The organism is Streptomyces sp. NPDC020780 (assembly GCF_044334475.1).
GTDB lineage: Bacteria > Actinomycetota > Actinomycetes > Streptomycetales > Streptomycetaceae > Streptomyces.
The window spans coordinates 1746-228696 of sequence record NZ_JBIRTB010000007.1; the positions used below are offsets into that span (position 1 = coordinate 1746).

Consider the following 226951-nt stretch of genomic DNA (forward strand, 5'->3'; position numbering starts at 1 on the left):
GGTGGGTTCCGTCGTGACGACAGCCGGGGCGGCAGCGCCGCTGGGGGCTTCGGCCGTGACGACCGCAGCCGTGACCGCGGTCCGCGCCGCGACAACGACCGGGGCAACGACCGTGGTGGTTACCGTGGCCGGGACGACCGAGGCGGCTACCAGGGGCGCGACGACCGCGACCGGGAGCCGGTCAAGAGGCTGCCCATTCCTGACGACGTCACCGGCGACGAGATCGACAAGGACGTCCGCCAGGAGCTCATGAGCCTGCCGAAGACGCTTGCCGAGGACGTCGCACGGAACCTGGTCATGGTGGCCCGCCTGATCGACGAGGACCCCGAGCAGGCGTACGCGTACGCGCGCATCGCGTTGCGTCTGGCTTCGCGCGTCGCCGCGGTGCGCGAGGCCGCCGGCTTCGCCGCGTACGCCACGCAGAAGTACGCGGAGGCACTGGCCGAGTTCCGGGCCTCCCGCCGGATGACCGGGTCCGTCGACCTGTGGCCCGTCATGGCGGACTGCGAGCGTGGGCTCGGGCGTCCCGAGCGGGCCATGGCCATGGCCGGTGAGCCCGAGGTGCAGAAGCTGGACAAGGCGGGCCAGGTAGAGATGCGTCTGGTGGCCGCCGGGGCCCGCAGGGACATGGGGCAGATCGACGCCGCCATCGTCACGCTGCAGAGCCCCGAGCTCGCCTCCAGCGCCGTCCACTCCTGGACCCCGCGTCTGCGGTACGCCTACGCGGACGCCCTCCTGGAGGCCGGGCGCGAGGACGAGGCCCGCGAGTGGTTCGCGAAGGCCATGGAGGCCGACAAGGACGGTGCGACCGACGCGTCCGACCGTCTCGCCGCGCTCGACGGGGTCGAGTTCGTCGACGCCCTCGGCGAGGACGACGAGCAGGACGACGTCACACCGGCGGCTGAGGGCGGCCCGGGCACGAAGGACCACGCGGATGAGACCGCCGACGCCGAGAATGGTGCAGAGGCTGTAGAGGCCGAAGAAGCTGAAGGCGACGGCGTCGACGACGGCTTCGAGGGCGCGGACGGACCCGCGAAGGCGTAAGCGCTGACGTACAACGCGCACAGGAGGGGGCGGTACCCGGTGGGTGCCGCCCCCTCCTGCGTTCCGGCCCGTCAGTCCGTGCCGAGGCTGCGCAGGACCAGGCCCGTTGCCGGCTTGGGGCCGAACGAGGTCGACTTGCGGGGCATGGTGATGCCCTGCCTGGCCAGGTCCCGGACGGTTTGCTCGCTCACCGGATGCATCAGGACCGCCGTGGCGCCGCGCCGCTGGGCCTGCTCGACCGCCGCCTCGGCGCTGTGGATGTAGGCGATGTGGTCCGGGTCGTCCGGTATCCGCCAGACATGGTCGAGGAGCACGGAGTGCAGCACCGTGGCGTCGAGCGCCCGCCACGCCGCCGGCCGGTCCGCAGGCACCGTTCGGGCCAGGAGGTTCTCGTCGGGCCGGTCGACGAGATGGAAGTGGCCGTCTCCCGCGAGCACGAAGGCGTTGCCCTCGACCGAGGCTTCCGCGAGCGCGTCGAGCGCCCTGGGGAGAGGCCCCTCGACGGTCCGTACCCTGCAGGCGCCTTCGAGAGCCCGGAGCGCCTCCGCGACCGGAAGGCGGTGCAGCAGGCGGTGGATGGCACGGACCTGCAGGGGATAGCGGGCCGTGTCGACCAGCAGGACCAGACCGAAGTCCCACGGCCCCGGTCCGGACCGTTCCTGCTGCAGCCTGAGATAGGTGGCCCAGCGGTGGTGACCGTCGGCGATCAGGGCCTGGTGACGTGAGAGATCGGACTGGATCTCCGCCCGTTCCGCAGGATCCGTGACCGCCCAGAGGCGGTGGGCGACACCGTCCTCGGTGGTCGTCGAGAGCAGCGGCAGGCGCTCCACCACCCGTTCGATGACGGCCGTGGCACCGGTAGGCCCGCCGTCGCCGGCGTAACTGAGGAGCAGCGGTTCGAGGTGGGCCGCCGCCGTACGCATCAGGGCGGCGCGGTCCTCGACGATGTCGGCCATGACGTCCTCGTGGGGCAGTACGACGCCGTCGGCCGGGGGCGAGAGCGCCAGCGCCCCGATCACCCCGCGCTGGAGGACCTCGCCGGCCCGCTGCTCGTAGACGTACAGCACCGGCTCCGGGTCGGGGGCGAGGACGCCCTCGGCGAGCCAGCGCCGCAGGGTCCGTGCCGCCTGCCGGTGCCGTGCCGCGGCGCTGTCCGCCTGGGGGAGGATCAGCCGCACGATGTTGTGCGGGTCCGCCGACTCCAGGTGGTGCAGCCCGTCGGGACGTACGACGACGTCGTACGGGGGAGAGGTCACGGCGGCCAGACTGCCGACCCTTTCGGGGACGTACCGCAGTCCGCGGAAGGGGATCAGCCGCAGTCCATGGCCGTCGGCAGGCCCGGGTGAGTTCATCCGTGCATCGTATGTGCGCCATGGGATGGGCGATGATCGGGGGAGAGGCATGGAAAGAGGAGCGCGGCATATGAGTCAGCAGTACAGGTCCCGGCCGCACGAAAGTGGTGTGGCGCTGAGCAAGGCGTATGACACGGCGCTGCTCGATCTGGACGGGGTGGTGTACGCGGGCGGGCATGCGATCGTGCACGCTGTCGAATCACTGGGCACCGCGAGCGCGGGCGGCATGCGGCTGGCGTACGTGACCAACAACGCCCTGCGGACCCCCGACGCCGTCGCCGGCCACCTGACGGAGCTCGGGATCCCGGCCGAGCCGGCCGACGTGATCACCTCGGCGCAGGCGGTCGCGCGGCTGATGGCCGATCAGCTGCCGCCCGGGGCGCGGGTCCTCGTGGTCGGCGGGGAGGGGTTGCGCGTCGCGCTGCGCGAGCGGGGGCTGGTGCCCGTGGAGTCGGCGCAGGACGACCCGGTCGCCGTTGCCCAGGGGTACGGGGGGCCCGACCTGCCGTGGGGGCGGTTCGCCGAGGCGGCGTACGCGATCGCGGGCGGGGCCGTGTGGTTCGCCTCCAACACGGACCTGACGATCCCGGGCGCCCGGGGCATCGCGCCGGGCAACGGCGCCGCGGTAGAGGTCGTACGGATCGCCACGGGCGCGGAGCCGCAGGTGGCCGGCAAGCCGTTGCCGCCGATGCACCGCGAGACGGTCCTGCGGACCGGGGCCGAGCGGCCCCTCGTCGTCGGGGACCGGCTGGACACCGACATCGAAGGCGCGTTCAACGGGGGCGTGGACTCCCTTCTGGTGCTGACCGGGGTGACCGACGCGGCCCAACTGCTCGCGGCCGAGCCGAAGTACCGGCCGACCTATGTGGACCGGGACCTGCGCGGCCTGCTCACCGGACAGCCGGAGGTGTCGGTGCGGGACGGAGCCTTCCACTGCGGTGGCTGGACGGCCGGGGCGCGGGGCGACGCGCTCTCGCTGGAGGGTGACGGTGACCCGCTGGACGGTCTGCGGGCCCTGTGCGGGGCTGCCTGGACGCATGCGGGGGCAGGTTCGTGCACTCTGGACACGGGGAAGGCGGTGGCCAGGCTCGGCCTGTGACCGATCGCGCCCCGGGCGCCGGGAGGGGCCGTCCAGCGGGTAGCAGGCCACCGGGAAGGCCACGCCTCGGTTGGCAGGACCACCGGGTAGCCGGACTACCGGAAAGGCCCCCCGCCGGGAAGGCCCGCCCGGGTAGCCGGACTACCGGGAACGGCCCGCGCATGGGAAAGGCCCACGCACGGGAAAGGTTCACGCACCGGGAACGGCCCACGCGCCGGTTAGCAGGACCACCGGGCAGCCGGAGTTCCGGCAGGACCGCCCACCGGGAGGGTCCCACCGGGAAGGTGCGTCCATCGGGAGCCGGGCCGCAGGGGAGGCCGCCCCGGGACAGCTTGGCCGCAGGGTGGGCCGCCCGTCGGAAGCCCGGCCGCCACGAGGAAGGCCGCGGGGAGCTAGCCCGCCGGGCGGTGGCACCGGAGCCGCGCACCGGGCAGTTCACACATTGGGAGGATAGGCTAACCTAACCCGGTGTTGGTCGAGAGTCCCCCCGAACCGAACGCCGGCCCCGGAGCCGCGCCGGAGACACCCGTGCGCGCCGGACGCCACGCGCTGCGCGCCGCAGGGCTGTTGGCGGCGCTGGGCGTGCTGGTGCTGGTATGCCTGGCGAGTGTCGCCGTCGGCGCGAAGGCCCTGCCGCTCTCCGAGGTCCGGCACAGCCTGTTCCACGCCTCGGGAACCAGCGTCGACGTCCTCGTACGGGACGTCCGGGTGCCGCGTACGGTGCTCGGGCTGCTCGTCGGGGCCGCGCTCGGCCTCGCCGGTGCGGTGATGCAGGCGCTGACCCGTAACCCGCTCGCCGAACCCGGGCTGCTGGGGGTCAACGCGGGCGCGTCGGCGGCCGTCGTCTCGGCCATCAGCTTCTTCGGCGTCACCTCACTGACCGGGTACGTCTGGTTCGCGTTCGGCGGTGCGGCGGTCGTCTCCGTCGCGGTGTACCTGCTCGGTGGCAGCCGGTCCGCGAATCCGGTCCGGCTGGCCCTCGCGGGCACGGCGGTCACCGCCGCGCTGTTCGGCTACGTCAACGCCGTACAGCTGCTCGACGCGGCGGCGCTGGACCGGCTGCGGTTCTGGACCGTCGGATCGCTGGCCTCCGCCGATATGGGAACCGTCGCCAAGGTATGGCCGTTCATCGCGCTCGGCGTGCTGTTGTCGCTGCTCATCGCCCGCCCGCTGAACGCGCTGGAGATGGGAGACGACACGGCAAGGGCGCTCGGCGCGCACCTCACCCGCACCCGGATCCTCGCCATGGTGGCCGTCACCCTGCTCTGCGGGGCCGCGACCGCCGCCTGCGGGCCGATCGTCTTCATCGGGCTGATGATCCCGCACCTGGTGCGCAGCATCACCGGCCCCGACCTGCGGTGGATCCTGCCGTACGCGGCCGTGCTCGCGCCCGTGCTCCTGCTCGGCGCCGACGTGGCCGGCCGGGTGATCGCCCGGCCCTCCGAACTGCAGGTCGGCATCGTCACCGCGCTGCTCGGCGGACCCGTCTTCCTCCACCTCGTACGACGCAAGAGGATGGCCCAGCTGTGAAGGCCGCACCGGACACCACGAGGACGGTCCGTGCCGTACGGACCACCGGCGGGTACTCCTTCCGCGTCGACGTACGGGCGTGCCTGGTCGTCGTGCTGCTCGCAGCCGCCGCGCTCGCCGCCGCGGTGGTGCTCATCGGCAGCGGTGACTACGCCATGTCGCCCGGTGAGGTACTCACCACGCTCACCGGCGGCGGAACGTTCCAGCAGGAGTTCGTCGTCACGGAACTGCGGCTTCCGCGGGTCCTGGTCGGCCTTCTCGTCGGTGCCGCCCTCGGCATGGGCGGTGCCGTCTTCCAGAGCGTCTCCCGCAACCCCCTGGGCAGCCCCGACGTGCTCGGCCTCGGGCAGGGCTCCGCGGTCGGCGCCCTCGTCGTGATCGTGCTCCTGGGCGGCGGGGCCACCGAGGTCGCCGCGGGCGCCGTGGCCGGCGGCATCCTCACCGGAGCCGCTGTTTACCTGCTCGCCTGGAAGCGGGGCGTGCACGGCTACCGGCTCGTCCTCGTCGGGATCGGCGCCGCCGCGATGCTCACCGCCGCCACCCATTACCTGATCACCAAGGCCGACCTGGTCGACGCCACCCGCGCCGTCGTCTGGATGACCGGTTCCCTCGACGGCCGGGACTGGGCGCAGGTGTGGCCCCTGCTCGCGGTCTGCGCCGTGCTCCTGCCCGTGGTGCTGGGGCACGGCCGGGCGCTGCGCATGATCGAGATGGGCGACGACGCCGCCCACGCGCTCGGCGTACGGGTGGAGCGCACCCGGCTCCTCCTGCTCGGCTGCGCCGTGCTGCTCGTCGCGGTCGCCACCGCCGCCGCGGGCCCCATCGTCTTCGTGTCGCTCAGCGCCCCGCAGGTGGCCCGGCGGCTCACCCGTGCGCCGGGGCCCAACCTGGCCGCGTCGGCCGCCACGGGCGCGGCCCTGCTCCTCGTCGCCGACTGGACCGCCCTGAACGCCTTCGGCGACCGGCAGCTTCCGGTGGGCGTGGTCACCGGCGTGATCGGCGGCTGCTACCTGCTGTGGCTGCTGGTGTCCGAGCGCAGGGCGGGCCGCATATGAGAACCGGCACGCCGGCGACCCCACCGGACACCGCCACCGCGCGGACGACCCCCTTCGAGACCGGGAGCACGACCATGCAGCGCCTCACCGCGGACTCGGTGACCCTGGGCTACGACCGGCGGATCATCGCCGAGAACCTCTCGGTCGAGATCCCCGACCACTCCTTCACGGTGATCGTCGGCCCCAACGCCTGCGGCAAGTCGACGCTGCTGCGCGCGCTCTCCCGGATGCTCAGGCCGAGCAGGGGAGAGGTGCTGCTGGACGGGCGGTCCATCCACCGGCTGCCCGCCAAGGAGGTCGCCAGGACCCTGGGCCTGCTGCCCCAGTCCTCCGTGGCCCCCGACGGCATCACGGTCGCCGACCTCGTCTCGCGCGGCAGGTACCCGCATCAGGGACTGCTGCGCCAGTGGTCGCCCGAGGACGAGCGGATCGTCGTCGGTTCCATGGCCGCGACCGGCGTGGGAGAGCTCGCCGACCGCTATGTCGACGAGCTCTCCGGCGGCCAGCGCCAGCGCGTCTGGATCGCCATGGCCCTCGCGCAGCAGACCCCGCTGCTGCTCCTCGACGAGCCGACGACGTACCTCGACATCCAGCACCAGATCGATGTGCTCGACCTCTGCGCGGACCTGCACGAGAGCCAGGGGCGCACGCTCGTCGCCGTACTGCACGACCTGAACCACGCCGCCCGTTACGCCACCCATCTCATCGCCATGCGCCAGGGCGAGATCATCGCCGAGGGGGCGCCCGGCGACATCGTGACCGCCGAACTCGTGGAGCGGGTCTTCGGCATGCCGTGTCAGGTCATCGACGACCCGGAGACGGGCACCCCGCTCGTCGTCCCCGCCGCCCGCAGGAGGCGGGCCGGCGCGTGAGCCGGCGGCCGGTCACAGCAGCGATCTGAGCTTGAGCAGATCGCGGAAGCCCGCCTCCAGCCGGACCCGCCCCGATCCCCAGGCCTTCGCGAAGTGCAGCTCGCCGTTCACCATGGCCACCAGGTCGTCCCCGGTCATCGCGAGGCGGATCTGCGCCTTCTCGCGGGGAGGGCCGTCGTACGTGTCGAGGACCTGGATCCGGCCGTTCGCCAGCCGCCCGGCGAAGGTGCCGTCGAGGTCCGTGATGTGGCAGCTCAACGAGCGGTCGAGCGCAGCGGCGCTGCGTACGTCGCCGTCGGCGCCCGCCAGGTTGCCGGAAAGTGTGTCGAGTGCGCTGCGGCACTCCGCCATGGTCGCCATCGTCACCGACCGTACACCGGCCCTTCGGGGTAGCGTTCCCGCATGAGCGACTGGATGCCGGAGCCGGGGACGGCGCGGGAGGACGACGCGGACGACACGGCCGCCGCGCCGAAGACGCCTTCCTTCGCCCCTGTCCCACCCGCCCCCATCGGTGTTCCGCGCACCCCCACCGGACACGCCGGGGTGGACGCGCGGCTGGAGCGGCTGGCCGATGCCGACCACCTGCCGGCGGACGGCCATACCGAGGTGTACGAGGATGTACACCGTGGGCTGCGTGACGAGCTGACCGCGCTGGACGCCCGGCCCGCACCCGCATCGACGCCCGCGCACGACGACAGGAGCTGAACCGAACGTGGCAGGAGTGGCACGACGCCGCCTCGACGCCGAGCTGGTACGCCGTAAGCTGGCCCGCTCGCGCGAGCACGCCAGCCAGCTGATCGCAGCGGGGCGGGTGACCGTGGGCGGCAGCACCGCGGCCAAGGCCGCCACCCAGGTCGAGACGAGTGCGGCCGTCGTCGTCCTCGCGGACGACAGCGACCCCGAGTACGTCTCGCGGGGCGGGCACAAACTCGCGGGCGCCCTGGCCGCCTTCGGGCCCCTCGGGCTGAAGGTGGAGGGGCGGCGGGCGCTGGACGCCGGGGCGTCGACCGGGGGCTTCACCGACGTGCTGCTGCGGGCCGGGGCCGGTCATGTCGTCGCCGTCGACGTGGGTTACGGGCAGCTCGCCTGGTCGCTGCGGTCCGACGAACGCGTCACCGTCAAGGACCGCACGAACGTTCGCGAGTTGACGCTCGAACAGATCGACGGTGAGCCGGTGGACCTCGTGGTCGGCGACCTGTCGTTCATCCCGCTCGGCCTGGTGCTGCCCGCCCTCGTGCGCTGCGCCGCCCCCGACGCGGATCTGGTCCTCATGGTCAAGCCGCAGTTCGAGGTGGGTAAGGAACGCCTGGGCAGCGGCGGTGTGGTGCGCAGCCCCGGGCTGCGGGCCGAAGCCGTACGGGAGGTGGCGCGCCGGGCGGGTCTGCTGGGCCTCGGCGTGCTGGGGGTCACGGCGAGCCCGCTGCCCGGGCCCTCCGGAAACGTCGAGTATTTTCTGTGGCTGCGGGCCGGAGCACCTGAGCTGGATCCTGCGGATGTCGACCGTGCAGTGGCGGAGGGGCCTCGTTGACGACGCATGCGGCACAACCCGGAGACGCGGAACGCACCGTCTTCCTGCTGGCGCACACCGGCCGTCCTGCGGCCATCCGCAGCGCCGAACTCGTCGTCCAGGGCCTGCTGGCACACGGCCTGGGCGTGCGGGTGCTGGCCGTGGAGGCGGCCGATCTCCCGCTGCCGCCGTCCGTGCAGACGGTCAGCGACGCCACCCCGGCGGTCCTGGACGGCTGCGAACTCCTGATCGTGCTGGGCGGGGACGGGACGCTGCTGCGGGGCGCCGAGATCTCCCGCGCCTCCGGCGTCCCCATGCTCGGCGTCAACCTGGGCCGGGTGGGCTTCCTCGCCGAGGCCGAGCGCGACGACCTGGACAAGGTCGTCAACCGGGTCGTCACCCGGGCCTACGAGGTCGAGGAGCGCATGACGCTCGACGTCGTCGTCCGCAGCAACGGCGACATCGTGCACGCCGACTGGGCCCTCAACGAGGCCGCCGTGCAGAAGGTGTCGCCCGAGCGGATGCTGGAGGTCGTCCTGGAGATCGACGGCCGGCCGGTGACCGGGTTCGGCTGCGACGGCATCGTCTGCGCCACCCCGACCGGTTCGACCGCGTACGCCTTCTCCGCGGGCGGTCCCGTCGTCTGGCCCGAGGTCGAGGCCCTGCTCATGGTCCCCATCAGCGCCCACGCGCTGTTCGCCAAGCCGCTCGTGACCTCGCCCACGTCCGTCCTGGCCGTGGAGGTGCAGCCGCACACCCCGCACGGGGTGCTGTGGTGCGACGGCCGCAGGTCCGTCGAGCTGCCCGCCGGAGCCAGGGTCGAGGTGCGGCGAGGGGCCGTGCCCGTACGGCTTGCCCGGCTCCACCACGCCTCGTTCACCGACCGTCTGGTCGCCAAGTTCGCCCTGCCCGTCCAGGGCTGGCGGGGCGCTCCGCACTGATCCGCGCCGTGGTGTGAGAGCTCCGTGTCGCCGGGCAGGCCGTTAGCGCGCCGGGGCCCGGACCTCGTAAGGTCATGTCCGTGTTGGAGGAGATGCGGATACGGTCGCTCGGAGTCATCGACGACGCGGTGGTGGAGCTGTCACCCGGTTTCACCGCGGTGACGGGTGAGACCGGCGCGGGCAAGACCATGGTCGTCACCAGTCTGGGTCTGCTGCTCGGGGGGCGTGCCGACCCCGCCCTCGTGCGGGTCGGTGCCAAGGCCGCGGTCGTCGAGGGACGGATCACGGTCTCCCCGGGGGACGCGGCGGCGGTGCGCGCCGAGGAGGCCGGCGGCGAGATCGAGGACGGCGCGCTGCTCGTCAGCCGTACCGTTTCGGCGGAAGGGCGCTCCCGGGCCCACCTGGGCGGCAGGTCCGTGCCCGTCGGGGTGCTCGCCGAACTCGCCGACGAGCTCGTCGCCGTACACGGCCAGACCGACCAGCAGGGGCTGCTCAAGCCCGCGCGGCAGCGGCAGGCACTCGACCGGTACGCGGGCGACGGCGTCGCCGTCCCGCACACCGCCTACGCGGCGGCCTACCGGCGGCTGCGCGCGGTCAGCGCCGAGCTCGAGGAACTGACCACCCGGGCCAGGGAACGGGCCCAGGAGGCGGACCTGCTGCGTTTCGGCCTGGACGAGATCGCCGCGGTGGAACCGCTGGCCGGGGAGGACACCGACCTCGCCGCCGAGGCCGAGCGGCTCGGTCACGCCGAGGCCCTGGCCTCCGCGGCAGCCCTCGCGCACACCGCGCTCGCGGGCGACCCGGAGGACCCCGAGGGCGTGGACGCCACCACGGTGGTCGCCGCCGCCGGGCGGTCCCTGGACGCGGTCCGGGCCCACGACCCGGCGCTGGCCGCGCTCGCCGACCGGATCGGTGAGATCTCCATCCTGCTCGCGGACGTGGCGGGAGAACTCGCCGGGTACGCCGACCAGCTGGACGCCGACCCGCTGCGGCTGGCCGCCGTCGAGGAGCGGCGTGCCGCGCTCACGGCGCTCACCCGCAAGTACGGCCAGGACGGCCTGGACGGTCACAGCACGGCGGCCGTACTCGCCTGGGCCCGGGAGGGTGCCGCCCGGCTGACCGAGCTGGAGGGCGACGACGACCGGATCGGCGAGCTGACGGCGGAACGCGACGCGCTGCGCGCCGAGCTGTCCGGGCTCGGGCAGGCGCTGACCGACGCGCGTACGGAGGCGGCGGCACGCTTCGCCGCGGCGGTGACGGAGGAACTGTCCTCCCTCGCGATGCCGCACGCCCGGGTCTCCTTCGCCGTCCGGCAGACCGAGGCGGCGGACGAGGCGTCCGGCATCGACGTCGGGGGCCGGAGCGTGGTCTACGGGCCGTCCGGGGCCGACGAGGTCGAGCTGCTGCTGGCTCCTCACCCCGGCGCCCAGCCCAGGCCCATCGCCAAGGGTGCGTCCGGGGGTGAGCTCTCCCGGGTGATGCTCGCCGTCGAGGTCGTCTTCGCGGGCTCCGACCCCGTGCCGACGTACCTCTTCGACGAGGTCGACGCGGGTGTCGGCGGCAAGGCCGCCGTCGAGGTCGGCCGGCGGCTGGCGAAGCTCGCCCGGTCCGCGCAGGTCGTGGTGGTCACCCACCTGCCCCAGGTGGCCGCCTTCGCCGACCGGCAGCTGCTGGTCGAGAAGACGGTGGACGGCTCGGTCACCAGGAGCGGTGTCACGGTCCTGGAGGGCGAGGACCGGGTACGGGAGCTGTCCCGGATGCTGGCGGGGCAGGAGGACTCGGAAACGGCCCGGGCGCACGCCGAGGAACTCCTGGCGACCGCGCGGGCCGGCAGCTAGAACGCGTTTCGAGGGAGCGCCGTCCGCCCGGAGGGCAGGACGGGCGGCGTCCGGTGCGTGCGAGCGCACGGCGGAGGGCCGACCCGGTACTCGCCGCACGGGGCGGTCCCGACGACGCGGCGCGTGCGCGTGCCGGACGTCGCCGGGCGGGTGGACGGCATCTTCCCCACCCGCCCGGCGGGCGCGGCACGTCGCCGCGCTGTCGGGATCGTCCGTCTCCGCCCGGCACAGGGACAGCCCCCCGCCGTGCGGTGTACGGCACCTGACGCCGCGGGCGGGGCCCTTCAGGCTGACGACCCGCTTTCCGGAACACGCCTGCCGGGCACGGGCCGGGCGCCCGCCGGGCACGGGCGGTGGTGGGTGGTGGTGGCCACACGTCAACTCCGTCTCTCCTGAGCCACTCGCACGAGTGGGGTGGACGGTCCGGCTGTCGCCGCGCCGAGGGGAGCAACGTTTCTCCGGTGCCTGAACGTGCGTACGGGCTGGCATCCTTGGCGCTGTACATTCCGCCGACTCGGGAGCCCCGGGAGCCATCCAACGTGTCAGAGCTGCGTACGGTCCAAGTCCTGGGCGGCGGTGCCGGGAGCAGCGCACACGTCACCTCCCTGGCGGCGGGACTGGTCGCCCGGGGGGTGCGGGTCACGGTCTGCGCCCCGCCCGGCGCGGAGGGGGCCCACGGCTTCCCGGCCACGGGGGCCCGCTTCGCCCCCGTACCCCGGAGCAGTGATCCGGCGGCCGTGGCCGCCTTGCGTGCCGCCTGCGCGGACGCGGACGTCGTCCACGCGCACGGCCTGCATGCCGCCGTCCGTGCCGGGATAGCACTGAGCGGCCGCCGTACGCCGCTGGTCGTCACCTGGCACGACCGGGCCACGGCGGAGGGCGCCCGCGGCTGGCTGCTGCACCTGCTGGAGCGAAGGGCCGTCCGTGCGGCGGCCGTTGTGCTCGCCACGTCGACGGAGCTGGTCGACCGGGCCCGCCGCCGGGGCGCCAGGGACGCCAGGCTCGCCCGCCCCGCCGTTCCGGCGAGCGGCTTCACCCGCGCCGGCGACGCGGCGGTGAAGGAGGGGGCGACGGATCGTGACGCGGGGACCGGGGAGGCGACGGCCCCCGAGCACCCGGGGCGCGACGACGGCAAGGTGCGCGCCGAACTCGGCGCGATCGGCAGGCCCTTGCTGGTGTCGGTGGCGGGCTCGTCGCCCCACCACGGCCACGACACGCTGCTGGACGCCGCCCGCGTCTGGCGGGCGCTCGACCCCGTACCCCTGCTGGTCGTCGTGGAGCGTGCGCACCCGACGGTGGCCCTGCGCCGCCGGATCGGCGGCGAGGGGCCGGCCGTCGTCCTGGCCGGCCGGGAAGGTCTCGGCGAGATCCTCGCCGCCGCCGACCTGGCGCTGCTGCCCGGCCGAGGGGAACACCGGCCGGTGCTGGCGCACGAGGCGTTGCGGCTCGGCATCCCCCTGGTGGCCGCGGAGTCCGAGGGCCTGTCCGAACTCGTCGGCGAGGCGGCGGCATGGGTGCCCTACGGTGACGCGGGGGCCCTGGCCGGCACGGTGACCGGGCTCCTCGGCGACGCGGGCCGGCGGGAGCGCCTCGCCGAAGCGGGCCGGCTGCGGGCCACCGGCTGGCCCACCGAGGACGACACGATCGCCCATGTGCTGTCCGTCTACGACGAACTGGCCCAGCCGTCGGCGGCGCCGCGTACGTGAGGCCCCGCGCGCCCTACGGGGGAGCCGTGCGCACTCAGGGCGCGTGGCGGCGGGCCCGCAGGGCCAGGCTCAGGGCCAGTACAGTCTCGGGATCGTCCAGGTCGGCGGCGAGCAGTTCCCCGATGCGGGCCAGCCGGTTGTAGAGCGTCTGCCGGTTCAGATGCAGGTCACGCGCGGCCTCCGCCTTGCGGCCGGCATGGGCGATGTACGCCTCCAACGTGGGCAGCAGCGGGGGACGCGAGGTCCGGTCGTGCTCGCGCAGCGGCCCGATCGCCCGGTCCACGAACGACGCCAGGTCGGGGTCGTCGCGCAGTCGCCACAGCAGCAGGTCGATGTCGAGGCGCCGGGCGTCGTACCAGGGCCGTTCGCCGAGCCCCTGCGCCGCCGTGGCAGCCTCGGCCGCATGCCGCAGACCCGCGCCCGCCGCCGCCCAGTCACCCGCGTCCCCGACCACGACGACCGGCGTGCGGTCCCCGGCCCGCTCCAGGCCTGCCCGCTCCACCCCGGCCCGCAGCGCCGCCGCCGCCCGGTCGGCGACCCCGGTGCGGCCGGTTCCCGGGCGCAGTGCCAGCAGCAGGGGAATCCGGCCCTCCACGGGCCGTACCCCGAGCAGCGCGGGCACTCCCATCGTCGACAGTTCCTCCGTCACGGCCCGTGCCAGCAGCGCCCAGCTGCCCGCCGGCGCGGAGCCGGGGGCCAGCCGCATCACCACCGGCAGCAGCGGATCCGCCCCGGGCCTGAACCCCAGCACCCTGGCCTGGGCGGGCGCGTCCTGCGCCGCGATGCGGCCCTCGGCGAGATCGGTCAGGAAGTCCCCACGCCCCCGCGCAGCGAGCTCCTCCTCCTGGCGTGCCTGCATCAGGACGACCGCCAGGATGCCCGCCGCCCGCTCGGCTGCCATCCGGTGCACCGCCACCAGCGGCCCCGCCACGGCGAGCAGGACCAGCCGGGCCCGCACGGAGCCCGCTCCCTGGCCGCCGCCCGGCACTTCCACCAGGACCGCTCCGGCAGGGGGTGCCGCACGATCCTCCCGGCCGCCGCGCAGCCCGTCCCAGACCTGCAGGGGATCGGCGCCGACCGGCGCGGTGCCGGTACCCGCCGCGTACAGCAGCCGGCCGTCCGGGGTTTCCAGGAAGACCGGGTTCGCCGTGAAATCGGCCAGAATGCCGAGTACCTGCGGTACTCCGCCGCCGTCGAGCACCGCCCGCGTGCAGCGCCGGTGCACCTCCTCCGCCCGCTGGAGCAGGGCGTAGTGCCCGTTGACGATCTCGGTGTGGATCTCCTCGGTCACCGCGACGAACGGGACCTCGCGGTGCAGTTGGACGAGCGGCAGCCCCGCCGTGCGTGCGGCGTCCACGATCGCGGCCGGCAACCGGCTGAAGCGCGGCCCCAGCTCGACGACCAGGGCGGCGATGCCCCGGTCGGCGAGCCTGCGGACGAAGGCACGCTGCTCGGCGGGGCGTGCCCCGAGCGTCAGCCCCGTCGTGAGGAGCAGCTCCCCGCCCTTGAGGAGGGCGGGGATGTTCGGCGCCTCGCCGGCGTGCACCCAGCGCACCGTGCGGTCCAGCCGGTCCGCGCAGGCCAGGACCTCCGGAAGCCCGCCACGCAGCCCCGGAAGTTCCAGGGCCCGCCGCACGGTGATCCCGCCCTCTGTCTCCACTGATAGCGGTCCCTTGCTCGTACTCGCCGGCCCACGCCCCGCGTGAGCCGGCCCACGCCCCGTGAGCCGGCCCACGCCCCGCGTGAGCCGGCCCACGCCCGGCTCACGCGGGGGAATCAGCCGACATACGCCCCGCTCGCCGTGAGCCGCAGGGCCGTGTCGATCAGCGGCACATGGCTGAAGGCCTGGGGGAAGTTCCCCACCTGGCGCTGGAGCCGGGAGTCCCACTCCTCGGCCAGCAGCCCCAGGTCGTTGCGCAGGGAGAGCAGCTTCTCGAAGAGCTGGCGGGCCTCGTCGACCCGGCCGATCATCGCCAGGTCGTCCGCCAGCCAGAACGAGCAGGCCAGGAACGCCCCCTCGTCGCCCTCGAGGCCGTCCACGCCCGCCTCGTCGCCCTCGGTCGGGTAGCGCAGGACGAACCCGTCCTCCGTGGACAGCTCGCGCTGGATGGCCTCGATCGTGCCGATGACGCGCTTGTCGTCGGGCGGCAGAAAGCCCATCTGCGGAATCAGGAGCAGGGAGGCGTCCAGTTCCCTCGACCCGTAGGACTGGGTGAAGGTGTTGCGTTCCTCGTCGTAACCCCGCTCGCAGACGTCACGGTGGATGTCCTCGCGCAGCTGGAGCCACCGCTCCAGCGGCCCCTCGGCGTCCCCGGACTCGATGAGTTTGATCGTGCGGTCGACCGCGACCCAGGCCATCACCTTGGAGTGCACGAAGTGGCGGCGCGGCCCGCGCACCTCCCAGATGCCCTCGTCCGGCTCCTGCCAGTGGTTCTCCAGGTACTCGATCAGCTTGAGCTGGAGGCCCATCGCGTAGTCGTTGCGGGTCAGCCCGGTCATGTGCGCCAGGTGGAGCGCCTCGGTGACCTCGCCGTAGACGTCGAGCTGCAGCTGGTTCGCCGCACCGTTGCCGACGCGCACGGGGCCGGAGCTCTCGTAACCGGGCAGCCAGTCCAGCTCCGCCTCGCCGAGCTCCCGCTCGCCCGCGATGCCGTACATGATCTGCAGGTTCTCCGGGTCGCCCGCCACAGCCCGCAGCAGCCACTCGCGCCACGCGCGGGCTTCCTCGCGGTACCCCGTGCGCAGCAGGGAGGAGAGCGTGATCGCCGCGTCCCGCAGCCAGGTGTAGCGGTAGTCCCAGTTCCGGGAACCGCCGATGTCCTCCGGCAGGGAGGTGGTCGGCGCCGCCACGATGCCACCGGTCGGCGCGTACGTGAGCGCCTTCAGGGTGATCAGCGAGCGGACCACCGCCTCCCGGTAGGGCCCGTGGTACGTGCACTGCTCCACCCACTCGCGCCAGAAGTGCTCCGTCGCCTCGAGGGACCCCTCGGGGTCCGGCATGGCGGGCGGCTCGTGGTGCGAGGGCTGCCAGCTGATGGTGAACGCGATCCGGTCGCCGGGTGCCACGGTGAAGTCGGAGTACGTCGTCAGGTTCTGGCCGTACGTGTCGACCTGGGTGTCCAGCCAGACGGAGTCCGGGCCCGCGACGGCGACCGTGCGGCCGTCCACCTTGTGCACCCAGGGGGTGACCCGCCCGTAGCTGAACCGCATCCGCAGTTCGGAGCGCATCGGCACCCGGCCGCTCACGCCTTCCACGATGCGGATCAGCTGCGGTGCGCCGTCTCGCGGCGGCATGAAATCGGTCACGCGGACGGTGCCGCGGGGGGTGTCCCACTCCGATTCCAGGACGAGTGAGTCCCCGCGGTAGCGGCGCCGGTCCGCGGCCGGGGGCTCCGCGCCCTCCGGACGGGCGGGTCCAAGCCGCCAGAAACCATGCTCCTCGGTGCCGAGGAGCCCGGCGAAAATGGCATGCGAGTCGAAGCGGGGCAGGCACAGCCAGTCAGCTGTGCCGTCCCGGCAGACCAGGGCGGCGGTCTGCATGTCTCCGATGAGTGCGTAATCCTCGATGCGCCCGGCCACGTGCGTCTCCAGTCGAACGGCCATGTCGCCCCGGAGGGCGCTTATTGCTGGTCAAGGGGTCGTTGTAGTAGAACCGACGAGCTCTTGCACGGGTGTAGCGGGCTGGGGTGGAGCCGCTGGGCCGGCCGACTCGGCAGCGAAGGTCCGAGCAGGATACGACGCACCAGGGGGTTCCGCGCGACTGTCCGCCAGTTGTCCTACTCCTGCAACCGGCGAATGGGCAGGACGCGAAAAAGGTACGGCGATCCTGTGCCTGCCGTGTGCGAGGCGTGGCCGGAAGCAGCCCCCCTTCGTCGCTGTTACCCTGGTAGCCCGTGGACCGGTGGTCGTCCCGAGCGGACGAGGCCCCCGAACCGCAGCGACGGCACCCCGGAAAATCCGAGCGGCACGCCGGCACGCACCTCACGATCGCGACCACGGGAGCCCCCTTTGGCTATGCAGCCCACATCCACGACGACCAAGCACATCTTCGTCACCGGGGGTGTCGCCTCCTCCCTCGGCAAGGGTCTGACTGCCTCCAGCCTGGGTGCCCTGCTCAAGGCACGTGGCCTGCGGGTCACCATGCAGAAGCTCGACCCTTATCTCAACGTCGACCCGGGCACGATGAATCCCTTCCAGCACGGTGAGGTCTTCGTCACCAACGACGGCGCCGAGACCGACCTGGACATCGGCCACTACGAGCGCTTCCTCGACGTCGACCTCGACGGCTCGGCCAACGTCACGACCGGCCAGGTCTACTCGCAGGTCATCGCCAAGGAGCGGCGTGGCGAGTATCTCGGCGACACCGTCCAGGTCATCCCGCACATCACCAACGAGATCAAGCACCGCATCCGCCGCATGGCGGCCGACGACGTGGACGTCGTGATCACCGAGGTCGGCGGCACGGTCGGTGACATCGAGTCGCTGCCGTTCCTGGAGACCGTCCGCCAGGTCCGCCACGAGGTCGGCCGGGACAACGTCTTCGTGGTCCACATCTCGCTGCTGCCCTACATCGGCCCCTCCGGCGAGCTGAAGACCAAGCCGACCCAGCACTCCGTCGCGGCCCTGCGCAACATCGGCATCCAGCCGGACGCCATCGTGCTGCGTGCCGACCGCGAGGTACCGACCGCCATCAAGCGCAAGATCTCGCTGATGTGCGACGTCGACGAGACCGCCGTGGTGGCCTGCCCGGACGCCCGGTCGATCTACGACATCCCCAAGGTGCTGCACACCGAGGGCCTGGACGCCTACGTCGTGCGCAAGCTCGACCTGCCCTTCCGCGACGTCGACTGGACCACCTGGGACGACCTGCTGGACCGCGTCCACAATCCGGACCACGAGGTCACCGTCGCCCTGGTCGGCAAGTACATCGACCTGCCCGACGCCTACCTCTCGGTCACCGAGGCCATCCGGGCCGGAGGCTTCGCGAACAAGGCGCGCGTCAAGGTGAAGTGGGTCGCCTCCGACGACTGCAAGACCCCGGCCGGTGCCCAGCGGGCCCTCGGCGACGTCGACGCCGTGTGCATCCCCGGCGGCTTCGGCGAGCGCGGTGTCGTGGGCAAGGTCGGCGCCATCCAGTACGCCCGCGAGAACAAGGTGCCCCTGCTGGGCCTCTGCCTCGGCCTGCAGTGCATCGTGATCGAGGCCGCGCGCAACCTCGCCGGGATCCCGGACGCGAACTCCACCGAGTTCGACGCCGCCACGGGCCACCCCGTCATCTCCACGATGGAGGAGCAGCTCGCGTACGTCGAGGGCGCGGGCGACCTGGGCGGCACCATGCGGCTCGGTCTGTACCCGGCCAAGCTCGCCGAGGGCTCCCTGGTCCGCGAGGCGTACGACGGCCAGCCCTACGTGGACGAGCGCCACCGCCACCGCTACGAGGTCAACAACGCCTACCGCGCGGAGCTCGAGAAAAAGGCAGGTCTGGTCTTCTCGGGAACCTCCCCGGACAACAAGCTCGTCGAGTACGTCGAGTATCCGCGTGAGACCCACCCCTACCTGGTCGCCACTCAGGCGCACCCGGAGCTCCGCTCCCGCCCGACCCGCCCCCACCCGCTCTTCGCCGGCCTGGTGAAGGCCGCCGTGGAGCGCCAGGCCGCGGCACGCGGAACGGGCGCCGACGCGTAAGCGATACGGTTGACCGGGGTACGGGTCCTTCACCGGACGCGTGCCCCGGTTTGTCGTTTTCGGTTCGTGGGAGGACGTACATGGGTTTCCAGGACACCCCCGAGGAGTGGCAGGTCACCGCGACGGCGACCCCCTTCACCGGCAACAAGACCAGCGTCCGCACCGATGACGTGGTGATGCCCGACGGCAGTGTCCACAGCCGCGACTACCAGGTCCACCCCGGGTCGGTCGCCGTGCTCGCGCTCGACGAGGACGGCAAGGTCCTCGTCCTGCGGCAGTACCGGCACCCGGTGCGCCACAAGCTGTGGGAGATTCCGGCCGGGCTCCTCGACGTCCCCGGCGAGAACCCGCTGCACGCCGCACAGCGCGAGCTGTACGAGGAGGCCCACGTCAAGGCCGAGGACTGGCGGGTGCTGACCGACGTCTACACCACGCCCGGCGGCTGCGACGAGGCGGTGCGCATCTTCCTCGCCCGTGACCTCTCCGAGGCGGAGGGGGCGCGCTTCGAGGTCGCCGAGGAGGAGGCCGACATGGAGCTGGCCCGCGTGCCGCTGCAGGAGCTCGTACGGGGTGTGCTCGCCGGCGACCTGCACAACAACTGCCTGGTGGTGGGCGTCCTCTCGCTGACCGCCGTACTCGCGGGCGACGGGGTGGACTCGCTGCGCCCGGCCCAGGCGCCGTGGCCCGCCCGGCCGTTCGAGGTCTGACCCGGTCCCGCTGCCCGCTGTCCGGCGCGCCCGACGCTCCGGGCCTGCCGTCCCCGAGGCTGCCTCTGCGAGGTCCGCCTCGCCGCGGTCCGGCGGACCCTCTGTGACGCCGTCCGGGCGTCCGATCGTAAGAAACGCTGATCCGATCGAGGGATCCGCCAGCCGCGCTCGGCCGTGATCGTCCGCACCACTGAACTACGCTCGAAAGGCCCCGACCGGACTTCCGGCGGGCAACCGCGTGCAGCGAAGTGGAGCGTGGCTCGTGACCGATCAGGCGGTGGACACCAGCGGCCCGGCCGGAACGGCGGGAACGACGGGGACCGAGGTACCGTCCGGCGCGAACCCACCCCAATTCTTCGGCCGCCAAAGAGAGTTGAAAGCCCTTCAGGCGGACGTCGCCCATGCCGGCCTCGACACCCTGGCCGGCCGCAAAGCCGCACGCGCCCGGGTCCTGCTGATCGCCGGACGACCCGGATCCGGACGTAGCGCGCTCGCCGCCGAGCTCGTCCGCCGGCTCGGGGAACCGGGCGACTACCCCGACGGCGTGTACCGGGTCGGGCTCACCGAGCCCGGCGGTGAGCGCGTCCCCGCCGAGCGCGCCGCACGGGGACTCCTCGACCTCCTCTCGATCGCCGCCCCACCCGGCGCGGACGAGGACGAGCTCTCCGAATCGGTCCGCCGGGCCTTCGCCGGGCGCCGTGCCCTGATCCTGCTGGACGACGCGGTCGACGCCGACCAGGTCGATCCGCTGCTGCCCGACAACCCGGACTGCCTGGTCGTCGCCACCTCGACCGGACCGCTCACCGGAATCCCGGGTGTCCGCCCGTGCACCCTGGGCGGCATGGACGCGGGCTCCGCCGTGCGGCTGCTCGCCCGCACCATCGGCCAGGTCCGCATCACCGTGGATCCACGGACCGCCGAGGCCCTGGCCGAGGAGTGCGGTGGCCAGCCCGCCGCCCTGGCACTGGTCGCCGGCTGGCTCGCCGCCCGTCCGGGCGCGTCGGTCGCCGACGCCACCAAGCGGCTGCGCGAGCTCCCCGGCGACCCGGAACAGCCCACCGGCGCCCGGCCGCTGGCCCGCGCCTTCCGTCTGGTCCACGACACGCTGCCCGCGGCCTCGGCCCGGATACTGCGTCTGCTCGCGCTCGCGCCCGCCGGACTGGCCGACGCCCACACCGCCTCGGCGCTGGCCGGGTGTTCGGTGTCGGCCGCCCGGACGACGATGGACGACTTCGTGGCGTACGGGCTGCTGCGGACCAACGGCGCCGTGCTGCCCCAGTACGAAGTCCCCGGCTGCCTCGCCCCGTTGCTGCGGGCGGTCCTGGAGGAACGCGAGCGGCCGGCCGAGATCCAGCTCGCCCGGGCCAGGATGCTGGAGCGGACCGTGCGTCAGCTCCAGGCCTGCCGGGCGATCACCGACCCGGAGGGCTCCCCGGCCCGCCGCAGGCTCGCCGGGCTGCCGCGTTCCCTGCGCTTCCCGCACCCGGAGTCGGCGGCCGAGTGGCTGCGCATCCGCCAGCCCGCCCTGCTGGCCTCCGCCCGGCTCGCGGTCCGCGACGGCGACCTGGACACCCTGGCCCGCCGGCTGGTGGCCGCGCTCGTCCGCGCCCTCGCCGCGCACCGGGGCACCGAGGACGCGGCGCCCGAGCTCTATGGGCTGCACGGGCTGGTCCTCGACGTGGCCGAGCGCCGCGAACTGCCCCGCGAGAAGGCCGCGGCTCTGCTGAACCTCGCCGACCTCGACGCCAGGACCGGCCGGACCCGGGAGGCGCTGGCCCGCTACCGGGCGGCTCTCGACGCCGGGCGCGCGGCCGGCGACCTGTACGCGACCGGGCGCGCCATGGAATCCGTAGGCGGCGCCTATGCGGAGCTGGGCGACTTCAACCGGGCCTCCGACTGGTACGGCCGCGCCCTCGCCCAGCGGCTCGCGCAGGGGGAGCGGGCGGACGAGGCGCGCCTGTACGGCCGCCTGGGCGCCGTACACGCCTACGCCGGGCGCTACGGCGACGCCCTGCGCAGCTGGCGGGCCGCGGCGGCGGGGTACCGCCGGCTCGGGGACCTGCCCGCCCAGGCGCGTGCGATGAGCGAGGCGGCGCGGGTCCAGGAGTACGCGGGCCGGCCGCAGGAGTCGCTGCACACCTGCCGCGAGGCGGTCGAGCTGGCGCGCAGGGCGGGCGACGTACGGCTGCAGGCGGCCCTGGAACTGAGGCTTGCGGACACCCTGGACCGGCTCGGCGACCCGGCGGCGGCCGGACTGCACAGGTCAGCGGCCGACAGATTGCTGGGAGACGAGGCTCCGGCCTACGAAATCCGTAGTCCTTCGAGTGAAACTTAATGCTTTGTAAGGCTAGACAGCGCGAAGTCCTTCATTAATGATGGCTCTGCCGCACCATCCTGCGGTGTCTCCCCTTATGCTTGGTTTGTGTCGGTTTACCCCGTCATGTCCGAGCTACCTCCGAGCCAAAGGCCGTGATCGACGTGAAGGTCGGCATCCCCCGCGAAGTCAAGAACAACGAGTTCCGGGTGGCGATCACCCCCGCCGGAGTGCATGAGCTCGTCCGCCACGGCCACCAGGTCCTCGTCGAGCGGCACGCCGGCGAGGGCTCCTCCATCCCGGACGAGGAGTACGTCGCCGCCGGCGCGCGGATCCTGCCCACCGCCGACGAGGTCTGGGCCGCCGCCGACCTGCTGCTGAAGGTCAAGGAGCCGGTCGCCGAGGAGTACCACCGGCTCCGCAAGGGTCAGACCCTCTTCACGTACCTGCACCTGGCCGCCTCCCGGGAGTGCACGGACGCGCTGCTGCAGTCGGGCACGACCGCCATCGCGTACGAGACCGTCGAGACCGCGAACCGCGCGCTGCCGCTGCTCGCCCCGATGTCCGAGGTCGCCGGCCGCCTCGCCCCCCAGGTCGGCGCCTACCACCTGATGCGCTCGGTCGGCGGCCGCGGTGTGCTTCCCGGCGGCGTCCCCGGTACGGGGTCGGCCAGGGCCGTCGTCATCGGCGGCGGTGTCTCCGGCTGGAACGCGACGCAGATCGCCGTCGGGCTCGGCTTCCACGTCACGCTGCTCGACAAGGACATCAACAAGCTGCGTGAGGCCGACAGGATCTTCGGCACCCGGGTTCGGACGGTCGTCTCCAACGCCCTCGAACTGGAGAAGGCCGTCGTCGAGGCCGACCTCGTGGTCGGTGCCGTGCTGATCCCCGGCGCCAAGGCGCCGAAGCTGGTCACCAACGAGCTGGTCGCCAGGATGAAGCCCGGAAGTGTGCTTGTCGACATCGCGATCGACCAGGGCGGCTGTTTCGAGGACTCCCACCCGACCACGCACGCCGAGCCCACCTTCACGGTCCACAACTCGGTCTTCTACTGCGTCGCCAACATGCCGGGCGCGGTGCCGAACACCTCCACCTACGCGCTGACGAACGCGACGCTGCCCTACATCCTGGAGCTGGCCAACCGCGGCTGGACCGAGGCCCTGCGCCGTGACGCCGCACTCGCCAAGGGTCTCAACACCCATGACGGCCAGGTGGTTTACCGCGAGGTGGCCGAGGCCCACGGGCTCGACCACGTCGAACTGAGCACGCTCCTGGGCTGAGCGGTCACCGCTTCCCGTCAACCTCGCGCGTCCGGCCGGACCTTGCTCAGCAGGGTCCGGCCGCGCGTGTGCCGGGCCCTCTGCGCGGCCCCCGCCCGACGTGCCGGAGACATGACTCCCCGCCCGGTTCGCACCCCCGCGAAAGGCGCGGTCGACTCGCCCCGCACCCTTGACAGACCGGTGCGCGATTGCCGACACATCGGGCCGGGTCCGGCGGATTGTGTTGCTGCGAACCGGTGACACGCCATAGAGTCGCCAATCGTCGGCATGGTGCCACGCTGACCTATCGATAAGTTTCCTGGTCACATCCAAGGAGGTAAGACGACTTGTGAATGAGTCGACAATTACTCCCGGGGGTGGTCAACCAGGGATGCCTGCACGGGGTCTGAGCCCGATCGGGCTCGAAGCTGTCGGCTCCGTCGCTGTCCGCACCTTCGCCACCCACCAGCACATGACGACAGCCCCCCAGATGATGGACGGCCTACACGTGAACGCCATGGCCGGCAACGAAAGTGGCCGAGATACCGCCCACTTCGCCGACTTCGCCGAGGTGCCCGAGGGGCACTTCTACGACCCCGACGCCGAGTACGAGCCCGATCCCGAGTACGCGGCCACCCTCGCGCCCGACGCCGCCCGCCAGCGCCGCGAGCGGATCGGCCCGACCGGCCGCCCGTTGCCGTACTTCCCGATCCCCGGGCCGCTGAACGAGCACGGCCCCGCGAAGATCATCGCGATGTGCAACCAGAAGGGTGGCGTCGGCAAGACCACGTCGACCATCAACCTGGGTGCCGCCCTCGCGGAGTACGGACGGCGGGTCCTGCTCGTCGACTTCGATCCGCAGGGAGCCCTGTCGGTCGGCCTCGGGGTCAACCCGATGGAGCTCGACCTCACGGTCTACAACCTGCTCATGGAGCGGGGCATGGCCGCCGACGAGGTCCTGCTGAAGACCGCCGTGCCCAACATGGACCTGCTCCCGAGCAACATCGACCTCTCGGCCGCCGAGGTGCAGCTGGTGAGCGAGGTGGCCCGCGAGTCGACGCTGCAGCGCGCCCTCAAGCCGCTGCTGGCCGACTACGACTACATCGTGATCGACTGTCAGCCCTCGCTCGGCCTGCTCACGGTGAACGCGCTCACGGCCGCGCACAAGGTGATAGTCCCGCTGGAGTGCGAGTTCTTCGCACTGCGCGGTGTGGCGCTGCTCACGGAGACCATCGAGAAGGTCCAGGAGCGGCTCAACCCGGAACTCGAGCTCGACGGCATCCTCGCCACCATGTACGACTCCCGTACCGTGCACAGCCGTGAGGTGCTCGCGCGCGTCGTCGAGGCCTTCGACGAGCACGTCTACCACACCGTCATCGGCCGCACGGTGCGCTTCCCGGAGACCACGGTCGCCGGCGAGCCCATCACCACGTACGCGTCCAACTCGGTCGGTGCCGCCGCCTACCGCCAGCTCGCCAGGGAGGTGCTCGCCCGGTGTCACGCCGAGTGAGTCTGCCGGGGGCCGACGAGCTGTTCCGCACCACCGGGGGCATGGGCCTCCAGGCCTCGTCCCCGGCCGACCGGCGACGCAAGGCGAACGGCGAGGCGCGGGTGCCCCCGCCGGCCGGGGCGGGCGAACCGGCGGCGGAGACGACGGGACGCGGCGGGACCCCCGGCGCGAGCGGTGGCACGTCCGCCGCCCCCGCACAGGAGGAACACTCCGCGGCGGACGCCGGTGACGGCGGTTCGCGCAGCCGGAGCGAGGGCAGCGAGCGGCCCGCGCCGCCGCAGCCCCGTACCGCGCCGCAGGAGGCGGCCCCCGCGGGCCAGCAGCAGCGCACGCGCGGCGGCGGACGGGGCGCCAACCGCCGGCCCAGCGGCCGCGAACGCCACGACGAGAAGATCACCGTCTACGTGTCGGCCGAGGAACTCATGGACCTCGAGCACGCACGGCTGGTACTGCGGGGCGAGCACGGCCTGGCCGTCGACCGCGGGCGCATCGTCCGCGAGGCGGTCGCCGTGGTCCTCGCCGACCTGGAGTCGCGGGGCGACGCGAGCATCCTCGTACGGAGGCTGCGGGGCCGCTGACCGGCGCGGCGCCGGTAGCCTGCCTGGACGGGCCGCCGCCCGACTCCCCGCCGCACCCCTGGACCTCAGCACATGCCGACTGCCGACGACCCGCCCCGCCCGGCCCGCCGCGCCCTCGGCCGGGGGCCCGGAAACCGGCCCGCGCCGCAGGCGGGGTCCGGCGCGGCTGCCGAAGGTCCTGAGGCGGCTGCGGTTCCTGAGGCACCGGCAGCGCAGGCGGTCCCCGGGGGACCCGGAGCGGCTCCCGGCGCGGCCCGTGAGGCTTCCGGGCCGCCTGAGGGCGCCGACGGCGCTCCCGGCCCCGGCGGGCGGCCTCCGGAGGCCCCTGCCGCCCCAAAAGCCCCTGAGGGCGCCGCCGCACGGGCGGACGGGGGTGTCGGCGACGGGCGGTTCACCGTACGGCTGGTCAACTTCGAGGGGCCCTTCGACCTGCTCCTCCAGCTGATCTCCAAGCACAAGCTCGATGTGACGGAAGTCGCGCTGTCCAGGGTCACCGACGATTTCATGGCCCATATCCGGGCCATGGGACCGGACTGGGACCTCGACCGGACCACCGAGTTCCTCGTCGTGGCCGCCACCCTGCTCGATCTGAAGGCCGCCCGGCTGCTGCCCACCGCCGAGGTGGAGGACGAGGCGGACCTGGCGCTCCTGGAGGCGCGCGACCTGCTCTTCGCGCGGCTGCTGCAGTACCGCGCGTACAAGCGGATCGCGGAGATCTTCAGCGACCGGCTCGACGCGGAGTCCCGCCGCTACCCCCGTACGGTGGGGCTGGAGCCGCACCACGCCGCGCTGCTGCCCGAGGTCGTCATCAGTATCGGCCCGGACGGCTTCGCCCGGCTCGCGGTCAAGGCGATGCAGCCGAAACCCAGGCCGCAGGTGTACGTCGACCACATCCACGCCCCCCTGGTCAGCGTCCGCGAGCAGGCCCGGATCGTGGTGGCGCGGCTGCGGGCGGAGGGCGAGACCAGCTTCCGGGCGCTCACCGAGGACGCGGCGGACACGCTGACCGTCGTCGCCCGATTCCTGGCGCTCCTGGAGCTCTACCGGGAGAAGGCCGTCACCCTCGACCAGGAGGAACCCCTCGGCGACCTCCTGGTGCGCTGGTCGGGCGGCGAGGGGACGGAACCGCTCGTGACGGATGAGTTCGACCAAGAGGCGCGCGAGACGCGGGAGGACGTGGACGCATGAGTGAGGACGACGGACAGCGGGGGAACGGGGTGGCCGGCCTCCCCCTGAAGCCCGCGCTGGAGGCGGTCCTCATGGTCGTCGACGAACCCGCCACCGAGGAGCACCTCGCCAAGGTCCTCCAGCGGCCCCGCAGGGCCGTCGCGGCCGCCCTGCGGGAGCTGGCCGACGAGTACACCGTCCAGCGCCGCGGATTCGAGCTCCGGCTGATCGCCGGGGGCTGGCGCTTCTCCACCCGCGCCGCGTACGCGGAGGCGGTCGAGGGCTTCGTCCTGGACGGCCGGCATGCCCGGCTCACCCAGGCCGCGCTGGAGACCCTCGCGGTGGTCGCCTACCGGCAGCCGGTGAGCCGGTCGAGGGTCTCGGCGGTGCGCGGAGTGAACTGCGACGGCGTGATGCGGACCCTGCTCCAGAGGGGTCTGGTCGAGGAGGCGGGCGCGGAACCCGAAACAGGTGCGATCCTGTACGGGACGACGAACTACTTTCTGGAGCGCATGGGCCTGCGAGGCCTGGACGAGCTCCCGGAGCTCGCGCCCTTCCTCCCGGAGGCGGACGCGATCGAGGCTGAGACGCTAGAGGGTGTGCCGTCGTTCGATCCGGACGCACCGGACACCCCGGAAACTCACGCAGACGACAAGACGGATTTTTGATGCGAAGCAGTGGCAGCAACAGCGGAAGCGGCAGCGGCAAGAGCGGCGGCAACCGGAACTCCCGGGGCGGCTCGGGCAGCTCGGGCGGCTCCTTCCGGCCGAAGGGATCGGGCGGCGCGAGCGGCGCCGGACGTTCCGCGGGACGCGACGACAAGCAGGAGCAGCGCCCCCGCCGGCCCCGCCCCGAGGAGCGCCGCTACGACGTGGGCTCCGACAAGCCCGGCGGCGACGGCGGCCCCCGCAAGGGCCGCGGCGCGGCCGCCCGCGGCGGCGCCAAGGGCGGTCCGAAGCCCGCACAGAACGTGAGCAAGGGCGGACGCCGGGTGGGCGCCCCGTCCCGGCCCCGGGAGCTCGACGCCAAGATCGAGCAGCGCAACCGCGACCGGTACGCCGAGAAGCCCGAGATCCGGACGCCGAAGACGCACCCCGGCGCCGAGCAGGAGGGCGAGCGTCTGCAGAAGATCCTCGCCCGTGCCGGCATGGGTTCGCGCCGGGCGTGCGAGGAGCTGATCGAGCAGGCCAGGGTCGAGGTCAACGGCGAGATCGTCCTGGAGCAGGGCAAGCGCGTCGACCCGCAGAAGGACGAGATCAAGGTCGACGGCCTGACCGTGGCGACCCAGTCGTACCTCTTCTTCGCGCTGAACAAGCCGGCCGGTGTCGTCTCCACCATGGGCGACCCGGACGGCCGCCAGAACCTCGGTGACTACGTCAACAACCGCGAGACCCGGCTCTTCCACGTCGGCCGGCTCGACACCGAGACCGAGGGCATCATCCTGCTCACCAACCACGGCGAGCTGGCCCACCGGCTGACGCACCCCAGGTACGGCGTCAAGAAGACGTACCTGGCGGCCATCCAGGGGCCGCTCCCGCGCGACCTGGGCAAGCGGCTCAAGGACGGCATCCAGCTGGAGGACGGGTACGCCCGTGCCGACCACTTCCGGGTGGTCGAGAACACCGGCAAGAACTACCTGGTCGAGGTGACCCTCCACGAGGGCCGCAAGCACATCGTGCGCCGCATGCTGGCCGAGGCGGGCTTCCCGGTCGACCGGCTGGTGCGCACGTCCTTCGGGCCGATCCCGCTCGGTGACCAGAAGTCCGGCTGGCTGCGCCGCCTGACCAACACCGAGGTCGGCATGCTGATGCGCGAGGTCGGTCTGTAGCCCGGCCCCCGACCCGAACGGCCCGCGGCCGGTTCCTGGTGCGTTTTCGACCAGGAACCGGCCGCGGGCCTTTCGCGGTCGCCGTTTCTTCTTTATAGTCAATGTGACCATAAAGGAGAAGGAGGCGGCGTGACGCTCGTGGACATCCTCGACCCCCTGCAGCAGCCCCTGGTGACGGTCCTGGGCACCCCGGTCAGCTGGACCGAGGTGCTCGGCTTCGGCAGCGGGGCGCTCTGTGTCGGGCTCGTGGCCCGCCAGCACCTCGCCAACTGGCCGGTCGGCATCGCGAACAACCTGTTCTTCGTGCTGCTGTTCGCCCAGTCCGGTCTGTACGCCGACGCCGGCCTCCAGATCGTCTTCATCACCCTCGCCGCGTACGGCTGGTGGACCTGGACCCACGGGGGTGGACCAGGTACGTCCGTCCTGCCGGTGCGCAGGACCACGCGCACCGAATGGACCTGGCTGCTCGCCGCGGGGGTGGTGGGGACCCTCGCCCTCACCGCGCTGCTGTCCCGGGCCACGGACTCGACCGTGCCCTTCTGGGACGCGCTGACGACCTCCCTGTCCCTGACGGCGACGTACGGGCAGTGCCGCAAGCGCGTCGAGTCCTGGTGGCTCTGGATCGCCGCCGACCTGGTGTACATCCCGCTGTACGCGTACAAGGAGCTCTACCTCACCTCCCTGCTCTACGCCGGTTTCCTGGCGCTCTGCCTCGCGGGGCTGCGCAACTGGAGCCGGGACCTCACGGCCGTCCGTACGGCGGACGCGCGGGTGGCCGCGTGACGCGCCACGGGCACGGTCTGGTCCTCGGCAAGTTCTATCCGCCGCACGCCGGCCACCACCACCTCGTCCGTACCGCGCAGGACCGCTGCGAGCGGCTCACCGTCCTGGTCTGCGCCGCCTCCGTCGAGTCCGTCCCCCTGGCCGACCGCGTCGCCTGGATGCGCGAGGTGCACCCCGGCGTCCGGGTGGTGGGCGCCGTCGACGACATCCCCATGGACCTCACCGACCCCGCCGTCTGGGACGCGCACATGGCCGTGTTCACGGGGGCCGTCCCCGAACGCGTCGACGCCGTCTTCACCTCGGAGACGTACGGGGACGAACTGGCCCGCCGCTTCGGCGCCCGGTCCGTCCTCGTCGATCCGGAGCGCACCGCCTTCCCCGTGTCCGGAACCGCCGTCCGGGCGGACCCGGCCGGCTGCTGGGACTTCCTCGAACCGCCCGTCCGGGCCGCGCTCACCCGCCGGGTCGTCGTCCTGGGCGCCGAGTCCACCGGCACCACGACCCTGGCGCGGGCACTCACCGAGCACTTCCGCCGGCGCGGCGGCGTCTGGGCGCACACCCGGTACGTCGCCGAGTACGGGCGGGAGTTCAGCGAGGCGAAACTCGCCGCCCTGCGCAAGGAGTGGCCCGGGGCCCAGTGGGAGGACGTCGCCTTCACCACCGACGACTTCCCCGTCATAGCCGAGACCCAGAACGCCCGGGAGGAGGCCGCCGCGCGGGCCGGTTCCCCGGTGCTCTTCTGCGACACGGACTCCTTCGCCACCACCGTGTGGCACGAGCGCTACATCGGCGGACGCAACCCGCTCGTCGAGAAGACCGCCGACCGGGTCACCCACCACCTCTGGCTGCTCACCGGCCACGAGGGGGTCGCCTTCGAGGACGACGGGCTACGCGACGGTGAGGAGCTGCGGCCCTGGATGACGGACCGCTTCCGCGTCGAACTCACCCGCACCGGGCGCAGGTTCGTCGAGCTCGCCGGCCCGCATCGGGACCGCCTGGCCGCCGCGGTCACCGCCGTCGACGAACTCCTCGCCACGTCCTGGGACTTCGCCGCACCCCTCCCGGAGCGGCGATGAGCCCCGCCCCCGACGGGTACGACCCGCACGCCTTCACCCCCTTCGCCGTCACCGTCGACCTCGCCGTCTTCACCGTCCGCGAGGAACGGCTCCACGTGCTGCTGGTGGAGCGCGGCCAGGAGCCCTACCGGGGCCACTGGGCGCTGCCCGGCGGGTTCGTGCTGCCCCGCGAATCCGCGGAGGAGGCGGCCCGCCGCGAACTCGCCGAGGAGACCGGCCTCACGCAGAAGTCCGTGTGCGCCTTCCACCTCGAACAGCTGCGCACCTACACCGATCCGGACCGGGACCCCCGGATGCGGGTCGTCTCCGTCGCGTACGCCGCTCTCGTACCCGACCTGCCCGAGCCGCGCGGCGGCGGGGACGCGGCCCGTGCGCAGTGGTGGGACACCGGCAGCACCGGGCCGCTCGCCTTCGACCACGACCGCATCCTGGCCGACGCCCACGACCGCATCGGCGCGAGGCTCGAGTACTCCTGCCTGGCGACCGCGTTCTGCCCCGCCGAGTTCACCCTCGGCGAGCTCCAGCAGGTCTACGAGACCGTCTGGGGCGTCACCCTCGACCGGCCCAACTTCCGGCGCAAGGTCCTCACCACGCCCGGTTTTGTCGAGGCCGTGCAGGGACCGCCGCGCCGCACCGGCGGACGCGGGAAACCCGCCGCCCTCTACCGGGCGGGTTCCGCTACCGCGCTGCACCCACCACTCCTGCGCCCGGAAGGACGCCCGGAAGGACGGACGACATGATCCCGACACGGATACTCACCGCACAGGCGGCCACCGGCGCGCTCACCGGGCTGGCGCTCGGCGACGCGCTGGGCTTCCCCACCGAGTTCAGCGACGTGCCGTCCATCCTCGCGAAGTGCGGGCCCTGGCGGCAGATGCGGTTGCCGAAGCCCGCGTTCGTCACCGACGACACGCAGATGACGCTCGCCCTGGGACGCGGCATCCGCACCGCCACGGACCGGGGCCTGCTCACCCCTGAGCGCCTGGTGGCACCGGTCCGCCAGGAGTTCGTCGACTGGTACCACTCCCCGGACAACAACCGTGCCCCGGGCAACACCTGCATGACGGCCTGCCGTCTGCTCGAGGGCGACCGCCCATGGCAGGAGGCCAGCCGGACCGGCTCCAAGGGCTGTGGCGCCAACATGCGGGTTGCGCCGGTCGGTCTCGTGCCGGGCCTCAGCGAGGAGCAGCGCTCCGGCGCGGCCCAGCTCCAGGCCGCCCTCACGCACGGCCACCCCACGGCCCTGGCCGCCTCCGACCTCACAGCCCGCGCGGTGTACCTGCTGGCGCAGGGAGCCGAACCCATGGGTCTGGTCGGCCAGTTGCGCAGTTACGCCTACGAGAACAGCGGCCGCTACCTGGAGCGCTGGCTCGGCGACCTCTGGCGGTACGCGGGCGATCCCTCGCCGGAGGCGTACATCCGGCGCGGCTGGGACGACTGCCTGGCCGCCCTCGCCGGGGTCCAGGACGCCCTGCGCAGCCCGTCCCCGGAGACCGACCCGTGTGAGACCACCGGAGACGGCTGGGTCGCCGAGGAGGCCCTCGCCACGGCCCTGCACTGCTTCCTGCTCTTCCCGGAGGAACCGGTCACCGCCCTGCGCAGGGCCGCCTGCACCCGGGGCGACTCCGACTCCCTGGCCTGCCTGACAGGAGCGCTGGCCGGGGCTCACCTGGGGGCGGGCGCCTGGCCCAAGGAGTGGTCCGAGCGCATCGAGTACCGCAGCGACCTGCTGTCACTGGGCGCGCTCTGGGACGCCTGACCCCCGCACAGCGGCACGATGCCCCTCGGGCGGGCCGGACCGCCGGACACCTGCCGGGGCAGGCCCGCGTCCTGACGACCCGGCGCCGCCCTCTCATCCGCCCTCGCGCAGGTGGGAGCGGCGGCTCTCGCGGTCGAAGATGCCGAGGACGTCGGCCGGGCCGCCGACGGCGCCCAGCGCGTGCGGGAGCATCGTGGTGAACTCGGCAGCCTGGCCCTCCACCATCCGCAGCCGCCGCTCCCCCAGCAGCAGCTCGACCGTGCCGGACAGCACCGTGAACCACTCCCGGCCGGGGTGCGCCTTCAGCGCCGACGGTCCCTCGGGCGGCGGTTCGGTCAGCCGCATCCGGGCCACGGTGACGCCGGGCTCGGCACGCAGTGTCCAATGGGTCAGGCCCCGCGCCGGATTGCGGACGGGGTTGGTGACCACGTCGTCGGGGGCCGCCTCGACGAGCTGGTCGAGCGAGGTGCCGAGGGACCGGGCGATGACGGTGAGCTGGTCGAGCGCGATTCTGCGGTGCCCCGTCTCGATGCGGCTCAATGTGGAAGCGCTGAGGTGGCAGCGGATGGCCAGGTCGTCGAGCGACCAGCCGTTCGCGGCCCGCAGGGCACGGATCCGTTTGCGTACGAGGCCGTCGAGGTCACTACCTTCTTGCGTCATGAGCAAGAGAGTATGCGTTGAGGGCAATGCTCCGTAGGCTCGGTCGCATGACACCTCCCGTTTCCCGCCCCCACCCGACGTCCCTCGACCCGGTGCCGCAGGGCGCCGCCCCGCACGCGCACGGCCACGCTCACGGGGACCCTGACCCGCAGGACGTTCTCGCTGCGGTGCTCGACCTCGACGCCGAGCTGTTCGCGCCGTACCTCACCTCGGTGACCGCCCGGCTCGCCGAGGCCGCCGAGGGAGACGTCACCCACGTCGTCGACCTGGGGGCGGGCACGGGAGCCGGTACCTTCGCCCTGCTGGAACGGTTCCCCGACGCCCGGGTGACCGCCGTCGACAACGCCGCGGACATGCTGGCCCGGCTCGGCGACGCCGCCCGCGCCCGAGGCCTGGGCGACCGGGTGTGCACGCTGGAGAGGGACGCGGGCGCCGGGCTCGCCGGCATCGCGGTCGCCGACCTCGTCTGGGCGTCCGCCTCCCTGCACCACGTGGACGACCCGGCCGCGGCGCTCGCCGGGGTCCGTACCGCGCTCCGCCCCGGCGGACTGCTGGCCGTCGCGGAGATGGACGGGATGCCGTACTTCCTGCCGGAGGACGCGGTGCCGGACCACCCCGGCCTGGAGACCCGCTGCCGCGAGGCGCTGAACGGCCTCCACGCCGAGCGGCTTCCGCACCTGGGCGCCGACTGGGGCGTCCTGCTGTCATCCGCCGGATTCACCGTCGAGCGGGAGCGCACGGAGCGGCTGGAACTGCACCCACCCCTGCCCGTCGGAGCGGGGCGTTACGCACACCTCGTGCTCGGCCGTATCCGCGCGGCCCTCGACGGCCGGGCGGACCCCGCGGACCTCGTCGCCCTCGGCACCCTGCTCGGCGGCGGCCCGCAGGACGTGCGTCACCGCGACGACCTGGTCGTCCGTTCGACCCGCCGGCTCTGGGTGGCCCGCCGCCCGGCGGACGGGGCCTGACTGTCCCGGCCGCTCCTCGGGGCGTGGGTGGGCGAGAGGTGGAGGACGGGAACCCGTCACCGGTACGAGGAGTTGATCAGGCATGGCTGTCATCCACAGAACCACCATGGAACCGACCAAGCTGCAGCTCCTCACCCCCTGGCTGCCCACCCGGCCCTGGTACACCGGCCCGGCGGGCGGGGCGGAGCTCTCCCCGGCCGGCGGCTTCCGGCTCGACGATCCCGAGGGTGAGGTGGGCATCGAGCTCATGGTGGTCACGGACACCTCCGGGGAGCGGCCCGTCCCCTACCTCGTCCCCCTCACCTACCGCGGGGCACCGTTGGAGGGAGCCGGCGAGGCGCTCGTCGGCACGACGGAGCACGGGGTCCTCGGACGGCGCTGGGTGTACGACGGCGCCCACGACCCCGTGCTGGCCGCCCAGTTGCTCGCCCTGTTCGTGGGACGTGCCCAGCCGCAGGCCCAGAGTCTGACCGACACCCCCGACCCGACCGTCGCCGTCCACTCCGCCGGGGCCGGCCACCCGGCCGCGATCACGTCGTCGACGGTCCGGGACGGGAAGCACGGCACCGACATCGTCCTCCGGACGGCATCAGAGGCCGGGCAGGAGGCGTCCGCGGTCATCGCGGTGACACGCGTCCTACGTGCGGACGAGCCGGCCGCCCGTACCGGCGGGTCGAAGGCCCGTGGCCACGTGACCGCCGGGTGGCGTCTCCCGGACGGCGGCGCGGCCCGCGGTCCGTTCTTCACCTTGTCCGACGAGCGGCCCTGACTCCGGTCGAGCTGCCTCGCCTCCGGTCGTACTCGAACCGAGGGATGTCCCGGCCGGGTGGCTCCGGGGGATCGAGCTGCCCTGACCCGGGTCGCGCGGCCCTGGTGGGGCTCCGGGGTGTGTCCCGCGCTTCCCGGCGGGCGCGCGACGACAGCTACGGCACCTCGCCGCGTTGTCGGGAACGTCCCCGTGCATCCCGTAGGCGGACGCTCCTCCGTCGTGCGACGCACCGCATCCGACGCCGCGCGGCCGATCCACCGGGAAGTGCGGGACAGCCCTCAGCCGCCCTGGTCCGGGCCGGGCGGCCCCGCCACCGGTCCGGGGCCGTGGCCGCCCGGACCGCCGACGCCGGCCCCGCCGGGGTCCGCGGACGCCGACGCCCTCCGGGTCCGGACCAGGAAGTCCTCCACGCGGTCCCGGTCCGGTTCCGGAGGGAGCGGGGAGCGGGCGGCCGCCTCCTCGTTCTCCTCGGCCAGGTGCGACATCCACCGCTCCACCTCGGGCCACGGAACCTCGCCCCGCTTCACCGCGAGCAGCCGCTCCCGCGCGTCGCCGACGTCGATCGTCAGCTCGCCCGTCCGCAGCAGGTCCCGGCTGCTCGTCAGCAGGCGCAGCAGATGCATGGCGTGCTTCCAGCGCGGAGCGCCGTGCACGCGGACGTCGGCCTCCAGCTTGCGCCGCTGGCCCAGTGCGTACCGCACGAACGTCCCGTGGGCGCGGCGGGACAGGAACGCGCCGCGCAGGCCGAGGAGTTCGCGGCCGGTGGCGTCGATCCGCTCCACGAGCGGGGAGTGCAGGCACTCCAGCACGTTGGGGTTGGCACGCAGCGCCAGCTCGCAGAAGCGTTCCAGCTCCCAGGAGAACTGCTCGTCCGCGGGGCCCTCGACGTGGGCCGGCGGCTTGGTCAGGCGCCAGAAGAGCGGGGTCGGCGCGAGGAAGACCCCGCGCCGGTCGGTGTCGCTGCCCTCGGTGGCCAGCCCGAAGGCCCGTGAGCCCATCACGCAGGAGTAGACGGTGTGGTCGCGGACCAGCTCCGCGGCTCCAGGGGTGATCATGGCCGCGACCTTACGCGGCCGGCCCGGGGCGGCCGCGTCGCCCCCGCACGGCGATCCGGGCGGCGGGCAGCGCCGGCGGCGCGGGAGCGCCGGAGGAGCCGCGGCCGCCCGCCGGTCCGGCGGCGTCCGCCCTCAGGACCGTCCGTCGCCGTGCTTCCACGGCTCTCCTCGCTCCGCGGCCGGCCGGGGCGCCGGTCACACCGCGGACCGCCTGCTCCCCGCGAACCGGCGGGGGTACCCGGCCGGGTGGCGCGTAACCGGCACGCCCGCCGACGCCTTGTCTCACCCACAGAGCACGGTGACCAACCGCCCCGCAGCCCCTCTAGGCTGAAGAGCACGCAAACGAGGGAACAGGGGTACGACGTGGCGGTACGAGCGGTCCGTGGAGCCGTCCAGTTGGAGCGGGACGAGGCAGGACACATGGGCGAGCGGGTGGGGGCTCTGCTCACCGCCATCCTGGAGCGCAACGAACTCGTCGCCGACGACCTCATCAGTATCTGGTTCACCGCCACCCCCGACCTGCACTGCGACTTCCCGGCCGCCGCCGCGCGGGGCCTCGGCATCGTCGACGTACCGCTGATCTGCGCCCAGGAGCTGGACATCGCCGGCGCGATGCCCCGGGTGGTGCGCATCCTCGCCCACGTCGAGACGTATCTCTCCAGGGCGGAGATCAGCCACGTCTACCTCGGCGCCACCGGCGCCCTCCGCAAGGACATCGCCCAGTGAGAACAGCCCTCGTCATCGGCACCGGCCTGGTCGGTACCTCCGCGGCCCTCGCGCTGGCCGCGCGCGGCATCCAGGTCCACCTCGTCGACCGTGACTCCTCCTCGGTACAGACGGCGGCGGCGCTCGGCGCCGGCACGGAACGGGCGCCCGAGGGACCCGTCGACCTCGCGATCGTCGCCGTACCGCCCGCCCACACGGCGTCCGTGCTCGCCGGGGCCATGCGGGAGGGGGCCGCCCGCGCCTACCTCGACGTCGCCAGTGTCAAGGGCGGCCCGCGACGCGAGCTGGAGGCGCTGGGCCTCGACCTCACGCCGTACATCGGCACGCACCCCATGGCGGGCAAGGAGCGCTCCGGCCCCCTCGCGGCCACCGAGGACCTCTTCGAGGGCCGCCCCTGGGTCCTCACCCCGACCCGGGAAACCGACACCGAGGTGCTCAACCTCGCCCTGGAACTGGTCGCGCTCTGCCGCGCCGTCCCCGTCGTCATGGACGCCGAAGCCCACGACCGGGCCGTCGCCCTGGTCTCCCACACCCCGCAGCTGATCTCCTCGATGGTCGCGGCCCGCCTGGAGGAGGCCGACGAGACCGCCGTACGCCTCTGCGGCCAGGGGATCAGGGACGTCACCCGGATCGCGGCCTCCGACCCCCGGATGTGGGTGGAGATCCTCTCCGCCAACCCCGGTCCCGTCGCCGACGTGCTGGCCGGGGTCGCCACCGACCTGGACGAGACGGTCAGGGCCCTGCGCGGCCTGCAGTCGGCCGACGAGGACGAGCGGGGGGAGGGCACCCGGGGCATCGAGGACATCCTGCGCCGCGGCAACGCGGGCCGGGTCCGGGTGCCCGGCAAGCACGGGGCGGCCCCGGCCTCGTACGAGATCGTCGCCGTCCTCATCAGCGACCGCCCCGGAGAGCTGGCCGGCATCTTCGCCGACGCCGGGCGGGCCGGGGTGAACATCGAGGACGTCCGCATCGAGCACGCCACCGGCCAGCAGGCGGGTCTGGTGCAGCTGATGGTCGAGCCGAGCGCGGCCTCCGCGCTGGGCACCGCGCTCAAGGAGCGGGGCTGGTCCATCCGGCCGTAGACCGCGTCCGCCCGGGTCCGGCGGCTCCTGCCCGGGGACAGGGGTACAAAGGCGCTTCGCGCACTCGGTAACCTTGGGGGAGGCCGTTCCCTGGCCCGCTCCGCCCACCCCGTGTACCAGGAAGGTGTCCACCACCGTGGAAACCGTAAGCGCCGCTGCCCGCCCGACTGCCCCGGCCGCGGTGATCGTCGCCATCGACGGTCCCTCCGGCACCGGAAAGTCGAGCACCTCCAAGGCCGTCGCCGCCAAGCTCGGCCTGAGCTACCTGGACACCGGCGCGCAGTACCGCGCGATCACGTGGTGGATGCTGAACAACGGCATCGACGTGAGCGATGCCGCGGAGATCGCCACCGCCGCCGCCAAGCCGGTCATCGTCTCGGGGACGGACCCGGCCGCCCCGACGATCACCGTCGACGGCGAGGACGCCTCGGGCCCGATCCGTACGCAGCGGGTCACCGCGGCCGTCAGCGCCGTCAGCGCCGTTCCCGAGGTGCGGACCCGGATCACCGAACTGCAGCGCACCATCGCGGCGGAGGCCGGGCGCGGCATCGTCGTGGAGGGCCGCGACATCGGTACGACCGTGCTGCCCGACGCCGACATCAAGATCTTCCTGACCGCCTCGCCCGAGGCGCGCGCCGCCCGCCGGAGCGGGGAGGTCAAGGGCGCCGACCTCGCCGCCACCAAGGAGGCGCTGATCAAGCGGGACGCCGCGGACTCCGGCCGCAAGACGTCCCCGCTGGCCAAGGCCGCCGACGCGGTCGAGGTGGACACCACGGAGCTGACCCTTCCCCAGGTCATCGAGTGCGTCGTCACCCTCGTCGGGGAGACGCGGGCCGCGAAGTGACCGATGCCACCGCCGCGCCGACGCCGCGCGGAGCGGCCGTCGGGCGCGGGATCGGCATCGGGCTCATGTACGGGCTGTTCAGGCCCCGCGTGCTCGGCGCCTGGCGGGTGCCCGTCACCGGACCCGTCATACTCGCGGTGAACCACGCGCACAACATCGACGGACCGATGCTGATGGGCACCGCACCCCGGCCCGTCCACTTCCTGATCAAGAAGGAGGCGTTCGTCGGTCCGCTCGACCCGTTCCTGCGCGGAATCGGGCAGCTCAAGGTGGACCGCACGACCGTCGACCGCGCCGCCGTGACCCGGGCGCTCGGGGTGCTGCAGGGCGGTGGGGCCCTCGGGATCTTCCCCGAGGGCACGAGGGGCGAGGGAGACTTCGCCTCGCTCCGTGCGGGGCTCGCGTACTTCGCGGTACGCGGCGGGGCGCCGATCGTCCCCGTGGCGGTCCTGGGAAGTACGGAGCGCCGCGGACGGTTGATACCGGCACTGCCTCCGTTGCGCAGCCGGGTCGACGTCGTCTTCGGCGACGCCTTCCAGGCCGGTGACGGCAGCGGCCGGCGGACCAGGAAGGCGCTGGACGAGGCGACCCTCCGGATCCAGGGCGCGCTGACCGCGCACCTGGAGAACGCCAGGCGCCTCACCGGGCGCTCGGCCACGACGTGAGTAGTGGGCCACCAGTTCGTGGCCCATCGATGATGATGCAAAGAGGAACGGACTTCATGAACGACCAGATTCACTCCGACGGCTCGGACCACGAGCACGGAGCACTTGGCGATGCCGAGTACGCGGAGTTCATGGAGCTCGCCGCGCAGGAGGGGTTCGACCCCGAGGAGGTCGAGGGCGCGATCGGTGAGGCCGGTCACGGACCGCTTCCCGTCCTCGCCGTCGTCGGCCGTCCGAACGTCGGCAAGTCGACCCTGGTGAACCGGATCATCGGCCGCCGCGAGGCCGTCGTGCAGGACAAGCCGGGCGTCACCCGTGACCGCGTCAGCTACGAGGCCGAGTGGGCCGGGCGCCGCTTCAAGGTCGTCGACACCGGCGGCTGGGAGCAGGACGTACTGGGCCTCGACGCCTCCGTCGCCGCCCAGGCCGAGTACGCGATCGAGACGGCCGACGCCGTCGTCTTCGTGGTCGACGCGACCGTGGGCGCGACCGACACCGACGAGGCGGTCGTCAAGCTGCTGCGCCGGGCCGGCAAGCCCGTCGTCCTGTGCGCCAACAAGGTCGACGGACAGAGCGGTGAGGCCGACGCCACCGCGCTCTGGTCGCTGGGCCTCGGAGAGCCGCACCCGGTCTCCTCGCTGCACGGCCGCGGTACCGGCGACATGCTCGACGCCGTCCTGGAGGCACTGCCCGAGGCGCCGGCCCAGACCTTCGGCACCGCGCTCGGCGGCCCGCGCCGCATCGCCCTCATCGGCCGTCCCAACGTCGGCAAGTCCTCCCTGCTGAACAAGGTCGCCGGCGAGGACCGTGTCGTCGTCAACGCCCTGGCGGGCACGACCCGTGACCCGGTCGACGAGCTGATCGAGCTGGGCGGCATCACCTGGAAGTTCATCGACACGGCCGGTATCCGCCGCCGCGTCCACCTCCAGGAGGGCGCGGACTACTACGCCTCGCTGCGTACCGCCGCCGCCGTCGAGAAGGCGGAGGTCGCCGTCATCCTGATCGACGCGAGCGAGTCCATCAGCGTGCAGGACCAGCGCATCATCACGATGGCGGTGGAGGCGGGACGGGCGATCGTCGTGGCCTTCAACAAGTGGGACACCCTCGACGAGGAGCGCCGCTACTACCTCGAGCGCGAGATCGAGACGGAGCTCGCGCAGATCGCCTGGGCCCCGCGCGTCAACGTCTCGGCCGTCACCGGCCGGCACATGGAGAAGCTCGTCCCGGCGATCGAGACCGCGATCGAGGGCTGGGAGACCCGCATCCCCACCGGCCGGCTGAACGCCTTCCTCGGCGAGATCGTCGCCTCCCACCCGCACCCCGTGCGCGGCGGGAAGCAGCCCCGCATCCTCTTCGGCACCCAGGCGGGCACCAAGCCGCCGCGGTTCGTCCTCTTCGCGTCCGGCTTCCTCGAGCACGGCTACCGCCGCTTCGTCGAGCGCCGGCTGCGGGAGGAGTTCGGCTTCGAGGGCACCCCGCTCCACATCTCCGTACGCGTGCGCGAGAAGCGGGGCCGCAAGAAGTAGCGGCCACGGCCGACGACGGAGCCCCGGACCGCTCGCCTGGTGCGAGCGGTCCGGGGCTCCGTCGTACGCGCGGTCAGGCGTCCGCTGCCCCCGGGGGCAGCGCGGCGGGCCGGGTGCGTCCCGCGTGCCGTCCCACCCGCTGCCAGGAACCGGGGTTGCCGCCGTGTGCGCTCTGGCTGCCCTGTCCGTTCGCCGGTGTACGGCTGCTCAGCGGGGTGCGGCTGCCGAACATCCCGATGCCGAACTTTCTGAAGCCGAGATTCTCCTCACCGGTCCGGTCCCCCGGGAGCGCCCGGAACGATCGCCGGTACTCCGAGTACAGGGCGTCGTAGATCGGGGTGGGGGACTTGCCGCCCGAGGGGTCCTGCGACGGACGCATCGACGGAATCGGGGCGGGCTGCTGGTGAGAAGGGTCGTATGAGTGCACGTAGGTGCCAACGACCCCGCCGCCCGTCGGATGCGGGCCGGGCGGAGAAAACGCTGTCCGCGGGGGAGCGGACGGCGGCGCGAACACGGTCAGGTCCCGGCCAGCGGCATCGCCGCGGCGACCAGGAGACCGTTGACCGCGGCCTTGTCCAGGGCGTCGCGGAGTAGGTCCTCGCGCGGCTGCTGGCCGATGGAACCCGCCGGGGCGGCGAAGACGAGCACGGTCTGCGACTTGTTCGCGGCGGCCCGCCAGCCCTCGGTCACCTGCAGCGGCTGGTGGGCCTGCCACCACGCGACCGGCCTGCCGCCCCCGGCGACGGGCTGCAGCACGGCGTGCAGCTGGCCCATGGCCAGGAGGACCGACCAGCCCTGGAGCACGCCCGGCAGCCGGTTCAGGTCGGGCGCGGGCAGGAAGCCCTGCTCCCGCAGCAGCTGCAGGAACTGGTCGCCGTCGCGCCCGTCCGTGCCGGGCCGGGCGATCGGGCCGGTGGGCTCGACGACGAGGGCGGGGCGCAGATCGTCCTCGATCAGGACGAGGCCGCTGGTGATGCCGAGAACGGCCTGTTCGGGCATGAGGCCCTCCGGGTTCTGTGGCTCGCTGCCGGTGATGGACCGCACGGCGCCCTGCAGCTGGTCCTCCGCGACGTGGACGACCTGCGAGGGGATGCAGGTCGCGTGGGCGAAGGCGAGCACGGCGGTCTCCTCGCCCACGAAGAGCACGGTGCTCGTGCGCTCCTGGTCCGAGTCGCCCGGGGTGCGGCAGGACGTGCAGTCGTAGCTGCCTGGGGCACTGTCGCCGACGAGCAGCCGGTCGGCTTCGGCATCGCCGATCTCGGCGCGTACGTCCTCGCTGACGTCGAGCATGCGCGGCACGGGTGGCTCCTCGAACTCGGTGCGTGGGCCGGGCGGTTCCCGGCTCATGTAGAGACAACGGGGGACCGGGGGCCGGGGTCACGCGTCAATCGGCGGCAGAAGGCGGCCGAGTCGGCAGGCGGCAGGTCCTGCAAGTGATACGGAGCGAGAGGTTCCGCGAACGGGCCCGCCCGCCTGTCCGCCCTCCCGCCCGCACGTTCGCCGTGGCACTCTGTGCGACGCATGTGTGGACACGATGCGTCACGGCGACGCCGCGTAAGGTCTGTGGGGACCAGTCGAACAGGGGAAACGACGTCGCCATGCATCTTTCTTTTCTGCTCCACAACGCGTACGGCATCGGGGGAACGATCCGTACCACCTTCACGCTCGCGGGGACCTTGGCCGAGCACCACGACGTGGAGATCGTCTCCGTCTTCCGGCACCGGGACGCGCCCGCACTGGGCGCGCCCGAAGGCGTACGGATGCGCCACCTCGTCGACCTGCGCAGGACGAGCCCGGAGTACGACGGCGACGCGCCCGACCACGCGCGTCCCGCCTCCGTCTTCCCGCGCGGGGACAGCAGGCACCGTCAGTACAGCCGGCTCACCGACACCCGTATCGCGGCCCATCTGCGCACCTTGGAGGCGGACGTCGTCGTCGGTACGCGCCCGGGCCTCAACGTCCACATCAGCCGCCAGGCGCGCACCGGCCCGGTGCGCGTCGGCCAGGAGCACCTCACACTCGACAGCCACGGCTACCGGCTCCGCCGGGAGATAGGCCACCGGTACGGACTGCTCGACGCGGTCACCACTGTCACCGAGGCCGACGCGAGCGACTACCGCCGCAGGCTGCGGCTGCCCGGCGTACGGATCGAGGCCATCCCGAACAGTGTGCCCGCGCCCTCCGGCGCGCCCGCCGACGGCGACGCCCCGTGGATCGTGGCGGCGGGCAGGCTGCACCGGGTCAAGCGGTACGACGTGCTGATCCGGGCCTTCGCCGAGGTCGCGGCGGCCCGCCCCGGATGGGGGCTGCGGATCTACGGCGCCGGTGACGCCAGCGGCAACGAGGAGAAGGCGCTGCGCGGGCTGGTCGACGGGCTGGGGCTCCGGGAGCGGGTGCTCCTCATGGGGTCGGTCCACCCGATGGAGAAGGAGTGGCCCAAGGGCTCCATCGCCGCGGTCACCTCCGAGCGCGAGTCCTTCGGCATGACCATCGTGGAGGCCATGCGCTGCGGGGTGCCGGTCGTCGCCACCGACTGCCCGCACGGTCCCGCCGAGATCATCGACGACGGCACGGACGGGCGGCTGGTGCCGGTGGGGGACACGGGTGCCTTCACCGCGGCCCTGCTCGCGCTGATCGACGACGACGGGCTGCGGCACCGGATGGGGCGCGCCGCGCTGGCCTCGTCGGCGCGGTTCGACCCGGCTCCGATCGCGGAGCGGCACGAGAAGCTCTTCACGGAGCTGGCCGCCGCGCGCGGAGCCCGGGGGCGTTCGCGGAGCGCCGTGCGCACGGCGCTGCACCGCTCCAGGGGCAGCGTGCTGGACGGGACGTACGCGCTCCGTTACAAGGCCGCGCGTGTGATCCGCAAGGGGAAAGCGCTGTGATGCTCACGGGGGCCGGGGTATCCCCGGTCCCGGACGGCGGCCGGACGGCCGGGGGCCACGGCAGGACGCGCGGGTGAATACACGGCACGTGCAAGAGCGCGTGAATTCCGGATGACGTGACCGTTCAAGCGCTCTGCGGGGGCTGCGGGGAAAACGCTTACGCGCCCGGTATCCACGGGCCGGGTAATGCACACCGGTAGCTGCCGGCCGCTTTGTGCGGACGGTCATGAATGGTTATTTCCCGGAAGTGGTGCGGGCGTTCGGGTGAACGGGTTCCCGGTACACGTGTGTGGGAGACCTGTGACACAGGCGTGACCGCGTAGGTACATGTGTATGTACGGCGGCCTCCCCGCCGCCGCCTTCCGCCACGGTCGGAGGCGCTCTACGGTGAGAGGTATGGCACCTGTACCGACACCACCCGCCCAGCCGGCCGACAGGCCCGAGTCGTACGTCGGCCTCGACGCCGCGGCCGCCGAGCGGCAGGCCAGAGCGCGGGGCTGGAGCACGGTCCGTGCTCTCCCGCCCGGCACGGTCATCACCATGGAGTTCGTCTCCGGACGGATCAACTTCGAGGTCGAGGCCGACGCCGTTACCCGCTGCTGGGTCGGCTGAGCCGGCCCCGGATCTGCTGAAGGCCCCGACATCCGTCGGGGCCTTCAGCAGGGGGCGGGCAGCCGTGCGTACCGGGCCGGGTCAGGGGGCGACCGGACCGCCCGTCACCGGCCGGGTCTGGGCCGTACCGGCCCGGGGGGTGCGGTCCGCGTGCGGCGGGCGGCGCGAGCCTCCCGGGGTGAGCGGCGTCCTCTCCGAACGCACCGCGTGCGGGGGGTGCGCCCTCGACCGGCCGACCGCCCCCGCGTGCCCGGCCGGTCCCTGCGGCTCCGCCGCCGTACGCCCGGTCCCGGGGCCCTTCGGGCCGGGGGAGGAGCCCGGGGGAAGCCCGCGGGAGGCCTCGGCCGCGGCCTCCGCCGCCAGGTCCCCCAAAGTCCGCGGCCCGAGCACCGGAGCGGGTGCGTCCGGCGCGGACGCCCGGTGCCTGCGGCGCTCACGCCACTGCTCGCGCACCGAGAGCACCCAGATCTCCGTACGGGTGATCAGCGGCTCGAACCAGGGCAGGGCCAGCAGGATCAGCAGACCGGCGGCCCAGCCCAGCAGGACGTCGCTGAGCCAGTGCGTGCCGATGTAGACGGTGGTGAGCCCCACGCCCAGGGAGACGAACGCGGACAGGGCCGAGAGATAGCGCCGGGCGCGCGGCGTGGTGGCCAGATAGGCGAGGATTCCCCAGGTCACGACGGCGTTGGCGGTGTGTCCGGAGGGAAATATATCGCCACCGGCGAAGAGTTCCGCGGAGCCGATCTGCGTGGCGTAGTGCGGGCCCAGCCGCCCCAGGCCGAGCTTCACGGCGCCCACCGTCACGTTGAGCAGCAGCAGCGAGGTGCCGAGCGTCAGAAGGGGGCGCAGCGTGTGCTGGCGCCAGGAGCGCCAGCCGAGCCAGGAGGCGACCATCACGGCCGTGGGGCCACGCTGGCCCAGCACGACGTAGTAGTCGAGGAAGGCGTGGAGTTCCGGCCACTGCTGGTAGGGCCGGAACAGCATGACCTTCCAGTCCAGGGCCACCAGCCAGGAGGAGACGAGCACGGCGACGACGATGGCGAGATAGAACGCCAGGGTCCCGCCGAAGAGAGCGATGCGGTGACGGCTCATCCGCGGGATCTCTATCTTCGGCGGTTCCGGCTCCCGGTCCAGACGGGCAAAGATGTCGGTACGCACACATTGGACGTTACAGCGAGTGAGTGAGCGATCCTGCCGTTCCCGCGTCTTTGTGATGACGATGTGATGTGGACTTTGTCTCGGAACGGCATCCATTCCGCGCGCTCGGGAGAAATCATCCCGGACCGGCTGCCTATTCGCCAGGGTCACCGATCGCAGAAATGTTTGATACCCGAAGAGGCGCTCCGGCCGACTTCTCTCCGTATTCGTCCAGCCATTCGGAGGGGTGGAAACGGACGGCCGACGGGACGGCTCCGGCACCCCCGCGCCGTGGCCGCCCCACCGCGCCCACGCCGTCCCGGAGTCCCCGCGCGGACCCCCTCACGCGGGATCCGGAGTGGCATACACCACACTTCGGTGCGGTCGGGCGTATGAGATGGACCACGTCTGACCACGAGGAACTCGCGTACGCTGACGGCTCACTCGCCCATCGATGCCGGGCCTGGGGGACGCGGAGCACGGGTCTCCGGTAGGTCTGCCGAGCGCGGGGGACTCATTGTGGGAGGTACGTACATGTCTGGGACGTCCACGGTCATGGCCCGGCTGCGCGCGGCAGCCGGCGGCGCCGACCCCAACCGCTGGGCCGTCCTCGTCGTCCTCTGCCTCAGCCTGCTGCTCGTCGCCCTCGACGCGACCGTGCTGCACGTCGCCGTCCCCGCCGTCACCGAGGACCTGCGGCCGAGCGCCGTCGGCCTGCTGTGGATCGTGGACGCCTACCCGCTGGTCTGCGCCGCGCTGCTGATCCTCTTCGGCACGCTCGGTGACCGGATCGGCAGACGCCGCGTCCTGCTGTGCGGCTACGCCCTGTTCGGTGTCGCCTCCGCACTCGCCGCCACGGCCGGCACCCCTGCCGTACTCATCGCGGCGCGGGCCCTGCTCGGGGTCGGCGGCGCCATGATCATGCCGGCGACCCTCTCGATACTCCGGCAGGTCTTCCCCGACCGGCGGGAGCGCGCCCTCGCCATCGGCGTCTGGACGGCGGTCGCCGCCGTGGGCGCCGCCACCGGACCGGTCATCGGCGGCTTCCTCGTCGAGCACTACTGGTGGGGATCCGTCTTCCTGATCAACGTCCCCCTCATGGCCGTCCTCCTGCCGCTCGGACGCCGGCTGCTGCCCGAGTCCCGCGGCGACGGCGACGGCCCGTGGGACGTGCTCGGCGCGCTGATGGCGGCGGCGGCCGTCCTCGGGGTGGTACTCGGCATCAAGCGCGTCGGCGGCGGGGAGGGCCTCGGGGACCCCGCCTCCCTCGGGCCGCTCGTCGCCGGCGCCCTGCTGCTCGCCCTCTTCGTGCGCAGGCAGAAGCGCCGTACGCATCCGCTGATCGACATCGCGATGTTCTCCCGGCCTGCCTTCACCACCGCCGTCGGGTGCATCGTCCTGGCGATGCTCGCCCTGGTCGGGCTGGAGCTCATCGCCGTCCAGTACCTCCAGCTCGTCCTGGACCTCAGCCCGCTCGAGACCGGGCTGCGGCTCCTTCCGCTGACCTTCGCCGCGATGGCCGCCGGCGCGACGGGTTCGTACACGCTCAGCCGGGTCGGCCCCCGGCGGATGGTGGGCTGGGGGTTCGTGCTCACGGCCGCGTCCGTGCTGCTGCTGACCCTGATGGGCCAGCACGACCGGCCCGCGCTGCTCACCGTCGGCTTCGTCCTGCTGGGGTTCGGCCTGCAGTCCACGCTCTTCGGGGCGTACGAGTCGATGCTGAGCGAGGTCCCCGCCGAACGGGCCGGCGGCGCGGCCGCGATAGGCGAGACGTCGTACCAGCTCGGCGCGGGCCTGGGCATCGCCCTGCTCGGCAGCGTGATGAACGCCGCCTACGCGCCCGGTCTCTCCCGCCTGCACGAGGAGGGGGTGCCCGCCGCCGCGGGATCGGCGGCGGCACACTCGCTCGGCGAGGCCTACCAGGTGGCGGGACGGCTGGGCGGTCCCGCTGGCGACCTGGTGCGGAACACGGCCCGGCACGCCTTCGTCGACGGTCTTCACGTCACGCTGCTGGTCAGCGCCGGTCTGCTGCTGCTCGGCGCGCTGGCGGCGCTGAGGCTGCCGCCTGTCATGGACTGTCCGCCTGCCGGAGCGGGCTGCCGGACGCGCGCGCCCGAGGCGGCGGGGCTCCCGGCGCGGGAGCAGGCGGACCACCGCCCGGCTCCGGCCGTCACCGGACCGCGGTCCGGATCCCGCCCGCTGCCGGCGCAGGGCGGACCGGAACGAACCCGGGGCCCCCAGCTGCCGGGGCGCCGCGAACCCGCCGAGGCCACGGGCTCTGGACGCCCGCACCGGTGAGCCGTAACGTCGGCACGAGGCTGTAACTACCGCTGCTAGTTTTCTACCGCGAGCCGCCGGAGGCACCCACATGTCCACCCCCGAGACCGCGAAGCCGTCGAAGCTGCCCGCCTTCGATCCCCGCGACCCCCTCGGTATCGACGACCTCCTCGCACCGGAGGACCTCGCCATCCGCGACACCGTGCGCGCCTGGGCGGCCGACCGGGTCCTGCCGCACATCGCGCAGTGGTACGAGAACGGCGAACTCCCCGGCATCCGCGAGCTGGCCCGCGAACTGGGCGCGCTCGGCGCGCTCGGCATGTCCCTCAGCGGATACGGCTGCGCGGGCGCGAGCGCCGTCCAGTACGGCCTGGCCTGCCTGGAACTGGAGGCGGCCGACTCCGGGATCCGCTCCCTGGTCTCCGTCCAGGGGTCCCTCGCCATGTACGCCATCCACCGCTTCGGGTCCGAGGAGCAGAAGCGGCGCTGGCTGCCCGGCATGGCGGCCGGCGAGACCATCGGCTGCTTCGGGCTCACCGAGCCGGACCACGGGTCCGACCCCGCGGGCATGCGGACGTACGCCGCGCGCGAGGGCGACGACTGGGTCCTCACCGGCCGCAAGATGTGGATCACCAACGGCTCGGTCGCGGGGGTCGCCGTCGTCTGGGCGCAGACCGACGAGGCCGGTGGCGGCTCAGGCATCCGCGGGTTCGTGGTGCCGACGGACAGTCCCGGATTCTCGGCTCCGGAGATCAGGCACAAGTGGTCGCTGCGCGCCTCGGTCACCAGCGAGCTGGTCATGGACGGCGTACGGCTGCCCGCCGACGCCGTCCTGCCCGGGGTCATCGGCCTGCGCGGCCCGCTCAGCTGCCTCGGCCACGCCCGGTACGGCATCGTCTGGGGGGCCATGGGCGCGGCGCGCGCCAGCTTCGAGGCGGCGGTCGACTACGCGAGGACCCGCGAGCAGTTCGGCAGGCCCATCGGCGGGTTCCAGCTGACCCAGGCCAAGCTGGCCGACATGGCCCTGGAACTGCACAAGGGAATCCTGCTCGCCCATCATCTGGGCCGCCGGATGGACGCCGGAAGGCTTCGCCCCGAGCAGGTCAGTTTCGGAAAGCTCAACAACGTACGGGAGGCGATCGAGATCTGCCGCACCTCGCGCACGATCCTCGGCGCCAACGGGATCTCGCTGGAGTACCCGGTGATGCGGCACGCGACGAACCTGGAGTCGGTGCTCACCTACGAGGGCACCGTGGAGATGCACCAGCTGGTGCTGGGTAAGGCGCTCACCGGCCTGGACGCCTTCCGCTGAGGGCCGTCCGGCCGACCCGGCGACCCGGCCCGCGGCCTCGGAGGCGGGCGTACCGGAGGCGGAGGCCGTCCGCACTCCGGGTGGGTGCGGGCGGTGCGGCCACGGCGAGCGGCCGCGGTTGTCGCCGAGCGCTCGCCCGCAGTGGCGGGACGGCTCCCGGAGACGTCCGGCGGGCCCCCGGTCAGCTCTGGTTGAAGAAGCCGTCGGCCGGACGGCCGCCGGGCTCGCCGTTCACCACCTGGGTGTGGGCGGGGGTCAGCAGGAACACCCGGGTCGCCACGCGTTCGATCGAACCGCGCAGGCCGAAGGTCAGTCCCGCGGCGAAGTCCACGACGCGCTTGGCGTCGGTGGGATCCATGGCCGTGAGGTTGACGATCACGGGTACGCCGTCCCGGAAGAGCTCGCCGATGCCGCGCGCGTCCCGGAAGCTGTCCGGGGTGACGGTGGCGATCCGGCGGCCCGTGTCCACGGCCTTCTCGGAGGCCACCTGCACACGAGGGTCGGTCACCCAGGGCTGGTTCGTACCGGTTTCTGCCTCCTCGGAGTACTCGTCGTCGTAGTACCGCTCGTCGTTGTCCTCCACGAGGCCCAGCCAGGCACTCGCCTTGCGCACCGATCCCATGGACGCCTCCTCTCACCGCGGTTCGTTGGTGTTCCGCATCTCTTTCCTATCCCTATGGTCGTCCATGATGCGGATGCTGCGCCAAGGGGATAGTCGTCGCGCGCGCGATTCGTGACGTGACTGGTGCAGAACATGTGGCGATTCGTCAGGGTTCAAGCGCTATGGGCGGGTTGCGGAAGGAAAATATGATGCGCCCGTCCGTACGGGTGACCTGGGGGACGTACGGGTGAACGGGTCACTCGATACGATGCACGCCACGCACGCGCACATGTGCGGCGTCAGGTGAGCGGCTCGGGGGATCGTCGTGTTCGGAATAGTGAGGCCCTGTACCCATCGGCTGTCCGAAGGGCTCAAGACGGAGTGGATGGCCCATCTCTGCGGGCTCTGCCTCGCCCTCCGGGCGGATCATGGGCAGTTCGCCCGGATCGTCACGAACTATGACGGTCTGATCGTCTCCGTCCTGACGGAAGCTCAGACGGAGCGCACCACCGGGCAGCGGCGCACCGCCGGACCGTGCCCGCTGCGCTCCATGCGAACGGCTCCGGTCGCCCGCGGGGAGGGCGCCAGACTCGCCGCAGCCGTGTCCCTCGTGCTGGCGTCGGCGAAGGTACGCGACCACGTGGCCGACCGGGACGGGCTGTTGAAGCGCCGCCCGGTCGCCGCGGCGGCCCGCCGGGTCGCCGCCGGCTGGGACCGGGCGGGCGCGCGCACCGGTGCCGAACTGGGCTTCGACACAGCGGTGCTGGTCGACGCCGTCGACCGGCAGACCGGCATCGAGTCCCTCGCCGGACCCGGCACCTCCCTGCTGGCGGTCACCGAACCCACCGAGACGGCGACCGCCGCCGCCTTCGCGCACACCGCCGTCCTCGCGGGCAGGCCGCAGAACGCCGCGCCGCTCGCCGAGGCCGGACGGCTCTTCGGGCGGCTCGCCCACCTGCTGGACGCCGTCGAGGACAGGGAAGCTGACGCCGCGTCGGGCGCCTGGAACCCCCTCACCGCGACCGGCACCCCGCTCGCCGAGGCCCGGCGTCTGTGCGACGACGCCCTCCACGGGGTGCGCCTCGCGATGCGGGACGCGGAGTTCACCGACGCCGCACTGGCCCACGTCCTGCTGGTCCACGAACTGCGGCGCTCCGTTGACCGGGCGTTCGGATCCACATCCTGCTCGCACCGGCCGGACGGGCAGCCGACGGCGGCGTACGGTCCCCAGCCGGGCAATCCGTACGCCCCGGCGCCGGGCGGACCCTCCGGCCCGCCGCTGCCGCCCGAGCCCCCGCGCAACCGGCGCGGCCTGATCACCGGATGCCTGGTGTGGACAGGGCTCGCCTGCACCTGCCAGATGTGCTGCCGCGGCACCTTCCACGACCCCTGGAGCGGCCAGGAGCGCGAAGGCCTCTGCCACAAGTGCGACTGCGGTGACTGCTGTGACGGCTGTGAATGCTGCGGCAACTGCTGCAGTTGCTGCGGTGAGGGTGACGGCTGCGACTGCGGGTGCGACTGCTGAGCCGGCTTCCGCCGCCCCGGGGGCGCCGGGTCCCGGGCGGCGAGGTCTGCGATGCCCTGGTCCCCGCCCGGCCGGTGCCCCACGTCGGCGGGACGCGGACGTGGGTACCGTCCGCCCCGGGACCGTTGACCGCGGCCCGGAACGCCGGCGCCGGCGGGGTGCCGCTTCCGGGATCCGTCCTCAGGTCGCACCTCGGACCGGCGGAACCCGTATGGAAAGGTTGACCGCATGAGCACGGACGCACAGGACGACAGCCGGGGCAGCCGGGCCGGCGAAGACCTCCGGGCGTGGCAGCGCTGGCACGAGGAGCGCATCGTGGCGGTCGCCGCACCGCACGGGCCGCTCTCGCTCACCGGCACCCACTGGCTCTCCGACCACCCGGACGGTCGCATTCCGGGCGTGCCCGGGCTGTGGATCGCGGGCGACGACGGGGTCGTCCTCACCGCCACCGCCGAGGACGGGCTGACCGTGGACGCGAGGCCCGTGGACGGTGACGTACGGCTCACCGCCGACCGCGGGCCGATCGGCGCGTCGCGGGTGGCACTGGGCGAGCGGAGGCTGGTGGTGCTGAGCCGCGAAGGCCTCTGGGCCGTGAGGGACTTCGACCCGCAGTCACCGGGCCGGCGCCGCTTCAGGACCATCGACGCCACTCCGTACGAGCCGCGCTGGTCCCTGGACGGCGTCTTCCGGCCGTACGACGCCGAGCGGACGGTACGGGTCGGCAACGCCGACGGGCGCGAGCGTGGGCTGGGCCTCAGCGGCGAGATCGCCTTCACGCTGGAGGGCGTCGAGCACACGCTCCAGGCCGCGGTGGAGCCCGACGGATCGCTCTGGGCCGTGTTCGCCGATGCCACCAGCGGGGACAGCAGTTACCGCTTCCGCTTCCTGCGGCCGGGGGCGCCCGACGCACAGGGCAGGGTGAACGTCGACTTCAACCGGACGCTGCTGCCGCCCTGCGCCTTCGCCGACCACTTCATCTGCCCGCTCCCGCCGCCGGGCAACACGCTCACGGCCGCGGTCCCCGCAGGGGAGCGGAACCGTATCGACGACTGACGGGACCACCCGCGGGCGCCGGGCCGCAGGCCGTCGCCCGTGGGCGGACGGCCTCATCCCCGGCGGCGGCGACCGCATCCCCGGGGCCCGGGCTTGCTCCGGCCAGGCCGCCGAAGCGCTCAGCGCGTACGGCGTCGGCGCGTACGGACGCCGGGCACCTTCGCACTCCCGTGAGCCCCCGCCGATTCCCGGCGAGGGCTCCCGTTCGGCCCGCGGCCTTTGAGAAGATGTCGAAACGGTCGGTCGCAGAGGTAGCACGGGGGCGGACGCGGTGCCCGCCGGAGGCCTGTCCTCCGGGCCCCCGCAGACACCCAGGGGGTTCCAGGTCCGTGAAACGCATCGGAGTGACCGGTCACCGATCCATTCCCCCGGAGGCCCACCCGCACGTGCTGGAGGGGATCCGGGCGGTGCTCCGCGCGGCGGGAGGATCCCTGGAGGCACTCTCCAGCCTGGCGGTGGGGGCCGACCAGATCTTCGCCGACCTCGCGCTGGCGCACGGCGCCGAACTCACCGCCGTTATCCCCAGCGGCGACTACGAGGCATGCTTCGCCGAGGCCGCCGACCTGGCGCGCTACCGCACGCTCAAGGCCAGGGCCGTACGCGAGGTCCGGCTCGACTTCGCGCACTCCACGGACGAGGCCTACTACGCTGCGGGCGCCTACATCGCCGACCACTGCGACCGGCTGCTCGCCGTCTGGGACGGCAGGCCCGCGCGCGGTCTCGGCGGCACCGGCGACATCGTCACGTACGCCCGCTCCCTCGGCCGGCCCGTCACCGTCATCTGGCGCGACGGCGTGGAGCGGAGCTGACCGGCCGAGCGCCGGCGCGCCCCGGACGGAGCGGGAGCCCTCGGCACGGTACGGGGAAGGGTACCGAGGGGTCCGTGCCCGGGCCGGGCCGGGCCCGGTCCGGGACCGGCGCCCGCCGTCCGGCCCGAGGTCCGGCAGCGGCGCCGGCCCGGGTCCGGGCGCCGGCCGGTACCGGCCGGGGACTCCGGCTCACATCCGGTGTCTGGCCAGCCAGTCCGTGTGCTCGGGCGAGACGATCCGCTCGGTCTCGAAGACGGCTGCGGCCCACTGCCGTTCGGTCAGCGTGGTCTCCATGGCGGCCTGCATGTTCTCCAGGTCCTCCTCCACCAGCGAGTGTGCGGACACCAGCGGATGATGGCGGCGCGTCTCGTTCCAGGCGAGACAGGCCGCCGCGGCAGCGGAGAACGACCCGGTCAGCGCGAACGAGTCCCCCGTCCCGAAGGTCTGCAGCGCGGCGAGGGCCAGGGCCGGCAGCGTCAGCACGGCGATGGTGCCCGCCCAGACGACCGCACCCCGCCGGGACACCTGCCTGCGCCTGCGGTACCAGCGCCGCTGCTCGATGAGCCGGTCCCGGATGTAGGTCTCCTTGCGTACGGTGAACGCCCTGTCCCGTAACTCCCGCATGGACGTGGTGATGAGGCCCTCGCCCGCGTCCGTCATCGCGTCCCGGGGGTCCACCCAGCCGACCTTCCGCAGCTCCTGGAGGCCTTCCTCGAGCCGGTTGGCGAACACCGCCTCCGGATGCAGGGTGCCGGTGTCGAAGGGCGATCCGTGGACCGCGTAGCGCCAGCAGTTGGACTTGATGAACTCGGCTGCGGACCGGTTGAGTTGCCAATGCGACTTTGCTTTGCGCCGCGAGGCGACGAACGTCGCGATCAGGACACCCAGGTAGGCCAACACCGCTATAGAATCAAGGAGTTGGACGCCGCCGGCCACCTCGACGTGCCAGGGCAGGGCGGCGGGCACGGTGCCGACGACGAGCAGGGCGAGCTGGCCCCGGGTGGTGTTCAGTGCCTCACGCTGGCGCGCGACGGCGACGGCGTCGGTGTGGTGGAAGAGTGCGGGCAGATCAGCGCTCCTGAAGACCATGCTCTGCAACGGTCCGGGAATCGCCGTCATGATCACTCCTGTATTCGATGTAGTGGTCACCCGGTACTCGGAATGAATGGGTTGCCGCGCATGTGGAGCAGTCTTCGAAATCACCCGGGTTACGGCCGAACGCGCTGAGTTGCGCACCGGGGCCATGAGAGTAAAGTCGTGCCGCCGGACACTGCAATGGTGCAGGTGCCGGTGCAGTTTCCGTGTCCGGAACGAGCCCCTCAAGGACGGCCGTGAAGACCTACGAATCCCCCCAGAACTTCGCTGTTGCGAAGCGTCGTGTCCCGCTCGCCCAGATCGACGTTTCCGGCAGCGCCGCCGCCGAGAAGCTCGGGCGGGTGCTCGCGACGACAAGCGGTCGCCCGACGCGGTCCTCGACGTTCAACTCCGCGCTGTAATCATTCCGCTGCGTTCGCTGGCCAAGGGCTGTCCCGCAATTCCCGGCGGGCGCGCGACGACAGCTACGGCACCTCGCCGCGTTGTCGGAACGTCCCCATACATCCAGTATGCGGACGCTCCTCCGCCTTGCTATGCACCGCATCTGACGCCGCTCGCTGATCCACCGGGAATCCCGGGACAACCCTTAGAATGGCGGAATGACAGGACCCGCGGTCCCATTCCGCGAAATCGTTCTGAAGGTCCATAGCAGGTGCGATCTCGCATGCGATCACTGCTATGTCTACGAACACGCAGATCAGAGCTGGAGAACCCGGCCCCGAGCTGTTTCCGATCACGTCATCGCCCGGACGGCACAGCGCCTCGCCGAGCACGCCGAGACGCACGCACTGCCCTCCGTGTCAGTGATCCTGCACGGAGGGGAGCCCCTGCTCGCCGGCCCCGCCCGTCTGCGCCGGGTCTGCGAAGAGTTCCGCAAGGCCCTGTCGGACATCGCCGATCTGGATCTGCGGATCCACACCAACGGCCTCCAGCTCAGTCCCCGCTACCTGGACCTCTTCGACGAGTTCGGCGTGAAGGTGGGCATCTCCCTCGACGGCGACCGTGCGGCCAACGACCGGCACCGGCGCTTCGCCGACGGACGCAGCAGTCATCCCCTCGTCCTGAAGGCCGTCGACCTGCTGCGGCAGGAGCGCTACCGCCATCTCAACCTCGGGCTCCTGTGCACCATCGACATCGAGAACGACCCTCGCGCGGTCGTGGACGCCCTCACCGAACTCGACCCCCCGGCCGTCGACTTCCTTCTGCCGCACGCCACCTGGGACGAGCCCCCGCCCCGCCCGGACGGGTCGCCCACGGCCTACGCCGACTGGCTCCTCGCGGTCTTCGACCGCTGGCAGGAGCAGGGCGCCACGGTGCCTGTGCGGCTGTTCTCCTCGGTCCTCTCCACGCTGCGCGGCGGACCCGGTCTGACGGAATCCCTCGGCCTCGCCCCCACGGATCTGGTGGTGGTCGAGACGGACGGTCAGCTGGAGCAGGTCGACTCCCTCAAGACCGCCTACGAGGGCGCGGCGGCCACCGGATTCGACGTGTTCTCGCACTCCTTCGACGAGGTCGCCGCCCACCCGGGGGTCCGGGCGCGCCAGCTCGGTCTGGCGGGCGTCAGCGAGACGTGCCGCCGGTGCCCCGTCGTACGCTCGTGCGGTGGCGGGCTCTACGCGCACCGGTACAGCTCGGCCCGTGAGTTCGACAACCCCTCCGTCTACTGCGCCGATCTGGAAGCGCTGGTGCGGGGAATCAGCGCCCGCACGGCGTCGTCCGTGGCGCCCGCGCTGACGGACCGGCGAGAACTGACCGCCGCGCAGCACGACCTGACCCGCACGCTCCTGGCCCGCCTCCACGAGGCACTGGGCGGCAGGGGCGGCGCCCGGTGGGACGAGGCCTGGGAGCTCGCCGGGGCGGTGGAGGCGACGGACGAGGGTGCCGAAGGCCTCGACCGGGTACTGGCCCATCCGTACACGCGCACCTGGCTGCTGGACGTGCTGGAGGGACTGGACGCCGACCGGGACGACGCGGTCGACGGTGCGCTACGGCTGCCCTCGTACGTCGCCGCCGCCGCGGTGCGGGCCGGACTGGACCTCACCGTGGAGGTGGGCTACCGCGAGGGCGGTCTCTTCCTGCCCACGCTCGGCGAGTTGTGGGTCGGAGGGCCGGGGGAGGCCGGTTCGGTGCGGGTTCGCGCCGCCGGTGACGGCTTCGTGGTCCGCGCGGGCGACGGAACCGAGACGAGGGTGTCGCCGGGAGCACACAGCCCGCGGTGGCTGCCGGTGCGGCACATCGATCCGGGCGGCAGCGAGGGCCCGCGCCTGGCGCTCGACGACCTGGACCCCTACCGCGACTGTTTCACCGCTCCCGCCGCGCCCCGGCTGGGGCGGGCGGAGGCCGGCCGGTGGAGCGCGGCCGTCACCGAAGCGTGGAAGCTGCTGCGTGACGCCGCGCCCGCAGACGCGGCCGACGCCGCCGGGGGCCTCACCACGATCACCCCCCTCGTGCCCGGACGGAACGCCAAGCGGCCGCACGGCTACGGGACGGTGGGACTCATGACGGCCGGAGACCCGCGGGAACTGGCGCTCGGGCTGCTGGGCGGGTTGCGGCGCAGCCGGCTGCGGGCGCTCCTGGACGTCACGGACCTGTACGCGCTGGACGGAGCCTGGACGTACCGGCCACCGTGGGACCGGAATGCCACGGTTCCGTTTTCCGGACTGCTGGCCGATACGTATGAGCGAGTGGGGCTCGCTTTCGTCGATCCCGCATTTCTGGACGGCGTTCCGCAGGCCCTCGACATGCTGGAATCGGCCGCCGAGCCGACTCTCGGCGGAATGCGGCTCCTGGAGTCGCTCCGGGAGGAGGCGGGTGGTGCACATGGGACAAGGGGGAGGAACGCCCCCATGAATGCCGTAGAAGAAGAACGCCCTCGCTGAAACGTGGGTATGGATGTCTGAAAAGCGGCGTTGTTTGACCGAACGCCATGGGGGTGGAGCAAGGTCCGCTCCGGAATGATGAATGCGCTCGCACCCCTCCACAGTCCCGGGATGCGGGTGCTCACACAGGACGGGGGTCGTGTGCACGCATTGACGCAGCAGCGAGCGGACCATCGGCCGTACTTCTTTCTCAGCTACGCGCATACACCGGGGTACGGCGGTGGGACGGACCCGGATATGTGGGTCGAACGGCTTTTCCAAGATCTTTGCGGCCACGTGATGGCCATGACCAACCTGCCCGCCGGTGCTGCCGCAGGCTTCATGGACCGGGAAATGCGCTCGGGGGAGGGCTGGTCCGAACGGCTGGGTGGCGTGCTGGCCAACTGCCGGGTCTTCGTGCCGCTGTTCTCCCCTCGCTATTTCGCCAGTGAGATGTGCGGCAAGGAGTGGTACGCCTTCGAACAGCGGGCCATCCACCACAGAGCCCGTTCGAACGAGCCGGCAGAGGCGATCGTCCCCGCACTCTGGGTCCCGGTACCACCCAGCCAACTACCGGGCCCCGCAGAGCGGTTACAGTTCAATCACCGTGACTTCGGTGACCGCTACGTCAGCGACGGCCTGTACGGGCTGATCAAACTCCGGATCTTCGCCCAGGAATACGAGCGGGCGGTCTACGAACTGGCGAAACGCATTGTCAGCGTGGCCGACACCGTACGCATCGACTCGGGAAGACCGCTCGACTTCCGCCTCGTCCCGAGTGCGTTCGGGCCCCGGGACAGCGGCGCGGGTGCTCCTCGGCCCATGCGCATCACCATCGCGGCGCCCACCCGCCATGATCTGCCCGAAGGGCGCAACCCGGTCTACTACGGCGACAACCCCCAGGAGTGGAATCCCTACCACCCGGCTGCGGCCAGACCCCTGGCCTACGTCGCCGAGGAACTGGTGCGTTCCCTCAACTACCAGGCCGTCGTCACCTCGTTCGACGAGGAATCAGGGCATCCGGAGGGGAAGCAGACCCCCAGTACCCCGGAGATACTCCTCGTCGACCGCTGGGCGCTGCAGGACGAGGACCGAAGGCGCCGGCTCGCCGCCTTCGACGCGGAGAACCGGCCTTGGGTGACCATGGTGGTGCCCTGGTGCAGGGAGGACCATCAGAGCAGGGCCGCGGAGGCCGAACTGACCGAGAAGCTCGAGCAGACGATGCCGGCCAAGATGCGGCAGGGGCGGGCCTTCTGCCGCGCCGCGGCCAAGGGGGTACCCACCATGGAGGCGTTCGGGCAGATCCTTCCCCAAGTGGTCGAGGTGGCCGCCCAGCAGTATCTGCGGCATGCCGCGGTCTATCCCCCCGCGGGCGGACGGCACAGTGAACGGACGCGGCTGATGGGGCCCATGGGCGGCAGCACGCAGTTCATACCCGACATGCACGACCCTGCGACGGATGCGGAGGACGTATGACAGCCGGTCGTGACGGGCGCGTCGTCACTTTCTACTCGTACAAGGGTGGCACGGGCCGCACCATGGCCCTCGCCAACACCGCCTGGATCCTCGCGGCCAACGGCAAGCGGGTCCTGGCCGTCGACTGGGACCTGGAAGCCCCCGGACTCCACCGCTTCTTCCACCCCTTCCTCGATCCCTCGACCCTCGGCGCCACCACGGGCGTGATCGACCTGATCACCGAGTACGCCTGGGCCGCCACCAACCCCGCCCAGCGCGCCGACGACTGGCACCGCGACTACGCCCGCATCCAGCCGCACGCGGTCTCCCTGAACCCGGAGGCGCTCGGCTGGGAGTTCCCGCGGGGCGGCACACTCGACTTCGTCTCCGCCGGACGGCAGAACCGCGAGTACTCCGCCACCGTCTCCACCTTCGACTGGGACAACTTCTACGACCGGCTCGGCGGCGGCCACTTCTTCGACGCCCTGCGCGACGACATGAAGGCCAACTACGACTACGTCCTCATCGACAGCCGTACCGGCCTCAGCGACATCGCCGACATCTGCACCGTCCACCTCCCGGACGTGCTCGTCGACTGCTTCACCCTCAGCGACCAGTCCATCGACGGCGCCGCCGCCGTAGCCCGGCAGATCGCCGAGCGCTACACCGGCCGTCCCATCTCCATCTTCCCCGTTCCCATGCGGATCGACGAGGGGGAGAAGGAGAAGGCCGACGCCGGCCGCGCCCTGGCCCGGCTGAAGTTCGACAGGCTGCCCCGCGACCTGTCCGGCGACGAACTCACTGCCTACTGGGGCGCGGTGGAGATCCCATACCGCCCCTACTACGCGTACGAGGAGACCCTCGCCACCTTCGGCGACGAGGCGGGGCTGAGCAACTCCCTGCTGTCCGCCTTCGAACGCCTCACCGCGGTCGTCACCCAGCAGGAGATCACCTCCATGCCCCCGGTGGGCGAGGAGGTACGGCTGCGCATCCGTGACGCCTTCACGCGGCGCAGGCCCGCGTTGCCCGCCGACCTCTTCCTCAGCTACGTGGCGGAGAACCGGATGTGGGCCGACTGGGTCGAATCGGTCCTCACGCGGGCCGGCTTCCGGGTCGTGCCGCGTGACGTGTCCGCCGACCCCGGTTCCCCCGACACCGGGCACCATCCGCCCGAGACCGCGGCCCGCACCGTGGTGCTGCTCTCCAGTGCCTATCTGAAGTCCCAGCGGGCGGTGGACCTGTGGGAACGGGCGGTCTCGGACGATCCGGGCGGCGGCCGGCGGCAGCTGCTGCCGCTCAGGGTCAGCGACGTACGGCTGTCCGCGCCCTACATCGACCGCAACCCGGTCGACCTGTTCCGGCTGGACGAGGTGCACGCCACCACCGCTCTGATGCGGGCCCTGGACAGACCCGTACAACTCGGCGACGGTGTGTCGCCCGGCCCCCGCTTCCCCGGCACCGTGCCGCGGATCTGGAACGCGCCGCCGCGCAACCCGGGCTTCACCGGCCGTTCCATGGTCCTGGAGCGGATGCGTGACCAGCTCGGTGGCGGTATGGCCGTGGTACTGCCGCAGCCGCAGACCCTCTACGGGCTCGGCGGTGTCGGCAAGACCCAGGTGGCCCTGGAATACGTGCACCGCTTCATGGCCGACTACGACCTCGTGTGGTGGATATCGTCCGAGCAGACCGACGACGTGGTCGCCAGCCTCGCCGAACTCGCCGTACGTCTCGGAGCCCAGGGCGGCGACGACATGTCCGCCGCCTCGAAGGAGGCCGTTGACCTGCTGCGACGTGGCGTGCCGTCCGACCGCTGGCTGCTGGTCTTCGACAACGCCGACGATCCCGAACGGCTCAGGCGCTACTTCCCGCAAGGCGGATCCGGCCACATCCTGGTCACTTCCAGGAACCAGGCCTGGTCCCAGCACGGTGACGCGCTGCCCGTCGACGTGTTCCTCCGCGAGGAGTCGATCGAGCACCTCCAGCGCCGCGCCCCGGGCCTGAGCGACGCGGACGCCGCGGCGGTCGCCACCGCCGTCGGGGACCTGCCGCTCGCCGTCGAGCAGGCGGCGGCCTGGATCGCGGAGACCGCCACCCCCATCGACGCGTACCTGGACCAGCTGGCCCGCCAGGCTCCCCAGGTCCTGGCCCTGAACCAGCCGGCCGGTTACCCGGAGCCCGTCGCGGCGACCTGGAACATCTCCATCGCCCGCCTCAAGGAGCGGTCGCCCGCCGCCGTGCGGCTGCTCCAGCTCTGCGCCTTCTTCGCCCCGGAGCCGATCTCCGCGAACCTCCTCTACAGCAAGGAGATGATCGAGGCGCTGAAGCCGTACGACGCCTCGCTCCAGGAGAAGCTGGTCCTCGGCCGGGTCATCCGGGAGATCGGCCGCTTCGCCCTCGCCAAGGTCGACCAGGTGTCCAACTCCATCCAGGTGCACCGCCTGGTGCAGGCCGTGATCCGGGCCCAGCTCAGCGACGAGGAGCAGCGCGAGGCCCGGCACGTCGTGCACCGCATCCTGGCGGGCGCCCGCCCCGACGACGACGAGCCGATCGACAACCCGGAGACGTGGCCCCGCTTCGCCACCATCTGGCCGCACCTCGGGCCCTCCGACGCGCGCAACTGCAGGGAGCCGGAGACCCGGCGGCTGCTGATCGACCGGGTGCGCTACCTGTGGAAGCGCGGAGACGTCCGCACCGCCGGAGCGCTGGGCGAGGAACTGCGCGAGGTCTGGCTGGAGATGCTGGGGGAGCGGGACCTGCAGTACCTGTACCTGTGCTTCCACCTCTCCAACATCCTGCGCACCCGTGGGCGGTACGTGGAGGCCAAGGAGCTCGACGAGTTCACCCTCCACCGCCAGCGGGAGGTACTGGGGCCCGAGCATCCGCACACGTACATGACCACCAGCAGCCTCGCCATCGACCTGGGACTCCTCGGTGACTACACCCGGGCGATCGAGCTGGCGACGGAGGCGCACGAGGGGTTCAGCCAGATCTTCCACGACAGGCACCCGAGGACCCTGGCCGCGGCCAACAACCTGGCGCTGAACCTGCGCAGTGTCGGGCAGTACGCACGGGCCCGGGAGATCGACCAGGACGTCTACGACCTGCGGTCCGAGGTGCTGGGACCGGAGCACCCGTACAGTCTGTCCTCCGCCATGAGTCTGGCCCGCGACCTGCGGGAGGTCGGACGATACGAGGACTCCGTGGGTCTGCTCGCCCGTACGTACGACAGCTTCAAGGCGACACTCGGGCGGACCTATCCCACCACGCTGAGCGCCGCCAAGAGCCTGGCGGTGTCGCTGCGCAGGGCGGGGCGGCTGGAGGACGCGCGCCGGCTGACCGTGGCCACCCGTGCGAGGTACCGGGCCAAGTACACGTCGGCCAACCCCGAGTCGCTGGCGTGCGACCTCAACATGGCGGCCGACCTGTTCGCCGCCGGGGAGGCGGCGGAGGCCCGGGACGCCGCCCAGGAGGTCGTCGACCAGTACATGAAGGTGCCGGGGGAGAAGCACCCGTACACGCTGGCCGCACAGAACAACCTCGGTGTCTACCTCTCGGGCGCGGGTGCCCCCGAGGACGCGGAGACGCTGCTGACCCGGGTGGTCGCTTCGATGCGTGAGGTGTTCGGACGCGAGCACCCGAACACCCTGTTCTCGGTGATGAACCTGGCGAACGCCACGGCCGACCGGGGTGAGCTGGAGATCGTGCTGGAGACGGAACGCCAGGTGTCGGGGCAGCTCAGGGAGGTCCTCGGGGCGCACCACCCGGAGACACTGGCCATGATGTCCAACATGGCGGTCACGCTCGACGCGATGGGGCGCACGGACGAGGCGCTGCGGCTACGGACCGAGACGGGGGACGAACTGGCACGGCAGCTCGGGGACGACCATCCCCTGACCCGGATAGCGCGGGACGAGCGCCGCTTCCGGCGCGAGCTGGAACCGATGTCGGTGTGAGGGTTCGGCGGGGGCTCCCGGACGGAGCCTCCGCCGCCTTCGTCTCTCGTTCCGCTGTCTCCCCGTTGCGCTGTCTCCCCGTTGCGCTGTCTCCCCGTTTCCTGTTTCCTCGGTTCCTTGTTTTCAGCAGACTGCGGCTTCCCGGTCGTCCAGCAGCCAGTTGAGCACCGAGGGCAGTACGGAGAGCGCGTCGAAGTGCGCCGCCGTGGGTTCCATCACGGCGGTGACGTCCGGGATCCGTCCGGCCAGCCAGCGGGAGTGGCCGACCGGTGAGAACACGTCCTTCTCGCCGTGCCACAGCATCACGGGGCCCGTGATCTCCGCGGGGTCGAACCCCCACGGCCGGCAGAACGCGATGGCGTCGTCGATCCATCCGTACGCCGAATGCCGCAGGCCCTCACGGTAGTTGGCGAGCAGCATCGCGCGGATCCCCGCGTCGTTGACCACGGTCCGGTCGGAGTCGGTGAGCTCCCGGCGCAGGTCGTCAAGGAGCCGGGCGGGGTCCTGCCGGATCTCCGCCGAGCGGCTGATGAAGGACTGGGCGAGCCCGTCGGGATCGGCCGCGGCCCTGGAGTACGCGAGCACGTTCGACGCGGCCATCCCGTCGAACCAGTCCAGGCCCTCGGCGTCCCAGGGGGCCAGGCCCACCAGTGCGGCGGTGCGGGTGACCCGGTCGGGCATCAGTGCGGCACAGGCCAGGGCGTGCGGCGCGCCACCGGACCGGCCGACCACGGCGAACCGCTCCAGCCCCAGGGAGTCGGCGATCGCCCGCACGTCGTCGACGACGTCCGCCACCCGGCGTCCCGGCCGCCGGTCGGAACCGCCGTAACCCGGGCGGTCGTAGGCGATCAGCTGCATCTTGCGCTGGTAGAGCACCATTCCGCGGGGAGCGGGTCCGAGTCGGCTGCCCGGCATTCCGTGCAGGAGGAAGACCGGTCGGCCGCGCGGATCCCCTTGCCGCTCGACCATCAGCTGCCGCCCGTCCGACACGCGCACCCGACTGCGCACCCCACCGCCTCCGCCCGCTCGCCCCGCCACCGGCCGGGCAGCAACTGCCCGGCGTGTGCTGCCCGTTCGATGATGTCCTATCCAGGGCGATTGCGGCACTCCGCGTGATGGGGAACCGGAGGTGTTCGGAGCGTTCAGGGGTGTTCGGGGGTGCCGGGGGTGTCCGGCTCCGGGAACCCGCTCCGTGGTATCCGGACGTCCTGGGCGCTTTCAGGACAAGCCCGGTCCTCACCGGCTGCCGGTCCCGGGGGCACCGTCTGCGCCTTACGCATGACGAGGGGCGCCCGCATCACGTCACGTGCTGCGGGGGCCGTCATTCCGTCGAGAATCTTGTTGAAGTCAGCTCCGAGCAAGCGACACGAACGCCGCCCACTCGCCACGGCCGACCCGCAGTACCGGACCGTGGCCCGTGACCTTCGAGTCCCGTACGTACACCGCACCGTGGCCGGCGGCCACCTCCAGGCAGTCTCCGCCGCCCGATCCGCTGTAGCTGCTCTTGAACCAGCGCAGCTCGTGCACGTTCCCGGTTCCCTGCTTCACGCTCATGTCTCTCCCACCAGCCGTTCGATGAGCCGTGCAGACTCCTGGGCGTTCAGCGCCTGCGATCGCAGCTTGCCATATCGCAATGCGAAGCCGCTGACGTCTGCAGGATCACTGACGATGCACCCGATCTCCTGCGCCTCGATGTATCCGAGCCGCCTGAGCTCACTCGTCTCGACCAGGACGAACGGACCGTCCAGGCCGGGATGGAAGCCACTCCCGGCCGGCATCACCTGGACTTCCACATTGCGCGAAATGCCCACCTCCAGCAGGTGTCGCCACTGCTCCCGCATCACCTCGACGCCGGCCACGGGGTTCCGCAACGCCTCCTCACCGATGATGAACGACAACTCCGCCATCGGGTCCCGCGTCAGCAGCCGCTGGCGGCCCAGCCGGGCCTCAGTGTGCTGGTCGACGATCTCCTCGCTGAACGGCGGGCAGTGGCCGGCGAACACCGCTCGCGCGTACGCCTCCGTCTGCAGCAGTCCCGGCACCAGGAGCGGGTCGTACGAGAAGCGACTCAGCACCTCCGCCTCGATGAGCGCGAAGTTGCGGAAGAACCGGGGAAGCTTCGCCCGGTCCACCTCGGTCTGGAGCACGTCCAGCACGCCCCCCGCCCCCAGCACCCGCTCCGCCGCGACCGTGAACGTCACCTTCGCCGCCCGCCTGCCCTGCTCGACCGAGGCGACCTGCTCCAGCGAGTACCCGATGGCCTCGCCCAGCGCCTGCTGGTTCAGTCCGGCACGCCTGCGCAGGTGCTGGAGGAGCGTTCCGTACGCCACCCACATCCCCGGCAGATCGTTGTCCTCCTTCGCCTTGACCTTCGTCGCTCGCCCATTACCCGTCTCCCGCACTGCCCTCACACCCTTCCGGCCACCCCACTGCGACGGGACATGGTTCAACAGCAGGGGCCACTCCCGCGTCACTGCCCCGGACTCGTACAGCACCCGTACAAGCCGGACGGGCCCCTTATCCGCCGGAGCGCGCTCCCTCGCCGCGGATCCCAGGGGCGTCGCGGTCCGGGAAGCGGCCGGCCGGGACGGCGGGCCGGCGTACGGACGATGTGTTGGTGCCTCCCGGCGCTCCGCGCGCGGATGCCGGGGCCAGGCCAGGCACGTACCAGGCGCGACACGGGCGCCGTGCTTTCCCCGTGCGTCCGGTGGGACGGACTCGTCGCGGGGCTCCTCCCGGCCGTAGTCGCGTGGGTGTCAGCGTTCCCCGGCCGCCGATTCGGGCCCCTTGCGGGCCTTCTTCTCGGCCTGTTCCTTCTTGTCCGCCTTCCCTGACCGTTGAGCGGGGGGCTGGGTCGCGCGGTCTTTTCCGGGTGGCGCTCCTGAGGTGTCTTCGTCCCGTGGCGCGGCCTGTGTCGCCCGGTCGTCTGACCCGCGGGCGCCCGCGCCGTCAGCGCGTGCGCCATGCGAACTCTGGGACGTGGAGGGGAGGCCTTGCCGGGATGCGCCGGCGGGACGCGTGTCGGCAGCGGTGCTGCGGCCGGAGGACGGAGCCGCTGGAGAGGTGGCCGACTCCGTCTGCGCGTTGTTGCCTGCTGCGTCCGTCGTGCGGCCGGGGGTACCGGTGACCGTGGTGGTGACACGGCTGCTGTCCGGCGGAGCGGAGGTGCCGGTGACGACGACCGCGGTCGCCACGGCAACGGTGAGTGCGGAGGCCGTACCGACTACGAGGAGACGCCTCCGAACGGGTGTGCGGGGGGCAGCGTCGTGCGTCACCGGATTCGCCTGAGTGCGGCCGACCGTCCGTGACGACTGCCGGGCAGCGGCGGGACTCGGGGTGGGCGTCGGTGGGACGAGGGACACGGGGGCGGAGTCCGCCACCGCGCTCAGTGCGTGGGCGCAGTCGCGGGCCGATGGCCGGGCCTGCTCGTCCAAGGCCGTCATGTCCCGCAACAGGCTGCTCAGTTCTTCGGGCAGCTCACGGGGCGGGACGGGGTGACGATGCAGGCGTGCGATGGCGGCCTCGAGGGGGCCACCGTCGTACTCGAGCCTTCCTGTGAGGCATTCGAGGAGTACCAGGCCGAGGGCGTAGATGTCGGTGGGCCGACCGACGGGTTGGCCGAGGACCTGCTCGGGAGAGAGGTAGGCGGGTGTGCCGACGAGCGTGCCGGTGGCGGTGCGGGTGGTCGTGTCCAGACGTCGGGAGATACCGAAGTCGGCCAGGTAGGGCCGGTCGGCATGGTCCAGGAGAACGTTGGAGGGCTTGACGTCGCGGTGGACGATTCCCGCGTCGTGCGCGTGACCCAGCGCCTGGGCGATGCCCGCACCGAGTGCGGCTGTGTCGCCGACGGGCAGCGGGCCCTCGGCGATGCGCCCCTTCAGCGTGGTCCCTTCGACCAGTTGCATGACCAGGAAGGTACGTCCGTCGTGCTGCCCGGCGTCGTAGACGGTAAGGAGTCCGGGGTGGTGGAACCGGGCCAGGATCAACGCTTCGCCGGCCAGGCTCTCCTCCCCGCCGGTGCAGGCGTCGGGCCGGAAGACCTTGACCGCGACCGGTCGTCCCAGCCGCAGATCGAACCCGCGGTACACGTCCGCAGCGCCGCCCGAGCCGACGACGCCGTCCAGACGGTACCGGCCGCTCAGCACCTCCGCCGAACACCGGGATGCTGTGGCCGGAGCGAAGTCGCGCAGCCTCATTCCCACTCCCTCTGCATCGGAGGGCTCACACCCTTGGCGGGTCCTGGACGACGCGCCTTCCTGACGCGGGTACCCGCGAGGAGCTGGTTTAGCCTCACGCCCTCGCGGACACAGCCTGCCGGTTTCCCGGTCGGACACGTTCGCCGCGGTGACCACGACCAGCCACGCCCACGGCGTCGTCCCGGCCGGACCCCGGGCCGAGGACTGGACGGCCGCCACCGTCCACGACGTCTTCGGCGTCCACGTCCGGGGGCGCCCGCAGCACGGGCCGGGCCGACCAGAACGTCACATACGCCCTGCGGACGTAACAGGCGTGGAGGGCTGGCCGTGCCGCGCTGGCTGCCCACCGCCGCTGGGCCCGCAGCAGGCGGCTCCGGCCGCTCGGGAGGCGTGGAAGCCGCCAGTGCGGGAAAACCGGCACAATCCCAGTGTGAACGGACAAGAAGTTGACCTGGCCGACCTCCTCGGTACCTGTGAGACCCCGACCCTTGAGTTCAAGCGGTCCGCGAAGCGGGAGGGGAAGCGGGAGGGGAAGCGCGGAGACGCCATCGGTAACGCTGTCTGCGCCATGGCCAACGACCTCGCGGGCAAGGGCGGCGGCGGGGGCATCCTCCTCGGCGTCGCTGACGACGGGGCTGCCGGATCCTGGAGGCGCTGTGCCGTCGGCCATGCGGCTTCGGGGGTGGTCCCGTGGTCACATCCGGGTGGTGTGCTCGTTCAGCAGTTCCCGCAGCCGGCCCAGGTCCCCGGCCTCGTGGGCGCCGCGTTTGGGCAGGACGTCGAGGCACATGATGTTGGGGTCCCGGCTGAGCAGGACGAAGTGCCCGGCGGTCTCGCGGTAGCCCCGGAAGACGGACCACTTCTGGGTGAGTGCGCTGTGGTCGTTGGCGCAGGTGATCCCGGCCGGGGAGACGGTGACCCGGTACTCGCCCTGCCAGCCGACGAGCCGCTGCACACTGGCGGCCTGGAGGCGCGGATACCCGCACAGCACCAGGACGACGAACAGGAACAGAACGGTGGAGACCGCGTCGACACGCCCGCGGCCCACGGTCGAGAGCACCCACTGCCCCACCCACAGGGTGAGGAAGACGGTGCGCAGCAGCAGCCCGGTCCGCTTGATCCGCCCGCGGACCCGCAGGCCGACCAGGGTGTCCGCGGGCTGGGGCCGGAACGACAGGTGGGCGCCGGTCCGTTCGTCCAGGGTGCCGTCGGCGTGGCGGGCAACCTCCACACCGCCGTCGAGGCGTTCGGTGTCTGCGGTACTGCTGCCCTCGGCCATGGGCCCTCCCCGGTGTCAAGATCCCGCGGATCGTACCGAACTTCGGTTGGGGTGCTGCGGTCGGACGCCGCGGTGGGGCAGGCGGTGGTCGAGTATCGCGCGCAGCCGGTCCGTCGCCTCCCTGCCCACGGCCCGCTTCGGCAGGTAGTGCACGACGAGGAGGTAGGGCGCGGGTGACAGCAGGACGAATCCGGTGGCGGTCTCCACGTATCCGCCGAGGCTCCGCCAGCCACGGCGGGTCTCCATGTCCGCGCAGGCCAAGCGCACCCCGTCGCCGGAGTCGGCGACGGCCACGCTCCACGGCCCCAGCGGGGCGCCCATCCTGGTGTGCCAGGCGGCCAGGGCGCCCGTCCTGAGGGCGAGCCCCGACACGCAGCCGAGGAAGGCGAATCCCGCCATGAGGGCGTCGCCGGACAGGAGCCACACAGCTCCTACGAGGAACACCGGCAAGGCCAGTCCCCGCATCCGGCCCTTCATCCCGAGCGCCCGCCCACGGGCGCGGAACGCGTCGGACCAGTCCGGCCGGCCCAGCTCGTACCGCAGCGCGACGACGGCCTCCTCCGTGGTGCTGCTCAGCCCCTCTGTCACGGCCCCGCCCCTCCCTGAACTGCGGTGTGGTGGGCCGTGATCGTAACTGGAGGGGGTCCATGGCCGGCCCGCCCGGTCGTCACCTCCGGCCGGGAGGCCGAGCCTTGGCTGCCGGTGCCCGGGCCCGGGCGGAGGGGCGAAGGTCAGGCGGCCCGGGAGAGTCCGGCGGTGTTCGCCTCGGCCGGTGCGATGCCGAAGATGTCCACTGCCTTGTAGTAGGTCCATGCCGTGGTGTTGCACGCCTCCAGCTGGCTGCCGGTGTAGCGGGCGCACACGCGCTTCAGGTCCGCGTAGAAGGCGGAGTCGATGCGGGACTTGTTCGCGGAGAACAGGCCCACGGCCTTGTAGTTGCGGTAGCCGAAGTCGTGGCGGGCGCAGGCCTTCTGGAAGGGGAAGCCGAACGGGTTGTCGGGGGAGGTGCTGCAGTAGTCCGTCGTCCAGTTGAAGCCGTACGCGGCCCAGGCGCTCTGGTTGTTGCGGGCGGTGTTCCAGGCGCTGTAGCTGGAGGCGCTCGTCTGGGTCCAGGAGCTGAGGACCTGCAGTTTGTCCGACGGGGCGGCCGAGGCGGACGCGGCGGGGATCAGGGCGAGCGGGAGCGACAGGGTGACTGCGGCGAGCGGGACGGTGAAGCGGCGACGCATGAGCAACCTCCGGAGGAAGAAATAAGGGGGTTGTGCCGGCCGTACTCCTCGCCGGTCTCGCGAGGCCGCTCCAGAATGAAGCCATGTACCTGCCATGCCCAGGGCTTCGTCAGGTAGCTGCCAAAGGTTCGGTCCGCTGTGGGGAGGCGGGCCCGTTCTCGCCACGGGCTCGGGTGACACGGCGGAGCGGCCGGCCGGCCGTCCCGTGCCCGGCAACCGGTCGCCGCAGCCCCACCCGGCCGCCGTTCACCACCGGTCGCTGCTCCCCGCAAGGCCGCCGTTACCGCCCCTGCGACTCCAGGTGATAGGTCGTGTCGACCCAGAAGCCGTTCGTGGCCCTCGCCCTGATCTCCAGTACGTACTGGCCGGGCAGCAGCGGTGCCATGCCGCCCCATATTCCCCACGCGTAGCGCTGGATCAGTCCCGTCCGGAACGGGGCGGTGAACTCCCGCAGTGGCAGCGGAATGCCGTTGAGCGAGGCCGCGGCTTCCGCGACCTTCATGGACAGGGGCACCTTCGAATACGACCTGGAGTGCTGCATGTTGAGCACCGGGAAGAACACCGGCCGGTCCGAGGGGATCGCGCAGCGCCGTTCCACCCGGCCACCGTAGGTGCCGGCCAGGAACCAGAGGTCGTGCGGCTGGTTCACGGCCGCGTGTTCGCCCGTCGTGTCCTCGACCGGGCTCCGGCCCTCGGGTGCGGACAAGGCCCACTTCCACCACCGGCCGGCGAGTCTCCCGCCCTCTTCGCCGTTCAGTTTCCACCCGCTGTCGACGGATTCCGTGCCGCTCATGAAGCCCCTCCCGCCCGCAGCCCCCTGGCCCGGGACTCGTTTCGAACGAGCAGACAGTAGCCGGGGTGAACCGGGTGCCGGCCGGTGGCCCCCGGGTCCCCGGCCGGTAGCGGCCCGCCGCGTGGACCGGGGGCGGTGCGGGAGACGCATGGAAATGAATGGTGCTATCGTCATTAGCACCATGTTGCTGAACTTGAATGCTGCGGACAGCAGCCCCCTGCACGAGCAGGTGGCGGGCGCGATCCGGCGTGCCGTCGCCGAGGGGGAGTGCTCCCAGGGAGACCGGCTGCCTTCGGCCCGGGAGCTCTCCCAGGCGCTGGGCGTCAACGTGAACACCGTGCTGCGCGGCCTGCGGGCACTGCGGGACGAGGGTGTCCTGGAGTTCCGGCGCGGCCGCGGTGTGACGGTGGCCGCCGGGGCGGACCGGCGGTCCCTGGTGCAGGAGCGCGTACGCGAGCTGGTGGGCGAGGCGGCCCGCCTGGGGTACAGCAGGAGCGACCTCGTAGAGATGATCAGGGGGATGGCGTGAGCGGTTCGACGGAGCGTGGGAGTGGGGCGGCGTGGGGAGCGGCCGGATGGTCGGCCGGGGTCGCGGCGTTGCTGGTGGGTCTGCCGCTGGTCGCGCGGGGGCGCCTGCCGGAGAGGCTGGCGACCCATTGGGGCGGAGGCGGGCGGCCCGACGGATCCATGCCCCTGTGGGCGGCGGTGGTCTTCCCGGCGCTCGTATGGATGGGGCTGGCGCTGTGTGTGGTGCTCGGGTGGCGGCGGGCGGGCGGCGCGACCAGGGGCTGGGTGGGAGCCACCCTCGGCTCGGCCGGGCTGCTCCTCGTCGGCGCCCAGGCGTCGATCGTACGGGCGAACCTGGACCGTCAGGACTGGCGTGAGGCCGGCTCGGTGACGGGCGGGGCCCTGGTGGCCATCGGTGTGGCGGCCGGGGCGGGGGTGGTCGCCTGGTTCGCGGGCCGCGACCGGTCCGCGGCCGGGGGGCGGGCGGCGGAGGGCCCGCGGATGGAGATCCCGCAGGGGCGGCGACTCGTCTGGTTCTCGCGTACCTCCAGCCCGTGGCTTCACGCGGTCTCGGCCCTGGCCGCGCTGGTGGCCGTGGCGGCGGTCCTGGCCTGGGCGGGAGGGCTGGCCGGGCCGAACTGGTCACTGATCGCACCGACCGCGTTCGTCTCGCTCGTGCTCCTGGAGTGTGCCTCCGTCCGGACGCGGGTCAGCGAGGCGGGATTCGAGGTGTCCTTCGGCCCGTTCGGTCTGCCGGTGCGGCGCTGGGCCGTGCGGGACATCGAGGCGGCCCGGGTCGAACACCGCACCCCCGCGCAGGCCGGCGGCTGGGGGTACCGGCTGAACGGCCTGGGCACCACGGTGATGCTCCGGGGCGGTGAGTGCCTTGTCGTGCGGGCCCGGGGCAGGGACTTCGCGGTGAGCGTGGACGACGCCGAGCGCGGCGCCGCGCTGCTGAACTCGCTCCGCGCCCAGGTGTGAGAGGCGCGCCCCACCCTCGCGGGAGGGTGGGGGACCGGGCGCCAGGGGCACCGGCGGCTCTGCGGGACAGGGCGGGCGGCGGGCCTCGCCGGGTGCCGGGCTGACCTTCGCGGCCCCGAGAGGCCGGGGCGCAGGGGCCGCGCGCCGGCGGACGGGGGCCGCCGGGCTCCCGGGCGCCGGGCCTCAGACGACGGTCGAGCCGCCCGGTGCCGTCGTCTCCCGGGCTGCTTCGGGGCTCCGGCGGCGCATCGCCAGGAGCAGGGTCAGGGCGGTGCCGACGACCGCCCAGGCGGAGAGCACCAGCAGGGGGCCGGTGACCGCGTTGCCGTGGAAGTAGGCGATCGAGCGGGCGACCCAGGTGCCCGCGCCGGGTGGGAGGGCCGGGCCGATCGCCCGCCAGAAGTCCGGCAGCATCGGCAGCGGGAAGGCGCCGCCCGCGCTCGGGTTGCCCGCGATCACGATCAGCAGGACGGCGAGGCCGATGCCGACGATGCCGGTGAGTGCCTGCAGGGCGAGCGTGATCATGCCGACCGCGAAGACGACCAGGGCGCCCAGCCCGGACAGTCCCCACACACTGCCCGGCAGTGCGCCGAGGATCGGCCCGATGATGACCGCGCCGCCGATCCCGCCCGCGATCGAGTACAGCGCCATGACCCCGGTGCGGATCAGCGCGCGTTCCCGGTTGGCCGGTTTGGCGCCCGCGCTGATCGCCAGGATCGAGGCGCAGAGGTAGCCGCCCACGCACCAGCCCACGACCAGGTAGAACGACGAGAGCCCGTCGAAGTCGTCCGGTGAGGCGGGGGCGACGTCCACCGCTCGCACCGTGCGCCGCTGGGATGCCTCCGCCTCCTTGATGATCTTGACCAGGGTGGTGGCCAGGACCGTGCCGCCGCCGGAGGCGACGAGCACGGTGTCCTCGGTGCCGGTGGGGCTGACGATCAGGGCGCCGTCGAGGTCCCGGTTCTCGATCTGCCTGCGGGCCTCGGCCGCGTCGGTGACCGTACGCGGGGCCAGAGGGTCGCCGGGCAGGCCGTCCAGCCGGGTGACGAGCTGCCCGGACACCTGCTGCGGGGCGACGACCCCGAAGGGGACGTCCGTCGGGTCGGGCCGGTGCAGTGCGCCGACGTAGGACGCGATGAACAGCAGTTGCAGCGCGAGCACGCCGATGACGAGCAGGGCGGCCCGTGCGGTGACGGCGTTCTTCACCTCATCAGCGAAAGTCATGCGTCCACAGTCCGGGCAGCCCGGCGTCCGCGCAGGCGGGCCGGGCCGAATGGCGGATCCGGGACCCCTGCTGGGAGCGGGTGAGGTGACCGCGCTCCGGTTATCGTACGAACGTTCGAAACTTGGTCTATGGTGGAGAGCGAGGGGGTGGTGAGAACAGATCGGTCCAGGAGGTGCGGGTGTCAGGCTTCACGCATCTGCACACCGTTTCGGGTTTCTCCCTGCGGTACGGGGCCTCGCACCCGGAGCGGCTGGCGGCGCGTGCCGCGGAGCGGGGGATGGACGCGCTCGCGCTGACCGACCGCGACAGCCTCGCGGGCACGGTCCGCTTCGCCAGGGCCTGTGAGAAGGCCGGCGTCCGGCCGCTCTTCGGGGTGGACCTCGCGGTGGCGCCTCCCGTCGGGGCGGATGGGCGTACCCACCGTGCGCGCACCCCCGTGCGCGGCGGCGCCTTCGTCGACGAATCCGCGCCCCGGGTCACCTTCCTCGCCAGGGACGGCGCCCGCGGCTGGGCCGAGCTGTGCCGCCTGGTCACCGCCGCCCACGCCCGGGCGGCGGATTGCGGGCAGCCCCTGCTCGACCGGTCGGCCCTGCCCGCCGAAGGGCTGACCGTGCTGCTCGGCCCCGCCTCCGAGGTCGGTGCCGCCCTGGCCGCCGGCCGTCCCGACCGGGCGGCCGCGCTGCTCGCCCCCTGGCGGGAGATCTACGGCGACCACCTGCGCCTCGAAGCCGTCCACCACGGCCGGGAGGGCACCGGCCCCGGATCGCTGCGGCTCGCCGCCCGTACCGTCGGCTTCGCCGCCGAGCAGGGGGTGCGGGCCGTCCTGACCAACGCCGTCCGGTACGCCGACCCGGGGCAGGGGCCCGTCGCCGATGTCCTCGACTCGGCCCGCAGGCTCGTCCCCGTCGACCCGCGCCGCTCCCCCCTCGACAGCGGGGAGCGCTGGCTCAAGGACGCCCGCGCGATGCGGGAGACCGCCGAGCGCGTCACCTCCGCCGCCGGACTCGGCCCGGGCGCGGGGGAGCGGTTGCTCGCGGAGACCCGGCACACCGCCGACGCCTGCCGCGTCGACCCCGCGGACGACCTGGGTCTGGGCAGCGTCCACTTCCCCGAACCCCGCCTCGTCGGCGCGGACCAGCGCACCGCCCAGCGGGTGCTGGCCTCCCGGGCCGCCGCGGGCATGGTGCTGCGCGGGCTCGACCACAGGCGCGAGTACTGGGAACGGATGCACCACGAACTGGACATCATCGCCCACCACGGCTTCGCCTCCTACTTCCTGACGGTCGCTCAGGTTGTCGACGACGTGAAGGGGATGGGCGTCCGGGTCGCCGCGCGCGGATCGGGCGCCGGTTCCCTGGTCAACCACCTCCTGGGGATCGCGCACGCCGACCCGGTCGAACACGGACTGCTGATGGAGCGCTTCCTGTCCACGCGGCGCTTCGTGCTGCCCGACATCGACATCGACGTCGAGTCGGCCCGCCGCCTGGACGTCTACCGCGCGATCATCGGACGCTTCGGCGCCGAGCGGGTCGCGACCGTCTCCATGCCCGAGACCTACCGGGTGCGCCATGCCATCCGGGATGTCGGGGCCGCGCTCTCCATGGACCCGGCGGAGATCGACCGGCTGGCCAAGGCCTTCCCGCACATCCGGGCCAGGGACGCCCGCGCCGCGATGGAGGAGCTGCCCGAACTGCGGGCCGTGGCCGCCCGGAAGGAGCGGTACGGCCGGCTCTGGGAGCTGGTCGAGGGGCTGGACGCGCTGCCCCGCGGCATCGCCATGCACCCGTGCGGAGTGCTGCTCTCGGACGACTCGCTGCTGCGGCGTACGCCGGTCGTGCCCACCAGCGGCGAGGGCTTCCCGATGGCGCAGTTCGACAAGGACGACGTGGAGCACCTCGGACTGCTCAAGCTCGACGTGCTCGGCGTACGGATGCAGTCGGCGATGGCGCACGCGGTCACCGAGGTGAAGCGGGCGTCGGGCGAGGAGGTCGACCTGGACGCGGTGCCGCCCGGTGACCCGGAGACGTACCGGCTGATCAGCAGTGCCGAGACGCTGGGCTGCTTCCAGATCGAGTCGCCCGGCCAGCGCGACCTGGTCGGCAGGCTCCAGCCCTCCACCTTCCACGACCTGGTGGTCGACATCTCCCTGTTCCGCCCCGGTCCCGTCGCCGCCGACATGGTGCGGCCGTTCATCGAGGCCAGGCACGGCCGCGCCCCCGTCCGCTACCCGCACCCCGACCTCGAGGAAGCACTGCGCGGCACCTACGGCGTCGTCGTCTTCCACGAACAGATCATCGAGATGGTGGACATCATGACCGGCTGCGGCCGGGGGGAGGCCGACCGGGTGCGGCGCGGGCTCTCCGACCCCGAGTCGCAGGGCCGGATCAGGACGTGGTTCGCGGCCCGGGCGGCGGAGCGGAAGTACGACGCCGAGGTGATCGCCCGGACCTGGGAGATCATCGAGGCGTTCGGCAGCTACGGCTTCTGCAAGGCGCACGCGGTCGCCTTCGCCGTACCGACCTACCAGTCGGCGTGGCTCAAGGCGCACCACCCGGCGGCCTTCTACGCCGGGCTGCTCACGCACGACCCCGGGATGTACCCGAAGCGGCTGCTGCTCGCGGACGCGCGACGGCGCGGGGTGCCGGTACTGCCGCTGGACGTGAACCGGTCCGCGGCGGTCCACCGAATCGAACTGGTGTCTGGTGACAGTGGGGAGAAATGGGGATTGCGGCTGGCTCTCTCGGACGTCCACGGCATCAGCGAGGCGGAGGTCGCCCGGATCGAGGCCGGACAGCCCTACGCCTCCCTGCTCGACTTCTGGCAGCGGGCCAGGCCCGGGAAGCCGGCCGCCGAACGCCTGGCGCAGGTAGGCGCACTGGACGCCTTCGGCGCCAACCGCCGGGACCTGCTGCTGCACCTGTCCGAACTCCACCGCGCCCGGCGGGGATCCGGGGCCGGGGGAGCCCAGCTCCCGCTCGGCGACGGACACCGGACCGGCGGTCTCGGCCTGCCCGACCTCAACGACGCCGAACGCCTCAGCGCCGAGCTCGGCATCCTCGGCATGGATGTGTCCCGCCACCTGATGGGCGATCACCAGGCCTTCCTGGAGGAGCTCGGAGCGCTCTCCGCCAAGCGGCTCCGCGAGGCCAGGCACGGCGAGACCGTGCTGGTCGCGGGCGCCAAGGTGGCCACCCAGACCCCGCCGATCCGCTCCGGCCGCCGGGTCGTCTTCACCACCCTGGACGACGGTACGGGCCTGGTGGACCTGGCCTTCTTCGAGGACAGCCACGCCGCCTGCGCGCACACCGTCTTCCACTCCTGGCTGCTGCTGGTGCGCGGTGTGGTCCAGCGGCGCGGCCCGCGCAGCATGAGCGTGGTGGGGGCGGCGGCCTGGAACCTGGCGGAGCTGGCCGAGCTGCGGCGCGACGGCGGACTCGACGCGGTCGCGGCGCGGCTGGCGGAGGTGCCCGCCACCGAGGAGGAGACGCAGGAGGAGCCCGGCCGCCGCATCCAGCTGCCCACCGGGTACGAGATGAACCCCTGGGCCGACCTCCGGCCGGCCGGTGAAGGCGCGCCCACCGGACGGAAGTTGTGGCACCGGAGCCAGGGGAGCGCGGGATGAGCGGACAGCCGACGGTCCTGAGCCTGCGGTTCCGCCGGATCGGCGGCGGGCCACCGGACAGCGCCGCTTACGAGGGGCTGCTCGCCCTGCTCGGGGCGTTCACCCCGGTCGTCGAGGCGGCGCCCCCCGACGGGGCGCTGGCCGACATCGGCGGCTCCCTGCGCTACTTCGGGCAGGACGCGGCGGGCCTGGCCTCGGTGATCCGGGTCCGCGCGCTCGCCCTGCACGGGGTGGACTGCGCGATCGGGGCGGCCCCGAACCCCATGCTGGCCAGGATGGCGGCGCGGCAGGCGGCGCCGGGGACGACCTTCGTGGTGCCCGCCGGAGGGGCGGCCGGCTTCCTCGGGAACAAGCCCGCGGCCGCGCTGGACGGCGTCGGGACGGCGACCGCGCGCACCCTGTGCGGTTACGGGCTCGACTCCGTCGGCCGGATCGCCGCCGCGCCGCTCGCCACCCTGCAGCGGATCACCGGGGTACGCACCGGGCGCGAACTGTGGGAGCGGGCGAACGGCATCGACCGTACGCAGGTCGTGCCGAACGCCGCCGCCCGGTCGATCGCAGCCGAACGCTCCTTCCCGCGCGACGAACTGGACCCGGAGCAGCACCGCCGCGCGCTCCTCTCGCTCACCGAGGAACTGGGGGCCAGGCTGCGCGGGGAGGGCCAGGTGTGCCGGTCGCTCGCGGTCTCCGTGCGGTACGCCGACCGGACCGGCTACTCGACGCTGACCCGTAGCCGTACGCTCGGTGAGCCCACCGCCCACTCGGCCGACCTCACCGCACTGGCGTACCGGATCCAGGACTCGTTCGGGCTGCAGCGGGCGCGGGTGCGGGGGATGGCACTGCGCGCGGAGGGGCTCCAGGACGCGGAACGGGCCTCGCACCAGCTCACCTTCGACCCGGTGGACGAGCGGGCGCGGCGCATCGAGGCGGTCTCCGACGAACTGCGCGCGAGGTTCGGCCCGCACGCCGTGAAGCCAGGGCGGCTCGCCGCCTGACCTGGCGGCTCCGCGCATTCTTTACCGACGCGTAACTTCCCCTGTCACCTTACTCATGCGTAACTTGGCATGCGCACGAGAAACGTGCTTCCGCTGTGGTCCGGACCGCAGGGCGCCCCACCCGGCAACTCCCTTGAGCCGCAAGGAGATCACCCGATGCTGCCCTGGCCCCGTACCCCGCGCACCCCACGCGCCCGCCGCACGCTCGCCGCACTGCTCCTCACCCTCACCGCGCTCGTCGCCGCCCCCACGGCGACCGCGGCCGCGACGGAGGCCACTGCCCCCTCCCGCGGCTGGAACGACTACTCCTGCAAGCCTTCCGCGGCCCACCCCCGCCCGGTCGTCCTGGTCCACGGCACCTTCGGGAACTCGATCGACAACTGGCTGGTCCTCGCGCCCTACCTCGTCAACCGGGGCTACTGCGTCTTCTCGCTCGACTACGGCCAGCTCCCCGGGGTGCCGCTGTTCAACGGCCTCGGCCCGATCGACAGGTCGGCCGGACAGCTCGACGCGTTCGTCGACCAGGTGCTCGGCGCCACCGGCGCCCCGAAGGCCGACCTCGTCGGCCACTCCCAGGGCGGCATGATGCCCCGCTACTACCTCAAGTTCCTCGGCGGCGCCGACAAGGTGAACGCCCTCGTCGGGATAGCGCCCGACAACCACGGCACCACGCTCCTCGGCCTCACCGGGCTGCTGCCGTACTTCCCCGGCGCCCAGGACCTCCTCACCACGAACACCCCCGGCCTCGCCGACCAGATCGCCGGCTCCGCGTTCCTCACGAAGCTCAACGCGGGCGGCGACACCGTGCCCGGGGTCCGCTACACCGTCATCGCCACCCGGTACGACGAGGTCGTCACCCCCTACCGCACGCAGTACCTCGACGGGCCGAACGTACGCAACGTCCTGCTCCAGAACCTGTGTTCGCTCGACCTCTCCGAGCACGTCGCCATCGGGACCATCGACCGCATCGCCTTCCACGAGGTGGAGAACGCGCTCGACCCGGCGCACGCCACCCCGACGACCTGCGCCTCGGTCGTCGGCTGAGACGGGACGGCCCCGGCGGGCCGTGACGGACGGCCGGGCCCCGGCGACCCGGGACCTGGGCGACCGTCACGGCACCCTCGCCGGACGGACGGACGGAAGCGGCCCGGAACCGCTCGTCAGCCGCACACCTGGGTCCGGCTGCCCGCCGGAGTCAGTTTCTTCTCCGCGTCGCTGAGCCCACGGCCCGCGACCCTGCACACGTGGTCGTTCCACGCCTCGGGCCGCAACGGCAGCAGGCGCGCGTCCGAACCGTCGATGTAGCCCATCCACCCGCCGTCGTCCGACAGGTCCGCCGTCGCGCCGTACCCCGGTGTGAAGTGGAAGCGTTCCTTCCCGCTCCTCGCGTCCCACATCACGAACGCGTTGGTCACGTCCTGCGTGGTCAGCGCGGAGAGCGAGGAGAACGCGCCGAGCCAGTGGGCGCCCTGGTAGGTGATTTTCCTGGCCCACTTCTCGCGGTCCGCGTCCCACAACTGCACGGCGCCGCCGTAGCTGAGTACGGCCAGGGTCCGGCCGGTCCGCTCGAACCCCAGCTGCTTGACGCCGCCCAGCTCCGACGTGGCGGTGGCGACCGTCTCACCCTTGTCGAAGTCCCAGAGGACGATCTTGTCGTCCGTGCGCACCACCGCCTGCGGATGTCCCGGGCGGGCCGTGCCGAAGACGGAGGCGACCGCGGAGGCCACATCGACCGGTGCCTGCACCGGCGGACGGTAGGCCCTTCCCGTCTGCCTCCCGGTGGACACCTCCCAGCGCACGACATAGGACGAGGCCGAGATCACCGCGTGGTCCGCGTCGTTGAACGATATATTCACCCAGGCCGAGGTGAGGCCCGTACGTTCGTCCCGGACCGCCGGGTCGACGCCCGGGGGCCCCGGGAGGTCCAGGCGCCGGACCTCGGAGAGCCCAGGGGCCCCTGACGGGCCGGTCAGGCTCCAGACCAGGACGGCACGCCGGTCCGCAGTGGCTGTCAGCAGGTGCCTGCCGTCCGGGGTGACCGCCGGATAGAGCCGGTCCAGCGGTACCGAAGGCCGTGCCACCCCGAGCTGCCGGCGCGTTCGCAGATCCCACAGCCGCAGCACTCCGCCGTCCGCGTCGATGCTGATGACGCGGCCGTGGTCGGCGTCCACGGTCCTGATCCGGCTCGTGATCATGAGGTGGTCGAACGCGGACGGCCGGGGGATCTTCGCCACGAGCACCGTGCCGCCGACACCGACAGCCGCGCGCATGTTCTCCGGCGGCCCGGTGAGTGTCAGCCCGATCGGTGCCCCCGGCCCGGTCAGCGCCTCGTCCCGCTGCGTGGGGGAGGGCAGGTCCACGGTGGCCGTGTAGCCCCGCTCGAGGTCCAGCACCAGGAACCGGAACCTGCCCAGCCGCGCTCCGAAGCGCTGCACGGGGTTGATCAGGTACCGTCCCGTCCGGTCCAGGCGCGGCACGTACAACGGGCACAACTGCCTGAGCAGGCCCGTGCCGTACCGGTACCTCGGCTTCGGTTCCCCGGCCAACTCCCACGCTTCGAGCACGCCGTCGGGGGTGCACCGCACGAGGGTGTGCCCGTCTCCGCTGACCGTCACGAAACCGGTCTCCTGCGCACCCCAGGGGCCGGTGTCCGGACGGGCGTCGCCGAGGTGCCAGCGGACGAGGCGCCCGGCCGCGGCCCTGCCTCCCTCGGTCCGTCCGACGATGCGGGCCACCACCGTGTCGGCTGGGCCGAACCATGCCTGGTCGACGTCCCAGCCGTCCGGTGCGCGCAGGGTGGGACCCGTGCGCCGCCCGCTCCCGGCCTCCCAGACGAGGACGCCTTCGCGCGGGATCGCGGCCAGTACCCTGCGACCGGCCGGATCGAAACGGAGGTCGGTGGCGGCGCGGGCGTTCTCGCTCGCCACCGTGACTTCGCGCAGGACGACCGAACGCCGCTCGGTGCCCTTCCCCGTGAGGACGCCCAGCGACACCTGCCCCCGGTTGGAGGCGCGAGCCGCGATGCGGCCGTCGGGTGAGGTCGCCACCCGGCGGGTGTTCGACGACTTCAGGAGCTGACGGGCGGCCGGCGACTTCTCACGCAGGTCCAGGCCCAGGATCCGGCCGTCGGCCAGGCCGACGGTGAGCCGCCGGCCGTCCTCGCTCGAGGACAGGCCGGTCACCTCGCCCCTGCCCTCCAGTGCGACCCGTTCGACGTTGCGCAGCCGGAGGTACTGCTCCAGGAGTGCGGTCCTGGCCTCGGGCGTCGGAGACGTCCGGTACGCCGCGGCCGAGAAGAGCGCCGAGGTGGAGAGCGACACGTCGTCGAGCTGCGCCGCACGGGAAGCGAGCTGGGGAGAGGCCGCCCGCCTCAGCTCGTCGTCGAGCTGCCCGTTCCTGTGGTCGAGGAGCAGGGCGACGAGCCCCACGACGGCGAGGAGGAGAGCCAGGAGCGTGATGCCCGCCCTCTTCACCCTGGTGTCGCGTCTCTCCTTCGCCCGGCGGTCGGCACGCCGGCGCAGACTCGCCTCGATGAACCGCCGCGCCTCGGCGGACACGTCCTCCGGCCGGGCCCGCAGCTGCGTCTCGGCCTCGTCCAGGGGCCCGCCCGACAGCAACTGCTCCTCGTCACCGCCGGCTTCACGCCAGCGCTCGATGTCGCGGTGCAGTGCCGTGCGCCAGACCAGGAAGCCCCTGTTCTCCGAGACCTGCCGGCTGAGGACCGGCCAGGCGCCAATCAACGCCTCGTGCGCGAGTTCGATGCTCTGCCCGTGTTCGGCGTCGCCGCCGAGGACCAGGATCCGCTGCTTCGCGAGCGCCCGGGCGATCCGCCACCCCGCTTCGCCCGCCTCGGCCCGGGACAGGGATCTCCTGAGCGGAGCCTCACCGCCCGGCAGCAGGGTGACCAGGGAGGTGAGGAGCCGGAGCGCCTCGCCCCTGTCCGCCTCCGGGACACAGACGGCCCACGCGTTCTCGGCATGACGCCGCAGGGCGCCCTTGACGCCGCCGATCTCCTCGTAGGTGGTGAACCGGAGGCGCCCTGCGGCCTGTTCGGCCCACAGCTGCTCCAGTACGAAGCCGAGGAGCGGCAGGGCACCCGGCTCGGCCGCGGCGTCGTCCAGGATCTGCTGGACGAGCCCGGGGTCGTACGACACCGCCGGAATGGCCTCGACGGGCTTGAGGACCACCGCGGCCAGCTGTTCGCGTGACATGGGGGCCAGCGGGCGGGCGGTGCTGCGGTTCAGCGCCGGACCGAGGACCGGATGGTCCAGCGCCGGCCGGAGGAAGTCGGCCCGCAGCGTGATCAGCACCCGTACGCCCGCGGGGGCCGGGTCGCCCAGGAGCAGTTCGGCCACCTCCGCGGCGGCGTCCTCCCCGGCGGCCAGGAGTTCCTCGGCCTGGTCGAGCACGACCAGGAGGCGGTCCGCCCGCTCCCCGAGGGCCAGGCGCGCTGTGTCCGTCATTCCGTGGTCCCGCAGGGACGTCCCGTAGCGGTCGACGTACGCGGCCCGGTCGGGGTCCGGCAGGTCCGGGTGTGCCGCCCGGACCAGTTCCGCGGCCAGGGCCGCCCGCGGTGACAGCAGGCTGTCCACCGGGCGGAGCACGAGCACCTCGTGACCGCGCTCCCTGAGTCTCGGCGCCACCCCCGCCAGGGCCAGTGAGGACTTTCCGCACCCTGAGGGCCCCACGAGGACGACGCGCGGCTGGTCCGCGGTGAGAAGGGCACAGACGTCGTCGACCTCGTCGTCACGCCCGAAGTACACGGCGGAGTCGGACTCCTGAAAGGCGGCCAGTCCGCGGAAGGGCGAGGGAGGGAGCAGGATGTCCGCCAGGGCGGGTATCTCCGCCACGAGCGTCCGGGTCGGGATCAGGAAGCTCTGCCGTGTGCCCGTCAGCTGCCCGGCCACGACGATGCCCACCACGGCCCGGGCGTCCTCGTCCCAGACCGGGCTCCCGCTGAAGCCCCTCTCGACCGGTACGCCGTGGGTGTCCGCGCCCGACAACTGCACCCAGCTCTCCGCGGTGCCGCCCCGCAGCCGGCCGGCGTGCCAGACCCCGCCGGGGAAACGACCGGTGAAGCCGGCGATGCGCACGCGGTGGCCCCAGACCTCCGCCGGATCGGCCATGCCCAGGGGCGCCGCTCCCGGGATCGCGGCCCGCAACCGCAGGACGGCGACGTCCCCGGTCCGGTCCTCCCGTTCCGGGACCCAGTGCTCCACCTCCGCCACCGACATTCCCGCTCCGGCCAGCGGGAGATCGGCCACGACCGTGGCGCCGGGCGGCGGTAACGCGTCCCGCGGAAGCCCCAGGGCGTCGGAGACGACGTGCGCGCAGGTCAGTATCCGGTTGTCGGAGACGAGGAAGCCGACCCCGCCGACGTCACCGTCCCGTCCGGCGACGCGGACGATCGACGCGGCCAGAGCCGCCTCCGGGCTTCCCGGTCCGCTCTCCCCGCCCTGCGCCACGACGTACCCCCGTCCCCCCCGCGGTCCGTGCCGGACCGTCTCCCTCACGCAGTATCGGCTGCGGGGGCCGGGGCGTCATTCCTGTTCCAGGTCAGACTCACGGAGAAATTGGCCTGTGTCGCGGTGCTGGCGATGACGATGTCCGCCTCGGCCGACAGGGACACACCGAACTCCAGCGTGATCTCGTCCGGAGGGTCGACGAGTCCGCTCAGCCGCCCCACGAAACCGTCCGCGACAGGCCGTATCGAGTCCAGCATCTCGCCCAGCGACCGGGAAGCCCGCGTCACCGTACGGCCGCCCCGGCCGACGCGTACGAGCGACTCGTCCACTTCGCGGATCTGGACCTTCACGACTCCCTCGCCTCCGTCACCCACGGGTACTTCGACGGTGTGGACGTCCGTGCTCATGGCGCGCTCCCTCGCTCCGGCGGCAGGCACCGGCCGCTCGGCCGGCCGTGTGCCGTCGGTGAGCGTAACGAAGCGATCCCGCCTCCGGGCGTGATCGCCTTGTACCGGCCCCGGAGGAAGGTACCGGGAGCCGACGTCACGTGACACGCGTGCGGCGCGCGCCGGGGCGGCGGCGCGTGGACGCGGCGGCCGTACGGCGCCGAGCGGCTCAGGACACCGCGCGGTAGCGGCGCTCCGGCCGGCCCGTCCCGCCGTAGCGCAGCGACACCTCGGCCCGGCCGGTCTCCGCGAAGTACTCCAGGTAGCGGCGCGCGCTGACCCGGGACAGGGCGCCCGCCTCCGCGCACTCGGAGGCCGACAGACCGCCCGGGTGCTCGCGCAGGACCCGCTCCACCAGGTCGGCGGTATGGGCCGCCAGGCCCTTGGGCAGCTCCCGCGAGCCCGGGGGGCGGGTGCCGAAGATGCGGTCCACGTCCTCCTGACGGGCCTCCTGCCTGGCCTCGTCGAGCGCGTCCAGGCGGTGGCGCAGCGAGGCCACGTGGTGCAGCTGCTCCTGGAGCGCGGTGCGGTTGAACGGCTTGATCAGGTAGTGCAGGGCGCCGGCCCGCAGGGCCGCCCTGACCACCCCGGCGTCCCGGGCGGCCGTGATGAAGAGGGCGTCCGCGCTGTGCGTGTCCCCGTCCCGCTCCTCCGCCGCGCGCAGCTCCCGCAGTACGTCGATGCCGTCCATGTCGGGCAGGTAGATGTCGAGCAGCACCAGGTCGGGGCGGAGCCGACGGGCCGCGCGCAGGGCTTCGGCGCCGCTGTGGGCCACCCCGACGACCGTAAACCCGTCCATCGCGGACACATAGCGGCTGTGCAGTTTCGCGACCATGAAATCGTCGTCCACCACCAGCACTTTCGTCACGCCGGTCACCGTAGGCCGCGACCACAAGGACCACAACGTCCATTGGTTCCGGAACGGCGACAGCTGGTTAACGCGCAGGCAACATGTGGGCCACTTCACACACGTTCAGCTCGGCTCGAAAGGCGGCACCGGTGCGACTGCGCACTCCTCTCGCCCTGTTCGGGGCGGCGCTGCTGGTGGTCCTGGGACCGCCGCTGCTCTCCACGGGCAGCGGCTCCGACACCGGCACGCAGATCCCCGGACTGCGCTTCATGGTCCCCAACACACCCGGCGGCGGCTACGACATCACCGCGCGTACCGCCGCGAAGAACGCCGAGGACGCCGGACTCACCCACGGCATCGAGGTGTTCAACCTGCCCGGCGCGGGCGGCACGGTCGGGCTCACCCGGCTGGTGGGCGAACACGGCAACGGCAAGCTCGCCATGTCCATGGGCCTCGGTGTGGTGGGCGCCGTCCACACCAACCAGTCACCCAGGTCCCTCGCCGACACCACCCCGATAGCCCGGCTCACCGAGGAGCAGGACATCGTCGTCGTCGCCAAGGACTCCCCGTACCGGACGATCGGCCAGCTGCTCACCGCCTGGAAGAAGAACCCCGGGAAGATCCCCGTCGGCGGGGGCTCCTCGCCCGGCGGGCCCGACCACCTGGCACCCATGCTGATGGCGAAGGCCGCCGGGATCGCCCCCAAGCAGGTCAACTACATCCCCTTCGACGGCGGCGGCGAACTCCTCGCCTCGATCCTCGGCGACAAGGTCGGCTTCGGCGTCTCCGGAGTCGGCGAGTACCTCGACCAGATCAGAGCGGGCGAGCTGCGCCTCCTCGCCGTCACCGGCCCCGAGCGCGTCCCGGGCCTCGACGCCCCCACCCTCCGCGAGGCCGGCCTCGACACCGACTTCACCAACTGGCGCGGCATCGTCGCCCCGCCCGGCCTCTCCGACGCCGAACGCGACAAGCTCGTCGGGCTCGTGACGCGACTGCACGACTCGAAGGAGTGGCAGGACTCCATGAAGAAGAACGGCTGGGACGACGCCTTCCTCACCGGCGACGCCTTCGGCGGCTTCCTGGACGCCCAGGACCGCCGCGTGGCCACCGTCCTCAAGGAGCTGGGACTGTGACGACCGAGACCGCCGGCCCCCCGCCCCGGCCCACCACCGCGCGCTCCTGGCTGCGCGACCACTCCGAACTCGGCGTCTGCGTCCTCCTGCTCGCCCTGGGGATCCTCGTCCTCACCGACGCCCTCACGATGGACGTCGACCTCACCCAGCGCGGGCCCGTCGGCCCCAGGACCGTCCCGGTCGTCGTGGGAGCCGGTCTCGTCCTCGTGGCCCTGCTGCTCGCCGTGGACGTCCTGCGCGGAGGCCGGGGCGAGGCGGAGGGCGGGGAGGACATCGACCTCGCCGAACCCGCCGACGGGCGGACCGTCGCCCTGCTCACCGGCGTCTTCCTCGCCTTCGCCGTCCTCATCGGGCCGCTCGGCTTCCCCCTCGCCGGCGCCCTGCTCTTCTGGGGCTCCGCCTACGCGCTCGGCAGCCGCCACTACGACCGTGACCCCCTCATCGCGGCCGGCCTCTCCCTGATGACCTACTTCGTCTTCGACCACCTGCTCGGAGTCCCCCTCCCGGGCGGCCCGCTGATGGGGGTGCTCTGACCGATGGATTCCCTCAACTCCCTCATCGACGGCTTCGGTACGGCGCTCACACCGGTCAACCTCCTCTGGGCGGCCCTCGGCGTCCTGCTCGGCACGGCGATCGGTGTGCTCCCCGGCATCGGACCCGCCATGGCCGTCGCCCTCCTGCTCCCCGTGACGTACGGGCTCGAACCGACCGGCGCCTTCATCATGTTCGCCGGGATCTACTACGGCGCCATGTTCGGCGGCTCCACCACCTCGATCCTCCTCAACACCCCCGGGGAGAGCGCCGCCGTCGTCGCCGCGATCGAGGGCAACCCCATGGCGAAGGCCGGCCGCGGTGCCCAGGCGCTCGCCGCCGCGGCCATCGGGCACTTCACCGGCGGCATGATCGGCACGATCCTGCTGGTCGTCCTCGCGCCCACCGTCGCCTCCCTGGCCGTCGACATCGGCGCGCCCGACTACTTCGCCATCATGGTGCTGGCCTTCATCGCCGTCACCTCCGTCCTCGGCTCCTCCCGGATCCGCGGCCTCGCCTCCCTGCTCATCGGCCTGACCATCGGCCTCGTCGGCCTGGACCAGATGACCGGCCAGCAGCGGCTGACCTTCGGCTCGCTCCAACTGGCCGACGGCATCGACGTGGTGATCGTCGCGGTCGGCCTCTTCGCCATCGGCGAGGCCCTCTGGGTCGCCGCGCACCTGCGCCGCTCCACCGGGAAGCCGATCCCCGTCGGCCGCCCCTGGCTCGGCAGGGCCGACGTCCGGCGCACCTGGAAGTCCTGGCTGCGCGGGCCCGTCATCGGCTTCCCGTTCGGCGCGATCCCGGCGGGCGGCGCGGAGATCCCCACCTTCCTCTCGTACGTCACCGAGAAGCGGCTCTCCAAGCACCGCGACCAGTTCGGCAAGGGCGCCATCGAGGGCGTCGCGGGACCGGAGTCGGCGGCCTCCGCCTCCGCCGCCGGGACCCTGGTCTCCATGCTCACCCTCGGTCTGCCCACCACGGCCGTCGCCGCCGTGATGCTGGCCGCCTTCCAGCAGTACGGAATCCAGCCGGGCCCCCTCCTGTTCGAACGCGAACCGGACCTGGTCTGGGGCCTGATCGCCTCCCTCTTCGTCGGCATGGTGCTGCTGCTCGCCCTCAACCTGCCGCTGGCCCCCCTGTGGGCGAAACTGCTGCGGATCCCGCGCCCCTACCTCTACGCGGGCATCCTCTTCTTCGCCGCCGTCGGCGCGTACGCGGTCGGCGGGGAGGCCCTGGACCTGGTGATCCTGCTGGTGATCGGGGTGATCGGCTTCGGGATGCGCAGGTACGGGCTGCCGGTGCTGCCCGCGGTGATCGGCGTCATCCTCGGCCCGGCCGCCGAACAGCAGCTGCGGCGCGCCCTGCAGATCAGCGACGGCAGTGTCACCGGCCTGGTCGACACGCCGTTCTCCGTAACGGTGTACGTGGTCGTCCTGCTGATCCTCCTCTGGCCGCTGGTGAGGAAGCTGATCACCCGGGTCCGGGCCTGACGGATCGCCGGTGGCGGCTGGGAGGATGGTGGCCATGACCACGATCGACTGGGACGCCGCCGCCGACTCCTTCGACGAGGAGCCCGACCACGGGCTCCTCGACCCGGCCGTCCGCAACGCCTGGGCGCGGCGCATGGAGACCTGGCTGCCCGCCGTCCGCTCCGAGGTCCTCGACCTCGGCTGCGGCACGGGCAGCCTCGCGCTGCTGGCCGCCGCCCAGGGGCACGGGGTCACCGCCGTCGACCGCTCGCCCCGCATGGCCGGGCGGGCGCGCGCCAAACTCACCGGAACGGGCGCCGAGGTGCTCGTGGGCGACGCCGGGCGGCCGCCCGTCGGCGGACAGCGGTTCGACGTCGTCCTCGCCCGGCACGTGGTGTGGCTGCTGCCCGACCCCGCGGCCGCGCTGCGCCACTGGTTCGGCCTGCTGCGACCGGGCGGACGGCTGGTCCTGATCGAGGGGGTGTGGGGCGGCGTGGGACTCTCCGCGGCCCGCCTCACCGCCCTGCTCGCCCCGTACACCGAGCGCGTCCACCACGAACCGCTCTCCGGCGACAGCCGGCTCTGGGGCAGGGAGGTCGACGACGAGCGGTACGCCCTGGTCGCCCGCGCCGAACCGGCACGGCGGCACAGGGAGGTCGTCGATGTCCACCTGATCCTGCGTCGCGGCCCCGACGTGCTCCTCGCCCGGCGGGCGGGCACGGGGTACGCGGACGGACTGCTCCACGCCCCCTCCGGCCACGCGGAGGACGGCGAGGACGTCCGGGAGGCGGTCATCCGGGAGACGGCCGAGGAGATCGGCGTCGTCCTGGACCCGGACGAGCTCCGGGTAGCCCTCGTCATGCAGCACCGGGGCCCCGGCGGCAGCCCCCGGACGGGCTGGTTCTTCGAGGCGGAGTACGACCCCGCCCGCCCGCCCCGCAACGCCGAACCGGAGAAGTGCTCCGAGCTCGGCTGGTTCCCGCTGGACGCGCTGCCCGACGACATGGTCGCCTACTGCCGCGCCGGACTCGACGGCTACCGCGCCGAGGAGCGCTTCCTGGTCCACTGGCACGAGGACGGCGACTCCGTCGCGTACGCACCGGACGGGCCGCGGCGGGCCGTCCCGCTGCCGGCGGCCCCGGTCACCACCGGCCGGGTGCACCACATCGAGCTGTGGGCGCCCGGCCTTGCGGAGGCCGAGGCGGAGTGGGGCTGGCTGCTCGGCGAGCTGGGCCATGTCCCGTACCAGCGCTGGGCGCACGGCCGCAGCTGGCGGCGCGGCGGCACCTACGTCGTCGTCGAACAGTCACCGGACCTGGTGCCGGGCACGCACGACCGGCTTCGCCCCGGGCTCAACCACGTGGCGTTCCATGTCCGGGACCGCGCCGCGCTCGACGCGCTGGTGGCCCGCGCCCCCGCCCACGGCTGGCGGCTGCTCTTCCCCGACCGCCATCCGTACGCCGGCGGCAGCGGACACTACGCGGCCTACCTGGAGAACACGGCCGGGTTCGAGGTGGAGCTGGTCGCTCCCTGAACCGCGCCGCTCGGAACCCCCGCACGGTGGGGGCGGCCGGACGCACCGGGGCCGCACGGCCCCGCCGCGGTCACCCGACGAGTGCGGCCAGACCCTCGTTGCGGGCCAGGTGTTCGAGTTGGTCCAGTGCCCGCACGGCGGCCCGGGCCGCCGCCGGGTCCCGGTCCGCGAGGCCGCTCTCCTCGAACTCGTCCTCGTCCAGCCGCAGGACGGCTGAGCCGTCCGCCGCCACCCAGAGGTCGAGGTCCAGGTCCTCGACCAGGAGTTCGTCTCCGCACAGGACGGCGGGCCGGGTGATGTCGCAGTACCAGCCCTTCAGCTCGCCGCCACCCGTGCGGACCTCCTTCACCGCGAACCAGCGGTCACGCCAGTAGTGCTCGGTGAAGACGTCGCCCGGCTCGAACCGCACGAAGCCGAAGTCCCGGACACCGGGGGCCGCCCACGGCGCCCGGACGGTGATGCGGCTGCCGTCGTCGCGGACCGGCTCGGCGGGGTAACGGATCTTCGTACGGCCGGCCTTGACCAGCGCGACCGTCAGCGTGCGTCCCGGCTCAGCGGGCGAAGTGGCGGACATGCCGTACCTCCGTCGCGCGGACGGTGTAGCCGAACCACGCGTTGACGGCCAGCATCGGGCCGTTCCCGGCGTCGTTCCCGGTGTAGGCGTCCGTGTATCCGGCGGCCCGCGCCCGGTGCAGTGAGTGGTTCTTGGCGAGCTTCGCCAGACCGCGGCCGCGGAAGGCCCGGCGGGTGCCGGTCATGGCCGAGGAGTAGCGGGCCGACCCGTCGGTCCGCGCCGCGCTGAACGCCGCGACCTCACCGTCCACCATCACGACCGAGGTGAGCTCCTGATCGAAACCGGGCCGGCGCCAGACCGTGGTCAGCCAGTCCTCGTAGTCGGAGAGCTCGGCCGGGGTGTCGCTCGGCTCGTCGGCCGTCACCTCGGCATCCGCGGCGAACAGGGGGCGAGGGTCGTCCGCGAAGTCGGCCCCGGTGCGCAACTCGGCCCCCGGTGGCGGCTCCTGGAGCGGGGGCAGCGTGCCGTGCGCCAGATCGAGGTGGAGGAAGTGCGCCGGCCGGCTCGCCACGTATCCGCGCTTCTCGGCGAAGGCCCGGTTGGCCGGCTCGTCGAGCACCCAGGTGTGGACGCTCCTCGCGCCGGCACCGGCCAGATACTCCTCGGCCGTACGCACCAGCAGCGAACCGGCCCCGCGCCCCGTCCGGTCCGGGTGGGTGTACGGGTTGCAGAAGCCGAGGCCCGGCTGCGGGCTCTCGTGGGCGAGACCGACCCGGGCCGTCGCGATCACCTCGCCCTCCTCCTCGGCGACCAGCGGCCGGTACCGCATGGCCGGACCGGCGCCGGTCAGGTCGCCGAGGACCTGTTCCACGGACGTCACCATGTACGGCAGCGCGGCGCGCCGCACCCGCACCCAGGCCTCCGCGTCGGCGGGGCGGAAGTCTCGAACGATCACCGTCATGAGGGGGACGGTACGCGGGCGCGCGGGGCGGCCGCCTCCGAATTTCGCGTGATGGGAGAGAATCGGGCCGTGACCCTGACGATCACCGTTGACCCGGACTCCGCCACCGCTCCGTACGAACAGCTGCGTGCCCAGCTCTCCGCGCAGGCGCGCTCCGGTGCGCTGCCCGTCGGCTACCGGCTCCCGACCGTACGCGGCCTCGCCGGCGAGCTGGGCCTGGCCGCCAACACCGTCGCCAAGGCCTATCGCGCCCTGGAGGCCGACGGAGTGATCGAGACCCGGGGCCGCAACGGCACGTTCGTCGCGGCAGCCGGTGACGCCGCGGCCCGCAACGCGGCGGCCGCCGCCCAGGAGTACGCCGACCACGCCCGGCGGCTGGGCGTCTCCCGCGCCGACGCGCTCGCCCTGGCCGAGGACGCGGTGCGCGCGGCGTACGCGCGGTAGTCCTCCGCCTCCCACTCGTGTCCTGGGCCGTCCGTGATCCGCTGTGCCCGGGCGCACCTCCCTTTCAGAGATACAGCCCCGCGTCCGCCCCCGCGTCCTGCTTCGGCACGGAGGCCGGCCCGCTGCCCCGGCGCAGTGCGTACAGCTCCGCGAGGGTCGCGCCCTCCCGGCCGATGCCCTCCTCGGTGCCCAGCCAGGACACCGACTCGGCGCGGGTCAGCGAGCCCACCTCGATCCGGGCGAGGCAGCGGCCGGGCCTGACGACCGCCGGGTGCAGCCGCTCCAGGTCCTCGTTCGTCGTCACACCCACCAGCACCTTGCGGCCCTGGCCCAGCAGTCCGTCCGTCAGATTCAGCAGCCGGGACAGTGCCTGACCGGCCGTGTGCTTGGCCTCACCGCGGATCAGTTCGTCGCAGTCCTCCAGGAGCAGCAGCCGCCACCGTCCCTTCGCGGAGCTGTCGTCCTCGCCGATGGCGATGTCCATCAGGTAGCCGACGTCGTTGAAGAGCTGCTCCGGGTCGAGTACGCAGTCGACCTGGCACCAGTCGCGCCAGGACCGGGCGAGCGTGCGCAGGGCGGAGGTCTTGCCGGTGCCCGGAGGGCCGTGCAGCAGGAGCAGCCGGCCCGCGATGTCGTCGGGGGTCACCTTCATCAGCCGGCCCAGGGCTTCGGCGACCGGAGCGGTGTAGTTGGCGCGGATCTCGTCCCACGTCCCGGCGGCGATCTGCCGGGTGGTGCGGTGGGGACCGCGGCGCGGGGAGACGTACCAGAAGCCCATCGTCACGTTCTCGGGCTGCGGTTCCGGTTCGTCCTGCGCGCCGTCGGTCGCCTGGGCCAGTACCTTCTCCGCCAGTTCGGCGCTGGTGGCGGTGACGGTGACGTCGGCCCCGCGGTTCCACCGTGAGACGAGCAGCGTCCATCCGTCGCCCTCGGCGAGGGTGGCACTGCGGTCGCCGTCACGGGCCGCCCGCAGCACCGTGGCCGCCGGTGGCAGCAGGGGCGCCCCCGACCGCACCCGGTCGAGGGAGGAACTGTGCGAGTAGGGCTGCTCGCCCGTCGTGAAGCGGCCGAGGAACAGTGCGTCCACGACGTCGGACGGCGAATCGCCGTCGTCGACGGTGAGCCGGATCGGGAGAGCGGACTCGGGGTTGGCAGACATGGCGCCCATGATCCGGCACGGCGGCAGCCCGCGCACGCAGGATTCCCGTGCACCTCGGTGTCACGAGCCGTGCCGCGACGGTCGCCTGGCGGGCGAGGGTTCCTTTTTCCCTTCTGTGCCCATAGGGCAAGCAATCTGACATGGCAGCAAGTCGCCATATCGGAAACTTCGTTGGACGTTCTTGGCATGAACACTTCCGGAAACCGCGTCGGTGGGCTACCACGGAGTAGGCAGAAATCCTGCCCAAGGAGGTCCCATGAAAATGTCCAGACTCGTGGCGTTCTCGTCCTCGCTCTTTCTCGGCGTCGCACTCGCCCTGACCGGCGCGAGTGTCGCCAGTGCCGGCGAATCCGTTCAGGGCGTCGACTACGTGGCGCTCGGCGACTCGTACTCCTCCGGCGTCGGAGCCGGCAGCTACGACACCGCGAGCGGTGGCTGCAAGCGCAGCACCCGCGCCTATCCGGTCCTCTGGAAGGCGGCCAACGCCCCGTCCTCGTTCGCCTTCACCGCGTGCTCGGGGGCCGTCACGAGCGACGTCACGGCCGGTCAGCTCGGTCCGCTCAACTCCTCGACCGATCTCGTGTCGATCTCCATCGGCGGCAACGACGCGGGCTTCGCCGACGTCATGACCACCTGTGTCCTCCAGTCCGAGTCCACCTGTCTGAGCCGGATAGCCACCGCCCGCGCCTATGTCGACTCCACCCTGCCCGGCAGGCTGGACTCGGTGTACTCCGCGATCAGCGCCAAGGCGCCTGCCGCCCGCGTCGTCGTCCTCGGCTACCCCCGCTTCTACCAGCTCGGCGGAAGCTGCATCGCCGGACTGAGCGAGACGGAACGGGCCGCCATCAACAGCGCCTCCGACTACCTCAACGCGGCCACCGCCAAGCGGGCCGCCGACCACGGCTTCGCCTTCGGCGACGTCACCCAGACCTTCACCGGGCACGAGATCTGCTCGGGCAGCGCATGGCTGCACAGCGTCAACTGGCTGAACATCGGCGAGTCGTACCACCCCACCGCGGCCGGGCAGTCGGGCGGCTATCTGCCGGTCTTCTCCTCCAAAGCCTGACCGTAGGCCTCCGCACCTCCCCGTTCCTGCCCGCAGCGCGTCCGGGCGCGTCTACGCGCGTCGCCACAGGGTCCGCGCCCGGCGTGCCCCGCCCGGAACGGCCTCCGGGGAGGAGCCTCTCGGCAAGGGGGCTCCTCCCCGGACCCGGCGTACGTCCAAGGCGTGCGCCGGCGTCGAGGCGGGGGAGCCCGCCCGTCCCGCCCAACGGGCCCTGGAACCGGTCGGGTTCGGTAACGGACCGTCAACCTCCGTGCACGTGTGTGCAATCCTGCGGCCGGGATACACGAGTGTCAGCGCGGGACGATAGGGTTAACCTGCCCGGGCCGGGTGCCCTCGTACGGGTGGGGAGTGACATGGAACAGATAACGATGCGCAGCAGGCCTCGTGTGCCTGCCATTACATGCGGGAGCAGTGCGACCAGTTCGCGGCTCGACCGCCATCTCGCAGTGCTGGGCGGCCCCGCCGTTCCGCAGCGGGAGTCCGCGGAAGCGACGCTGCTGTTGCTCGAGCTCACCGCACGCGACGCCGCGCACAGCCGCAGGAGCAGGAGCGCGCGTGTCTCGCTCTTCGCCCCGCTGCGACGGCTGCGGCGCTCGCTCTTCGGCAGCCGCCACTGACCGACGGCTGTCAGCACAGGTCCGGCCCGCCGCTCGGCGCCGGACCAGCGATCACTCCGTCCCGGCGCAGTGCTGCTGTCTGCTCGCCCGTCATCCCCAGGGCACGCAGCGTTGCGTCGGTGTGTTCCCCCAGCGCACTCCCAGGCCCCGGCCGGCACGGGCGTCCGCCACCCAGGGCATCGTAACGACGCCGTGCGGCGTGCGCCGAGGGGTGGAGCGGCTCCCTGCGCGCCCTGCCGCGCGAGGGGGCCTGTCCGCGCGCCCCGTCCCCTGGGCGGGTCGTCCGTCAGTGCGCGTCCACCGTCACGGAGAAGGCGAAGCGGTCCCCCCGGTAGCGGATGCGCGCCACGTCGACGACCCTGCCCTCCTCGTCGTACGTCACTCCGGTGTAGTGCAGGATCGGGCTGAGCAGGGGGACCTGGAGAAGCTCCGCCGTGGCCGGATCGGCGAGGCGGGCCTCGACGGTGTCCGTGATCCGGGAGATCCGTATCCCGACGGCGTCCCGCAGCACCTTCGTCATCGGCCAGCGTTCGAGGTCGGCGACGTCCAGGCGCGCCGCGGTCTCCGGCCGCACGGCGTTCTCCGCCCAGTTGGTGGGCTCCCCGGTGCTCTCGTCGCGGCGCAGCCGCCGGTAGCTGACCACCTCGGGGCAGTCCGGGAAGAACTCGGCGAGCTCCCCCGGCACGGGGGCCGGACCGTGGCCGAGCACGGTCGTCAGTTCGCCCGACTGCTGGGCGACGATCGCGTCGATCGACCCCAGCAGCCGGACCGGCGACACCCGCCGGGCGCGCGGTTCGATGAACGTGCCGCGCCTGCGGTGCCTGCTGATCAGGCCCTCCGTCTCCAGCTCCTTGAGTGCCTGGCGCATGGTGAGGACGCTGACGCCGTAGTGCACGGCGAGCTGCTGCTCGGTGGGCAGCCGCGGCGAGGCGTCCTGCGGGCGGCCCAGTATGGAGGCCCGCAGCGACTGCGAGACCTGGTACCACAGCGGCAGTTTGCGGTTGAGCACCAGGGAGTCGGGGGCGAAGGCGGGCGTACGACTCACCTCGTTCACCTGGTCCATCCCGTCCACCCGGTCTTCCTGCGCTGTGGGCCGGCCGCGCGGTGTCACGCCCGGAAGGTGCGGCTCAGAGCCTGCCACACGTCGTCGTACCCACGCTGCAGGTGGCCGGCGGTGGCGGCCTGGGCCGTCGCCGTGACCGGCCAGCGGGTCTCGAACATGAACGCGAGGCCGTCGTCGATCTTCTGCGGCTCCAGTTCCGCCGCGCTGGCCCGCTCGAAGGTCTCACGGTCCGGTCCGTGCGCCGACATCATGTTGTGGAGCGAACCACCGCCCGGGACGAAGCCGCCCGCCTTGGCGTCGTACGCGCCCTCGATCAGGCCCATGTACTCGCTCATCACATTGCGGTGGAAGTACGGCGGGCGGAAGGTGTCCTCACCGACGAGCCAGCGCGGGGCGAAGACGACGAAGTCGACCCCGGCCAGTCCTGGGGTGTCGGAAGGCGAGGTGAGGACGGTGAAGATCGACGGGTCTGGGTGGTCGTAGCTGATGGTGCCGATGACGTTGAAGCGGCGCAGGTCGTAGACGTACGGCGTGTGGTTGCCGTGCCAGGCGACGACGTCGAGCGGCGAGTGGCCGTACGTCGCCGACCAGAGGTTGCCGCAGAACTTGTTGACGACCTCGACCGGCCCCTCGCGATCCTCGAACGCGGCGACGGGAGCCAGGAAGTCCCGTGCGTTGGCCAGGCCGTTGGCGCCGATGGGACCCAGGTCGGGAAGGACGAACGGCTGCCCGTAGTTCTCGCAGACATAGCCGCGGGCGGTGGGGTCCAGCAGCTCCACACGGAAGCGGACCCCCCGGGGGATCAGTGCCACATGGCCCGGTTCGGCCCGCAGCAGGCCGAGTTCCGTACGCAGCAGCAGGCCGCCGTGCTGGGGCACGATCAGCAGTTCCCCGTCGGAGTCGCTGAACACCCGGTCCGTCATGGAGGTGTTGGCGTGGTAGAGGTGCACGGCCATGCCGCTGCGCCGGGTGGCGTCGCCGTTGCCCCCCAGCGTCCACAGGCCCGCGAGGAAGTCCGTCCCTGCCGGGGCCTCGGGCAGCGGGTCCCAGCGCAACCGGTTCGGGTCGGGGACCGTCTCGGTGAACGGGGCGGTGCGCAGGGTGCCGTTGTCGATGCGGACGAAGGCGGGGTGGGCAGCGGAGGGGCGGATCCGGTAGAGCCACGAGCGGCGGTTGCGGGCGCGGGGCTCGGTGAAGGCGGAGCCGCTCAGCTGCTCCGCGTACAGCCCGAGGGGCGCGCGCTGGGGGGAGTTGCGGCCGCGCGGCAAGGCACCCGGCACCGCCTCCGAGCTGTGCTCGTTGCCGAAACCGGCGGAGTGGTCGAGCCCCTCCGCCGTCTTCCTCGCCTGCTCGATGCCGCTCATCCCGCGCTCCCGGTGGAAGGGGGACCCCGCGGGTCCCCTGACGAAGAATCCTATGGGTAACCGTAGGAATGGAAACGCGGCTCGTCAACGGCATACGGGCATCATGGGGACCGTGTCCCATGTGCATACGAACCTCAGGCGCGTCCCCGTACAGCAGCGCAGCGCCGAACGCCTCGCCCGGATACTCGACGCGGGGGCCGGCCTCCTGGACGAGACCGGCTACGAGCAGCTCTCCACCCGGGCGGTGGCCGACCGGGCCGGGGTGCCGATCGGCTCCGTCTACCGGTTCTTCCCCAACAAGCGGGCGCTGGTCGACGCCTTGGCGGCCCGCAACCTCGACCTCTACGCGGAGCGTGTCGTCGCCCGGCTCGCGGCCGTCCCACACCATGAGTGGCGCGCGGCCATCGACGCCGTACTCGACGAGTACCTGGCGATGAAGCGCTCGGTCCCCGGCTTCACCCTCGTCGCCTTCGGCCCTCCCGCCCCCGTCGCCGGCCCGCTCGACGAGTCCAACCAGCGGGTCGCGGCCCGCCTGACGGAGCTGCTCGCGGGCCACCTCGGCCAGGCGCACGCGGGGCCCGTGGCCGACGCCGGCCTCCTGCGGACGGTGCTGGTCTGCGTGCAGGCCGCCGACGCGCTGCTCCAACTCGCCTTCCGCGGCGCCCCGTCGGGCGACCCGGACCTGATCGCGGAGACCCGGGTCCTGCTGGAGGCCTATCTGGCCCGGACACTCGAATGAGGCGGCCCCGGCCGGCCGGATCCGGTGGCGCCACCACCTCGCCACCATCCGTACCGGTCGGTATGCTCGGTCGCGCGGAGAGCGGAGGCCGCGCCCGCCGCGCGGGCCGGGGCCCGTCCCCCGCCTGTCCGCGCGCCACCGCTGCCGCCCCCGGGAGGGCCCATGTCCGGCGATACCCGCACCGCCCTGCGCGTCTGCCCGCTCTGCGAGGCCACCTGCGGACTCACCCTCACCATCGAGGGCACGACCGTCACCGGCGCCCGCGGCGACCGGGACGACGTCCTCAGCCGCGGCTTCATCTGCCCCAAGGGGGCCGCCTTCGGAGCGCTCGACGCCGACCCCGACCGGCTGCGCACCCCGCTCGTGCGCACCGACGGCGTGCTGCGCGAGGCGACCTGGAACGAGGCCTTCGACGCGATCGCCGCGCGCATCCCGGGCCTCACCGAGATGTACGGCAGCCAGTCGGTCGGCGTCTACCTGGGCAACCCCAACGTCCACACGACGGCAGGCGCGCTCTACCCGCCGGTGCTGCTGTCCGCGCTCGGCACCCGCAACGTCTTCACCGCGAGCACACTGGACCAGATGCCCAAGCACGTCTCCAGCGGGCTCCTCTTCGGGGACGCCCACGCCATCCCCGTACCCGACCTGGACCGCACCGGGCACCTCCTGCTGATCGGCGCCAACCCGCTGGAATCCAACGGCAGTCTCTGCACCGCCCCCGACTTCCCCGGCAAGCTCAAGGCGCTGCGCCGACGTGGCGGCACCCTCACCGTCATCGACCCGCGCCGCACCCGCACCGCACGCCTCGCCGACCGGCACGTCCCGATCCGGCCCGGCACCGACGCCCTGCTGCTCGCCGCGCTCACCCAGGTCCTCGTCGAGGAGAAACTCACCGACCCCGGCGCGCTGACCGGCCACCTCGACGGCTACGACCAACTCGCGGAAGCCATCGCCGACTTCACCCCCGAGGCCGTGGCCGCCGCCTGCGACGTGGAGCCCGAGGCCGTCCGCGCGATCGCCCGCGAACTCGCCGCCGCCCCCGCGGCGGCCGTCTACGGGCGCATCGGCAGCTGCACCGTCGAACACGGCACCCTGGCCAGCTGGCTCGTCGACGTACTCAACATCCTCACCGGCAACCTCGACCGGCCGGGCGGCGCGCTCTTCCCGCTCTCCGCCACCGCACGCGCCCCCCGCACCGCGGGCCCCGGCAAGGGCTTCGCCCTGGGACGCTGGCGCAGCCGCGTCTCCGGGCACCCCGAGGCGAAGGGTGAACTGCCCGCCGCCGCGCTCGCCGAGGAGATCGAGACCCCGGGGGAGGGGCGGATCCGCGCCCTGATCGTCATCGCGGGCAACCCGGTGCTCTCCGCCCCGGACGGCGACCGGCTCGACCGGGCGCTCGCCGACGGCCTCGACTTCATGGTCAGCGTCGACCCGTACCTCAACGAGACCTCACGCCACGCGGACGTCGTACTGCCTCCGCCGCCGCCCTCGCAGAGCGCCCACTTCGACTTCGCGTTCAACTCCTTCGCCGTCCACAACCAGGTCCGCTACAGCCGTCCCGCCGTGCCCCTGGAGGAGGGCCGGATGGACGAGAACGAGATCCTCGCCCGGCTGGTCCTCGCCGTCGGCCCGCGGCACGGCGCACCGCCCGAGTCCGTCGACGACCTGGTCATCGCCACCACGCTCGCCCGGGCCGGCGCACCGGAGTCGCTCGCCGCGGAACTGACCGGCCGCGACGGGGCCGAGCGGCGCCTCGACCTGATGCTGCGCCTCGGCCCGTACGGACTGACGCTGGAGCAGCTTCTGGAGCACCCGCACGGCATCGACCTCGGCCCGCTGAAGCCCCGCCTCCCGCAGCTGCTGAAGACCCGCAGCGGCCGCGTCGAACTGTTCCCCGCACCCGTCGCCGCCGATCTGCCCCGGCTGCGGGCCGCCCTCGACGCGCGCCCCACCGGTCTCGTCCTCGTCGGCCGCCGCCATCTGCGGTCCAACAACAGCTGGATGCACAACGTCGCCCCGCTGCGCGGGGGTTCCAACGTCTGCACCCTGCAGATCCACCCCGACGACGCGGCCCGCCTCGGTCTCGCCGACAGCGACACGGCCCGCGTCACGGCGGCCGGCGGCGAGGTCGAGGCGCCCGCCGAGATCACCGACGCGGTACGCCCCGGGGTCGTGAGCCTGCCGCACGGCTGGGGACACAGCCGTCCCGGCACCCGTACGACCGTCGCCGGGAAGGACCCGGGGGTCAACGTGAACCAGCTGCTGTCCGGCGCCCTCCTGGACCCCCTCTCCGGCACCGCCGTGCTCAACGCCGTCCCCGTCTCCGTATCGCCAACTCGCTGACCTGGGGTTTTGCTCGTATTGCTCACACGTCAACATCTTGTTAACACCTCTGAGAGGCCCCTAACGTCATCCGAACCGCCGAGTCCGGTGAGAGTTCAAAGGTGAACGTTAGGTATCCCACATGCTGACCATCCTCGGATTTGCCATGATCGCGACCTTCCTGGTCCTGATCATGATGAAGAAGATGTCGCCGATCGCGGCGCTGGTTCTGATCCCCGCCCTCTTCTGCGTAGCCGTCGGGCAGGGCGCGAAGCTCGGCGACTACGTCATCGAAGGCGTCGGCAACCTCGCGCCGACGGCGGCGATGCTGATGTTCGCCATCGTCTACTTCGGGGTGATGATCGACGTCGGGCTCTTCGACCCGATCGTCCGCGGCATCCTGCGCTTCTGCAAGGCCGACCCGATGCGGATCGTCGTCGGTACGGCCCTGCTCGCCGCGATCGTCTCGCTGGACGGCGACGGCTCCACCACCTTCATGATCACCGTCTCGGCCATGTATCCGCTCTACAAGCGGCTGAAGATGAGCCTGGTCGTGATGACGGGCGTCGCGGCCACGGCGAACGGTGTCATGAACACCTTGCCCTGGGGCGGTCCCACCGCCCGCGCCGCCACCGCGCTCCACGTGGACGCGGCCGACATCTTCGTGCCGATGATCCCGGCCCTCGCCGTCGGACTGCTCGCCGTCATCCTGCTGGCCTGCGTCCTGGGCCGCCGCGAACGCAGGCGGCTCGGCACGCTCACCCTCGACGACGTGCTCGTGACCGAGTCCGAGACCGTGCTCGTCGGCGCGGGCGGCGGGAAGGCACCCGCGCGCGGGACCGGCTCCTCCCTCGGCGCGGCGTCCGTGGGGTCCTCCACCGGGGGAGCGTCCGGCGAGGACGGTCAGCCGGCGGAGAGCGGGAAGAACGGCGCGGACGGGGAGGGCACGGACACCGACGAGGAGTTCAAGGGGCTCGACCCGAACAGGGCCACGCTGCGTCCGAGGCTCTACTGGTTCAACGCCGGCCTCACCCTCGCCCTCCTGACGGCCATGATCCTGGAACTCATGCCGATCCCGGTGCTCTTCCTGATCGGCGCGGCCCTCGCCCTCACCGTCAACTTCCCCCACATGCCCGACCAGCGGGCCCGCATCGCGGCCCACGCCGACAACGTCCTCAACGTCTCCGGCATGGTCTTCGCCGCCGCCGTCTTCACCGGCGTCCTCACCGGCACCGGCATGGTGGAGCACATGGCCGACTGGGTCGTCGGCGCAGTCCCCGACGCCATGGGCCCGCACATGGCGCTCGTCACCGGCCTGCTGAGCCTGCCCCTCACCTACTTCATGTCCAACGACGGCTTCTACTTCGGAGTCCTGCCCGTCCTCGCCGAGGCCGGCGCCGCCCACGGGGTCTCCCCCCTGGCGATCGCCCGCGCCTCCCTCGTGGGACAGCCGCTGCACATGTCGTCCCCGCTCGTGCCGGCCGTGTACGTCCTGGTCGGCATGGCCAAGGTCGAGTTCGGCGACCACACCCGGTTCACCGTCAAGTGGGCCGTGCTCACCTCGCTGGTGGTCCTCGGCGCCGGAATCCTCTTCGGCACCCTCGGATGACACCCCGGGATCCACGGCCCGGCAGGGGCTGGCTGCTGCGCCTCGTCATCGCCTTCGCCTTCGCGCAGGCGGCGGTGTCGATGGCGCGGCCCGCCGTCTCCTACCGGGCCCTCTCCCTGGGCGCCGACGAGCGGGCGATCGGCGTCATCGCAGGGGTGTACGCGCTGCTGCCGCTCCTCGCCGCCGTACCCCTCGGCCGGCGGACCGACCACGGCCGCTGCGCACCCCTGCTGCCCGCCGGCGTCGTCCTGATCGCCGGGGGCTGCGCGCTCGGCGGCGGCTCGGACTCGCTCACCGCGCTGGCGGCGTGGAGCGGGGTCATGGGCCTGGGCCATCTCTGCTTCGTGATCGGCGCCCAGTCCCTGGTCGCCCGGCAGTCGGCACCCGCCGACCAGGACCGCAATTTCGGCCACTTCACCATCGGCGCCTCCCTCGGCCAGCTCATCGGCCCGATCGCCGCCGGGTACCTCGTCTCCGGACGGGACGGCGCGATGGCCCGTACGAGCGCCCTCGCCCTGCTCGTCTCGGCGGTCGTCGCCGCCGTCTCCCTCGCCGCTCTGTGGCGCGTCGAGCACCGCACGGCCCGCGGCTCCCGCGCGCCGGCGGCGCCGAAGGTCCCGGTGGGCCGCATCCTGCGGAGCCGCGGCGTACCGGCGGGCATCTTCGTCAGCCTCGCCGTGCTGTCCGCCACCGACGTCCTGACCGCCTATCTGCCGGTCGTCGGCGAACACCGCGGCATCGCGCCCGCCACGGTCGGACTCCTGCTCAGCCTGCGGGCCGCCGCCACCATCGCCTGCCGGGTGGCCATGACCCCGATGCTGCGCCTCCTCGGCCGTACGGCGCTGCTCACCTCGACGTGCCTGCTCGGGGGACTGCTCTGCGCGGCCGTCGCCCTGCCCGTACCGGTGTGGGGGCTCGCCCTGATCCTGGCCGTCCTGGGCTTCTGCCTGGGCGTCGGCCAGCCGCTGTCGATGACCACCGTCGTCCGGGCCGCCCCCGCCGGGGCCCGCTCCACCGCCCTCGCGCTCCGGCTCACCGGCAACCGCCTCGGCCAGGTCGCGGCCCCCGCTTCTGCGGGGCTGACCGCAGGGGTCGCTGGGCCCGCCGCGCCGTTCGTCATGCTGGGCGCGCTGCTCCTCGCGGCGGCGGGCCTGGGACTGCGCGGGGGTGGTGGGGCGGTGGACCGCGAGCCGGTCCCCGGCCACCCGCCCGTGCCCCGCGCCGAGCCGGGCCGGGAGGAGACGGCCGGGGAGGGGGCCGAGCGGGAGAGCGGCACCCCTTCCTGAGGCGAGCCGCGCGACGCGGTACCGGCGACCCGCCTGACGAGCGCCCCCGACGGAACCATGACGCCGGGCGTACTCCTGCGCGCGCCGGATCTGCTGCTTCCCGAGAGTTTCCCCGCCTCGGCGTGCGACTGCCGCGCGCAGCCGTGCGTGACCTGTGTCTCCAGCGGTTCCCTGGCGCCGGAAAACTAACAGCGCTAGTTTGGGCCGGAGCGGCATCCGTCCCGGACGCAGGACGCAGGACGCACGACGCAGACGCGGAACGCACGGCTTCGGCGGCAGGCACAGCGAGCCCGGAAGGGGCAGCCATGAAGGCGCATGACGGGATGTACATCGGCGGCGCGTGGCGGCCTGCGGCGGGCCAGGACACGATCGCGGTCGTGAACCCGGCGGACGAGCAGGTCATCGGCCACGTCCCCGCGGGCACCGCGCAGGACATCGACGACGCGGTACGCGCCGCGCGCGCCGCGTTCCCCGGCTGGGCCGCGACCCCGCCCGCCGAGCGCGCCGCGCGGATCGCCGCCCTGCGCGACGTGCTGGCCGCCCGCAGGGGCGAGATCGCCGAGACCGTCACGGCCGAGCTCGGTTCCCCACCCGGGCTGTCCCATGTCGTGCACGCGGGCGTTCCCGTCCTGGTCGCCGGTTCGTACGCCGAACTGGCCGCGACGTACGCGTTCGAGGAGAAGCTGGGCAACTCGACCGTCCTGCTGGAGCCCGTCGGCGTCGTCGGGGCGATCACCCCCTGGAACTACCCGCTCCATCAGATCGTCGCCAAGGTGGCCCCCGCGCTCGCCGCCGGCTGCACCGTCGTGCTCAAGCCCGCCGAGGACACCCCGCTCGTCGCCCAGCTCTTCGCCGAGGCCACCGCGGAGGCGGGCCTGCCGGCCGGCGTGTTCAACCTGGTGACCGGGCTGGGCCCGGTCGCCGGACAGGCCCTCGCCGAGCACGAGGACGTCGACCTGGTCTCCTTCACCGGTTCCACGGCGGTCGGCAGGCAGATCGGCGCCACGGCGGGCGCGGCCGTCAAGCGCGTGGCCCTGGAGCTCGGCGGGAAGTCCGCCAACGTGATCCTGCCCGGCGCCGACCTGGCCAGGGCGGTGAACGTCGGCGTGGCCAACGTGATGTCCAACTCCGGCCAGACATGCAGCGCGTGGACCCGGATGCTGGTCGACGCCGAACGGTACGAGGAGGCCGTTGCCCTCGCGGCGGCGGCCGTCGTCAAGTACGTCCCCGGGGAGCGGATCGGCCCCCTTGTCAATGCCAGGCAGCAGGCCCGGGTGCGGGGTTACATCGAGAAGGGCGTCGAGGAGGGCGCCCGCCTCGTCGCCGGGGGCCCCGAAGCGCCCATGGAACAGGGCTACTACGTGCGCCCCACCGTGTTCGCCGACGTGACGCCCGACATGACCGTCGCACGGGAGGAGATCTTCGGCCCGGTGCTCTCGATCCTGCGCTACGAGGACGTCGACGACGCCCTGCGGATCGCCAACGACACCGTGTACGGGCTGGCCGGAGCCGTCTGGGCGGCCGACGACGCGGAGGCCGTCGCCTTCGCCCGCCGCATGGACACCGGGCAGGTGGACATCAACGGCGGCCGCTTCAACCCCCTGGCGCCCTTCGGCGGCTACAAGCAGTCCGGGGTGGGGCGCGAACTCGGCCCGCACGGCCTGGCCGAGTACCTCCAGACCAAGTCACTCCAGTTCTGAGCCCTTCGGGTTCCCCGCCCCTCAGCCTTCCTGCTTCCTCCGATCCCTGACCGAGGAGTCTGTTCGTGGTCCGCGCCGCCGTACTGCCCGCCGTCGGAGCTCCCCTGGAGATCACCGACATCGAACTCCCGGAGCCAGGACCCGGCCAGGTGAGCATCGGACTCGCCGCCGCGGGTGTCTGCCACTCCGACCTGTCCCTGTCGAACGGCACCATGCGGCTGCCCGTTCCGGCCGTCCTCGGCCACGAGGGGGCCGGGACGGTGCTGGCCGTCGGCGAGGGCGTCACCCATGTCGCCGCGGGCGATCCCGTCGTCCTCAACTGGGCGCCGTCCTGCGGGAAGTGCTTCCACTGCGGGATCGGTGAGGTCTGGCTCTGCGTCGACGCGCTCAAGGGGGCCGGCACCATCCACGCCCGTACCGCCGACGGCACGGAGCTCCACCCCGGACTCAACGTGGCCGCCTTCGCGCAGGAGACCGTCGTCGCCGCCAACTGCGTGCTGCCGGCCCCGGCCGGCATCCCGCTGACCGACGCCGCCCTGCTCGGCTGCGCGGTGCTCACCGGATACGGGGCCGTGCACCACTCCGCCCGGGTCCGCGAGGGCGAGAGCGTCGTCGTCCTCGGGATCGGCGGGGTGGGCCTCGCCGTTCTGCAGTCGGCGCGCCTGGCGGGCGCCTCGCAGGTCATCGCCGTCGACGTGTCGCCCGAGAAGGAGGAGCTGGCCCGGCGCGCCGGCGCCACCGACTACGTCGTCGCCTCCGACAGCACCCCGCGCGCCGTCCGCAAGCTCACCGGCGGCCGGGGCGCGGACGTCGCCGTGGAGTGCGTGGGACGGCCCGCCACGATCCGCGGGGCGTGGGAGTCCACCCGCCGCGGCGGCCGCACGACCGTCGTCGGCATCGGCGGCAAGGACCAGCTGGTGAGCTTCAGCGCCCTGGAGATCTTCCACTGGGGCCGCTCGCTGACCGGATGCGTGTACGGCAACAGCGACCCCGCGCGTGATCTGCCCGTCCTGGCGGAACACATCCGCGCCGGCCGGTTCGACCTCTCCATGATGGTGACCGAACACATCACCCTGGAGGGCATCCCCGCGGCCTTCGACACCATGGTCGCGGGCCGCGGCGGCCGCGCGCTGGTGGTGTTCCCCGACGCCGCGGCCTGACCCCGCCCGTCCCTCCGCCCGCCCCGTGCGGCCGCCTCCCCGGCCGGCCGCACGGGAGGCGGCTCACCGCCCGGAGTCCGGCTCGGGGAGGGGCGTCACGGGTGCCGGCCCGCTGCCGGACAGCCCCTCGTCCCGACCGGTCCGGGCCCTGGTGCGCGAGACGGCGACACCGGCGAGGCAGAGCAGTCCGCCGCCGACCGTGAGCACCGCGGGCACCTCGTCGAGCAGCAGCCACGACATCAGGACCACCAGCGCCGGTACGGCGTACGTCGTCGCCCCCATCCGGCCCGCGGTGGTACGGGCCAGGGCGTAGGCCCAGGTGGTGAAGGCGAGCGCGGTCGGGAAGACGCCGAGATAGATCATGTTCAGCGTCGCGGAGGCGGGTGCGCCGGCCGCCTCGGAGACCAGCACCCCGGTGAACGGCAGGCAGGCGACCGTACCGGTCAGGCAGCCGAGCGTGGTGATCTGGAGCGGAGAGCCGTGCCGGAGCGCGGGCTTCTGGAGGACGACCCCGCCCGCGTACGACACCGCGGCCAGCAGGCAGAGCAGCACGCCGAGCACGGAGGAACTCCCGTGCCCGGACATCGAGAGGCCGACCACGACGGCCCCCGCGAACGAAACGGCCATGCCGGTCAGGAGCCGGCGCGGCAGGCCCTCCCCCAGCAGCCGGGCGCCCAGCAGGGCCATCAGGATCGGCCCGATGTTCACGATCATGGCGGCGGTGCCCGCGTCGACCTGCTGCTCACCCCAGTTGAGCACCACCATGTACAGCCCGAACCACAGCAGCCCGGACCCGATGACGCCCGGCCACGCCCCCTTCGCGGGCAGCCCCTCCCGGCGTACGAGGAGGATCGCGCCGAGCGTCAGCGTGCCCGCCAGCAGCCGGCCGAGGGCCAGCGCGCCGGGGGAGTAGGCCTCGCCCGCGCTGCGGATGGAGACAAAGGCGGAGGCCCACAGCACCACCGTGGTGGCGGCCGCCGCCGGGGCACGCCAGTCGCGGGCCGGCGGGGCGGTCGCCGGTGGGATCGGTGTCGTCGTCATGGTCACGACCGTAAGGCCGTCACGTGTCGGCACCCACCGAATTGTCAGGGACCGTCAAGCGTCGCCGGTTCGACGCCCAGGTACTCCGACAGCGCCCGTCGCCCCTCGGGCGTGGCCCGTACCGCGCGGCCCGAACCGATCCGCTCGCACCAGCCGGCGTCGAGCGCGTGGGTGCACAGGGCGGCTCCCGCGGCCCCCGCCAGGTGCGGCCGCCGTTCGGTCCAGTCCAGGCAGCCGCGTGCCAGGGGCCGCCGGGCCGCGGTGTCCAGGGGGACGCCGAGCGCGCCGAACCACCGCACCCCCTCGTCGGTGAGCGCGAAGCCGGTGTCCTGGCGCAGCAGGTTACGGGCGGTCATGGCGTCGGTGATCGTGATGCCGAGCCGTCCGGCGAGATGGTCGTAACAGGTGCGTCCCCGGGCCAGCGCGCTGCTCAGGCCCGCCGCGCGCAGGGTGGCGGGCCGCGCCTCGTCCGCCCCGGGGACGAGCTGGGCGGCGAGTTCCTCGACCAGCCGTGCCGTACGGGCGTCGGCGAGCCGCACATAGCGGTGGCGGCCCTGCCGCTCCTCGGCCAGCAAGCCGCCCGCGACCAGTTTCCCCAGGTGTTCGCTCGCCGTGGAGGGCGCCACCCCGGCGTGCCGGGCCAGCTCGCCCGCCGTCCAGGCGCGCCCGTCGAGCAGCGCGAGGCAGAAGGAGGCGCGGGTCTCGTCGGCGAGCAGTGCCGCGAGCGCGGCGAGGCGGGGCGCGGCCGGATCCCTCGGTGTCCTGCGTGTCATGCCGTCCAGGATGCGTCAGGCACCGTTCGGCGCCGGCCGAACCGTGCTGTCGCCCACGGTCTGCTCGTACTGGAGCACGAGGCCGTCCAGAAGGGCCCGGAGCCCGGTCTCGAAGGCGCCCTCGTCCACCCGCTGGCGCCGGTCGGCGAGCAGGTGGGCCTGGCCGAGGTGGGGGTAGTCGGCGGGGTCGTACGCCGTCTCGTCGTCCACGAAGCCGCGGGCGAAGGAGCCGAGTGCCGAACCGGTGATGAAGTACCGCATCAGGGCGCCGATGTACGTCGCCTGGGCAGGTGGCCAGCCGGCCCGCGTCATGGCCCCGAAGACCGCGTCGGCGACCCGGAGCCCGGCCGGGCGGCGGCCGGGGCCCTGGGCCAGCACCGGGACGATGTGCGGGTGGGCGGCGAGCGCGGCGCGGTAGGAGACCGCCCAGTCGTGCAGGGCGGCGGGCCAGTCCCGCGGGTCCGACGCCTCGAACATCGACAGGTCGACCTGTGCGGACACCGCGTCGGCGACCGCGTCGAGGATCTCGTCCTTGTTCCGGAAGTGGTTGTAGAGCGAGGGCCCGCTGACCCCGAGCTCGGCCGCGAGCCGGCGGGTCGAGACGGAACCGAGCCCCTCGGCGTCCACGAGCGCGCCCGCCGCCTCGACGATGCGGTCTCTGCTGAGGAGGGGCTTGCGCGGTCGGGCCATGCGGCTCATAGTAGGCCCTGCAAGCATAAAACTAGCAGTGCTAATTTAAGGGGGTGTCACGGGATGAACCTGGAGCTGAGCGAGGAGCAGGAAGCCGTCCGGCGGCTCGCCGAGGACTTCGTCGCACGGGAGATCACTCCGCACGTCGTCGAGTGGGACCGCGCCGAGAGTGTCGACAAGTCGATCGTGAAGAAGCTGGGGGCCCTCGGCTTCCTCGGTCTGACGGTCCCGGAGGAGTACGGCGGCTCCGGCGGCGACCACCTCGCGTACTGCCTGGTGACCGAGGAACTCGGCCGCGGCGACTCCTCCGTGCGCGGCATCGTGTCGGTCTCGCTCGGCCTGGTGGCCAAGACGATCGCCTCGTGGGGCACCGAGGACCAGAAGCGGCAGTGGCTGCCGAAACTCACCGCGGGAGAGGCCGTCGGCTGCTTCGGGCTCACCGAGCCGGGCACCGGGTCGGACGCCGGGAACCTGACCACCCGGGCCGTGCGGGACGGCGACGACTACGTCGTCAACGGCTCCAAGATGTTCATCACCAACGGCACCTGGGCCGACGTGGTCCTGCTCTTCGCCCGTACCGGAGACACCCCGGGCCACCGCGGCGTCTCCGCCTTCCTGGTCCCGGCCGACGCCCCCGGTCTGTCCCGGTGCACCGTCCACGGCAAGCTCGGGTTGCGCGGCCAGGCCACGGCCGAACTCGTGCTGGAGGACGTGCGGGTCCCCGCCACCGCGCTCCTGGGGCCCGAGGGCAAGGGCTTCTCCGTCGCCATGTCCGCCCTCGCCAAGGGACGCATGTCGGTCGCGGCCGGCTGCGTCGGCATCGCACAGGCCGCCCTGGACGCCGCCGTCCGGTACGCCGGCGAGCGCGAGCAGTTCGGGAAGTCCATCGCGAGCTACCAGCTCGTCCAGGAACTCATCAGCGACATCTCCGTGGACGTGGACGCCGCCCGCATGCTGACCTGGCGCGTGGCCGACCTCGTCGACCGCGGCCAGGACTTCGCGACCGCCGCCTCCACGGCGAAGCTCTTCGCCTCCGAGGCCGCCGTGCGCGCCGCCAACAACGCCCTCCAGGTGTTCGGCGGTTACGGGTACATCGACGAGTACCCGGTGGGCAAGCTGGTCAGGGACGCCCGTGTGATGACCCTGTACGAGGGCACCAGCCAGATCCAGAAACTGATCATCGGCCGGGCGCTGACCGGAGTGTCCGCCTTCTGACCCCCTGCCGGGCGGGCGGAACGTACGGGAACGGCCTGAGTACCGGCTGAGTACGCCGACGGATGCCGGGGCGCGCCGCCGCGCCGCATGCTGTGCGGCATGAGTGACACAGCATCGGTCAAGCAGCAGAGCACCGCCGCCTTCTACGGACAGGCCGTCCTTTCCTTCGCCGTGGCGATGGGTGCGGTGGCCCTCGGTATCTTCTTCCTCGACGCCGACGCGTGGGTGCGCGCCTTTCTCGCCGTCGGCGTGCTCTACCTCGTCACGTCGTGCTTCACCCTGGCCAAGGTCGTCAGGGACCGCCAGGAGGCGGGTCAGATCGTCAGCCGCGTCGACCAGGCGCGGCTGGAGAAGATCCTCGCCGAGCACGACCCCTTCCAGAAGCTCTGACGGCCCCGGCCCGCGGGAGACTCTGGCTCCGAACACGCCCTAAGCGCTTGCTCAGGTTCGCGGTATGGTGTTCGTCCTGCGAGGGAAAGGGGCACGTGAGCATGAGCGCGGCGGAGGAGACCGACGGCGAGAACCCGCCGTGGAGTGAGGTCACGCCCGAGGCGGCCCGGCGACTGCTGGTCGCCGCCGTCGAGGCCTTCGCCGAGCGCGGCTACCACGCGACCACCACCAGGGACATCGCCGGCCGGGCGGGAATGAGCCCGGCGGCGCTCTACATCCACTACAAGACCAAGGAAGAGCTGCTCCACCGGATCAGCAGGATCGGCCACGACCGGGCCCTGCTCCTGCTGGAGACGGCGGCGGGCAGCGGCGGTACGGCCGCCGAGCGCCTCGCCGACGCCGTGCGGTCCTTCGTCCGGTGGCACGCCGAGCGGCACACCACCGCGCGCGTGGTGCAGTACGAGCTCGAGGCCCTCGGTGAGGAGCACCGCGCCGAGATCGTGGCGCTGCGCAGGAAGAGCGACGCGGCGGTGCGCCGGATCATCAGCGAGGGCGTGGCGGCGGGGGAGTTCGACGTCCCCGACGTCCCGGGCACCACGCTGGCCGTGCTGTCGCTCTGCATCGACGTGGCGCGCTGGTTCAACGCGCAGGGGAGCCGGACGCCCGACGAGGTCGGGGCGCTGTACGCCGACCTTGTCCTGCGGATGGTCGGCGCCCAGAAGTAGCGCCGGGCACGGGCCGGGGGCGGGCGGCGCCGCCGCAGGCGCGCCGCGGCCCGCCCCCGGCAGGTACCGGTCCGCGCGGGGCAGGCGCTCGGGGCCCAGCGTCCCGCAGGGCTCCGGAGCGTGTTCCCGCGGTTCAGAAGTAGTAGCGTGACACGGACTCGGCGACGCAGGCGGGTTTGTCGCCGCCCTCACGCTCGACCGTGACGAGTGCGGTCACCTGCACCCCGCCGCCGGTCTCCTCGACGTTCGTGAGCACCGCGGTGGCGCGTACCCGGGAGCCCACCGGGACGGTCGAGGGGAAGCGCACCTTGTTGGTGCCGTAGTTGATACCCATCTTCGCGCCCTCGACCCGCAGGACCTGCGGGACGAGTACGGGGAGCAGCGAGAGCGTCAGATAGCCGTGCGCGATCGTGGTGCCGAACGGGCCGGCCGCGGCGCGCTCGGGGTCCACGTGGATCCACTGGTGGTCGCCGGTGGCCTCGGCGAACAGGTCGATCCTCTTCTGCTCGATCTCCAGCCAATCGCTGTGACCGAGCTCCTGGCCCACCCCGTCCCGCAACTCCTGCGCTGAGGTGAAAGTCTTGGGCTCTGCCATGTCCCTGGTCCCTGCCTTCCGGCTGTCCGCCGTCGTCGGCGAGTGCTGTCCAAGCGCTTGCTCAGCATGCTGGGGGGTGTGCGCTCCTGTCAACGACGGTCCGCCCGTCCCTGCCGGATCCCACCCGACCGGGCAGGAGGCTTCATTAGGGTGGGAGGGGTGCCCCAGATCCCGCAGACACTTCACGAGCTCACGGTCGGCCAGCTCTCCGCACGCAGCGGTGCGGCCGTCTCCGCCCTGCACTTCTACGAGGCCAAGGGCCTGATCACCAGCAGCCGCACCAGCGGCAACCAGCGCCGGTACGCCCGGGACACCCTTCGCAGGGTCGCGTTCGTGCGGGCGGCGCAGCGGGTGGGGATCCCGCTGGCCACGATCCGGGACGCGCTCGCCGAACTGCCGGACGAGCGCACACCGAGCCGCGAGGACTGGGCGCGGCTCTCGCGGGCGTGGCGCTCGGAACTGGACGAGCGGATCGCCCAGTTGGGGCGGTTGCGGGACCATCTCACCGACTGCATCGGCTGCGGCTGCCTGTCGCTGGAGACGTGCGTGCTGTCCAATCCCGATGACATCTCCGGGCAGGGCATGGCCGGTTCCCGTCTGATGCCCGAGCGGAAGGCGGCGGACCGCGCCTGAGCGCTCCGGCTCCCGCCTCCCGAGCGCAGGGTGCCGGACCCGACCCGTACCCCCTCCGGCTCCGCGCACAGCGCACCGGGCCCGTGTAGTCCTCGCGCGTACCGGACCGTGCCCGTAGTGCCTCGGCCCACGCCGGACCGGAGTTGCGTCGCGCGCAGCGTACCGGGCCTGTGTCGCCCCGGCGCGCACCGCGCAAGGCCCCTGTGCGTCCGCGCGCACCGCGCCGGACCATGCGCCCGCCCGCCGCTCAGGCCACCCAGGCCAGGTCCCTCCTCCGGGACCCCCGTGCCTTCGCCAGCGCCCGTTCCGTCAGGACCGGCCGGGGGACCACGATGCCGCACCCCGTGCAGACCGGTCCGGACCAGGGCTCGCGGTGCAGGTCCTGGCGCCAGACGATCGCGTCGCCCGCGCACACCGGGCACGAGGTGCCCGGCCCGGTCCCCAGTGCCGCGATCAGCCGGCCCAGGGCCTCGGCGAGCGGCGCGGTCGGATGCGTGCCCGGGTCCTCGCAGAGGGCGATGCCGTTGCCGCCCCAGGTCCGCCTGTGCCAGTCGTCGAACGCACCGGGGCGGCGAAGCCCGTCGTGCTTCTCCCGGCGCCGCCGCTCGGCGAACCCCGACTCGTACGCGAGCCAGACGGCCCGCGCCTCCTCCAGTTCCTCCAGCGCCCGGATCAGGCGCGCCGGATCGGGTGCCCGGTCCTCCGGTCCGATACCGTGCCGGGCGCACAGATGGTCCCAGGTGGCCCGGTGGCCGTAGGGGGCGAAACGTTCCAGGCATTTGCGCAGCGAGTACCGCCGCAAAGCCAGATCACTGTGCGGATCGCGGACCTGTCTCGCAAGACTTCGGAAACCGGCCATGGCACTGCCACCTCCGTCGCTCGTACTTCGGCGTCAAGGGATGGACGTACGACTGCCCGATTCGGCTCCATCGAAAGGTGCATTCCGTCCGAAGAGTGAGACAGTGCCTTCGCGTCGGGCTGCGGGGGCAGGGGTGTGCCGACGGGGCGCCCGGCGTGTGACGGTTCGGCACATGTGACTGATGTTCATCTTTCCGACCGGCCGTACCGTCGGTAACCTCCGGCGCATCGGCCTCCCGGAGGAGCACTGCATGCCCCCACGCACCCGCACGCTCTCGGCCGCCGCAGCCGCGGCCGCACTCGTCCTCGGTACCTCCCTGCTCGCCGCCACGGTCCCCCCGGCCGAAGCGGCGCAGCCGGAACCCGCCGCCGTCACCGACCACTGCCAGGGCCGGTGCGCCGACATCCTGCCCCCGGGCGAGAACGGCAACGCCACCCTCGTCGAGATCCTCGGCAACAAGGCGTTCGGTACGCACCCCGCGCACAGCGACGACCAACTCGACCGCTACAACGGCCTGGTGGCCGGGCACACGAACCTCACCGACCAGAAGCTGACCGACTTCTTCAACGACGCCTCGTTCGGGGTCGCCGAGGACCAGGTCGAGTCCGTCATCTCGCCCCGCGAGGACGTCACCATCACCCGCGACAAGAAGAGCGGCGTCCCGCACATCAAGGGCACCACCCGCTACGGCACCGAGTTCGGCGCCGGATTCGCCGCAGGCCAGGACCGGCTGTGGCTGATGGACCTGTTCCGGCACATCGGACGCGGCCAACTGACCTCCTTCGCCGGAGGAGCGCTCGCCAACCAGGGGCTGGAGCAGCAGTTCTGGCCCCAGGCCCCGTACACCGAGGCGGATCTCGAGGCCCAGGTCGAACGGATCAGGACCACCGAGGGACCGCGCGGTGAGCAGGCGATGGCCGACGCGCAGGCCTACACCGACGGCATCAACGCCTACCGCGAGAAGGCCAAGAAGGGCCGCTACTTCCCCGGTGAGTACGTCCTCACCGGGAAGATCGACGCGGTCACCAACGTGGGCGAGATCCAGCCGTTCAAGCTGACCGACCTGATCTCGATCGCCTCGGTGGTCGGCGGGCAGTTCGGCGGCGGAGGTGGCGGCGAGGTGCAGGCCGCCCTGTCCCTGCTCGCCGCCCAGCAGAAGTACGGGGTCGAGGAGGGCACCCGGGTCTGGGAGTCCTTCCGCCAGCGCAACGACCCCGAGGCCGTCCTCACCGTCCACGACGGCACGTCGTTCCCGTACGCGGGCAAGCCCGACACGGCGCGCGGCACCGCCCTCCCCGATCCGGGCACGGTCACCGCCGAACCGCTCGTGTACGACCGCACCGGCGCGGCGGGCACGAACAGGAAGGACCCGGTCGAGGCACCCGCCCGTCTCGCACCCGCCCAGGGCATGTACGACGACGGAGTCGTCCCGGAGGGCACGTTGCCCGGGTCCGGTGACGGCGCGCAGAAGCGCGGGATGTCCAACGCGCTGCTGGTGTCGGGCGAGCACACCGCGAGCGGCAACCCGATCGCCGTGATGGGCCCCCAGACCGGCTACTTCGCCCCGCAGCTGATGATGCTCCAGGAGCTGCAGGGCCCGGGCATCAGCGCCCGCGGCGTCTCCTTCGCCGGCGTCGGCATGTACGTCCAGATGGGCCGCGGTCAGGACTACGCCTGGAGCGCCACGTCGGCGGCCCAGGACATCACCGACACGTACGCGGTCGAGCTCTGCGAACCCGACGGCTCCGCGCCCACCAAGGACTCCACGCACTACCGCGCACACGGGGCCTGCACCGCCATGGAGAGGCTGGAGCGCACCAACTCCTGGACGCCCACCGTCGCCGACTCCACCGCCAAGGGCTCCTACCGCATGCAGGTGTGGCGCACGGACTACGGCATCGTCACCCACCGCGCCACGGTGGGCGGCACACCCGTCGCGTACACCTCGCTGCGCACCACCTACCGCCACGAGGCCGACTCGATCATCGGCTTCCAACTGTTCAACGACCCCGCGTACGTCACCGACGCGGCCTCCTTCCAACGGGCTGCCGCCCACATCGACTACGCGTTCAACTGGTTCTACGCGGACTCCCGCACCGCCGCCTTCTACAACAGCGGCATGAACCCGGTGCGCGCCGCCGGGGTCGATCCCGCGCTGCCGGTCAGGGCGGAGAAGGCGTACGAGTGGCAGGGGTTCGATCCGGCCGCCAACACCGCCGACTACACCCCGTTCGCCGCGCACCCGCACTCCAGCGGCCAGGACTACTACATCTCCTGGAACAACCGGCAGGCCAAGGACTACGCCACCGCCGCCTTCGGCTTCGGCGCGGTGCACCGGGGCGACCTCCTGGACGACCGGGTGGCAGCCCTGGTCGCGGACGGCGGAGTGACCCGCGCCTCCCTCACCCGTGCGATGGCCGAGGCCGCCGTCACCGACCTGCGGGGTGAGCAACTGCTGCCGGAACTCCTGAAGGTGATCCGCTCCCGGCCGGTCACCGACCCGGAGCTCAACGCGGTGGTCCAGCAGCTGGACTCCTGGCGGGCGGCCGGTGCGCAGCGCAAGGAGACCGGCGAGGGCTCGCACACGTACACGCACGCGGACGCGGTACGGATCATGGACGCGTGGTGGCCGGAACTGATCGAGGCGGAGTTCCGCCCCGGTCTGGGTGACGGTCTCTACTCGGCGTTCACCGCGAGCCTGGCCACCGACGAGTCCCCGGCCGCGAGCCACGGGCCGAGCGGGGCGCACAGCGGCTCGGCCTTCCAGTACGGGTGGTGGGGCTTCGCGGACAAGGACCTGCGCCAGGTCCTCGGACAGCGGGTCGCGGGCCCGCTGGCGAGGACGTACTGCGGCAACGGTGATCTCGGCGCCTGCCGCGACGCGCTGCTGACCACGCTGAAGAAGGCGGCAGCCGTGCCCGCCACGACCGTCTACCCGGGCGACGACAGCTGCGGGGCGGGGGACCAGTGGTGCACCGACGCCCTCGTGCACCGCCCGCTGGGCGGGATCGGCCACCGGACGATCCACTGGCAGAACAGGCCGACGTACCAGCAGGTCGTGGAGTTCCCCTCGCACCGCTGAACCCCGGCCCGCAGGGCGTGCACGCCCTGCGGGCCCGCCGGGCCTCCCGGCCGCTCAGCGGTACAGGAGGTACTCCCGTCGCACCGCCCGGAACGCCGCGAGGTCCGCCGCCCAGGCGGCCACCACCTCGTCCGTGTCCGCGCCCGCGTCGATCATCGTGCGGACCCGGGCGTTGCCGGTGAGCTTGTCGATCCAGTTGTCCGCGCGCCAGGCGAAGCCGCTCCACGTCCGCTTCGCCGTCACCAGCAGCGCGACGCCGGTGCGGACCGGGTCGAAGGCCTCCCGGTCGTGGACGTGCAGCTGCACCCCTCCCACCGTCCTCCCCTGGAACTTCGAGAACGTCGGCGCGAAGTACGCCTCCCGGAAGGCCACGCCCGGCAGGTCCAGCGCGTTCGCCGCTGCCGCCCACCGGTGGTCGACGCCCTCCGCGCCCAGCAGCTCGAAGGGCCGGGTGGTACCCCGCCCCTCGGACAGGTTCGTGCCCTCGAAGAGACAGGTCCCCGGGTAGACCAGCGCCGTTTCGGGCGTCGGCATGTTCGGGCTGGGCGGCACCCACGGCAGGCCCGTCCCGTCGAAGAAGTCGGACCGCCGCCAGCCGGCCATCTTCACGACCTCCAGCTCCACGGGCCGGGCCGCCAGGAACTCCCCGTCGTACAGCAGGGCCAGCTCGGCGACCGTCATCCCGTGAGCCTGGGCGATCTCGCGGCGCCCCACGAACGTGGCGAACGCCGGATCGAGCACCGGCCCGAGCGCGGCCCGCCCGCTCACCGGGTTCGGCCGGTCCAGGACGACGAACCGCTTGCCCGCGAGCGCCGCCGCCTCCATGCAGTCGTACAGCGTCCAGATGTACGTGTAGAAGCGGGCTCCGGCGTCCTGGATGTCGAAGACGACCGTGTCCACGCCGGACGCGGTGAACACGTCCGCCAGCGCCTGACCGCTCTTCAGGTAGGTGTCGTACACCGGGAGACCCGTCACCGGATCGTCGTACCGGCCCTCCGAACCGCCCGCCTGCGCGGTCCCCCGGAAACCGTGCTCGGGGCCGAAGACGGCGGTCAGGTCCACCCGGCCGTCGGTGTGCATCACGTCCACGATGTGCCGTACGTCCGTGGTGATGCCGGTGGGATTGGTGACCACACCGACCTTCCGGCCCGCCAGCAGCCGGTAGCCGTCCGCGGCCAGCCGCGCGAAGCCGGTACGCACCGCCGGGCGCCCGCCGCCGCTCCCGGGGGCGGCGGCGGCCGGACCGGCCCCGGCGACCGCGAGGGCCCCCACCGCGCCGCCGGCCGTCAGCACACCACGTCTGGACAAGGTCATTGCGCTACCTCCATGATCGCGCCGACTGTCATGGTCACGCACGCTAGCGCGGGCGCGCGCGTCACGGAACGCCCACGACCGGGCTGATCGCCGGTCCTGCCCCGGCCCCCTTCCCGGATCACATACCGACTGGTTAGTCTGCCAGGAAAGACGGCTGGGAGAGGCGGGACCGATGAGTGCGGTGCAGGACGCCGGCGTAGTGGTGACCGGGGCCGGAGGTGGCATCGGTGCCGCTCTGGCCCGCAGATTCGCCGCGGAGGGTGCCCGGGTCGTCGTCAACGACCTCGACGGCCACCGCGTCGAGGCACTCGCCGAGGAGATCGGCGGCACCGTCGTGGCCGGCGACGCCTCGGGCATCGTGGATGCCGCCCGCGACGCACTCGGCGGCACGGTGGACGTCTACTGCGCCAACGCCGGCCTCGGCTCGGGCGGGGACGCCTTCGCCGACGAGGAGGTCTGGGCGGCGGCCTGGGACGTCAACGTGATGGCCCACGTCCGCGCGGCCAGGCAACTCCTGCCGGACTGGCTGGAGCGGGGCAGCGGCCGCTTCGTCTCCACCGCGTCGGCGGCCGGCCTGCTGACGATGATCGGGGCCGCACCGTACAGCGTCACCAAGCACGGCGCCGTCGCCTTCGCCGAATGGCTCTCCCTCACCTACCGGCACCGGGGTCTCAAGGTGCACGCGATCTGCCCGCAGGGCGTGCGTACGGACATGCTCACCTCGGCCGGCTCCGCCGGGGAGCTGGTGCTCGCCCCCACCGCGATCGAACCGGAGGCCGTCGCCGACGCCCTGTTCGACGCCATGGACCAGGACCGCTTCCTCGTCCTGCCGCACCCCGAGGTGGCCGGGTACTACCGGGCGCGCGCCGAGGACCCCGACCACTGGCTCGGCAGCATGAACCATCTTCAGCGGAAGTGGGAGGAGACCGGCGCGTGACCGAGCCCCTCTCCGCGGACAGGCCCTGGACCGCCCTGCTAGGGCGTGTATCGAAAGTCCCGCCTGCCCGGCGGCGCCCGGCACGCACACTCGCCGCGTTGTCGGGATCGCCCCGATACATCCAGTATCGGGGCGACCCTCCGCCTTGCGATCGCACGCACCGGACACCGCGAGCCTGCCCTTCGGGCAGACGGCGCTACTTTCGACACACGCCCTAGGCGAGGCCCGGCCGGCCCCCGCCCGGCACGCCGGGAGCATGGTCCACGCCTTCCGCGAGGGGGTCGGCCGGGCGCCGGACCGTACCGCGCTCGCCTGCTCCGACGGGCGGCTCGGCCACCGGGACGCGGACGGGTTGCCGGACTCCGCGGCCGGACGCCTCGCCGCCGGGGGACTGCGGCGTGGCGTCCCGGACGCCTGCCGGGGCGAGACCGTACGGGCCTGACGGCTGTCTGACGCATGGGCGTGCGTGCCGGACGCCGCCACGCCGCAGGCATGGGCCGGACACCCCTACGCCGGTCCGCGCCCCGGAGCGGCCCCGGAGCCGGCCGAGCGGGTGTGTACCGCGGGGAGCGCCTCGCCGCGTACACGTACCCGCGCGAGGTGGAGGTCCTGGCGGAGCTCCCCAGCGCGGCGAGTGGGAAGATCCTCGGGCGGGAACTGCGTTCCCCCCGGTAGACAGACGGTTCACGCACCGACGAGAGGACAGGTGGCGGCCATGGCCAAGGCGACGGAGGGGAACGGGACACCCGTCCCCCAGAGGCTGCTGGCCGCCGCCACCCGGCTCTTCGCCGAGCGGGGCTACGACCGCACCTCGGTCCAGGAGATCGTCGAGGCGGCAGGCGTCACCAAGGGTGCCCTCTACCACTACTTCGGCTCCAAGGAGGACCTCCTCCAGGAGGTCTACGCCCGGGTCCTGCGGCTCCAGCAGGAGCGGCTCGACGCCTACGCGAACGCCGAGGCGCCGGTCGAGCAGCGGCTGCGGGACGCGGCGGCGGACGTGGTGGTCACCACCATCGAGAACCTCGACGACGCCTCGATCTTCTTCCGCTCGATGCACCATCTGAGCCCGGAGAAGAACAAGCAGGTCCGGATGGAGCGCCGCCGCTACCACGAACGCTTCCGCGCCCTGATCGAGGAGGGCCAGCGGGCCGGGGTCTTCTCCGACGCGACCCCGGCCGACCTGGTCGTCGACTACCACTTCGGTTCGGTCCACCACCTGTCCACGTGGTACCGCCCCGACGGGCCCCTCACCCAGCGTGAGGTCGCCGACCACCTGGCGGACCTGCTGCTGCGCGCCCTTCGGCCCTGACGGCGGGGCCCGGACGGAGTGCCCGCGGGAGCGCGGACCAGGCCAAGTCGCCTGTACGCAGGCGCTTTTGGGGGGCACCAGGACAGGCGGCGCGGGTCCCCTGGTAGGGTCCGCCGAGGGTCCCACGACATGACGGATATGGTTCCATGAAGCTGCTTCCCCTGTTCATCCGACGCCCGGTAGAAGCGGTCTACACCCGCAGGCTGGCCACCACCCTGGTGGGGCTGCCACGGCCGAGGCACGTCGGGATCATGCTCGACGGCAACCGGCGCTGGGCGCGGCAGGCGGGGCTCACGGACGTCCGTGACGGGTACCGCGCGGGTGGGGCCAAGGTCAGCGAGTTCCTGGGCTGGTGCACCGCCGCCGGGATCGAGCACGTGACGCTCTTCATGCTCTCCGACGACAACCTCCAGCGGCCGGCCGAGCAGCTCGGCCCGCTGATAGAGATCATCGAGGAGACCGTCCGGGACATCACGGCCGAGGGCCGGCCCTGGCGGGTGCAGGTGATCGGCTCGCTCGACATGCTGCCCGGCGCGGGCGCCGGTGTGCTCAAGGAGGCCGCCGCCGCGACCGAGGGGCGCACCGGACTCAAGGTCGACGTCGCGGTCGGCTACGGCGGCCGGCGGGAGATCGTCGACGCGGTCAAGAGCGCCTTCGCGGAGCACATCGCGGCCGGAGGCGATCCGGCGGAACTGGCCGAGCGGTTCGACATCGACGACATCTCCCGGCACCTGTACTCCCCGACCGCCGACCACACGGACTTCATCATCCGCACCTCGGGCGAGCAGAGGCTGTCCGGCTTCCTGCTCTGGCAGTCCGCCTACGCCGAGATGCACTGGGTCGACTGCTACTGGCCGGCGTTCCGCCGGGTGGACTTCCTGCGCGCCCTCCGCTCGTACGCGACCCGCGAACGCCGCTTCGGCAAGTAGACCCGGCACAGGCACAGGCGCAGGCGCAGGCACAGGCACAGGCACAGGCACAGGCGCCTGTGCGGCACCGGGTACCCCGCACAGGGACGAACCCGCGCCTCGCACCCCCTCGCGTGTCCGATTAACGAACAATCATGTCCGGATTCCACCCTTGACGGTACGCGGTCACTGGCGCCAGCATCGGTCCCGCACATCGCCCCGCCGCTCCTGGCCCCCGCCGTGCACGGCAGGGGACCCCCCGCACGTTCCGTCAGTCCCCGAACGGAATCCGGAGCCATCCGATGAGTCCTGTACGCCACAGATCCCTGCTCGCCGCCGCAGTCGCCGTGACGGCCCTCCTGTCGGCCGCCGCCCCCGCCGTCCAGGCGGCACCCGCCCCCGTGGCGGCGGCCGCCGCCCCCGACATCCCGCTCGCCAACGTCAAGGCGCACCTCACCCAGCTCCAGTCGATCGCCACCGCCAACGGCGGCAACCGCGCACACGGCCGGACCGGCTACCGGGCGTCCCTCGACTACGTGAAGGCCAAGCTGGACGCGGCCGGATACACCACGGCGCTCCAGCAGTTCACCTCCGGCGGAGCCACCGGCTACAACCTGATCGCCGACTGGCCGGGCGGAGACCCCAACCGGGTGCTCATGGCCGGCTCCCACCTCGACTCGGTGACGTCGGGCGCCGGCATCAATGACAACGGCTCGGGCTCGGCCGCCGTGCTGGAGACGGCCCTCGCGGTCTCCCGGGCGCAGCTCGCACCGGACAAGCACCTGCGCTTCGCCTGGTGGGGCGCGGAGGAACTGGGCCTCGTCGGCTCGAAGTACTACGTCAACAGCCTGGCCGCCACCGAGCGTTCGAAGCTCGCCGGATACCTCAACTTCGACATGATCGGCTCGCCCAACCCCGGCTACTTCGTCTACGACGACGACCCGGTCATCGAGCAGACCTTCAAGGACTACTACGCGGGCCTGTCCATACCCACCGAGATAGAGACCGAGGGTGACGGCCGCTCCGACCACGCCCCGTTCAAGAACGCGGGTGTCCCGGTGGGCGGGCTCTTCTCCGGGGCCGACTACATCAAGACGAGCGCGCAGGCCCAGAAGTGGGGCGGCACGGCGGGCCAGGCCTTCGACCGCTGCTACCACTCCTCGTGCGACACCACGGCCAACATCAACGACACCGCCCTGGACCGCAACAGCGACGCGGTCGCCCACGCGGTCTGGACCCTGTCCGCCGGATCGGTCACCCCGCCCACCGGCACGGTGTTCAGCAACGCCACCGACGTCGCCATCCCCGACAACGGGGGAGCCGTCACCTCGTCCGTCTCCGTCACCGGCCGTACGGGCAACGCCCCTTCGGCCCTCAAGGTGGCCGTCGACATCAAGCACACCTACCGCGGTGACCTCGTCGTCGACCTCCTCGCGCCCGACGGCACCGCGTACCGGCTGAAGAACTCCAGCGGCAGCGACTCGGCCGACAACGTGATCACGACGTACACGGTCGACGCGTCCACCGAGACCGCCAACGGCACCTGGCGGCTCCGGGCGCAGGACATCGCCGCGCAGGACACCGGCTACATCGACAGCTGGCAGCTCACCTTCTGACCCGCCGCCGGGGAGGCGCACCCCGCGCCTCCCCGCGCGTTCGCCCGTACCAGGTCAGAGGTACTGCCTGATCTCCCGGCGGGCCAGCGACCTCTGGTGCACCTCGTCCGGCCCGTCCGCGAGCCGCAACGTCCGGGCCGACGCCCACAGTTCGGCCAGCGGGAAGTCCTGGCCGACTCCGCCGGCGCCGTACAGCTGCACCGCCCGGTCGAGGATGTCGCAGACCGCCCGCGGGGTGGCGATCTTGATCGCCTGGATCTCCGTGTGGGCGCCGCGGTTGCCCACGGTGTCCATCAGCCAGGCGGTCTTCAGCACCAGCAGCCGCAGCTGCTCCACCGTCACCCGGGCGTCCGCGATCCAGTTCTGCACGACCCCCTGCTGGGCGAGCGGCTTGCCGAAGGCCGTACGCGAGACGGCCCGCCGGCACATCAGCTCGATCGCGCGCTCGGCCATCCCGATCAGCCGCATGCAGTGGTGGATCCGTCCCGGCCCCAGCCGCGCCTGCGCGATGGCGAAGCCGCCGCCCTCCTCGCCGATCAGGTGCGACGCGGGCACGCGCACGTCGGTGAGGACGACCTCGGCGTGACCGCCGTGGGAGTGGTCCTCGTAGCCGTACACCCGCATCGCGCGCCGCACCTCCAGGCCCGGGGTGTCGCGCGGGACCAGGATCATCGACTGCTGGCGGCGGATGTCCTCGGCGTCGGGGTCGGTCTTGCCCATCACGATGAAGACGGCGCAGTCCGGGTTCATCGCCCCGGAGATGTACCACTTGCGGCCGTTGACGACGTACTCGTCGCCGTCGCGGCGGATCCGGGTCTCGATGTTCGTGGCGTCCGAGGACGCCACGTCCGGCTCCGTCATCGCGAACGCCGAGCGGATCTCCCCCGCCAGCAACGGCTCCAGCCACCGCTTCCGCTGCTCGTCCGAGGCGAACTGGGCGAGCACCTCCATGTTCCCGGTGTCCGGGGCCGCGCAGTTCAGCGCGGTCGGCGCCAGGTGCGGGCTGCGGCCGGTGATCTCCGCGAGCGGTGCGTACTGCAGGTTCGTCAGTCCGGCACCGAACTCCGCGTCGGGCAGGAAGAGGTTCCACAGGCCCTGCCTGCGGGCCTCCGCCTTCAGGTCCTCCACGACCTGCGGGGTGCCCCACGGGGAGGCGAGCCGGGCGCGCTGCTCCTCGGCGACCTGCTCGGCCGGGTACACGTGCTCGTCCATGAAGGCGAGCAGCCTGGTGCGCAGCTCGTCGGTACGGGCGTCGAATGCGAAGTCCATGGAGTGGGTCAGCCTTCCTGGAGGGTGGTGAGGCCGTGCGAGATGAAGACCGGGACCAGGTCGCCGATGCGGTCGAACCCGGCGCCGACGGTCCGGCCCAGCGTGTAGCGGTAGTGGATGCCCTCCAGGATCACGGCGAGCTTGAACCACGCGAAGGCCGTGTACCAGGAGATCGACGAGGTGTCCCGGCCGGAGCGGTCGGCGTAGCGCTCGATCAGCTCGGCCGGGCTCGGGTGGCCCGGCGCGCCGCTCGTGGTCGAGACCGGCGACTCCGGCAGACCGAGGTCGGAGCTGTACATGACCAGCAGGCCGAGGTCGGTCAGCGGGTCGCCGAGCGTGGACATCTCCCAGTCCAGGACCGCCTTGATGCGGTCGTCGGGGCCGATCAGCACGTTGTCCAGGCGGTAGTCGCCGTGGACGACGGTGGGGGCGGGGGAGTCCGGGAGCCGTCGGCCGAGTGCGGCGTGCAGCTCGTCGATCCCGGCGAGCTCGCGGTTGCGCGAGGCGTCCAGCTGCTTGCCCCAGCGACGCAGCTGCCGGTCCAGGAAACCCTCCGGCCGGCCGAAGTCGCCGAGCCCGACCGCCGCGGGGTCCACCGCGTGCAGATCCACCAGGGTGTCCACGAGACCCAGCACGACCGCCCGGGTGCGTGCGGCGCCCAGGGGCGCGAGCTGCTCGACGGTCCGGTACGGGGTTCCCTCGACGTACTCCATGACGTAGAAGGGCGAGCCGGTGACGGACTCGTCCTCGCAGAGCAGTACCGGCTCGGGCACCGGGACGGCCGTGGGGTGCAGGGCGCTGATCACCCGGTGCTCGCGCTTCATGTCGTGCGCGGTGGCCAGCACGTGGCCGAGGGGCGGCCGGCGGACGACCCACTGCCCCGTACCGTCGGTGACGACGTAGGTGAGGTTGGAGCGTCCGCCCTCGACGATCCGGGCCTCGAGCGGTCCGTTCACCAGACCGGGCCGCTCGCGGTCGAGACGGCCGCGCAGCAGGTCGAGGTCGAGGCCTGGCGGGTGGACTGGGCTCATGGTGCGCACCTCCGGGAGCGGGACGGTCGGCACCATGATGCCGACCAGTCGGTATGTCGTCCAGTCCGCGCCCTGAATCAGCCGGGAACCCCGGGTCCCCCCTGGGGCCCGCCCTCTCGCCGGTGGGCGCGCGGGCGGGAGAACCGGCGTACGGCCGAGTTGCGGGGGCCCCGGCCCACGCCGATCGTCGAAGGATGAAGGCGATCATTTACAGCAGGTACGGCGCGGCCGACGTCCTGGAGTACGGCGAGCGGCCGGACCCGAAGGTGGGGCCGGACTCCGTCCTGGTGAAGGTGCGGGCCGCGGCCGTGAACCCGGTCGATTGGAAGGCCCGCGAGGGGTACCTCCAGGCGGGGCTGGAAGCCGTCTTCCCGGTCATCCCCGGCTGGGACGTGTCCGGCGTCGTCGTCCAGCCCGGCGCCGCCGTGTACGAGTTCGAGGTGGGCGACGAGGTCATCGGCTACGTCCGTGAGGACTTCCTCTCGCGCGGGACGTTCGCCGAGTACGTCGCCGCCCCCGTGCGCACCCTCGCCCGCAAACCCCTCAACCTGAGCTTCGAGGAGGCGGCCGGCCTGCCCCTGTGCGGCCTCACCGCACTCCAGGTGCTGCACCGCGTCCTGAACGTGCGCGAAGGCGAGACCGTCCTCGTCCACGCGGCGGCCGGCGGCGTCGGCTCACTCGCCGTCCAGCTCGCCCGGCACGCGGGCTGCCGGGTCATCGGCACGGCCGGGCCGCACAACCACGACTACGTGCGGCGGCTGGGCGGCGAACCCGTGGAGTACGGCGACGGCCTGGCCGGCCGGCTGCGGAAACTGGTACCCGGCGGATTCGACGCGGCGTTCGACACGGTCGGGGGCGAGGCGCTCCGCGTCTCCGCGCAGACCCTCGCCGGCGACGGCCGGCTCGCCTCCATCGCCGACGCGGAGGTCTTCTCCTACGGCGGCCGCTACGCCTTCGTACGGCCTGACGCCCAGGGCCTCGCGCACCTCGCGGAACTGGCCGAACAGGGCGTCATCTCCGTCCACGTCGACCGGGTGTTCCCCTTGGAACAGGCCGTCGAGGCCTACCGGCTCAACGAGCAGGGGCGCACCCGGGGCAAGATCGTCGTCACCGTCGGCGAGGAGAGCTGACCCGCCGGCCGGTCCCGGCGCCGGGCGCTCAGAACAGCATCGCGGCGGCGAACACCGCGAGCGAGACCGTGCAGGCGGCGGCCGTCAGCGCCAGCCGCGGGGACAGCGGCGCGGGCTCGGCGGTCGCCGTGCCCGCCACGCGCAGGTGAGCCGCCCGCAGGAAGACCAGCCAGGCCAGCAGGGTCAACGCCACGGCGATCAGCGCCGCGGGACCCGCGCCGCCGTGCAGCGCCTGCCGCCCGGCGAGCAGTGTCACCACCGTGCAGGTCAGCGTCGTACGCCGCCACGCCAGCCGGGTCCGCTCCGGCTGCAGCCCGGGGTCGCGGGCCGGGGTGGTCACCGGCTCTCCCAGCCGAACAGGACCACGACCACCATCGTCACCGCGACCACGGCGACGGCCAGGCTCAGGAACGCGGGGAAGCGTGACACGGGCAGGTCCTCGCCCCGCCGCATCGCCCGCTCGCACCGCACCCAGTGGTTGACCGCCCGCAGTGCGCAGAGCACACCGGCGGCCAGCAGCGCGACGGCGAGGCCGGTCCGCACGCCCCGGGCGAGCCCGGGCAGGAACTGGTCCACGGCGAAGCCCCCGCCGATCAGCGCGAGCGCCGTCCGGAGCCAGGCGAGGAAGGTGCGCTCGTTGGCGAGCGAGAAGCGGTAGTCCGGGGTGTCGCCCTCCTCGCGGAGCTCCCGCGGAGAGAACCACAGCCGCAGTCCGCGCGGGAAGCCGCTCACGCGCCACCCGCCCGCAGGCTCCGCAGCCGGTGGTACGTCTCCAGCCCGTCGGGCACCCACAGCCGGTCGCCCAGCTGCCGCTCCAGCTCCGCGTCCGTCAGGAAGGTGTGCCAGGCCACCTCCTCCGCCTGTGGACGTACGGGCAGCTCGCACCGCACCTGGTACACGGCGGACCACCAGCTGTGTCCGCCGCTCTCGTACAGGAACCTGAACAGCGGCTCCGGGCGCGGCAGGCCCCGGACGCCCAGCTCCTCCTCGGCCTCCCGCAGCGCCGCGTCGTCGTAGGACTCACCCGCGCCCACGACCCCGCCGACGAACATGTCGTAGTGCGAGGGGAAGACCAGTTTGGTGGCCGTCCTGCGGTGCACGAAGACTCTCCCCGTGGCGTCCCTGGCCTCGACGAACACGCAGCGGTGGCGCAGGCCCCGCGCGGTCGCCTCGCCGCGCGGCGCCTGCCCCACCACCACGTCGTTCTCGTCCACGATGTCCAGGATCTCGTCAGCCGGAGTCATGGCGTCCATCCAACCCCACCCCGCGGACCTCCGTGGAGCCGTGCCGCTCCTTGCCCGCCGGCATCGCCGGATGCAGCCCGAGCAGCACGATTCCGGCCACGATCGCCGCGAGACCCGCCGCCTGCCAGGCGAGCGCACCGACATCGGTCCGCACCTGATCACCGAGGAACCCGATCCCGCAGACGATGCCGGCCAGCGGCTGGGCGGCGGTCAGCGCGGGCAGCGACATCCGAAGCGGCCCGGCCTCGAAGGCGCTCTGCACGATGATCAGGCTGGTCACGCCCAGGACCACGAGCGCGTACGGCTGCCAGCCAGTGAAGAGCGCGCCCCACCCGCCGTCGGCCAGCCGCAGACCGGAGACCCGGGTCAGGGCGTCCTGGAGCCCGTAGAGCAGTCCCCCCGCCAGCCCCAGCAGCGCGGGAGCCCACGGGGTGCGTGGGTGTCTGGCGAAGGCGGTCAGGGCCAGGGCGAGCCCCGCCACCAGGCCGATCACCAGCCAGTGCCGCAGCGGCTCCGTCACCGCCTCGCCGCCGCGCGGCCGGCCGCCCAGCAGGAACGCGGTGACGCCGCCGGCCAGCAGCCAGAGCCCGCCCCAGCCCTGCCGGCCGAGGCGCTGCGCGGTGAAGTAGCGCGACAGTGCGAGCGCGAAGAGCAGGTTGGTGGCCAGCAGCGGCTCGACGACCGACACCTCTCCCCGCCCGAGCGCCAGCGCCCCGAGGACCATGCCGCAGATCATCAATCCGATGCCGGCCAGCCAGCTCGGCACCCTCATCAGGTCCAGCAGGAGTCGGGGCGAGAGGAAATCGCTCGGCGGCGCGCGACGGGCCGCGTCCTGCTGCAGGACGAAACCGAAGCCCGTACAGCACGCGGCGCCCACGGAGAGCAGGAGTACCAGCAACGACACGGTCCGACGATAGCCCCGCGGCCCCACCGGGAGCGTGAGGCCGCCGTCGACCGGACGGTTGACGTGGGGGCGAGGCGTACCGAAGATCTGACTCACGAGTAACACGCCCCGGCCCGGGATCTCCGCCGGGCCGCCCCGCATGCCCGAAGGACGGAACCATGGCGTACGACGCTGATGTCATCGTGATCGGGGCGGGGCTCGCGGGTCTGGTGGCCACCGCCGAACTCGTCGACGCGGGCCGGACGGTGATCCTGCTCGACCAGGAGCCCGAGCAGTCCATCGGCGGGCAGGCGCACTGGTCCTTCGGCGGCCTCTTCCTCGTCGACTCACCCGAACAGCGGCGGATGCGGATCAAGGACAGCCACGAACTGGCCCTCCAGGACTGGTACGGCACGGCCGGCTTCGACCGCGAGGAGGACCACTGGCCGCGGCGGTGGGCCCAGGCGTACGTCGACTTCGCGGCCGGTGAGAAGCGGTCCTGGCTCCACGCCCAGGGTCTGCGGCTCTTCCCCGTCGTCGGCTGGGCCGAACGCGGCGGCTACGACGCGAACGGCCACGGCAACTCCGTCCCCCGCTTCCACATCACCTGGGGCACCGGGCCCGGCGTCGTCGCCCCCTTCGAGCGCAGGGTGCGCGAGGGCGTGGCCAGGGGACTGGTCCGGCTCCGCTTCCGGCACCGGGTGACGGGCCTCGGGCGCTCGGCGGGGACGGTCGACACCGTCACCGGCGAGATCCTCGAGGAGAGCGGCGCCGAGCGGGGCACCGCGAGCACCCGCGAGATCACCGGTGCCTTCGAGCTCAGGGCCCAGGCCGTGATCGTCACCTCCGGAGGCATCGGCGGCAACCACGACCTCGTACGCGCCCAGTGGCCCCGGCGGCTGGGCACGCCGCCCGCGAAGATGCTCTCCGGGGTCCCCGCGCACGTCGACGGGCTGATGCTCGGCATCACCGAGGAGGCGGGCGCGCACCACATCAACCGCGACCGGATGTGGCACTACACCGAGGGCATCGAGAACTGGAACCCGATCTGGGCCAGGCACGGCATCCGCATCCTGCCCGGCCCGTCCTCCCTCTGGCTGGACGCCCGCGGCAAGCGGCTCCCCGTCCCCCTCTTCCCCGGCTTCGACACGCTCGGCACCCTCGAACACATCATGCGGTCCGGGTACGGCTACACCTGGTTCGTCCTGGACCGGAAGATCATCGGCAAGGAGTTCGCGCTCTCCGGATCCGAGCAGAACCCGGACCTCACCGGGAAGTCCGTGCGCGACGTGATCGGCAGGGCCCGCGCCGACGTCCCCGCCCCGGTCAGGGCGTTCATGGACAAGGGCGTCGACTTCGTGGTCGAGAAGGACCTGGGTGCACTGGTCCGGGGCATGAACGCGCTGACGGGCGACACGCTGATCGACGAGGACGCACTGCGCCGCGAGATCACCGCGCGCGACCGGGAGATCGCCAACCCCTTCACCAAGGACCTCCAGGTCACCGCGATCCGCGGGGCCCGCGCCTACCTCGGCGACAAGCTGATCCGCACGGCCCGCCCGCACCGCATCCTCGACCCGGCGGCGGGCCCGCTGATCGCCGTACGGCTGAACATCCTGACCCGGAAGTCCCTCGGGGGCCTGGAGACGGACCTGTCCTCCCGCGTACTGACGGCGGACGGCGCCCCGCTGCCCGGGGTGTACGCGGCGGGCGAGGCGGCGGGCTTCGGCGGCGGCGGGGTCCACGGCTACCGCTCCCTGGAGGGCACGTTCCTCGGCGGCTGCATCTTCTCGGGCCGGGTCGCGGGCAGGGCGGCGGCGAAGGCGACCGGCTGAGCCGGCGCTTCAACGCGGGCCGGAAGCTGTACGCCGCCCGGATCGCGGGCGCCGTGCTCGTCATGCTCGGCACCGGGCTGCCCATGTGGTGCACCGGCCTCGCCCCGCTGGTGTGGCGCGCGGGGGCGACCTTCGTCCACGACTGGCTGGCGCTCGCGACCGGCATCGTCCTGGCCCGGCACACGGCGAAGGCGCTCGCCGATCCGGAGGCACGCCGTGGCATGCGCACCGGGTCGGTCGAGCGCCTCTGGGCCCGTGCCGAACACCCGCTGTGGCGGGAGCCGGAGGAGTAGCGCCGGCTACAACACCAGCGACAGCAGCAGGATGAAGGCCAGGGAGACGACGGAGATGATCGTCTCCATCACCGACCACGTCTTGATCGTCTGCGGGACGTCCATGCCGAAGTACTCCTTCACCAGCCAGAACCCCGCGTCGTTGACGTGGCTGAAGAAGAGGGAACCGGCACCGACCGCGAGGACGAGCAGAGCGGCGTGCGACGTGGACATGTCGGCGGCCAGCGGGGCGACCAGACCGGCGGCGGAGATGGTCGCCACCGTCGCCGAGCCCGTCGCCAGCCGGATCGCCACGGCGATCAGCCAGCCGAGCAGCAGGGCGGGGATCGACCAGTTCTCGGAGAAGTCCAGGATCATCCGGCCGACACCGGCGTCGATGAGGGTCTGCTTGAAGCCGCCGCCGGCGCCGACGATCAGGAGGATGCCGGCGATCGGGGCGAGCGACTTCTCGACGGTGGTGGAGAGGCGGCCCTTGGTGAACCCGGCCGCGCGGCCCAGGGTGAACATACCGACGATCACGGCGGCGAGCAGCGCGATCAGCGGCGAGCCGATGACGTCGGTGACCCGCTGGACCTGGTGGTCCGGGTTGTCCACCACGATGTCGACGAGCGCCTTGACCAGCATGAGCACGACGGGCAGCAGGATCGTCGCCAGTGTCGCGCCGAAGCCGGGGCGGCGGTCCAGGTCCTCGGAGGGACGCTGCGGGACCATCTTCTCCGGCGGCTCGATGTCCACCCAGCGGGCGGCGTAGCGGGAGAAGACCGGGCCCGCGATGATCACCGTCGGGACGGCCACCAGGACACCGAGGGCCAGCGTGACACCGAGGTTGGCGCCGAGCGCGTCGATGGCCACGAGCGGGCCGGGGTGCGGCGGGATCAGCCCGTGCATCACGGAGAGACCGGCCAGCGCCGGGATACCGATCCGCATCAGGGAGTAGTTGCCGCGCTTGGCGACCAGCAGCACCACCGGGATCATCAGCACGATCCCGACCTCGAAGAAGAGGGGGAGCCCGATGATCGAGGCGATCAGGACCATCGCCCACGGCATCGCACGTCCGCTCGCCTTCGCGAGGATCGTGTCGACGATCTGGTCCGCGCCGCCGGAGTCGGCGAGCAGCTTGCCCAGGATGGCGCCGAGCGCGATGAGCACACCCACACCCGCGACGGTCGAGCCGAGGCCCGCCGTGAAGCTGGCTATCGTCTTCGCCGGGTTGGCGCCGGCGAAGGAGCCGAGCGCGAGCGAGCCGATGGTCAACGCGAGGAACGCGTGCATCTTGAGCTTGGTGATGAGCAGAACGATGACGGCGATGCCCGCCAGGACGGCGATGCCCAACTGTGCGTTGCCGGCCGATGTGATCGGTTCGACTGCATCGGCCGCCAGCATCTCGACGCTGAGACTGGTCACGGTGATGATCCTTAAGAGTCGAGCCGGCGCAGCGCGGCGACGGCCCGTTCGGTGATTTCCTCGGGGGTGCCGGACACGTCGACGGCTACGCCGGTCTCGTCCTCCTGCAGCGGCTGGAGGGTCGCGAACTGGGAGTCGAGCAGCGCGGTCGGCATGAAGTGGCCCTTACGGTCCGCCATCCGGCGCTCGATGAGCGCGCGGTCGCCGGTCAGATGCAGGAAGACGGCGTCCGGGGCCTCGTGCCGCAGCCGGTCGCGGTAGGCCCGCTTGAGCGCCGAACTGCTGACGACCCCGCCGAGCCCCGCCCTGCCGTGCGCCCACTGCCCTATGGCGTCCAGCCAGGGCCAGCGGTCGTCGTCGTCCAGCGGTGTTCCGGCCGACATCTTGGCGATGTTGGCCGGCGGGTGGAAATCGTCGCCCTCGGCGTAGGGGACGCCGAGGGCGGCGGCGAGCAGAGGGCCGATCGTGGTCTTGCCGGTCCCTGCTACGCCCATCACCACGACGACGTGGGGGGTGCTCATTGGTGCCTCGCTGTCTTCATCGACATCGGTCCGACGTCGGTCCGTCGCGCTACTGAAACGCATTACATACGACTTATTCAAGAGGCTGTGACATAAACGTCGTACTTTTTCTCGCCGCAGGCCGCCCCGTAGGCTGGTGGGCATGACCACACCTGCCCAGGGGCTCCATACGCATGTGCTGGACACCCTGGGTCTGGAGATCGCCGCGGGGGACTGCCCGCCCGGCCGTGTCCTGCGCACCGACGAGCTCGCCCAGCGCTTCGACGTCTCGCGCACCGTCGTACGCGAAGTGATCCGCGTCCTTGAGTCCATGCACCTGGTCGAGTCCCGGCGCCGGGTCGGAGTGACCGTGCGGCCCACCGAGGAGTGGAACGTCTACGACCCGCAGGTCATCCGCTGGCGGCTGGCCGGCTCGGACCGGCCCCGGCAGCTGCGCTCCCTCACCGTGCTGCGGTCCGCCGTCGAACCCGTCGCCGCGGGCCTCGCGGCCCGTAACGCCACGGCCGAACACTGCGCCGCGCTCACGGAGTGCGCGCTCGGTATGGTCGCCACCTCGCGCGGCCAGCAGCTGGAGGGCTACCTCCGGCACGACATCGCCTTCCACCGCATCGTCCTCAACGCCTCAGGCAACGAGATGTTCGCCCGCCTCGGCGACGTCGTCGCCGAGGTCCTCGCCGGCCGCACCCACCACCAGGTGATGTTCGAGGACCCCGACCCCGCCGCCGTCACCCTCCACGTCCGGCTCGCCGAGGCCGTACGCGAAGGGGACGCCGAGGGCGCCGAACGGCTGACCAAGGAGATCGCGGTCGGCGCGCTGCACGAACTGGACGTGCTCGCTCCGTGAGCGGCCGCCCGCCCGGGTACGGTGGGCGGGTTCGATCTTCGGAGATCACGGGGCAGTCGGGATGGGAGACCACGGCATGGCGCAGCAGGTACAAGGGGTCATCGCACCGGGGAGGAACGAGCCCGTGCGCGTGGAGACGATCCTCGTGCCGGACCCCGGCCCCGGTGAGGCCGTGGTGAAGATCCAGGCGTGCGGCGTCTGCCACACCGACCTGCACTACAAGCAGGGCGGAATCAACGACGAGTTCCCCTTCCTGCTCGGCCACGAGGCCGCGGGTGTCGTGGAGTCCGTCGGCGAGGGCGTCACCGACGTCGAGCCCGGCGACTTCGTCGTCCTCAACTGGCGTGCGGTGTGCGGCCAGTGCCGCGCCTGTCTGCGGGGCCGCCCCTGGTACTGCTTCGACACCCACAACGCCCGGCAGAAGATGACCCTGCTGGACGGCACGGAGCTCTCCCCGGCGCTCGGTATCGGCGCCTTCGCGGAGAAGACCCTCGTCGCCGCCGGCCAGTGCACCAAGGTCGACCCCGAGGTCTCCCCGGCCGTCGCCGGACTGCTCGGCTGCGGTGTCATGGCGGGCATCGGCGCCGCCATCAACACCGGACAGGTCGGCCGCGGCGACTCGGTCGCCGTCATCGGCTGCGGAGGCGTGGGCGACGCCGCGATCGCCGGTGCGCGGCTCGCGGGAGCGGCGAAGATCATCGCGGTCGACATCGACGACCGCAAGCTGGAGACGGCGAAGAAGATGGGCGCCACCCACACCGTCAACTCCCGCTCCGGGGACCCGGTCGAGGCGATCCGCGCACTGACCGGCGGCAACGGCGCGGACGTCGTCATCGAGGCGGTCGGCCGCCCGGAGACGTACCAGCAGGCCTTCTACGCCCGCGACCTGGCCGGCACCGTCGTCCTCGTCGGCGTCCCCACCCCGGAGATGCGGCTCGAACTCCCGCTGCTCGACGTGTTCGGCCGCGGCGGCTCCCTCAAGTCCTCCTGGTACGGCGACTGTCTGCCCTCGCGCGACTTCCCGATGCTCATCGACCTGCACCAGCAGGGACGCCTCGACCTGGGCGCCTTCGTCACCGAGACCATCGGGATCGGCGACATCGAGCACGCCTTCGCCCGGATGCACGACGGCGACGTCCTGCGTTCGGTGGTGGTCCTCTGATGGCCGCGCGCATCGAGCACCTGGTCACCTCCGGCACCTTCGCCCTCGACGGCGGCGAGTGGGACGTCGACAACAACGTGTGGATCGTCGGGGACGACACCGAGGTGGTCGTCATCGACGCCGCCCACGACGCCGCCGCCATCGAGGCCGCACTCGGCGGCCGTACGCTGCGCGCCGTCATCTGCACCCACGCGCACAACGACCACATCGACGCGGCGCCCGCGCTCGCCGACGCGACCGGGGCGCCGGTCCTCCTGCACCCCGACGACCTCGGACTGTGGCGGCAGACCCACCCGGACCGCACCCCCGACGCCGAACTGGCCGACGGCCAGGAACTGGAGATCGCCGGAACGCGTCTGACGGTCATGCACACCCCGGGCCACGCCCCGGGAGCGGTGTGCCTGTACGCCCCGGAGCTGACCACCGTCTTCACCGGCGACACCCTCTTCCAGGGCGGTCCCGGCGCCACCGGCCGTTCCTTCTCGCACTTCCCGACGATCGTCGACTCGATCAGGGACCGGCTGCTCACCCTGCCGCCGGAGACCACCGTCCGCACCGGCCACGGGGACTCCACCACCATCGGCGCGGAGGCCCCGCACCTGGACGAGTGGATCGCCCGCGGGCACTGACGGTCAGCGGCCCTCCCGGCCGTCCCACCACGCGGTGAGCCGCCGCCCGCTCTCGAAGCGGCGCGGCTCACCCGTGACCGGATCCGTGAACTCCAGCACCCTCGCCACCAGTTGGAGAGGCCGGGAGTAGTCCTCGCGACGCGGCTCCGGTTCCACCACCGGATAGACCGGATCGTCGACCAGCGGCAGCCCCAGGGCGTTCATGTGGACCCGCAGCTGATGCGTGCGGCCGGTCGCGGGCAGCAGCCGGTACCGGCCGAGCCCGCCCCGGTGCTCCAGCAGCTCGATCCGGCTCTCGCTGTTGGCCTCGCCCGGTTCCTCGCGGGCGGCGATGACCCCGCGCTCCTTGACGATGCGGCTGCGCACGGTACGGGGGAGTGCCACACCGGGGTCGTACGGGGCCACCGCCTCGTACTCCTTGCGCACCAGCCGGTCGCGGAACAGCGTCTGGTACGCGCCGCGGTCCTCGGGCCGTACGACGCAGAGCACCAGCCCCGCCGTCAGCCGGTCGAGCCGGTGCGCGGGCTGGAGCTGCCCGAGCCCCGGCTCGCGGCGCAGCCGGGCCACCAGGGTCTCCGTGATGTGGCGGCCGCGCGGTGTGGTGGCCAGGAAGTGCGGCTTGTCCGCGACGACGAGGTGCTCGTCCCGGTGGACCACGTCCACCGGGAAGGGAACGGGCTCCTCCGGGACGACCTCGCGGTGGAACCAGAGGTAGCGGCCCGCCGTGTACGGCTCGTCCGCGCCCACCGCGCTTCCGTCCGCCCCGACGAACCGGCCCTCGGCCAGCATGGCAGCCACGCGCCCGGCGCCGACCGCTCCGGCGAACCGGGCCCGCAGATGTTCCCCCACGGTCGGCCAGGCCCCCGCCGGGTCGGCGGGAAGCCGCACCCGCACCGGGTCGACGCCGTCACGCGGCGGCAGCGGGGCGGCCGGGGGCCTCGCCCGTCCTCTCATCGGTCCCACCTCTGTGGTTCCCTGGGGGTGGAAAAGCAAAAAACCCCAGATCGACTGGGGTTTGTGCTGGTGTCCGAGGGGGGACTTGAACCCCCACGCCCGATAAAGGGCACTAGCACCTCAAGCTAGCGCGTCTGCCATTCCGCCACCCGGACAAGGTGTCTGTCTCGCGGGCCCTGGCCCGTTCCGACGTGGAAAACCATAGCAAACATTCAGGGGTGCTCGATCACGCCCCAGGTCACGCCCGGGCTGTGAACGGCGCATGACGCGGCATGGGCGGTCTTGGGCGCGCGGGTCCGGCGCGCGAGGATGAGGGGGAGCACCACCGTGACAGTGGAAGGAACCAGCATGAGCGAGGCCGACACGGCCCGGACCGGCACCGGTGAGTCCGCCGAGAACGAGGTCGTGGACCTCTGCCGCGACCTGATCCGGATCGACACCAGCAATTACGGCGACCACTCGGGCCCCGGGGAGCGGCTCGCCGCCGAGTACATCGCCGAAAAGCTCGCCGAAGTCGGGCTGGACCCCACGATCATCGAATCCCACAAGGGCCGCGCCTCCACCGTGGCCCGGATCGAGGGCGAGGACCCCTCCAGGCCCGCGCTGCTGATCCACGGGCACACCGACGTGGTGCCGGCGAACGCCGCGGACTGGACGCACCACCCCTTCTCCGGGGAGATCGCGGACGGGTGCGTGTGGGGGCGCGGCGCGGTCGACATGAAGGACATGGACGCCATGACCCTGGCGGTCGTCCGTGACCGGATGCGCAGCGGGCGCAAGCCCCCGCGTGACATCGTCCTGGCCTTCCTCGCCGACGAGGAGGCGGGCGGCACGTACGGCGCGCGCCACCTCGTCGACCACCACCGCGATCTCTTCGACGGCGTCACCGAGGCCATCGGCGAGGTCGGCGGCTTCTCGTTCACCGTCAACGAGAACCTGCGGCTCTACCTCGTGGAGACCGCGCAGAAGGGCATGCACTGGATGCGGCTCACGGTGGACGGCACCGCCGGCCACGGTTCCATGACGAACGACGACAACGCGATCACCGAGCTCTGCGAGGCGGTCGGCCGGCTGGGGCGGCACACCTGGCCGGTGAGGATGACCAAGACCGTACGGTCCTTCCTCGACGAGCTGTCCGACGCGCTGGGCACCCCCCTCGACCCGGAGGACATGGAGGCGACGCTCGCCAAGCTCGGCGGGATCGCCAAGATGATCGGCGCCACCCTGCGCAACTCCGCGGCGCCCACCATGCTCGGGGCCGGTTACAAGGTGAACGTGATCCCGGGGCAGGCGACCGCGCACGTGGACGGGCGCTTCCTGCCCGGCCACGAGGACGAGTTCCTGGCCGACCTCGACCGGATCCTCGGGCCGCGGGTGAAGCGGGAGGACGTGCACGGCGACAAGGCCCTGGAGACCAGCTTCGACGGCTCTCTCGTGGACGCCATGCAGCTGGCGCTGAAGGCCGAGGACCCGATCGCCCGCGCCGTGCCCTACATGCTCTCCGGGGGGACCGACGCCAAATCCTTCGACGACCTCGGCATCCGCTGCTTCGGTTTCGCCCCGCTCAAGCTGCCGCCGGAGCTGGACTTCGCGGGCATGTTCCACGGTGTGGACGAGCGGGTCCCGGTGGACGGCCTCACCTTCGGTGCCCGCGTGCTGGACCGGTTCATCGACCATGCGTGACCAGCCGCCGGGTCACGGCCGCTCCCGCATCAAGGCCCCTGAATTCGACAGTGTGTACGAACCTGCCCGGAAAGAGTGAAAGGGGTCGCGCACTCGTAGCTCCGTCACCCCCTCCTCGTTACAGGTGATGCGGTCCGCGGCTGGGATCGCACTTGTCAACCAGGAGGAATCATGATCAAGAAGATCGTCGCAATCGCGGCAGCTACCGGTGGTCTCGTCCTCGCGGGCGCGGGTCTCGCTTCCGCCGACGCCGGCGCCCAGGGTGCCGCCATCGGCAGCCCGGGCGTGCTCTCGGGCAACGTCGTCCAGGTGCCGGTCCACGTTCCGGTGAACGTCTGCGGCAACACCATCAACGTGATCGGGCTGCTGAACCCCGCCTTCGGCAACACCTGCATCAACGCCTGACGAGGCGAGTCAACCCGTAAGGGTGTGAGTCCGGCCGGCCCCGGAGTGCGCGCCACGCACTCCGGGGCCGCTGGACATTCGGCCCCGCACTGTGGTGTCCGGGGCATTTCGGTAGGCAGAAGGCAGGAAAGCAACCTATGCGACAGGTCACACGTAAAGGCCTGATCACCATGGCAGCCGCGGGCGGCGTGCTCGCGCTCGGTGGCGGCTACGCGCACGCCGACGCGGGAGCGGCCGGCGGCGCGTCGAATTCACCGGGAGTGCTCTCGGGGAACTCGATCCAGGTCCCGGTCGACGTCCCCGTCAATGTCTGCGGAAACTCCGTGAACGCCGGCGGTCTGCTCAATCCCACGAGCGGGAACGACTGCGGGAACAGCTCGGCGGGTGCCGCGCACGAGCGCGGGACGGACGACGGTGCCGCGTCCGGTCAGGGCTCCGTGAGCCAGGCCTCCGGCAGCCCGGCCGCGTCCGGTCACGGCTCCGCGAGCTCCGCCGACGGCGCTCACGGCGCCGGATCCGAGGCCCGCGAGGCCGGAGCGGGAACGGGCAGGCACCGCGCTTCCAGCACCTCGGCCCGGGCGGTGACGGCCGACTCACCCGGCATCCTCTCCGGCAACCAGGTGCAGGCGCCGGTGGAGATCCCGGTGAACCTCTGCGGCAACAGCATCACCATCGGCGGGCTGCTCAACCCGGTCTTCGGCAACAGCTGCGAGAACGACACGCAGGCCCCTCCGCCCGTCGTGCCGCAGACGCCGCAGACGCCGCACACCCCCGTGAAGCCGGCCGTCCCGCACACGCCGCAGGCTCCCGAGCCCCAGCTGGTGCCCGGCGAACACCTTGCGCAGACCGGCGCCGACGGGCTCGGCGTGCTGGTCCCGGCGAGCGCGGGGCTGCTGCTCGCGGGTGCGGGCACGGTCCTGTACCGGCGCTCGCGCAGCGCCGCGTAACGGCGGCGCCCCGGAGCGGCACCGCCGCCAGGGGGCGCGCGGCATGGTGAAGGGGAGCGGGTTCCGCGGCTGCGGGGCCCGCTCCGTCCTACCAGGTGGCCCGGAGCTGGCGGATGATCCGGCGGCGCAGCCGCACACGGCGGCTGCCGTCGCGGCGCAGCGTCAGTCGGTCCAACTCCCAGTGCCCGTACTCGGCATGGTCGGTCAGCAGACGGGCCGCCTCCTTCCGGGAGACCCCGCGCGGCACGTACACGTCGACAAATTCGTATTCCGGCATCGCATCTATTGTGCAAGCAGAGCCCCGGTACGGATAGCGTCTGCTCCATGTCTGATGCTGCGCAGCCCACGGCTGCCGAGGTACGCGCCGCCGCCGATGCGATCAAAACCGCGCTCGACCGCCACCTCGAGGCCGTCGAACGCCGTACCGGGGACGACGACCCCACCGTCTACGACGCGTTCAACGCACTGGCCGCCGCGGCCGAGGTCTACGACGAACTCCTCTACGACCGCTACGACGAGGTCACCCCGTTCGAGATTCCCGGTGCCCAGGACTCCCTCCCGCCGTACGCGGGACCGGAGGAACCGCACGCACTCAGCGTGCTGATCAGGCGCGACTACGCGGTCGCGGAGCCCGCACGGCTCCTCGCCCAGGCGCAGCGGATCACCGACCTGGATCCGGACGGCCAGGACGGCGAGGCGGAGTCGGCGCCGGGCGTGGGGGTGCACGCCGCACTGGGTGTCCTCTTCGGGGAGTACGAGGCGGACGAGATCGCCTCCCGGCACCAGGAGTTCGGTCTGGAGGAGGGGGATTCCACCCTCTGGGTCACCGCCGCCGAGGAGCTCCCCGAGCCCGGGGAATGGCTGGAGGAGCCGTTCGAGGACGCGGATCCCTCGCTGGTGGTCTGCCGCTTCGACGTCAGCGCGGTCTTCGACGACGAGGACGGGCCGGAAGGGGGCCCGGGCGCCTCCGCCGCGGACCGCTCCTGAGCCCCCGGCGGCCGCGCCGTCGATGACCCGGCGGCCCGGCCGGCCGGAGAGCCCCGTCCGTCACGGCCTGTCGGCCCGGTGCGCGCGCACCGGGCCGACGCGCGTCCGGCGACGGCGAGGCAGGACGGCGTACGGGCCGCCCGGGGCCGTACGGGTGCTTCAGGAGGCCACAGCGGCCGGCTGGGCCTCCAGCAGGGCGCGCAGCCGTGTCGTCCGCTCCTGGGCCGGGACCGCGGCCACCGCGTGCGCCAGTGCCTGGTCCACGCCGTGCACCACGGACAGGTGGCGCTCGCCCCGGCTGAACGCCGTGTACACCCAGGGCCGGCTCAGACCCTGGGCCGCGTCACCCGGCAGGACGACGACCACGGCGGGCCAGCGCATCCCGGCCGCCTGATGCGCGCTGAGCGCCCAGCCGTGCCGCACCGAGGACTCCACGCGGGCCTGGGGCACCACGACGCCCGTGCCCGCGCAGTCCAGGTGCAGGCCGTCGGCGTCGGCGGAGACCACCGAGCCGGGCACCACCCTGCCGGGCGCCGGCACATGGACCACCCGGTCACCGGGGTCGAAGCCGCCGAACCGGCCCGGCCCGGGGTTGAGCCGCTGCTTGAGCGCCGCGTTGAGCGCCACGGTGCCTGCCGAGCCGCCGTGCCCGACCGTGATCACCTGGGTGTCCGACGCTGGCACCCCGATGACCCGCGGTACCGAGTCGGCGACCAGCTGCACCGTCCGGTGGACCGCCTCGCCCGCGTCGCGGACGGGCACGATCACGACCTCCTTGCCGGGCGCCTCCACCTGGTTCAGCTCACCGACGCCGATGCCCGACACCAGCTCACCGACCGGTCCGGGGTCCGGGGTGCGCGACACCACCTGGGGGCAGGTGCGCGCCGCCAGTACGTCCCCGAACACCCGGCCCGCACCGGCGGACCCGAGCACACCGGGGTCACCGCTCAGCACCAGCCGTGTCCCGTCGGCGAGGGACTCCACCAGCATCGCCGCCGCCTCCACGTCGAGCTGCGGTGCGTCCAGGACCACCAGCAGGTCGAGGGCGAAGGCCCCGTCCGCGTCCCGGCCCGGGCCGGCCGCGCCGGAGAGCAGGTCGGAGAGGGTGACAGCCGTCGACGGGTCACCGGCGGCGGCGGCCAGCCTGCGCCGGCCGTCCTCGCTGTGGGTGGTCCCGAGGGCACGCAGTCCCAGGGCGCCGGCCGCGGCGATCAGAGCGGCGGGCTCGGCCCGGGCGCTCTCGCCGCCGCTGTGGGCGACCAGTCCGGCCCCCGCGACCGTCCGGATCAGCTCACCCGCCGAGGGCGACGGCGCGGCCGCCGCCGCCTCCGTCCAGTCGGCGTCCTTCTCGCAGGAGTTGACCAGCCGGGCCAGGCCGTCGGCGAGGCTCTCCTCGGCCAGGGCGTACCGGTCGAGCCCCAGCAGGACCCGCACCGGCTCCGTCTCGTCCTCGGAGCCTTCCCGGGCACCGTCCTCGGTGCTCCCGGTGGGCTCCTCGGCGGGCCCGCCCGGGCCGGTGATCTCCCCGGCCCGCACGGCGTCGACGCCGTCCTGGAAGACGAGCGCGACGCCCTCGGAGACGGCGTGCCGCACGGCCGTGCCGGGATCGGTCACCGACAGGTCGGCGAGCGCGGCGCGCACCTGCGACGCGTCCAGTGCCGTGTGGCCGCGCAGCGCGGCCCGCTCCAGCAGCCAGCCCACCAGGGCCGCCGTGCGCCGCTCGTCGTCCGGGCCGCACTCCGCGCCCAGCAGGGCCCTCGCGAACCCGTCGGCCTGCTCCGGGCGGACGCCGGGCACGGACAGCAGCTGCCAGGGGTCCTCGCGCAGCATCCCGGCGGCCTGTTCACCGAGCGTCGTGGCCGCCGGGCGGGCCAGGGCCTCGGGAGCCCGGCCCTCGGCGAGCACCGCCGCCGCCGACGTCACTGCCTCGGGGGACACGCTCCGCGGCTGCCCGGCGGGAGGGGACACGGACGGCGTAGGCCGGGCGGGCGCGGGGGCAGCGCGGCGGGGAGCGGGCGCGGAGACCGGGGAGTCGAAGAAGGCGGTGCCCGGCTTCTCGCCGCTCTCCACCGCGCGCACGGCCGCGAGCAGATCGGCGGCCGGACCGCTCAGCTTCGCACCGGCCGCGATGGGGCCCTCCTTCTCGGCCTTGCGCTTCTCGATCCGCTCACGGAGCTCGCGCTGGGCGGCCAGCTCCGCCTCCGCCTCCGAGAGCGCGGGAGCCCCCTCCGCGCCGTCCCCCTCCGCGCGGGGACCGGGAGCTCCCTCGGGCGCCTCGTCGGTCCCGGACGCATGCTCCGCACCGCCCTCGCCGGGCGGGGCGGCGTCGAGGCCGCCGTCCTCGCGGACTTCGCGGTCCTCGTCGTTCTCGGCCGCGGGGTCCGGGGACTCCCCCCGGGGAAGCGCAGTCACAGCGTGCTCCAGTCCTGGTCGGGATAGCGGTGCACGGGCGCCGACACATCGTCGAGCGCCTGGCAGATCTCGTCAGGAAGAGTAAGCGCCTCCACCGACAACGCCTCGCTCAGCTGCCGCGCGTTCCGCGCGCCGACGACCGGGGCCACCACCCCGGGACGGTCCCGCACCCAGGCGAGCGCGACGAGGAGCGCCGTCGTGGCCAGTCCGTCCGCGGCCGTGGTCACCGCGTCCACGATCCGGCCGGCCGCGTCGTCGAGGTACGGCTCGACGAACGGGGCCAGCACCTCCGAGGCGCCGCGCGAGTCGGACGGCGTCCCCGTGCGGTACTTCCCGGTCAGCACCCCACGGCCCAGCGGGGAGGAAGGCAGCAGCCCCACCCCCAGGTCCAGCGCGGCCGGCAGCACCTCGCGTTCCACGCCCCGCTGCAGCAGCGAGTACTCCATCTGCGTACTGGCCAGCCGGGTGCGCACCCCGGGCGAGGCGAGCTGCCAGGTCGCCGCCTTGGCCAGCTGCCAGCCGCTGAAGCTCGACACGCCCGCGTACCGGACCCGCCCCGACGAGACCGCGAGGTCCAGTGCCTGCAGGGTCTCGTCCAGCGGCGTCACCGGGTCGAAGGCGTGGATCTGCCAGAGGTCGACGTAATCCGTCCCGAGGCGCTCCAGGGAGGCGTCGAGCGCGGCCAGCAGATGACCGCGCGACCCGTCGAAGCGGCGGTACGGATCGGGCACGCTGCCCGCCTTCGTCGCGATGACCAGGTCCCGTCGCGGAACGAGGTCGTCCAGGAGCCGTCCCAGCAGGTATTCGGCCTCACCGCCACCGTAGACGTCCGCGGTGTCCACGAGGGTTCCGCCGGCGTCCCAGAAGGTTTTCAGCTGTTCGGCGGCGTCGTGCTCGTCGGTGTCCCGGCCCCAGGTGAGGGTGCCGAGCCCGATCCGGGACACACGAAGGCCGGTACGGCCCAGATACCTCTGCTCCATGGGGGCTGAGGTTACTGGCCGGGGCCCGCACGGTGGCAGCCTGTGGACAGGGCGGTGGCGGGCGACCGGGCCTGCCGGATCACGGCACCCCGCGCTAGAGTCCGCACTCAGGACGTTACTGATCAGTAGAGGGAGCGTGGCTATGCGGCTCGGCATCAATCTCGGTTACTGGGGAGCGGGCATGGACGGCGACAACCTCGCCGTCGCCCAGGAGGCCGACCGGCTCGGCTACGACGTCTGCTGGGCGGCCGAGGCGTACGGCTCCGACGTACCGACCGTGCTGGCCTGGGTCGCGGCCCGTACCGAGTCCATCGACGTGGGCTCCGCGATCATGCAGATCCCGGCCCGGCAGCCCGCCATGACGGCGATGACGGCCGCCACGCTCGACTCGCTCTCGGGAGGCCGCTTCCGCCTCGGCCTCGGCGTCTCGGGCCCCCAGGTCTCCGAGGGCTGGTACGGCGTCAAGTTCGACAAGCCGCTCGCCCGCACCCGCGAGTACGTGGAGATCGTGCGCAGGGCGATGTCCCGGGAGCGGCTGTCCTACGAGGGCGAGCACTGGACGCTGCCGCTCCCCGACGGCCCGGGCAAGCCCCTCAAGCTGACCGTCCACCCTCAGCGCGAGCACATCCCGCTCTACATCGCCGCCATCGGCCCGAAGAACCTGGAGCAGACCGGCGAGATCGCCGACGGGGCCCTCCTGATCTTCCCCTCCGCCGATCACCTGGAGGAGACGGCTGTCAAGCACCTGCGCGCCGGGCGTGAGAAGGCCGGGAAGACGATGGAGGGCTTCGACGTCTGCCCCACGCTGCCGCTCGCGGTCGGCGACGACGTCAAGGGCCTCGCCGACATGTTCCGCCCGTACACCGCGCTGTACGTCGGCGGCATGGGCAGCCGCAAGCAGAACTTCTACAACCAGCTCGCCCGGCGCATGGGGTACGAGGAGGCGGCCACCGAGATCCAGGACAAGTACCTCTCCGGTGACAAGGCCGGCGCCGCAGCCGCCGTACCGCACGAGCTCATCGACCGGACCACGCTGCTCGGCCCGGTGGAGCGGATCGCCGAGCGGATGCAGGCGTACGCGGCGGCGGGCGTCACCACGCTCACCCTCGCCCCGGCGGGCTTCACGCTGGACGAACGGCTCGCGGCCCTGCGCGCCGGCACCGACGCCCTCGAGCGCTCCGGCCTCGCTGCCTGAGGGCCGATCCGCCGGGAGGCGGGACAGACCCGGCGAGGCCGTGCCGCCGGTCCGGCCGGCACCACGGCCGTGGTGGGGGCTCGGGGGGCCTCCCCGCCACGGCCGTCACAAAGGACAACGGGCCGGGTGCCGTGCGGTTACGCCCGGTACTCCTCCCGGGGCGCGGCGGCGGGCGGTGCCGCGCCCGTTCGGCCCCGCCCCGGCCCTTCCGTGTTGCCGACCGGTCCGTACCGGATTTGACTGTGGCCTGCGGATACCGGTGCGAGAGGTGGCAGTGATGCTGTCGGCAAAGAGTCTGTTCCAGGAGATCGTCGGGAACGACGAGTCGTTCCGGCTGTTCTGTTCCATCGCCGCCGGCGGCGAGACGCAAGGCGGCTGGGAGAACGGCCGCATCGCCGCGCTCGTCCCCGCCCGACTGAGCGATCTGGCCCCCAAGGTGGCCCGGCACGGAGCCGACGAGGACAAGCACGGCCGGATCTTCAACGCCCTGCTCAAGCAGCGCGGGCTCGCCCCGGTGGCCGTGCCGTACGAGACGGACTACACACTGCTCCTGGAGCGGCACGGCATCGGCCTCGCCCATGAGCGCCTCGGCCGCGAGGAACCGCTCACCGAGCGGGACGTCATCGTCTACCTGGCCCACAGCAGGGTGACGGAACAGCGGGCCTCCGAACAGATGCGGCTCCTGCTCAGGCACTTCGCCGACCACCCCGCCCTCGGGCGCGCGGTGAAGATGATCTCCAGGGACGAGGACAACCACCTCGCCTACTGCCACGAGGAACTGCTCCGTCTCGCCCGCTCCGGGCACGGCCGGACGATCCGGTCCGTCCTGCGCGAGTGCGCCCGCGCCGAGATCCGGGTGTACCGCGACGTCAGCCTCGCCGTGATGAGCCACATGGGCGCGGTGCTGCACTGGTCCCGGCCCAAGGCCGCCGCGCTGGCGGCAGGCATCCACGCGGTGTACGCCTACGAGCGGCTGGTGGGCTGGCGGCGCATGGTGACCCTCCGGCAGCCCGCCCTGCGTGACGCGCTGGGCAGCCCCGCGGCACCCGAGACCGAGTACGCCTGATCCGCGGGGGAGGCGGGCCCGCGCCGCCTACAGCCAGCCCCGGCGTTTGAACAGGCGGTGCAGCCCGAAGACCGCGCAGGCCATCGACACGATCACCACGGGGTACGTCCACACCCAGTGCAGCTCCGGCATGTGGTCGAAGTTCATGCCGTAGATCCCGGCCACCATCGTCGGCACCGCGGCCATGGCGGCCCACGCCGAGATCTTCCGCATGTCGTCGTTCTGCCGCACACCCATCTGGGCCAGGTGCGCCGACAGGATGTCCGAGAGCAGCCGGTCCAGACCCTCCACCTGCTCGTTGGCACGGGTGAGGTGGTCGTTCACGTCCCGGAAGAAGGGCTGCGAGCCCGTGTCGACGAACGGCACGCCCGCCCCCGCGAGCCGCGCCATGGGAGCGCTCAGCGGCCCGGTCGCCCGGCGGAACTCCAGCACCTGGCGCTTGAAGGTGTAGATGCGCTCGGCGGTGCTCTTGGAGTCGCCGGAGCCGCTCGGGGCGAAGACCAGGGTCTCCAGCTCCTCCAGGTCGGCCTGGAGCTCGGCGGCGACGTCTATGTAGTGGTCCACCACCGCGTCGCTGACCGCGTACAGCACCGCGGTCGGGCCGTGCCTGAGCACTTCCGGCTCGGCCTCGAGCCGGCTCCGTACGGCCGCCAGGGGCGCGCCCTCGCCGTGCCGGACCGTCACCACGAAGGAGTCGCCCATGAAGAGCATGAGCTCACCCGTACTGACCGTGTCGCTCTCGTGTGCGTAGACCACCGGCTTGACGACCACGAACAGGGAGTCGTCGTAGATCTCCAGCTTGGGCCGCTGGTGCGCGCGCAGCGCGTCCTCCACCGCCAGCGGATGCAGCCCGAACTCGCTGCTGACGAGGTCGAACTCCTTCTCCGTGGGCTCGTGCAGCCCTATCCAGACGAAGGCGTCCCCGGTGGCGCGCGCCTCGTCGAGGGCTTCGGAGAAGTCGGCGGGGCCTTCGGTCCGCCGCCCGTCCCGGTAGATGCCACAGTCCACGATCACGCGCGTATTCTTCCCTGCCGTCGGTTCCGGTGCACTCTCCCCGTGCCCGCCGGGCCGTCCGGTAATCCGGGTCGGCGTCACCGAAACGGCACGCACCTCCCTCCGAGGGCCGACGGGCCGGGGAGGCCCCCTGCGCATCACGGCTCCTCCCCGCGCACCACGGCTCCCCCGGGCGGGGGAGGCCCATGAGCCCGGACGGTCTTACCCTGGCCCGTATGCCCACGCTCATCCTCGTACGCCATGGCCGCTCGACCGCCAACACCGCCGGAGTGCTCGCGGGGCGGACCCCCGGCGTCGCCCTCGACGAACGCGGCGCCGCGCAGGCCGCCGCGCTCCCCGGGCGGCTGGCCGCCCTCCCGCTGGCGGCCGCCGTCAGCAGCCCCCTGCAGCGTTGCCGGGAGACTCTCCAGCCCCTGCTGGACGCCCGCCCCGGCCTGCCGCTGCACACCGAGGACCGCATCAGTGAGTGCGACTACGGGGAGTGGTCGGGGCGCAAACTTGCCGAGCTGTCCGACGAGCCCCTGATGTCCGTCGTGCAGCAGCACCCCTCCGCGGCGGCGTTCCCCGGCGGTGAGTCCATGCGGGCCATGCAGGCCCGGGCGGTCGACGCCGTACGGGACTGGAACGCCCGGATCGGGGCGGAGCACGGTGAGGACGCCACCTACGTGATGTGCTCGCACGGCGACATCATCAAGTCGCTCGTGGCCGACGCGCTCGGCATGCACCTCGACCTCTTCCAGCGCGTCCACGCCGACCCGTGCTCGGTCACCGCGATCCGCTACACCCGGCTCCGGCCGTTTCTCCTCAGGCTCGGGGACACCGGCGACCTCGCGTCCCTGGCCCCGCGCGAACAGGCTCCGGGGGCCGACGCCGCGGGGGGTACGGCGGCCGATGCGGCCGTCGGGGGCGGCGCGGGAGCGCCGTGATCGCTCCGCGCAGTAGGGTGGACGCGCCGTAGCGGCCCAGCGGGTGCATCCCCCTGGGCCCCGGCCGCCCCCCATTGGCCTCCACACTCTCAAGGGAGACAGGACGTGTCCCGTCAGGTGTTCCTCTACGACCCCCCGGACCGTTTCGTGGCCGGCACGGTCGGGCTGCCTGGCCGCCGTACGTTTTTCCTGCAGGCGTCCTCGAGGGGACGGGTCACGAGCGTGGCCCTGGAGAAGACCCAGGTAGCCGCGTTGGCCGAACGGATCGACGAACTCCTCGACGAGGTCGTCCGGCGGACCGGCGGCAATTCACCGGTGCCCGCGGTGGCACCCATGGACGTCACCGACACCGCTCCGCTCGACGCCCCCGTCGAGGAGGAGTTCAGGGTCGGCACGATGGCTCTCGCCTGGGACGGCGAGGAGCAGCGCATGATCGTCGAGGCGCAGGCGCTCGTCGAGCTGGACGCGGACTCCGACGACGATCTGGCGGAGGCCGAGGAAAGGCTTCTCCAGGACGAGGAGAACGGACCGCCGATGCTGCGTGTCCGGCTGAGCGGCGCACAGGCGCGGGCGTTCGCCAAGCGCGCCCTGGACGTCGTCAACGCCGGCCGGCCGCCGTGCCCGCTGTGCAGCCTGCCCCTCGACCCGGAAGGACACGTATGCCCGCGCCAGAACGGATACCGTCGCGGGGCCTGACGGAGGCCGGACTGCGCACCCTGCTCGCCGAGGGGGAGCTCACGGTCCTCGGGCAGGTCCGGGGCGCGTCGAACGCGGTCCTCCACTGCACCGTCGCGTACGAGGGCGAGGAGCGCACCTGCGTCTACAAGCCGGTCGCGGGGGAGCAGCCGCTGTGGGACTTCCCCGACGGCACGCTCGCCCGGCGTGAGGTCGCGGCGTACGAGATCTCCGAGGCCACCGGGTGGGGCCTCGTGCCGCCGACGGTGCTGCGGGACGGGCCGTACGGCGAGGGCATGTGCCAGCTCTGGATCGAGGCGGAGGAGGCGGCGGACGGCTCGGCGCCCGACGCGGCGCACGGGCTTCCGCCGCTGCTCGCGCTCGTCGAGGACGAGGAGCCGGGCGAGGGCTGGAAGGCCGTGGGCTTCGCCGAGGTCGGTGGGGGAAGGACGGCCCTGCTGGTACACGCGGACGACCCGCGGCTGCGGCGGCTCGCGGTCCTGGACGCGGTGATCAACAACGCTGACCGTAAGGGCGGGCATCTGCTGCCCGCGCCCGGCGGCCGGCTGTACGGCATCGACCACGGGGTCACCTTCAACGCGGACGACAAGCTGAGGACACTGCTGTGGGGCTGGGCGGGGGAGCCCCTGCCGGCGGAAGCGGTCACGGTGCTCGAACGCCTCTCCGCCGACCTGGAGCCGGGCCGCGCCCTCGCCACCCGGTTGGCGGAACTGATCACGGAGGCCGAGCTGGCCGCGCTCCGGGGGCGGATCGAGGCGCTGCGCGCGAGCGGCCGGCATCCGCAGCCGAGCGGGGAGTGGCCCGCCATCCCCTGGCCGCCGGTGTGAGCACCGCCTGCGGGCGGCCGTAGACCATGGCGTCGTCAGGCGCAAGACCGCCTCTTCAGCCTCGATTCGTCATCCGGTTCGTATCCGGAAGCAACGTCCGGTTACGCTCATGACATGCATGCCTGGCCCGCTTCTGAGGTCCCCGCCCTGCCTGGCAAGGGCCGCGACCTTCGGATCCACGACACCGCGACCGGCGGACGGATCACCCTTGACCCCGGTCCCGTCGCCCGCATCTACGTCTGCGGCATCACGCCGTACGACGCGACCCACATGGGTCATGCGGCGACCTACAACGCGTTCGACCTCGTTCAGCGCGTGTGGCTCGACACCAAGCGGCAGGTTCACTACGTCCAGAACGTGACCGACGTGGATGATCCGCTGCTGGAGCGGGCCGTACGCGACGGTCAGGACTGGACCGAGCTCGCGGAACGCGAGACGGCGCTCTTCCGGGAGGACATGACCGCCCTGCGCATGCTCCCCCCGCAGCACTACGTCGGGGCGGTGGAGGCCATACCCGGCATCGTCCCGCTCGTCGAACGGCTGCGGGACGCGGGCGCCGCCTACGAGCTCGAGGGCGACGTGTACTTCTCGGTGGAGTCCGACCCGCACTTCGGCGAGGTCTCCCACCTCGACGCCGAGGCGATGCGGATGCTGTCCGCCGAGCGCGGCGGTGACCCGGAGCGCCCCGGCAAGAAGAACCCGCTCGATCCGATGCTCTGGATGGCGGCCCGCGAGGGCGAGCCGAGCTGGGACGGGGCCACGCTCGGCCGCGGCCGGCCCGGCTGGCACATCGAGTGCGTCGCCATCGCGCTGGACCACCTCGGCATGGGCTTCGACGTCCAGGGAGGCGGCTCCGACCTCGTCTTCCCGCACCACGAGATGGGCGCCTCGCACGCCCAGGCGCTGACCGGCGAGCACCCGTTCGCCCGTGCCTACGTCCACGCCGGCATGGTCGCCCTGGACGGCGAGAAGATGTCCAAGTCCAAGGGCAACCTCGTCTTCGTCTCTGCGCTCCGCCGGGACGGCGTGGACCCCGCGGCGATCAGGCTCTCTCTGCTCGCGCACCACTACCGGTCCGACTGGGAGTGGACCGGCCAGGTGCTCGCCGACGCCGTCGAGCGGCTCGCACGGTGGCGTGCCGCCGTCTCCCGGCCCGACGGGCTGTCCGCCGACGCACTGGTCGAAGAGGTGCGTCAGGCGCTGGCCGACGACCTCGACACGCCCGCCGCGCTCGCCGCCGTGGACCGCTGGGCCGCTGCGCAGACCTCGGACGGCGGCACGGACGAGGGCGCGCCCGGCCTCGTCTCGCGCACCGTGGACGCGCTCCTGGGCGTCGCCCTGTAACCCGCTCCCCTTTCCCGCCCACGCGCCCCTGCCTCGGAGACTTCGGCAGAAGTCTCCGAGGCAGGGGCGTCCGTGCGACGGGCGGTACGGGGTGGTCAGCCGTCCTAGGGCGTGTATCGAAAGGAGCGCCTGCCCGGCGGCGCCCGGCACGCACACTTGCCGCGTTGTCGGGATCGCCCCGATACATCCAGTATCGGGGCGACCCTCCGCCTTGCGATCGCACGCACCGGACACCGCCGAGCCTGCCCTTCGGGCAGACGGCGCTACTTTCGACACACGCCCTAGGAACCCGGATCCTCGGACGGCCCGGCGGGCGGGTCACTGGGCGGGTCGCTGGGCGGTTCCACGTCCTTCGGCCGGCCCTTCCCGGGGCGCTGCGGTCCGGGCGGCCTGGTACGGCCGCTCGACGGATCCCGCAGATAGGACGTGTCACCGCTCTCCGTGGCGTGCCCGCCGGGGCCCTGGCCGGGACCGCCGACGTCCCGGCGCCTCAGATACCGCTCGAACTCTCGGGCGATGGCCTCCCCGGACGCCTCGGGCAGTTCCGCGGTGTCCCGCGCCTCCTCGAGCGTCTGGACGTACTCGGCGACCTCGCTGTCCTCGGCCGCCAGCTGATCGACACCGAGCTGCCACGCGCGCGCGTCCTCGGGCAGCTCGCCCAGCGGGATGCGCAGCCCGAGCAGATCCTCGAGACGGTTCAGGAGCGCCAGCGTCGCCTTCGGGTTCGGCGGCTGCGACACGTAGTGCGGTACCGCCGCCCACAGGCTCACCGCGGGCACGCCCGCGTGGGTGCAGGCCTCCTGGAGGATGCCGACGATGCCCGTCGGGCCCTCGTACCTGGTCTCCTCCAGATCCATGGTCCTGGCCAGGTCCGGGTCCGAGGTCACGCCGCTGACCGGTACCGGCCGGGTGTGCGGTGTGTCGCCGAGCAGGGCTCCCAGGACGACGACCATCTCGACGCCCAGTTCATGGGCGAAGGCGAGGATCTCGTTGCAGAACGACCGCCACCGCATGGAGGGCTCGATGCCCCGGACCAGCACCAGGTCGCGGGGCTTCTCGCCGCCGACACGGACCACGGAGAGCCGCGTGGTGGGCCACACGATCTTGCGCGTCCCGCCGTCCAGCCACACCGTGGGCCGGTTGACCTGGAAGTCGTAGTAGTCCTCGGCGTCGAGGGCCGCGAAGACCTCGCCCTTCCACTCCCGGTCCAGATGCCCGACCGCTGTGGAGGCGGCGTCACCGGCGTCGTTCCAGCCTTCGAACGCGGCCACCATGACCGGGTCGATCAGCTCGGGTACTCCCTCGAGCTCGATCACCCAGGCCTCCTTCCGAAGTTCCCTTGATTCCCTTGCGTACAGACCAACCTTACGGCTTACCCCCTCTGGGGCCGTAGCCCGTTTGCATGGATGCGCGAACCGTGCCGGTGCTTGATTCGTCCGATCTGTACCGCTCGTACGCCGAGTCGACCTGCATGGGCCCTGGACTCCGGGGTGCGTGGGGCGTTATACATCGGATGACCGGCGAGAGATCCGATGTTACTTCCCAGGGGCGCACATGAGCCGTACCGTCACGCACGTCGAGGTCCACGACATCCGCTTCCCCACCTCGGAACAGCTGGACGGTTCCGACGCCATGAACCCCGACCCCGACTACTCGGCCGCCTACGTCGTCCTGCGTACGGACGGCGGCGGGGAGGAGCCGGGCGGGGATGCGCGCGAGCCGGGGGAGTACGAGCTGGAAGGACACGGCTTCTGCTTCACCATCGGCCGTGGCAACGATGTCATGGCCGCCGCGATCGAGACGCTTCGCCCCGCCCTGGTGGGGCGCTCCGCACCGGCCACCGCCGCCGACCTGGCAGCGCTGTACCGCGAGCTCACCCACGACTCCCAGCTGCGCTGGCTGGGCCCCGAGAAGGGGGTGATGCACATGGCGGCCGGTGCCGTCGTCAACGCGGCCTGGGACCTCGCGGCGAAGCAGGCCGGGCTGCCGGTCTGGCGGTTCCTCGCGGGGATGACCCCCGAGGAGCTCGTCTGCCTCGTCGACTTCCGCTACCTCACCGACGCGCTCACCCCCGAGGAGGCGCTCGCCCTCCTGCGCGCCGCCGAGCCCGGCCGGGCCGCGCGCACGGAGCGGCTGCTCGCCGAGGGCTACCCCGCCTACACGACATCGCCGGGCTGGCTGGGTTACCCGGACGACAAGCTCGTCCGGCTGGCCCAGGAGGCCGTCGCCGACGGCTTCGCGCAGATCAAGCTGAAGATCGGCGCCGACCTGGACGACGACGTCCGCAGACTCGCGCTCGCCCGCGAGACCGTCGGCCCCGGCGTCCGGATAGCCGTCGACGCCAATCAGCGCTGGGACGTTGCCGCCGCGGTGACGTGGATGACGGCGCTCGCCCCGTACGACCCGTACTGGATCGAGGAGCCGACCAGCCCCGACGACGTGCTCGGCCACGCGGCCGTGCGCGCGGGGCAGCCGGTCAAGGTCGCCACCGGCGAACACGTCGCCAACCGGGTCGTCTTCAAGCAGTTGCTCCAGGCCGGCGCGGTCGACTTCCTCCAGATCGACGCCGCACGGGTCGCGGGCGTCAACGAGAACCTCGCGGTCCTGCTGCTCGCGGCGAAGTACGGGGTGCCCGTCTGCCCGCACGCCGGCGGCGTCGGACTCTGCGAACTGGTGCAGCACCTCGCCATGTTCGACTACGTGGCGGTCTCCGGCACCTGGGAGGACCGCGTCATCGAGTACGTCGACCACCTCCACGAACACTTCGCCGACCCGGCCGTGATCAAGGACGGGCGTTACGCCGCCCCCGGCGCCCCGGGGTTCTCGGCCCGGATGCTGCCCGCCTCGATCGCCGACCACCGCTACCCGCAGGGCCCTGTCTGGCAGGCCCGCCGCACGACCGAGGAGACCGGCCGATGAACACGACCCAGGACTTCGACGGGCTGTCCGCCCTGGTCACGGGAGGCGCGTCCGGAATCGGCGCCGCGGTGGCGGCCCTGCTGCTCGCCCGGGGCGCCCGTGTGGCCGTACTCGACCGGACGACCGAGGGCGCCCCCGAGGGGACGCTCGCGCTCCGGGCCGACGTGACGGACGACGACGCCGTACGGACCGCCGTCGACCGGGCCGCCCGCGAACTCGGGGGCCTCCACACCCTGGTGTCCAACGCCGGGATCGGATCCGTCGGCACCGTCGAGGACAACACCGACGAGGAGTGGACGCGCGTCCTGGACGTCAACGTGCTCGGCATGGTCCGCACGGCCCGGCACGCCCTGCCCCACCTGCGCCGCTCCGTGACGGGCCGCCCCGGCGCGGTGTCGATCACCCAGACCTGCTCCATCGCGGCCACCGCCGGCCTGCCGCAGCGGGCCCTCTACAGCGCGAGCAAGGGGGCCGTGCTCTCGCTGACGCTCGCCATGGCCGCCGACCACGTCCGCGAGGGCATCCGGGTGAACTGCGTCAATCCCGGTACCGCCGACACCCCGTGGATCGGCCGGCTGCTCGGCCGGGCCGAGGACCCGGCCGCGGAGCGCACGGCGCTCGAGGCCCGCCAGCCCCTGGGCCGGCTCGTCCTGGCGGACGAGGTCGCCGCCGCCGTCGTCTACCTGGCGAGCCCGGCAGCCGCTTCCGTGACCGGAACCGCGCTCGCCGTCGACGGAGGGATGCAGGGCCTGCGCCTGCGCCCCGCCACCGGCTGACCGGCGGACCGGAACGGCGGGGCAGGGGCGCGGTCCCGCACCGGGGCGCACTCCGGGCAGGGCGCCCCGGCTCACAGCGACGAGCGCAGCCACTGCTCGACGCTCGCCACGTGCACGGTCGCCCAGGAGCGGGCGGCCTCCGGATCGCGGTCCCGCAGGGCGCCGAGGATCGCCCGGTGCTCGTACAGGGTGCGGCTGACCGCGTCCTGCTGGGTCAGCCCCCGCCAGACCCTGGCCCGGGTGGTCGGCCCGGACAGGCCGTCCAGCAGCGAGCACAGGACCGAGTTACCGGAGGACCGGACGATCCCGCGGTGGAACTCCAGGTCGGCGGCGACCAGTTGCTCCACCGAGGGATCGGAGCCCAGGGCGTCCAGCTGCGCCCTCAGCGCGTCCAGCTCCGACTCCTCGATGCGCAGCGCCGCCATCGCCGTGGCCGCGGGCTCCAGGATCCGGCGTACCGCGAGGAACTCCAGCACGGTGTCGTCGCGGTGGAAGTCCACCACGAAGCTGAGCGCCTCCAGCAGGAGCTGCGGGTCCAGGCTGGTGACGTATGTGCCGTCGCCCTGCCGCACGTCGAGGATCCGTATCAGCGACAGGGCGCGCACCGCCTCGCGCAGCGAGTTGCGGGAAAGGCCCAGCTCGGCGGCGAGTTCGCTCTCCTTGGGCAGCCGGTCGCCCGGGGCCAGGGCGCCCGAGACGATCATCCCTTTGATCTTCTCGATCGCTTCGTCGGTGACGGCCATGGAGGGTCTCCTCGCACATAAGACATCGGATCTATGGCGTCATTATGCGGGTCATGGAGGGCGTGCCGGTGTCCGGACGGCGGGCGCCCCGGCAGGCCGGGAGCGGGCCGGCGAACAGGGCGCGCGGAAGGGGGCGGCTCCGGTTCGCCACCGGAGCCGCCCCCTTCCGCGCGTACCGGGTGTCAGCGCCGGCCGGCCAGCAGGGCCTCCACCCGGGCCCGGATGTCGTCGGTGGCCAGGCCGCGGATCGTCAGCGTCGTGCGGCGGCGCAGCACGTCGTCCGCGGTCTCGGCCCACTCGCGGTCGCGGGCGTACGCGACCTGGGCCCAGATCTCCGGGGCGTCCGGGTGGATGCGCTCGGCCAGCGCCGGGTCCTCGTTGGCGAGACGCGCGATGTCGAAGGAGAGCGAACCGTAGTGGGTGGCGAGGTGGCGGGCCGTGTCGGCCCCCATCCGCGGCCCCGGTGCGCCGCCGTCGACCAGCAGCCGGTGCGCGACGGCGTTCGGGTTGGCGATGCCCGGAAGCGGCAGCTTCCTCGGCAGCCGCGCCATCGGCTCCATGTCCTGTGCCAGGGGGTGCCCCGGCAGGGCGGCCAGCTTGTTCATCACGGTGCGGCCGATGTGGCGGAACGTCGTCCACTTGCCGCCCGCCACGGACAGCATGCCGCCGCGTCCCTCCGTCACGACCGTCTCGCGCTTGGCCTTGGACGTGTCGCCGGGACCGCCCGGAAGCACCCGCAGCCCGGCGAAGGAGTAGGTGATCAGATCGCGGGAGAGCTGCTGGTCGCGGACCGAGAACGCGGCCTCGTCCAGGATCTGTGCAGTGTCCTTCTCGGTCACCGCGACGTCGGCCGGGTCGCCCTCGTACTCCTCGTCGGTCGTACCGAGCAGCAGCATGTCCTCCCAGGGGAGGGCGAACGTGATCCGGTACTTGTCGATCGGGGTGGCCAGCGCGGCCTTCCAGGGGCGGGTCCGCTTGAGGACCAGGTGCGCGCCCTTGGACAGGCGTATGGAGGGAGCCGCGTTCGGGTCCTCCATCTTCCGCAGGTGGTCGACCCACGGGCCCGTGGCGTTGAGTACGAGACGGGCGTCGACGCCGAACTCCGTACCGTCCTGGCGGTCCTCCAGTTCGGCCCCGGTGACCCGGCCCCGGGTGAACCGCAGCCCGGTGACCGCCGCGTGGTTGAGGACCACGGCGCCCGCGTCCACCGCCGCGCGGACGGTCATCAGGGCCATCCGGGCGTCGTTCATCTGGTCGTCGCCGTAGACCGCGACGGCCTTCAGGTTGTCCGTACGCAGCTCCGGCACGTCGCGCTGGGCACGGGCGGGGCTGATGACGTGGCCGACGCCGTCACCGAACGCGGACAGCGCGGAGTAGGCGAAGACACCGGCCCCGAGCTTGGCCGCGCCGTGCGGGCCGCCCTTGTAGACGGGGAGGTAGAAGGTGAGCGGGTTGGCCAGGTGCGGGGCGACCTGACGGGACACCGCGCGCCGCTCGAAGTGGTTCTCCGCGACCAGCTTCACCGCGCCGGTCTGCAGGTAGCGCAGACCGCCGTGGAGCAGCTTGGAGGAGGCGGAGGAGGTGGCGCCGGCGAAGTCGCCGGCGTCCACGAGGGCCACCCGCAGTCCGGACTGCGCGGCGTGCCAGGCGGTGGAGATGCCCAGGATGCCGCCGCCGATCACCAGGAGGTCGTACGTCGCCTTGGACAGCTGCTCCCGGGTCTCGGCGCGGCTCGGGAGGGAGCCGGAGGCCGGATGCGTCCCGAGGGCGGGGACGCTCTGCAGGGTGGTCATATCGATTACTCCTCGACAGTGTCGTCGTCGAGCCAGCCCATGGACCGTTCGACGGCCTTGAGCCAGCTCTTGTACTCGCGGTCGCGGGTGGCCGCGTCCATACGGGGTGTCCACTCGGCGGCCCGGCGCCAGTTGGCGCGCAGCGCGTCGGTGTCCGGCCAGAAGCCGACGGCGAGGCCGGCGGCGTAGGCGGCGCCAAGGCAGGTGGTCTCGGCGACCATGGGGCGCACCACGGGCGCGTCCAGGAAGTCGGAGAGTGTCTGCATCAGCAGGTTGTTGGAGGTCATGCCGCCGTCGACCTTCAGGGCGGTCAGCTCGACGCCGGAGTCCTTGGTCATGGCGTCGCTGATCTCGCGGGTCTGCCAGGCGGTGGCCTCGAGCACGGCACGGGCGATGTGCGCCTTGGTGACGTACCGGGTGAGACCGGCGATGACACCCCGGGCGTCGGGGCGCCAGTACGGGGCGAACAGGCCGGAGAACGCGGGTACGAAGTACGCGCCGCCGTTGTCGTCCACGGAGGAGGCGAGCGTCTCGATCTCGGCCGCGGACTTGATCAGGCCCATCTGGTCGCGCATCCACTGCACCAGCGAACCGGTGACGGCGATGGAACCCTCCAGGGCGTACACCGGCTTCTCGTCGCCGATCCGGTACCCGACGGTGGTCAGCAGCCCGTTGTACGAGTTCACGGGGGTGTGGCCGGTGTTCATCAGCATGAAGGTGCCGGTGCCGTACGTGGACTTCGCCTCGCCCTGGGCGAAACACGTCTGGCCGAACAGTGCGGCCTGCTGGTCGCCGAGCGCCGAGGCCACCGGTACGCCGTCCAGGACGCCGCCCTTGGTGGTGCCGTACACCTCGGCGGACGAGCGGATCTCCGGCAGCACGGCGGGCGGGATCTCCATCGACTGCACGATCCGGTCGTCCCACTGCATGGTGTGCAGGTTCATCAGGAGCGTGCGGGAGGCGTTGGTGACGTCGGTGACGTGCACTCCGCCCTCGGTGCCGCCGGTCAGGTTCCAGATGACCCAGGAGTCCATGGTGCCGAAGAGGATGTCGCCCCGCTCGGCGCGCTCGCGGAGCCCTTCGACGTTGTCGAGCAGCCAGCGGACCTTGGGGCCGGCGAAGTAGGACGCCAGGGGCAGACCCGTCTCGCGGCGGAAGCGGTCCTGTCCGACGTTGCGGCCGAGGTGCTTGCAGAGGGCGTCGGTGCGGGTGTCCTGCCACACGAGGGCGTTGTGGACGGGCTCACCGGTGTGCCGGTCCCAGAGCAGGGTGGTCTCGCGCTGGTTGGTGATGCCGATCGCCTTGACGTCGGCGGAGGTGATGCCGGCCTTGACGATCGCCCCGGCGACGACTTCCTGGACGTTCTCCCAGATCTCGGTCGCGTCGTGCTCGACCCAGCCGGGCTTGGGGAAGATCTGCTCGTGCTCCTTCTGGTCGACGGAGACGATCCGGCCGTCCTTGTCGAAGACGATGCAGCGGCTGGACGTGGTGCCCTGGTCGATGGCCGCGATGAACGGGCCGGTGGTGTGTGCGTCGGTCACGGTGTGCTCCCGGAGGTCTGTGGGGTGGTGAGGAGGTGGCTCAGGCGAAGGCGAGGTTGTAGAGCCCGCCGGCCAGGGCAGCACCGATCAGCGGTCCTACCACCGGTACCCAGGCGTACCCCCAGTCCGAACCGCCCTTGTTCGGCAGCGGCAGCAGCGCGTGCACGATGCGCGGTCCGAGGTCGCGCACCGGGTTGATCGCGTAGCCGGTCGGGCCGCCGAGCGAGAGGCCGATGCCGACGACCACCAGCGAGGTGATCAGAGCGCCGAGGGCCCCGAGGCCGTTGCCCTCGTCGTTGAGGCCCTGGGTGAGGATCGCCAGGATCAGGACGAAGGTCGCGATGACCTCCGTCACGACGTTCTGCACCGCGTTCCGGATCTCCGGACCCGTGGAGAAGACGCCCAGCACCGGGCCCGCCGCGGGCGCGGACGTCTGGTCGACCATGCCCTCCTCGACGGGCTGTTCCCGGAGGATCTCGGGGTCGGTGAGGTGGGCCCGGAACTGTCCGTAGTAGACGGCCCACACCAGTACGGCGCCGATCATCGCGCCGAGCAGCTCGGAGGCGAGGTACAGGGGTACGTCGCTCCACGCGGTGCCGCCCTGGATCGCGAGGGCGATCGTGACCGCCGGATTCAGGTGGGCGCCGGACACGCCGGAGGCGATGTAGGCGCCGGTCAGCACGGCGAAGCCCCACCCGAAGGTGATGGCCAGCCAGCCGGCGTTCTGCGCCTTGGAGCGCTTGAGCGTGACGGCGGCACAGACACCGCCGCCGAGCAGGATGAGTATGGCGGTACCTATGGTCTCGCCGATGAAGATGTCGGAGCTGGACACCCGCGACTCCTTTGTCCTTCGTCCAGGGGGAAGGCGAAACACCGGGTACCTCCGGTGGATCGCGCCCCAGGTGGGTATCCGTCGTGTACGGCGGACGCCACCTGTGAGGGCTTGACCGGCCCTCGGCACTGTCACACCCTAACGCGTATTGCCGTTAAGTGTTCGGCAATGCCGACCGGTGAACGGCAATGTTTCTCCCCAATGAACGACGCGTCAAGAGTTCCGGTGGTCCGGAGTCGGCACGGAGCCCGATCGTTACCGAGGGGGCGAGATCGTCCCGGACGTCCCGGCGGGCCGGCCGGCGGCGCCGGGCGCGGGGCGTCGCGAGGCGGAGGGGTGCCCGCCGGCCGCAGGGCCGCGGACTCCTCGGAGGTGTGGCGAGGGGGCTACGGCTGTCAGCGCGTGCCCGCGGGGGTGCGGCCCCGGGGGCGGGCTCAGAAGCGCCCGGCCCCCAGGTCCCGCGAGACGGCACGGGCGCAGTCCCGTACGGCTGCGACGAGCTCGGGCCGCAGTTCGCCGCCGGTGCAGACGCGCTCCACGGCGCCCGTCACGGCCACGGCGCCGACGGGCATCCTGCGCCGGTCGTGGATCGGCGCGGCCACGGCCGCCACACCCTCCCACGTCTCCTCCACGTCGGCCGCCCACCCCTGGGCGCGGATCATGTCCAGCAGCGACTCGAACTCCTGGGTGCCGGTGACCGTGCGCTGGGTGAAGGCCCGCCGCTCCGCCTCGACGACCTCGCTGTGCGCGACCGGGTCGTAGGCGGAGAGCACCTTGCCCAGAGCGGTGGAGTGCAGCGGCTGCATGGCGCCGACCTCGAGGACCTGGCGGCTGTCGTCGGGCCGGAAGACGTGGTGGACGATCAGGACCCCGTGCTGGTGCAGCACGCCGAGGTGGACGCTCTCGCCGCTGGAGCGGGCCAGGTCGTCGGTCCACACCAGGGCGCGGGCCCGCAGCTCGTGCACGTCGAGGTAGCTGTTGCCCAGGCGGAGCAGCTCGGCGCCGAGCTGGTAGCGGCCGGAGGCCGGATCCTGCTCGACGAAGCCCTCGAGCTGGAGCGTGCGCAGAATGCCGTGGGCGGTGCCCTTGGCCAGTCCCAGGGAGGACGAGATGTCGGACAGCCCGAGCCGACGCTCGCCGCCCGCCAGCAGGCGCAGCATCGCCGCTGCCCGCTCGAGCGACTGGATGTTCTTGGCCATCGCGCCGTACTCCTCCACCTCGGTTCGACAATGCTGAACACTATCGGTCGATGCCGACCTGTGTCTGGCCGCGCGACGAATCTGCGCCACCTCGCGGACGGGCCCGCGCCCCGCACAGCATGCAGTCCGTCCCCTGGAACACGGCGACCGGCCCGGGCCCGCCCCGCTACGCTGGCCGCGTGCCCTCCTCCGCGGAAGGGCGCGAAGCCGACAGCCGTCGCATCCCAGGGAGAACATCCATGGCCTCGTCGCCGACCCCCTCCGCTGACAGCCGGACCCGAGCCGCAGCGCTCCGTGAGGCCCTTGCCACCCGTGTGGTGGTGGCAGACGGTGCCATGGGCACCATGCTCCAGGCCCAGGACCCCACCCTCGAGGACTTCGAGAACCTCGAAGGCTGCAACGAGATCCTGAACGTGACCAGGCCCGACATCGTGCGCTCGGTGCACGAGGAGTACTTCGCGGTCGGTGTGGACTGCGTCGAGACGAACACCTTCGGCGCGAACGCCTCCGCGCTGGGTGAGTACGACATCCCCGGCCGGATCCACGAGCTCTCCGAAGCCGGTGCCGGCATCGCCCGCGAGGTGGCCGACCGCTTCACCGAGTCCACCGGGCAGCAGCGCTGGGTACTCGGCTCGATCGGCCCCGGCACCAAGCTGCCGACGCTCGGTCACGCCCCGTACACGGTCCTGCGTGACGGCTTCCAGCAGAACGCCGAGGGCCTGATCGCCGGTGGCGCCGACGCCCTCATCATCGAGACCACCCAGGACCTCCTGCAGACCAAGGCCGCCGTGCTGGGTGCGCGGCGCGCCCTGGAGGCACTGGGCAGCGACCTCCCGGTGCTGTGCTCCCTGGCCTTCGAGACGACCGGCACCATGCTGCTCGGTTCCGAGATCGGTGCGGCGCTGACCGCGCTGGAGCCGCTCGGTGTCGACATGATCGGCCTGAACTGCTCGACCGGGCCCGCGGAGATGAGCGAGCACCTGCGCTACCTCACGCGACACTCCCGCATCCCGCTGCTCTGCATGCCGAACGCCGGACTTCCGGTGCTCACCAAGGACGGGGCCCACTTCCCCCTCGACGCCGAGGGGCTGGCCGACGCCCAGGAGACCTTCGTACGGGAGTACGGGCTCTCGCTGGTCGGTGGATGCTGCGGTACGACCCCGGAACACCTGCGGCAGGTCGTCGAGCGGGTCCGCGGCGCCGTTCCCGCGGTGCGTGAGCCGCGCCCCGAGCCGGGCGCGGCCTCCCTGTACCAGACGGTCCCGTTCCGTCAGGACACCTCGTACCTCGCGATCGGCGAGCGGACCAACGCCAACGGGTCCAAGAAGTTCCGCGACGCCATGCTGGAGGCGCGGTGGGACGACTGCGTCGAGATGGCCCGTGAGCAGATCCGCGAGGGCGCCCACATGCTCGACCTGTGCGTCGACTACGTCGGGCGCGACGGGGTCGCGGACATGGAGGAGCTGGCCGGCCGGTTCGCGACCGCTTCCACGCTGCCGCTCGTGCTGGACTCCACGGAGCTGCCCGTACTGCGGGCGGGCCTGGAGAAGCTGGGCGGGCGTGCGGTCATCAACTCGGTCAACTACGAGGACGGGGACGGGCCCGAGTCGCGGTTCGCGAAGGTCAGCGCCCTGGCCGCCGAGCACGGGGCCGCGCTGATCGCGCTGACCATCGACGAGGAGGGCCAGGCCCGTACGGTCGAGCACAAGGTGGCCGTCGCCGAGCGGCTCATCGAGGACCTGACGACCAACTGGGGCATCCACGAGTCGGACATCCTCATCGACTGCCTGACCTTCACCATCTGTACGGGTCAGGAGGAGTCCCGCAAGGACGGCATCGCCACGATCGAGGCGATCCGTGAGCTGAAGCGGCGCCGGCCCGGGGTGCAGACCACCCTGGGCCTGTCGAACATCTCCTTCGGTCTCAATCCCGCCGCCCGGGTGGTGCTGAACTCGGTCTTCCTCGACGAGTGTGTGAAGGCGGGTCTGGACTCCGCGATCGTGCACGCCTCGAAGATCCTGCCGATCGCCCGGCTGGAGGAGGAGCAGGTCAAGGTCGCCCTCGACCTGATCCACGACCGGCGGGAAGAGGGGTACGACCCTCTTCAGCGGCTCATGGAGCTCTTCGAGGGCGTCAACATGAAGTCGATGAAGCAGGGCAAGGCCGAGGAACTGCGGGCACTGCCGCTGGACGAGCGGCTCCAGCGGCGGATCATCGACGGGGAGAAGAACGGCCTGGAGGCCGACCTCGACGAGGCCCTGCGGACGCAGCCCGCCCTCGACATCGTGAACAACACCCTCCTGGAGGGCATGAAGGTCGTCGGAGAGCTGTTCGGCTCCGGGCAGATGCAGTTGCCGTTCGTGCTGCAGTCCGCCGAGGTCATGAAGAGCGCGGTCGCCTACCTGGAACCGCACATGGAGAAGACGGACGACGAGGGCAAGGGCACGATCGTGCTGGCCACGGTCCGCGGCGACGTGCACGACATCGGCAAGAACCTCGTCGACATCATCCTGTCCAACAACGGCTTCAACGTGGTCAACCTGGGCATCAAGCAGCCCGTCTCCGCGATCCTGGAGGCGGCGGAGGAGCACCGGGCCGACGTCATCGGCATGTCCGGCCTGCTGGTGAAGTCCACCGTGATCATGAAGGAGAACCTCCAGGAGCTGAACCAGCGCAAGATGGCGGCCGACTACCCGGTGATCCTGGGCGGTGCCGCCCTGACCCGGGCCTACGTCGAACAGGACCTGCACGAGATCTACGAGGGAGAGGTCCGCTACGCCCGCGACGCCTTCGAGGGCCTGCGCCTGATGGACGCCCTGATCGCGGTCAAGCGCGGCGTCCCCGGCGCCACCCTCCCCGAGCTCAAGCAGCGCAGGGTGCCCAAGCGCGACACCGCCCTGCCGGAGGCCCCGGAGCCGGAGGAGGGCGTACGCTCCGACGTCTCCGTCACCAACCCGGTTCCCGAGCCGCCGTTCTGGGGAACCCGCGTCGTCAAGGGCATCCAGCTCAAGGAGTACGCCTCCTGGCTGGACGAGGGCGCCCTCTTCAAGGGCCAGTGGGGGCTCAAGCAGGCCCGCGCCGGCGACGGGCCGTCGTACGAGGAGCTCGTCGAGAGCGAGGGCAGGCCGCACCTGCGCGGCTGGCTCGACAAGCTCCAGACCGAGAACCTGCTGGAAGCCGCCGTCGTCTACGGCTACTTCCCCTGTGTGTCCAAGGGCGACGACCTGATCCTGCTCCACGAGGACGGCTCGGAGCGCACCCGCTTCACGTTCCCGCGGCAGCGCCGGGGCCGTCGCCTGTGCCTCGCGGACTTCTTCCGGCCCGAGGAATCGGGGGAGACCGACGTGGTCGGCCTCCAGGTCGTCACGGTCGGTTCGAGGATCGGCACCGAGACCGCCAAACTCTTCGAGGCGAACTCCTACCGCGACTACCTGGAACTGCACGGGCTCTCCGTGCAGCTGGCCGAGGCCCTCGCCGAGTACTGGCACGCACGGGTGCGCGGTGAGCTCGGGTTCTCGGGCGAGGACCCGTCCGACGTCGAGGAGATGTTCGCCCTCAAGTACCGGGGCGCGCGCTTCTCCCTCGGTTACGGAGCCTGCCCCGACCTGGAGGACCGGGCGAAGATCGCCGCACTCCTGGAACCGGAGCGCATCGGCGTGGAGCTCTCCGAGGAGTTCCAGCTGCATCCCGAGCAGTCCACCGACGCCATCGTCATCCACCACCCCGAGGCGAAGTACTTCAACGCACGGTAGGGGCTGACCCGTCCTGCCCGGCGCCCGCCCGGGACCCGGGGGGACAGGTCGTGGTGCGCCGTTCGACGCGCGGTAGCCGTACGTTTCACGCGCGTCGTATCCGGACGAGTCGTACACTGGTCGGTCCAGCGCGGGCCGGTCGCCCTTCCCACCGGGGAGGCGGCCGGCCTTCTCGTCCCCCATGGAGGTGTGCCGGATGACCAGTACGGTCCCCGCGTCCTTGACCCGCACGGCCGAAGGGTCCGCCCTGCAAGCGGTCCTTCTCGACATGGACGGCACGCTGGTCGACACCGAAGGCTTCTGGTGGGACGTGGAGGCCGAGGTGTTCGCCGACCTCGGGCACCGGCTGGACGAGAGCTGGCGTGACGTGGTCGTCGGCGGTCCCATGACCCGCAGTGCCGGCTACCTCATCGAGGCCACCGGCGCGGACATCACCCTCGACGAGCTCACCGTGCTGCTGAACGACCGCTTCGAGAAGCGCGTAGGACTCGGGGTGCCCTTGATGCCGGGTGCCGCGCGGCTCCTCGCGGAGCTGGGCACCCACGAGATCCCCACCGCCCTGGTCTCCGCCTCGCACCGGCGCATCATCGACCGGGTGCTCGACTCGGTCGGCCACCACCACTTCGCGCTCACGGTCGCCGGGGACGAGGTGACCCGCACGAAGCCCCATCCCGAGCCCTACCTCGCCGCGGCCGCCGGGTTCGGTGCGGACCCGTGGCGCTGCGCGGTCATCGAGGACACCGCGACGGGAGTGGCAGCGGCGGAGGCGGCGGGCTGCCGGGTCGTCGCCGTGCCCTCGGTGGCGCCGATCGCCCCAGGACCGGGGCGTGTGGTCGTCCCCTCTTTGGAGCAGGTGAATCTCCGGTTCCTGCACGATCTGGTCGCCCAGGACAGATGATTTTTGGCGTGATCCAGGTGCAGGACCACGCGGCGATTCGGGCCCGGATGTGACGTTGCTCACGCGCCTTGGCATTCCGTGACCCGTGAGATCGGCCGCGCTGCCCGATATGGGCGCCCAAAAGTCCGGTTGGTGAAGCAGTGCACGAAACATTCCCGGACGCGACATAGACAGGCCGTCATGGGCGATCACCGAACGGATACGGGTCCGGATCACGCCGGTCGGGCACCCCCGCAGCGCCTACTAATGTCAGTTTTCTCGCATGCCGTGATGAGGGAGAACGTCCAGATGAACCGCAAGACGCTGGTGCTGCCGGCCGTAGTGGGCCTGCTCGCGCCCCTGCTCGCCGCCTGTGGCGGGTCGGACGACGCGGGCAATGCCATCGTTGTCGGTACGACGGACCAGTTCAGCGCCTCCGCGGACACCCCGGCGCCGTTCGACCCGGCGATCGCCTACGACGCGGGCGTCTGGAACGTGCTGCGCCAGACCGTGCAGACCCTCACGCACATACCGCGCGGCGGCGGCGAGCCGGTACCCGAGGCCGCCGAGAGCTGCGCCTTCACCGACACGGAGAACGAGAGCTACCGCTGCACGCTGCGTGACGGGCTCACCTTCGCCGACGGCACACCCGTCACCCCGGAGGACGTGAAGTACTCCATCCAGCGCGTCCTGGACATCAAGGACGAGGCCGGACCGGTCGGTCTGCTCGCCAACATCGACACGATCGAGACCAAGGGCGAGAACCAGGTCGTCTTCCACCTGCGCACCTCGGACGCGACCTTCCCGTACAAGCTGGCCACGCCGCCCGCGGGCATCGTCCAGAAGGACAAGTACCCGGCGAAGACCCCGCGTGAGGGCTTCCAGGTCGACGGGTCCGGCCCGTACACCATGAAGCCCGAGGTCAAGGACGACCAGGTCGTGAAGCTCGTCTTCACGAAGAACCCCAAGTACAAGGGCGACCTGAAGATCCTGAACCACGAGGTCGAGATGAGCCCCTTCCCGGACGCGAAGGCGATGGGGAAGGCCCTCGACGACAAGAAGATCGACATGATGACCCGCACCATGTCGCCCGAGCAGGCCCAGGAGATGCTCGCCCAGCCCAAGGACGGCATCAAGCTCACCGAGATGCCCGGTCTCGCCATCAGCTACCTCGGGTTCAACACCGAGGACCCCCTGGTGAAGGACAAGGCGGTCCGGCAGGCCATCGCCCAGGTCATCAACCGCGGCAGCATCGCCAGCAAGGTGTACGGCAGCACGGCCGAGCCGCTGTTCTCGCTGATTCCGTCCGGCATCACCAACCACACCAACTCCTTCTTCAACAAGTACGGCGACCCTGACGTCTCCAAGGCCGCCAAGATGCTCGACAAGGCGAACGTAGAGACGCCGGTGAAGTTCACGCTGCACTACACGACCGACCACTACGGTCCGGCGACCAAGGCCGAGTTCGAGATGCTGGCGAAGCAGCTCAACGCCTCCGGGCTCTTCGAGGTGAAGGCCGAAGGAACCCCCTGGGCGAAGTACCGGCCGGCGCAGAGCAAGGGCGAGTACGCGGTGTACGGCATGGGCTGGTTCCCGGACTTCCCGGACCCGGACACCTACACGGCGCCGTTCCTCGACAAGGACAACTTCCTCAACTCGCCCTACGCGTCGGCCACCATCCAGAACACGCTCATCCCGCAGTCCCGGCGCGAGGCCGACCGCAGTGCCGCCGCCGAGACCTTCGCGAAGATCCAGAACATCGTGGCCGAGGACGTCCCCCTCCTGCCCGTCTGGCAGGGCAAGCAGTACGTCGCGTCGCTCGACGAGCTGACCGGCGTGGAGTGGGCCGTCACCTCCTCGGCCGACCTGCAGCTCTGGGAACTGGGCCGGGGCACCGCCTCCTGACCCTGCGGGAACGGCGATGCGGCCCCGGGCTCCCGGCCCCGGGCCGCATCGCCGTTCCACGAACACCCGCGTCACCCGCCGGGCTCCCGCGTCACCCGCCGGGCTCCCGCGTCACGGGGCGGGGCCCCTTCACCCGATGGGCCCCGCGCCCCGGTCACTGGGCGCCGGGGCGCACCAGGCCGCTCTCGTAGGCGTAGACGGCCGCCTGCACGCGGTCGCGCAGGCCCAGCTTGGTCAGGACATGGCCCACGTGGGTCTTGACCGTCGTCTCGCTCACGAACAGGTCGGCCGCGATCTCCGCGTTGGACAGCCCTCGCGCCACCAGCTTCAGCACCTCCACCTCACGCTCCGTGAGCGTGTGCAGGGCGTCCGGCACCGGCTCCTCGCCCGAGGGGAGGTGGTCGGCGTACTTGTCGAGCAGCCGGCGCGTGATGCTCGGCGCGAGCATCGCCTCGCCCCCGGCCACCACCCGGATGGCCTGCACCAGCTCGTTGGCCGGCGCGTCCTTCAGCAGGAAGCCGCTCGCTCCCGCGCGCAGCGCCTCGACCACGTACTCGTCGAGATCGAACGTCGTCAGCACCAGGACCTTCGCCGGGCCGTCGCGCCCGGGGCCCGTGATCTGCCGGGTCGCCTCGACGCCGTCCATCCGCGGCATGCGGATGTCCATCAGCACCACATCGGGCTGCAGCGCGCGCACCTGATCGATGGCCTGGAGGCCGTCACCGGCCTCGCCGACCACCGCGAGGTCGCCCTCCGCCTCCAGAATCATCCGGAAACCGGTGCGCAGCAGCGGTTGATCATCGACCAGCAGGACGCGGATAGCCACGGAATCTCCTTCAAGGGCCTTCGAGGGCCGCCGGTCGGCCGGCCTCGGCCCGGACCGGCTCCATTCTGCCCTGCACACCCTCCACCGGATCCGCCGGGCGGACGGACAGCGGATAGACCGGGGGAGTCCCACCGAACTCGGGACACACCGCCCGGTGGTCGCACCAGCCGCACAGCTTCGTCGGCCTCGGCCGCCACTCGCCCGTCTCCGTGGCCAGCCGGATCGCCTCCCACAGCGCCAGCAGCTTGCGCTCCACCCGCTCCAGGTCGGCCGGGACCGGGTCGTAGGTGAGCACGTCGCCGCTGCCGAGGTAGACGAGCTGGAGCCGGCGGGGCACCACGTTCTTCAGGCGCCAGATCACCAGGGCGTAGAACTTCATCTGGAAGAGCGCGCCCTCGGCGTACTCAGGACGCGGGGCCTTGCCCGTCTTGTAGTCCACGATCCGGACCTCGCCCGTGGGGGCGACGTCGACGCGGTCGATGACCCCGCGCAGCCGCAGGCCCGACTCCAGCTCGGTCTCGACGAACAGCTCCCGCTCGGCGGGCTCCAGACGCGTCGGGTCCTCCAGCGAGAACCACCGCTCCACGAGCTGTTCCGCCTGGCTCAGCCACCCGGCGAGCCGCTCTCCGCCCGCGTCCCCGGCGAAGAGCTCGGTCAGCTCCGGCTTCGACTCGAGCAGCCGGTCCCACTGGGCGGGGATGAGCGCCTTGGCCTTCGGAGCCGTACGGTCGCCCGCCGGCACGTCGAAAAGCCGCTCGAGCACGGCGTGGACCAACGTGCCGCGGGTAGCCGCCTCACTGGGCTTCTCGGGCAGCTTGTCGATGACGCGGAAGCGGTAGAGCAGGGGGCACTGCATGAAATCGCTCGCGCGCGACGGCGACAGGGACGAGGGTGGCCGGGGCGGGCGCGATACGGAGGTCATGTCGCAGACCCTACGGGCCGCCACCGACACCGAGCGGCATACCATCGACCACAGAGCTCGCAGACTGCATGATCGTGGCAGACGCCACCGACCGGAGGGATCCCGTGGACGAGAGCGGCGACAGCGGGCGCCCGCAGCCCGGCGCGGGGGGCCAGGACCCCGGCACCGGCCCCGGGAAGGGCGCACCGCGACGGCCGGAAGATCCCGGCGGCGGCCTCCTCATGGGCCGCCCCTTCGGCGTGCCGGTGTACGTGGCGCCCAGCTGGTTCGTCGTCGCCGCGCTGATCACCTGGGTCTTCGGAGGCCAGCTCGACCGCGTGCTGCCCGAGCTCGGGGGTCTCCGGTACCTGGTCGCGCTCTTCTTCGCGATCGCCTTCTACGCCTCCGTCCTCGTCCACGAGCTCGCCCACACCGTCGCCGCGCTCCGTTACAAACTGCCCGTCCGCCGTATCCAGCTCCAGTTCTTCGGCGGCGTCTCCGAAATCGAGAAGGAGTCCGAGACCCCGGGCCGGGAGTTCGTCCTCGCCTTCGTGGGCCCCCTCCTCTCCCTCGTGCTCGCCGGCCTCTTCTTCGTCCCGCTCCAGTTCGTCGAGGCGGGCACAGTCCCCGGTGTGCTCCTGGCCGGCCTGATGGTCTCCAACCTCATCGTCGCCGCCTTCAACCTGCTCCCGGGCCTGCCCCTGGACGGCGGCCGGATGCTCCGTGCCGTCGTCTGGAAGATCACGGGCAAGCCCATGAGCGGCACCGTCGCCGCGGCATGGGTCGGCCGGGGCCTGGCCGTCACCGTCCTGATCGGCCTCCCTCTCCTCACCCACACAGGCGCCCTCGGCAACGCCACCGGCCAGGTCAGCGGGGTGGAGACCGTCACCGACGCCCTGCTCGCCGCCATCCTCGCCGGCATCATCTGGACCGGAGCCGGCAACAGCCTGCGCATGGCCCGGCTGCGCGAACACCTTCCGGACCTGCGGGCCCGCGCGCTCACCCGGCGCGCTGTCCCGGTCGAGTCCGCCACCCCGCTCTCCGAGGCGCTGCGCCGCGCCAACGAGGCGGGGGCCCGCGCCCTCGTCGTCGTCGACGGCCAGGGCAACCCCAAGGGCGTCGTCCGCGAGGCCGCCATCGTCGGTGTACCGGAGCACCGCCGGCCCTGGGTCGCCGTCAGCGGCCTGGCCCAGGACCTCACGGAGGGGATGAAGGTGCCCGCCGAACTCGCGGGCGAGGCGCTCCTGGACCGTCTCAAGGCGACCCCGGCCACCGAGTACCTCGTCGTCGAGGAGACCGGTGCGATCTACGGCGTGCTGTCCACCGCCGACGTCGAACGTGCGTTCGTCGCAGCCATGGCCCGGCCCGCCTCCTGACCCACGGCCGATCCGTGCCACGGCCGGCCGCGACCCCCGGAATCGCCGCCGCCGAATACCGGTAGGCTGACCGCATGTCCGAACCGACCGGTGCCGCCCGCCGTCGCGGCCCATTCACAGTCGGGGACCAGGTCCAGCTCACCGACCCCAAGGGACGCCACTACACCTTCACGCTCGAAGCCGGAAAGAACTTCCACACCCACAAGGGTTCTTTCCCGCACGACGAGCTGATCGGTGCTCCCGAGGGCAGTGTTGTCCGTACCACGGGAAACGTCGCCTACCTCGCGCTGCGCCCCCTGCTCCCCGACTACGTCCTGTCCATGCCCCGCGGTGCCGCCGTGGTCTACCCCAAGGACGCGGGGCAGATCCTGGCCTTCGGCGACATCTTCCCCGGCGCCCGCGTCGTCGAAGCCGGCGTCGGCTCAGGAGCCCTCAGCACCTTCCTCCTGCGCGCCATCGGCGAGCAGGGCATGCTGCACTCCTACGAGCGCCGCGAGGACTTCGCGGAGATCGCCCGGCAGAACGTGGAGCGCTACTTCGGCTCCCCGCACCCCGCCTGGCAGCTCACCGTCGGCGATCTCCAGGACAACCTCGCGGACACCGACGTCGACCGCGTCGTCCTGGACATGCTGGCCCCCTGGGAGTGCCTGGAGGCCGTCTCCAAGGCACTCGTTCCCGGTGGCATCCTCTGCGCGTACGTCGCGACCACCACCCAGCTCTCGCGGACCGTCGAGTCCATCCGTGAGATCGGCTGCTTCGCCGAACCGCAGCCCTGGGAGTCGATGATCCGCAACTGGCACGTCGAGGGCCTGGCCGTCCGTCCCGACCACCGGATGATCGGGCACACCGGCTTCCTCGTCACCGCCCGCCGCCTCGCGGACGGTGTCGAACCCCCGCTGCGCCGTCGCCGCCCCTCCAAGGGCGCCTACGGCGAGGACTACAACGGTCCCGGCGGCCGGAGCGACTCCGCGCCGCGCGACTGAGCCCGTACCACCCGAAGGCGCCGCCGACGAGTCCCGGACCGACCCGGGTACTCGCTGGCGGCGCCTTCGCGTGGCAGCCGGCCGTCCGGTGGCGACCCCGCTGTTCCCCCGGAGTGTGAGGTGTGGCACGATGCTGGCCACCCCCCGCCCGCCGGCCCCACCCGGCACCGCCTGCCCCGGCTTCCAGGACCCACAGGAGACATACCGCGTGCAGACCTCCGCGCTCCCGGACCTCGCGCCCACCGACGCCCAGCCGGTGCACTGGCTCGCCACGGCCGCGGCGATGGCCGCGGTCGTCGCCGCCGCGGGGCTGCTCCAGCCCGACGGGGCGACCGCGACGGCCTCGGCGTCCGAGCACCGCGCCACCGCCTCACACGGAGCCGCCCCCGCTGCGGCTCCCGACCCCGCCCGGGCCACCTTTCCGCTCGACTGCGGCGCCGTGGGCCGGACCGTGGCCGAAAAGGCACCTGGCGACCTCGACGGAGACGGCAGGCCCGAGACCGTCGCCGTGGTCCACTGCGCCGCCGGATCCGGCACGCCGCCCAGCGGCGTCTACGTCCTGACACAGACGGCCGGGGCCGCACCCCGGGTCGTGGCGACCCTGGTGGACCCCGCCCGGAAGCTGACGGTCACGGACTTCGCGGTCCGCGGCGGGCGGGTCTCGGCGACCCTGCTCGGCTACTCCTCGCTCGACGTACCGCGCTGCTGCCCCGACGTGCGGGAGAGCGCCTCCTGGCAGTGGAAGGGCAGCGCGTTCGTCAGGTCCACCGGCCCCGCCGCGGCCCCTGGGCGCAGCGCCTGAGGCGTTACGCCGCGTCCGGCCCGAAGACCTCCACCCGGTCCGAGACACGGCGTACGTGGATGCAGTCGCCCGGGCACTCCTTGGCCGAATCCCTCACGTCCTGGAGCAGCGGCAGCGGTACCGGCGTGGTGGCGCCCTTGTCCTGGAGGAGTTCGTCGTCCGCGCTCTTCACGTACGCCAGCCCGTCGATGTCGAGCTCGAAGACCTCAGGGGCGTACTGCACGCAGATGCCGTCGCCCGTACAGAGGTCCTGGTCGATCCAGACCTCGAGATCCTGCGTGTCGCCGTCGCCCGGGGCGTCCTGCTGCACGGTCATGTGTCCTGCCGTTCCCTGCGTATCTGCACCAATTGAAGGCGGCCCTGACGGGCGTTGAACGCTTCGACGATACAACCGGCGGCTTTCCGATGCCGAAGGGTGGGTATTCCCCTGGCGTGAGGGAGAGCGCAAGGGTGAAGATCGGACATGCCCCCAGGTCTTTGTGATCTAGGGGTTTCAATCATCACTCACCCAGGTAGGGTCAGGAAGCGTCCAGCTCCCCTTGGAGGAGGTGAGGACCGTGGCAGCCCACGACGACGACATCAACCGCGGCATCCGGCCCGGGCGGGGGTCAGAAGACCCAGCCGGCCAGGTTGCCTTTCTCGAGCAGGAAATCGCCGTCCTGCGACGTAAGCTCGCCGACTCTCCGCGTCATACGAGGATTCTCGAAGAGCGGATCGTCGAGTTGCAGACCAATCTGGCAGGCGTGTCCGCGCAGAACGAGCGGCTCGCCGGCACACTCCGTGAGGCCCGCGACCAGATCGTGGCCCTCAAGGAGGAGGTCGACCGGCTCGCCCAGCCGCCGGCCGGCTTCGGTGTCTTCCTGCAGGCCAACGAGGACGGCACCTGCGACATCTTCACCGGGGGCCGCAAACTCCGGGTGAACGTCAGCCCCAGCGTCGAGCTCGAAGGCCTCCGCAAAGGCCAGGAGGTCATGCTCAACGAGGCGCTCAACGTGGTCGAGGCCATGGAGTTCGAGCGGGCCGGGGACATCGTCACCCTCAAGGAGATCCTCGAGGACGGCGAGCGCGCCCTGGTGATCGGGCACACCGACGAGGAACGGGTGGTGCGGCTCGCCGAGCCGCTGCTGGACGTCACCGTCCGTCCCGGCGACGCCCTCCTGCTCGAACCCAGATCCGGCTACGTGTACGAGGTGGTCCCCAAGAGCGAGGTCGAGGAGCTCGTCCTCGAAGAGGTTCCGGACATCGACTACGACAAGATCGGCGGCCTGGGCGACCAGATCGAGCTGATCCGTGACGCGGTCGAGCTCCCCTACCTCCACCCCGACCTCTTCAAGGAGCACGAACTCCGCCCGCCCAAGGGCATCCTGCTCTACGGGCCTCCCGGCTGCGGCAAGACACTCATCGCCAAGGCCGTGGCCAACTCCCTGGCCAAGAAGGTCGCCGAAGTCACCGGACAGCCCGCAGGGAAGAGTTACTTCCTCAACATCAAGGGCCCCGAGCTCCTCAACAAGTACGTCGGGGAGACCGAGCGGCACATCCGCCTCGTCTTCCAGCGCGCCCGGGAGAAGGCGAGCGAGGGCACCCCCGTCATCGTCTTCTTCGACGAGATGGAATCCCTTTTCCGCACCCGCGGATCCGGTGTCAGCTCGGACGTGGAGAACACCATCGTCCCCCAGCTGCTCGCCGAGATCGACGGGGTGGAGGGCCTGGAGAACGTCATCGTCATCGGCGCCTCCAACCGCGAGGACATGATCGACCCCGCCATCCTGCGGCCCGGACGTCTCGACGTGAAGATCAAGATCGAGCGCCCGGACGCGGAGGCCGCGAAGGACATCTTCGCGAAGTACCTGACCTCGTCGCTCCCGCTGCACGCGGACGACCTGGCCGAGCACACGGGGTCGAGGGAGGCCGCCGCCCACGCCATGATCCAGTCGGTCGTGGAGCGGATGTACACGGAATCCGAGGAGAACCGCTTCCTCGAGGTCACCTACGCCAACGGCGACAAGGAAGTCCTGTACTTCAAGGACTTCAACTCCGGAGCGATGATTCAGAACATCGTGGACCGGGCGAAGAAGATGGCCATCAAGGCATTCCTCGAGCAGGGCCAGAAGGGCCTGCGCGTCTCCCATCTCCTCCAGGCATGCGTGGACGAGTTCAAGGAGAACGAGGACCTGCCCAACACCACCAACCCGGACGACTGGGCCAGGATTTCCGGAAAGAAGGGCGAGCGGATCGTGTTCATCCGCACACTCGTCACCGGAAAGCAGGGCGCGGACACCGGTCGCTCCATCGACACGGTGGCGAATACCGGACAGTACCTGTAAATCGCAGACCGGCTGCGGACGCCCTGCCGGGCGTCCGCAGCCGGCTGCTTTCCCGGCATTTCCGGCCTCACCCGAACAATGACGTAATTGATCTCCCCACCGGGCGCACAGGCGCTCTAGGCTCTGCGGTACCGCCGAGTCGCGCAGTGCGGGGACGCCACCGCACGCGCAGGGACCAGCAGCGGTACTTGAGCGCCGCTCCCGGACGGGAGCGCCGCCGGGCAAGGAGGGCCGCATGACCGTACGGCGAGTAATGGGCATCGAGACGGAGTACGGGATCTCCGTCCCCGGTCAACCCAACGCCAATGCCATGCTCACCTCGTCCCAGATCGTCAACGCCTACGCGGCGGCGATGCACCGGGCGCGCCGCGCCCGCTGGGATTTCGAGGAGGAGAATCCGCTGCGCGACGCGCGAGGCTTCGACCTCGCCCGCGAGACCGCCGACTCCAGCCAGCTCACCGACGAGGACATCGGCCTCGCCAATGTCATCCTCACCAACGGCGCCAGGCTCTACGTCGACCACGCGCACCCCGAATACAGCTCACCCGAGATCACCAACCCCATGGACGCGGTGCTCTGGGACAAGGCCGGCGAGCGCGTGATGGCGGAGGCCGCCGAGCGGGCCGCCGCGATCCCGGGCGCCCAGCCCATCCACCTCTACAAGAACAACACCGACAACAAGGGCGCGTCCTACGGCACGCACGAGAACTACCTGATGAAGCGGGAGACGCCCTTCTCCGACATCGTGCGCCATCTGACCCCGTTCTTCGTCTCCCGCCAGGTGGTGACCGGCGCCGGACGGGTCGGCATCGGCCAGGACGGCAACGAGCACGGGTTCCAGATCAGTCAGCGCGCCGACTACTTCGAGGTGGAGGTCGGCCTCGAGACCACGCTGAAGCGCCCGATCATCAACACCCGCGACGAGCCCCACTCCGACGCCGAGAAGTACCGCAGGCTGCACGTGATCATCGGCGACGCGAACCTCTCCGAGATCTCGACCTATCTCAAGCTCGGTACGACCTCGCTGGTGCTGGCCATGATCGAGGACGGCTTCATCAACGTCGACCTCGCGGTCGACCAGCCGGTGCGCACCCTGCACCAGGTCTCGCACGATCCGACCCTCCGGCAGCTGGTCACCCTGCGCAGCGGGCGGACACTCACCGCGGTGCAGTTGCAGATGGAGTACTTCGAGCTGGGCCGCAAGTACGTGGAGGAGCGGTACGGGGTGGACGCGGACGAGCAGACCAAGGACGTGCTGGCACGCTGGGAGGACACGCTCAACCGCCTGGAGAACGATCCGATGAGCCTCTCCGGCGAGCTGGACTGGATCGCCAAGCGGGAGCTCATGGAGGGCTACCGGCGCCGCGACGGTGTGGACTGGGACGCCCCGCGCCTGCACCTGGTGGACCTCCAGTACGCCGACGTACGGCCTGACAAGGGCCTGTACAACCGGTTGGCGGCCCGCGGGAAGATGAAGCGCCTGCTCGACGAGAGCGCGGTCGAGAGGGCCCGTACGAAGCCGCCCGAGGACACCAGGGCCTACTTCCGCGGCCGCTGCCTGGAGCAGTACGCGGACGACGTGGCCGCGGCCTCCTGGGACTCGGTCATCTTCGACCTGCCCGACCGTGACTCCCTGCAACGGGTGCCCACGATGGAACCGTTGCGTGGTACACGCAGTCACGTCGAGGGGCTGCTGGACCGCTGCCGTACGGCGGAGGAGCTGGTCCGGACGCTGACGGGGGGCTGAAAAGCGTCCCGGCTGGGAATCAATCAGATGACCTGGGGACGTTGACTCAAGTACCGGGCCAATGTCGGACCCCGTAGGTAGGGTCTGATCAAGTGCTTCGAACCGAGCGGGGTGAGCTATATGGCGACCAAGGACACCGGCGGCGGACAGCAGAAGGCCACACGTTCCACCGAGGAGACCGAGGAGCAGGCGCAGGACGCGCAGGCCTCCGAGGACCTCAAGGAGCGCCAGGAGAAGCTGAGCGACGACGTCGACGACGTCCTCGACGAGATCGACGACGTACTCGAGTCCAACGCTGAGGATTTCGTGAGGTCATTTGTTCAGAAAGGCGGGGAATAGGACTTAATGTCCGATATCCCCGCCAGAAGGAAATGCTCTCGCTGCCGAAAGACTCTGCCGACGGAGTTCTTCGCCAGTAGCAGGGCGATGCGGGACGGCCTCCCGGTGTACGGCCGGAAATGCTCTGCTGAGTCCTACCGGCAGCACCAGGAGGCCAGGGGCAAGTCCGTTCGAGTCAACGTGCCGGTGCCGCGGGGGCGCAAGCATCGCCCGCAGTGCGGCGAGGTGAAACCGCACGGTCGGCGGGAGCGCAACAGAGCGTCTTCCGATGGCTTGGCGAGCTGCTGTCGCCCATGCCGGGCCGAGCGAAATCGAATCAGCTACTTCCAGCGCAAGTACGGCCTCGGTCCAGCAGGGTTGGACGGGCTGATCGCCGCTCAGCAGGGCGTTTGCTGCATCTGTCCAACCGCTCCGGCGGAGCATGTGGATCACTGTCATGAGACGGGTAGGGTCCGTGGCGTACTGTGCTTCAGCTGCAACGCAGCCCTGGGGCAGTTCAAGGATCGGCCGGATGCCATAAGGCGTGCAGCCGCATACGTGGAGGGAAACGCGTGGAAGCCAACACTCGTAGCACCGGGCGTCTACCAGCTGCCTTCCTGACGCCGGGGTCGTCCTCGTTCATGGACTTCCTCTCCGACCACTCACCGGAGATCCTTCCCGGCAACCGCAGCCTGCCGCCACTGCAGGGCGCCATCGAGGCGCCGCACGGGACGACCATCGTCGCCGCCTCGTTCCCCGGCGGAGTGGTCCTCGCCGGTGACCGGCGCGCGACCATGGGCAACATGATCGCCCAGCGCGACATCGAGAAGGTCTTCCCCGCCGACGAGTACTCCGCGGTGGGCATCGCGGGTACGGCCGGTCTCGCCGTGGAGATGGTGAAGCTGTTCCAGCTGGAGCTGGAGCACTTCGAGAAGGTCGAGGGCGCCACCCTCTCCCTGGAGGGCAAGGCCAACCGCCTGTCCACGATGATCCGCAGCAACCTGGCGATGGCGATGCAGGGGCTCGCGGTCGTCCCGCTCTTCGCGGGGTACGACGTCGACCGCGAGAAGGGCCGGATCTTCTCGTACGACGTCACCGGCGGCCGTTCCGAGGAACACGGGTACGCGGCCACCGGCTCCGGATCGGTGTTCGCCCGCGGGTCGATGAAGAAGCTCTACCGCGAGGACCTCACGGAGGAGCAGACACTCACCCTGGTCGTGCAGGCGCTGTACGACGCGGCCGACGACGACTCGGCGACCGGCGGCCCGGACGTGGCCCGCCGCATCTACCCGATCGTCACCGTCATCACCGACGAGGGCTTCCGCAAGCTCGGCGAGACGGAGTCCTCCGCGATCGCGCGGTCGATCCTCGAGCGCCGGCTCGAGCAGCCCGACGGCCCGCGCGCCGCGCTGCTCTGACCGGGCCGGAAGTCTCCGAGATGTACTCGTCACTGACAGGAAGGGACGGATAGCCGGTGTCGACGCCGTTCTATGTCTCACCCCAGCAGGCCATGGCCGACCGGGCGGAATACGCCCGCAAGGGCATCGCCCGCGGTCGCAGTCTCGTCGTGCTGCAGTACGCCGACGGCATTGTGTTCGTCGGCGAGAACCCGTCCCGCGCGCTGCACAAGTTCAGCGAGATCTACGACCGGATCGGCTTCGCCGCCGCCGGCAAGTACAACGAGTACGAGAACCTCCGCATCGGAGGGGTGCGCTACGCCGATCTGCGGGGCTACACCTACGACCGTGACGACGTGACGGCCCGCGGACTGGCCAACGTCTACGCGCAGACGCTGGGCACCATCTTCTCCAGCCAGGCGGAGAAGCCGTACGAGGTGGAGCTGGTGGTCGCCGAGGTCGGCGACGGGCCCGAGGGCGATCAGATCTACCGACTGCCGCACGACGGTTCGATCGTGGACGAGCACGGCTCGGTCGCGGTCGGCGGCAACGCGGAGCAGATCAGCACGTTCCTGGACCAGCGCCACCGCGACGGCATGTCGCTCGCCGAGGCGCTGAAGCTGGCCGTGCAGGCCCTGTCCCGCGAGGCCAACGGCAACGAGCGGGAGATCCCCGCCGAGCGGTTCGAGGTCGCGGTCCTGGACCGTACGCGGCCGCAGAAGCGCAAGTTCAAGCGGATCGTCGGGCGGCAGCTGGCACGGCTGCTGGACGCGGACGGCGCGACGGCCACCCCGACGGACGCCCCGTCCGACATCGAGGACACCGACGCCCCGAACACTCCGGACGCCCCGAAGACTCAGGGCAAGGGCACTCCGGACGCTCCGGCCGAGGGTGGGGACGCGTCCCCACAGGAGTAGCACGCACCGCTCGGTGTCCGGTGCCCCCGGCAGTCGCGTACGGCGGCCGGGGGCACCGTCATGACCGGGCGGCGGGCGGCGGGGCGGTGGAGCCGCGGACCACCAGGCTCACGGGCAGGTCGCCGCGCTCCGCCGGACGGCCGTCCAGGACGGCGAGCAGCGCCCGCATGCCGCGCTCGCCCACCTGCTCGGCCGGTAGCCGCACCGTGGTCAGCTCCGGTTCCACGGCGGTGGCCAGGGTCAGGTCGTCGAAGCCGGTCACGGAGATGTCGTCCGGCACCCTCAGCCCCCGCCTCCGTACGGCCTTGCAGGCGCCCGCGGCCAGGATGTCGTCGTCGCAGACGATCGCCGTCGGCAGCGGACCCGGAGCCGCGAGGACCTTTTCCACGGCCTCCAGGGCGGCGCGCACGTCGAGGGCGGCCGTCACGGTGTGCAGGGCGGCGTCGGGGACGTCGCGCAGGGCCCGGCCGAGCGCCTGGGCGCGGACCGTGAAGGTCCAGGTGTCCACGGCCGAGGCGAGGTGGACCAGGCGGCGGTGGCCGAGGGTGAGCAGATGCTCCGTCACCTGTCGCATGCCGTCCGCGATGTCGAGGTTCACGCTGGCCGCCGGGCCGGGATCGTCCGGGTCGCTGTCCAGCATCACCAGCGGCAGGCCGGCACCCCGCAGGGCTGCCAGGGCCCCGGCGGCCATGGAGGAGGCGATCACCCCGTCGAGGGCGGCCCGGGCGGAGGCGAACGGGTCCCGGGCCGGGCCGGTGCCGTCGGGCGACGGGTAGAGCACCACGCCGAAGTCGTGCTCGGCCGCGACGGCGGCGGCGCCCGTGTGGACCCGGGCGAAGAACTCGTTGGTGAGCGCCGGGACGACGAGCAGCGCCGTGCGGGTGCGGCCCAGCCGCAGGCTGCGGGCGGCCAGATTCGGCCGGTAGCCCAGCTCCCTGGCACTGCCGCGCACGCGCTCGGCGGTGGCCTCGGACACCCGCCCACGCCATTTGCCCCCGAGCACCAGCGAGACCGTGGCCTGGGAGACGTCGGCCGCGCGTGCCACGTCCCGGCTGGTGGGCCGGGGCGGGGCCGGCTGCTGCGCGCTGCTCACTCGTGCCTCCGTGAGGGACCGGCCAGGTGCCGTGGGAATGGACTCGGGACTGCGCACATGGTACGTATGAGCCCGACGTTATACGTAAAACCCCGAGGCTGCGGCATACCCGCACCCGGCGGGGGAGAGGGGCGGGACATGGCCGCGGGCTATCTGGACATCCTCCGGGCGCGGCACGCCGCCCGGCTGCTGACGGGCACGCTGGTGGGGCGCCTGCCGAACGGCACCGCCCACATCGCCCTCGTCCTGTTCACCCGGGCCGAGGGCGGCAGCTACACGCTGGCCGGCGCCCTGGCCGCCGCGTACGGCCTCGCCACCGCCGTGGGCCAGCCCCTGCTGGGCAGGGCCGTGGACCTGTACGGCCAGCCGCGCGTCCAGCTCCCCGCCGCGGTGCTCTCCGCGCTCGGTATGGCCCTGCTGGCCCTGGTGGGCCTGGACGCCCTCCCCCTGGCCTACGCGGCGGTGATCGTGGCCGGCGTCTTCACGCCGCCGCTGGAGGGCGGCCTGCGAGCCCTGTGGCCGACCGTGCTCGGCACAGAGGACCGCGTCCACCGCGCCTACGCCATGGACGCCGTGGCCCAGGAGGTCATGTTCACCGTCGGCCCGCTCCTCGTCACGGTCCTGGTCTCGCTCTGGTCGCCGGCCGCGGCCCTGCTGGTCATCAACGCCATAGGCGTCCTCGGTGCGCTGAGCGTGGTCCTCTCCGAGCCCTCCCGCACCTGGCGTTCCGCGCCCCGCGAGGCGCACTGGCTCGGGGCCCTGCGCTCCCCGGGACTGCTGGCGCTGCTCGGCGCCTTCTTCTTCGTCGGGCTCGCGCTCGGCTCGATCACCGTCGCGGGCGTGGCGTACGCCGACGACCAGGGCCGGGAGTCCGTGTACGGCTGGCTGATGGCTGCGCTCGGCCTGGGAGCGCTGATCGGCGGTTCGCTCTACGGTGCCCGGCAGTGGGCCGGGGCCCCCGAGCGGCGGCTGCGGGGCATCGTCGCGCTGCTGGCGCTCGGCTACCTCCCGTTGACGCTGACACCCGGAGTGCCGGCCATGACCGCCCTGGCCGCGCTGGCCGGAGTGTTCCTGGCCCCGGCGATCGCCTGCTCCTTCATCGTGGTGGACCGGCACGCGCCCCGGGGCACGGTCACCGAGGCGTTCTCCTGGCTCGTGACGACGTTCGGGGTGGGCGCGGCGGCCGGTACGGCCGTGGCGGGTCCGGCGGTCGAGCTCGGCGGGACGGCGTGGAGCTTCGCCGTGGCGGGGGCCGGGGGAGTGGCGGCTCTGCTGGTCCTGCTGGCCACCGGAAAGGTCCTCGCAGTTCCCGGCCGTACGCCCGGTGTCGTGGCCGGATCGGAAAATGATCGAAACGGTGCCGCCGAACCCGGTTTCAGCTCAGGCCGTAAGGCGTAATGTTCAGTCATGGACCGCCGCATTTTCGGGCTGGAGAACGAGTACGGCGTCACGTGCACGTTCAGGGGACAGCGCCGACTGTCACCTGACGAAGTGGCGCGCTACCTCTTCCGCCGTGTTGTGTCATGGGGCCGCAGCAGCAATGTCTTCCTGCGGAACGGCGCCCGCCTCTACCTCGACGTGGGATCGCATCCGGAATACGCGACACCGGAATGCGACAACGTGACCGAACTGGTCACGCACGACAAGGCGGGCGAGCGCATTCTCGAGGGCCTGCTCGTCGACGCCGAACGCCGCCTGCACGAGGAGGGAATCGCGGGCGACGTCTATCTCTTCAAGAACAACACCGACTCGGCGGGAAACTCCTACGGGTGCCACGAGAACTACCTCGTGGCCCGGCACGGAGAATTCTCCCGGCTCGCGGACATCCTCATTCCGTTCCTCGTCACCCGGCAGCTGATCTGCGGCGCGGGGAAGGTGCTGCAGACCCCGCGCGGGGCCGTCTACTGCGTGAGCCAGCGTGCCGAGCACATCTGGGAGGGCGTCAGCTCCGCGACGACGCGTTCCCGCCCGATCATCAACACCCGGGACGAACCGCACGCCGACGCGGAGCGGTACCGCCGCCTCCACGTCATCGTCGGCGACTCCAACATGTCCGAGACGACGATGCTGCTCAAGGTCGGCGCGACCGACCTGGTGCTCCGCATGATCGAGGCGGGCACGGTGATGCGCGACCTCACCCTGGAGAACCCGATCCGGGCCATCCGCGAGGTCAGCCACGACACCACGGGGCAGCGCAAGGTGCGCCTGGCCAGCGGCCGTGAGGCCTCGGCCATAGAGGTGCAGCGCGAGTACTACGAGAAGGCCGTGGACTTCGTCGACCGCCGGGGCATCCGCACCGGCACGGTCGCCCAGGTCCTCGAACTGTGGGGCCGCACCCTGGACGCCATCGAGGCCGAGGACCTCGACCGGATCGGCACCGAGATCGACTGGGTCATGAAGTACAAGCTCATCGAGCGGTACCGGGCCAAGCACAACATGACCATGTCGAACCCGAGGGTCGCTCAGATAGACCTCGCCTACCACGACATCCACCGCCGGCGGGGGCTCTACTACCTGCTGGAGCGCAAGGGCCAGGCGGCCCGCATCTGCAACGACCTGAAGATCTTCGAGGGCAAGTCCGTGCCCCCGCAGACGACCAGGGCGCGACTGCGCGGCGACTTCATCCGCCGGGCCCAGGAACAGCGGCGGGACTTCACCGTCGACTGGGTCCACCTCAAGCTCAACGACCAGGCGCAGCGCACCGTGCTCTGCAAGGACCCGTTCCGCTCCGTCGACGACCGGGTGGAGAAGCTGATCGCGGGTATGTGATCCGGAACCCGGCACGGTCCGGTCCCGTACGCGACAGGGCCCCGTACGTTCCTCGTACGGGGCCCCTCGCTCGGCCTAGAGTGGCGGGACCTATGTACGTGCCGTCTGAGATCTGAGGAATTCGTGCGCCGACTTGCCGGCCTTCTCGTCGTCCCCCTTCTGCTGCTGTCCGCAGCCGCATGCGGCGACGACAAGGCCTCCGACTCCGCCTCGTCCACGAACGGAGCTCCCGCGATCACCGCGGGAGAGAAGTTCGGCGAGAAGCCCACCCTGGCGAAGGGCGAGGGCGACCCACCCAAGGAACTGAAGACCGACGTCATCAGCGAGGGTGACGGCGCGAAGCTCAAGAACGGCGACGCGATCCAGGTCAACTACCTGGGCCAGTCCTGGGACTCCACCAAGCCGTTCGACAACAGCTTCGACCGCGGGCAGCCGTTCGGGCTGATTCTGGGTACCGGCATGGTCATCCAGGGCTGGGACAAGGGGCTGGTCGGCCAGAAGGTCGGCAGTCGCGTGCAGTTGGTCATCCCGCCGGAGCTCGGCTACGGCGAGCAGGGCCAGGGCCAGGACATCAAGCCCAACGCAACGCTCGTCTTCGTCGTCGACGTGGTGAGTGGAACACCGGTACCGAAGTCCCCGAAGGGCACCGCTGTCGCTCAGGACAACATCGACCTGCCCAAGGTCGGTGACAACACCGACGGCAAGGCGCCCAAGGTCACGATCCCGAAGAGTGACCCGCCCAAGAAGCTGGTCTCGAACTACGTTATCGAATCCGACGGGGAGGCCGTCAAGGAGAGCGACACCGTCGTCGTGAACTACGAGGCGTACCTGTGGAAGGGCGCGAAGAAGTTCGACAGCACCTATGACACGGGCAAGGTCGCGAGCTTCCCGCTGGCCCAGATCACCGTCAAGGGACTCAAGGCCGGCCTGGTCGGTAAGAAGGTCGGCAGCCGTGTCCTGCTGGTCATGCCGCCGGACCAGGCGTTCGGGGACAAGGCCCAGCAGACCATTCCCGCCAACTCGACGCTCGTGTGGGCCGTGGACATCCTGGCGAAGATGTAAGACTGTCCCGGTTGCCCAGTTCATCAGTAAGAGGAGCAAGTCAGTGAGCATCGAGAAGCCCGAGATCGACTTCCCGGGTGGCGAGCCGCCGGCCGACCTGGAGATCAAGGACATCTGGGAAGGCGACGGGCCGGTGGCCGAGAAGGGCCAGACCGTCTCCGTGCACTACGTGGGCGTGGCGTTCTCGACCGGCGAGGAGTTCGACGCCTCGTGGAACCGTGGCACCCCGCTGCAGTTCCAGCTCGGTGCCGGTCAGGTCATCGCGGGCTGGGACCAGGGCGTGCAGGGCATGAAGGTCGGCGGACGCCGCCAGCTGACCATCCCCGCGCACCTCGCCTACGGCGACCGCGGTGCGGGCGGCGGCGCCATCGCCCCGGGCGAGACACTGATCTTCGTCTGTGACCTGGTCGGCGTCTGAGCCGTCCGCCGTACAGGAGCGAGGGCCCGCGCCGCACGGTGCGGGCCCTCGCTTTGGTCCGGACACCCCGGGGCGGTACGGTCGACGGTCGTAGAGCGCGTAGAGAAAGGGCGTCGATGGCGATTGCCAAGGCCGAACGGCTGATGAACCTGGCACTGTGCCTGCTGGGTACCCGTCGCCCGCTCAGCAAGCGTGAGCTCCGAGGGTCCATCGAGGCCTACCTGGAAGCCGGCACCGACGAATCCTTCAACCGGATGTTCGAGCGGGACAAGGACGACCTGCGTGAGCTCGGCCTCGTCATCGAGACCGTGGAGAACCTGGACGGTGACACCGGCTACCTCGCGCGCCGCGACAGCAACCGGCTGCCCCCCATCACCCTGGACGCCGAGGAGGCCGCCGCCCTCGGGCTCGCCGCCAAGGTCTGGCAGCAGGCCCGGCTGGCCGGCGCCGCCAGCGGGGCCCTGCAGAAGCTGCGGGCCGCCGGGATGCCGGAGGCCGAGGACGCTTACGAGGTGCACAGCGCGCTGGAGCCCCGTATCCCGGTCCACGAGGCCGCTTTCGAGCCGCTCATGCTCGCGTGCCGTGACCGCCGTCCGGTCACCTTCGACTACCGCAAGGCCAACTCCGCCCGCCCGGAACAGCGCCAGGTCGAACCCTGGACGCTCGAGTGCTGGCGCGGCCACTGGTACCTGGCCGGATGGGACCGCGAGCGGAGTGCCGAGCGGGTCTTCCGGCTGTCCAGGATCTCGGGCCGGGTCCGCTCCCGGGCCGGCGCGTTCACCGCCCCGGTACCCGACGTGGTCACCGTCCGCGAGACCGTGGAGAGCTGGGCGGGGGAGACCGCGACCAGGACCGCCCGCATCCGGCTGCGTGCGGGGGCCGGCTACCCGCTGCGCTCCCGCGCGATATCGGTACGGGAACTCGGCGACGGCTGGGACGAGTTGGAGATCCCGTACGGGCACGGACTGGACGCCTGGCTCGTCGAGTTCGGGCCGGACGTCGTCGTGAGCGAGCCCGCCGACCTGCGGGCCGATGTGATGGACCGGCTGCGCGCCGTGGCCAAGGACTGAGGGGACCCCGACTCGTGGCCACGAACGCGATCGACCAGACCCGGCGGATGCTCTCGCTGGTGACCTATCTGCGTGAGCGCCCCGGCGCCCACGTCCAGGACGTCGCCCGGGCCTTCGGGATCACCGAGGACGAGCTGATCTCCGACCTCGACGTGCTCCCCATGTGCGGCACCAGCTTCCGCGGCGGCGATCTGCTCGACATCGACACCGACGGCGACCGGATCTGGTGGCACAACCCGGACGACGTGGCCGAACCGCTGCGGCTCGCCGCCGACGAGGCGACCGCCCTGCTCGTGGCCGCCCGGGCCGTCGCCACGCTGCCCGGGCTCCGGGAGAGCGACCGTCAGGCGCTGGTGCGCGCCACCGCGAAGCTGGAGACGGCGGCCGGGGAGGTGGGGGCGGCCAGCTCGCGGCTCTCGGTCACCTTCGAGTCCGAGGGCGGTGTCTTCGCCGAGGTGGACCGGGCGATCTCCGAGCGGCGCCGGCTCTGGCTGCGCTACTACTCGCCCGCCCGCGACGAACTCACCGAGCGCGAGGTGGACCCGATCCGGTTGTTCGCCGTCGGCCACACCTATATGGAGGGCTGGTGCCGCTTCTCCGAGGCCCGGCGCACCTTCCGGCTCGACCGGGTCGCGGAGATCCGGCTGCTCGACGCCCCGTCGGCCCCGCCCGCGCTGGAGCTGCGCGACCTGTCCGAGGGGCTGGTGCACCCGGCGGCCGAGGATCCGGAGGTCGTGATCGAGGTGGGGCCCGGCGGCCGGTGGGTCGCCGAGTACTACCCGCACGACAGCGCCGAGGAACTGCCCGACGGAGGCATGCGGATCACGCTGCGCACGCCTGACCCGGCGTCCCTGCGCAGACTGGCGCTGCGGCTGGGCGGCGAGGGGCGCATCACCGCCCCGCGGGAACTGGCGGAGAGTGCCCGGTCCGCGGCCCGCGAGGCCCTGGCCGCCTACGACGGCACGCTCTGAGCGGGCGTCACCGGTGCACCGGGGAGACGGAGGTCACATGACGGGAACACAGCGGCGGTCCGGACCGGTTCCGGTCCCGGTGGCCGCCACCGTACGGTTCAGAGCCGCCTGCCCGGACTGCCGCGGGCGCTTCGAGCTCGCGGCCGACGCCCTGCGCCTGGCGATCGGGGCCGGCCCCCGCACCACCTTCTACTCCTTCACCTGTCCCGAGTGCGGCTCCGCCGTCCGCAAGCCGGCCGGGGAACGCATCATCGAACTCCTCACCGGCGGCGGGGTGCGGACGCTGCGTCTTCACACCGCCCTGCGGTAACGCGCGGTGACGACACACACATCGAGGCTCGTCCATGTTCTGGCCCATGCTCGCCATCGCTCTCGGATTCCTCGGACTCGCCGTGCTGGGTGTCCTCGCCGTGAAGGTCTTCGTCGAGGCGCAACGGCTCGGCAGACAGGTCGCCACGGCAACGCGGCGGATCAACCGAGCGGCAGAGGATCTCGAACGAGCGGCCACCACCCTCGCCGAGACGGGGGAGGCCCTGCGTTAGCGGAGCGCGCCCTCCTGATTCACCGGTTCGGGGGGTACGCTGCTGGAGTCGGCCCAGGCAGGGGGATGGGGGCCGCAAGCGGGAGTACGCACGGGCATTGCCTCGTGTTCACCCCTGCGGGTTACGATCGCTGCCAGCGCGAAGGTCGGACGTATGCCCGTCCGAACGGGTAGCGAGCCCACTCCCCAGTCGCCACAGTGAGAAGGAAGTCGCACATGATCGGCAATCTGAAGCCCCTCGAGATCGTTCTGATCATCGCTGTCATCCTGTTGCTCTTCGGTGCCAAGAAGCTTCCTGACATGGCGCGTTCGCTCGGCAAGTCGGCCCGCATCCTCAAGAGCGAGGCCAAGGCCATGAAGAAGGACGACGCGGACACCGCGGCGCCCACCACGGAGACCGTCGCGGACCCGGCCCCGCAGGCGACCACCGCCCGGACGATCCAGGCCGCCCCGGGAGACGTCACCAGCTCCCGCCCGGTCGGCGAGGCCAAGCCCACCACCCAGAGCTGACGGCTGAACCGCAGCGCCGACAGCTGCCGCACGAGACGAGGGAAGTGGGTTGCTCAAGTCTGCCCGCAAGCAGGAGAAGGACGACGAGGGGCGGATGCCCCTTCTCGATCACCTGCGTGAGCTGCGCAACCGGCTGCTGAAGTCGGTCCTGGCCATCGTGGTCGCCGTCATCGCGGCAGCGTTCTTCCAGAAGGACATCTTCGAGTTCCTGATGAAGCCGATCCTGGACTCGGTCGGCTGCAGGAACGGCGCCGTGACCATGATCAACGGCCGGCCGTGCGCGGAGATGACCACCAACGGCCTGCTGTCGCCCTTCACCATCGCGCTGAAGGTCTCCCTCATGGCGGGCGTCCTGGTCGCCACGCCCGTGTGGCTGTACCAGCTCTGGGCGTTCGTCGCCCCCGGCCTGCACCAGCAGGAGAAGCGGTACTCGATGGCCTTCGTCGCCGCCGGGGTTCCGCTCTTCACCGCCGGCGCCTACGTCGCGTACGCGATCCTGCCGCAGACCGCCGAGATCATGCTCGGCTTCACGCCCGACAACGTGAAGAACCTGCTGCCGCTCGACGACTTCCTCGACCTGATCACCCGCATGGTGATCGTGTTCGGGCTGGCCTTCGAACTGCCGCTCCTCCTCATCCTGCTCAACATGACCGGCGTCCTCTCCGGCGCCCGCATGCTGCGCTGGTGGCGCGGGATGATCGTGGGCCTCACCGCTTTCGCGGCCATCGCGACACCCGGTGGCGACCCCATCTCCATGGTCCTGCTGGCGGGTCCGCTGGCGGTGCTCTACTTCTTCGCCGTCGGGGTCTCCCTCCTCAACGACCGGCGCAGGCGGCGGTCCGACCCCGACGCCGAGCTGGACGACGACGAGGCCTCGCGGCTGGACCTCACGCCGGAAACCATCGGCGCGGTCGAGGGTGTGTCCTCCCCGCGGACCGCTCTGCCCGGGCAGGCCACCGGCGACTCCGACGGTTCGCGCTCGCAGCGGCTCAACGGTTACGACGACATCACCTGACCTTGTAGGGTCCCCGGGTGACCAGCGAGATCACCCTCTTCGTCAATCCCACCGCGGGAAGCGGCCGGGGCGCGCGAGCCGCGCAGCCGGCCGCTTCCGCGTTGCGGGACGCCGGATTCTCCGTACGGACGGTCCTCGGGGAGGACGCCGGTGACGCGCTGCGGCGGGCGCGCGACGCCGTGGCCGCGGGGACGGGGGCGCTCATAGCCGTGGGCGGGGACGGCATGATGTCCCTCGCCCTGCAGGCCGTGGCGGGGACCTCCACCCCGCTCGGCGCCGTGGCCGTGGGTACTGGCAACGACTTCGCCCGCGCCCTCGGGCTGCCGGTGCGCGATCCGGCCGCGGCCGGGCGGCTGGCCGCCGAGGCGCTCAAGGCGGGCACGGCACGCGAGGTCGACCTCGGCCGGGCCGGCGGGCGCTGGTTCGGTTCCGTGCTCGCCTCCGGGTTCGACTCACGGGTCAACGACCGGGCCAACCGCATGCGGTGGGCCGGTGGAAGGTTCACGTACGACCTGGCGATCCTCGCCGAGCTGGCGGCCTTCCGGCCGATCCCGTACCGCCTCCGGCTGGACGGCGGGCCGGTGCGCGAGATCGAGGCGACCCTGATCGCGGTGGGCAACGGGCCGGCATACGGCGGCGGCATGCGGATCTGCGCCGACGCCGTCATGGACGACGGGCTCTTCGACGTCACCGTGGTCGGGGACTGCAGCCGGACCACCCTGCTCAGGGTGTTCCCGAAGGTCTACCGGGGCACGCACCTCGGTCACCCCAAGGTCACCGTGCACCGGGTCTCCTCGATAGCGCTGGAAGCGCCCGGTGTCACGGCGTACGCGGACGGTGAGCCGCTCGGCGCGCTGCCCTTGACGGCCACCTGCGTGCCCGGCGCGGTCCGGGTCCTGGCGCCGTGATCCGCGCTCCGGCACGCCCGCGCCGTGGTCGCGCCCACGAGAAATAAAGATCGGGCTGACTGTCATAGGCGGCGGGTAGGCTCGTATCAAGATGACAGAGGACCTCTCACCCGCTGAGCGATACCAGGCTTCCCGGGTCCGTGCCGCCGAGCAGGCCACGGCCCTCGGGCCCTTCCGCGAGATGTATGAGTTCGGACTGGACCCGTTCCAGATCGACGCCTGCAAGGCCCTGGAGGCGGGCAAGGGGGTGCTGGTCGCCGCGCCCACCGGGTCGGGCAAGACCATCGTCGGCGAGTTCGCCGTGCACCTTGCCCTGCGGCAGGGCCGCAAGTGCTTCTACACCACGCCGATCAAGGCGCTGTCCAACCAGAAGTTCACCGACCTGGTCAGGCGCTACGGGGCGGACAAGGTCGGGTTGCTGACCGGGGACAACAGCGTCAACGCGGACGCGCCCGTGGTCGTCATGACCACCGAGGTACTGCGCAACATGCTGTACGCCGGCTCCCAGGCGCTGATCGGCCTCGGCTACGTGGTCATGGACGAGGTGCACTACCTCTCCGACCGCTTCCGCGGCGCCGTGTGGGAGGAAGTGATCATCCACCTGCCGGAGTCGGTGACCCTGGTCTCGCTGTCGGCGACCGTGTCCAACGCCGAGGAGTTCGGCGACTGGCTGGACACCGTCCGCGGCGACACCGAGGTGATCGTCTCCGAGCACCGGCCCGTGCCGCTCTGGCAGCACGTCATGGCCGGGCGCCGGATGTACGACCTCTTCGAGGAGGAGACCGACCACGGGGGCCGGGGCACCGGCCGTCGCGAGGTCAGCCCCGACCTCGTACGCCTGGCCCGGATGGAGAACCAGCGCGGCTACGACCCGCGCGACCGGCGCCGCGGGAAAATGGTGCGCGAGGCGGACCGTGAGCGCGAGCGCCGGCAGCGGAGCCGGATCTGGACCCCGGCGCGGCCCGAGGTCATCGACCGGCTCGACGCCGAAGGGCTGCTGCCGGCCATCACCTTCATCTTCAGCCGGGCCGGCTGTCAGGCCGCCGTGCAGCAGTGCCTGCAGGCCGGGCTGCGCCTCAACGACGAGGACAAGCGCCGGCTGGTGCGCGAGATCGTCGAGGAGCGGACGGCGTCCATCCCGCGCGAGGACCTCCACGTCCTCGGTTACTACGAATGGCTCGAGGGCCTGGAGCGCGGCATCGCCGCGCACCACGCCGGCATGCTGCCGACCTTCAAGGAGGTCGTGGAGGAGCTGTTCGTCCGCGGTCTGGTCAAGGCCGTCTTCGCGACGGAGACGCTGGCGCTCGGCATCAACATGCCCGCGCGCTCCGTGGTGCTCGAAAAGCTCGTCAAGTGGAACGGCGAACAGCACGCCGACATCACGCCCGGCGAGTACACCCAGCTGACCGGGCGGGCCGGGCGCCGGGGCATCGACGTCGAGGGCCACGCGGTGGTGCTCTGGCAGCGGGGCATGGATCCGGGCGCGCTCGCCGGTCTGGCCGGCACGCGTACGTATCCGCTGCGCTCCAGCTTCCGGCCTTCGTACAACATGGCCGTGAACCTCGTGCAGCAGTTCGGGCGGCACCGCTCGCGCGAACTCCTCGAAACCTCCTTCGCGCAGTTCCAGGCCGACCGGTCCGTGGTCGGGATCTCCCGGCAGGTCCAGCGCAACGAGGAGGGCCTCGCGGGCTACAAGGAGGGCATGACCTGCCACCTCGGCGACTTCGAGGAGTACGCGCGGCTGCGCCGTGACCTCAAGGACCGGGAGACGGAGCTCGCCAAGCAGGGAGCGGCCCAGCGGCGGGCGGCGGCCGCGGCGTCCCTGGAGAAGCTGAAGCCCGGTGACGTCATCCACGTGCCGACGGGGAAGTTCGCCGGGCTCGCGCTGGTCCTCGACCCGGGATTGCCCGCCGGGCGGACCAACGGGCACCGCGGAGTGGAGTACCACGACGGGCCGCGCCCCCTGGTCCTGACCGCCGAGCGGCAGGTCAAGCGGCTGGCTCAGATCGACTTCCCCGTCCCGGTGGAGGCGCTGGAGCGCATGCGGGTGCCCAAGGCGTTCAACGCTCGTTCCCCGCAGTCGCGCCGCGATCTGGCCTCGGCGCTGCGGAGCAAGGCCGGGCACATCGATCCCGGCCGGCACCGCAAGCAGCGGGCCGCGGCGGCGGACGACCGCGAGATCGCCCGGCTGCGCACGGAGCTGCGCGCGCACCCCTGCCACGGGTGCGACGAGCGTGAGGACCACGCGCGGTGGGCCGAGCGGTACCACCGCCTGCGGCGTGACACCCGGCAGCTGGAACACCGCATCGAAGGACGGACGAACACGATCGCCCGTACCTTCGACCGGATCGTGGCCCTCCTCACCGAGCTGGACTACCTCCGGGGCAACGAGGTCACGGAGAACGGCAGGCGGCTGGCCCGGCTCTACGGCGAGCTGGACCTGCTGTCCAGCGAATGTCTGCGGGAGCACGTATGGGAAGGGCTCAACCCCGCCGAGCTGGCGGCGTGCGTCTCCGCGCTCGTGTACGAGGCGCGCCAGGCGGACGACGCGGTCGCACCCAAGCTGCCGTCGGGTCCGGCGAAGACGGCACTGCGTGAGATGGTCCGCATCTGGGGCCGGCTCGACGCCCTGGAGGAGGACTTCAAGATCAGCCAGACGGAAGGGGTCGGGCAGCGCGAACCCGACCTCGGCTTCGCGTGGGCGGTCTACATGTGGGCCTCGGGGCGGACGCTGGACGAGGTGCTCCGCGAGGCCGAGATGCCGGCGGGCGACTTCGTACGGTGGTGCAAGCAGGTGATCGACGTACTCGGCCAGATCGCGGCTGCGGCCCCCCGGGACGGCAGCACGGTGGCGAAGAACGCGCACAAGGCCGTCGACGCGGTGCTGCGCGGAGTGGTGGCGTACAGCTCCGTGGGGTAAACCGGGCGGGTGCAGGAAGAAGCGGCCACAGGGGGTTCGTCCTTCCTGTGACCGCCCCCGTCTGCCCCCTGTCAGGTTCTCCTGTTCCTGAACGCGAGTCCCGCGCACGCCGCTCCCAGCACGACCGCCAGTGCTCCGACGATGACGTTGTTGAGGATGACGCCCGTGTCCGGGCTCTGACCCACGACCCAGGTCGACACGATGAGCCAGGCACCCAGAGCACTGATCGCCATGCTCATCCCCGTCATCCGCTCCGGCATGGCGGTGAAGGACAGCGCCAGTACGGCTATCGCGATCCCGATGACGAGGTTGTGCGTCACCAGGGAGGGCTGGCTCGCCGTGAAGTGCAGGACCCACGGTGAGACGGCGCAGTACAGACCGAGCAGGAACACCGGTGCGTCCGCCATGGCCGTGGTGCGCCCACCGCCCCGGGCCACGCGGTTGTGGCGCGCCCGCATCTCTTCGGCGTCCGGGTGGCCGGACATGTCCCTTCCGGTGTGTGAGACGTTGCTCATGAGGTTCGTCTCCTTCGTCTGGCAAGAGCAACCGCGTTTCGAGTGCGCGGTCACCACCTCTCTCCGTCCAGTGTGCTCTTACATGCCCCTTATGTGAAGTTTTTTCGGGAGGGGATTCCGCTGCTTCGCCGAGCAGGTGTGATACCTGGGGACGACGGCCCGCGCGGAGGCCCGCGCGGCGCTCCGGGACAGCCGCCGAACCTGCGGGACCAGCGACGGCGCGAGCCCCGCGGTCCGCGGCGCCCCGGTCGTCGGGGCGGTCGCGGTGCGCGGGGCTCGTCCGTCTCAGGCCGTCAGCGTACCGACGGGCCGGTCGCTCAACTGGACGGCATCAGAACGGTGTCGACGATGTACACCGTGGCGTTGGCGGTCGGGACGTTGCCGCAGACGACCTTCGAGGAGTCGTTCACGGTGTACGTCATGTCCGAGCCGGAGGTCGTCAGCTTCGTCTTGGCCAGGGTGTCGAAGGACCCCTTGTCCAGCTGCGCCGGCGTCAGCTTCTGACCCACCACGTGCGCGGTGAGCACCTTGGTGAGCTGCTCCTTGTCGGCGAGCAGCTTGTCCAGGTCGGCCTTCGGGATCTTCGCGAACGCGTCGTCGGTCGGTGCGAACACCGTGATGTCCTGCGCGTTGTTGAGGGTGTCGACGAGCCCGGCCTGCTTGACCGCGGCGACCAGGGTGGAGAGCGCCGGGTTGTTCGACGCGGCGGTGGCGACCGGGTCCTTCGCCATGCCGTCGAAGGAGCCCGCGCCGTCCTTCGGAACGGTCGCGCAGGCCGGGCCGAACGGCTCGTCCATGGGCGTGGCCTCCTCGGTCGCTTCGGCCGGGGAGGACGCGGCCGCGCTGGGGGCGGAATCGGCCGAGGAGGTGTCGCTGTCGCCGCCGCAGGCGGTGAGGGCCAGCGGAAGCAGGGCCGCTGCGGACACGGCGACGGCGACGCGGCGGAGGTGACGGGCGTTCATGGTGTTCTCCTGAGGAAGTAGCTGATCGATCAGAGGGGCTTGGTGGAACGGGCAGGGGGCAGGGAGGCGTCAGGGCACGTCGACCACCACCGAGTGCCATCCGGTCGCTCCGTCGGGGACGGTGCCGACCCGCTTGCCGGTCTGGGTGACACCGGTGCCGTCCGTCGCGCGGACCTCGAGGGTGTGGTTCCCGGAGGTGGCGGGCCACTCCCACACCCACTGGCGCCAGGTGTCCCGCCCGGCGTCGGCGGCCAGCCGCGCGGTGTGCCACTCGCCCCCGTCGACCCGGACCTCGACGCGGGAGATGCCGCGGTGCTGAGCCCAGGCGACCCCGGCGACGGGTACCTTCCCCGCCCGGGGGGAGGCGAAGGGGCGAGGGGTGTCGATGCGTGACTCCGTTTTGACGGGTGCCTGGGCCGACCAGTCGCGCTCGACCCAGTAGGCGTCGTACGCGTCGAACGTCGTCAGCTCGATGTCCCGGATCCACTTGCAGGCCGACACGTAGCCGTACAGACCGGGGACGACCATCCGGACGGGGAAACCGTGCTCGAACGGCAGGGGTTCACCGTTCATCCCGACCGCGAGCAGTGCGTCGCGCCCGTCCATGACCGCCTCGACCGGCGTGCCGATCGTCATGCCGTCGACCGAGCGCGCCACGATCTGGTCGGCCGGCCCGCCGTCCGACGGCGGCCGCACGCCGGCCTCGCGCAGCAGATCGGCCAGGCGTACGCCGATCCACCGGGCGTTGCCGACGTAGGGGCCGCCCACTTCGTTGGACACACAGGTCAGCGTGATGTCGCGTTCGACGAGCTCCCGCCGCAGAAGATCCTGGAAATCGACCGTGAGAGGCCGCTCCACGCCCTTGCCGTGGATGCGCAGACGCCACCGGCCGGCGTCGACGCGCGGTACGACGAGAGCGGTGTCCACCCGGTAGAAATCCTTGTTCGGGGTGACGAAGGAGCTCAGGCCCCGGATCCCGAGGTCGGCTCCGGGAGGTGTCGCGGGGGCCGGCGAGGCGGGAGCCGGCAGCCCGACCTCGCCGCGTGAGGCGGCGGCCCCGGCCAGGCCGGACGCCGTGAGCCGTCGGCCCAGGAATCCGGCACCGGCCGAGGCCGCCGCGGCGGTGGTCGCCGCGATCACGAATCCGCGGCGGTCGAAGGAGCTCTGCCTCCCGCCGTCCGGCACCCCGGCCTCAGGTGACGGAACGGACGCGGAAGACGGTGCGGAGGTGAGCCGTCCGGCCAGGAGATACAGCACTCCCGCGGCCACCACCGCTCCCACGGCCGAGGGCAGCGCGTCGCTCGGACGGCCCTCCGGCCGCCCGGCCGCCGCCACCGCCCCGATCACGCCGAAGACCAGGACGGCCGCAGCGCCGCTGCGCCGGTGCCGCAGGGCGAGGACCCCCACCGCCATGGCGAAGAACGCCAGGAGGACGAGGATGCCCAGCTGCAGCACCAGCTTGTCGCTCGTGCCGAAGTTCCGTACGGCGAAGTCCTTGACGGCCGGCGGCGTGCGGTCGATGACCGCCCCGCCGACCGCCGTGACGGGCCCCGCCTCGGGGCGTACGGCAGCCGCCACGAGCTCGGCGACGCACAGGGCCGAGAACCCTGAGATCAGACCGCTGAGCGCGGCATGACCCGCACCCGCCCAGCGGGATCCCCGGGACCCGGTGGCCCCGAGCTTCTGCGCAACGTCTTGGTCTGTTCTCACACCGGGAGTTCGACGCCGGCCGCCCGCCGGATTGGTCGTTCACCCGATCGGAGGAAGTCCGATCATCGGCCAATCCGGCGGGCGACCGGCCACGAATGACCTTCCAGGGGCCCCTCACCAGGGAAGCCGCCAGGAGACGGACACCGGAAGGAACCGAATGACCACGCAGCGGCGACGCACGGCCGTAGTGGGGAGCGGAGTGGCGGGACTGACCGCCGCACACGTCCTGGGCAAGGCGCACGACGTGACGCTCTACGAGGCCGACACACGCGTCGGGGGACACGCCCACACGCACGACCTGACCGCGTCGGACGGCCGGACCCACCGCGTCGACTCCGGCTTCATCGTGCACAACCGGCGCACCTACCCGCGCCTGCTCCGGCTCTTCGGCGAACTCGGCGTCGCCACACAGGAGTCGGAGATGAGCATGTCCGTACGCTGTGAGGGATGCGGCCTCGAGTACGCGGGCGCCCGGGGCGCGGCCGGGCTGTTCGCCACGCCGCGCGCCGCCCTGCGGGCGCCGTACCTGCGGATGCTCGCCGAGGTGCCCCGCTTCCACCGGGCGGCCCGGGCGCTGCTTGCCCGCGAAGGGGACGCCCCGGCCATGACCCTCGGGGAGTTCGCCGCGCGAGGCCGCTTCTCCCCGTACTTCTCGGCCCACTTCCTGACGCCCGTCGTCTCCGCCGTCTGGTCGTGCGACCCGGTGACCGCGACGCGTTACCCGGCCCAGTACCTCTTCCGGTTCATGGACCACCACGGGATGCTCTCGGTCGGCGGCTCCCCCGTCTGGCGCACGGTCACCGGCGGATCGCAGGCCTACGTCGAGCGGATCGCCAAGCAGGTGCACTCGATGCGCTCGGCGACCCCCGTCCGGGCACTGCGCAGGCACAGCGACGGAGTGGAGATCGTCGCCGAGGACGGCACGACCGACGCCTACGACGCGGTGGTCGTCGCCACCCACCCCGACCAGGCGCTGCGGCTGCTCGCCGACCCCACCGACGAGGAGCGGCGCACCCTCGGGGCGTTCCGCTACTCCCGCAACCCCACCCTGCTGCACACCGACACCACGCTGCTGCCGCGCAGCCGGGGAGCGGCGGCCTCCTGGAACTACCTGATGCCCTCCTGTGCCGCCGACGCGGAGCGGGTCACCGTCAGCTACGACATGAACCGGCTCCAACGACTGGACGCCCCCGAGAAGTTCGTCGTCACGCTGAACGGCGCCGACCGGGTCGACCCGGACCTCGTCCGCGCCCGCATGGTCTACGAACACCCCGTCTACACACCGGAATCCGTCGCCGCGCAGGCCCGCCTGCCCGCCCTGTCCGGCCCGGTCACCGCCTTCGCGGGGGCGTACCACGGCTGGGGCTTCCACGAGGACGGCTGCCGGTCCGGAGCCGAGGCCGCCGCCGCCCTGGGAGTGATCTGGTGAGCACGCTCCGCCACCGTCCGATGAGCGACCCGGTGAACGCCCTCTATCCGTGCGCCATCACCCATGTGCGCACCTCACCCCGGCGGTACGCCCTGCGGCACCGCACCTACCTGTGGCTGATCGACCCGGACCGCCCGCCACGGCTCCCGCGCGCGCTGCAGCCGCTGGCGAGATTCGACGCCCGAGACCACTTCGGCGGGACGGCCCCCACCGTCCGTGCCGGTCTCGAACGGTTCCTGCGCGCCCGGGGCGTCGACCTCGCCGACGGCACGGTCACGATGCTCACCCACGCCCGCGTGCTCGGCCACGTCTTCAACCCGCTGACCGTCTACTGGTGCCACCGTCCCGACGGCAGCCCGCTCTGCGTGGTCGCCGAGGTGCACAACACGTACGGGGAGCGCCACTGCTACCTGCTGCACCCGGACGGGGCCGGCCGGGTGTCCACCGGCAAGGACTTCTACGTGTCGCCGTTCTTCCCGGTGGACGGCGACTACCGGATGCGGTTGCCCGAGCCGGGCCCGCGACTGGACCTGACGGTCCACCTGGAGCGCGAGGGCGCCCGGCCGTTCACCGCCACCGTACGCGGGATCCGGCGCCCCGCCACGCCCGCGCGGCTGCTCCGGCTGGCCCTTCGGCACCCCCTGTCCACCCTGATCGTCTCCCTCGCCATCCGGCTGCACGGCATCCGGCTGTTCCTGCGCCGGCTCCCCGTACAGCCCCGTCCCCGTCATCACACCCAGGAAGGCATGCAGTGAAGGTGCCCACCACTTCCCCCGAATCCCCCGCCCGGCAGGGCGTACCCGCCCAGGCCGGACCCGCGGCGCCCGGGGCCGCACCGGCGCCCGTCGATCCGGCGCGCTGGCCGGACGTCGTGGCCCTGCCGAAGGCGTCCCGGGCCAGGACGGCGACGGCCGAACGGCTCGTACGCCACGCCCTCGGCCGGCTGCCCCTGAGAGTTCGGCTCGCCGGCCGGGCCGGTATCGGTCTCGGCGGACCCCTGATGGAGGTCCGCGAACCCGACGCGTTCTTCCGCAGGATCGGTGCGCGCGGGCTCATCGGCTTCGGCGAGTCGTACATGGCGGGCGAATGGGACTCTCCCGACCTCGTCGGGGTCCTGACCGTCCTGGCCGGGCACGCGGCGGAGCTGGTACCGGCGCCGCTGCAGAAGCTGCGGGCCCTGTGGGCACCCCGGCAGCCCGCCGTCCAGGTCAACAGCCGGGAGAACGCGCGCGGCAACATCAGCCACCACTACGACCTGTCGAACGACCTCTTCGCCCTCTTCCTGGACGAGACGCTGACCTACTCGTCCGCCGTCTTCCGGGGCTTCCCGGCGGACCGGGAACTGCTGCCCGCCGCCCAGCACCGCAAGATCGACCGGCTCCTGGACCTCGCGGGGGTGGGCCCCGGCACGCACCTCCTCGAGATCGGCACCGGCTGGGGCGAGCTCGCCATCCGCGCGGCCTCCCGCGGAGCCCGCGTCGTCACCCTCACCCTCTCCCGGGAGCAGCAGGAGCTGGCCAGGGGCCGTATCCGCGAGGCCGGCCACCAGGACCGGGTCGACGTGCGGCTGTGCGACTACCGGGACGCGGACGGGACGTACGACGCGGTGGTCAGCGTCGAGATGGTCGAGGCGGTGGGCGAGGAGTACTGGCCGCTGTACTTCCGCACGCTGGAGCGCTGTCTCGCCCCCGGCGGCCAGATCGCCCTGCAGGCCATCACGATGCCGGACGACCGGCTGCGGGCCAGCCGCACCACGTACACCTGGATCCAGAAGTACATCTTCCCCGGCGGTCTGCTGCCCTCCACCGAGGCGATGGAGCGCGTCACCGCCGACGGCACCGGCCTGCGGATACGGGAACGCACCGGTTTCGGCATGCACTACGCCGAGACCCTGAGGCTCTGGCGGGAACGCTTCACCGACCAGGCCCCCCAGGTCGGCGCCCTCGGCTTCGACGAGACCTTCCGCCGCATGTGGACCTTCTACCTCGCCTACTCCGAAGCCGGGTTCCGCTCCGGCTACCTCGACGTCCAGCAGCTTCTCCTGACCCGTGAGGACACCGCGTGACGACCACGACCGAGACCCCCCGGAGCTCCCCGACCGGAGCGGCGCAGCGGATCGCGCCCGTCGTCGAGCAGTTCCTCGGCGGCCCCCCGCCGGTCAGGATCCGGATGTGGGACGGCAGTGAGACCGGCCCCGCCGACGCGCCCACCGTGCACGTGCGCTCCCGGCGCGCACTGCGCCGACTGCTCTGGCAGCCCGGTGAACTCGGCCTCGCCGAGGCCTACATCACCGGTGACATCGAGGTGCCCGGCGACCTCGCCGACGGGCTGCGGGCCATGCGCCGGGCGGCCCGGGACCACGGGGCGCAGGCCTCCCCGCCCGGTCTCGCCGTGCGCGTCCGGGCCCTCGGCACGGCCCTGCGCCTCGGCGCCGCCGGGCCCCGCCCGCCCGTCCCGGCGGCGCGCGCCGGGCTCCGCGGCGCGCTGCACAGCAAGGCCCGCGACCGGGCAGCCATCAGCCATCACTACGACCTGTCCAACGCCTTCTACTCCCTGCTGCTGGACGAGACGATGGCGTACTCCTGCGGCTACTGGACCGGTGACGAGCCGGGGTACGGACCTGCCGACGCGCAGCGCGACAAGCTGGAGCTCATCTGCCGCAAGCTCGCCCTCGGGCCCGGTACGCGGCTGCTCGACATCGGCTGCGGGTGGGGCTCCCTGACGCTGTACGCGGCACGCCGGCACGGTGTCCGGGTCACCGCCGTCACGCTCGCCGCGGAACAGGCCGCCCACGTGCGCGGGCAGGTGGCGGCCCAGGGCCTGGAGGACCTCGTCGACGTGGAGTGCCGCGACTACCGGGACATCACGGGCCTGCCCGGTTTCCGGGGCGGGTACGACGCCGTGTCCAGCATCGAGATGGGCGAACACGTCGGCGACGCCGAGTACCCGGCCTTCACGGCGCTGCTCCACGCGGTGCTGCGGCCGCGGGGGCGTGCGCTGGTCCAGCAGATGTCCCGCGGGACCACGGCCCCGGGCGGCGGCGCGTTCATCGAGTCGTACATCGCGCCGGACATGCACATGCGCCCGCTCGGCGAGACGGTCGGGCTCCTGGAGGGGGCCGGGCTGGAGGTACGCGACGTCGAGTCGCTGCGCGAGCACTACGTCCTCACCGTGACCGCCTGGCTCCGCACCCTGGAGGAGCGCAGAGCCGAGTTCGAGGCGCTGGTCGGTGCGGAGACCGTACGCGTGTGGCGGCTCTACCTGGTGGGCGCCGCCCTGGCCTTCGAGGAGCGGCGCATGGGCGTCGACCAGATCCTCTCGGTGCGGCCCGACGCGGACGGCTCGGCGGGACCGCCGGCCACCCGGCACGGCTGGTACGACGGGCTGGGGGCACCGCACGGGCCGGAGGGCGGCCGGTGAACGGCTTCGGGTGGGCGGAGTTCGCCCGGAACCTGGCGGCGGGCGCGGGCACCGCCCTCGCCGTCATGCTCGTGACCTTCGCGGTGGCCCTGCGCGCGAGGGTGCACCGGATCGTCGACGTGGCCTGGGGCATCGGCTTCGCCGCCGTGGCCCTCGTCTCGTACGTCCTCTCCCGGGGCCACGGTTCCGACGGGCTCCGCCTCCTGGTGACGGTGCTGACCGTCGTCTGGGGGCTGCGGCTGGCCGTGCACATCGGGCGGCGGGGGCGCGGCCACGGGGAGGATCCGCGCTACGCGGCCATGCTCGCCCGCGCGCCCGGCAGCCAGGCCCTCTACGCCCTGCGCAAGGTGTACCTCCTCCAGGGCGCGCTGGTGTGGCTGATCTCCCTCCCCGTCCAGGCCGCGTACTACGTCACGGGGCCGCTGACGTGGTGGGCCGGGGCCGGAACGGCGCTGTGGGCGCTCGGGGTGGCCTTCGAGGCGGTGGGGGACGCGCAGCTGGCCCGTTTCAAGGCCGACCCGGAGAACCGGGGCCGCGTCATGGACCGGGGACTGTGGGCCTGGACCCGGCATCCGAACTACTTCGGGGACTTCTGCGTCTGGTGGGGGCTGTTCCTCCTGGTCTGCGCACAGCCCGCGGTCGCGGCGGCGACCCTGGTGTCGCCCGTCGTGATGAGCCTGCTGCTGACCAAGGGCAGTGGCAAGGCGCTCCTGGAGCGGCACATGGCGGGGCGGCCGGGGTACGCGGAGTACCGGGCCCGGACCAGCGGCTTCCTGCCGCGGCCCCCGGCCCGGCGCTGAACAGCCGGCCCGTACGCCCGCGGGCCCCCCAGCCGGGAAGCCGGGGGGCCCGCGGGCGTACGTCCGGGCCGCTCAGGCCTGCCCGAACTCCATCAGGGCCACCGGCTGCGAGGTGGGCCGTTCGGACCCGCCCGACGGCTCGACGGTGATCCCCATGCCGGAAGCGCCGTCCACCGGCCCGTCGAGCAGCACCGCGTCGTCCGTGGCCTTCGGGTTCATCAGACCGGCGGACCGCATGGTGCCGTGGTCGTCGAACCAGAGCTGGTACACCTTGCCGCCGGGCGGCCGGGCCATGTCCGAGGCCACGAACACCGCGCGGTTCACGCGGTGCGAGACGACGACGGCTCCCCGGGCCCCGCCCGCCAGCTCCGCGGCCGCGGTCGTGGCGTCCGGCGCGGACAGCACCCGCGCCACCAGCTCGCTCCGCTGCTGCGCCCGGGACACCTCCTGCCGCGCGTCCTGCGCGACCTCGTGCTGCCACACGGCGACACCGCCCAGTGCGGCAGCGGCGGCGACGCACGCGGCGAGGGCGTACGAGGACCAGCGGCCGGCCCGGCCCGCCCGGGAGGCGGCGCGCTGCCGTACGCCCGCCGGCGGCGGCTCCTGCCGTACGTGCGTGATCTCCCGCAGCACCCGGTCCCGCAGTGCGGGCGGCGCGGCGGCGGAGACCGCGAGCCCGAGCCTGGCGGCGGTGGCGGACAGCTCCCTGACCTCCTGGGCGCAGGGCTCGCACGCCCGCAAGTGGCGTTCGAACTCCAGGCGTTCCCCGTCCGGCAGCGCGTGCAGGGCGTAGGCGCCGGTCAGTGTGTGCAGCTCGGCCGTGCTCATGCGTTCACCCCCAGGCAGTCGCGCAGCCGGATGAGTCCGTCGCGCAGCCGCGTCTTGATGGTTCCCAGCGGTACGGACAGCAGCTCGCCGACCTCGCGGTAGGTCAGCCCGCGGTAGTACGCCAGCGTCACGGACTCCCGCTGCAGTTCGGAGAGCGTCCGCAGACAGCGCCGGACCTGTTCCCTCTCGAGCCGGGTCTCGACCTGTTCGGAGACCTGGTCGAAGTCCGGCGTGCGGTCGAGCAGCGCCGCCTTGTGCTCCCGGGCCGCTGCCGCCTCGGCGGAGCGGACCCGGTCCACGGCCCGGTGATGGGCCAGCGTGAGCACCCAGTTCATCGCGCTGCCGCGCGACGGCTGGAAGCGCGGGGCGGTACGCCACACTTCGACCAGCACCTCCTGGGCCACCTCCTCGGACTGGGCCGGGTCCCGCAGGACGCTCCGCACCAGCCCGAGCACCGGGCCGCTGACCTGGTCGTACACCTGCGTAAAGGCGTCCTGGTCGCCGCGCGCCACGCGGACGAGCAGCTCCTGCAGGCCGGGTTCCGCCGAGCGGACCCCACTGATGTGTACGGCTTCTTCCACGCGGTCGTTCCTCCCGGGCACGTGTCGGTTTCCTCCGGTGGTTCGGAGCCGACGACCCCGCGGATTGGCCTGCGGCCCGAAATAGTCGCACGCCCTTGCGGTCAAGGGGCGCGCGGGTCACCCGCGAGGCGGTACCGCGTGTCCGCAACGGCACCCCCGGGGCATGGCCCACGACGTCTTCGGGCACGTCCTCGACACCGGCCACGACCCGGCGGAGGAAGCGCCCGGTGAATCGGCCGACGTCGCCCTGCCGGTCCAGCCGGCCGTTCCAGGCCGACGTGCCGGGGGGGGGCGACGTCCGGACACCGGGACCGGGCGACCCGGGGCGACTCCACGCCGAGGCGCCTCATGGCCGGGTGGAACGGTCCGGCCCGCACCGCCAGGAGGCCGGGCTTCCCGCACCGGCTCGGTGCACCCGGTGCCGAGGAAACCCGGCCGCCGTCCAGGACGGCGACCGGGTTCCCGTACGGAGGCGGGCGAGCCCTACCCGGCGTTCTCCTCGCGCTCCACCTGCTCGTTCCACTCGCGCTTGACCGCGCGCCACGCGTCGTCGTTCTGTCCGAGGCGCCAGTACCCCGAGATCGACAGCCGGGAGAGCGGGACGCCGCGCTCCACGCGCAGGTGGCGCCTGATCTCCTTCACGAACCCCGCCTCGCCGTGGACGAAGGCCTGCACCTCCCCCTCCGGGAAGTCCAGCCCCGTCACCGCGGCCACGAGGGCCTCGCCGACCGGGCGGTCGCCCCGGTGCAGCCAGGTCACGGCCACCCCGTCCGGCGTCACGATCTTCTGCTCCTCCGCCGCGTCGGCCACCTCGACGAAGGCGTGCACCAGGGCGCCTGCCGGCATCTGCTCCAGCGTCGCGGCGATGGCCGGCAGCGCGCTCTCGTCACCGGCCAGCAGATGCCAGTCGGCCGAGGACTGCGGCCCGTAGCCCCCGCCGGGCCCCAGGAAGGTCACCTGGTCGCCGGGGCGCGCCCGGGCCGCCCACGGCCCCGCGAGCCCCTCATCACCGTGCACCACGAAGTCGACCGCGAGCTCCCGCGTCGCGGGGTCCCAGGAGCGCACCGTGTAGGTGCGCGTCGTGGGCCACAGGGCACGCGGGTACTCCTCGCGAATCCGGGCCATGTCGAAGGGATGGGCATAGTCCGCGCCTTCGGGGGCGAAGCACAGCTTGATGTAGTGGTCGGTGAATCCGGCGAGGGAGAAACCGGCCAGGCCGTCGCCCCCGAGGACCACGCGCACCATGTGCGGAGTGATCTGCTCGGTGCGCAGGACCTGCGCCCCTTGCGCCTTTGGTGCCTGGCGTGCCGGCCGCTCTGCCACGAGGTTCTCCCTGCTCTGGACATCCATGACGCCGGCGTGCCCGGGGGTCCGCTGCCGCCCGGGCCTGCCGATCACACCCTGCCGCACACCAGGGACCCCTGGACGCTTAGGCTTACCTAAGTTAGCACCCTCGCGCCTGGAGCGTCACGAGCAGGCGCTGCAGGGCGCCGCCCAGGCCCCACCGGGCCGCGAGAGCCTCCAGCGCGGCGGGGTCGCGCGGCTCCCGCGGCAGGGCGAGGCCGACCTCGGGCAGCGGTACGTCGCCGGCGACCCGGACGACCTTCGGGGCGACCGCGACGTAGTCCCGCGCCTCGTCGAGCCGCTTGCGCTGCGACGGGGTCAGCCGGGCGGCGGGATCGTCCACTGCGGCCATGATCCCCGCGAGGTCACCGAAGGCGTCCAGCAGCTTCGCGGCCGTCTTCTCGCCGATGCCCGGGACGCCCGGCAGCCCGTCGCTCGGATCGCCGCGCAGCAGCGCCAGGTCGACGTATCCGGCGCCGTCCACGCCGTACTTCTCCCGCAGCCAGGCCTCGTCCGTCACCTGGAGCGAACCCACGCCCTTCAGCGGGTAGAGCACCCGCACCCCGCGCGCGTCGTCGACGAGCTGGTAGAGGTCGCGGTCCCCGGTGACGATGTCCACGGGCCCGGTGGCACGTCCCGCCAGGGTGCCGATCACGTCGTCCGCCTCGTACGGTGCGACACCGATTCGGGTGATGCCGAGGGCGTCCAGCACCTCCTCGATGATCGGGACCTGGGGGCCGAGCGCGTCGGGGGTCTCCTCCTCGTCGGGCACGCCCTCGGGTGTCTCGGCGGCCACCCGGTGCGCCTTGTATGTGGGAATCAGCTCCACCCGCCAGTGCGGCCGCCAGTCCGCGTCCATGCAGGCGACCAGGTCGTCCGGTCGGTGGTCCTGTACGAGCCTGGCGATGAAGTCGAGCAGCCCGCGCACGGCGTTGACCGGTGTGCCGTCCGGTGCGCGCACCGAGTCCGGGACGCCGAAGTAGGCGCGGAAGTAGAGGGACGGGGTGTCTAGCAAAAGGCACTTTCGGGGTCTGGTGGTCATGCGGTCAGGATCGCACTGCTGTCCGCTGGACGTCCCAAAGAGCGGTGGGGCTCGGTTCCATCCGGCCGCCGGGTAGCTTCGCCGACCTCCTCGGGGACACGTCGCGCTTCGCCATCTGCGCCAGGGCGTGCTTCGTGAAGCGGTAGCCCATCACTTGCCCGCCTCCGTGTCCTTCGCAGCGGCGACAGCGCGGCAGCCGGAGCACCGTTCGGTCGGCCGGCGGCGAGCTACGCAGGCGTCGCGGTGGCTGCCACTCGAAGAAGGGCGGCCATGTCTCGCGGTAGGCGTCAATGCCACGGACACCCTCGTAAGGCGGCGGGACATCGAACATGACGATGTTGTCGGAGTGGTCCGCCAGGACACCGTTCATATCGCCCCGGTGCACCGCCACAACCCACTCCAGGACACCAGGGCGTTTACACGGGATCGTCAGTGGGCCGTCAGTCGCGCCAGTGGATGTCGACGCGCTCGGGGTCGATACCGCGTCGTCCGCGCACGCCCGGCCTGATCACGATGTGCTGGAATGCCGACGCCAGGAGGTCACGCCGTCCATCGGTGTCCCGCGACTCCCACGCTTCGGCGAAGGTCATCCCCAGGCTCACGTACTCCACCTCGGGCGCGTCGGGCATGGCCAGCAGCTCGCGGCGGCGGGCTTTGAATCGCCGCATGTCAGCCCACAACTCAGCTTCGCGTTCCTCGTCCTCGACCTCGCCGAGTGCTGCCGTCGTCGACTTGATCGCTGCCTCCGTCGCGGCCAACTCGGCGACCTCGCGCACCGTCTCGCGGGCCTCGACGACCTCGAACTTCCCGACCCTGGCGAGGAACGTGCGCGTCATGTGCTCCTCGATCCGGTCGGCGACGATGGACGTCGCGCGGGTGCAGCCGGTGCCGTCCGAGCGGCCGTGGCACGCGTACCGGGTCACTGGGTTGTTCCCGCCGGTCCGATTGACCCGCATGGAGCCGCCACACGAGGAGCACCGCAGAAGCCCGGACAGCAGCCGGGCGCGCCGCTTGCGTTCCCCTCCTGGCGTCCTGGTCGGGGCGAGGAGTGCGCGGAGCCGCAGCACGTCCTCCTCGGGGAGTATCGGCTCCCACACCCGGGCCGGCGCGCCGTCGGCGTCCGTGACGACCTTGCCCTTGTGCGTCATGTGGCCGAGGGCCGCGGCCTGCGTGAGGACGATACGCAGCGACGTCATGGACCAGGCTTTCGCCTTGCGCGGCACCGAGCCGGCTTCGTTGAGCATGTTGGTCGCGTAGTAGACGGATTTCCCGTCCAGCACCAGATCGGCGGCCTTGCGGACGTACGCGGCTTCGACGGGGTCGACCTCCAGGGCTTTCCCCGCGCCGTCCGGGTTGTCGACGATGCGATAGCCGTACGGTGCCGAGCCGCCGGGCCAGCGCTGCGCCTTCACGAGTGCGGCTCGCGCTGCGGTGACGCGGTCTCGGATCGTGGCCGCTTCGAACTCGGCGAACACGCCGAGGAGTTGCAACAGCATGCGACCGGCCGACGTCGTCATGTCGAATGGTTCCGTGGCGGAGACGAGCGACACACCGGCCTTCGCCCATTCCTCCGTGAGCGATGCCAGGTCGGCCACGGACCGGGCGACGCGGTCGATACGCCACACGAGGACCGTGTCCGCGCGACCAGCGGCGACGACGTCACGGACGCGGGCAAGTCCGGGCCGGTCCAATCGGGTCTTGGTCGCAGATACGTCGACGTCCTCGATGATGTCGGCCAGCGCCCAGCCGCGTGTTTGGCAGGTGGCGTGGATGACCTCGCGCTGGCGTTCAATCGACGTGCTCTCATCGGTCGCCCTGCTGATCCGGGCGTAGCCGATGACCCGTCTCGGCGCATGATCGCTTGTCATGCGGGTGATGCTATATCTCGGCCAGGTGATGTCGAGAAGCATCAGGCATCGCTTCACCCCCCGATGATGCCGCACGTCACTGAGGGTCACGGCCCCGGACGCCCGTCGTTCCGGGGCGACGGTTCCCGGCGCGGGTATCCCCGTTCGAGTGAACTGGGTCACACATCTGTTTGGGTTGCGTAAGCCGGGGCAGGCGCGCCAACGGAGCGGACCACGCCCATTTCTCGACGGATGCGTGCTCTGCGGGCCGAATCCGCCCGCTCCACGGTCTGCCGACGGGGGTGGCAGACCGTTTTCGGTTCAACGCGTGAGGTGTATGTGTCAAGGCTGCAAGCGGAGCACTTGTACAAGGTGTTCGGCAGACGACCCGATCAAGCCGTGCGGAAACTCGAGAACGGTACCCACCGTGACGAGCTGCGCGCCGACGGAACGACCGCAGCGGTGATCGACGCCTCGTTCACCGTGGAGCCGGGGCAGATATTCGTCGTCATGGGGCTCTCCGGATCCGGGAAGTCCACCCTGCTGCGGATGCTCAACGGTCTCCTGGAGCCGACCGCCGGGCGGGTGCTGTTCGACGGGCAGGACCTGACGGCGCTCAGCGCCCGGGAACTGCGCGGTGTCCGCTCGTCCAAGATCAGCATGGTCTTCCAGCACTTCGCGCTCTTCCCCCACCGCAGCGTCCTGGAGAACGCCGGGTACGGCCTGGAGGTGCAGGGGGTGCCGCGCGCCGAACGCGAGCAGCGCGCCGCCGAGGCGCTCCAGCTGACCGGTCTGGCCGGGTGGGAGAAGTCCTGGCCCGACGAGCTGTCCGGCGGTATGCAGCAGCGCGTGGGCCTGGCCCGCGCGCTCGCCACCGACGCCGACCTGCTGCTGATGGACGAGTCCTTCAGCGCGCTCGACCCGCTGATCCGCCGCGACATGCAGGACCAACTCCTCGAACTGCAGAAGCGGCTGAAGAAGACCATCGTCTTCATCACCCACGACCTCAACGAGGCCATGCGCCTCGGCGACCGCATCGCCGTGATGCGGGACGGCGAGATCGTGCAGCAGGGCACCGCCGAGGACATCCTCGTCCGGCCGTCCGACGACTACGTGGCGTCGTTCATCCAGGACGTCGACCGCTCCCGGGTGCTGACCGCCGGTTCGATCATGGAGGCGCCCGAGGAGGGCCGCTCCGACAAGGATCTGCTGGCCGACGCCCCCGCGACGGTGTCCGCGGAGACCCCCGTCGCCGAACTCTTCACCCCCTGCTCCACCAGCGGGGTCGCCGTCGCCGTCACGGACGCGGACGGCGGCGTCATCGGGGTCGTACCCCGCGCCCGGCTCCTCGCCGCACTCGGCGAGGAACCGCAGGTCGAGGACGTCGTGCCCGCCCGGCGTGACGTCAGGGCGGTGAAGGCCGGTGCCTAGGTTCTCCTTCGGCGCAGGGGTCGAGAACGCGGTCGACTGGCTCCAGTCGAACCTTTCCTGGATCTTCGACGCCGTCAAGACCGTCCTCGGCGGCATGTACGACGGTGTCGACGCGGTGCTCGGGAGCGGTGAGCCGCTGCTCATGGCGGCCATCTTCGCCGTCCTCGCGTTCTGGCTGCGCGGCGTGGTGCCGGCCGTCCTCACCTTCGTGGGCTTCGCCCTCATCGACTCGCTCGCCCTCTGGGACGAGGCGATGGCCACGCTGTCGCTGGTCGTCGTGGCGGCGGTCATCACGATCGTGATCGCGGTGCCCACGGGTGTCTGGGCCGCCCGCAACAACAAGGTCAGCGCCACGCTGCGGCCGGTGCTCGACGTCATGCAGACGATGCCGGCGTTCGTCTACCTGATCCCCGGCGTCATGTTCTTCGGCGTCGGTGTCACCCCCGGTGTGATCGCCACCATCGTCTTCGCGATGCCGCCCGGCGTCCGGATGACCGAGCTCGGCATCCGCCAGGTCGACGGTGAACTGGTCGAGGCCGCCGAAGCGTTCGGCACCACGCCCAGGGACACCCTGACCCGGGTGCAGCTGCCGCTCGCCCTGCCGACGATCATGGCCGGAATCAACCAGGTCATCATGCTGGCCCTGTCGATGGTCGTCATCGGCGGAATGGCCGGGGCCGGCGGCCTCGGCGAGAAGGTCTACGCCGCGATCACCCAGCTCCAGGTCGGCCTCGCCGCCGAGAGCGGGATCGCCGTCGTCATCCTCGCCATGTACCTGGACCGGATGACCGGCGCGCTCAACGAACGGGTCTCCCCGCTCGGCCGCCGCGCTGCCGCCAAGGCCGCCGCGGGCGCGCGCCGCATGAAGTTCGCGCACTACAAGCCGGGGACCGCCGTCGCCATGATCGGTGTCGTCGTCCTGGCGCTCGTCGCTGGCGGCCTCAACATGGCCGGCTCCGACGGCAGCGCCGCGAAGGGCACCCAGGCCGCCGACGGGAACGTCGGCAAGGGCCAGAAGATCAACCTGGGCTACATCCCCTGGGACGAAGGCATCGCCTCCACGTTCCTGTGGAAGGAGATCCTGGAGCAGCGAGGCTACGAGACCGGTATCACCCAGCTCGACGCCGGTCCGCTCTACTCCGGCGTCGCCCGCGGGGACATCGACTTCCAGACGGACTCCTGGCTGCCCACCACGCACAAGGACTACTGGGACAAGTACAGCGACCAGCTGGACGATCTCGGTTCGTGGTACGGGCCGACCTCGCTGGAGCTGACGGTTCCCTCGTACGTCAAGGGGATCGACTCGCTGGCGGACCTCAAGGGCCAGGGGAAGAAGTTCAACGGCAAGATCATCGGCATCGAGTCGAGCGCCGGGATGATGGGCACCCTCAACGAGAAGGTGCTCAAGGCGTACGGCCTGGAGGGCGAGTACAAGGTCGTCTCCTCCAGCACCTCCTCGATGCTCGCCGAGCTGAACGCCTCCATCAAGAAGAAGGAGCCGGTCGTGGTGACCCTGTGGTCGCCGCACTGGGCCTACGGCAAGCACGACCTGAAGAAGCTCAAGGACCCCAAGGGCGCCTGGGGCAAGGGCGAGCAGATCCACACGGTCGCCCACAAGGGTTTCGCCGGGAAGGCCCCCGCCGTCGCCGGCTGGCTGAAGGACTTCAAGCTCACCGAGAAGCAGCTGACCGGCCTGGAGAACACGATCCAGGAAGCCGGCCAGGGCAAGGAGCAGGACGGCGTACGCGCCTGGCTGAAGGCGAACCCCGGGCTCGTCGACAAGCTGGCTCCGGTCCCCGGCGGGGCCGGCGGCACGCAGCAGGGCAAGGACGCGGGCAAGACGGTCAACATGGGGTACTTCCCGTGGGACGAGGCCATCGCCTCGACGTACCTCTGGCAGAACGTGCTGGAGGACCGGGGCTACCGGACCACCGTCAAGCAGCTCGACCCGGGCCCGCTCTACACCGGCCTCGCGCAGGGGCAGATGGACGTCCAGTTCGACTCCTGGCTGCCCACGACGCACAAGGACTACTGGAACCGGTACAAGGACAACCTCACCGATCTCGGTTCGTGGTACGGGCCGACCTCGCTGGAGCTGACGGTTCCCTCGTACGTCAAGGGGATCGACTCGCTGGCGGACCTCAAGGGCCAGGGGAAGAAGTTCAACGGCAAGATCATCGGCATCGAGTCGAGCGCCGGGATGATGGGCACCCTCAACGAGAAGGTGCTCAAGGCGTACGGCCTGGAGGGCGAGTACAAGGTCGTCTCCTCCAGCACCTCCTCGATGCTCGCCGAGCTGAACCGGTCGATCAAGAAGAAGGAGCCGGTCGTGGTGACCCTGTGGTCGCCGCACTGGGCCTACGGCAAGCACGACCTGAAGAAGCTCAAGGACCCCAAGGGTGCCTGGGGCGAGGGCGAGCAGATCCACACGGTGGCCAAGAAGGACTTCGCCCAGGACTTCCCGGAGCTCACCGGCTGGCTCAAGGACTTCAAGCTCAGTGAGGCGCAGCTGGCCTCGCTCGAGGTGGAGATCCAGAAGGGCGGCGCGGGCAAGGAGAAGGAATCCGCCCGTCACTGGATGGACGCCAACCCGGACGTGGTGGACGAGCTGGCGCCCGTCGGCAGCTGATCGCCCGCGTCTGATCCGAACGCCTGCACGATGAAGGGGGCGGCCCCGGTAGCGAACCGGAGCCGTCCCCTTCAGGCTGGTCGGAGGAACCCCGGGCGGTTTCCCGTCCCGTCACTTCCGCGCCATCCCGCGAACGACATGCGTAGGGTGCTGGCAACCGGGAGGATGGCGAACCGGGGAGGGAGCCGGACATGGACGACAAGGAAGCCCTTCGAGTGGGTGCGGCGGTTCGCCGCCGCCGCAGGACCCTCGGACTGACCCTGGCCGCGGTGGCCGGGCGCAGCGGCCTGTCCGTACCCTTCCTCAGCCAGATCGAGAACGAACGGGCCAGACCCAGCCCCCGGTCCCTGGACCGGGTGGCCCAGGCGCTGGAGACCACGACCGAGCGACTGCGGGCGGCGGCCGACTCGGCGCGTGCCGTGGACGTCGTGCGGGCGGACGAGGCCGACGGCGCACGGCGGCTGGTGCGCGGACGCCACCAGCTCAGCGCCTTGGAATTCGTGGGCGAGCAGGACCTCGGGCGCGAGTTCCAGCACCGCAACGACGAGCTGATGTACGTCGCCGAGGGGGCCGTCGAGGTCGAGGCCGAGGGGCAGGCCCACCGGCTGGGGAAGGGCGACACGCTCTTCCTCTCCGGCGGGGTCAGGCACCGGTGGCGGACGACGGTCCCGGGGACCCGGTTGCTGGTCGTCTCGGTGGCCGAGCACATCGACGCCACGTACGACACACGCCGCTGACCGGCCGCCCGTACGTGCACCCGGCACGCCCCCGGTACGGGTCGGCGCACGGCTTGTGACGGCGGCTGTCCCCTCACGTGCGGACCGGCACCGGCCGGGGCCCCGCGAGCAGTGCCCCGCTGAACAGGCCGCCCAGCGTCCGTGCGCCGGCGACGGCCCACGCGGTCACCAGCAGCGCGTAGAGCGCCACCGCGAGCCAGGTGAAGGCGGGCACCCCGGTGTGCCGGGCCAGGCCCGCCGCCCCGGTGACACACGTACCGACCGGGAAGGTGAACCCCCACCACGTCATCGTGAACGGCATCCCGCGCCGGACCGCGCGCACCACCATGGCCGCGGACAGGGCCAGCCACAGCAGCGCGAACCCCATGACCGGCACTCCGTACAGCACGGCGAACGCGCTGAAGGCAGGGGCGTACGGGGCGCCGACCGCGCCGGGCGCCGCGTCGGCGAGCTGGCCGACGGCGGTCGTGGACTGGCCGAGCGGGCCGAGTACCAGGAACAGCGCCGGGGTCAGCGCGAGCGGCAGCGGGCCCTCGTGCACCAGCCGGGCGAAGACGAGCGGGAGCACCACGAGAGTCGCCAGCAGCGACAGTCCGAACATGGCGTAGCAGGCCAGCAGAAGCGCCCCGCGCCCCTGGCCGGGCGGCAGCTCGGGCACCAGCAGGGGGCCGACGGCGGCCGAGACCATGGGTGCGACCAGGGGGAGCAGCCAGACCGGGGAGGCGGTGCCGCGCGCCGGCCGGTGGCGTACGACCATGAGGTACGGGACGACCACGGCGGCGGCCAGGCCCGCCACGGTGCCCACGGTGAACAGGACCGCGTCCACGGCCACGGCCGCCGGGCGCCCGATGGCATCCCGCCCGACGGTCAGGGTGCCCGCGCCGACGGCGAGCAGCGCCATGGAGAGGCAGCCGTAGAAGGGGGCGACGGTGGGATCCAGCAGGTGGGCGCGGGCCTGGCCGGGGTGGAGGATCCAGTGGCCGGCGCGGGCGGCGAGGACGACGGCGAGCAGCCCGGCGGACAGGGCCCAGACGGCGAGGCAGGCACCGCGCAGCCCCGGTACGTGGACGGGCAGAGCCGCCCCGGCGGTGGCCACGATCGCGGTGCCCATGACGGTCGCGTACCAGTTGGGGCCGATGTGCCGCAGGGTGGGGAGCCGGAGGACGGCGTCCGGGAGAGCGGTTTTTGGGGGAGCGGGGTCCGCAAGGGCGGGAGTGGGGGTCCGGGTCTGCGGAAAGATGACCATGCCACGATTCTCTGGGGGAGGGCCGGGGCCCACCAGGGAGCCCGGACCTATGAGGTCATAAGCTGGTTTTATGTCCCCCTCGGTCCCGCCCGCCGATCCCTCGGTCCCGCCCGCCGACGTGCCGGTTCCGCCTGCCGACGCGCCCGCCGACGGGCCGGTCCCTCCCTCCGACGTGTCCCTGTCCGCGCTGCAGCACCGGGTGCCGGATCTGGGCGCCATGGTCCTCCTGCTGTCGGTCGCCCGGCACGGTAGCCTGGGCCGCGCCGGGCGGGAGGTGGGCATCACCCAGCCCGCCGCTTCCAGTCGCATCCGGTCGATGGAACGGCAACTCGGTGTCGCGCTCCTGGACCGTTCGCCGCGCGGCTCACGGCTCACCCACGCGGGGGCTCTCGTCACCGACTGGGCGCGCAAGGTCGTCGAGGCCGCCGAAGCCTTCGACGCGGGAGCCCAGGCGCTCCGTGACCGCCGCGACTCCCGGCTGCGGGTGGCGGCCAGCATGACCATCGCGGAGTACCTGATGCCGGGCTGGCTGATCGCCCTGCGCGCGGGTCGTCCGGACACGGCCGTGTCCCTGCTCGCCGGGAACTCCTCGGACGTCGCCCGGCGGCTGCTCGCGGGCGAGGCCGACCTGGGGTTCGTCGAGGGCCTGTCCGTACCGGAGGGGCTCGACGGCACCGTCGTCGCGCACGACCGGCTCGTCGTCGTGGTGGCCCCCTCCCACCCGTGGGCCCGCCGCAGGACCCGGCTGATGCCGGGAGAGCTCGCCGCGAGCCCCCTCGTCCTGCGCGAGCACGGCTCGGGCACCCGTCAGGTCCTCGACGCCGCGCTCGCGGTGCACGGCGGACTGGCGCGCCCCTTGCTCGAACTCTCCTCGACGACCGCCGTCAAGGGCGCGGCGGAGAGCGGGGCGGGCCCCTGCGTCCTGAGCGAACTGGCCCTCGGCGAAGAACTCTCCGCCCGGCGCCTGGTCGAGATCCCGGTCGAGGGCGTCCGGCTGCGGCGCGAACTGCGCGCCGTCTGGCCCGCCGGGCACCGCCCGGCCGGCCCGGCCCGCGACCTGCTGTCCCTGACCGCCCGTCCCCCGAACCCGGCACGCGGCTGAGCCGCCGGACGCCCGCAGGGCCGTGGGCGCTCAGCGGCCGGTGTCCGCGCGGGCCCCGCCGGCCACACCGGCCGACGAGTCCCGCACCCGCCAAGGGCCGTCAGGCCACCCCGGCGCGGGCGCGGGCCGCTTCCACCAGCGCCCGCGTGATCCGCAGGTCGTCACCCATCTCCGGGTGCCACTGCACGCCCAGCACCCACGGGGAGCCCGGCAGTTCGATCGCCTCCACCGTGCCGTCCGCCGCGTGCGCGGACACCACCAGCCCCGGCGCGAGCCGGTCCACGGCCTGGTGGTGGTAGGTCGGTACGGACGCCTCCCCGGGCACCAGCGAGGCGTACAGCGTGCCCGGGACCGGCGTGACGCTGTGCTCGCCGAGGACCCCCGCCTTGCCGAACGGGCCCGCGTGGCCGTCCAGGTGCTGGATCAGGGTGCCGCCCAGCGCCACGTTGAGGAGCTGCATGCCGCGGCAGATGCCGAGTACCGGGGTACCCGACTCCCTCGCCGCGCGGAGCAGGGCCACCTCCCAGGTGTCGCGCTCGTGCGCGGGCGGGCCGGTCCGGAAGTCGCGCTCGGCGCCGTACAGCCCGGGATCGACGTCCGCCCCGCCCGCGATGACGAGCCCGTCGAGCCGGGCCACCACGTCCGCGGCGCGCTCCGGGGCGTCCGGCGGCAGGAGGGCGGCCAGGCCGCCCGAGCGCTGGACCAGTCGCGGGTACGCGGAGGGGAGCACCGCCGCCGGGAGTTCCCAGACGCCCCAGCGAGCCGCCGGCTCCAGATAGGTCGTGACGCCGATGAGCGGTTCGTGCATGGTGCGGTCCCTCCGGCGGCCGGTCTGCGGGCCGGCCCGGTGCAATGGTGTTGCGCCATACCTTTGTTCGTACCGAGCCGCAGCGCAAGAGCGGTGATCCGGAAGAGCGGGTTCAAGCCAGGAAGCCCCGGAGCAGCGCGGCCGTTCCCGCACAGTGCTCGCGCATCACCGCCCGGGCCGCCTCCTCGTCCCCGTCGAACACCGCCCCGACGAGCGCGGTGTGCTGATGCTGCGAGTGCTCCAGGTTGCGCACCAGCAGGGGGATGCAGTCCAGGAGGTCGTTGACGGTCGCCCGGACCGCCGCGTACCGGGCGGCGAGGGAGGGCGAGCCGGAGAGTTCGGCGAGCGTCAGGTGGAAGAGGGTGTCGATCCTGCGGTAGTCGGGCAGAGGTGCCTCGTGCGTCGCCGCCAGAGCCGTCCGCAGCCGCTCCGCCCCCTCGTCGTCGAGGCCGCGCGACGCGCACAGCCCTGCCGCGCCCGTCTCCAGTACCTCGCGGAACAGCAGCACGTCCTCGATGCCGGTGTCCGCCACCCGGCGGCGCAGCTCGCCGTCGTCGGCCGGGTGGGCGCGGGGGAGTACGAACGTACCCCCGTACCGGCCGCGTCTGGCCTCCACGACCTTCTGGTCCTGGAGCACCTTCAGCACCTCGCGCAGGGTCACCCGGCTGATCCCGAGGAGCGTGGCCAGTTCGCGTTCGGCCGGCAGCCGTCCGCCCGCGGGCACCAGCCCGAGCCGGACCACCTGCAGGATCTGCTCCAGCGCCTCCTCGAAGCCGTTGCCCGCGCGGACCGGCCGCAGCGCCGGCAGCAAGGCGCCGGGGAACCCGGGCTCCCCGCTCTCTTCCGCCACGTCCCGATTCCCTTCCCCCCAATGGTTTTCTCCCATACCTTAGACCGGCTGACCGAACGAGGAGCATCCCGTGGCAGACCGAACAGCCCCGCTGGGGACCGACGAGTTACGCGTGCTCGTGGAGCGCGGTGAGATCGACACCGTCGTGCTGGCCTTCCCCGACATGCAGGGCCGCCTGCAGGGCAAGCGGTTCGCGGCGTCCTTCTTCCTGGACGAAGTGCTCGAACACGGCACGGAGGGCTGCAACTACCTGCTCGCCGTCGACACGGACATGAACACCGTCGACGGGTTCGCCATGTCCTCCTGGTCCGACGGCTACGGCGACTTCGCGATGCGCGCGGACCTCACGACCCTGCGCCGGATCCCGTGGCACGACGGGACGGCTCTGGTCATGGCCGACCTCGCCTGGGAGGACGGCTCGCCGGTGGTCGCCGCGCCCCGCCAGATCCTCCGGCGGCAGCTGGAGCGGCTCGCCGCGCACGGGCTGACCGCCCACGTCGGCACCGAGCTGGAGTTCATCGTCTTCAAGGACACCTACGAGCAGGCGTGGGACCGCAACTACCGCGGGCTCACCCCGGCCAACCAGTACAACATCGACTACTCCGTCCTCGGCACCGGCCGCGTCGAGCCGCTCCTGCGCCGCATCCGCAACGAGATGGCGGCCGCCGGCCTCACCGTCGAGTCCGCCAAGGGCGAGTGCAACCCGGGACAGCACGAGATCGTCTTCCGCTACGACGAGGCGCTCGTCACCTGCGACCAGCACGCCGTCTACAAGACCGGATCCAAGGAGATCGCCGCCCAGGAGGGCGTCTCCCTCACCTTCATGGCCAAGTTCAACGAGCGCGAGGGCAACTCCTGCCACATCCACCTCTCCCTCCGCGACACCGGCGGACAGAGCGTCATGGCGGGCGCGGACGGCACGATGTCCCCCCTGATGCGGCACTTCCTCGCCGGCCAGCTCGCCGCCCTGCGCGACTTCTCCCTGCTCTACGCGCCGAACATCAACTCCTACAAGCGTTTCCAGCCGGGCTCCTTCGCCCCGACCGCCGTCGCCTGGGGCCACGACAACCGCACCTGTGCGCTGCGGGTCGTGGGCCACGGTCGCTCGATGCGCTTCGAGAACCGGCTGCCCGGCGGGGACGTCAACCCGTACCTCGCGGTCGCCGGCCTCGTCGCCGCCGGACTCCACGGCATCGAGCACGAACTGGCGCTGCCCGAGGCGTGCGAGGGCAACGCCTACACCGCCGGATACGACCGGGTCCCCACCACGCTCCGTGAAGCCGCCGGACTCTGGGAGAACAGCGAGGTGGCACGCGAGGCCTTCGGCGACGAGGTCGTCGCCCACTACCGCAACATGGCCCGCGTCGAACTGGAGGCCTTCGACGCCGCGGTGACCGACTGGGAGCTCCGCCGCTCCTTCGAGCGCCTGTGAGGCACCCCGTGACCCACCCAGTGACCCACTCCGTGACCCACGAACACCGCGTCCTGAACCCGGCGACCGAGGAACTCGTCGCCACCGTACCCGCCACCACCGCCGCGGAGGTCGCCGCCGCCGTCACCCGCGCCACCGCCGCCCAGCGCACCTGGGCGGCCCTGGCCCCCGCCGACCGGGCCCGGCTGCTGCGCCGCTTCGCCGTCCTCGTCGACGAACACGCCGAACGGCTGGCCCGGCTGGAGGTCACCGAGGCGGGCCACACCCTCGCCAACGCCCGCTGGGAGGCGGCCAACGTCCGGGACCTGCTCGACTACGCGGCCGGGGGAGTGGAACGCTTGACGGGGCGTCAGATTCCCGTACCGGGCGGCATCGACCTCACCCTCCTGGAACCGCTCGGCGTCGTCGGCGTGATCGCCCCCTGGAACTTCCCCCTGCCGATCGCCGCCTGGGGCACCGCCCCCGCGCTGGCCGCCGGGAACGCCGTCCTCCTCAAGCCGGCCGAGACCACCCCCCTCACCGCACTGGAGCTGGCCCGCCTCGCCCTCGACGCGGGCCTGCCCGAGCACCTCTTCCAGGTGCTCCCGGGCGCGGGGGACGTGGCGGGCGCCGCCCTGGTCGAACACCCCGGGGTCGCCAAGATCGTCTTCACCGGGTCCACCCGCGTCGGCAAGCAGATCATGACCAGGTGCGCCGGCCAGGTGAAGCGGCTGACCCTCGAACTCGGGGGCAAGAGCCCCAACATCGTCTTCGCCGACGCCGACCTCGAGGCCGCCGCGGCCGCCGCACCTATGTCCTTCCTGGACAACGCCGGCCAGGACTGCTGCGCCCGCACCCGCATCCTGGTCCAGCGCCCGGTGTACGACCGCTTCCTGGAACTCCTGGCCCCCGCCGTCGCCTCGGTCGTCGTCGGTGACCCCGGTGACGGGAAGACGCAGATGGGCCCGCTGATCTCCCGTACCCAGCTGGACCGGGTCCGCGCGTACGTCCCCGCCGGCGCCGCCGGGATCCGGGGTACCGCGCCCGACGGGCCGGGCTTCTGGTTCCCGCCGACCGTCCTCACCGACGTGGCCCCGGACGCGCCCGTCGCCACCGAGGAGGTCTTCGGCCCGGTCGCCGTCGTCCTGCCCTTCGAGGACGAGGCCGACGCCGTCCGGCTGGCCAACGCCACCGAGTACGGCCTGGCCGGCTCGCTCTGGACCCGTGACGTGGGCCGCGCCCTGCGGGTCGCCCAGGCGGTCCGCGCCGGGAACCTGTCGGTCAACTCCCACTCCGCCGTCCGGTACTGGACCCCGTTCGGCGGCTGCAAGCAGTCCGGGCTCGGCCGCGAACTGGGGCCCGACGCCCTCGCGGCCTTCACCGAAACCAAGAACGTCTTCATCGGCACGGAGGCCTGACGCCATGACCACCGACACGGGGAACATCTGCCGCCGCCTGACCGGCCGCACCGCCGTCATCACCGGCGCGGGCAGCGGCATCGGCCTCGCCACCGCCCGCAGACTCGCCTCGGAAGGAGCCCACGTCGTCTGCGGCGACATCGACGACCGGGCGGGCGCCGCCACGGCGGACGAGGTGGGCGGCACCTTCGTACACGTCGACGTCACCGAACCCGACCAGGTCGAGGCCCTGTTCGCAGCCGCCCACGCCACCTACGGCTCCGTCGACATCGCCTTCAACAACGCCGGCATCTCACCACCCGAGGACGACTCCATCCTCACCACCGGACTCGAGGCATGGAAGCGCGTCCAGGACGTCAACCTCACCTCCGTCTACCTCTGCTGCAAGGCCGCGCTGCCGTACATGCGACGGCAGGGGCGCGGCTCCATCATCAACACCGCGTCGTTCGTGGCCCGGATGGGCGCGGCCACCTCACAGATCTCGTACACCGCGTCCAAGGGCGGCGTGCTGGCCATGTCCCGCGAACTCGGCGTGCAGTTCGCCCGCGAGGGCATCCGGGTCAACGCCCTGTGCCCGGGGCCGGTCAACACCCCGCTGCTCCAGGAGCTGTTCGCCAAGGACCCGGAGCGGGCGGCCCGCAGGCTCGTGCACATCCCCCTCGGCCGGTTCGCCGAGCCGACGGAGATCGCGGCCGCGGTCGCCTTCCTGGCGAGCGACGACTCCTCGTTCGTCAACGCCACGGACTTCCTGGTCGACGGCGGTATCTCGGGGGCGTACGTGACCCCTCTGTAGGACCGCTCCCTGCGGTGGGCGGCATGAGCGACGCGACACCGCCCGGCCGGTACCCGGACACGCACGGCACCGAGCGCCGGGGGGACGGGTCGGCCCGGAGCGGATACTCCAGGCCGTCCGAAGTCCCGCAGCCGCAGCCGCCCGTTCCGCACGCCGCCGGCGTACCCGGGCGCCGTGCCCCGGGCCGTACGACGACGGTGCTCGCGGTCACCGAGGCCGCCCTGGCGCTCGCCGCCGTCACCGGCCTCGCGGTGCTGGGCGGGCGTCCTTCCCTGCTGCCGGGCGGAGGGCAGGACGTGTCTCTACAGGAACGTACGGCCCTCGCCCCGGTACGTCGGTACGGTCGCCGTGATCCGGTCGCCCTCGATCAGCTGCAGCTCTCCGAAACGCTCGCACAGCTCACCGGCCTTGGCGTGCCGGAACCACACCTTGTCCCCGATCAGCAGGTCGTCGGCCGGCGCGCCCAGCAACGGCGTCTGCACTTCCCCGGGGCCCTCCATCGCGTCGTAGCGCAGCCCCTCGGGCAGGTACGGGACCGGGAGCCGGTCCTTGCCGGGCGCCCCGGACGCCGGATAGCCGCCGCCCAGCACCGTCACCACACCCACGCCCGGGCGCCGGACCACGGGCTGGGCGAACAGCGCGGCCGGCCGGCCGGTGAACGACGTGTAGTTGTCGAACAGCCGCGGTACGTACAGCCCCGACCCGGCCGCGATCTCCGTCACCGCGTCCTCGGCGGCGGTCTGCTGCACACTGCCGGTGCCGCCGCCGTTCACGAACTCCAGGTCGGGCGCCACCGCCCGCACCGCCCGTACGACCTCGGCCCGCCGGGCCACCAGCTCCCTGCGGGCCGCCGACTGCATCAGCCGGATCCCCCGTGACCGCAGCGGCCGGCCCGCCACCGCGTCACCGACCCCGGCCACATGACCCTCGTACGCCATCAGCCCCACCAGCCGGAAGCCCGGCCTGCGGCCCACCGAACGGGCCAGGCCGGCCAGTTGGGCTGGTGAGCGCAGGGGGGAGCGCAAGGCGCCGACCCTGACCCGGCCGCCCAGCAGCCGCAGCGAGGTGTCCAGTTCCAGGCAGACCCGGATCTCCTCGGTCCCGCCGGCCCGTGACGCGTCGATCAGTTCCAGCTGCGCGGGGTCGTCCACCATCACGGTCACGGCCGCAGCCAGTCTCGGGTCGGCCGCGAGCTCGGCGTACGCGGCCCGGTCGGCCGACGGATAGGCGAGCAGGACGTCGTCGAAGCCGGCCCGGGCCAGCCACAGCGACTCGGCGAGGGTGAACGACATGATCCCGGCGAACCCGGGGCGCGCGACCACCCGCTCCAGCAGGGCGCGGCAGCGCACCGACTTGCTCGCCACCCGGACCGGCTTCCCGGCCGCCCGGCGCACCAGGTCGTCGGCGTTGGCGTCGAAGGCCTCCAGGTCCACGACGGCCACGGGGGCGTCGAGATGGGCGGTGGCCCGGTCGTAGCGGGCCCGGTCGGCGGCGCGGGCGGTCATGGCGGCAGCTTGCCAGACGGTCCTACTCCTGGGTAGGGGGACGTTCGGTGCAGATCCCCCGGGGCCGCCGTCCCGTTCCCCCCGGGCGGGCTGCACCCCGTAGAGTGACGGCACGCGGATGACCGGAGGACCTGTCCGGAACGGTGATCCACGGGAGGTACGGGGACGTGTGACCAGGGGGCCGGATGAGTACCGAAGCGCAGCGCGCTCCCGTGCCGCCCCGGCCGCCCACCGCCCCCGGTCCGGGAACAGAGCCCGCGCGGCAGGCCGCGCCCGGCACCGGCCCCGCGGGGGACCCGGCGCCGGGCCCCACGACGCAGGTGGCGGGCCGGGTGGAACCTGCGGCCGGTCCACCGGTCCCACCCCGCGCGACGTCCCGGCCGCCGGCCCCATCCGGCGCGGGGCACCGGCCACCGTCCCGGCCCGCTCCGCCACCGGCCTCGCCGCAGGCGGTAACCGGCACGGGCCCCGCGCACCACACGGCGACCGGCTCCACGCCGCCGGCCACAGGACGGGCCGAGACGGCTGAACCGTCGGGTCCGGTGGTCGGCCCGTCCGGATCGGCAGGCGCGGCGGCGCGGCCACCGGTCCCACCCCCCGCGGGCCGCCGACCACCGGCCGCGTCGCCTCAGGCGCCGGCTTCCCCGGCCGTGCCGTACGCGCCCCTCGCGCCCCCGCCACCGGCCTCCCCACCCCTGGCGGCCCTGCCCGTGGAGACGACCACGCGCCTGCGCGCCGTGACGCCCCTCGTGCGCCACGGAGCCCCCGCGCCCCCCGCCGACCACGGCGCCTCCGAGCCGCCCGTGGGCCACCGCGGCGGCGCCCCCGTACCCCAGGCCCGTCCCGGCACCCCGACCGTGCCGCCGCCCGCCGCCACCCGGCGCCGGCCCGTCGGCGCGGTCGACCTCACTCCGCGTCCCGGCGCGACTCCCGCGCCGGCCGGCGCGTACTACGGGTACGCCGAGACGCCCGCCGAGACCACCACCCGGCTGCGCCCCGTCAGGACCCGGCACCGCGCCCGTACCGCTGCCGCCGCGGCCTGCCTCGTGCTCGGCCTCGGCCTGATCGGCGGAGCCGTCACCGGCAGCTGGCTCACCGGTGATTCCGCGGCCGATCCCGGAACCCGTAGCGCGTACACCGTGGGCCGCTCCGCCTGGCACAGCGTCCCCGTCGACACCCTCTTCCCCCGCACCCTCAAGGGCGACGGAGCGGGGCCGGGCGCCGCCGACCGCGTCTGGACCCGGATCGCCGTGGCCGCCGACAGCGACTGCGCCGCAGGCCTGGACCCCTTGCTCCTGAAGACGCTGCGGCCGGTGGGCTGCGAACGCCTGGTGCGGGCCACCTACACCGACGCCACCCGCAGCAGCGTCACCACCGTGGGCCTGGTCTTCACCGAGGCGGACACCGAGGCGATGACCGCTCTCAGCGCCCGCTTCACCCGGCAGCACCTCGACCGGCGGTCCGACCTGATGCCCCGCGCCTACCCGGCGAAGGGCACCGCCGCCGCGGAGTTCGGTGACCGGCAGCGCGCCAGCTGGACCGTCCACGTTCTGACCGAGGTACCCGTCGTCGTCCTCTCCGTCTCCGGCTTCGCCGACGGCCGGCCCGTACCCGAACCCCAGCCCGCCGTCGAGGCGATGGCGGACGGTGCCACGACAGCCCCGGCACAGGCCGGACTCGGCCACGAGGCGAAGGGCGTGGCGGACCGGGTGGAGCGCGCGCTGCGCAGGACCGTCAGCGACCTCACGGAGAAGCCGGAATGACCCGCGCCCGGCGGCTTCGCGCCGTCACCGCCCTGGCCGCGGCCACCGCGTTCACGCTGCTCCCCGCCCTGCCGGCCCATGCCGACGCCATACGGGACCAGCAGTGGGGCCTGGAGGCGGTGCACACGGACCGGGCCTGGCAGACCACCCGGGGCGAGGGCATGACCGTCGCCGTGCTGGACACCGGCGTGGACGGCAGTCACCCCGATCTCGCGGGCCAGGTACTCCCCGGCAAGGACCTCATCGGCTTCGGCGCCGGGCAGGGCGACCGCTCCTGGGCCCTGCACGGCACCGCCATGGCCGGCATCATCGCGGGCCACGGCAGCGGCCCCGGCCGCGAGGCGGGGGTGCTCGGTGTCGCCCCGGGAGCGAAGATCCTCCCCGTCCGGGTGATCCTCGAGTCCAACGACCCCTCCCGCGCCCGGGCCCGCACGTCGCGCGGCACCGCCCTCGCCGACGGTATCCGCTGGGCCACCGACCAGGGTGCCGACGTCATCAACCTCTCCCTCGGAGACGACAGCAAGTCGGCCCACCCGGAACCCGGCGAGGACGCCGCCGTCCAGTACGCCCTGAGCAAGGGCGTCTCGGTCGTCGCCTCCGCCGGCAACAGCGGGGACAAGGGCGACCACGTCTCCTATCCCGCCGCCTACCCGGGGGTGATCGCCGTCGCGGCCGTCGACAAGTACGGCACGCACGCCGCCTTCTCCACCCGCCGGTGGTACGCCACGGTCAGCGCGCCGGGCGTCGACATCGTGGTCGCCAACCCCGACCGGCACTACTACATCGAGTGGGGCACCTCCGCCGCCTCGGCGTTCGTCTCGGGTGCCGTCGCCCTCGTACGCGCGGCGCACCCCGGGCTGTCGCCCGCCCAGATCAAGACGCTCCTCGCCGACACCGCACGCGACTCGCCCGCCGGCGGACGCGACGACGCCCGGGGCTACGGGCTGGTGGACCCCGCGGCGGCGATCGAGACCGGGGCGAAGCTGCGGCCCGGCGACCTGAGCGCCACGTCCGCCGCCGGCTACGGGAAGCAGTACTTCGGCCCGGGCCCGGCCCCGGAGCCGGAGGAGGAGCGCCCGGCCGGCTGGCCGGCCCCGACGGCCGGAGGGCTCGGTGGGCTCCTGCTGGCCGCGGCCGTGGTGCTGTGGCGCGGCACGAGCGGTCCCCGGCGCGGGAACGGCGCCTCCGCCCCGGGCATCGCCGCACGCCGCTGACCCGCCCGGCCACCGGGTGCCCGGTCACCGCACCGCCTGCCGTGCTGCCCGGTCAGCGGACCACCCGCCTGCCGGACCACCCCACCACCCGGTCCCCGGGGCTACCCGGTTACGGGCCGGCGGCGGCCGGACCACCCGCTTACCGGCCTCCGGACACCGGGCCACCCGCATACCGGCCGGACCGCCCCGGTCAGCGGACACCGGGCCAACCACCGGACCACCCCGGTCAGCGGACCACGGCACCGGGCCAGGAAGGCACCGGGCCAGGGGGCCAGGGGGGCATGGGGCCAGGGGGGCATGGGGCCAGGGAGCCGCCGGACCACCCACCGGGCTAAGGGTTCCCCGGCTCCCCGGCTCCCCGGCTCCCGGGCCGCCCGTCCCCGGTGCACCGAGCCTCCCCGGTCCCGGGACCGCCCACCCCCGGCCGTCCCTGGTCACCCGGCGACCTCGGAGCGGCCGGTCACGCGGCGGAGCCGGTCGCTGGGGGTGCCCGACCTCCCGCCCGACCTCCCGCCCGGTCGGGAGAAACGACCCACTACGCTCGTCGTGTGGCGCTCAAGAACATTCCGGACCCCGGTTTCTCCGACGACGACGGCACGGCCGCTCCCGAGCTGACGGCGGCCCTCGCCTCCTGGGCGGTGGACCGCACAGCCGTGGGCCCCGTCCTGGCGGCGCTCCGCGGGGCCCGGCTACTCGTCCCCGTCGTCGCCGTCCTCGGCGAGGTGGAGGAGGACGAGAACGGACTGCGCCGCGAGAAGACCAGCGACATGGCCGTACCGACCCTCCAGGCAGGAGACCGGCGCGCACTGCCCGCCTTCACCTCCACCGCCTCGCTGGCCCTCTGGGACCCCCAGGCCCGCCCCGTCGCCGTACCCCTGCACCAGGCGCTGCAGGCGGCAGCCCACGAGAAGGCGGACACCGTGGTGCTCGATCTGGCGGGTCCTGTGTCGTTCGAGCTGACCGGCCCGGCGCTGCTGGCCCTGGCGGAGAACCGCGCCAGCGCGGACCCGCTCGACGACCCGGCGGTCGTCGAGGCCGTGCGGGAGGTGGTCGCCGCCGAACCCGCGGTGGTCCGGGCCCACCTGGGCCCCGGTCGGGCCGACGCCACGGTCGCCCTGGTCCTCGCCCCGGACGCGGTGCCGGCCGACGCCGCCCGGCGGGTCGCCGAGGCACTGTCGTCCAGTGAGGTGCTGCGGGCCCGGCTGGTGCGGGGCATCGATCTGGCCCTGCTGCCGGCCGGCGCGGAGGCCCCGGGCGAGCCGCTGTTCAGCCGCTGACGCAGGAGGGCCCGCCGCCTGACGCCAGGCGGCGGGCCACTCGCCGAGGATCTGCCGACGGCCAGGGCATGTCGCGGACGTCCCGTCTGCCCCGGCGACGCCCGGCACGCAGACGCGCCGCGTTGCCGGAGCCGCCCCGTTCCCTGTGCGGTACCGGGTCGGCCCCCCGCCCCCCGGATCCGCGCACCGGACGCGGCCGGGAGTGCCCTTCGGGCGGACGGCGCTCCTTCGGAAACGCGTCCTAGCCGTACACGGGGCCCGTGTACTTCTCACCGGGGCCCTGACCCGGCTCGTCGGGCACGAGCGACGCCTCGCGGAAGGCCAGCTGGAGCGACTTCAGGCCGTCGCGCAGGGGAGAGGCGTGGAAGGTGCTGATCTCCGTGGCGCTCGCGTCGAGCAGCCCCGCCAGGGCCTGGACCAGCTTGCGGGCCTCGTCGAGGTCCTTGTGCTGCTCGCCCTCCTCGGTCAGTCCGAGCTTCACGGCTGCCGCGCTCATCAGGTTGACCGCGACGGTCACGATCACCTCGACCGCGGGAACCTCCGCGATGTCGCGGGCCATGTCGTCGAAGCCGGGGTTCTCGGTGCTGGGGGTGGGCGCGTCACTCATGCCCCACACGATAAGGCCAGGCCGCCCGCGTCCCTCCCGCGGGAGCCGGTGAGGGAGGGGGATTAGCGCCCGCGCGGGCAGGCTGCTAACCTTGTGTAACGACCGGCCGGACACCTATGTGCTCGGCCCACAAGTGGAGGCTCCGATCTCCCACCTGACCGTCCTCCGGGACGGCGGGTCACCGGTCAGGTGGCGACCATCGTTCCGTACGGACGATGGAGCCGCCCGATGCGCCCCGCGGTTGCACGCGACGGTGTTCCGGTATTTCCAGGAGCCCCGCCTGTGTCCCGTCCGGGGCATTTTTCGTCTCCCGGCTCGGTTGGTCCCTACACAAACAGACGTTACGCGGCTGTCCGCCAGGCGGTCGCGTGGTGCTACCGAGGAGGATCCATCAGCGCCGAGCCCCGCATCAACGACCGGATTCGCGTTCCCGAGGTGCGACTTGTCGGTCCCAGCGGCGAGCAGGTCGGGATTGTTCCGCTTGCCAAGGCCCTGGAGCTCGCACAGGAGTACGACCTCGACCTGGTCGAGGTGGCGGCGACAGCCCGTCCCCCCGTGTGCAAGCTCATGGACTACGGGAAGTTCAAGTACGAGTCGGCCATGAAGGCCCGTGAGGCGCGCAAGAACCAGGCGCACACGGTCATCAAGGAAATGAAGCTCCGGCCGAAGATCGACCCGCACGACTACGACACCAAGAAGGGTCACGTCGTCCGGTTCCTCAAGCAGGGGGACAAGGTCAAGATCACGATCATGTTCCGCGGTCGTGAGCAGTCCCGTCCCGAGCTGGGCTTCCGACTGCTCCAGCGTCTCGCTTCGGACGTCGAGGAGCTGGGCTTCATCGAGTCCAGCCCGAAGCAGGACGGCCGGAACATGATCATGGTTCTGGGCCCGCACAAGAAGAAGACCGAAGCCATGGCCGAGGCCCGCGAGGCCCAGGCCGCCCGCAAGGCGGAGCGTCAGGGTTCCACCCACGACGCCGAGTCCCACGGGGACGCTGCCCAGGCTCCCGCCGAGGCCGCCGAGGCTCCGGCCGAAACACCTTCCGAGGCGTGATCTCCGGGGGCTGCCATCCAGGCGCCCCCGGGTCCCTCGGGAACCACCCAAAGATCTGACGCCCCTGCAGTCCGGTGCCCGCACCGCGAGGGGCGCCACCGACGAGGAGATAACGGCGCGATGCCGAAGAACAAGACGCACAGCGGTGCCAGCAAGCGCTTCAAGATCACTGGATCCGGCAAGGTGCTTCGCGAGAAGGCCGGCAAGCGCCACCTGCTCGAGCACAAGTCGTCCAAGAAGACCCGCTCGCTGACCGGTACGACCGTCGTGGCTCCGGCCGACGCCAAGAAGATCAAGAAGCTTCTCGGCAAGTGAGGACGCGGCCTCCGGTGACCCCGGAGGCGCGCCCTCGACCAGGCCGGGCCCCATTCGTTTCCGGGTCGTGTGAGTCCGACCACGACCCCGCTGTAAGGAGTTAAAAGTGGCACGCGTCAAGCGGGCAGTAAACGCCCACAAGAAGCGCCGGGCGATCCTCGAGGCCGCCAGCGGTTACCGCGGTCAGCGCTCGCGCCTGTACCGCAAGGCCAAGGAGCAGGTCACCCACTCCCTGGTCTACAACTACAACGACCGCAAGAAGCGCAAGGGCGACTTCCGTCAGCTCTGGATCCAGCGCATCAACGCGGCCGCCCGCCAGAACGGCATGACGTACAACCGCCTCATCCAGGGTCTGAAGGCCGCCAACATCGAGGTGGACCGTAAGATCCTGGCCGAGCTCGCGGTCAACGACGCCAACGCGTTCGCCGCGCTCGTCGAGGTCGCCCAGAAGGCCCTCCCGAGTGACGTCAACGCCCCGAAGGCCGCCTGATCCAGGCAGGACTTCCAGCGTTCCGAGCCGGACCCGCAGGCGCGCGCCGTCTGCGGGTCCGGTGCGTTGCACGACGTCGCCGCGTACGTGCGTAGTCAGCCGTACGCGGATCAACGTACGCAGAGAATCAGAGTTACGCAGAGAGGCTCGCCGCCGACCATGGCCACCCCCGAACTGATCTCCGCGCGATCGCCGCGTGTCGCCGCCGCGCGCAGGCTGGCCCGGCGCAACTTCCGCGGCAAGGAGCGCAGGTTCATCGCCGAGGGGCCGCAGGCCGTGCGGGAGGCCGCCGGCCACCGGGGCAGCGACGGGCAGCCCACCCTCACCGAGCTCTTCGCCACCGTCGAGGCGGCCGAGCGGTACACCGCCATTGTCGACGCGGCCCGTGCCGCGGGGGCCCGCGTGCACCTCGCCGACGCCGACGTGCTGGCCGAGGTCTCGCAGACGGTCACCCCGCAGGGCCTGATCGGTGTCTGCCGTTTCCTGGACTCGCCCTTCGAGGACATCCTCGCCGCGAAGCCCACCCTGGTCGCCGTCCTCGCCCACGTACGAGACCCCGGGAACGCCGGCACGGTGCTGCGCTGCGCGGACGCCGCCGGCGCGGACGCCGTCGTGCTCACCGACGCCTCCGTCGACCTCTACAACCCCAAGTCGGTACGCGCCTCCGTGGGTTCGCTCTTCCACCTCCCGGTGGCCGTCGGCGTACCCGTCGAGCAGGCCGTACGAGGACTGCGCACCGCCGGCGTGCGCATCCTCGCGGCCGACGGCGCGGGCGACGACGACCTCGACGACGAGCTCGACGCGGGCACCATGGGAGGACCCACCGCCTGGGTCTTCGGCAACGAGGCCTGGGGACTGCCGGAGGAGACCCGGGCGCTGGCCGACGCCGTGGTCCGGGTCCCGATCCACGGCAAGGCGGAAAGCCTCAACCTCGCCACCGCCGCCGCCGTGTGCCTGTACGCCTCCGCACGGGCCCAGCGCCCGCGTCACACCGCCTGAGAGCCGGTCGGCCGACCTCTGACCGGCGGTCGCAGGCCGGCCGACCGGCTCCGAGCCGCCCCCGTGACGGAACCCCTCCGGCCGGTACCGGCCACACGGGCCGGGGCGCGCCCGCAGGGTGTCGCTCGCCGGGCGACGCCTAAGGGCTGTCCCGCAATTCCCGGTGGATCAGCGTGCGGCGTCAGATGCGGTGCATCGCAAGGCGGAGGGACGTCCGCATACTGGATGTATGTGGACGTTCCGACAACGCTGCGAGGTGCCGTAGCTGTCGTCGCGCGCCCGCCGGAGATTGCGGGACAGCCCTTAGGCCGTGTATCGAAAGTGGATCTTGGGCTGTGAATGATCACCGTTCATGGGTCGGGGAGATCTTACGAACGAGCAGTGGGCGGTGCTGGAGCCGTTGTTGCCGAAGGGCGCCAGGACGGGGCGGCCACCCGTCTGGCCTCGGCGGCAGCTGAGGCATACGGTTTGGTGTCCGGACCGGAGTTCCATGGCGGGACGTCCCGCTACAGGGCGACCGTCCTCATCGCTGCCATCAACGAATGGCTGTGACCAGCACCTTCACAGACGTCCTACGCGACCCTGACCACGTACTTGCCCTGGACGCCGCCCGCCTCCAGCGCCCGGTGTGCCGCCGCTGTCTCCTCCAGGGGGAAGACCGTGTCCACCGCCGGGCTCAGCTTCCCCTCGACCACATGCCGGGCCAGGTCGTCGAAGTCCGCCCGCGTGGGGTTGCCGCTGAAGAAACGCGCCCGGCCGTGTCCGTGGACCGTGCTGGCCGCGAGGTAGCCGAGCGACGCCGCAGGCCGTTTCAGGTCGAAGGCGATGGTGACCATGCGCCCGCCCGGATTCAGTAGGCGCCGGAAGGCCCGCAGGTCGGTCCCCACGGTGTCCAGGACCACGTCGAAGCGGCCCAGTTCCGCCGGCCGCACGGTCCGGTGGTCGACGGCCCTGTGCGCGCCGAGCCCACGGACGAAGTCGAGGTTGGCTGCACGAGCCAGGGCCGTGACCTCTGCGCCGTACGCCCGTCCGAGCTGGACGGCGGCGTTGCCGACACCGCCCGCCGCGCCCCGGACGAGGAGCCGTTCGCCGGGGCGCAGCCCAGCTTTGTCCCGCAGCGCGGTGATGGCCGTGGTGGCCACCGGCAGCGCGGCGGCGTCCACCAGGTCAAGGCCGTCGGGGAGCCGGCCGACCCGCTCGACGGGCACGGTCACGTACTCGGCGGCGCTGCCGGACCCGGATGTGCGGCCCAAGACCCCCCATACGCGGTCGCCGGCCGCGAACCGGGTGACTCCGGCCCCCAGCGCGGTGACCTCGCCGGTGAAGTCCAAGCCGACGCGCTTGGGGAATTTCCGGCCGCTCAGGAGGCGGAGACGGCCGGCACGCGCTGCCAGTTCGCCGCCGTTGACGCTGAACGCACGCACCTTCACAAGGACCTCGCCGGGGGTCGGCTCGGGGCGTGGTACGCGGCCCGTGTAGAGCACATCGGGGCCGCCATAGCGGTCGTAGAGCACTGCCTTCATCATACGGTCGTTCATCGTTCTGCCTTTGTCGCCGGGGGCCGTAAAGGGATCTGGCACCGACCGTAAGCTCTTAAGTGGACGCAATCGTCCGCTTGGACCGGAAGCGAGAGACAGTGATGGCGGAATCCTCTCGGATCACAGCCCGGGACGGGGTGCGGGCGGACGCCCGGCGCAACCGGGAGCGCGTCCTCGTCGCCGCCCGTGCGGTCTTTGCGGAGCACGGGATCGACGCCCCGATGGCGACCGTGGCCCGACGGGCCGGGGTCGGCGTGGCGACGCTGTACCGGCACTTTCCGACCCGGGAAGCCTTGGTGAGAGGCGCGTTCGCGCAGCAGATGGAGACCTGCGCGCGGGCGCTCACCGAGGCTCTGGCCGCCCCTGACCCGTGGCAAGGCTTCCAGCAACTGGTCGAGACGGTCTTCGCTCTGCAACGGGAGGAACGCGGGTTCCCGGCCGCGTTCGTCGCGGCCTTCCCGGAAAGCACGTCGGAACACGCGCAGTCCCGGCAACGAGCCGAGCGGGACGTCACGACCCTGGTACGCAGGGCCCAGGCGTCGGGCGCGCTGCGGGCCGATTTTCACCCTTCCGAC

General features: G+C 72.2%; 201 protein-coding genes, 1 tRNA gene and 3 pseudogenes (1 of these 205 running past the window's edge). 132 read left to right on the forward strand and 73 right to left on the reverse strand.

The window, feature by feature from the left end; genetic code table 11:
* Positions 1–249 precede the first annotated feature (249 nt).
* Complete coding sequence (locus ACH4VO_RS14665; protein ID WP_360986709.1) at positions 250–1044, forward strand: hypothetical protein; 795 nt, start codon at positions 250–252, stop codon at positions 1042–1044.
* Positions 1045–1115: 71 nt separating this feature from the next.
* On the opposite strand, the gene ACH4VO_RS14670 is transcribed toward ACH4VO_RS14665, so the two are convergent.
* Positions 1116–2396, reverse strand: coding sequence for a DUF1015 domain-containing protein (locus ACH4VO_RS14670; RefSeq protein ID WP_360986706.1), 1281 nt, complete (start codon positions 2394–2396; stop codon positions 1116–1118).
* Between the two features lie 70 nt (positions 2397–2466).
* On the opposite strand from ACH4VO_RS14670, the gene ACH4VO_RS14675 reads away from it, so the two are divergent.
* The 4 genes from ACH4VO_RS14675 to ACH4VO_RS14690 all read left to right on the forward strand — a co-directional run bounded on the left by ACH4VO_RS14675 (position 2467) and on the right by ACH4VO_RS14690 (position 6952).
* Complete coding sequence (locus ACH4VO_RS14675; RefSeq protein ID WP_360986703.1) at positions 2467–3495, forward strand: HAD hydrolase-like protein; 1029 nt, start codon at positions 2467–2469, stop codon at positions 3493–3495.
* A 528-nt stretch (positions 3496–4023) separates the two neighbouring features.
* Positions 4024–5025, forward strand: coding sequence for an iron chelate uptake ABC transporter family permease subunit (locus ACH4VO_RS14680; RefSeq protein ID WP_360986763.1), 1002 nt, complete (start codon positions 4024–4026; stop codon positions 5023–5025).
* Complete coding sequence (locus ACH4VO_RS14685; RefSeq protein ID WP_360986700.1) at positions 5022–6080, forward strand: iron chelate uptake ABC transporter family permease subunit; 1059 nt, start codon at positions 5022–5024, stop codon at positions 6078–6080. The genes ACH4VO_RS14680 and ACH4VO_RS14685 overlap by 4 nt, the downstream gene beginning before the upstream one ends.
* 74 nt (positions 6081–6154) lie before the next feature.
* On the forward strand, positions 6155–6952 hold the full coding sequence (locus ACH4VO_RS14690; protein ID WP_360986697.1) for an ABC transporter ATP-binding protein: 798 nt from the start codon (positions 6155–6157) through the stop codon (positions 6950–6952).
* Positions 6953–6964: 12 nt separating this feature from the next.
* On the opposite strand, the gene ACH4VO_RS14695 is transcribed toward ACH4VO_RS14690, so the two are convergent.
* Positions 6965–7312: an SCP2 sterol-binding domain-containing protein gene (locus ACH4VO_RS14695; RefSeq protein ID WP_360986694.1), complete on the reverse strand. Its 348-nt coding sequence runs from the start codon at positions 7310–7312 to the stop codon at positions 6965–6967.
* A 42-nt stretch (positions 7313–7354) separates the two neighbouring features.
* Between ACH4VO_RS14695 and ACH4VO_RS14700 the strand changes: the two genes are divergently transcribed.
* The 5 genes from ACH4VO_RS14700 to ACH4VO_RS14720 all read left to right on the forward strand — a co-directional run bounded on the left by ACH4VO_RS14700 (position 7355) and on the right by ACH4VO_RS14720 (position 12944).
* Positions 7355–7657 carry a hypothetical protein gene (locus tag ACH4VO_RS14700; protein ID WP_360986691.1) on the forward strand — a complete coding sequence of 101 codons (303 nt, stop codon included), beginning with the start codon at positions 7355–7357 and terminating at the stop codon, positions 7655–7657.
* 7 nt (positions 7658–7664) lie between these two features.
* Positions 7665–8480: a TlyA family RNA methyltransferase gene (locus ACH4VO_RS14705; protein WP_360986688.1), complete on the forward strand. Its 816-nt coding sequence runs from the start codon at positions 7665–7667 to the stop codon at positions 8478–8480.
* Entirely contained in the window at positions 8477–9400 is a 924-nt protein-coding gene (locus ACH4VO_RS14710; protein WP_360986685.1) for an NAD kinase, read from the forward strand. Before ACH4VO_RS14705 ends, ACH4VO_RS14710 begins: the two co-directional genes overlap by 4 nt.
* Before the next feature lie 74 nt (positions 9401–9474).
* Positions 9475–11238, forward strand: a complete 1764-nt coding sequence (gene recN, locus ACH4VO_RS14715) for a DNA repair protein RecN (RefSeq protein ID WP_360986683.1) — start codon at positions 9475–9477, stop codon at positions 11236–11238.
* A gap of 539 nt (positions 11239–11777) precedes the next feature.
* Entirely contained in the window at positions 11778–12944 is a 1167-nt protein-coding gene (locus ACH4VO_RS14720; protein WP_360986681.1) for a glycosyltransferase family 4 protein, read from the forward strand.
* 34 nt (positions 12945–12978) lie between these two features.
* Here the strand turns inward: ACH4VO_RS14720 and ACH4VO_RS14725 are convergent, their stop codons facing one another.
* Positions 12979–14604 (reverse strand): PucR family transcriptional regulator, encoded by a 1626-nt coding sequence (locus tag ACH4VO_RS14725; RefSeq protein WP_360986678.1) that lies wholly within the window; start codon positions 14602–14604, stop codon positions 12979–12981.
* Positions 14605–14720: 116 nt separating this feature from the next.
* The gene (locus ACH4VO_RS14730; RefSeq protein WP_360986760.1) at positions 14721–16523 is read right to left on the reverse strand and encodes a glycoside hydrolase family 15 protein; all 1803 of its coding nucleotides are present in this window, start codon (positions 16521–16523) and stop codon (positions 14721–14723) included.
* A gap of 435 nt (positions 16524–16958) precedes the next feature.
* On the opposite strand from ACH4VO_RS14730, the gene ACH4VO_RS14735 reads away from it, so the two are divergent.
* From ACH4VO_RS14735 to ACH4VO_RS14795, 13 genes are all read left to right on the forward strand, one after another.
* Complete coding sequence (locus ACH4VO_RS14735) at positions 16959–18629, forward strand: CTP synthase (protein ID WP_360986675.1); 1671 nt, start codon at positions 16959–16961, stop codon at positions 18627–18629.
* Positions 18630–18709: 80 nt separating this feature from the next.
* Positions 18710–19336, forward strand: coding sequence for an NUDIX hydrolase (locus tag ACH4VO_RS14740; RefSeq protein ID WP_360986672.1), 627 nt, complete (start codon positions 18710–18712; stop codon positions 19334–19336).
* A gap of 262 nt (positions 19337–19598) precedes the next feature.
* Positions 19599–21671, forward strand: a complete 2073-nt coding sequence (locus tag ACH4VO_RS14745) for a tetratricopeptide repeat protein (RefSeq protein ID WP_360986669.1) — start codon at positions 19599–19601, stop codon at positions 21669–21671.
* Between the two features lie 143 nt (positions 21672–21814).
* Positions 21815–22930: an alanine dehydrogenase gene (ald, locus tag ACH4VO_RS14750; protein ID WP_360986757.1), complete on the forward strand. Its 1116-nt coding sequence runs from the start codon at positions 21815–21817 to the stop codon at positions 22928–22930.
* A 370-nt stretch (positions 22931–23300) separates the two neighbouring features.
* The gene (locus tag ACH4VO_RS14755) at positions 23301–24419 is read left to right on the forward strand and encodes a ParA family protein (RefSeq protein ID WP_069172300.1); all 1119 of its coding nucleotides are present in this window, start codon (positions 23301–23303) and stop codon (positions 24417–24419) included.
* Entirely contained in the window at positions 24416–24997 is a 582-nt protein-coding gene (locus tag ACH4VO_RS14760; RefSeq protein WP_360986754.1) for a hypothetical protein, read from the forward strand. Before ACH4VO_RS14755 ends, ACH4VO_RS14760 begins: the two co-directional genes overlap by 4 nt.
* 72 nt (positions 24998–25069) lie before the next feature.
* Positions 25070–26185 carry a segregation/condensation protein A gene (locus ACH4VO_RS14765; RefSeq protein ID WP_360986664.1) on the forward strand — a complete coding sequence of 372 codons (1116 nt, stop codon included), beginning with the start codon at positions 25070–25072 and terminating at the stop codon, positions 26183–26185.
* Positions 26182–26832 (forward strand): SMC-Scp complex subunit ScpB, encoded by a 651-nt coding sequence (scpB, locus tag ACH4VO_RS14770; protein WP_360986661.1) that lies wholly within the window; start codon positions 26182–26184, stop codon positions 26830–26832. Before ACH4VO_RS14765 ends, scpB begins: the two co-directional genes overlap by 4 nt.
* Positions 26832–27992, forward strand: coding sequence for a pseudouridine synthase (locus ACH4VO_RS14775; protein WP_360986658.1), 1161 nt, complete (start codon positions 26832–26834; stop codon positions 27990–27992). The genes scpB and ACH4VO_RS14775 overlap by 1 nt, the downstream gene beginning before the upstream one ends.
* A gap of 129 nt (positions 27993–28121) precedes the next feature.
* Positions 28122–28775, forward strand: coding sequence for a nicotinamide riboside transporter PnuC (gene pnuC, locus ACH4VO_RS14780; protein ID WP_360986655.1), 654 nt, complete (start codon positions 28122–28124; stop codon positions 28773–28775).
* On the forward strand, positions 28772–29851 hold the full coding sequence (locus tag ACH4VO_RS14785; protein ID WP_360986652.1) for an AAA family ATPase: 1080 nt from the start codon (positions 28772–28774) through the stop codon (positions 29849–29851). The genes pnuC and ACH4VO_RS14785 overlap by 4 nt, the downstream gene beginning before the upstream one ends.
* The gene (locus ACH4VO_RS14790; protein ID WP_360986649.1) at positions 29848–30591 is read left to right on the forward strand and encodes an NUDIX domain-containing protein; all 744 of its coding nucleotides are present in this window, start codon (positions 29848–29850) and stop codon (positions 30589–30591) included. The genes ACH4VO_RS14785 and ACH4VO_RS14790 overlap by 4 nt, the downstream gene beginning before the upstream one ends.
* Positions 30588–31610 carry an ADP-ribosylglycohydrolase family protein gene (locus tag ACH4VO_RS14795; protein ID WP_360986646.1) on the forward strand — a complete coding sequence of 341 codons (1023 nt, stop codon included), beginning with the start codon at positions 30588–30590 and terminating at the stop codon, positions 31608–31610. The genes ACH4VO_RS14790 and ACH4VO_RS14795 overlap by 4 nt, the downstream gene beginning before the upstream one ends.
* A 93-nt stretch (positions 31611–31703) precedes the next feature.
* Here the strand turns inward: ACH4VO_RS14795 and ACH4VO_RS14800 are convergent, their stop codons facing one another.
* Positions 31704–32270 carry an XRE family transcriptional regulator gene (locus ACH4VO_RS14800; protein ID WP_360986643.1) on the reverse strand — a complete coding sequence of 189 codons (567 nt, stop codon included), beginning with the start codon at positions 32268–32270 and terminating at the stop codon, positions 31704–31706.
* Positions 32271–32317: 47 nt separating this feature from the next.
* On the opposite strand from ACH4VO_RS14800, the gene ACH4VO_RS14805 reads away from it, so the two are divergent.
* Positions 32318–33238 carry a class I SAM-dependent methyltransferase gene (locus tag ACH4VO_RS14805; protein WP_360986640.1) on the forward strand — a complete coding sequence of 307 codons (921 nt, stop codon included), beginning with the start codon at positions 32318–32320 and terminating at the stop codon, positions 33236–33238.
* Between the two features lie 82 nt (positions 33239–33320).
* Entirely contained in the window at positions 33321–34007 is a 687-nt protein-coding gene (locus ACH4VO_RS14810) for a 1,4-alpha-glucan branching protein (protein ID WP_360986637.1), read from the forward strand.
* A 278-nt stretch (positions 34008–34285) separates the two neighbouring features.
* Here ACH4VO_RS14810 and ACH4VO_RS14815 read toward each other — a convergent pair whose 3' ends face one another.
* Entirely contained in the window at positions 34286–35062 is a 777-nt protein-coding gene (locus ACH4VO_RS14815; protein ID WP_360986634.1) for a DNA polymerase beta superfamily protein, read from the reverse strand.
* Between the two features lie 363 nt (positions 35063–35425).
* Here ACH4VO_RS14815 and aroH point away from each other — a divergent pair, with 363 nt between their 5' ends.
* From aroH to der, 5 genes are all read left to right on the forward strand, one after another.
* Positions 35426–35788, forward strand: a complete 363-nt coding sequence (gene aroH, locus ACH4VO_RS14820; protein ID WP_360986631.1) for a chorismate mutase — start codon at positions 35426–35428, stop codon at positions 35786–35788.
* Positions 35785–36870 (forward strand): prephenate dehydrogenase, encoded by a 1086-nt coding sequence (locus ACH4VO_RS14825; protein ID WP_360986627.1) that lies wholly within the window; start codon positions 35785–35787, stop codon positions 36868–36870. Before aroH ends, ACH4VO_RS14825 begins: the two co-directional genes overlap by 4 nt.
* A gap of 124 nt (positions 36871–36994) precedes the next feature.
* Positions 36995–37714 (forward strand): (d)CMP kinase, encoded by a 720-nt coding sequence (gene cmk, locus ACH4VO_RS14830; protein ID WP_360986624.1) that lies wholly within the window; start codon positions 36995–36997, stop codon positions 37712–37714.
* The gene (locus ACH4VO_RS14835) at positions 37711–38379 is read left to right on the forward strand and encodes a lysophospholipid acyltransferase family protein (protein ID WP_360986621.1); all 669 of its coding nucleotides are present in this window, start codon (positions 37711–37713) and stop codon (positions 38377–38379) included. Before cmk ends, ACH4VO_RS14835 begins: the two co-directional genes overlap by 4 nt.
* Before the next feature lie 56 nt (positions 38380–38435).
* Positions 38436–39905 (forward strand): ribosome biogenesis GTPase Der, encoded by a 1470-nt coding sequence (gene der / locus ACH4VO_RS14840; RefSeq protein ID WP_360986618.1) that lies wholly within the window; start codon positions 38436–38438, stop codon positions 39903–39905.
* Between the two features lie 73 nt (positions 39906–39978).
* On the opposite strand, the gene ACH4VO_RS14845 is transcribed toward der, so the two are convergent.
* Together ACH4VO_RS14845 and ACH4VO_RS14850 are read right to left on the reverse strand one after the other, a co-directional pair.
* A complete protein-coding gene (locus ACH4VO_RS14845; protein WP_360986615.1) occupies positions 39979–40284 on the reverse strand; it encodes a hypothetical protein in 306 nt (101 codons plus the stop codon).
* A gap of 137 nt (positions 40285–40421) precedes the next feature.
* On the reverse strand, positions 40422–41204 hold the full coding sequence (locus tag ACH4VO_RS14850; RefSeq protein ID WP_360986612.1) for a hypothetical protein: 783 nt from the start codon (positions 41202–41204) through the stop codon (positions 40422–40424).
* A 299-nt stretch (positions 41205–41503) separates the two neighbouring features.
* Here ACH4VO_RS14850 and ACH4VO_RS14855 point away from each other — a divergent pair, with 299 nt between their 5' ends.
* Together ACH4VO_RS14855 and ACH4VO_RS14860 are read left to right on the forward strand one after the other, a co-directional pair.
* Positions 41504–42790, forward strand: a complete 1287-nt coding sequence (locus ACH4VO_RS14855) for a glycosyltransferase family 4 protein (RefSeq protein ID WP_360986609.1) — start codon at positions 41504–41506, stop codon at positions 42788–42790.
* 396 nt (positions 42791–43186) lie between these two features.
* The gene (locus ACH4VO_RS14860; protein ID WP_360986606.1) at positions 43187–43402 is read left to right on the forward strand and encodes an I78 family peptidase inhibitor; all 216 of its coding nucleotides are present in this window, start codon (positions 43187–43189) and stop codon (positions 43400–43402) included.
* Positions 43403–43483: 81 nt separating this feature from the next.
* Here the strand turns inward: ACH4VO_RS14860 and ACH4VO_RS14865 are convergent, their stop codons facing one another.
* Complete coding sequence (locus ACH4VO_RS14865; protein WP_360986603.1) at positions 43484–44560, reverse strand: phosphatase PAP2 family protein; 1077 nt, start codon at positions 44558–44560, stop codon at positions 43484–43486.
* Positions 44561–45073: 513 nt separating this feature from the next.
* Between ACH4VO_RS14865 and ACH4VO_RS14870 the strand changes: the two genes are divergently transcribed.
* A complete protein-coding gene (locus tag ACH4VO_RS14870) occupies positions 45074–46837 on the forward strand; it encodes an MFS transporter (protein WP_360986600.1) in 1764 nt (587 codons plus the stop codon).
* Between the two features lie 70 nt (positions 46838–46907).
* Positions 46908–48128 carry an acyl-CoA dehydrogenase family protein gene (locus ACH4VO_RS14875; protein ID WP_360986597.1) on the forward strand — a complete coding sequence of 407 codons (1221 nt, stop codon included), beginning with the start codon at positions 46908–46910 and terminating at the stop codon, positions 48126–48128.
* A 181-nt stretch (positions 48129–48309) separates the two neighbouring features.
* Here the strand turns inward: ACH4VO_RS14875 and ACH4VO_RS14880 are convergent, their stop codons facing one another.
* Complete coding sequence (locus ACH4VO_RS14880; RefSeq protein WP_360986594.1) at positions 48310–48750, reverse strand: cell division protein SepF; 441 nt, start codon at positions 48748–48750, stop codon at positions 48310–48312.
* Between the two features lie 304 nt (positions 48751–49054).
* On the opposite strand from ACH4VO_RS14880, the gene ACH4VO_RS14885 reads away from it, so the two are divergent.
* The 3 genes from ACH4VO_RS14885 (at position 49055) to ACH4VO_RS14895 (ending at position 52116) form a co-directional block, all read left to right on the forward strand.
* Entirely contained in the window at positions 49055–50254 is a 1200-nt protein-coding gene (locus ACH4VO_RS14885) for a DUF5685 family protein (protein ID WP_360986591.1), read from the forward strand.
* Between the two features lie 228 nt (positions 50255–50482).
* The gene (locus ACH4VO_RS14890) at positions 50483–51307 is read left to right on the forward strand and encodes a DUF1684 domain-containing protein (protein ID WP_360986588.1); all 825 of its coding nucleotides are present in this window, start codon (positions 50483–50485) and stop codon (positions 51305–51307) included.
* Positions 51308–51636: 329 nt separating this feature from the next.
* The gene (locus ACH4VO_RS14895) at positions 51637–52116 is read left to right on the forward strand and encodes a hypothetical protein (RefSeq protein WP_360986585.1); all 480 of its coding nucleotides are present in this window, start codon (positions 51637–51639) and stop codon (positions 52114–52116) included.
* 189 nt (positions 52117–52305) lie between these two features.
* Here ACH4VO_RS14895 and ACH4VO_RS14900 read toward each other — a convergent pair whose 3' ends face one another.
* Complete coding sequence (locus ACH4VO_RS14900) at positions 52306–53235, reverse strand: DUF4231 domain-containing protein (RefSeq protein ID WP_360986582.1); 930 nt, start codon at positions 53233–53235, stop codon at positions 52306–52308.
* 212 nt (positions 53236–53447) lie between these two features.
* Between ACH4VO_RS14900 and fxsA the strand changes: the two genes are divergently transcribed.
* From fxsA to fxsT, 4 genes are all read left to right on the forward strand, one after another.
* On the forward strand, positions 53448–53612 hold the full coding sequence (fxsA, locus tag ACH4VO_RS14905; RefSeq protein WP_360986579.1) for an FxSxx-COOH cyclophane-containing RiPP peptide: 165 nt from the start codon (positions 53448–53450) through the stop codon (positions 53610–53612).
* A gap of 198 nt (positions 53613–53810) precedes the next feature.
* Positions 53811–56090, forward strand: a complete 2280-nt coding sequence (fxsBH, locus tag ACH4VO_RS14910) for a radical SAM/SPASM protein FxsBH, inactivated beta-hydroxylase extension form (RefSeq protein ID WP_360986576.1) — start codon at positions 53811–53813, stop codon at positions 56088–56090.
* A 111-nt stretch (positions 56091–56201) separates the two neighbouring features.
* Positions 56202–57545: an FxsC protein gene (fsxC, locus tag ACH4VO_RS14915; protein ID WP_360986573.1), complete on the forward strand. Its 1344-nt coding sequence runs from the start codon at positions 56202–56204 to the stop codon at positions 57543–57545.
* The gene (fxsT, locus tag ACH4VO_RS14920; RefSeq protein ID WP_360986570.1) at positions 57542–61477 is read left to right on the forward strand and encodes an FxSxx-COOH system tetratricopeptide repeat protein; all 3936 of its coding nucleotides are present in this window, start codon (positions 57542–57544) and stop codon (positions 61475–61477) included. Before fsxC ends, fxsT begins: the two co-directional genes overlap by 4 nt.
* Positions 61478–61600: 123 nt before the next feature.
* On the opposite strand, the gene ACH4VO_RS14925 is transcribed toward fxsT, so the two are convergent.
* The 8 genes from ACH4VO_RS14925 to ACH4VO_RS14960 form a co-directional block, all read right to left on the reverse strand.
* Positions 61601–62485: an alpha/beta fold hydrolase gene (locus ACH4VO_RS14925; protein ID WP_360986567.1), complete on the reverse strand. Its 885-nt coding sequence runs from the start codon at positions 62483–62485 to the stop codon at positions 61601–61603.
* Between the two features lie 339 nt (positions 62486–62824).
* Complete coding sequence (locus tag ACH4VO_RS14930; RefSeq protein WP_360986563.1) at positions 62825–63031, reverse strand: DUF397 domain-containing protein; 207 nt, start codon at positions 63029–63031, stop codon at positions 62825–62827.
* Positions 63028–63879, reverse strand: coding sequence for a helix-turn-helix transcriptional regulator (locus ACH4VO_RS14935; RefSeq protein WP_360986560.1), 852 nt, complete (start codon positions 63877–63879; stop codon positions 63028–63030). Before ACH4VO_RS14935 ends, ACH4VO_RS14930 begins: the two co-directional genes overlap by 4 nt.
* 354 nt (positions 63880–64233) lie before the next feature.
* Complete coding sequence (locus ACH4VO_RS14940; protein WP_360986557.1) at positions 64234–65673, reverse strand: serine/threonine-protein kinase; 1440 nt, start codon at positions 65671–65673, stop codon at positions 64234–64236.
* Positions 65674–66367: 694 nt separating this feature from the next.
* Positions 66368–66952, reverse strand: a complete 585-nt coding sequence (locus ACH4VO_RS14945) for a YcxB family protein (RefSeq protein WP_360986554.1) — start codon at positions 66950–66952, stop codon at positions 66368–66370.
* Positions 66953–66967: 15 nt separating this feature from the next.
* Complete coding sequence (locus tag ACH4VO_RS14950) at positions 66968–67540, reverse strand: YcxB family protein (protein WP_360986551.1); 573 nt, start codon at positions 67538–67540, stop codon at positions 66968–66970.
* A 143-nt stretch (positions 67541–67683) separates the two neighbouring features.
* Positions 67684–68181 (reverse strand): phospholipase, encoded by a 498-nt coding sequence (locus ACH4VO_RS14955; protein ID WP_360986548.1) that lies wholly within the window; start codon positions 68179–68181, stop codon positions 67684–67686.
* 280 nt (positions 68182–68461) lie between these two features.
* A complete protein-coding gene (locus tag ACH4VO_RS14960) occupies positions 68462–68974 on the reverse strand; it encodes a hypothetical protein (protein WP_360986545.1) in 513 nt (170 codons plus the stop codon).
* A gap of 181 nt (positions 68975–69155) precedes the next feature.
* Between ACH4VO_RS14960 and ACH4VO_RS14965 the strand changes: the two genes are divergently transcribed.
* Complete coding sequence (locus tag ACH4VO_RS14965; RefSeq protein WP_360986542.1) at positions 69156–69503, forward strand: GntR family transcriptional regulator; 348 nt, start codon at positions 69156–69158, stop codon at positions 69501–69503.
* Positions 69500–70462, forward strand: coding sequence for a DUF1648 domain-containing protein (locus tag ACH4VO_RS14970; RefSeq protein WP_360986539.1), 963 nt, complete (start codon positions 69500–69502; stop codon positions 70460–70462). Before ACH4VO_RS14965 ends, ACH4VO_RS14970 begins: the two co-directional genes overlap by 4 nt.
* Before the next feature lie 183 nt (positions 70463–70645).
* On the opposite strand, the gene ACH4VO_RS14975 is transcribed toward ACH4VO_RS14970, so the two are convergent.
* Positions 70646–71686 (reverse strand): DUF3533 domain-containing protein, encoded by a 1041-nt coding sequence (locus ACH4VO_RS14975; protein WP_360986536.1) that lies wholly within the window; start codon positions 71684–71686, stop codon positions 70646–70648.
* A gap of 179 nt (positions 71687–71865) precedes the next feature.
* Here ACH4VO_RS14975 and ACH4VO_RS14980 point away from each other — a divergent pair, with 179 nt between their 5' ends.
* The 3 genes from ACH4VO_RS14980 (at position 71866) to ACH4VO_RS14990 (ending at position 77348) form a co-directional block, all read left to right on the forward strand.
* Positions 71866–75309, forward strand: a complete 3444-nt coding sequence (locus ACH4VO_RS14980) for a DNA polymerase III subunit alpha (RefSeq protein WP_360986533.1) — start codon at positions 71866–71868, stop codon at positions 75307–75309.
* The gene (locus ACH4VO_RS14985; protein WP_360986530.1) at positions 75306–76304 is read left to right on the forward strand and encodes a hypothetical protein; all 999 of its coding nucleotides are present in this window, start codon (positions 75306–75308) and stop codon (positions 76302–76304) included. The genes ACH4VO_RS14980 and ACH4VO_RS14985 overlap by 4 nt, the downstream gene beginning before the upstream one ends.
* A 156-nt stretch (positions 76305–76460) precedes the next feature.
* Complete coding sequence (locus ACH4VO_RS14990; protein WP_360986527.1) at positions 76461–77348, forward strand: alpha/beta fold hydrolase; 888 nt, start codon at positions 76461–76463, stop codon at positions 77346–77348.
* Between the two features lie 116 nt (positions 77349–77464).
* Here the strand turns inward: ACH4VO_RS14990 and ACH4VO_RS14995 are convergent, their stop codons facing one another.
* The 3 genes from ACH4VO_RS14995 to ACH4VO_RS15005 all read right to left on the reverse strand — a co-directional run bounded on the left by ACH4VO_RS14995 (position 77465) and on the right by ACH4VO_RS15005 (position 83083).
* A complete protein-coding gene (locus tag ACH4VO_RS14995; RefSeq protein ID WP_360986524.1) occupies positions 77465–81769 on the reverse strand; it encodes a trypsin-like peptidase domain-containing protein in 4305 nt (1434 codons plus the stop codon).
* A 44-nt stretch (positions 81770–81813) separates the two neighbouring features.
* Positions 81814–82176 carry a CU044_2847 family protein gene (locus ACH4VO_RS15000; protein WP_360986522.1) on the reverse strand — a complete coding sequence of 121 codons (363 nt, stop codon included), beginning with the start codon at positions 82174–82176 and terminating at the stop codon, positions 81814–81816.
* A 208-nt stretch (positions 82177–82384) separates the two neighbouring features.
* On the reverse strand, positions 82385–83083 hold the full coding sequence (locus ACH4VO_RS15005) for a response regulator (RefSeq protein ID WP_360986519.1): 699 nt from the start codon (positions 83081–83083) through the stop codon (positions 82385–82387).
* Between the two features lie 131 nt (positions 83084–83214).
* Here ACH4VO_RS15005 and ACH4VO_RS15010 point away from each other — a divergent pair, with 131 nt between their 5' ends.
* The 4 genes from ACH4VO_RS15010 to ACH4VO_RS15025 are packed head-to-tail and all read left to right on the forward strand — an operon-like array spanning position 83215 to position 87735.
* The gene (locus ACH4VO_RS15010; RefSeq protein WP_360986516.1) at positions 83215–84198 is read left to right on the forward strand and encodes a tripartite tricarboxylate transporter substrate binding protein; all 984 of its coding nucleotides are present in this window, start codon (positions 83215–83217) and stop codon (positions 84196–84198) included.
* Positions 84195–84731 (forward strand): tripartite tricarboxylate transporter TctB family protein, encoded by a 537-nt coding sequence (locus ACH4VO_RS15015; protein WP_360986513.1) that lies wholly within the window; start codon positions 84195–84197, stop codon positions 84729–84731. The genes ACH4VO_RS15010 and ACH4VO_RS15015 overlap by 4 nt, the downstream gene beginning before the upstream one ends.
* Positions 84732–84734: 3 nt before the next feature.
* The gene (locus ACH4VO_RS15020; RefSeq protein WP_360986510.1) at positions 84735–86222 is read left to right on the forward strand and encodes a tripartite tricarboxylate transporter permease; all 1488 of its coding nucleotides are present in this window, start codon (positions 84735–84737) and stop codon (positions 86220–86222) included.
* A gap of 34 nt (positions 86223–86256) precedes the next feature.
* A complete protein-coding gene (locus ACH4VO_RS15025) occupies positions 86257–87735 on the forward strand; it encodes a trifunctional class I SAM-dependent methyltransferase/NUDIX hydrolase/VOC family protein (RefSeq protein ID WP_360986507.1) in 1479 nt (492 codons plus the stop codon).
* 70 nt (positions 87736–87805) lie between these two features.
* Here the strand turns inward: ACH4VO_RS15025 and ACH4VO_RS15030 are convergent, their stop codons facing one another.
* The gene (locus ACH4VO_RS15030; RefSeq protein WP_360986504.1) at positions 87806–88309 is read right to left on the reverse strand and encodes a DUF402 domain-containing protein; all 504 of its coding nucleotides are present in this window, start codon (positions 88307–88309) and stop codon (positions 87806–87808) included.
* Positions 88287–89210 (reverse strand): GNAT family N-acetyltransferase, encoded by a 924-nt coding sequence (locus ACH4VO_RS15035; RefSeq protein ID WP_360986500.1) that lies wholly within the window; start codon positions 89208–89210, stop codon positions 88287–88289. Before ACH4VO_RS15035 ends, ACH4VO_RS15030 begins: the two co-directional genes overlap by 23 nt.
* Before the next feature lie 69 nt (positions 89211–89279).
* On the opposite strand from ACH4VO_RS15035, the gene ACH4VO_RS15040 reads away from it, so the two are divergent.
* Positions 89280–89654 (forward strand): GntR family transcriptional regulator, encoded by a 375-nt coding sequence (locus ACH4VO_RS15040; protein WP_360986497.1) that lies wholly within the window; start codon positions 89280–89282, stop codon positions 89652–89654.
* A 64-nt stretch (positions 89655–89718) separates the two neighbouring features.
* Here the strand turns inward: ACH4VO_RS15040 and ACH4VO_RS15045 are convergent, their stop codons facing one another.
* Positions 89719–90813 (reverse strand): DUF5925 domain-containing protein, encoded by a 1095-nt coding sequence (locus tag ACH4VO_RS15045; protein ID WP_360986494.1) that lies wholly within the window; start codon positions 90811–90813, stop codon positions 89719–89721.
* 256 nt (positions 90814–91069) lie between these two features.
* Between ACH4VO_RS15045 and ACH4VO_RS15050 the strand changes: the two genes are divergently transcribed.
* Both ACH4VO_RS15050 and ACH4VO_RS15055 read left to right on the forward strand, forming a co-directional pair.
* A complete protein-coding gene (locus ACH4VO_RS15050; RefSeq protein ID WP_360986491.1) occupies positions 91070–91879 on the forward strand; it encodes an SGNH/GDSL hydrolase family protein in 810 nt (269 codons plus the stop codon).
* 353 nt (positions 91880–92232) lie between these two features.
* On the forward strand, positions 92233–92496 hold the full coding sequence (locus tag ACH4VO_RS15055) for a hypothetical protein (RefSeq protein WP_360986488.1): 264 nt from the start codon (positions 92233–92235) through the stop codon (positions 92494–92496).
* A gap of 286 nt (positions 92497–92782) precedes the next feature.
* Here ACH4VO_RS15055 and ACH4VO_RS15060 read toward each other — a convergent pair whose 3' ends face one another.
* Positions 92783–93559 (reverse strand): GntR family transcriptional regulator, encoded by a 777-nt coding sequence (locus ACH4VO_RS15060; protein WP_360986751.1) that lies wholly within the window; start codon positions 93557–93559, stop codon positions 92783–92785.
* Between the two features lie 44 nt (positions 93560–93603).
* The gene (hmgA, locus tag ACH4VO_RS15065; protein WP_360986485.1) at positions 93604–94923 is read right to left on the reverse strand and encodes a homogentisate 1,2-dioxygenase; all 1320 of its coding nucleotides are present in this window, start codon (positions 94921–94923) and stop codon (positions 93604–93606) included.
* Positions 94924–95026: 103 nt separating this feature from the next.
* Here hmgA and ACH4VO_RS15070 point away from each other — a divergent pair, with 103 nt between their 5' ends.
* The 6 genes from ACH4VO_RS15070 (at position 95027) to ACH4VO_RS15095 (ending at position 103739) form a co-directional block, all read left to right on the forward strand.
* Positions 95027–95662: a TetR/AcrR family transcriptional regulator gene (locus ACH4VO_RS15070; RefSeq protein ID WP_360986482.1), complete on the forward strand. Its 636-nt coding sequence runs from the start codon at positions 95027–95029 to the stop codon at positions 95660–95662.
* A 162-nt stretch (positions 95663–95824) separates the two neighbouring features.
* Positions 95825–98005, forward strand: coding sequence for a molybdopterin oxidoreductase family protein (locus ACH4VO_RS15075; protein ID WP_360986479.1), 2181 nt, complete (start codon positions 95825–95827; stop codon positions 98003–98005).
* A 121-nt stretch (positions 98006–98126) separates the two neighbouring features.
* Positions 98127–99593, forward strand: coding sequence for a citrate:proton symporter (locus ACH4VO_RS15080; protein ID WP_360986476.1), 1467 nt, complete (start codon positions 98127–98129; stop codon positions 99591–99593).
* Positions 99590–100879, forward strand: a complete 1290-nt coding sequence (locus tag ACH4VO_RS15085) for an MFS transporter (protein WP_360986473.1) — start codon at positions 99590–99592, stop codon at positions 100877–100879. The genes ACH4VO_RS15080 and ACH4VO_RS15085 overlap by 4 nt, the downstream gene beginning before the upstream one ends.
* A gap of 305 nt (positions 100880–101184) precedes the next feature.
* Positions 101185–102579, forward strand: a complete 1395-nt coding sequence (locus tag ACH4VO_RS15090; RefSeq protein ID WP_360986470.1) for an aldehyde dehydrogenase family protein — start codon at positions 101185–101187, stop codon at positions 102577–102579.
* Positions 102580–102644: 65 nt separating this feature from the next.
* Positions 102645–103739, forward strand: coding sequence for a zinc-binding dehydrogenase (locus ACH4VO_RS15095; RefSeq protein ID WP_360986467.1), 1095 nt, complete (start codon positions 102645–102647; stop codon positions 103737–103739).
* 63 nt (positions 103740–103802) lie between these two features.
* On the opposite strand, the gene ACH4VO_RS15100 is transcribed toward ACH4VO_RS15095, so the two are convergent.
* From ACH4VO_RS15100 to ACH4VO_RS15110, 3 genes are read right to left on the reverse strand one after another with little or no spacing between them, the layout of a single operon-like run.
* Positions 103803–104780 (reverse strand): DMT family transporter, encoded by a 978-nt coding sequence (locus ACH4VO_RS15100; RefSeq protein WP_360986464.1) that lies wholly within the window; start codon positions 104778–104780, stop codon positions 103803–103805.
* Between the two features lie 44 nt (positions 104781–104824).
* Complete coding sequence (locus tag ACH4VO_RS15105) at positions 104825–105553, reverse strand: winged helix-turn-helix domain-containing protein (protein WP_360986461.1); 729 nt, start codon at positions 105551–105553, stop codon at positions 104825–104827.
* 15 nt (positions 105554–105568) lie between these two features.
* Positions 105569–106243: a TetR/AcrR family transcriptional regulator gene (locus ACH4VO_RS15110; protein ID WP_360986458.1), complete on the reverse strand. Its 675-nt coding sequence runs from the start codon at positions 106241–106243 to the stop codon at positions 105569–105571.
* Positions 106244–106306: 63 nt separating this feature from the next.
* Between ACH4VO_RS15110 and ACH4VO_RS15115 the strand changes: the two genes are divergently transcribed.
* From ACH4VO_RS15115 to ACH4VO_RS15125, 3 genes are all read left to right on the forward strand, one after another.
* Positions 106307–107458: an acyl-CoA dehydrogenase family protein gene (locus ACH4VO_RS15115; protein WP_360986455.1), complete on the forward strand. Its 1152-nt coding sequence runs from the start codon at positions 106307–106309 to the stop codon at positions 107456–107458.
* Between the two features lie 99 nt (positions 107459–107557).
* The gene (locus ACH4VO_RS15120) at positions 107558–107848 is read left to right on the forward strand and encodes a YiaA/YiaB family inner membrane protein (RefSeq protein WP_360986452.1); all 291 of its coding nucleotides are present in this window, start codon (positions 107558–107560) and stop codon (positions 107846–107848) included.
* A 101-nt stretch (positions 107849–107949) separates the two neighbouring features.
* Entirely contained in the window at positions 107950–108573 is a 624-nt protein-coding gene (locus ACH4VO_RS15125; protein WP_360986449.1) for a TetR/AcrR family transcriptional regulator, read from the forward strand.
* Between the two features lie 133 nt (positions 108574–108706).
* Here the strand turns inward: ACH4VO_RS15125 and ACH4VO_RS15130 are convergent, their stop codons facing one another.
* Complete coding sequence (locus tag ACH4VO_RS15130) at positions 108707–109168, reverse strand: MaoC family dehydratase (RefSeq protein ID WP_360986446.1); 462 nt, start codon at positions 109166–109168, stop codon at positions 108707–108709.
* A gap of 159 nt (positions 109169–109327) precedes the next feature.
* Between ACH4VO_RS15130 and soxR the strand changes: the two genes are divergently transcribed.
* Entirely contained in the window at positions 109328–109801 is a 474-nt protein-coding gene (gene soxR / locus ACH4VO_RS15135) for a redox-sensitive transcriptional activator SoxR (RefSeq protein WP_360986443.1), read from the forward strand.
* A 247-nt stretch (positions 109802–110048) separates the two neighbouring features.
* Here soxR and ACH4VO_RS15140 read toward each other — a convergent pair whose 3' ends face one another.
* The gene (locus ACH4VO_RS15140) at positions 110049–110660 is read right to left on the reverse strand and encodes a hypothetical protein (protein ID WP_360986440.1); all 612 of its coding nucleotides are present in this window, start codon (positions 110658–110660) and stop codon (positions 110049–110051) included.
* A 250-nt stretch (positions 110661–110910) separates the two neighbouring features.
* On the opposite strand from ACH4VO_RS15140, the gene ACH4VO_RS15145 reads away from it, so the two are divergent.
* A complete protein-coding gene (locus ACH4VO_RS15145) occupies positions 110911–113742 on the forward strand; it encodes a penicillin acylase family protein (protein ID WP_360986437.1) in 2832 nt (943 codons plus the stop codon).
* 54 nt (positions 113743–113796) lie between these two features.
* Here the strand turns inward: ACH4VO_RS15145 and ACH4VO_RS15150 are convergent, their stop codons facing one another.
* On the reverse strand, positions 113797–115056 hold the full coding sequence (locus tag ACH4VO_RS15150; RefSeq protein WP_360986434.1) for a DUF1343 domain-containing protein: 1260 nt from the start codon (positions 115054–115056) through the stop codon (positions 113797–113799).
* Positions 115057–115228: 172 nt separating this feature from the next.
* On the opposite strand from ACH4VO_RS15150, the gene ACH4VO_RS15155 reads away from it, so the two are divergent.
* The 5 genes from ACH4VO_RS15155 (at position 115229) to ACH4VO_RS15175 (ending at position 119826) form a co-directional block, all read left to right on the forward strand.
* A complete protein-coding gene (locus ACH4VO_RS15155; protein ID WP_360986431.1) occupies positions 115229–115993 on the forward strand; it encodes an SDR family oxidoreductase in 765 nt (254 codons plus the stop codon).
* A 256-nt stretch (positions 115994–116249) separates the two neighbouring features.
* Entirely contained in the window at positions 116250–116435 is a 186-nt protein-coding gene (locus tag ACH4VO_RS15160) for a hypothetical protein (RefSeq protein WP_360986428.1), read from the forward strand.
* 273 nt (positions 116436–116708) lie between these two features.
* Positions 116709–117302, forward strand: coding sequence for a TetR/AcrR family transcriptional regulator (locus tag ACH4VO_RS15165; RefSeq protein ID WP_360986425.1), 594 nt, complete (start codon positions 116709–116711; stop codon positions 117300–117302).
* Between the two features lie 146 nt (positions 117303–117448).
* A complete protein-coding gene (locus ACH4VO_RS15170) occupies positions 117449–118231 on the forward strand; it encodes an isoprenyl transferase (RefSeq protein ID WP_360986422.1) in 783 nt (260 codons plus the stop codon).
* Positions 118232–118512: 281 nt separating this feature from the next.
* Positions 118513–119826 carry a M28 family metallopeptidase gene (locus ACH4VO_RS15175; RefSeq protein ID WP_360986419.1) on the forward strand — a complete coding sequence of 438 codons (1314 nt, stop codon included), beginning with the start codon at positions 118513–118515 and terminating at the stop codon, positions 119824–119826.
* Positions 119827–119880: 54 nt separating this feature from the next.
* Here the strand turns inward: ACH4VO_RS15175 and ACH4VO_RS15180 are convergent, their stop codons facing one another.
* Together ACH4VO_RS15180 and ACH4VO_RS15185 are read right to left on the reverse strand one after the other, a co-directional pair.
* Entirely contained in the window at positions 119881–121095 is a 1215-nt protein-coding gene (locus tag ACH4VO_RS15180) for an acyl-CoA dehydrogenase family protein (RefSeq protein ID WP_360986416.1), read from the reverse strand.
* Positions 121096–121103: 8 nt separating this feature from the next.
* Positions 121104–122126: a phosphotransferase family protein gene (locus ACH4VO_RS15185; protein WP_360986414.1), complete on the reverse strand. Its 1023-nt coding sequence runs from the start codon at positions 122124–122126 to the stop codon at positions 121104–121106.
* Positions 122127–122320: 194 nt separating this feature from the next.
* Here ACH4VO_RS15185 and ACH4VO_RS15190 point away from each other — a divergent pair, with 194 nt between their 5' ends.
* Entirely contained in the window at positions 122321–123256 is a 936-nt protein-coding gene (locus ACH4VO_RS15190) for an NADP-dependent oxidoreductase (RefSeq protein ID WP_360986411.1), read from the forward strand.
* Positions 123257–123284: 28 nt separating this feature from the next.
* Here ACH4VO_RS15190 and ACH4VO_RS15195 read toward each other — a convergent pair whose 3' ends face one another.
* Genes ACH4VO_RS15195 through ACH4VO_RS15210 form a run of 4 tightly spaced genes read right to left on the reverse strand, consistent with a single transcriptional unit; the run spans position 123285 to position 125404 of the window.
* Entirely contained in the window at positions 123285–123596 is a 312-nt protein-coding gene (locus tag ACH4VO_RS15195) for a DUF202 domain-containing protein (protein WP_360986408.1), read from the reverse strand.
* Complete coding sequence (locus ACH4VO_RS15200) at positions 123593–123988, reverse strand: DUF202 domain-containing protein (RefSeq protein WP_360986405.1); 396 nt, start codon at positions 123986–123988, stop codon at positions 123593–123595. Before ACH4VO_RS15200 ends, ACH4VO_RS15195 begins: the two co-directional genes overlap by 4 nt.
* A complete protein-coding gene (locus tag ACH4VO_RS15205) occupies positions 123985–124500 on the reverse strand; it encodes an NUDIX domain-containing protein (RefSeq protein ID WP_360986402.1) in 516 nt (171 codons plus the stop codon). Before ACH4VO_RS15205 ends, ACH4VO_RS15200 begins: the two co-directional genes overlap by 4 nt.
* Complete coding sequence (locus ACH4VO_RS15210; protein ID WP_360986399.1) at positions 124487–125404, reverse strand: DMT family transporter; 918 nt, start codon at positions 125402–125404, stop codon at positions 124487–124489. Before ACH4VO_RS15210 ends, ACH4VO_RS15205 begins: the two co-directional genes overlap by 14 nt.
* A gap of 158 nt (positions 125405–125562) precedes the next feature.
* Between ACH4VO_RS15210 and ACH4VO_RS15215 the strand changes: the two genes are divergently transcribed.
* The gene (locus ACH4VO_RS15215) at positions 125563–127218 is read left to right on the forward strand and encodes an FAD-binding dehydrogenase (protein WP_360986396.1); all 1656 of its coding nucleotides are present in this window, start codon (positions 125563–125565) and stop codon (positions 127216–127218) included.
* 2 nt (positions 127219–127220) lie between these two features.
* Positions 127221–127511 (forward strand): annotated as a pseudogene (locus ACH4VO_RS15220) (formate dehydrogenase); the annotation flags it as partial.
* A 6-nt stretch (positions 127512–127517) separates the two neighbouring features.
* Here ACH4VO_RS15220 and ACH4VO_RS15225 read toward each other — a convergent pair.
* Together ACH4VO_RS15225 and ACH4VO_RS15230 are read right to left on the reverse strand one after the other, a co-directional pair.
* Positions 127518–128915 carry a gluconate:H+ symporter gene (locus tag ACH4VO_RS15225; RefSeq protein ID WP_360986393.1) on the reverse strand — a complete coding sequence of 466 codons (1398 nt, stop codon included), beginning with the start codon at positions 128913–128915 and terminating at the stop codon, positions 127518–127520.
* Positions 128916–128926: 11 nt separating this feature from the next.
* A complete protein-coding gene (locus tag ACH4VO_RS15230) occupies positions 128927–129436 on the reverse strand; it encodes a gluconokinase (RefSeq protein ID WP_069173415.1) in 510 nt (169 codons plus the stop codon).
* Positions 129437–129578: 142 nt separating this feature from the next.
* Between ACH4VO_RS15230 and ACH4VO_RS15235 the strand changes: the two genes are divergently transcribed.
* The 3 genes from ACH4VO_RS15235 (at position 129579) to ACH4VO_RS15245 (ending at position 132071) form a co-directional block, all read left to right on the forward strand.
* Positions 129579–130280 carry an FCD domain-containing protein gene (locus ACH4VO_RS15235; protein ID WP_360986390.1) on the forward strand — a complete coding sequence of 234 codons (702 nt, stop codon included), beginning with the start codon at positions 129579–129581 and terminating at the stop codon, positions 130278–130280.
* A 76-nt stretch (positions 130281–130356) separates the two neighbouring features.
* Entirely contained in the window at positions 130357–131442 is a 1086-nt protein-coding gene (locus tag ACH4VO_RS15240) for an S-(hydroxymethyl)mycothiol dehydrogenase (protein ID WP_360986387.1), read from the forward strand.
* Positions 131442–132071: an MBL fold metallo-hydrolase gene (locus ACH4VO_RS15245; protein ID WP_360986383.1), complete on the forward strand. Its 630-nt coding sequence runs from the start codon at positions 131442–131444 to the stop codon at positions 132069–132071. The genes ACH4VO_RS15240 and ACH4VO_RS15245 overlap by 1 nt, the downstream gene beginning before the upstream one ends.
* 3 nt (positions 132072–132074) lie before the next feature.
* On the opposite strand, the gene ACH4VO_RS15250 is transcribed toward ACH4VO_RS15245, so the two are convergent.
* Both ACH4VO_RS15250 and ACH4VO_RS15255 read right to left on the reverse strand, forming a co-directional pair.
* Positions 132075–133025, reverse strand: a complete 951-nt coding sequence (locus ACH4VO_RS15250; protein WP_360986381.1) for an RluA family pseudouridine synthase — start codon at positions 133023–133025, stop codon at positions 132075–132077.
* Between the two features lie 67 nt (positions 133026–133092).
* Positions 133093–133180 (reverse strand) — tRNA-Leu (locus ACH4VO_RS15255).
* Positions 133181–133373: 193 nt separating this feature from the next.
* Between ACH4VO_RS15255 and ACH4VO_RS15260 the strand changes: the two genes are divergently transcribed.
* The 3 genes from ACH4VO_RS15260 to ACH4VO_RS15270 all read left to right on the forward strand — a co-directional run bounded on the left by ACH4VO_RS15260 (position 133374) and on the right by ACH4VO_RS15270 (position 136060).
* A complete protein-coding gene (locus ACH4VO_RS15260; RefSeq protein ID WP_360986378.1) occupies positions 133374–134708 on the forward strand; it encodes a M20/M25/M40 family metallo-hydrolase in 1335 nt (444 codons plus the stop codon).
* A gap of 171 nt (positions 134709–134879) precedes the next feature.
* Positions 134880–135113, forward strand: coding sequence for a chaplin ChpH (gene chpH, locus ACH4VO_RS15265; protein WP_360986375.1), 234 nt, complete (start codon positions 134880–134882; stop codon positions 135111–135113).
* Between the two features lie 137 nt (positions 135114–135250).
* The gene (locus ACH4VO_RS15270) at positions 135251–136060 is read left to right on the forward strand and encodes a chaplin (protein ID WP_360986371.1); all 810 of its coding nucleotides are present in this window, start codon (positions 135251–135253) and stop codon (positions 136058–136060) included.
* Positions 136061–136148: 88 nt separating this feature from the next.
* Here the strand turns inward: ACH4VO_RS15270 and ACH4VO_RS15275 are convergent, their stop codons facing one another.
* A complete protein-coding gene (locus tag ACH4VO_RS15275; protein WP_003970138.1) occupies positions 136149–136337 on the reverse strand; it encodes a DUF5703 family protein in 189 nt (62 codons plus the stop codon).
* A 47-nt stretch (positions 136338–136384) separates the two neighbouring features.
* Between ACH4VO_RS15275 and ACH4VO_RS15280 the strand changes: the two genes are divergently transcribed.
* Positions 136385–137047 carry a hypothetical protein gene (locus ACH4VO_RS15280; RefSeq protein ID WP_360986368.1) on the forward strand — a complete coding sequence of 221 codons (663 nt, stop codon included), beginning with the start codon at positions 136385–136387 and terminating at the stop codon, positions 137045–137047.
* A gap of 159 nt (positions 137048–137206) precedes the next feature.
* On the opposite strand, the gene ACH4VO_RS15285 is transcribed toward ACH4VO_RS15280, so the two are convergent.
* Both ACH4VO_RS15285 and ACH4VO_RS15290 read right to left on the reverse strand, forming a co-directional pair.
* Positions 137207–139459: a helix-hairpin-helix domain-containing protein gene (locus ACH4VO_RS15285; RefSeq protein ID WP_360986365.1), complete on the reverse strand. Its 2253-nt coding sequence runs from the start codon at positions 139457–139459 to the stop codon at positions 137207–137209.
* A complete protein-coding gene (locus ACH4VO_RS15290) occupies positions 139456–140439 on the reverse strand; it encodes an aldo/keto reductase (protein WP_360986362.1) in 984 nt (327 codons plus the stop codon). The genes ACH4VO_RS15285 and ACH4VO_RS15290 overlap by 4 nt, the downstream gene beginning before the upstream one ends.
* Before the next feature lie 142 nt (positions 140440–140581).
* Here ACH4VO_RS15290 and ACH4VO_RS15295 point away from each other — a divergent pair, with 142 nt between their 5' ends.
* Positions 140582–141634, forward strand: coding sequence for an LLM class F420-dependent oxidoreductase (locus ACH4VO_RS15295; protein WP_360986359.1), 1053 nt, complete (start codon positions 140582–140584; stop codon positions 141632–141634).
* Positions 141635–141911: 277 nt separating this feature from the next.
* Positions 141912–142700 (forward strand): ferritin-like domain-containing protein, encoded by a 789-nt coding sequence (locus ACH4VO_RS15300; RefSeq protein ID WP_360986356.1) that lies wholly within the window; start codon positions 141912–141914, stop codon positions 142698–142700.
* Between the two features lie 27 nt (positions 142701–142727).
* Here ACH4VO_RS15300 and ACH4VO_RS15305 read toward each other — a convergent pair whose 3' ends face one another.
* The gene (locus ACH4VO_RS15305) at positions 142728–143714 is read right to left on the reverse strand and encodes a magnesium and cobalt transport protein CorA (protein WP_360986352.1); all 987 of its coding nucleotides are present in this window, start codon (positions 143712–143714) and stop codon (positions 142728–142730) included.
* A gap of 215 nt (positions 143715–143929) precedes the next feature.
* Here ACH4VO_RS15305 and ACH4VO_RS15310 point away from each other — a divergent pair, with 215 nt between their 5' ends.
* The 4 genes from ACH4VO_RS15310 to mshC all read left to right on the forward strand — a co-directional run bounded on the left by ACH4VO_RS15310 (position 143930) and on the right by mshC (position 147507).
* Positions 143930–144640 carry a histidine phosphatase family protein gene (locus ACH4VO_RS15310; RefSeq protein WP_360986349.1) on the forward strand — a complete coding sequence of 237 codons (711 nt, stop codon included), beginning with the start codon at positions 143930–143932 and terminating at the stop codon, positions 144638–144640.
* A 105-nt stretch (positions 144641–144745) separates the two neighbouring features.
* Positions 144746–145336: a DUF3090 domain-containing protein gene (locus ACH4VO_RS15315; protein WP_056786440.1), complete on the forward strand. Its 591-nt coding sequence runs from the start codon at positions 144746–144748 to the stop codon at positions 145334–145336.
* The gene (locus ACH4VO_RS15320) at positions 145300–146163 is read left to right on the forward strand and encodes an SCO1664 family protein (protein ID WP_360986346.1); all 864 of its coding nucleotides are present in this window, start codon (positions 145300–145302) and stop codon (positions 146161–146163) included. The genes ACH4VO_RS15315 and ACH4VO_RS15320 overlap by 37 nt, the downstream gene beginning before the upstream one ends.
* Positions 146164–146277: 114 nt before the next feature.
* Complete coding sequence (mshC, locus tag ACH4VO_RS15325) at positions 146278–147507, forward strand: cysteine--1-D-myo-inosityl 2-amino-2-deoxy-alpha-D-glucopyranoside ligase (RefSeq protein WP_360986343.1); 1230 nt, start codon at positions 146278–146280, stop codon at positions 147505–147507.
* A 281-nt stretch (positions 147508–147788) separates the two neighbouring features.
* Here mshC and ACH4VO_RS15330 read toward each other — a convergent pair whose 3' ends face one another.
* Complete coding sequence (locus ACH4VO_RS15330) at positions 147789–148823, reverse strand: PAC2 family protein (protein ID WP_360986340.1); 1035 nt, start codon at positions 148821–148823, stop codon at positions 147789–147791.
* Between the two features lie 238 nt (positions 148824–149061).
* On the opposite strand from ACH4VO_RS15330, the gene ACH4VO_RS15335 reads away from it, so the two are divergent.
* Both ACH4VO_RS15335 and ACH4VO_RS15340 read left to right on the forward strand, forming a co-directional pair.
* Positions 149062–150426: an enolase C-terminal domain-like protein gene (locus ACH4VO_RS15335; protein ID WP_360986337.1), complete on the forward strand. Its 1365-nt coding sequence runs from the start codon at positions 149062–149064 to the stop codon at positions 150424–150426.
* On the forward strand, positions 150423–151202 hold the full coding sequence (locus ACH4VO_RS15340) for an SDR family oxidoreductase (protein WP_360986334.1): 780 nt from the start codon (positions 150423–150425) through the stop codon (positions 151200–151202). The genes ACH4VO_RS15335 and ACH4VO_RS15340 overlap by 4 nt, the downstream gene beginning before the upstream one ends.
* A 71-nt stretch (positions 151203–151273) precedes the next feature.
* On the opposite strand, the gene ACH4VO_RS15345 is transcribed toward ACH4VO_RS15340, so the two are convergent.
* The 5 genes from ACH4VO_RS15345 to ACH4VO_RS15365 all read right to left on the reverse strand — a co-directional run bounded on the left by ACH4VO_RS15345 (position 151274) and on the right by ACH4VO_RS15365 (position 157310).
* Entirely contained in the window at positions 151274–151945 is a 672-nt protein-coding gene (locus ACH4VO_RS15345; RefSeq protein ID WP_360986331.1) for a FadR/GntR family transcriptional regulator, read from the reverse strand.
* Between the two features lie 182 nt (positions 151946–152127).
* Positions 152128–153738, reverse strand: coding sequence for a glycerol-3-phosphate dehydrogenase/oxidase (locus tag ACH4VO_RS15350; protein WP_360986328.1), 1611 nt, complete (start codon positions 153736–153738; stop codon positions 152128–152130).
* A gap of 5 nt (positions 153739–153743) precedes the next feature.
* Positions 153744–155279, reverse strand: a complete 1536-nt coding sequence (glpK, locus tag ACH4VO_RS15355) for a glycerol kinase GlpK (protein WP_360986325.1) — start codon at positions 155277–155279, stop codon at positions 153744–153746.
* 40 nt (positions 155280–155319) lie between these two features.
* A complete protein-coding gene (locus tag ACH4VO_RS15360; protein WP_360986321.1) occupies positions 155320–156111 on the reverse strand; it encodes an MIP/aquaporin family protein in 792 nt (263 codons plus the stop codon).
* A 434-nt stretch (positions 156112–156545) separates the two neighbouring features.
* Positions 156546–157310, reverse strand: coding sequence for an IclR family transcriptional regulator (locus tag ACH4VO_RS15365; protein WP_360986318.1), 765 nt, complete (start codon positions 157308–157310; stop codon positions 156546–156548).
* A 239-nt stretch (positions 157311–157549) separates the two neighbouring features.
* Here ACH4VO_RS15365 and metH point away from each other — a divergent pair, with 239 nt between their 5' ends.
* The 3 genes from metH to ACH4VO_RS15380 all read left to right on the forward strand — a co-directional run bounded on the left by metH (position 157550) and on the right by ACH4VO_RS15380 (position 163844).
* Complete coding sequence (gene metH, locus ACH4VO_RS15370; RefSeq protein ID WP_360986315.1) at positions 157550–161062, forward strand: methionine synthase; 3513 nt, start codon at positions 157550–157552, stop codon at positions 161060–161062.
* A 196-nt stretch (positions 161063–161258) separates the two neighbouring features.
* Positions 161259–161960: an HAD family phosphatase gene (locus ACH4VO_RS15375; RefSeq protein ID WP_360986312.1), complete on the forward strand. Its 702-nt coding sequence runs from the start codon at positions 161259–161261 to the stop codon at positions 161958–161960.
* A gap of 288 nt (positions 161961–162248) precedes the next feature.
* Positions 162249–163844, forward strand: coding sequence for an ABC transporter substrate-binding protein (locus ACH4VO_RS15380; RefSeq protein WP_360986748.1), 1596 nt, complete (start codon positions 162249–162251; stop codon positions 163842–163844).
* A gap of 154 nt (positions 163845–163998) precedes the next feature.
* Here the strand turns inward: ACH4VO_RS15380 and ACH4VO_RS15385 are convergent, their stop codons facing one another.
* Both ACH4VO_RS15385 and ACH4VO_RS15390 read right to left on the reverse strand, forming a co-directional pair.
* A complete protein-coding gene (locus ACH4VO_RS15385) occupies positions 163999–164670 on the reverse strand; it encodes a response regulator transcription factor (protein WP_360986309.1) in 672 nt (223 codons plus the stop codon).
* Positions 164671–164680: 10 nt separating this feature from the next.
* Positions 164681–165526 (reverse strand): PD-(D/E)XK nuclease family protein, encoded by an 846-nt coding sequence (locus ACH4VO_RS15390; RefSeq protein WP_360986745.1) that lies wholly within the window; start codon positions 165524–165526, stop codon positions 164681–164683.
* 170 nt (positions 165527–165696) lie between these two features.
* On the opposite strand from ACH4VO_RS15390, the gene ACH4VO_RS15395 reads away from it, so the two are divergent.
* The 3 genes from ACH4VO_RS15395 to ACH4VO_RS15405 all read left to right on the forward strand — a co-directional run bounded on the left by ACH4VO_RS15395 (position 165697) and on the right by ACH4VO_RS15405 (position 168732).
* Positions 165697–166947: a site-2 protease family protein gene (locus ACH4VO_RS15395; protein ID WP_360986742.1), complete on the forward strand. Its 1251-nt coding sequence runs from the start codon at positions 165697–165699 to the stop codon at positions 166945–166947.
* Positions 166948–167021: 74 nt separating this feature from the next.
* Complete coding sequence (locus tag ACH4VO_RS15400; RefSeq protein ID WP_360986307.1) at positions 167022–167930, forward strand: tRNA (adenine-N1)-methyltransferase; 909 nt, start codon at positions 167022–167024, stop codon at positions 167928–167930.
* Between the two features lie 208 nt (positions 167931–168138).
* Positions 168139–168732, forward strand: coding sequence for a hypothetical protein (locus ACH4VO_RS15405; RefSeq protein WP_360986739.1), 594 nt, complete (start codon positions 168139–168141; stop codon positions 168730–168732).
* A 4-nt stretch (positions 168733–168736) separates the two neighbouring features.
* On the opposite strand, the gene ACH4VO_RS15410 is transcribed toward ACH4VO_RS15405, so the two are convergent.
* The gene (locus tag ACH4VO_RS15410) at positions 168737–169048 is read right to left on the reverse strand and encodes a ferredoxin (protein WP_360986304.1); all 312 of its coding nucleotides are present in this window, start codon (positions 169046–169048) and stop codon (positions 168737–168739) included.
* A 241-nt stretch (positions 169049–169289) separates the two neighbouring features.
* On the opposite strand from ACH4VO_RS15410, the gene arc reads away from it, so the two are divergent.
* The 6 genes from arc (at position 169290) to prcA (ending at position 175435) form a co-directional block, all read left to right on the forward strand.
* Positions 169290–171056 carry a proteasome ATPase gene (gene arc / locus ACH4VO_RS15415; protein ID WP_360986301.1) on the forward strand — a complete coding sequence of 589 codons (1767 nt, stop codon included), beginning with the start codon at positions 169290–169292 and terminating at the stop codon, positions 171054–171056.
* A gap of 235 nt (positions 171057–171291) precedes the next feature.
* Positions 171292–172803, forward strand: coding sequence for a depupylase/deamidase Dop (gene dop, locus ACH4VO_RS15420; protein WP_360986298.1), 1512 nt, complete (start codon positions 171292–171294; stop codon positions 172801–172803).
* Between the two features lie 120 nt (positions 172804–172923).
* Positions 172924–173142: a ubiquitin-like protein Pup gene (locus ACH4VO_RS15425; protein ID WP_203185214.1), complete on the forward strand. Its 219-nt coding sequence runs from the start codon at positions 172924–172926 to the stop codon at positions 173140–173142.
* A gap of 87 nt (positions 173143–173229) precedes the next feature.
* Positions 173230–173742, forward strand: coding sequence for an endonuclease VII domain-containing protein (locus tag ACH4VO_RS15430; protein WP_398440954.1), 513 nt, complete (start codon positions 173230–173232; stop codon positions 173740–173742).
* The gene (gene prcB / locus ACH4VO_RS15435; RefSeq protein WP_360986291.1) at positions 173694–174539 is read left to right on the forward strand and encodes a proteasome subunit beta; all 846 of its coding nucleotides are present in this window, start codon (positions 173694–173696) and stop codon (positions 174537–174539) included. The genes ACH4VO_RS15430 and prcB overlap by 49 nt, the downstream gene beginning before the upstream one ends.
* 56 nt (positions 174540–174595) lie before the next feature.
* Positions 174596–175435 carry a proteasome subunit alpha gene (gene prcA, locus ACH4VO_RS15440; RefSeq protein WP_360986288.1) on the forward strand — a complete coding sequence of 280 codons (840 nt, stop codon included), beginning with the start codon at positions 174596–174598 and terminating at the stop codon, positions 175433–175435.
* Positions 175436–175493: 58 nt separating this feature from the next.
* Here the strand turns inward: prcA and ACH4VO_RS15445 are convergent, their stop codons facing one another.
* On the reverse strand, positions 175494–176528 hold the full coding sequence (locus ACH4VO_RS15445) for a LacI family DNA-binding transcriptional regulator (protein WP_360986285.1): 1035 nt from the start codon (positions 176526–176528) through the stop codon (positions 175494–175496).
* 138 nt (positions 176529–176666) lie between these two features.
* On the opposite strand from ACH4VO_RS15445, the gene ACH4VO_RS15450 reads away from it, so the two are divergent.
* The 12 genes from ACH4VO_RS15450 (at position 176667) to ACH4VO_RS15505 (ending at position 188712) form a co-directional block, all read left to right on the forward strand.
* A complete protein-coding gene (locus ACH4VO_RS15450; RefSeq protein WP_360986282.1) occupies positions 176667–177926 on the forward strand; it encodes an MFS transporter in 1260 nt (419 codons plus the stop codon).
* 9 nt (positions 177927–177935) lie between these two features.
* Positions 177936–179297: a Pup--protein ligase gene (gene pafA / locus ACH4VO_RS15455; protein WP_360986279.1), complete on the forward strand. Its 1362-nt coding sequence runs from the start codon at positions 177936–177938 to the stop codon at positions 179295–179297.
* Between the two features lie 123 nt (positions 179298–179420).
* Positions 179421–180359, forward strand: coding sequence for an FKBP-type peptidyl-prolyl cis-trans isomerase (locus tag ACH4VO_RS15460; RefSeq protein ID WP_360986276.1), 939 nt, complete (start codon positions 179421–179423; stop codon positions 180357–180359).
* Positions 180360–180402: 43 nt separating this feature from the next.
* Positions 180403–180777: an FKBP-type peptidyl-prolyl cis-trans isomerase gene (locus tag ACH4VO_RS15465; protein ID WP_069173379.1), complete on the forward strand. Its 375-nt coding sequence runs from the start codon at positions 180403–180405 to the stop codon at positions 180775–180777.
* A 116-nt stretch (positions 180778–180893) separates the two neighbouring features.
* Complete coding sequence (locus ACH4VO_RS15470) at positions 180894–181847, forward strand: WYL domain-containing protein (RefSeq protein ID WP_360986271.1); 954 nt, start codon at positions 180894–180896, stop codon at positions 181845–181847.
* A 14-nt stretch (positions 181848–181861) separates the two neighbouring features.
* Positions 181862–182818 (forward strand): WYL domain-containing protein, encoded by a 957-nt coding sequence (locus tag ACH4VO_RS15475; protein WP_360986268.1) that lies wholly within the window; start codon positions 181862–181864, stop codon positions 182816–182818.
* 37 nt (positions 182819–182855) lie between these two features.
* The gene (locus ACH4VO_RS15480; RefSeq protein WP_360986265.1) at positions 182856–183128 is read left to right on the forward strand and encodes a hypothetical protein; all 273 of its coding nucleotides are present in this window, start codon (positions 182856–182858) and stop codon (positions 183126–183128) included.
* Positions 183129–183162: 34 nt separating this feature from the next.
* Positions 183163–183360: a hypothetical protein gene (locus ACH4VO_RS15485; protein ID WP_069173375.1), complete on the forward strand. Its 198-nt coding sequence runs from the start codon at positions 183163–183165 to the stop codon at positions 183358–183360.
* A gap of 215 nt (positions 183361–183575) precedes the next feature.
* The gene (gene tatA / locus ACH4VO_RS15490; protein ID WP_360986261.1) at positions 183576–183869 is read left to right on the forward strand and encodes a Sec-independent protein translocase subunit TatA; all 294 of its coding nucleotides are present in this window, start codon (positions 183576–183578) and stop codon (positions 183867–183869) included.
* Positions 183870–183918: 49 nt separating this feature from the next.
* Complete coding sequence (gene tatC / locus ACH4VO_RS15495; protein WP_360986258.1) at positions 183919–184884, forward strand: twin-arginine translocase subunit TatC; 966 nt, start codon at positions 183919–183921, stop codon at positions 184882–184884.
* Between the two features lie 17 nt (positions 184885–184901).
* A complete protein-coding gene (locus tag ACH4VO_RS15500; protein ID WP_360986255.1) occupies positions 184902–185792 on the forward strand; it encodes a diacylglycerol kinase in 891 nt (296 codons plus the stop codon).
* A gap of 91 nt (positions 185793–185883) precedes the next feature.
* Positions 185884–188712 (forward strand): DEAD/DEAH box helicase, encoded by a 2829-nt coding sequence (locus ACH4VO_RS15505; protein WP_360986252.1) that lies wholly within the window; start codon positions 185884–185886, stop codon positions 188710–188712.
* 71 nt (positions 188713–188783) lie between these two features.
* On the opposite strand, the gene ACH4VO_RS15510 is transcribed toward ACH4VO_RS15505, so the two are convergent.
* The 3 genes from ACH4VO_RS15510 to ACH4VO_RS15520 form a co-directional block, all read right to left on the reverse strand.
* Entirely contained in the window at positions 188784–189227 is a 444-nt protein-coding gene (locus ACH4VO_RS15510) for an SPW repeat protein (protein ID WP_360986249.1), read from the reverse strand.
* Between the two features lie 317 nt (positions 189228–189544).
* Complete coding sequence (locus ACH4VO_RS15515; RefSeq protein WP_360986246.1) at positions 189545–190189, reverse strand: fasciclin domain-containing protein; 645 nt, start codon at positions 190187–190189, stop codon at positions 189545–189547.
* A 69-nt stretch (positions 190190–190258) separates the two neighbouring features.
* Positions 190259–191806, reverse strand: a complete 1548-nt coding sequence (locus tag ACH4VO_RS15520; RefSeq protein ID WP_360986736.1) for a molybdopterin-dependent oxidoreductase — start codon at positions 191804–191806, stop codon at positions 190259–190261.
* 250 nt (positions 191807–192056) lie between these two features.
* Between ACH4VO_RS15520 and ACH4VO_RS15525 the strand changes: the two genes are divergently transcribed.
* From ACH4VO_RS15525 to ACH4VO_RS15545, 5 genes are read left to right on the forward strand one after another with little or no spacing between them, the layout of a single operon-like run.
* Positions 192057–193328 (forward strand): FAD-dependent oxidoreductase, encoded by a 1272-nt coding sequence (locus ACH4VO_RS15525; protein WP_360986244.1) that lies wholly within the window; start codon positions 192057–192059, stop codon positions 193326–193328.
* A 20-nt stretch (positions 193329–193348) separates the two neighbouring features.
* Entirely contained in the window at positions 193349–194083 is a 735-nt protein-coding gene (locus ACH4VO_RS15530; RefSeq protein WP_360986733.1) for a DUF1365 domain-containing protein, read from the forward strand.
* A gap of 2 nt (positions 194084–194085) precedes the next feature.
* A complete protein-coding gene (locus ACH4VO_RS15535) occupies positions 194086–195393 on the forward strand; it encodes a class I SAM-dependent methyltransferase (RefSeq protein ID WP_398440950.1) in 1308 nt (435 codons plus the stop codon).
* Positions 195390–196748 carry a cyclopropane-fatty-acyl-phospholipid synthase family protein gene (locus ACH4VO_RS15540; protein ID WP_360986238.1) on the forward strand — a complete coding sequence of 453 codons (1359 nt, stop codon included), beginning with the start codon at positions 195390–195392 and terminating at the stop codon, positions 196746–196748. The genes ACH4VO_RS15535 and ACH4VO_RS15540 overlap by 4 nt, the downstream gene beginning before the upstream one ends.
* Positions 196745–197548: a DUF1295 domain-containing protein gene (locus ACH4VO_RS15545; protein WP_360986235.1), complete on the forward strand. Its 804-nt coding sequence runs from the start codon at positions 196745–196747 to the stop codon at positions 197546–197548. Before ACH4VO_RS15540 ends, ACH4VO_RS15545 begins: the two co-directional genes overlap by 4 nt.
* Before the next feature lie 72 nt (positions 197549–197620).
* Here the strand turns inward: ACH4VO_RS15545 and ACH4VO_RS15550 are convergent, their stop codons facing one another.
* The 6 genes and pseudogenes from ACH4VO_RS15550 to ACH4VO_RS15575 all read right to left on the reverse strand — a co-directional run bounded on the left by ACH4VO_RS15550 (position 197621) and on the right by ACH4VO_RS15575 (position 203253).
* Entirely contained in the window at positions 197621–198376 is a 756-nt protein-coding gene (locus ACH4VO_RS15550) for an anti-sigma factor (protein ID WP_360986231.1), read from the reverse strand.
* Positions 198373–198957 carry a sigma-70 family RNA polymerase sigma factor gene (locus tag ACH4VO_RS15555; RefSeq protein WP_360986228.1) on the reverse strand — a complete coding sequence of 195 codons (585 nt, stop codon included), beginning with the start codon at positions 198955–198957 and terminating at the stop codon, positions 198373–198375. Before ACH4VO_RS15555 ends, ACH4VO_RS15550 begins: the two co-directional genes overlap by 4 nt.
* A 483-nt stretch (positions 198958–199440) precedes the next feature.
* Entirely contained in the window at positions 199441–200280 is an 840-nt protein-coding gene (locus ACH4VO_RS15560) for a siderophore-interacting protein (RefSeq protein WP_360986225.1), read from the reverse strand.
* Positions 200281–200401: 121 nt separating this feature from the next.
* Positions 200402–201343, reverse strand: a complete 942-nt coding sequence (locus ACH4VO_RS15565) for a 5'-3' exonuclease (RefSeq protein ID WP_360986222.1) — start codon at positions 201341–201343, stop codon at positions 200402–200404.
* Positions 201344–201590: 247 nt separating this feature from the next.
* Positions 201591–201776: pseudogene (locus tag ACH4VO_RS15570) on the reverse strand (nuclear transport factor 2 family protein); the annotation flags it as partial.
* Between the two features lie 7 nt (positions 201777–201783).
* Positions 201784–203253, reverse strand: a complete 1470-nt coding sequence (locus ACH4VO_RS15575) for a recombinase family protein (protein WP_360986219.1) — start codon at positions 203251–203253, stop codon at positions 201784–201786.
* Between the two features lie 276 nt (positions 203254–203529).
* Between ACH4VO_RS15575 and ACH4VO_RS15580 the strand changes: the two genes are divergently transcribed.
* From ACH4VO_RS15580 to ACH4VO_RS15590, 3 genes are all read left to right on the forward strand, one after another.
* Positions 203530–204621, forward strand: a complete 1092-nt coding sequence (locus ACH4VO_RS15580; protein WP_360986216.1) for a glycine betaine/L-proline ABC transporter ATP-binding protein — start codon at positions 203530–203532, stop codon at positions 204619–204621.
* Positions 204614–207250: an ABC transporter permease/substrate binding protein gene (locus ACH4VO_RS15585; RefSeq protein ID WP_360986213.1), complete on the forward strand. Its 2637-nt coding sequence runs from the start codon at positions 204614–204616 to the stop codon at positions 207248–207250. The genes ACH4VO_RS15580 and ACH4VO_RS15585 overlap by 8 nt, the downstream gene beginning before the upstream one ends.
* Positions 207251–207441: 191 nt before the next feature.
* Entirely contained in the window at positions 207442–207987 is a 546-nt protein-coding gene (locus ACH4VO_RS15590; RefSeq protein ID WP_360986210.1) for an XRE family transcriptional regulator, read from the forward strand.
* A 73-nt stretch (positions 207988–208060) separates the two neighbouring features.
* On the opposite strand, the gene ACH4VO_RS15595 is transcribed toward ACH4VO_RS15590, so the two are convergent.
* Positions 208061–209233, reverse strand: a complete 1173-nt coding sequence (locus ACH4VO_RS15595) for a TDT family transporter (protein ID WP_360986207.1) — start codon at positions 209231–209233, stop codon at positions 208061–208063.
* A 217-nt stretch (positions 209234–209450) separates the two neighbouring features.
* Here ACH4VO_RS15595 and ACH4VO_RS15600 point away from each other — a divergent pair, with 217 nt between their 5' ends.
* On the forward strand, positions 209451–210335 hold the full coding sequence (locus tag ACH4VO_RS15600; protein WP_360986730.1) for a LysR family transcriptional regulator: 885 nt from the start codon (positions 209451–209453) through the stop codon (positions 210333–210335).
* Positions 210336–210435: 100 nt separating this feature from the next.
* Here the strand turns inward: ACH4VO_RS15600 and ACH4VO_RS15605 are convergent, their stop codons facing one another.
* The gene (locus ACH4VO_RS15605) at positions 210436–211143 is read right to left on the reverse strand and encodes a gamma-glutamyl-gamma-aminobutyrate hydrolase family protein (RefSeq protein ID WP_360986203.1); all 708 of its coding nucleotides are present in this window, start codon (positions 211141–211143) and stop codon (positions 210436–210438) included.
* A gap of 112 nt (positions 211144–211255) precedes the next feature.
* Positions 211256–211993, reverse strand: a complete 738-nt coding sequence (locus tag ACH4VO_RS15610) for an FCD domain-containing protein (RefSeq protein WP_360986200.1) — start codon at positions 211991–211993, stop codon at positions 211256–211258.
* 70 nt (positions 211994–212063) lie between these two features.
* Here ACH4VO_RS15610 and ACH4VO_RS15615 point away from each other — a divergent pair, with 70 nt between their 5' ends.
* Genes ACH4VO_RS15615 through ACH4VO_RS15625 form a run of 3 tightly spaced genes read left to right on the forward strand, consistent with a single transcriptional unit; the run spans position 212064 to position 215615 of the window.
* The gene (locus ACH4VO_RS15615; RefSeq protein WP_360986197.1) at positions 212064–213425 is read left to right on the forward strand and encodes a glutamine synthetase family protein; all 1362 of its coding nucleotides are present in this window, start codon (positions 212064–212066) and stop codon (positions 213423–213425) included.
* Between the two features lie 32 nt (positions 213426–213457).
* Positions 213458–214822, forward strand: a complete 1365-nt coding sequence (locus tag ACH4VO_RS15620; RefSeq protein WP_360986727.1) for an aldehyde dehydrogenase family protein — start codon at positions 213458–213460, stop codon at positions 214820–214822.
* 4 nt (positions 214823–214826) lie between these two features.
* Complete coding sequence (locus tag ACH4VO_RS15625; RefSeq protein ID WP_360986193.1) at positions 214827–215615, forward strand: 3-oxoacyl-ACP reductase; 789 nt, start codon at positions 214827–214829, stop codon at positions 215613–215615.
* Positions 215616–215917: 302 nt separating this feature from the next.
* On the opposite strand, the gene ACH4VO_RS15630 is transcribed toward ACH4VO_RS15625, so the two are convergent.
* Positions 215918–217120 carry an amino acid deaminase/aldolase gene (locus ACH4VO_RS15630; RefSeq protein WP_360986190.1) on the reverse strand — a complete coding sequence of 401 codons (1203 nt, stop codon included), beginning with the start codon at positions 217118–217120 and terminating at the stop codon, positions 215918–215920.
* 857 nt (positions 217121–217977) lie between these two features.
* Between ACH4VO_RS15630 and ACH4VO_RS15635 the strand changes: the two genes are divergently transcribed.
* From ACH4VO_RS15635 to ACH4VO_RS15645, 3 genes are all read left to right on the forward strand, one after another.
* The gene (locus tag ACH4VO_RS15635; protein WP_360986724.1) at positions 217978–218883 is read left to right on the forward strand and encodes a hypothetical protein; all 906 of its coding nucleotides are present in this window, start codon (positions 217978–217980) and stop codon (positions 218881–218883) included.
* Entirely contained in the window at positions 218880–220097 is a 1218-nt protein-coding gene (gene mycP, locus ACH4VO_RS15640; protein ID WP_360986187.1) for a type VII secretion-associated serine protease mycosin, read from the forward strand. Before ACH4VO_RS15635 ends, mycP begins: the two co-directional genes overlap by 4 nt.
* 548 nt (positions 220098–220645) lie before the next feature.
* On the forward strand, positions 220646–221374 hold the full coding sequence (locus ACH4VO_RS15645) for an SseB family protein (RefSeq protein WP_360986184.1): 729 nt from the start codon (positions 220646–220648) through the stop codon (positions 221372–221374).
* A gap of 241 nt (positions 221375–221615) precedes the next feature.
* Here the strand turns inward: ACH4VO_RS15645 and ACH4VO_RS15650 are convergent, their stop codons facing one another.
* Positions 221616–221981, reverse strand: coding sequence for a DUF1844 domain-containing protein (locus ACH4VO_RS15650; protein ID WP_360986181.1), 366 nt, complete (start codon positions 221979–221981; stop codon positions 221616–221618).
* 390 nt (positions 221982–222371) lie between these two features.
* Between ACH4VO_RS15650 and infC the strand changes: the two genes are divergently transcribed.
* From infC to ACH4VO_RS15675, 5 genes and pseudogenes are all read left to right on the forward strand, one after another.
* Positions 222372–223034, forward strand: a complete 663-nt coding sequence (gene infC, locus ACH4VO_RS15655) for a translation initiation factor IF-3 (protein WP_360986721.1) — start codon at positions 222372–222374, stop codon at positions 223032–223034.
* Between the two features lie 120 nt (positions 223035–223154).
* Complete coding sequence (gene rpmI, locus ACH4VO_RS15660) at positions 223155–223349, forward strand: 50S ribosomal protein L35 (RefSeq protein ID WP_014044927.1); 195 nt, start codon at positions 223155–223157, stop codon at positions 223347–223349.
* Between the two features lie 106 nt (positions 223350–223455).
* Positions 223456–223839 carry a 50S ribosomal protein L20 gene (gene rplT, locus ACH4VO_RS15665; protein WP_003970214.1) on the forward strand — a complete coding sequence of 128 codons (384 nt, stop codon included), beginning with the start codon at positions 223456–223458 and terminating at the stop codon, positions 223837–223839.
* A gap of 159 nt (positions 223840–223998) precedes the next feature.
* On the forward strand, positions 223999–224838 hold the full coding sequence (locus ACH4VO_RS15670; RefSeq protein ID WP_360986177.1) for an RNA methyltransferase: 840 nt from the start codon (positions 223999–224001) through the stop codon (positions 224836–224838).
* A gap of 352 nt (positions 224839–225190) precedes the next feature.
* A pseudogene (locus ACH4VO_RS15675) lies at positions 225191–225344 on the forward strand (transposase); the annotation flags it as partial.
* A 66-nt stretch (positions 225345–225410) separates the two neighbouring features.
* Here the strand turns inward: ACH4VO_RS15675 and ACH4VO_RS15680 are convergent.
* On the reverse strand, positions 225411–226376 hold the full coding sequence (locus ACH4VO_RS15680; RefSeq protein WP_360986174.1) for an NAD(P)-dependent alcohol dehydrogenase: 966 nt from the start codon (positions 226374–226376) through the stop codon (positions 225411–225413).
* Between the two features lie 101 nt (positions 226377–226477).
* Between ACH4VO_RS15680 and ACH4VO_RS15685 the strand changes: the two genes are divergently transcribed.
* A protein-coding gene (locus tag ACH4VO_RS15685; protein WP_360986718.1) for a TetR/AcrR family transcriptional regulator crosses the window boundary here: on the forward strand, positions 226478–226951 show its 5' portion. Its footprint extends 207 nt past the window's final position; only the first 474 of its 681 coding nucleotides appear in the window; its start codon is at positions 226478–226480; its stop codon lies off the right edge, out of view.

Excerpts from the sequence above, each read along its gene's own strand:
- ACH4VO_RS15670 (WP_360986177.1), top strand. The coding sequence starts at position 223,999 with ATGGCCACCCCCGAACTGATCTCCGCGCGATCGCCGCGTGTCGCCGCC.
- metH (WP_360986315.1), top strand. The coding sequence starts at position 157,550 with ATGGCCTCGTCGCCGACCCCCTCCGCTGACAGCCGGACCCGAGCCGCA.
- ACH4VO_RS15170 (WP_360986422.1), top strand. The coding sequence starts at position 117,449 with ATGAAGCTGCTTCCCCTGTTCATCCGACGCCCGGTAGAAGCGGTCTAC.
- ACH4VO_RS15350 (WP_360986328.1), bottom strand. The coding sequence starts at position 153,738 with ATGACCACCCTGCAGAGCGTCCCCGCCCTCGGGACGCATCCGGCCTCC.
- chpH (WP_360986375.1), top strand. The coding sequence starts at position 134,880 with ATGATCAAGAAGATCGTCGCAATCGCGGCAGCTACCGGTGGTCTCGTC.
- ACH4VO_RS15000 (WP_360986522.1), bottom strand. The coding sequence starts at position 82,176 with ATGAGCACGGACGTCCACACCGTCGAAGTACCCGTGGGTGACGGAGGC.
- pafA (WP_360986279.1), top strand. The coding sequence starts at position 177,936 with ATGGACCGCCGCATTTTCGGGCTGGAGAACGAGTACGGCGTCACGTGC.
- ACH4VO_RS15045 (WP_360986494.1), bottom strand. The coding sequence starts at position 90,813 with ATGTCTGCCAACCCCGAGTCCGCTCTCCCGATCCGGCTCACCGTCGAC.
- ACH4VO_RS15390 (WP_360986745.1), bottom strand. The coding sequence starts at position 165,526 with ATGCAGTGCCCCCTGCTCTACCGCTTCCGCGTCATCGACAAGCTGCCC.
- ACH4VO_RS15650 (WP_360986181.1), bottom strand. The coding sequence starts at position 221,981 with ATGAGTGACGCGCCCACCCCCAGCACCGAGAACCCCGGCTTCGACGAC.
- ACH4VO_RS15205 (WP_360986402.1), bottom strand. The coding sequence starts at position 124,500 with ATGACTCCGGCTGACGAGATCCTGGACATCGTGGACGAGAACGACGTG.
- ACH4VO_RS15090 (WP_360986470.1), top strand. The coding sequence starts at position 101,185 with ATGAAGGCGCATGACGGGATGTACATCGGCGGCGCGTGGCGGCCTGCG.
- ACH4VO_RS15130 (WP_360986446.1), bottom strand. The coding sequence starts at position 109,168 with ATGGCAGAGCCCAAGACTTTCACCTCAGCGCAGGAGTTGCGGGACGGG.
- tatA (WP_360986261.1), top strand. The coding sequence starts at position 183,576 with ATGATCGGCAATCTGAAGCCCCTCGAGATCGTTCTGATCATCGCTGTC.
- ACH4VO_RS14900 (WP_360986582.1), bottom strand. The coding sequence starts at position 53,235 with ATGACGGCGATTCCCGGACCGTTGCAGAGCATGGTCTTCAGGAGCGCT.
- ACH4VO_RS14800 (WP_360986643.1), bottom strand. The coding sequence starts at position 32,270 with ATGACGCAAGAAGGTAGTGACCTCGACGGCCTCGTACGCAAACGGATC.
- ACH4VO_RS15280 (WP_360986368.1), top strand. The coding sequence starts at position 136,385 with ATGTCTGATGCTGCGCAGCCCACGGCTGCCGAGGTACGCGCCGCCGCC.
- ACH4VO_RS15430 (WP_398440954.1), top strand. The coding sequence starts at position 173,230 with ATGCGGGACGGCCTCCCGGTGTACGGCCGGAAATGCTCTGCTGAGTCC.
- ACH4VO_RS15525 (WP_360986244.1), top strand. The coding sequence starts at position 192,057 with ATGACCACGCAGCGGCGACGCACGGCCGTAGTGGGGAGCGGAGTGGCG.
- fxsBH (WP_360986576.1), top strand. The coding sequence starts at position 53,811 with ATGACAGGACCCGCGGTCCCATTCCGCGAAATCGTTCTGAAGGTCCAT.
- ACH4VO_RS15550 (WP_360986231.1), bottom strand. The coding sequence starts at position 198,376 with ATGAGCACGGCCGAGCTGCACACACTGACCGGCGCCTACGCCCTGCAC.
- dop (WP_360986298.1), top strand. The coding sequence starts at position 171,292 with ATGACCGTACGGCGAGTAATGGGCATCGAGACGGAGTACGGGATCTCC.
- ACH4VO_RS15335 (WP_360986337.1), top strand. The coding sequence starts at position 149,062 with ATGAGCCGTACCGTCACGCACGTCGAGGTCCACGACATCCGCTTCCCC.
- ACH4VO_RS14860 (WP_360986606.1), top strand. The coding sequence starts at position 43,187 with ATGGCACCTGTACCGACACCACCCGCCCAGCCGGCCGACAGGCCCGAG.
- ACH4VO_RS15075 (WP_360986479.1), top strand. The coding sequence starts at position 95,825 with ATGTCCGGCGATACCCGCACCGCCCTGCGCGTCTGCCCGCTCTGCGAG.
- ACH4VO_RS15030 (WP_360986504.1), bottom strand. The coding sequence starts at position 88,309 with ATGTCCGCCACTTCGCCCGCTGAGCCGGGACGCACGCTGACGGTCGCG.
- ACH4VO_RS15070 (WP_360986482.1), top strand. The coding sequence starts at position 95,027 with ATGGGGACCGTGTCCCATGTGCATACGAACCTCAGGCGCGTCCCCGTA.
- ACH4VO_RS15630 (WP_360986190.1), bottom strand. The coding sequence starts at position 217,120 with ATGACCGCCCGCGCCGCCGACCGGGCCCGCTACGACCGGGCCACCGCC.
- scpB (WP_360986661.1), top strand. The coding sequence starts at position 26,182 with ATGAGTGAGGACGACGGACAGCGGGGGAACGGGGTGGCCGGCCTCCCC.
- ACH4VO_RS15300 (WP_360986356.1), top strand. The coding sequence starts at position 141,912 with ATGCTGTCGGCAAAGAGTCTGTTCCAGGAGATCGTCGGGAACGACGAG.
- ACH4VO_RS15600 (WP_360986730.1), top strand. The coding sequence starts at position 209,451 with ATGGTCCTCCTGCTGTCGGTCGCCCGGCACGGTAGCCTGGGCCGCGCC.
- hmgA (WP_360986485.1), bottom strand. The coding sequence starts at position 94,923 with ATGAGCGGCATCGAGCAGGCGAGGAAGACGGCGGAGGGGCTCGACCAC.
- ACH4VO_RS15480 (WP_360986265.1), top strand. The coding sequence starts at position 182,856 with ATGACGGGAACACAGCGGCGGTCCGGACCGGTTCCGGTCCCGGTGGCC.
- ACH4VO_RS14815 (WP_360986634.1), bottom strand. The coding sequence starts at position 35,062 with ATGATCACCCCTGGAGCCGCGGAGCTGGTCCGCGACCACACCGTCTAC.
- ACH4VO_RS15270 (WP_360986371.1), top strand. The coding sequence starts at position 135,251 with ATGCGACAGGTCACACGTAAAGGCCTGATCACCATGGCAGCCGCGGGC.
- ACH4VO_RS15510 (WP_360986249.1), bottom strand. The coding sequence starts at position 189,227 with ATGAGCAACGTCTCACACACCGGAAGGGACATGTCCGGCCACCCGGAC.
- ACH4VO_RS15215 (WP_360986396.1), top strand. The coding sequence starts at position 125,563 with ATGGCGTACGACGCTGATGTCATCGTGATCGGGGCGGGGCTCGCGGGT.
- ACH4VO_RS14870 (WP_360986600.1), top strand. The coding sequence starts at position 45,074 with ATGTCTGGGACGTCCACGGTCATGGCCCGGCTGCGCGCGGCAGCCGGC.
- ACH4VO_RS14940 (WP_360986557.1), bottom strand. The coding sequence starts at position 65,673 with ATGAGGCTGCGCGACTTCGCTCCGGCCACAGCATCCCGGTGTTCGGCG.
- ACH4VO_RS15625 (WP_360986193.1), top strand. The coding sequence starts at position 214,827 with ATGACCACCGACACGGGGAACATCTGCCGCCGCCTGACCGGCCGCACC.
- ACH4VO_RS15155 (WP_360986431.1), top strand. The coding sequence starts at position 115,229 with ATGAGTGCGGTGCAGGACGCCGGCGTAGTGGTGACCGGGGCCGGAGGT.
- ACH4VO_RS15055 (WP_360986488.1), top strand. The coding sequence starts at position 92,233 with ATGGAACAGATAACGATGCGCAGCAGGCCTCGTGTGCCTGCCATTACA.
- ACH4VO_RS14930 (WP_360986563.1), bottom strand. The coding sequence starts at position 63,031 with ATGAGCGTGAAGCAGGGAACCGGGAACGTGCACGAGCTGCGCTGGTTC.
- ACH4VO_RS15020 (WP_360986510.1), top strand. The coding sequence starts at position 84,735 with ATGGATTCCCTCAACTCCCTCATCGACGGCTTCGGTACGGCGCTCACA.
- ACH4VO_RS14945 (WP_360986554.1), bottom strand. The coding sequence starts at position 66,952 with ATGGCCGAGGGCAGCAGTACCGCAGACACCGAACGCCTCGACGGCGGT.
- ACH4VO_RS15680 (WP_360986174.1), bottom strand. The coding sequence starts at position 226,376 with ATGAACGACCGTATGATGAAGGCAGTGCTCTACGACCGCTATGGCGGC.
- ACH4VO_RS14990 (WP_360986527.1), top strand. The coding sequence starts at position 76,461 with ATGCTGCCCTGGCCCCGTACCCCGCGCACCCCACGCGCCCGCCGCACG.
- ACH4VO_RS14880 (WP_360986594.1), bottom strand. The coding sequence starts at position 48,750 with ATGGGATCGGTGCGCAAGGCGAGTGCCTGGCTGGGCCTCGTGGAGGAC.
- ACH4VO_RS14775 (WP_360986658.1), top strand. The coding sequence starts at position 26,832 with ATGCGAAGCAGTGGCAGCAACAGCGGAAGCGGCAGCGGCAAGAGCGGC.
- ACH4VO_RS15110 (WP_360986458.1), bottom strand. The coding sequence starts at position 106,243 with ATGGCCCGACCGCGCAAGCCCCTCCTCAGCAGAGACCGCATCGTCGAG.
- ACH4VO_RS15105 (WP_360986461.1), bottom strand. The coding sequence starts at position 105,553 with ATGACACGCAGGACACCGAGGGATCCGGCCGCGCCCCGCCTCGCCGCG.
- fsxC (WP_360986573.1), top strand. The coding sequence starts at position 56,202 with ATGCGGGTGCTCACACAGGACGGGGGTCGTGTGCACGCATTGACGCAG.
- ACH4VO_RS15150 (WP_360986434.1), bottom strand. The coding sequence starts at position 115,056 with ATGACCTTGTCCAGACGTGGTGTGCTGACGGCCGGCGGCGCGGTGGGG.
- ACH4VO_RS15470 (WP_360986271.1), top strand. The coding sequence starts at position 180,894 with ATGGCGATTGCCAAGGCCGAACGGCTGATGAACCTGGCACTGTGCCTG.
- ACH4VO_RS15320 (WP_360986346.1), top strand. The coding sequence starts at position 145,300 with ATGCCCGCGCCAGAACGGATACCGTCGCGGGGCCTGACGGAGGCCGGA.
- ACH4VO_RS15140 (WP_360986440.1), bottom strand. The coding sequence starts at position 110,660 with ATGGCCGGTTTCCGAAGTCTTGCGAGACAGGTCCGCGATCCGCACAGT.
- ACH4VO_RS15575 (WP_360986219.1), bottom strand. The coding sequence starts at position 203,253 with ATGCTTCTCGACATCACCTGGCCGAGATATAGCATCACCCGCATGACA.
- ACH4VO_RS15290 (WP_360986362.1), bottom strand. The coding sequence starts at position 140,439 with ATGGAGCAGAGGTATCTGGGCCGTACCGGCCTTCGTGTGTCCCGGATC.
- ACH4VO_RS14810 (WP_360986637.1), top strand. The coding sequence starts at position 33,321 with ATGGCTGTCATCCACAGAACCACCATGGAACCGACCAAGCTGCAGCTC.
- ACH4VO_RS15340 (WP_360986334.1), top strand. The coding sequence starts at position 150,423 with ATGAACACGACCCAGGACTTCGACGGGCTGTCCGCCCTGGTCACGGGA.
- der (WP_360986618.1), top strand. The coding sequence starts at position 38,436 with ATGAACGACCAGATTCACTCCGACGGCTCGGACCACGAGCACGGAGCA.
- ACH4VO_RS15245 (WP_360986383.1), top strand. The coding sequence starts at position 131,442 with ATGGCCGCGCGCATCGAGCACCTGGTCACCTCCGGCACCTTCGCCCTC.
- ACH4VO_RS14690 (WP_360986697.1), top strand. The coding sequence starts at position 6,155 with ATGCAGCGCCTCACCGCGGACTCGGTGACCCTGGGCTACGACCGGCGG.
- ACH4VO_RS15145 (WP_360986437.1), top strand. The coding sequence starts at position 110,911 with ATGCCCCCACGCACCCGCACGCTCTCGGCCGCCGCAGCCGCGGCCGCA.
- rpmI (WP_014044927.1), top strand. The coding sequence starts at position 223,155 with ATGCCGAAGAACAAGACGCACAGCGGTGCCAGCAAGCGCTTCAAGATC.
- ACH4VO_RS14855 (WP_360986609.1), top strand. The coding sequence starts at position 41,504 with ATGCATCTTTCTTTTCTGCTCCACAACGCGTACGGCATCGGGGGAACG.
- ACH4VO_RS15485 (WP_069173375.1), top strand. The coding sequence starts at position 183,163 with ATGTTCTGGCCCATGCTCGCCATCGCTCTCGGATTCCTCGGACTCGCC.
- ACH4VO_RS14675 (WP_360986703.1), top strand. The coding sequence starts at position 2,467 with ATGAGTCAGCAGTACAGGTCCCGGCCGCACGAAAGTGGTGTGGCGCTG.
- ACH4VO_RS15565 (WP_360986222.1), bottom strand. The coding sequence starts at position 201,343 with ATGACCACCAGACCCCGAAAGTGCCTTTTGCTAGACACCCCGTCCCTC.
- ACH4VO_RS14765 (WP_360986664.1), top strand. The coding sequence starts at position 25,070 with ATGCCGACTGCCGACGACCCGCCCCGCCCGGCCCGCCGCGCCCTCGGC.
- fxsT (WP_360986570.1), top strand. The coding sequence starts at position 57,542 with ATGACAGCCGGTCGTGACGGGCGCGTCGTCACTTTCTACTCGTACAAG.
- ACH4VO_RS15085 (WP_360986473.1), top strand. The coding sequence starts at position 99,590 with ATGACACCCCGGGATCCACGGCCCGGCAGGGGCTGGCTGCTGCGCCTC.
- ACH4VO_RS15345 (WP_360986331.1), bottom strand. The coding sequence starts at position 151,945 with ATGGCCGTCACCGACGAAGCGATCGAGAAGATCAAAGGGATGATCGTC.
- mshC (WP_360986343.1), top strand. The coding sequence starts at position 146,278 with ATGCATGCCTGGCCCGCTTCTGAGGTCCCCGCCCTGCCTGGCAAGGGC.
- ACH4VO_RS14665 (WP_360986709.1), top strand. The coding sequence starts at position 250 with ATGAGCCTGCCGAAGACGCTTGCCGAGGACGTCGCACGGAACCTGGTC.
- ACH4VO_RS15235 (WP_360986390.1), top strand. The coding sequence starts at position 129,579 with ATGACCACACCTGCCCAGGGGCTCCATACGCATGTGCTGGACACCCTG.
- ACH4VO_RS15595 (WP_360986207.1), bottom strand. The coding sequence starts at position 209,233 with ATGGTCATCTTTCCGCAGACCCGGACCCCCACTCCCGCCCTTGCGGAC.
- ACH4VO_RS14845 (WP_360986615.1), bottom strand. The coding sequence starts at position 40,284 with ATGCGTCCGTCGCAGGACCCCTCGGGCGGCAAGTCCCCCACCCCGATC.
- ACH4VO_RS14735 (WP_360986675.1), top strand. The coding sequence starts at position 16,959 with ATGCAGCCCACATCCACGACGACCAAGCACATCTTCGTCACCGGGGGT.
- ACH4VO_RS15410 (WP_360986304.1), bottom strand. The coding sequence starts at position 169,048 with ATGACCGTGCAGCAGGACGCCCCGGGCGACGGCGACACGCAGGATCTC.
- ACH4VO_RS15100 (WP_360986464.1), bottom strand. The coding sequence starts at position 104,780 with ATGACGACGACACCGATCCCACCGGCGACCGCCCCGCCGGCCCGCGAC.
- ACH4VO_RS14670 (WP_360986706.1), bottom strand. The coding sequence starts at position 2,396 with ATGAACTCACCCGGGCCTGCCGACGGCCATGGACTGCGGCTGATCCCC.
- ACH4VO_RS15250 (WP_360986381.1), bottom strand. The coding sequence starts at position 133,025 with ATGAGAGGACGGGCGAGGCCCCCGGCCGCCCCGCTGCCGCCGCGTGAC.
- ACH4VO_RS14790 (WP_360986649.1), top strand. The coding sequence starts at position 29,848 with ATGAGCCCCGCCCCCGACGGGTACGACCCGCACGCCTTCACCCCCTTC.
- ACH4VO_RS14805 (WP_360986640.1), top strand. The coding sequence starts at position 32,318 with ATGACACCTCCCGTTTCCCGCCCCCACCCGACGTCCCTCGACCCGGTG.
- ACH4VO_RS15080 (WP_360986476.1), top strand. The coding sequence starts at position 98,127 with ATGCTGACCATCCTCGGATTTGCCATGATCGCGACCTTCCTGGTCCTG.
- ACH4VO_RS15185 (WP_360986414.1), bottom strand. The coding sequence starts at position 122,126 with ATGAGCCCAGTCCACCCGCCAGGCCTCGACCTCGACCTGCTGCGCGGC.
- ACH4VO_RS15530 (WP_360986733.1), top strand. The coding sequence starts at position 193,349 with ATGAGCGACCCGGTGAACGCCCTCTATCCGTGCGCCATCACCCATGTG.
- ACH4VO_RS14965 (WP_360986542.1), top strand. The coding sequence starts at position 69,156 with ATGTTGCTGAACTTGAATGCTGCGGACAGCAGCCCCCTGCACGAGCAG.
- ACH4VO_RS14740 (WP_360986672.1), top strand. The coding sequence starts at position 18,710 with ATGGGTTTCCAGGACACCCCCGAGGAGTGGCAGGTCACCGCGACGGCG.
- ACH4VO_RS15025 (WP_360986507.1), top strand. The coding sequence starts at position 86,257 with ATGACCACGATCGACTGGGACGCCGCCGCCGACTCCTTCGACGAGGAG.
- ACH4VO_RS15505 (WP_360986252.1), top strand. The coding sequence starts at position 185,884 with ATGACAGAGGACCTCTCACCCGCTGAGCGATACCAGGCTTCCCGGGTC.
- ACH4VO_RS15125 (WP_360986449.1), top strand. The coding sequence starts at position 107,950 with ATGAGCGCGGCGGAGGAGACCGACGGCGAGAACCCGCCGTGGAGTGAG.
- ACH4VO_RS15230 (WP_069173415.1), bottom strand. The coding sequence starts at position 129,436 with ATGAGCACCCCCCACGTCGTCGTGGTGATGGGCGTAGCAGGGACCGGC.
- ACH4VO_RS15175 (WP_360986419.1), top strand. The coding sequence starts at position 118,513 with ATGAGTCCTGTACGCCACAGATCCCTGCTCGCCGCCGCAGTCGCCGTG.
- ACH4VO_RS15425 (WP_203185214.1), top strand. The coding sequence starts at position 172,924 with ATGGCGACCAAGGACACCGGCGGCGGACAGCAGAAGGCCACACGTTCC.
- mycP (WP_360986187.1), top strand. The coding sequence starts at position 218,880 with ATGACCCGCGCCCGGCGGCTTCGCGCCGTCACCGCCCTGGCCGCGGCC.
- ACH4VO_RS15365 (WP_360986318.1), bottom strand. The coding sequence starts at position 157,310 with ATGGCCAAGAACATCCAGTCGCTCGAGCGGGCAGCGGCGATGCTGCGC.
- ACH4VO_RS14700 (WP_360986691.1), top strand. The coding sequence starts at position 7,355 with ATGAGCGACTGGATGCCGGAGCCGGGGACGGCGCGGGAGGACGACGCG.
- ACH4VO_RS14875 (WP_360986597.1), top strand. The coding sequence starts at position 46,908 with ATGTCCACCCCCGAGACCGCGAAGCCGTCGAAGCTGCCCGCCTTCGAT.
- ACH4VO_RS15260 (WP_360986378.1), top strand. The coding sequence starts at position 133,374 with ATGAGCGAGGCCGACACGGCCCGGACCGGCACCGGTGAGTCCGCCGAG.
- ACH4VO_RS15060 (WP_360986751.1), bottom strand. The coding sequence starts at position 93,559 with ATGGACCAGGTGAACGAGGTGAGTCGTACGCCCGCCTTCGCCCCCGAC.
- ACH4VO_RS15115 (WP_360986455.1), top strand. The coding sequence starts at position 106,307 with ATGAACCTGGAGCTGAGCGAGGAGCAGGAAGCCGTCCGGCGGCTCGCC.
- ACH4VO_RS15295 (WP_360986359.1), top strand. The coding sequence starts at position 140,582 with ATGCGGCTCGGCATCAATCTCGGTTACTGGGGAGCGGGCATGGACGGC.
- ACH4VO_RS15400 (WP_360986307.1), top strand. The coding sequence starts at position 167,022 with ATGTCCGAACCGACCGGTGCCGCCCGCCGTCGCGGCCCATTCACAGTC.
- ACH4VO_RS14985 (WP_360986530.1), top strand. The coding sequence starts at position 75,306 with ATGAGCGGACAGCCGACGGTCCTGAGCCTGCGGTTCCGCCGGATCGGC.
- ACH4VO_RS14795 (WP_360986646.1), top strand. The coding sequence starts at position 30,588 with ATGATCCCGACACGGATACTCACCGCACAGGCGGCCACCGGCGCGCTC.
- ACH4VO_RS15450 (WP_360986282.1), top strand. The coding sequence starts at position 176,667 with ATGGCCGCGGGCTATCTGGACATCCTCCGGGCGCGGCACGCCGCCCGG.
- ACH4VO_RS15515 (WP_360986246.1), bottom strand. The coding sequence starts at position 190,189 with ATGAACGCCCGTCACCTCCGCCGCGTCGCCGTCGCCGTGTCCGCAGCG.
- recN (WP_360986683.1), top strand. The coding sequence starts at position 9,475 with ATGTCCGTGTTGGAGGAGATGCGGATACGGTCGCTCGGAGTCATCGAC.
- ACH4VO_RS15240 (WP_360986387.1), top strand. The coding sequence starts at position 130,357 with ATGGCGCAGCAGGTACAAGGGGTCATCGCACCGGGGAGGAACGAGCCC.
- ACH4VO_RS14960 (WP_360986545.1), bottom strand. The coding sequence starts at position 68,974 with ATGAGCGGCACGGAATCCGTCGACAGCGGGTGGAAACTGAACGGCGAA.
- ACH4VO_RS14755 (WP_069172300.1), top strand. The coding sequence starts at position 23,301 with ATGCCTGCACGGGGTCTGAGCCCGATCGGGCTCGAAGCTGTCGGCTCC.
- ACH4VO_RS15380 (WP_360986748.1), top strand. The coding sequence starts at position 162,249 with ATGAACCGCAAGACGCTGGTGCTGCCGGCCGTAGTGGGCCTGCTCGCG.
- ACH4VO_RS15050 (WP_360986491.1), top strand. The coding sequence starts at position 91,070 with ATGAAAATGTCCAGACTCGTGGCGTTCTCGTCCTCGCTCTTTCTCGGC.
- ACH4VO_RS15120 (WP_360986452.1), top strand. The coding sequence starts at position 107,558 with ATGAGTGACACAGCATCGGTCAAGCAGCAGAGCACCGCCGCCTTCTAC.
- ACH4VO_RS15375 (WP_360986312.1), top strand. The coding sequence starts at position 161,259 with ATGACCAGTACGGTCCCCGCGTCCTTGACCCGCACGGCCGAAGGGTCC.
- ACH4VO_RS14955 (WP_360986548.1), bottom strand. The coding sequence starts at position 68,181 with ATGCGTCGCCGCTTCACCGTCCCGCTCGCCGCAGTCACCCTGTCGCTC.
- ACH4VO_RS15275 (WP_003970138.1), bottom strand. The coding sequence starts at position 136,337 with ATGCCGGAATACGAATTTGTCGACGTGTACGTGCCGCGCGGGGTCTCC.
- ACH4VO_RS15035 (WP_360986500.1), bottom strand. The coding sequence starts at position 89,210 with ATGACGGTGATCGTTCGAGACTTCCGCCCCGCCGACGCGGAGGCCTGG.
- ACH4VO_RS15310 (WP_360986349.1), top strand. The coding sequence starts at position 143,930 with ATGCCCACGCTCATCCTCGTACGCCATGGCCGCTCGACCGCCAACACC.
- ACH4VO_RS15160 (WP_360986428.1), top strand. The coding sequence starts at position 116,250 with ATGGTCCACGCCTTCCGCGAGGGGGTCGGCCGGGCGCCGGACCGTACC.
- ACH4VO_RS15190 (WP_360986411.1), top strand. The coding sequence starts at position 122,321 with ATGAAGGCGATCATTTACAGCAGGTACGGCGCGGCCGACGTCCTGGAG.
- ACH4VO_RS15165 (WP_360986425.1), top strand. The coding sequence starts at position 116,709 with ATGGCCAAGGCGACGGAGGGGAACGGGACACCCGTCCCCCAGAGGCTG.
- ACH4VO_RS14975 (WP_360986536.1), bottom strand. The coding sequence starts at position 71,686 with ATGACTTTCGCTGATGAGGTGAAGAACGCCGTCACCGCACGGGCCGCC.
- ACH4VO_RS14695 (WP_360986694.1), bottom strand. The coding sequence starts at position 7,312 with ATGGCGACCATGGCGGAGTGCCGCAGCGCACTCGACACACTTTCCGGC.
- ACH4VO_RS15605 (WP_360986203.1), bottom strand. The coding sequence starts at position 211,143 with ATGCACGAACCGCTCATCGGCGTCACGACCTATCTGGAGCCGGCGGCT.
- ACH4VO_RS15180 (WP_360986416.1), bottom strand. The coding sequence starts at position 121,095 with ATGGACTTCGCATTCGACGCCCGTACCGACGAGCTGCGCACCAGGCTG.
- ACH4VO_RS14890 (WP_360986588.1), top strand. The coding sequence starts at position 50,483 with ATGAGCACGGACGCACAGGACGACAGCCGGGGCAGCCGGGCCGGCGAA.
- ACH4VO_RS15590 (WP_360986210.1), top strand. The coding sequence starts at position 207,442 with ATGGACGACAAGGAAGCCCTTCGAGTGGGTGCGGCGGTTCGCCGCCGC.